The following is a 227646-nucleotide window of genomic DNA, read 5'->3' on the forward strand; positions in this document are numbered from 1 at the left end:
TTTCCCTGTCGATGTGCTCAAAGAAAGCGCCGCCATGGGGTTTGCCGGCATCTACACGCGCGAGGATGTGGGCGGATCGGGCCTGAGCCGGGTGGATGCGGCGCTGATCTTCGAACAGCTCTCGCGCGGGTGCGTGTCCACGGCCGCCTTCATCTCCATCCACAACATGGTCAGCTGGATGATCGACAGCTGGGGCGATGAGGACCAGCGCCAGCGCTGGCTGCCGAAACTGACCGCCATGGACATGATTGGCTCCTACTGCCTGACCGAGCCGGGCTCCGGCTCTGACGCGGCCAGCCTGCGCACCAAGGCGGTGCGTGATGGCGATGATTATGTGCTCAACGGCGCGAAAGCCTTCATCTCCGGCGCCGGGGCCAGCGACCTCTACATCGTCATGTGCCGCACGGGCGGGGACGGTCCCAAAGGCGTGTCGGCCATCGTGGTGGAGAAGGACACGCCGGGGCTGTCGTTTGGTGCCAATGAAAAGAAGATGGGCTGGAACTCCCAGCCCACTGCGGTCGTCAGCTTTGAAGACTGCCGCGTGCCTGTGGCCAACCGTCTGGGCGAGGAGGGGCAGGGCTTCCTGTTCGCCATGAACGGGCTCAATGGCGGGCGCATCAATATCGGCGCGTGCTCGCTGGGCGGGGCGGCGGAAGCCACGGACCTTGCCATCGCCTATGCGAAGGAACGCAGCCAGTTCGGCAAGGCGCTGGCCGAGTTCCAGGCCACCCAGTTCAAGCTCGCCGACATGGCCACCGAGCTGGAAGCGAGCCGGCTCATGCTGCTGCGCGCCGCCGACGCGCTGGACCGCAAGGACCCGGCGGCACCCCAATACTGCGCCATGGCCAAGCGCTTCGCCACCGATCTGGGCTTCCGCATCGCCAATGAGGCGCTGCAGATTCATGGCGGGTACGGCTATCTCAAGGACTATCCGCTGGAACGCATCGTGCGCGATCTGCGCGTTCACCAGATTCTGGAAGGCACCAACGAGATCATGCGCGTGATCATCGCCAAGGATTTGCTGAAATAGCGTCAGGCGGCGCGGCTCGCCGAGCGGGGCAGGCTGATGCGCCAGGGCAGGTCAGCGCGCGTCGATCCAGGGATTGAGCACGGTCAGGCCTGCAGCCTTGAACGCACTGGCGTCACGTGACGCCACGGCGAACCCGTGGGCGCCTGCGATCGCCGCAATATGGCCATCAGGTGTGGGGAAGCCCTGTCCGGCCGCGCGCGCCCGGATGGCGAGGTGGGCATAGTGCTGTGCCGCCGGCGTGTCGAACGGCAAAATGCGGCCGGCGAACTCGTCCAAGAGCGTATCGACGCGGGTCGCCAGAAGGGCCTTTCGTCTGCCGTCCGGCAGGACGCTAACACCGAACAGAAGTTCCGCCACTGTGACACTGGAAAGGAACAACGCTGCGCCGGCGTGCGCGTCCATCCACGCACAAACCAATGGGTGAGGTTCGGGCTTGATTGCCTCGGAAACGACATTGGTGTCGAGGACGATCATCGGATGCGTCTGTCAGTCAAACTTCATTGGCTCGGCCGGGCGCCTGTCGCGGACCTGCTCCAGCGCCTCGATATCAGCATTTGTCAGGCCCAATCTCCGGCTTGTCTCCGCCAATGCCGTGCCTAGCCCCACTCGTCCCTCGGGCAGCGCGGCGGCTTCAAGGATGGCGCGTATTTCCGCTTCCGTACTCCGATTGTTTTGCGCGGCGCGAATTTTCAGTGCGCGATGCACATCCTCGGGAAGATTGCGAATGGTGACAGCCGCCATGATGAGGCCCTCCAGAGCCTGTTAGCAATGCTATCAATATGATATCAATGATAGCACATATCAAGCCGGCGCCGGTAGTTGGGGGATCGAAAGCGGATGTTGGGCTCCTGCTTGTGCCGCCTGCTCGACGAGCTGCAGGAGACCGGCAAGCCGCGGGTGATCACCCGCCACGGCAAGCCGGTGGCGACGATCTATGGAACGCAGGCCCCCGGTGCCGCTCGCGGCGTGTCCGATGGCGACCGTCGGGCCCCGTTCGGGAATGAACCCGTGCCTCAGGCCGATCCCTACGCCGAGGCCAAAGCGATGCTCAAAGCGGATCCGGACTGGCGCAAATTATCAGGTCCGGAGCTGGTTGCTGCGATAAAGGCCCTACAGGCGGACATGAGACCCGACCCTGTGCTGGACGCCATGAGCTGGGAAGAACGTAAGGAGCTGATACGCTCGTGACCGGGAGTTCAGAGCTGGTCGTCCTTGATGCGTCGGCCGCTGCGTCGTTCATTCTGCCGTCTCAACGTACACCAGCCGCCCAGACATTCCTGGATCGAGCTTCAAAAAGCTGATTTTGTCTCGCCCGACATATTTCTCTGGGAAACCCTGAACCTGATTTTGCGCCATGCCCGCTTCTATAGGCTCAACGTAGAACCAATGGTCTCCGCCCTTGATCTATTGAAGGTGGAATCCCGGCCCGGCCTCAGCCGCAAGGAAATGTTGGAGCTGATGGACCTGGGCCTGACTGAAAACCTCTCCCTCTTCGACGCCGCCTATCTCGCCCGTGCGCTGGACCTTGACGCCCCGCTGGCGACGCGCGATGCGGGGTGGTTGCGCACTTCCGCCCTGGCGGGGGCGCCGTATCTTGACCTGCGCTGAACAGGACTGACCCATGACCGATGATCTGATTATCCGCCGCGCCGGCGATGTCGGCCGGATCACGCTGAACCGCCCCGGCGCGCTCAATGCGCTCAATCAGGCCATGGTGGACGGCATGACCGCCGCCCTGCTGGACTGGCGCGAGGATGCGGAAGTGAAGGCTGTGGTGGTGGACGGCGCGGGCGAAAAAGGGTTCTGCGCCGGCGGCGATATCCGCATGCTGGCCGAAAGCGGCAAGGCCGGCGACGGGCGCGCCTGGCGCTTCTGGCGCGACGAATACCGGCTCAACACGCTGATCGCCGAGTATCCCAAGCCCTATATCGCCCTCATCGACGGCATCACCATGGGCGGCGGGGTCGGGGTGTCGGTGCATGGCGATTTCCGTGTGGCGGGCGACCGGACGATGTTCGCCATGCCCGAAACCGGCATCGGCTTTCATCCCGATGTGGGCGGTGCCTATTTCCTGCCGCGCCTGGCCGGCGAGATCGGGACGTGGATGGGGCTGACCGGCGCGCGCCTGAAAGCCGCTGACTGCATCCTGACCGGCGTGGCGACCCATTATGTGCCGAGCGATCAGCGCCAGGCGCTGATCGACGCGCTGGAAGGTACGGCGCTCGATCATGACGGCGAAGCGGTCGAGGCGCTGCTGGACCGGTACGCCGCAGATCCCGGCGCCTCTGACCTGTCGCTGACGCGCGCCCTGATCGACAGCGCGTTTGCCGGCGATGAAGTCGAGGCCATGGCCGGGCGGCTGGAATCGGCCGGCGATCCCTGGTCGCTGCGCCAGCTTGAAGTGCTCCGGTCCAAATCGCCCACCGCCTGTGCGGTGACGCTGGCGGCCCTGCGCCGGGGCGCGGATTTGAGTTTCCGCGAGGTGATGACCCAGGATCTGCGGGTCTCCATGCGCTGCCTGGATGACGGGTCTGACTTCTATGAAGGCGTGCGCGCGGTGATCCTGGACAAGGACAACGCCCCGCGCTGGGCATCAGCCGCGGGCGATGTATCGGGCTGGTTCGCGCCGCTGCCCGGTGATGAAGAGATGAGCTTTCTGGACGGCTGAGGCGCTCCGGTCGGCCAAGCCAGCGCCCGCCCGCCTTGATCACGCCTGCCAAACCGGCAACACTCGCGTTAACGCTATGCCGGGGAGGGCGACATGGAGATTCTTCAACAGGTGCTGGATTTTTTCCGCGCCGGATTTGATCAGGTCAATGCGGTGCAGGGGCTGATCATTGCGCTGATCGCGGCCGTGCTTCTGCCCAGCCTGGCGCGCCTGCCCGTGTTCGTGGTGGGTGCCGCGCTTGTGCATGTTCTGGTGGACACGCTGCTGCCGGTCCTGTCGGGCGGGGCGGCGATCGCCTTGCCGCAAGTGCTCGAACTGAGCTTCTGGCGCTATGTGGCCACCTTGCTGGCGGGCTATCTGGTTGTCATCCTCATCCTGGGCCTGCTGAAGCGGTTGCTGCTGCGCCGTTAACCGTGCGCCTTGCGGCAATCGTGCCACGATAGAGACGCGGCGCGCGTGCGCATCCGCTGAATTGGTTTATTTTTCCTTGCTTTCTGTTAAGGTTTTGGCAGTCTCCCCGCCATGCTTGGCCTGAGGGAGGCCGTTAAGCGAGGGGAACGCAATGGAATTCGTTGATATGATCTGGGGCTATATCGCTCCTGTCTGGAACTGGCTTGTGGCCGGGCTCGCCGTGCACGGCCCGCTGACGGCCGGTGGCGAGATCAACTGGACCTTTCTGGGCCTGCAAATGGGTGTCATCGCGCTGGTGATGGCGCTGCTGATGCAGCAATACGGGGCGATCCTGATCTTCACCGTGCTCGGTGTGATCGTGCACGTGGTGGTGGATGTGGCGCTGCCGATGGTGCGCGCCGGGGCTGAGTTCGCGATGCCGCCGGTGACCGAGATGACCTATCTGCAGTACGCCGCTTTCCTGGCGCTGGGATATTTCGTCGCCATTACCGTGTTGTCGATCATCAAGTCGGTGCTGCTGCCGCGCCGCTAGGGGGCCGCAATCTGACCGCCTGTCATTGCCGCCGGGTGCCGCGTCACTGCGCGCCCGGCGGCTTTGTGCGTCTTGGCGTCACGCCTTGAGCGCGCTAAGCCTGCACCACGCAGACAGGAGAGCGCGCCATGGCCCAGGAAGACGACGTCCGGCTTGATGTAACCCGCGCCGGGGTGGCGGTCATCACGCTGAACCGGCCCGCCAAGCACAATGCGTTCAACGCCGATGTGATCGCACGCCTGTCCGACATCTTTGAAACGCTGCGCACCAACGCCCAGGTACGCATCGTCTTTCTGCGCGGGGCGGGCGGCAGTTTCTCCGCCGGCGCGGATCTCGAATGGATGAAGGCCGCTGCCGACTGGACCCATGCGGACAACGAGGAGGATGCGCTGGGCCTGGCCCGCATGCTGCACCGGCTCTACGACCTGCCCCAGATCACCGTGGCGCTGGTCCATGGCGCGGCCATGGGCGGGGGTGCCGGGCTGATGGCGGCCTGCGATATTGCTGTGGCGGTCAAGGACGCGAAAATCCGCTTCTCCGAAGTGCGCCTGGGCCTGACCCCGGCTACCATCTCGCCCTTCGTGGTGCGCGCCATCGGCCCGCGCCAGGCCCGTGCGCTGTTCGTCACCGGCGAGGGCTTTGACGGCGAATTCGCCCACCAGATCGGCCTGGCCCAGTATGTCGTCGACAGCGCCGAGGAGCTGGACGACATGATGGAGCATATCGCGAAACTGGCGTTCGACGCCGCGCCGGGCGCCGTGCGCGACGCCAAGGCGCTGGTGGATATGGTCACGGGCGAAGACATCGACGACGGGCTGATGCGCAAGACCGCCCACAAAATCGCCGACCGCCGCGTCAGCGATGAAGGCCGCGAGGGGCTCGCCGCGTTTCTGGAGAAGCGCAAGCCCTGGTGGCTGGAAGGCTGAGCCGGCGCTGGCACCCGCTCGCCGGATCGCCCGGCCCCTGACAGACAGCCGCCCCCGTAACGGAAATGGCCATGATCAAGACGCTGCTTATCGCGAACCGGGGCGAGATCGCCTGCCGCATCATGCGCACCGCGCACCGCATGGGGATCGCCACGGTGGCGGTGTTTTCCGACGCCGATGCCCGCGCGCCCCATGTGCGCATGGCCGGGCAGGCGGTGCGCCTGGGTCCGGCACCGGCGCGCGAGAGCTATCTCAAAGCCGATCTGATCCTGGAAGCGGCGAGGCAAACCGGCGCTGACGCCATTCATCCGGGCTATGGATTCCTGTCGGAGAACGCCGAGTTCGCCCGCGCCTGCCAGAAAGCCGGGATCATCTTTGTCGGTCCCGATCCTGAAGCCATTGACGCCATGGGCCTCAAAGACCGCGCCAAGGTGTTGATGGAAAAGGCCGGGGTGCCGGTGACGCCGGGCTATCACGGCCAGAACCAGGACCCGGGCTTTCTTGAGCAGCAGGCGGGCAAGATCGGCTATCCGGTGCTGATCAAGGCGGTGGCCGGCGGCGGTGGCAAGGGCATGCGCAAGGTGGAGGCGGCCGGCGAATTCGCCGCTGCGCTCGCCAGCTGTCAGCGCGAAGCCGCGTCGAGCTTCGGCGATGACCATGTGCTGATCGAGAAATTCATCTCCAGCCCGCGCCATATCGAGGTGCAGGTGTTCGGCGACCGGCGCGGGCGCGTGGTGCATTTCTTCGAGCGCGACTGCTCGCTGCAGCGCCGCCACCAGAAAGTGATCGAGGAAGCCCCGGCGCCGGGCATGACCCCCAATGTGCGCGCGGCCATGTGCTCGGCCGCCGTGCGCGCGGCCGAGGCCGTGAACTATGTCGGCGCGGGGACCGTCGAGTTCATTGTGGACGGGTCCGGGCCACTACGCGAAGACGGCTTCTATTTCATGGAGATGAATACGCGGTTGCAGGTGGAGCACCCGGTCACCGAGGCGGTGACGGGCTATGATCTGGTCGAGCTGCAGCTGCGTGTGGCGGCGGGCGGACCGGTGCCGGAACAGGACCGCATCGCCATCAAAGGCTGGGCCCTGGAGGCGCGCCTCTATGCCGAGGACCCGGGCACCGGCTTCCTGCCCTCCATCGGCCCGCTGGACCGGCTGGTATTGCCCGGCAAGCCCGAAGGCGTGCGCGCCGATAGCGGCGTGGAGCAGGGCGGTGAGGTGTCGCTGCACTATGATCCCATGATCGCCAAGCTGATCACCCATGGCCCCACCCGCGAGGATGCCATCGACACGCTGGTGGCGGGCCTGGATGCGCGCACGCTGGTCTGGCCGGTGCGCACCAATGCCGGCTTCCTGCGCCGGGCGCTGACCCATCCCGATTTCCGTGCTGGTGTTGTCGACACCCGCTTCATCGACCAGCGCCTGGACGTGCTGGCACCCAAAGCGCCGCCGGCCCTGAGCTGGATCGCCGGGGCCCTGGCGATGGCCGGCGGCGGGCCGCTGGCCGCCCCTGCGCGCGATCCCTGGGACATGCGCGACGGCTTCCGCGTCAATGGCGACCCGGTGTTTGAAGTGGGCCTTGATCATGCCGGCGCGCGCGTGGGTGTGCGCCTGACATTGAATGACGGCGCGCTGGAGGCGCAGGCGGGCGATCAGACGTTGGTGCTCGTCGAACCGCGCTTTGAGCCGGGGCTCTTTACCGCGCGCCTCAACGACCAGCCGGTCAGTGCGCGCTTCGAGATCTGGCCCTCGCGCGGTGCGCTGGTGGCCGCCCAGGGCGAAACCCACCTGATCACCGAATATAACCCCGCCGCCCAGGCCGACGCGCTGGAGGGCGGCGCCGCCATTCTCGCCCCCATGCCCGGCAAGGTCCTCTCCGTCGCCGTCAAGCCCGGCGACACGGTGAAAAAGGGCCAGACCCTGGTCGTCCTCGAAGCCATGAAAATGGAACACGCCCTGACCGCGCCGCGCGACGGCGTGGTGGAGGCCGTCAATGCTGCAGCTGGCGCACAGGTGAGCGACGGTGCAGCGCTGGTGGTGCTGAGCGAGGCGGAGGCCTAACCCCTTCCCAACGCCCCCCGCACATACGGAAGCGCCGTCCAGGCGGTGAGGATGGCGATGAACCAGACCCCGCCCACCCAGTAGAAGAACCATACCTCCACCGGCAGGCGAAGCGGCGTGGCGAGGTCCAGGGTCACCAGCACGAACGGCGCGGCGGTCATGATCATGGCCAGCGCCGTCTTGGTGCGCGCCTCGCCGGTGACGTTGAGGGTGGCGGGCGCCGGGCGGGTGAAGCGCAGGGCGGTGACCAGCACATCGCGGCCTACAATCACCGCCACCGGCGCGGCCAGCCAGATCATCCAGCCGCTGATGGCGGCAAAGGCGATGAGATACGCGCCCACCAGCACCTTGTCGGCGATGGGGTCGAGCAGGGCGCCCAGCGCGCTGCGCGCATCCAGCACCCGCGCCAGCCAGCCGTCGAGCCAGTCGGTGAGGGCGGCGAGCACGAAAATCACCGCTGACGCCCCGCCCCAGACCAGTGCGGCGCGCTCCACCTCCTGACCGGCGCTGACAATCAGGCACCAGGCCCCGATCATCCCCGCGGCCATGCGCGCCAGCGTGATCACATTGGGCAGATGGCACAGGGCGCTATTCGTGGAAATGGTCATAGATCGTCCTCGCCAGCGTTTTCGACACGCCCTCCACGGCTTCCAGATCGGCCAGATTGGCGCGGGTGATCGCGCGCGCGGAGCCGAAATGTTTCAACAGAGCACTTTTGCGCGTGGCACCAATGCCGGGAATGTCGTCCAGCGGGTTTTCGCGGATCTGGCGCTGGCGCCGGGCGCGGTGGCCGGTGATCGCGAAGCGGTGCGCCTCGTCGCGCAGGCGCTGGATGTAGTACAGCACCGGATCATTGGGCGGCAGGCGCACGGGCGGCTTGCCGGGCAGGTAGAACACCTCGCGCCCCGCATCGCGGTCCGGCCCCTTGGCGATGGCGGCCAGGGGAATGTCCAGCAGTTCCAGCTCCTCCATCACGCCCTGCACAGCCGACAGCTGTCCCTTGCCGCCATCGATCAGCACCAGATCGGGGGTTGGCGCGCCGTCATCGCGCTCGCGCTTCAGGCGGGCAAAGCGCCGGCGCAGCATGGCGCGCATCATGGCGTAATCATCGTCGGTGGCGGCATCATCGCCCTTCATGTTGAAGCGGCGATAGCCGGTTTTCTCAAACCCCTCCGGCCCGGCCACGATCATGGCGCCCAGGGCGTTCGTGCCCTGGATGTGGGAATTGTCATAGACCTCGATGCGCACGGGCGGCGCGCCAAGCCCGAAGACCCGCGCCACGCCTTTGAGAAGATGGGCCTGGGACGCGCTTTCGGCCATCTGGCGGGCCAGCGCCTCGCGCGCATTGCGCACCGCCTGCTCCATCAGCTGTTTCTTGTCGCCGCGCTGGGGCGCGCGGATCTCCACGCCATGCCCGGCGCGCAGGGCCAGAGCCTCGCTGAGGAGTTCGGCTTCCTCCGGGGCATGGCTGACCAGCAGGAGGCGCGGGGCGGGCTTGTCGTCATAGAATTGCGCCAGGAACGCCGCCAGCACAGCACCCTCGGGCGCGTCGGCCTCGTGGCGCGGATAGAAGGCGCGATTGCCCCAGTTCTGGCCGGCCCGGAAGAAGAAGACCTGCACGCAGGACCGCCCGCCTTCGCTGTGCACGGCCACCACGTCGGCCTCTTCCAGGCCTTCAGGATTGATGTCCTGATGGGTCGTTACCGCCGCGATGGCGCGGATGCGGTCGCGCAGCTTGGCGGCGTGCTCGAAATCCATCGCCTCGGACGCCGCGGTCATCTGGGCCTGCAGCGCCTCGCGCAGCTCGTTGGAGCGCCCGCGCAGGAAGCTCGTCGCATCGGCCACCAGCTCGGCGTATTCCTCGGCGTCCACATAATCCACGCACGGCGCTGCGCAGCGCTTGATCTGGTACAGCATGCAGGGCCGTGTGCGGCTCTCATACACGCTGTCTGAACAGGTGCGCAGCAGGAAAGCCTTCTGCAGCGTGTTGAGTGTGTTGTTCACCGCGCCGGCGCTGGCGAAGGGGCCGAAATACGCGCCCTTGGCCTTGCGCGCGCCGCGATGCTTGGTCAGTTGGGGCGCGGCGTGATCGCTGCGGATCAGGATGTAGGGAAAGGACTTGTCGTCGCGCAGGATGATATTGAAGCGCGGTTTGAGCCGCTTGATCAGGTTGGCTTCCAGCAAGAGCGCCTCGGTCTCGGTGCTGGTGACCACAAACTCCATGGTGCGCGTCAGCGCGATCATCAGGGCGATGCGATTGGTGTGGCCGCCGGTCTTGGCATAGTTCGCCACCCGGTTTTTCAGCCTTTTCGCCTTGCCCACATAAAGCACCTCGCCATCCGCGCCATACATGCGGTAGACGCCCGGCTTCATCGGCAATTGCTTGACATAATCGGCGATGATCTGCGGCCCGGAGCGCGCCTCGTCCGGCGCACCGGCGGGGGCGGCGTCGTCAGCCGCATCCAGAGGCGGCGCATCAGGGCGGGCGGCTTTGACCATAAGAGGCAAGATAGGCCGCGCCGCGCGCCGCGTCAGCGGGGAGGGGCAGGTGGGTTACCGGGAGAAGTCGGACTGGGCGTGGACGACAGCGATGATGCGAAGTGATTGCGGGCGTGCCTAGGACCTGTTGACGAAGTGGATTCCCAACCCGCCCGAAGCGTGATTCAAGACTGGCTTTTGGGAGGTGGTCTTGGTTCGCGGTTTGATGACGGACGAGGAGTGGGCGTTCTTTGCGCCTTTCGTGGTGGCGACCGGAGGCAAGCGGGGCCGCCCGCCTTCTGATCATCGCCGCGTGCTGGACGGCGTGTTCTGGATCGCGCGCACCGGCGCGCCCTGGCGTGATCTTCACGACTATTTCGGTCCGTGGACGCGGGTCTACCGCCAGTTCCGCCGCTGGACGCTGTCAGGCGTGTGGGAGGTGATGTTGGAAGCGCTGGGCGAGAGCGGGGCCGTACCCGACAGTCTTCAAATGGTCGATTCCACTATCGTTCGCGCGCACCATCAGGCTGCGGGCGCTAAAGGGGGACTCAAAAACAGGGTTTTGGGCGCTCAAAAGGTGGCTTCACGACCAAAATACACCTTCGCACCAACGCTGAAGGGCTGCCCATAGCCGCTGAGATCACCGGCGGTGAAGTCTCCGACTACAAAGGTTATGAGGCGGTGATGGCCGCGCATGGCCCAGTCCCGCGCGTCCTGCTGGCCGACAAAGGCTATGACAGCGACAATATCCGAACATCGCTGGAAGCCGCCGGCGCCGTGCCGATGATCCCGGCGCGCCGAAACCGCAAGAACCCCGTCCAGATCGACGACTTCGTCTATGGGCTGAGAAACCGCATCGAGCGGTGCTTCAACAAGCTGCGCTGCTCACGCCGCCTCGCCACACGCTACGACAAGACCGCCGACAGCTATCTCGGCTTCATCCATCTCGCTTCAATCCGCCTGTGGTTCCGGTACTTTGTCAACAGCACCTAGAATATCAAAACATGCGATGCGCGCCGCGCTGCGTATACGGTTTCACCTCTTCGCCGTAGCTTCCTCCAAGCGTAGCGGGTGTTTGGCAGCCGCCGGGCGAAAGTAACCAAGTCCAGCATATAGGTCCGCGCCTGCTCCGGACCGCATTTATCGATAGTGCAAGCATGGATCGCGTCCAGATCAGCCAGCGCCCTGACGCTGAAACGGACAGTGTCAGGACTGCGCGTCACAACGCGCCTGGGCTTCCGCCAGGCTCAGCGTCACGTCCGTGTCGACAGCGTCCGACAGGCGGTCATCCAGCAAATCGTCCAGCGTGATGCGCGCGGCGTCCAGCGCATCCTTGCGCCGCTCAATCAGGTCCAGCGCATACGCCACCGCCTCGTCAGCGCTGGCGAAACGGCCCGAGCGTACGAGGGCGTCCAGGCGGACGGCAGTTTCGGGCGAGAGCGCGTTCATTCAGGCAAGTCTACCGCAAGAGCGGCCCGCGAGCCAGATGATGGCGAGACAGATCCCCTACCGCCAGCGCTCCAGGCTGACCCCCACACTGTCCGCATCGGCCAGCGCGGTCAGCTTGTCGATGCTGAGCGCCAGGCGCGTGATGCGCGGATCGGTGAACAGCGTGTCGGCGATGGTCTGGGCGAGGTCTTCGAGCAGGTCATGGTGGCGGGCCAGCACGATCTGGCGCACGGTTTCGGCCAGGGACGCATAATTGACCGTGTCGGCGAGCCGCCCGTCGGGATGGCAGGCGCTGGCGTCCACGTCGGCGGTCAGGTCGATGCGCACCGGCTGCCGGCGGCCGCGCTCGCTGTCATAGACGCCCACCTCCGCCTCCAGGCGCAGGCCGCGCACATGCACGCTGACGCGCTCGCCCGCGTGGGCGGGGCGGGGCGAGGGGGCGTCGCCGGGACGGACGGGTTCAAGTTTCATGGGCGCGGCGCCTCTTTTTTGTGCGGCGATCAGGCTATATGCCCCGTGCGGGCGCGTGTGAACACGGACTGGCGCCCTTTTGAGCAGACCGGAGCCGTCCATGACCCCGACACACCCCGCCGGCAAAGGCGCAGCCCTGGTGACCGGCGCGTCCAAGCGTATCGGGCGCGCGCTGGCAGACGCTCTGGTAGAAGACGGCTATGCGCTGGCAGTGCATTACAATGCCTCGCGCGCGGAGGCCGACGCCTTTGTCGCCGCGATTGAGGCAAAGGGCGGCCGCGCCACGGCGCTGGGCGCGGACCTGGCGGACCCGGACGCGGCCGCCGGCCTGATTGATGCGGCGCGCGCCGCGCTGGGGCCGGTCAGCGTGCTGGTCAATTCGGCCTCCGTGTTCGAGGATGATGCCGTGGGGACGATCACCGCCGCCAGCTTCCGCCGCCATATGGACGCCAACACGCTGGCGCCGGCACTGCTCAGCCAGGCGTTTGCGGCGCAGGCGCCGGACCGGCCCGGTGGTGCGATGATCTTCAACCTGCTTGACTACAAGCTGTTCAATATGAACGCGGATTTCTTCTCCTACACCCTGTCCAAAGCCGCGCTGATGACCATGACCCAGATGCTGGCGCGCGCGCTGGCGCCCAAGGTGCGCGTCAACGCCGCCGCGCCGGGCCTGACCCTGCCCAGCCCCTATCATTCCAAGGAAGAATTTGAGCGCCTGCATCACGACACCCCGCTGGAATGCGGGCCGGAGCCGGCTGATCTGGTGCGCACGCTGCGCTATTTCCTGGAGACGCCGTCAGTCTCGGGCCAGATCGTCTGTGTGGATGGCGGCCAGCATTTCGATCCGCGCCTGACGCGCGACGTGTTCGGGGCGCTGGGCGGGGCCGGGTAGGGGCGAGCGTCTAACGCCCGCCGCGCGGCCCCTCGGTCAGCACCACGATTTCGCTGGGATGGGCGAAGCGCAGTACGGCGCGGGCGCGTTCTTCCAGATAATCCACATCCACCGCGCCGGTACGCTCGTCGAGCCGGGCGACCCGGTCCTCCATGCGCTCGCGCTGGGCGCGCGTCTCTGCCAGTTCTGCCTCCACCGCCGCAATCTGGATCTGGATTCGCGCATGATTGAGCGTGCCCTGCTCCCCGTGCAGGGCGTGATAGCCGAAATAGGCGATCAGCATCGCCAATACGGCTGTCAGGCTGAACCGCTTTAGCGTGTTCACGGCCGTCTCCATCCACCGTCCGCCTTTTGCGGATCGTTACGGCGGGGAGACTAGCCCGGGCAGGGTAAAGGAAGCGTTAGGCGAATCAGATTCCAAGATGATTCGCTGCCTTTTAAGCCTGCTTTGCGGGCTGAAAAACAGGCGCCTGTTTTCAGATAAATGGCGTGGCTGCCAAAAATCGTCGGCGTTAAGCCGACGGCCCGTCGCCCAGCGCCGCCTCGGCGTGGAAGCGGAAGGCCTTGAGCGCATCCAGCACCGGCGTGTCGTAATTGCGCGGCGTCTCGGCCGCGCCGGTGATCCAGGCGTACACATCGGTGTCCGGCGCATCGAGCAGGCGCTCGAACGCGTCCAGCTCGCCCGGGGACATGGTGTCCAGCCGCGCCTGCGCAAACCGCCCCATGATCAGATCGGCTTCCTTGAACCCCCGCCGCCAGGCACGAAAGGTCAGCCGCTTCTTGCGGTCAATGGGATCAATGGGACGGTTCGGATCGGAGAAGGGATCATCGCTCATGGGTGGGGATTTAGGTTGGAACGACATCGTCGGGAAGGGGGTGCGGCCTACCGGGCTCAGCGAACCTGCCAAGGCCGATGACATCCGGCCGCGTTTTATTGCAACCGCTCCGCAATCCAGAGCTTGATGAGTGATTGCCGGGTCACGCCCAGATGGCGCGCCTGGCGGTCCAGCGCTTCCACCATCCATTCGGGCCATTCCACGCTGACGCGCCGCATTTCCTCATTCGCACGCCGCGCCTTGGACCAGTCCACGGCGGCGCTAACGTCTTGCCCGGCGTCAAATGCCGCATAGAATTCATTGGCTTTCATGGCGCGCCGCCTCCAGAGCGGATGCCCAATATACCAGCCGCCCGAACGCGCTTCAATTTCTGGTTCGGGTGCCACACCCCTTCCCCTCCCGCCCCGGCGCGGCTTAACTCGTGCCCATGCGCCCGCAATCCCTCTTCCCCCTATTCGCTGACATCACCACGCTGAAGGGCGTGGGGCCGAAGCTGGCGGAGTTGATGTCGCGGGCGGTGGGCGGGGCGCGGGTGAAGGATGTGTTGTTTACGCCGCCCACCGGCCTGGTGGACCGCACCCGGCGCCTGTTCATCTCTGACGCAGGCGATCTGGGCGGCGTCGTGACGCTGGAGGGGGAGGTGGAGGCGCATGTGCCGCGCCCCACCATGAAGCAGCCCTACAAGGTGCGCCTGCGCGACGAGACGGGTTTTTTGCATCTCGTCTTCTTCAACGCCCGGCCCGATTATCTGATGCGCGTGTTGCCGGTGGGCACGCGCCGGGTGGTGTCGGGCAAGGCTGAGCGCTTCGGGTCTGAAATCCAGATGGTGCATCCCGACCTGATCGCCGCGCCCGGCGAGATCGCGGAGGCTGACTTGCTGCAGCCGGTCTATCCGCTCACCGCCGGGCTGTCGGGCGCGGTGATGCGCAAGGCGGTGGCGGGCGCGCTGGAGGCGGTGCCGGAGCTGCCCGACTGGATCGACCCGGCGCTGGCGGCGCGCGAAGGCTGGCCCGGCTGGCGCGAGGCGCTGGCGGCGCTGCATGCGCCCGCGTCCGCCGAGGATCTGGAGCCCCACGCGCCCGCGCGCCGGCGCCTGGCCTTTGACGAGGTGTTCGCCCATCAGCTGGCCCTCAAGCTCGCCCGCCGCGAACGCCGCGCCCGCAAGGGCCGCGCGCTGGAGGGCGATGGCGCGAAGGTGAGGGCGGTGATCGACGCCGCGCCCTTCAGCCCCACGGGGGCTCAAGTGCGCGCGTTCGAGGCGGTGCGCGAGGATTTGCGTGCGCCCGCGCGCATGATGCGCCTGATCCACGGCGATGTGGGATCGGGCAAGACGTTCGTCGCCGCGCTCGCCGCCGCCCATGCGGCGGAAGCCGGCGTGCAGACCGCCCTGATGGCGCCCACCGAAATCGTCGCGCGCCAGCATGCCGGCGTGCTGGAGGCTTTGCTGGCGCCCGCCGGCATTCGCGTCGCCGTGCTGACCGGCCGCGACAAGGGCGCGCGCCGGGCGGAGATATTGGAGCAGATGGCCAGCGGCGAAGCGCAAGTCGTGTGCGGCACCCACGCCCTGTTCCAGGAGGCGGTGGAGTTTCACGATCTGGGCCTGGTGGTGATTGACGAGCAGCACCGCTTCGGCGTGTCGGACCGGCGCCGCCTCACTCTGAAAGGCGCCGCGCCCGACGTGCTGGCCATGAGCGCCACGCCCATTCCGCGCACGCTGACGCTGGCGGCGTTTGGCGATCTGGATGTCTCGCGTCTCGATGAAAAGCCCGCCGGGCGCATCCCGCCGGACACCCGCGTGGTCTCCGCCCAGCGCCTGAGCGATGTGGTGGACGGGCTCAAACGGGCGCTGGCCCAGGGTGACCGGGCCTACTGGGTGTGTCCGCTGGTGGAGGAGAGCGATATCTCCGACCTGGCCGCCGCCGAGGCGCGCCATCACATGCTGGGCGAGATGCTCCCCGGCCGCCGCGTGGGCCTGGTCCATGGCCGCATGCCCGCGCGCGACAAGCAGCAGGCGGCCGAGGATTTCCGTGCGGGGAAAATCGATGTGCTGGTGGCCACCACCGTGATCGAGGTGGGGGTGGACGCGCCCGACGCCACCATCATGGTGATCGAGCACGCCGAGCGCTTTGGCCTCGCGCAGCTTCACCAGCTGCGCGGCCGGGTAGGGCGCGGCGACAAGGCGTCCACCTGCCTCCTCCTCTATCACGGCCAGCCGGGCGAAACGGCGCGCGCGCGCCTGGACATCATGCGCCGGACCGATGACGGGTTCGAAATCGCCGAGGAAGACTGGCGCCTGCGCGGCTCGGGCGATCCGCTGGGCCTGCGCCAGTCAGGCCTGCCGGACTACCGCCTGGCCGATCTGGCCGCCCACGCCGACCTGATCGAGCTGGCCAGCGACGCCGCCCGCTACGAAACCGCCCGCGAGGACGTGTTCGCCGGCCCGCGCGGCGAGGCGCTGCGGACGTTGCTGTATCTGTTCGAACGCGATGAGGGTGTGAGGTTGATGCGGTCGGGGTGAGGGGGGCAAGAGACCAGTTCCATTGTTTTCCCGGAAGCCGCGAAGCGGCTATCCGGGATCCATCCGCCATGGTTTCCAACCGCCTGAGTGGTGGTGAATGATCGGTGGATGGGGGTCCCGGGTCTCGCTCCGCTCGCCAGGTAAAACAGATGGCGGACTGATCCGCGCCTTGTCCCGATGAGAGCGCCTCTCGTTACTTCGCAAGCGCAGCATTGTCTTGCGGGCTTTACGTCATGGCCCGGTGCCTGCTACACGCCAGATGACCTCAACAGGGAGCGCGCAGCAACTATTTCGCGTGTGAAATAAATGACCTCCAAATCCACCGCCCCGAAATCCACCGGCCCGAAATCGTCCGCCTCGAAGCCTGCCGCCGGCAGTGCCGCGAAGAAGCCGGCCAAGCTGCCGGTCACCCAGGACCAGCTTCTGGGCTGGTATCGCGACATGCTCTTGATCCGCCGGTTCGAGGAAAAGGCCGGCCAGCTCTACGGCATGGGCCTGATCGCCGGTTTCTGCCATCTCTATATCGGCCAGGAGGCCGTGGTGGTGGGCGTGCAGGGCGCGCTCTTGCCCGGCGACCAGGTGACCACCGGCTATCGCGATCACGGGCATATGCTGGCCGCGGGCATGACCGCCAACGGCGTGATGGCCGAGCTGACCGGCCGCGAGGGCGGGTATTCGCGCGGCAAGGGCGGGTCGATGCACATGTTCTCGCGCGAGAAGCAGTTCTTCGGCGGCCACGGCATTGTCGGCGCCCAGGTGCCCATCGGCGCAGGGCTCGCCTTCGCCAACAAATACAAGAAGAACGGCAAAGTCAGCGCGACGTATTTCGGCGACGGCGCTGCCAATCAGGGCCAGGTCTATGAGAGCTTCAACATGGCCAAGCTCTGGAATCTGCCCGCCCTGTTCATCATCGAGAACAACGGCTACGCCATGGGCACCAGCGTGAAGCGCGCGAGCTCGGAGACCGAGCTGTTCCGCCGCGGGGCCGGTTTCGGCATTCCCGGCGAGGCGGTGGACGGCATGGACGTGATCGCCGTCTATGAAGCGGCCAAGAAAGCCGCCGCCCACGCCCGCGAGGGCCATGGCCCGTATATTCTGGAAATGAAGACCTATCGCTATCGCGGCCACTCCATGTCCGACCCGGCCAAGTACCGCACCCGCGACGAGGTCAATGAATACCGCGACCACAAGGACCCGCTGGATCTGGCCCGCAAAAACCTCATCGAGGCCGGCTGGAGCGATGAGGATGCGCTCAAGGCCATGGACAAAGAGGTCAAGCAGATCGTCAACGAAAGCGCCGAATTTGCCAAGGACAGCCCCGAGCCGGACCCGAGCGAGCTGTATACCGACGTGCTGGTGGAGGTTTAGGCGATGCCCATTGACGCCAGCTTGCTGGTCATCGCCGTCCTGATCTTCATCATCATGGTGATGGTGCAGGGCGTATTTTCCAATCTGGAGCACAAGCCCAAGGATCTGCTGGGCGCGCGCGACGGCCTGACCGATTCCAGCGTGCTGACTGCGCGCGCCCGGCGCGCCAACCAGAACATGATCGAAGCCCTGCTCATGCACGCGCCGCTGGTGCTGGTCGTGCTGGCGCTGGACCGCGCCAACGACATGACGGCGCTGGGCGGCCTGATGTTTGTTGCCGGACGCGCGGTCTACGCGCCGCTTTACTGGCTCGGCGTGCCGGTGGTGCGCTCCTTTGCCTGGGTCATCGCGCTGGCGGGCACCGTGCTCGTCCTTTTCCAAATTCTTCCGTTTTCCGGAGCCTAGATCGTCATGCCCATCGAAGTGCTCATGCCCGCCCTGTCGCCCACCATGGAGGAGGGCACGCTGGCCAAATGGACCGTCAAGCCCGGCGACACGGTGAAATCGGGCGATGTCATCGCCGAGATCGAAACCGACAAGGCCACGATGGAGGTTGAAGCCGTCGAGGAAGGCGTGGTCGGCAAGCTGCTGGTCGAGGAAGGCGCTGAAGGCGTCAAGGTCAACGCCGTGATCGCGCTGCTGCTCGAAGAGGGCGAGGACGAGCGCGCGCTGGAGGGGGCCGGATCCGGCGGCAAGACGTCTGAGAAGGATAGCGGGTCGAAATCCGCCGCTTCGTCAGCGTCTGATGAGGCCGATGAGGAAGAAGAGCCGTCCGGGGCTGACTCTGCCTCGAAGACTGCCGACGGCGATAGCTCCAGATCCTCCGAAGGTGGCAAGCCCCAAAAGGTGCAACACGCCAAGCCGCAAGCCTCCGATCCCGAAATCCCTGAAGGCACCAAGATGGTGAAAATCGCCGTGCGTGACGCGCTGCGTGACGCCATGGCCGAGGAGATGCGCCGTGACGAGACGGTATTCGTCATGGGCGAGGAGGTGGCCGAGTATCAGGGTGCCTACAAGGTCACGCGCGAGCTGCTGCAGGAATTTGGGCCTGAGCGCGTGGTGGACACCCCCATTACCGAGCACGGGTTTGCGGGGCTTGGCGTGGGCGCTGCCTTTGGCGGACTGAAGCCCATCGTCGAGTTCATGACCTTCAACTTCGCCATGCAGGCCATCGACCATCTCATCAACTCGGCCGCCAAGACGCTCTACATGTCCGGCGGCCAGATGGGGTGCCCCATCGTGTTCCGCGGCCCCAACGGAGCCGCCAGCCGCGTGGGCGCCCAGCACAGCCAGGACTTCTCCAGCTGGTACGCCCATGTGCCGGGCCTGAAGGTCATCGCGCCCTATGACGCCGCCGATGCCAAAGGCCTCCTCAAGGCCGCGATCCGCGACCCCAATCCAGTGGTCTTCCTGGAACATGAGCTGATGTATGGCGAAAGCTTCGACATTCCCGACGTGGACGACTGGGTCCTGCCCATCGGCAAGGCCAAGGTGCGCCGGGAGGGCAGCGATGTGACCATCACGGCCCATTCGCGCATGGTCGGCTTTGCGCTCAAGGCCGCCGAGATTCTCGCCGAAGAGGGCATCGAGGCCGAGGTGATCGATCTGCGCACCCTGCGCCCGCTGGACACTGATACGGTGGTGGCCAGCGTGAAGAAGACCAATCGCCTGGTCTGCGCCGAGGAAGGCTGGGGCCGCATGGGCGTGGGCGCGGAGATTGCCGCGGTGGTGGTGGCCGAGGCCTTTGACTATCTCGACGCGCCGCCGCTGCGCGTGCACCAGAAAGATGTGCCGCTGCCCTATGCCGCTAATCTGGAAGCCCTCTCGCTGCCGGGTGTGGCGGATATCGTGAAGGCGGTGAAAGCCGTCTGCTACGCGGAGTAATCCCCCATGCCCATTGAAATCCTGATGCCCGCTCTGTCGCCCACCATGGAGGAGGGCAATCTCTCGTCCTGGCTCGTCAAGGAAGGCGATGCGGTCAAATCCGGCGATGTCATCGCCGAGATCGAGACCGACAAGGCCACCATGGAGGTGGAGGCCGTCGATGAAGGCGTGATGGGCAAAATCCTCGTCGAGGCCGGAACCGAAGGGGTGAAGGTCAATGCGGTGATAGCGCTCCTCCTGGAAGAGGGCGAGGACAAGGGCGCGCTGGAGGGGGCGGGGTCTTCATCTAAAAAAGACTCCCCCCCACCCCAACCCTCCCCCAAGGGGGAGGGAGGCAAGTTCTCCACGTCTGAGAAAACTCAGCAACAAGATGCGGCGTCTGACGATAACTCTGAGGCCGATGATACCTCGTCTCCCTCCCCCTCGGGGGAGGGCCGGGGTGGGGGGAGCGGCGGCTCAACCCGCATAAAAGCCTCGCCACTCGCGCGCCGCCTCGCCGAGCAGGCCGGGCTGACGCTGTCGGACATTGAAGGCTCCGGCCCCGGCGGGCGGATCATCAAGCGTGATGTGGAGGCGGCGTCCAAGGCCGCGCCCGCCGCGAAACAGGTCGACGCTCCGCGCGCCCAAGCCTCGAGCGCCAAATCCACCGGCGACGCGCCCAGGCCGCAGATCGACGAGCACGAGCCGCTGGCGCGCTATGGCATTTCGGCGGACCGCTATAAGCTGCGCAAGGCTGACGGCATCCAGAAAATCTCAGCCAAACGCCTCACGGACTCCTTCCGCGACGTGCCGCACTTCCCGCTGAATGTGGATTGCCGCCTTGATGCGCTGCTGGCCTTCCGCAAGCAGATCAATGACAAGGCGCCGGACGGCGTGAAGGTGTCGGTCAACGACATCCTGATCAAGGCGTCGGGCCTCGCCCTCAAGCGCGTGCCCGAGGCCAATGCCAGCTGGATCGAGGACGGGCGCGTGGCGATGCACAAGCACGCCGACGTGTCGGTGGCCGTGGCCATTGAGGGCGGGCTGATCACGCCGATCATCTTTGACGCGGACCAGAAGGGGCTCGCCCAGATTTCCGCCGAGATGAAGGATCTGGCCGCCCGCGCGCGCGACCGCAAGCTCAAGCCCGAGGAGTTCCAGGGCGGCACCTTCTCCCTGTCCAATCTGGGCATGTTCGGGATCAAGTCCTTCGCCTCCATCCTCAACCCGCCCCAGGGCATGATTTTGAGCGTGGGCGCGGGCGAGGAACGGCCCGTGATCACCGATGGCGCCATCGCCAAGGCGACCGTCATGACGGTCACGCTCACCTGTGATCACCGCGTGGTGGACGGGGCCACCGGCTCCCGCTGGATCGCGGCATTCAAAGGCTTCATCGAAGACCCGGTGACGATGTTGATGTGAGCGCGCGCATGCGCGCCGGGGCTGAGGCAGGCGCTGACGCGCGCCAGCCCTAAACCCGCTGCTCCGCCTCCAGCCGTTCGATCAGGCGGGCGCGGGCATCGGGCAGGCGCTTGTCGGCGGGCCACAACACGCGGCGTTCCAGAAAATGCGCGCTGAGCCGCAGCCCCGCGCCGATATCGCCGGGCCGGACTGCGCCTGAACCGGTCAGAAAGCCGGGCAGGGCCAGCATCTTGTCCGCCCACGGCGCGCCGCCCTCGGCGCTCACCGCGCGCCCCGATTTGGGGCTCACATAAATGAGGTTCTCCGTCACGCCCGTGGCCGCGCAATGACGCAGATCGAGCCCGTAGCCCAGGTCCGCCAGCACGCCGAGCTCCCAGCGGACATAGAGCGCCGGCCAGACTTGCGGGTCAGTGAGATGCTCCGTGACCAGATCGAAGGCCTCGGCCACGCGCGGGTGCGGCTCGCGCTCGGGCAGGCAGAGCGAGGCCATGGCGCACAATGCGTTGAGGCCCGCCAACGCCAGCGGGTCCTCCATGATCGCGCCGGTGGACAGGTCTTCGGCTTCGACGGTGAGCGCGCCCAGATGCTCCTCCAGCCGCGCGCGCCAGACCGCGCGTACGCGATTTCCCGGCTGCAGCACGGGGCGCAGGGTGCGCGAGCGCCCGCCGCGCACCAGACCCGCATGACGGCCATGCTCGGCGGTCAGGATCTCCACCACGGCGCTGGTCTCGCCATGGGGACGCACCGCCAGGATGCGGCCTGACGCCGTCCACTCCATTACACGTCAAACTCGAGGCCCAGGGCGGAGAAGCGCGCGCGCTCCTCGCTCCAGCCCGGCCGCACCTTCACGTGCAGGAACAGGTGCACGCGCCGGCCGAGATCACCCTCCAGCTCGACGCGCGCATGCTCGCCGATCCAGCGCAGTGTGGCGCCGCCCTTGCCGATAATGATCGGCTTGTGGCCTTCGCGCTCCACATAGATGGTCTGCTCGATGCGGACCGACCCGTCCTTCTGGTCCTTCCAGTCCTCGGTCTCCACGGTGAGCGCATAGGGCAGCTCCTCGTGGACGCGCAGATACAGCTTCTCGCGCGTGATCTCGGCGGCCAGCATGCGCTCGGGCAAATCCGCGATCTGATCTTCGGGATAGAGCCAGGGGCTGTCCGGCATGGCGCGGCCCAGCGCTTCAGCCAGATCCGCGGTGCGGTCGCCGTTGGTGGCGCTGATCATGAACACGTCGGTATAGACGCCGCTTTCATAGAGCTGGCGTGACAGTTCCAGCAGCTCCTCGCGGCGCACCAGATCAATCTTGTTGATCGCCAGAATGGCCTTGAGATCATGGACTTTCAGTCCCTCGATCACGCGCTCCACATCCTCCACGCTCTTGCCCGCGCCTTTGAGCTGGGCGGCCGCGTCCACCACGTGGACGATGATGTCGGCGTCCGACGCACCATCCCAGGCAGCCGCGACCATGGCGCGGTCGAGGCGCCGGCGCGGGCGGAACACGCCGGGCGTGTCGACCAGCACGATTTGCGCGGTACCGCGCAGCATCACGCCGCGGATCTGGAAGCGGGTGGTCTGCACTTTGGGCGTGACGATGGAGACCTTGCGGCCCACCAGCGCGTTGACCAGCGTGGATTTGCCCGCATTGGGCGCGCCGATTATGGCGGCAAAGCCGGCGCGGGTGCCGGACTGGGCCGCCGTGTCGGTGCCCGATGGGGTGGCGTTATCGGTCATAGGCTTGTCTCCGCGGACAGAAGCTGATCGGCGGCCGCACGTTCGGCCCCCTGTTTGGATGAACCCTCGGCTTCGCCGCGAAGCTCGCCCACGCGCACCTCCACGGTGAAGTTCGGGCGATGATCGGGACCCTTGCGCGCCAGGACCGTGTACACGGGGGCCGGGCGCCCGGTCTGGGCCGCCCATTCCTGCAGGCGGGACTTGGCGTCGCGCGGCCGGCGTTTCAGGCCGTCCAGCTCCTCTTCCCACTGGGTCAGGAAAAAGGCACGCGCCGCGTCCAGCCCGCCATCAAGAAACAGCGCGCCGATCACCGCCTCGCAGGCATCGGCCAGGATGGAGGCTTTTTCGCGTCCGCCCAGGCGCGCCTCGGCCGCGGACAGGCGCAGGCCTTCGCCCAGGCCGCAGCGCTGCGCGGCGCGCGCGCAGGCGTTTTTGTTGACCAGCGCATTGAGGCGCACTGCCAGCCCGCCTTCATTCAGATCCGGGAAGCGCTCATGCAGCGCTTCGGCGGCCATCAGGCCCAGCACCCGGTCGCCCAGAAACTCCAGCCGCTCATTGGAGGCATCGCGCGAGCGCCCGTCGCCGTGGGAGGCATGGGTCAGGGCGCGCTCCAGCAAGGCCGGATCGGCGAAGGCGTGCCCGATGCGCGCCTGGACATCCTTGAAACGGTCGCTCATCTCGGCTCCGGGTCCAGGGGCGCCAGTGTGCGCCCGGTTCTGATGCGTGCCCAGGTCCAGGGCCGCCACAGGCTGAAATCGGGGCGCACGGAGATCAGCACCCGGTCGGCGCGGCCGATCACAGAATCGATGCGCACCATGCCGGGTCCTTCAGGCGGGCTTGCGCGGCTGTCGCGCGATTCGCTGCGATTATCGCCCAGCACGAAGAGATGGCCTTCGGGCACCAGCACCGGGCCATAATCGTCATAGGCACCCGGCGCGCCATGCAGCACGTCCCAGGCCCGCCCGTCACCGAGGATTTCCTGCCAGCGGGCATAGCGCGTCAGCGTGCCGTCCGGCCCGATGCGCGTGTCCTCGCCCAGCAACCCGCGCGGTGCCGGCGCGCCATTGATGAACACCATGCCCCCGGTCAGCGTGATCATGTCGCCTGGCAGGCCGATGACGCGCTTGATGTAGGCCGATCCCGGCGCGTGGGCGGGTGAGAACACCACGATATCGCCGCGCAGGGGCGTTGAGCCGAACACCCGTCCCGGTCCCACAGGCGGCGACAGGGGCAGGGAGGCGCGCGACCAGCCATAGGGCCATTTGGACACGGCGATATAGTCGCCGGGCTCCAGGGCGGGGCGCATGGAGTCCGACGGAATGGTGAAGGGCTGAAACACCAGCGTGCGCATGGCCAGCGCCAATATGGCGGCCAGCACCAGTGTCACGATCAGGCGCTGGTCCGCGCGCAGGCGGCGCACCGCCCGCGCAATGCGCCGGGCACGGCGCGCGCGGGCCGTGGCGCCGGCGGTCACGCGGCCCCCGGCCGGGCCGGGTCCAGCGCCTCGATGATCACAAAGGCCTGCGCCCAGGGATAATCATCGGTCAGGGTGATATGGATGCGCGGTTCAAGTCCCTGCGGTGTCAGCGATTCCAGGCGCTGCGCCGCCGCGCCGGTGAGTTTCAGCGTCGGCTGGCCGCCCTTGAGGTTGATCACTTCCATCTGCTGCCAGGTCACGCCGCGATAAATGCCGGTGCCCAGCGCCTTGGCGCAGGCTTCCTTGGCAGCAAAGCGCTTGGCGAAGGTATCGGCCGAGCGGCGCCGGCTGGCGGCCTTGGCGCGCTCGATCTCGGTAAAGACACGGGTCTTGAAGCGGTCGCCAAACCGCTCGATGGAGCGCTCGATGCGCCGGATATCGATGATGTCGGTTCCGACGCCCAGGATCATGCCGGCAGCTCGGCGCGGGCGGCATTGATCAGGGCGCGCATCTGGCTCACCGTATCGGCCAGCCCGGTGAAGATCGCCTCGCCGATCAGGAAATGACCGATATTCAGCTCACGCACCTGTGCAATGGCGGCGATCGGCTGGACCGTGTCGAAGGTCAGGCCGTGTCCGGCGTGAATCTCCAGCCCGCGCCGCGCGCCTTCCCTGGCGGCGATGGTGAGGCGTTTGAGCTCGGCTGCGGCCTTCTTGCGCCGTCCGGCATGGCAATGCTCGCAATAGGTTCCGGTGTGCAGCTCGATGACCGACGCGCCCAGCGCCTCAGCCACGGCGATCTGGACCGGATCAGGCTCGATGAACAGTGAGACGCGGCATCCCGCCTTGTTCAGCGCGGCGATGAACGGGCGCAGATGGGCGTGATGGGCGGCCACGTCCAGCCCGCCTTCGGTGGTGCGTTCCTCGCGCTTTTCCGGCACCAGGCACACCGCTTTGGGCGTGTGGCGCAGGGCGATGTCCAGCATCTCCTCCGTGGCCGCCATCTCCAGATTGAGCGGTACCGACAGCTCCTTGGACAGGCGCTCGATATCGGCGTCGGAGATGTGGCGGCGGTCCTCGCGCAGGTGCGCGGTAATGCCGTCGGCACCCGCTTCGACGGCCAGATGCGCCGCACGCACCGGATCGGGCAGGGCACCGCCGCGCGCATTTCTTATGGTGGCAACGTGATCGATATTGACGCCGAGGCGGACCGGATGCGCGCTCACGGGTTCAGCCCCCGGCTGCCCGGCTTGATAGCCGGTATGCGTTCGAGTTCCGGCGGCAGCTGGTCAGCCGGATAGGCCGGGAAGCTCACCGTCGCCAGCGACACCAGCGGCACGCCCACGCTCGCCTTGCCGCCTGAACGGTCCACCAGACAGCCCTGGGCGACGACTTTCGCGCCCGTGGCCTGGATGGCCGCGATGCACTCGCGCGAGGACAAGCCCGTGGTGACAATGTCCTCGATCACCAGAACCCGGTCGGCGGCGTTCAGCTCGAAGCCGCGGCGCAGCGCAAACTCGCCGTTCTCACGCTCCACAAACAGGAAAGGCAGGCCCATGACCCGCGCGGTTTCATAACCGGGAATGATCCCGCCCAGCGCCGGTGACACAATGGCGGTGAAGGGGCCGTGGCCGGCGGATCTGATCTTTTCAGCCAGCGCGGTGCACAGCCGTCCCGTGCGCGCGGCGTCGCGGAACACCAGCGCCTTTTGCAGGAAGACGGAGCTGCGCAGGCCCGAGGAGAGAATGAAATGCCCCTCAAGCAGCGCGCCCGCCTGGCGGAATTCTTCCAATACGTCGTCCGTCGTCATGCCGGCTCCTGCTCGGTCTTCGGGTCGTAGTCGGGGATGTCGCCCGGCCGGCGCGCACGCTCGGCGGTGACCACCCGATCGCTGGTTTTCAAAGCCGCCACGATATTGTTCAGGTGGCGCGCGTCGAACACCTCCACATCGAACGCCATCTCGAAAAAGTCACGCGTGCGCTGCAGGGTTTTCACATCGGTGATATTGCCACCGGCCTCGCCCACCACGCCGGCGATCTCGGCCAGCACGCCCGGTTCATTGCGCACCGTGGACAGAACCCGTCCGATGGACACGCCATGGGCACCCGCTTCCGGGGTCCATTTGAGATCAATCCAGCTTTCCAGGGTCTCGTCATCTTCAAGTTCGGCCAGGCGCTCGCAATCGATGGCGTGCACCTCCACGCCCTTGCCTTCACGGATGACGCCGACAATCCGGTCGCCGGGCATGGGTGAGCAGCAGGGCGCAAAATGCAGGCTGACGCCCGGCGTAAGCCCGCGCCCGTGAACGTAGAGCCCGGCCTTGGCGTCGGCGATGCGTTCGCGGTCCTGGGGCCGCCGGCCGCGCATTTCGCGGTGACCGGGATAGACCGCTTCGAGCAGGCCGATGGACGAAATCCGGCCCTTGCCCAGCGCGTGGTAGAGGTCCTCCACGCTGTCCATCTCCAGACGGCGCAGGGCGTCGCCCAGGGCGGATTCGCGAAACACCTTGCCCTCTCGCAGGAAGGCGTGCTCGGCGATCACCGTGCCGATGCGAATGAATTCTTCCGCTTCCGACGAACGGATCAGGCGCCGGATCGCGGCGCGCGCGCGACCGGTGATCACCAGATCTTCCCAGCCCGCAGGCGGTTGACGCACCCCGCCCTTGATGATCTCGATCATGTCGCCATTGTTCAGGCGCGTGCGCAGCGGCCGGTCGCGCCCGTTGATCTTCGCGCCAATGGCCGCGTGGCCCAGCTCGGTGTGGACCGCATAGGCGAAATCCAGCGGTGTGGCACCGCCAGGCAGGGCGATCAGCTCGCCCTTGGGCGTGAAGCAATAGACCTCGTTGGCGAACATCTCGAGCTTGGCGTGCTCGAGGAAGTCCTCCGGATCGCCGCCCTGTTCCAGGATTTCCATCAGCGGGCGCAGGCGCTCCAGCGGATCGCCGCCCGCTTCCTCGGCTGCGGCCGCATCATAAGCGTATCCGCCTGCCTTGTAGCGCCAGTGAGCCGCCACGCCGGTCTCCGCAATGCGGTCCATGTCATGGGTGCGGATCTGCAGCTCGATGCGGATATTGGACGGGCCGATAATGGTGGTGTGTAAGGAGCGGTAATTATTCGGCTTGGGCGTGGAGATGTAATCGCGGAAGCGTTCTGGCACGCTGCGCCAGCGCTGATGGACCAGGCCCAGCGCGATGTAGCAATCAATGGGCCGCTCCACGAGAATGCGGAAGGCATAGATGTCGGCGATATCGTCAAACGTGACGCCCTTGCGCTCCAGCTTGCGCCAGATCGAGTAGGGCCGCTTTTCCCGCCCGAACACCACGCAGTCCAGCCCCGCCTCGTCGAGCAGGTCAGACAGCCTGGCCGAAACAGAGGCGACGGCGTCATGGCGGGTGAGGCGCAAATCCTCCAGCCGGCGGTGAATGGATTCATACGCCGCCGGGTTGAGGTTCCGGAACGCCAGGTCTTCCAGCTCGGTGCACACCCGGTTCACGCCGATGCGCCGGGCCAGCGGCGCGTAAATCTCCAGCGTCTCGCGCGCGATGCGCTCACGCTTGTCCTGGCGCGAATGGAAATGCAGCGTGCGCATATTGTGCATGCGGTCGCACAGCTTCACCAGCAGAACGCGGACATCGCGGGTGATCGCCACCACGAGTTTCTGCAGGTTTTCTGCCTGTTTGGTGCGCTTGGAGCTGAGCTCCATCTGGCCCAGCTTCGTGACGCCGTCCACCAGCTGCGCGATGTCCTCGCCGAATTGTTCAGTGATGTCTTCGGGCGTGGCGTCGGTATCTTCGACCGTGTCGTGCAGGAGGCCGGTGCAGATGGTCGCCGCGTCCAGCCGCAGCTCCGCCAGCAGCATCGCGACCGCGACCGTGTGCCCGTAATAGGGCTCACCCGATTTGCGGAACTGGCCCTGATGATGAAGCTTGGAGAAGTTATAGGCGCGCGTGATCAGCTCGCCATCGACATGGGGGTCATAGGCGCGAACACGCGCGATCAGGGCGTCGGCGCTGGGAATGGCGTCGGCGGGCAGAAGCGCAGACGGGGTCGCCAGCGCCGTCACGGCTTAGAGTCGGCCGTCAGCCGGTCCGTCGCGGTCGGACTGCAGCGCCTTGAGCATGGCAGCTTCGTCCATTTCCGGAGCGGGCAGGGCCGGGCGGGACTCGGCCTGACGCTCGCGCTCGGCCTCTTCCTCGTCATCGGACGGGATGACCCGTTGCAGGCCGGCAATCAGGTTTTCGGTCAGGCCACCGAGATCAAGCTTGTCGTCCGCGATCTCGCGCAGGGCGACAACCGGGTTCTTGTCGTTGTCGCGGTCAACCACCAGCGGCGCACCGGCAGCGATGGTGCGCGCACGATGAGCGGCCAGCAGAACCAGCTCGAAGCGGTTCTCCACCTTCTTGATGCAATCTTCAACGGTGACGCGGGCCATGCGCAGGCCTCCTGACAATCATGCGAGACGTGAACCCGTGCAGATACCCCACGCGGGCACCACCTTCAAGCCTTACGCCGCAGCGCACAACACCCCGCCCGCCGGACGGCAGGCGCGGCGGTCCGCCAGGGGCAGGGCGGCGATCAGGCTTTGCAGTGTGGCACCGCTGACCGGATCACGCCAGCGCGGCGCAATGTCTTTCAGTGGTAACAGGACGAAGGCGCGCGCGGTCAGGCGCGGATGCGGCAGGTCCAGCCCGCCGGGAAACCGGGCGGTGCGCCCCTCATAGTCCAGCAAATCCAGGTCCAGCGTGCGCGGCGCGTTACGCACCGTGCGCGCGCGCCCGTGCGCGGCCTCGGCCTCATGCAGTACCGCCATCAGCGCCTGCGGGTCATGGTCGGTACGCACGGCGATGCAGGCATTCACAAATGGCGGATCGCTCGGGTCCGGCCAGGCCGGGCTGCGCCAGGGGCGCGACGCGGCGATGGTCTGCACGCCGGCTGCGGCCAGACACCGCAGCGCTGAATTGAGCGTTCCAAGCGGCGCGCGGCCCCGGTATGCTTGGTTCGCGCCGAGTCCGATATAAATGGCCCGGCAGGACGCATTACCCATCAGTGATACAGCGAAAGGCATAGGCGATGACCTTCTATCCCAACGAGCGGCTAGGTATTTTTATTGACGGCGCGAACCTCTATTCGGCGGCGCGCGGGCTGGATTTCGATATCGACTACAAGAAGCTTCTGGAGGAATTTCGCAAGCGCGGCCGGCTGATCCGGGCCAATTACTACACCGCGCTGCTGGAGAATGAGGAATACACGCCGATCCGCCCGCTGATCGACTGGCTGGACTATAACGGCTTCAAGATCGTCTCCAAGGCGGCCAAGGAATATTCCGACGAAAGCGGGCGCCGGCGCATCAAGGGCGACATGGATGTCGAACTGGCCGTCGACATGATGGAGGCCTGCGGCTATCTCGACCATATCGTCCTGTTCTCCGGTGATGGTGATTTCCGCAAGGTGGTCGAGGCCGTGCAGCGGCGCGGCGTGCGCGTCTCGGTGGTCTCCACCCTGAAATCCTCGCCCCCGATGGCGTCCGACGATCTGCGCCGCCAGGCCGACGCCTTCATCGAACTGGCCGATCTGGGCAAGCTGGTCGGGCGCGAGCGGCGCTATCGTGATTACTCCGAAACCACCGAAGACGAAGGTGATGACGGCGATGATGCTTAGGCCCGAGCCGGCGCGCGATTGCGCGCTGTGCCCGCGCCTGGCGGCCTACCGCCTTGAGAACGCCCGGTCTGAACCTCTCTGGTTCAACGGTGCCGTGCCGAGCTTTGGCGATGCAGAGGCGCGCGTACTGATCGTCGGGCTGGCGCCGGGCCGCACCGGGGCGAACCGCACCGGGCGCCCCTTCACCGGCGACTGGGCAGGCGATCTTCTGTATCCCACCATCGCCAAATACGGCCTCAGCACCGGACGCTTCGACCCCGATGGCAATGACGATCTGCGCCTGACCGGCGCGATGATCACCAATGCAGTGCGTTGCGCCCCGCCGCAGAACAAGCCGGTGGGCGGGGAGATGGCCAATTGCCGGCCCTTCCTGGCCGACAGGATCGCGGCCCTGCGGCATCTGGACGTGATCATCACGCTGGGCCGCATCGCCCATGACAATACGCTCAAAGCCCTGGGGCTGAAGCTGTCAGCTTACGCGTTTGGCCACGGTGCGCGGCACGATCTCGCGGGGCCCCACGGGCCGCTGATCATGATCAACAGCTATCATTGCTCGCGCTACAATACCAATACCGGACGGCTCACCGAGGCCATGTTCCATGACGTGTTCGCCAGCGCCTGCGCGGCGCTGACATGACGCCCTAGCGCCCGCTGGGGCCGCGCGTGGCACCGTCATCGCCGCTTGCGTCCCCGCCGGCATCGCCCGCGTCCCCGCCGGTCTCGCCAGCTTCCAGCGCTTCCAGCGCCTCGGCTTCGCGCATGGCGGCGACAAAATCGGCAGGCAGGGCCGGCAGATCACGGCGGAACTGACCGCCCACCATGTCGGCCTGCAGCATCAGGGCGGCCGAACCGCTTTGTGACATGCGCGCGCGATAGACCTGGACGTTTTCGATCACCCGCTGGACATAGTTGCGCGTCTCGGAGAACGGGATGCTCTCCACCCAGTCGATGGGGTCAATATCGCCGGTGCGCGGATCGCCATAATTGGCCACCCAGGTGCGCACCCGGTGCCCGCCGGCATTATAGGCCGCCAGCGCCATCACCAGTGAACCGTCATAGGCGTTCACCACCTGATCAAGATGGGCCATGCCCAGCATCATGTTGTACTGGGGATCGTCGGTGAGCCATTGCAGATTGAAGGGCACACGCAATTGCTGGGCGGTCTGGCGTGCCGTGGCGGGCATCATCTGCATGATGCCGCGCGCGCCGGCACCGGAAATGGCGCGCGCATCAAATTCGGTCTCCTGGCGGATCACCGAGAAGGTCAGGGCGGCGTCGGGGAAGACCGGCGCATTGCGCGGCAGATCGATCAGCGGATAGGCGCGCTCGGCCAGCGCCGTCCCGGCGGTGCGGCTGGCCTTGGCGGTGCGCACCGCCTCGCGCAGGCGCATATGGTCCATGGCGATATCGGCCAGCATGGCGACTTCCTCGGCCGTCTCAACCGCGTTGGCGAAGTGGTAGACGAATACCCGGAAGAAATAATCCGACCCGGTTTCTGCCAGCAGGCGCACGGCGCGCACTTCGGTGCGCGCTTCAAACGCGGCGCGGACCGCCGGCGCGGGATCGGGATCGGGCGGCAGGACAATTTCGGCCGCGTCGGGGCCCAGCGCCAGAATGGCCAGCTGGCCGTAATAGGCGGTGGGGTGCGCGGCGGCCGCCAGGAAGCGCTCGCGCGCCAGATCCAGCTGACCGGCCGCTTCGGCCGCGCGGCCCTGCCAGTATTTGGCCCGCGCCAGGGAGACCGGCGTGCGCACGCCTTCTTCCAGGGACATGAAATGGTCCAGCGCCGCTTCGGGCCGGTTCAGGCCCGTGAGCGCGATCCAGCCGGCGTTGAACTCCGCGTCAGCGAAGTCCACGCCCGCGCTCATGCCGTGGCTGGCGGCCAGCTGATAGGCGGTGTCCCAGTCGCGTTCGCGGATGCGGTCCAGGATCATCAGCTTGCGCTCGGTCCACATGGACGACAGCGCCGTCTCGTTCTGGTGCTGATCAGGCAGCTCGAGCAGCAGGGGCAGGGCATCGCTCACCCGGCGCTGGCGCCGGAAACGCGCGCGCTCATAGATCAGCCCGGCATTGGTCTGCAGCGAGGCCGGTACCGCGTTGACCGCCCCGTCCACGCCCGGCTGGCGCGCGGCCAGCGAAATGCGCGCCTGGGCCAGGCGCTGCTCGCCCTGGGTCAGTTCCGGGATCAGGCGGCTGGCGGCGGTGCGCTGACCGGCCCAGAGAAGATAATCGACCCGCTCGGCATGGTCCTCGCGCGTCAGGATCGAGCCGAACTCGCGCAGCGTATCGGTCTGGAAGCTCAGCCGCATGGACTGGCCGCGCCAGCCGGTGCGGATCTCTTCGCGGCCTTCATCGATGCGGCCCAGCGCCAGCAAGGCGCGGCCCAGCGCCACGCGGCCTTCGCCGGTCAGCGGCTCGCGGTTTTCAAACCAGGCGGCGATCATGGCCGGGCTGAAGCCGGATTCCTCGATCTTCCATTCGGCTTCGCGCTGGATCGCCGCTTCACGCGGCCAGCCTGCCAGCTGGTCCAGAGCCAGGTGCAGATCGGAGAAGGACGCGCGCGCATCGCTGGTGGCCAGGCGCCAGAACAATATGCGCCGCGCCGCCGGATCGGTGACCGTGTAGGCGGCCTCGCGCACGAAGCTCCAGTCATCGTCATTGGCCGCGCGCATGGCGCGCCGGAACAGCTCGAAATCGGCATCGCTCAGCGAGGCGATGTGATTGGGGACGGGCGGCGCCAGGCGTGGCGAGGGCTCCTGCGCGCCCGCCACAGAGCAGACGGCAGCGCTGGCGGCCAGCACGGTCACAAAACGCACGATCATCGCAGACATAACGCCTCCAGGGCCCCTCAGGCCCAATGCTGATGCAGGACGGCCCGTCTGTCCACGTGCTTGAACGCCCTTGGCGCACGGGGGCTGCAGTCGTATGGTCCGCGCCCCTGATTTTTCGAAGCCTTGAACGGACTTTTTCATGCTGCGCGGCTCCATGACGGCTCTCGTGACGCCCTTCAAGAATGGCGCCGTGGACGAGGCGGCCTTCGCCAACCTTGTCGAGCGCCAGATCGCAGCGGGCACCCATGGCCTGGTGCCTGCGGGCACCACAGGCGAGACGCCCTGTCTGACGCGCGCCGAACATCTGCGCGTGATCGATCTGTGCGTCGAAGTGTGTGCCGCGCGCGTCCCCGTCATTGCCGGGACCGGCAATAACGCCACCGCTGCGACCATCGAGGTGCAGCGCCACGCCAAGACCGTCGGCGCCGATGCAGGGCTTGTGGTTGCTCCGTATTACAACAAGCCGTCCCAGGACGGGATTGCGGCTCACATCGAGGCGGTGGCGGATGCCGTGGCCCTGCCGATCTTCGTCTACAACATCCCCGGCCGCTCGGTGGTCGATATCCTGCCCGAAACCATGGCCCGCATCGCGCGCCACCCCAATGTCATCGGGAGCAAGGACGCCAGCGCGCGCATGGAGCGCGTCACCGAGCACCGCGCGCTGGTCGGCAACAGCTTCATCCAGCTATCGGGCGATGACGCAACGTCCCTGGGCTTCAACGCCCATGGCGGCGTCGGCGCCATCTCCGTCACCTCCAACCTGGCACCCCAGCTGTGCGCTCAGTTCCAGACCGCCATGCTGGAGGGGCGCTGGGATGAGGCGCGCACGCTGCATGACACGCTCGCGCCCCTGCACGCGGCCCTGTTCGCCGCGCCCAGTCCTGCGCCGGTGAAATACGGCCTGTCGCTGCTGGGCCTATGCTCGGACGAGGTGCGCCTGCCGCTCACGCCATGCCCGGAGCCGGTGAAGGCGCGCGTGCGCGCGGCCATGGAAAGCTGCGGCCTGATATGAGCAGTTCGGGACCTGACAAGGGCCTGGTCGCCGTCAACCGGCGCGCCAGGTTCGATTACGAAATCACCGATACGTTCGAGGCGGGCATGGTGCTGACCGGCACCGAGGTCAAAAGCCTGCGCATGGGCAAGGCCAATATCGCCGAATCCTATGTCAGCCCGGAAAAGGGCGAGATCTGGCTGATCAATTGCGACATCCCGCCCTACGGCCACGGCAACCGCTTTAATCATGACCCGAAGCGCGCCCGTAAGCTGCTGCTGCACAAGCGCGAAATGAACAAGCTTGCCGGCTCGGTCCAGAAAGACGGGCTGACCATCGTGCCCCTGCGCCTGTTCTTCAACGAGCGCGGCATGGCCAAGCTCCAGATCGGTCTGGCCAAAGGCAAGAAGACCGTCGACAAGCGCGAAACCATCAAGCAACGCGACTGGAACCGCAGCAAGCAGCGGATCTTGAAGAATTTCGGGTGAGGGGAGCTCCTGCTGGAAATGCAGGCGCCCAGCCTCAAAGAAAGAAGCGCTGCGTATAAGCCCCCTCTCCCCCATTTATGGGGGAGAGGATAAAGGTGAGGGGGTGGACCTTTCCGGTGATCCGGCTCAGCCGCGCCTGGCGGAACCGCACACCCCTCACCCTACCCCCTCCCCTCAAAGAGGGGAGAGGAGGCTTTAACGCTTTGATTGTTCTGGGCAAGAAGTCGCCTGGCGTTACCGAAACAGGCCTCAATGCGCATACCCGTGTTCACCTTCGCGCCGGAGTACGGCGTAGCGGTCGCGCAGGCGGGTCTGGCGGGTTTCCAGCGAGGTGACCTGGCCGTCGATAAGCACGGCTGTGGGCGCGCTGAGCACCTCCAGCGGATCACCGTCCCAGACCACCACGTCCGCGGCCTTGCCGGTCTCCAGCGAGCCGAAACGGTCGGCGACGCCGTAGATTTCCGCCGGCGTCAGCGTGACAGCGCGGAAGGCATCGTCCCAACTGGCACCGTGGGCCACGGCGATACCGGCGTGCTGACGCAGGAGGCGCGGGTTCCAGTACAGATCCGAGCCCAGCGTGGTGTAGGCCAGCTGCACCCCTGCTGCATGCAGGGTCGCTGCGGCACGGTTGCTGGCCGCCAGCGTGTCAAAGCTTTCGGGCAGATTGCGCATGGGATCGAGGATGACGGGAATGCCGGCCTGCGCGATCTCGTCGGCCATCAGATGCGCCTCCGCGCCGCCCACGATGATCAGGCGGATATTGGGGTAGCGGCCGGCAAACTGGATCGCCCGGCGGATATCGCTGGCCCGGTCCATGCGCATGATCAGCGGCATGGCACCGCGTGCCACATCCACCATGGCGGCGGCATCGAAGCGGTTGATGGCGTCGCCTTCGTGATGGGCCATGAAGCGGCCGGGATAGAAGCGCGCGTCTTCAATGGCGGCCCGCAAATAGGCCCAAGCGGCGCTCCGGGCACCGCCCGCAGTGCGGGCACCCGAGACAGACAAATCCACCAGCATGAACTGACGGTCGGCAAACAGGCTGTCCGGCGCGCCGCTGGCATCAGCCAGCGCGCCGCGTCCGGCGATGATGGCCGAGCCCACAGCGGGATGCACGGCAAAGCGTGTCACGCCCTTGATCCGCGCCGAGGCAATGTGATTGCCCGCCGGGTTGAAGCTGTCGGCCACATCCATGGCAGCGGTGAATGTCGAGCCCGACGCCGCGTTGTCGCGCGCCCCGGTTTCGGCGCTGACTTCCACCAGGCCCAGCTCGGTCTGGGGATGGAACAGGCCCGGCGTGATCCAGCCGCCTTGCGCGTCAATCACGCGCGCACCGGACGGGATGCGCACCTGCGCGCCCACCTCGGCGATGACGCCATCGCGGATCAGTACCGTGCCGGTTTCGATCACCCCGGCTTCGCCATTGGTGATGACGCGGCCATTGGTGACCGCGATCGTCTGGGCCGCGGCGCTGACGGGCAGGGCGGCGGCCAGCGCCAGCGGGGCGAGGAAAGCGCCAAGGGCGCGTATGGAAAAGCGGGTCATCAGCGCACTCCTTCACCAGGTTGGCCAAGCATGAAATCGCGCACCGTGCGCCGCTCGGGATCGGCGCGGTCATACATCAGCGCGCCATCGATATAGACATGGTCGGCCAGGGCGTAGCTGGAGAACGGGTGCGCCGACCAGATCACGATATCGGCGCGCTTGCCGCTCTCAATCGAGCCGGTCTCCTCGAAAATCCCCAGACCCCGTGCCGGCGCTGACGTGAACCAGGCCACCGCCTCGGCGTCGGAAATATCCAGCCCCATGCGACGGCCATCGCCCAGGGCCTTGGCCACTTCGTGGTTGAGGCGCTGAATGCCCAGATCGGAATCGGAGTGGATCATCGCGCAGGCACCCAGCGCATGGGTGATCGGCAGGTTCTCAATGATCGAGTCATACGCCTCCATCTTGAACCCGCCCCAGTCGGCCCACACCGCCGCGCAGGTGCCGGCCTCGGCCAGCAGATCGGGGATTTTGTAGGCCTCCACCGCGTGGTGGAAGACCGAGACGTGGTAGTCGAACTCTTCGGCCATATCGAGCACCAGCGCCATTTCGTCGGCGCGGTAGCAATGCATCTGGATCAGGATTTCCCCGTCCAGCACGCCCATCAGCGTGTCCAGCTCCAGATTGCGCGCGGGTGGCGTGGCCGACGCATCATCGGCGTCCCAATAGCGGTTCCAGGCGGCGCGGTATTCCACCGCGCGCTGCCAGGCTTCGCGGTATCCCGCCATATTGCCCATGCGCGAGGCCGGGGCGCGGCCCTGATTGCCGTAGACCCGCTTGGGGTTCTCGCCGCAGGCCATTTTCAGCGTGTAGGGAGCGTCGGGAAACTTCATCGCCTGGACGCTGCGCGCAGGCACATTGCGCAAGGTCACGCCGCGGCCGCCGAACAGATTGGCCGAGCCCGGCAGCACGTGCAGCGTGGTCACGCCGGCGGCGAGCGCCGTGTCAAAGCCCGGGTCCTGCGGCCAGACGCCATGCTCGGCCCACACCTCCGCTGTCACCGGGGCGGTGGCTTCATTGCCGTCGGAATGGGCGTTGACCGAGGGGCTGGCATAGACACCGAGATGGGAGTGGATGTCCACCACGCCCGGCGTCACGAAGCGGCCTTCAGCCTCGACGATTTCAGCGCCGTCGGGGGCGGCGAGGCCCTGGCCGATGGCGGCGATGCGCCCGTTCTCGATCAGGATGTCGGTGTTTTCCAGCAGCTGATCGACGCCGTCGAACACGTTCGCGCCGCGGATCAGCGTCACGCCGGACGGGGCCGGCTGATAGGTGGAGGGGTAGGGGTCAGGATTGAACCGCACCAGCTCGCCGGCACCGCCATTGGCGTCCCCGCCATTGGCCTCATCCCCGGCACCATTGCACCCGGTCAGGGCTGCCAGCGCCAAAGCGCCAGCCCCCACACTGCTCCAGAATAGTCTCATCTGATCCCTCCCGCGATCCGTCCGGGTTCAGCGCTCCCCGCGCCGACTCCCTGTCGTCTGTCGGATATCGGCTCAGCCTCACGGAAACCGGCAGGCGAGGGAAGGGGTTATTGTGTAACGATGGCAGGGGGAGGAAAGTGGGCAAGCGGGCCTGCTTCAGCCACCAGCATTTACGAAACGCCTGCACGAAAGTCGGCGCCCATGGCTGGCTGAAGGCGGCGTTGGCCCGGGTCAATGTGTAGTGTTTAAGGGCGCGCCCTCGACATAGATCGCGGTACCATCACCCGCAGAGTCCATCCGAACCCACGTCAGGTCCGCCGTCTCTGTATTCAACAGGAGCGGCCGGGTGTGGCCTGGCGTGAAGGCGCCTGACCAGCTGACGCGCCGCCGACCGAACCCGTCCGTCTGACGTACTTCGAGGCGCCACCGATCACTGCCGTCGGAACCGGCTGAGTCAGGCGGGTCCAGATGCGTCGCCACGCGCACCGTGCAGCCCTCAATCGGTTCTATCACATAGCCAGCCTCGTTCGCTTCGAGGGTCAGTTCGACGACGTAGGCGTCAAATATGTAAAGCCGCCGTTCGCCGAGCGAGGCGCAATAGCGCCGGTTCTGGGCGAAATCGAAGAACGGTTTGGCGTGCGGGGCGCCACACGGGCGCTCCGGGTGTGGCACATTGGTCTGGGTGACGGAGAAGAGCGGCGTGCGGCCGAGATCGATGAGATGCCCGCCCAGCAAGGCGGTGCGCCCACCCTCACGCCGGTCCATACCGCGCGCGCCATGACCGTGGCCGACATGAAGAAAAGCCAGAACCGGCGGCTCGGCGCCCACGATGACATCGGACACATTCTCTGCGGCAAACCGGTCGCGCGCATTCATGAAGGTGGGTGCCAGACCCCGGGCGTGCAGGGCGCCTTCAGACAGGCCTCCATCCTGAGTCTGTATGTCATAGGCGAAAGGCCGGGCGTGAAGCTGTGCGGCCACGAAGAGCAGATCGTTAAAATGGGGCCGGTTGACGTAGGGTCCGTCCAGCGTCCACGCGCCGTCGGCGCCGGGATGGATCAGGCCCCGGCCAATCAGCGTCTCGGCTCCGAAATGAGTAACTCTGGCCTGGCGTCCGACCGCTTCCAGCAAGCACGCCGACACATAGCGCGTGTAAGGGTCCGGGTGAGACTCATTCATGATCACCACAAGCGGATCAGCGGCCAGTATCTCGTCTGCGAGCTGGTCGATCAGGGGCCGCGCGCCTACCGGCTCAGCCGGCTCGCCATCACGCCCGCACGCCGCCAGCATCGCGCACGCGATCCAGCAGCCGATTTTTCGCATCGGTGATAGCATTGGCGAATAATTGCTCCCAATTGCAGCCCGCCCAGGCCGAATACCCAAACCATTGTCCTTCAGGGTTGCACTCCAAGAATACATAATCCCCAATAGGCGTCTTAATGAAATCAAATATTCCAATGTCGAGATTAGCTTTTGTTATAAATTTTCAACACTTTTCATGAATACGTGTTGGCATTTGATATGGTTCATATGTTAAATTAAACTGATCCCTTCTCCAATCAAATGATCCAAATTTACTATCTTGAAAGTTAATTTTTATCGCACGCGATTCATTCCTAGATAAAATCACCCTGAGCTCGAATTCTTTCTCAATATACTTTTGGTAAATTGAAGGCACTTGCCTGACCTTATCAGCGGCCCCATTCAAGAAATCAAGATTAAGTCGCTCAGTCATTCCTGCGGATCCGGGATAATGTCGATCCCCAATCACCTTGTATGCAATGCCCTGCCCTAGGAGTTGCAATTTTGAAGCATCGGTACCAAAAATTGTTGGAGGAACTATAAAGCCGACGTCTTGAGCCAATTTAGTTTGGTAAATTTTATATAATGTCTTCACGCTTTCAAAAGGTGAATTAAATATGTGGGAATGGGTAAATATTTCTGATATCGGATTTATAAGTGATTTCCATCCGTCATTTCGAAATTCCGTGGATGCGAAATCTTCATTTATTTTATTTTTTCTATTTACAACTTTCGATTTTATTCTCTTCCATATATCGGTCGGTATGCTGGTATCAATGGGCGTTCCGGCAATCGAGAGTTATGAATTGTTTGATTCTGAAAAAATGGACACGAGAGGGCAGTCAAAATGATTTACAACCACCACTTCTGAAAAATCAAGAAGCGGTAGAGTGCTCGAGATATGATAATCTTCGGGTTGTCCGAAAACGATTAAGTTCACGGGAGTGGCCCCGAACGAGTTTGGATTCGGGGCCGCTTTCATTTAATCAATCTTAAAGTCGTCCATGTCGTACGTGGATGTACCGTCCGGATTGTCGGTCACCCAATCGCGTGCGCAAATGAAGATGCGATCATCAGCGCCCGCAACAGATTCAATTTCTTCCGGGGTGAGGATGCGACCGAGGCTTTCGCTTTTGAAGAGGGCCGCTAGGGGGTCGAGGGGCTAGACATGCGTTTCTCCATGGCTGCTCGCAGCAAAGTGCTGCACCGAAACCTTACCACTCACGGTTCGACATGCAACACTAGAAACGCCACTCAGGGGATTTCGATGAAAATGTGGACGTTAAGTTGGTTGCGCAGCAGTTGCATTCATCGTGTAGGTCCTGACGGCAACTCTCTCACCCACATAAGAAAATGGGGCCCAACGGCTGCTAATCCCATGGATCTGGGTGCTTGAAGATCGCCCGTCGCCAAGCGCTTGTTGGGAAGTCTGATTTAGAATGTCGCAATATAGTTGTCTTCTCTGCCTTGCGCGGCCATCAAGCTCACGGTCGCTGTCGCATGGAATCCGAAGCCATAGAGCTCCTGATCGTGCCCCATGCCACACCCCCACTTGCCCCCGCGCGCGGTCAGCGCGATGGTCGCGCCCTGGCTGAATCATCTGACCGAGGACGCATTCCATGGCTCTGCGCACTGGTGCCCAGCATCTCATCGACGCGCTCGCCGCTCAGGGCGTGGAGCGGATTTTCGGGGTTCCGGGGGAGAGTTATCTGGCCGCGCTGGATGCGCTGGTCGATAGCGGCATTGCCTTCATCACCTGCCGGCACGAGGCGGGGGCCGCCAATATGGCCGAAGCGGACGGCAAGCTGACCGGGCGGCCGGGCATCTGCTTTGTTACGCGCGGGCCGGGGGCGACGCAGGCGGCGGTCGGGGTGCACACGGCGTTTCAGGATTCCACCCCCATGCTGCTTCTGGTGGGTCAGGTGCGCCGCGAGGATGAGGGGCGCGAGGCGTTTCAGGAGCTCGATTACGCGCAGGCCTTCGCCGGGATCGCCAAGGCGGCGTTCGAAATTCGCGATCCCGCCCGGGTGGGCGAACAGATGATGCGCGCCTACGCGCTGGCCCTGCACGGCCGGCCCGGCCCGGTGGTAGTGGGCCTGCCCGAGGATATGCTGACTGAAGAAGCCGAGGCGCCGGCGCCGCGCGCCTTCACCCGCTCGCTGAATGATCTGGGCGCCGATACGGCCAGGACCATCGCCGCGCGCATCGACGCTGCGGAGCGCCCGCTGATCCTCGCCGGGGGCCCTGGCTGGAGTGCGGCGGCGCGTGCGGCGCTGCACGAATTTGCGGTGCGTTTCAATTGCCCCGTCGCCACAAGTTTCCGCGCCAAACATGTGTTCGACAACACCCATTCCCATTATGCAGGCGAGGCGGGGATCGGTGTGAACCCGGGCCTGCGCGATGCGCTGCGCGAGGCCGACGTGATCCTCGCCATCGGTCCGCGCCTGGGCGAGATGACCACCCAGAGCTATGAGCTTTTTGACGTGCCCGGCGGGGTGGGCGACCGCCTGATCCACATCCATCCCGGCGGCGAAGAGCTGGGCCGCGTCTATCATCCCGACATGGCCGTCACGGCCTCGCCCGGCGCGGCCATGCTCGCCATCGCAGAGGCGGCCACACCGCAAAACGCCGCCCGCCGCGCGGCCTGGGTCGCGGCGCGGCGCGCTGATTACGAAGCGTGGGTGCAGCCTGTGAGCGTCACCGGTGCGGTCAATCCATCGCAGATCTGGCGCGCCGTGTCGGCCCGTTATGGCGACAGCGCGATCATGACCAATGGCGCAGGCAATTTCGCCGCCTGGCTGCACCGGTTTTTTGATCACAGTGCGTATCCCGGTCAGCTGGCGCCCACATCGGGGGCCATGGGCTACGGCCTGCCCGCCGCCATCGCCGCCAAGCTGCGCCACCCTGACCGCCCGGTTATCGCCGTGTGCGGAGATGGCGATTTCCTGATGGCCGCGCCCGAGCTTGCCACCGCCGCCCAGCATGGCGCGAACATCGTGGTGTGTGTGTTTGACAACGGGACCTACGGCACGATCCGCATGCATCAGGAGCGCGCCTATCCCGGCCGTGTCTCGGGCACGGGCCTGGTCAATCCCGACTTCAAGGCGCTGGCGCAAAGCTTCGGCATGGCCGCCTGGTATGTGACGATGACCGACGATTTCCTGCCTGCGCTGGAGGCGGCGCTGGCGTCGGGGCGTCCGTCCCTGATCCATGTGCGCCAGTCACCCGAAGACATCGCCCCGGGCAAGAGGCTGAGCGCGCTTTAGGGCTGCCCGGCCCTGCCTTCCCGGAAACCGCGAAGCGGTTATCCGGGACCCATCCCGACACATATGAGCCGCCCCGGCGGTGGAGATAATCGGTGGATGGGTCCCGGGTCGGCTGCGCCGCCCGGGAAAGCAATATTAGTGGTGATCGGCCTTGCTTTCCGAGTTGAGAACGCGTCCCGCCACGTCCCCGCACGATAGCCGGCGCTTACGGGCCTTTGCGCGCGCCGCGCACTGGTCTATCACCCGGCCCACATCGACATGCTTCCAGGGGGCCATTCATGTCCGTCATCATCGACATCCGCGCGCGTGAGATTCTCGACAGCCGGGGCAATCCAACCGTCGAGGTGGATGTGGAGCTGGACGATGGCTCCATGGGCCGCGCGGCCGTGCCGTCGGGGGCCTCTACCGGTGCCCATGAGGCGGTGGAAAGACGCGATGGCGGCCCGCGCTATGGCGGCAAGGGCGTGCGCGAGGCCGTCGCCAGTGTCGAGGGCGAGATCTACGAGACCATAGTGGGCATTGATGCGGCCGAGCAGCGCGTCATCGACGAGGCGATGATCGATCTGGACGGCACGCCCAACAAGGCGCGCCTGGGTGCCAACGCCATTCTGGGCGTCTCGCTGGCGGTGGCCAAGGCGGCGGCGCAATCGCGCAAGCTGCCGCTTTACCGGTATCTGGGCGGGGTGAATGCGCGCATCCTGCCCGCGCCGATGATGAACGTCATCAATGGCGGCGCCCATGCCGACAATCCGGTGGATTTCCAGGAATTCATGGTCATGCCCACCGGCCTGCCCAGCTTCTCTGAAGCCCTGCGCTGCGGGTCGGAGATTTTCCACGCCCTGAAATCGCGCCTGAAAGCCGGCGGCTATTCCACCAATGTGGGCGATGAGGGCGGGTTCGCCCCCGATCTCAAAAGCGCCGAGCATTGCCTGGACGAGCTGATGGCCGCCATCGAGGCGGCCGGATACACGCCCGGCCAGGACGTGGTGCTGGCGCTGGATGTCGCCTCCACCGAGTTTTTCCGGGACGGGCGCTATGTGCTGGAGGGTGCCGGGCGCACCTGCTCGTCCGAAGAATTTGCCGCCTATCTGACTGAACTCGTGGGTGCCTACCCCATCGTCTCCATCGAGGACGGCATGGCCGAGGATGACTGGACAGGCTGGACCGCGCTCACCTCGGCGCTGGACGGCCAGTGTCAGCTGGTGGGCGATGATCTGTTCGTGACGAACCCTGAACGTCTGTGGCGCGGCATCGAGGAAGGCGCGGCCAATGCGCTTCTGGTCAAGGTCAACCAGATCGGCACGTTGTCGCAGACCCTGGACGCCGTCGAGATGGCCCTGCGCGCGGGCTATGGCGCGGTGATGAGCCACCGTTCGGGCGAAACAGAGGATTCCACCATCGCGGACCTGGCCGTCGCGACCAATTGCGGGCAGATCAAGACCGGCTCGCTGGCGCGCTCCGACCGCACCGCCAAATACAATCAGCTCCTGCGCATCGAAGCCGAACTCGGCTCGGCGGCGGCCTATGCCGGGCGCAGCGCGATCGCGGCCGGGTAGGGGGCTCCTTCACTCAACGCTGCTTTCCCGGGCGGCGTAGCCGATCCGGGATCCATCCCTTGAATTCTCCGCCGTCCCTGCGGCAGCCAGGCTCGGTGGATGGGTCCCGGCGCTCCCTCCGGTCTGCCGGGAAAGCAGTGACGGCGACATCCCCCCTGCATTCCGCCCCCGATACCGGCGCCACAGCGCTTTTGCCCCGGGTGATTCTGCGCTAAACCGTCCGCCCATGCCGCGATATATTTTCATCACCGGCGGCGTGGTCTCCTCCCTTGGAAAAGGCCTCGCTTCCGCTGCCCTTGGCGCGCTTTTGCAAGCGCGCGGGTATTCCGTGCGCCTGCGCAAGCTGGACCCCTATCTCAATGTCGATCCGGGCACGATGTCGCCCTATCAGCATGGTGAGGTCTATGTCACCGATGACGGGGCGGAGACCGATCTGGATCTGGGCCATTACGAGCGCTTCACCGGCGTGCCCGCGGCCCAGAGCGACAATATCACCACGGGGCGCATCTATTCCGACATCATCGCGCGCGAGCGCCGGGGCGATTATCTGGGTGCCACCGTCCAGGTGATTCCCCACGTCACCGACGCCATCAAGGCGTTCGTCCTGTCCGACGCCGGGGATGTGGACTTTGTCTTGTGCGAGATTGGCGGCACGGTGGGCGATATCGAGGGCCTGCCCTTCTTCGAGGCGATCCGCCAGCTGGGCCAGGAGCTGGGCCGCGACCGCTGCGTCTTCGTGCATGTCACGCTTTTGCCTTTCATCAAGGCGGCCGGCGAGATGAAGACCAAACCGACCCAGCACTCGGTCAAGGAGCTGCGCTCCATCGGCATCCAGCCCGATATCCTTCTGTGCCGTTGCGAGATTCCGCTGGACCCGTCCGACAAGCGCAAGATCGCCCTGTTCTGCAATGTACCGGAAAATGCCGTGATCGAGGGGCGCGACGCGGCCTCGCTCTATGACGTGCCCGGCGAGTACCACGCGCAGGGCTTCGATTCGGTGATCCTCGACCGGTTCGGCATTACCGACGCGCCCGAGCCCGACATGTCGGTGTGGGAGGCCATCAGCAACGCCGTCCACAATCCTGATGGTGAGGTCACCATCGCGGTGGTGGGCAAATACACGGTGCTGGCCGACGCCTATAAATCCCTGCTCGAAGCGCTCACCCATGGCGGCATCGCCAATCATGTGAAGGTGCGCGTGCGCTGGCTGGACGCCAGCCAGTTCGAAACGCCGGACAATTTTTCAGCCCTTGAAGACGTGCACGCGATTCTGGTGCCCGGCGGGTTCGGCGAACGCGGTGCCGAGGGCAAGATCGCTGCAGCCCGCTTCGCGCGCGAGCGCAAGGTGCCGTATTTCGGCATCTGCTTTGGCATGCAGATGGCGGTGATCGAGGCGGCGCGCCATCTCGCCGGCGTACCTGGCGCCGGCACGTCGGAGTTCGGTGCGCCCGCCGAGCCGGTGGTCGGCCTCCTGACCGAATGGGTCAAGGATAATGAGGTCGTGCGCCGCTATGCCGGCGGGGATCTGGGCGGCACCATGCGCCTGGGCGCGTTTCCGGCCGCGCTGAAAGACGGGTCGCGGGTGCGCGAAATCTACGGCGCTGACCGGATCGAGGAACGCCACCGCCACCGCTATGAGGTCAACATCGCCTGGCGCGGCCAGCTCGAAGCCGCCGGCCTCATCTTCTCCGGCCTGTCGCCTGACGGCGTGCTGCCCGAAATCGTGGAATACGCCGACCATCCCTGGTTCATCGGCGTGCAATTCCACCCCGAATACAAATCAAGGCCGTTTGAGCCGCACCCGCTGTTCGCCAGCTTCGTGGCGGCAGCGATCGAGCATTCGAGGCTGGTTTAAGGAGCGTGTAACCACACGTCTTTGCAGTCAACTTTTCCTCCGCTTTATGGGGAGGGTGGGGCGGAGCGCAGCTTCGGCTCGGATCGGGTGGTGGCGGAGCGCCTCGTATGGTTCTGGGCAGTCTCCCACCACACACCGCCCCATTGCCAGCCCGGTGTGAAACCGGTATAGCCCGCCGCTCACTCGCCGCGTGCGCTGTCAGGCCCCGCGCGCAAGTCCGGTTCACCTTTGACTTTGAGGGAGAGACCCATGGCGGTCCCCAAGCGCAAAACCTCTCCGTCCAAGCGCAATATGCGCCGCGGACATGATTCCATCTCCACGACGGCCTATGTCGAGGACAAGGACACCGGCGAGCTGCGCCGTCCGCACCATGTCGATCTCAAGACCGGCATGTATCGCGGCAAGCAGATTTTCACGCCGAAAGAAGACTGAACCGGCCGAGCCGGGGAGACCAGAGAGCCCTGCGCGAGTGATCGCGCGGGGCTTTTGCTTTGGGCGGTTGGTATTGACCGGACAGCGTCTCAGGCGCGGCGCCTATGGTTTGACCTGGCGTGCTGCGCGCCTCAGGCGCGCCGCACCAGCGCCTTTTCCCCGCAGCTGGGGCGGCGGATTTCCACGCTCACCACGCCGGGCAGGGCGGCGTCCAGGCGCTCGAACACCCAGTGGGCGATGGCTTCCAGCGAGGGGTGTTCCAGCCCCTCCACCTCGTTGAGCAGGCGGTGGTCCAGCTGGTCGCGGATTTTCGCCAGCTCCGCATCGATCTCCCAGAAATCACGCACCATGCCGCTCTCTGTCGCGCGCGCGCCCGACAGGGTCACCGTGCCGGCGAAGGAATGGCCGTGCAGGCGCGAGAACGGATGGTTCGCGTCCTTGTGGGTGAAATGATGGGCGGCGTCGAAGGTGAAGTCCTTCGAGATTTCCAGTACGAGTGCGGACATGGCTTCCTGACCTGAGCGTGGCGCGCCATATACAGAATGCAGCGCACAATGGAAACCGCGCGGCGCTGCAAGCGATATGAGGAGCCGTCCATGAGCCAGCCGCCCGAAGATGCAAAGCCGGTGCGCAAACCCGTCACCGCGCTGACGCTCGCCCTGTGGGCCGCACCGGTATTGGGTGGTTTCGCCGTGCTGGCCCTGGCGCTGGCCATGAACTGGCAGCCCTGGTTCGGCTATGCCGCCGTGATCGCGGGCGTGCTGGGTGCCGTCATGATGGCGGGCGAGCATTTCGGCGTGCGCGGGCAATAGACTGTTTCATATGCCCCTGCGCCGCGCGCGTTGCCCCCGCGATAGCGCGCGATCATAGTCGTCCCCATGACCAATCTGTTCCAGTCCGCCGGTCTTGAAGCCGCCGCGCCGCGCCCGCTGGCCGACCGGTTGCGTCCACAGGCCCTGAGCGATGTGGTGGGTCAGGATCATCTGATCGGCCCGGACGGCCCGCTTGGGCGCATGCTGGCGCGCGGGCATCTGGCCTCCATCATCCTGTGGGGGCCGCCGGGCGTGGGCAAGACCACGCTGGCGCGCCTGCTCAGCGATGCGGCGGGGTTGGAGTTTGACGCCATCTCGGCGGTGTTCTCCGGCGTGGCGGACTTGAAGAAAGCCTTCGACCGCGCCCGCGCCCGCCGCGCCTCGGGCCAGGGCACGTTGTTGTTCGTCGACGAGATCCATCGCTTTAACCGCGCCCAGCAGGACGGCTTTTTGCCCGTGGTGGAGGAGGGGGTGGTCACCCTGGTGGGTGCCACCACCGAAAACCCCAGCTTCGAGCTCAACGCCGCGCTCCTGTCGCGCTGTCAGGTGCTGGTGCTCAAGCGGCTGGACGCCGATGCGCTCGAACGCCTGCTCACCCGCGCCGAGGCGCTGGAGGGCCGGGCGCTGGCGCTGACGCCAGAGGCGCGCGATGTCATGATGGCGCTGGCCGACGGGGACGGGCGCTATCTGCTCAATCTGGCCGAACAGGTCTTCGCCGCCTCACCCGATACACCGCTGGCCCCGGCGGGCCTGGGCCAGCTGGTGCAGCGCCGGGCCCCGTCCTACGACAAGGCGGGCGATTCCCACTACAATCTCATCTCCGCCCTGCACAAATCCATTCGCGGTTCGGACCCGGACGCGGCGCTGTACTGGCTGGCGCGCATGCTGGAGGCGGGCGAGGACCCGCTCTTCCTCGCGCGCCGCCTGGTGCGTATGGCCAATGAGGATATTGGTCTGGCCGATCCCGGCGCGGTGCACGCGGCGCTGGCGGCCAAGGACGTGTATGATTTCCTGGGCAGTCCCGAAGGCGAGCTGGCGCTGGCCCAGGCCGTGGTCCATCTCGCCTGCGCGCCCAAATCCAACGCCGTCTACAAGGCCTGGAAGGCGGCGGTGCGCAGCGCCAAGGCGACGGGCTCCCTGAGCCCGCCCAAACACATCCTCAACGCTCCCACCAAGCTGATGAAGGCTGAAGGCTATGGCCAGGGCTATGAGTACGACCACGACGCTGCCGGCGGGGTCTCGGGTCAGGATTATTTCCCGGACGAGATGACCGACCGCCCGGTCTTCTACGAACCCAAGGACGGCGGGCGCGAGGCGCAGTTGAAAGAGCGCCTGGACCGCTGGCGGGTGCTGAGAAACGAGCGGCGGGGGCGTTAGGTTCGCCTCACCCGAACACCGCCGCAAACGGGAACAGAACCCCGATCGCCAGCGACCAGACGGTGAAGGCGATGGTCATGAACAGGAGTGCGGTCTCGCGCTTGCCGGTGAGGATGGCCGGGATGGCACCCGCCACGACCCAGATCACCATGGTGCCCAGCTGGACCAGCAGGATCGCCGCCATTTGCGCCGGCCAGAGGAGGCCAATGATGGCCAGCAGGCCCAGGCTCAGCTGGAACGCGCCGAGCAGGCGCAGATACACATCCACCTGCACCGCGTCATAGAAGAGCTTGCGCGCCGCAAAGCCCGGCGTGAACACCATGATCAGTCCCGCCCCGCCTGCCGCCAGCACGGCGGCGAGATAGAGCGCTCTCAGCGCGATGGTGTCGGCAAGGGTCAGCATGACGGCCTCCGGTGGCGGCGGGAAGGTGTGCGACGGGCCGGTAACGCGCGAAGCGGCGGCTTGGGTCCGTCGCGGACTGGTGGCGCAGCGCAGATCAGCACAAGCGGGGTCTGGCACCCGGCGCATCAGTCGTGTGGTGCCGATGTCGGCACGCTTGGGTGTCAGGATGCGCCCCCTCGCGGCAACGGGTCAAGGCGGGGCCCTAACCGAAGCCGTCTTGCATATCATTCAACGTTAAACTAAAGTGATTAGCATTGAACCAAGTGGGAGGAGGGCGCCATGGCGCAGAGCCGCAGACTGTTTCTGAAACTCGCCGGCGCGTCCGCGCTGACGGTGGTGGGGGCCGGGGCCGTGTTCACCGCAACCCGCAAGCCGGTGCGGGCGCTGGTCCCGTGGGAGACGGCGATGAGCGGCACCCATGGCGACCCCCGTCTGCGGGCGCTGGCCTGGGCCATCCTGGCGCCCAATCCGCACAATATTCAGCCCTGGCTGTTCGAGCTGGACGGCCAGGATGGCGTGCGCGTCTGGTGTGATCTGGACCGGCGCCTGCCCGCCACCGATCCGTTTGACCGCCAGATCACCATCGGCTTTGGCTGCATGCTGGAGCTTCTGCGCATGGCGGCGGCTGAGGCCGGGCTGGCGGCGCAGATCACGCCCTTCCCAGACGGCACCGGCGCGCCGCGCCTTGATGACCGCCCCATCGCCCATGTGCGGTTCGCGCCCGCCGACGCCGCACCCGACCCGCTCTTCGCCCACGCCGCCATAAGGCGCTCCGACAAAACGCCGTTTGAGGATCGGGCCATCGCGCCGGACCTGCTCGGCACGCTGCTTGAGGCCGCTGCGCCCGATCACCCGACTACGCTCATCGCCGATCCAGCGGGCGTGGAGGCGCTGCGCGACCTGACCTGGCGGGCCATGGAGGTGGAGCTGCGTGCGCCGGTGCCGCATCGTGAAAGCGTCGATCTGATGCGTATCGGACGCGCCGAAATCGAGGCCAATCCCGACGGCATTTCCCTGCAGGGTGCCATGATCGAGGCGCTCTATATGGCCGGAATGATCACGCGCGAGACGCTCGCTGATCCCGGCTCCGCGGCGTTTTCTCAAACCCTCGACATGATGCGCGCCCAGATTTACAGCGCCCAAGGCTATGCCGTCCTGACCACGCCCGGTGACACACGCGCCGAGCAATTGGAGGCAGGACGCGACTGGCTGCGCCTCAATCTGGCCGCCTGCGGCCTGGGACTGGGCTTCCAGCCGTTGAGCCAGGCGCTGCAGGAGTATGAGGCCATGGCTGGCCTCTATGCCGAGGCCCATGACCAGTTTGCGCCCGGCGGCGGGCGCGTTCAGATGATCGCGCGTCTGGGCCATGGCGCGCAGCCCGCCCGCACGCCGCGCTGGCCGCTGGAGAGCAGGATGATGGCATGAGCCGCGCCCCCGGACCCGGGCCGGATCCCGAGCTGGTGTTCGCGGTCCTCAACGAGGTGGGCATCATCCACCAGCTGTCATCCAGCGCGTTGCTCAAGGTCCTGCCTGACGGGCTGCAGATCGCCCATTTCTCGGTGCTCAACCACATGGCGCGCCTGGGTGATGGCTGGACGCCAGTGCGCCTCGCGCGCGCCTTTCAGGTCACCAAGGGTGCCATGACCAACACGCTGCAGCGGCTGGAGGCGCGCGCCCTGGTGCGCATTGAGCCTGACCCGGAAGACCGGCGCGCCAAGCGGGTCTTCTTCACGCAGGCCGGCCGTGCCATGCACGCACGCTGCCTGGCCGCCCTCGGACCGGAACTCGACCGGATGGGCACCGCGCTGGGTGCCGGGCCGTTTGAAACCGCCCTGCCGGCGCTGCAGGCGATGCGCAGCTGGCTGGACGCGGATCGCAGTCCGACGAAATAGCCGGGCTGCAGCGGCGCTCCAACGTGCCCTGCACCGCCGCCCGGCCTTGCGCGTCAGCGCGCTGCAGCCTATCGCTGCGCGCCATGAACCATCTTCTTCTCATCGCCGCGGGAGGCGCGCTGGGCGCGGTTTCGCGCCATGGCGTGAATCAGGCGTGTTTGCGCTGGATCGGGCCTGAAGCCCCCTGGGGCGTGCTGATCGTCAATCTCGCCGGATCGCTGGCGGTCGGGCTGCTGGTGGGCTGGCTGGCCCTGGCTGGGCGCGCCGACGCCACCGAGATCCGCTTTGCCTTCGGCGTCGGGTTTCTGGGTGCCTTTACCACCATGAGCGCTTTGTCGCTGGAGCTGATGTTGATGATCGAACGCAAGGCCTACCTGGAGGCGCTGGTCTGGGGCGGCGGCACGCTGATCGCCTGTGTGCTGGCCACGGGTGTCGGTCTGGCGCTGGCGCGCACGGTGTGGGTGTCATGAGCGCGGTTCAAACCCTCGAAGTCACGCAAGCCGAGGCCGACATGCGTCTGGACCGCTGGTTCAAGGCGCATTTCCCGCACATCCCCCACGGGCGGGTGGAGAAATTCCTGCGCACCGGCCAGATCCGCATCGACGGCGCACGCGCCAAGGGCAATCAGCGCCTGGAGGCGGGTCAGATCGTGCGCGTCCCGCCGATGCCCGAACCCGGCGAGATCCGCGCCGAGGCACCCTTGTCGCGCGAGGATGCGGCGTTCGCCCGCTCCATGGTGCTGTATCAGGATCATGAGCTGATCGCGCTGAACAAACCCCATGGTCTCGCGGTGCAGGGGGGCTCCAAGACCACGCGCCATCTCGACCGGCTGCTGGACGCTTTCGGCCGGGGTGATGAACGCCCGCGCCTGGTGCACCGGCTGGACAAGGACACGTCGGGCATTCTGGTGGTGGCGCGCACCGCCGACAGCGCGCGCCGGCTGTCGCGCCTGTTCCAGACCCGTGATCTTCGCAAGTATTACTGGGCCGTGGCGCTGGGCGTGCCCGCGCCCCATCATGGCGAGATCAGCGGCTTCCTGCGCAAGTCCAGCGGCCCCGATGGCGACCGCGAGCGCATGATGGCCGCGCGTCATGGCGAGGAGGGTGCCCAGCACGCGGTGACCCATTACGCTGTGGCTGACCATGCCGGACGCCGCGCCAGCTGGGTCGTGCTGAGCCCCGAAACCGGGCGTACCCACCAGCTGCGCGTCCACATGGCGGGCTTTGGCCACGCCATTCTGGGCGACGGCAAATACATGTGCGACATCCCCACGCCCGAAGGCCTGTCGCGCAAGCTCCACCTGCATGCGCGCAAGCTGGTCATCCCGCGCCCCGGCCAGCGCCCGCTGGTGCTGGAGGCGCCCTTGCCGGATCATATGAGCGAGACGTTTGCGGCCCTGGGCTTTGACTTCGACGCCGGCGCGGCCGCCGAGGAGACGCTGGCGTGAGCGGGTTGAAACTGGCCGTGTTCGATGTCGACGGCACGCTGGTGGATTCGCGCAAGGTGATCGCGCGCGCCATGACCCGCGCCTTCGAGCGCGCGGGGCTGGGTGCCATCGCCTATGACCAGGTGCGCACCATTGTGGGGCTGGAATTGTCCGAAGCCGTGGCGCGGCTGGCCCCGCCCGATTATGGCGCGCAGCGGGTGGCGGCGCTGACCGACTACTACAAACAGGCCTTCGTGGAGCAGCGCGCCGAGGCCGGCTTTTCCGAACCGCTTTATGACGGCGCGCGCGACACACTCGAACGCCTTGCCGGCGAAGGCTGGCTTCTGGGTGTGGCCACCGGCAAGGCCCGGCGCGGCCTGGACATTGTGTTCGGCCATCATGATTTGCACCGGTATTTCCAGACCCTGCACACCGTGGATGGCGGCCCGGGCAAGCCGCATCCGCGCATGGTGCTCGACGCCATGGCTGCCACCGGCGCGCGCCCGGAAGAGACCGTGGTGATCGGCGACACCTTCTGGGACATGGCCATGGCGCGCGCCGCCGACACCCACGCCATGGGCGTGAGCTGGGGCTTCCACACGGTGGATGAAATCAATGAGGCCCAGCCTCATGCCATCCACCATGATTTCGCTGCACTCAACACAGCCCTTGACGTCTTCGCCGCTGACCGGAGCGCCGCATGAGCATGTCCAAGGCCAGGGCCGAAAACCGCCCCCTGCCGCGCCGCTTCTATACCGAAGCCACAGCGGCACCAGGCGAGGGTGGCTGGCGTGTGCTGCTGGACGGGCGTCAGGTGCGCACCCCGGCCAAATCGGTTCTGGTGCTGCCCGGCGAGACCCTGGCCCGCGCCGCCGCGGCCGAATGGGCCGCCCAGGGCGAACACATCAACCCCTTCACCATGCCGGTCACGCGGCTTTGCCATGTGGCGCTGGACCGCACCGGCGATGTGCGCAAGCAGGCCGCCGCCGAAGTCGCGCGCTACGCCCGCACCGATCTTTTGAGCCATCGCGCCGAAGAATCCGCGCTGGCCGGCCGTCAGGCCGCGGCCTGGGACCCCTGGCTCGCCTGGGCCGCCATGGCGCTCGATGCCCCGCTGCATGCCGCGGTCAGCGTCACTGCCATCGATCAGCCCGATACCTCGATCGCTGCGCTGGAGCGCCGGGCCCTGGCGCTCGACAATTTCCGCCTGACGGCCCTGGTCAGCGCCGCGCCGATCCTGGGCTCGGCCGTGCTGGCCTTCGCGCTGCTGGAAGGCGAGGCGGACGCCGAATCCCTGTTTGGCGTGTCGCGGGTGGACGAGCTCTATCAGGCCGAGCGCTGGGGTGAAGACACCGAGGCCGCCGAGGCCGCCGGGAACCGCAAACGTGATCTTCTGGGCTGTGAAACAGTGTTCCGGGCCCTCGACGCAGACCAAAGCTGAGCTTTGACAGATGAAGGCCGGCTTTGACCACGCGGCGGGCGTCCATGACGACAAGAACCCCGGAGACGGCACGGTGTGCGGTGCGGGGACAAGACGCGGGCTCAGGCTGTCATCCGCCCGGATCATTGACGGTCTGCACACCCAGCTCCGGTGCCGGCATGAAGTCAGCCACCATGGGCGTGCGCGACTGGCTGCGCACAGTCTGGGCAATGGCTTCGAGATCAACCCTGGCCAGCGGTCCGGTGACCCCGATCACCAGATCATCTTCGCGCCACCACACCAGCCGCTCGCCATCGAGCCGTGAGTGCTGCAGCGCGCCCGCTCCGGCCGGGCTGATCCGGCGCGCCAGAATGCGCACAGTCTCGCCGCCAGAGGCTTGATATTCCAGCGCATTGAACGTGCCGCCCTGCGCCGTCCGCGCGATAGAAGCGGTCAGGTGCAGGCCATGCCCCGTCAATTCGGGCGGGCTCAGCACCGGGTCCGACAACAGGCTCGTGGCGGTGGTGGCGCCGCTCACGGCGAGCCCTTCCAGTTGCGCCAGCTCAGCGGGAGCCTGGCCCGCCGTCCGGCCTGAGCTCATCTGCAATCCCGCAGCCAGCCAGCCGCCGGCGAACACCACCACCCCCGCCGCCGCTATCGCGCCCATGCGCCTCATCCTGTCAAACCACTCGGCCCGCCGGGCGGCCCGTATCACGCCCGCCGGCAGTCCGGCGCCGGCTCTTTGGCGGGCGAAGGCGTCCAGGGCGTCCGTGATGCGCTGGTCAATGCGTGCATCGCCTGCGGTGTGGGTTTCCTGTTCAGTGTCAGTATCATGGGTCATGCTATTTCACCTGGCGCAGCCGGGCGCGATGATCTGTTTGCGGTTCGGCCCCATCCTGCGCAAGGCTCTCTCGCAAGGCGCTGCGGGCACGCGAGACCTGTGAACGCAGCGTGGCCGGGTTGATGTCAAGAATGCGCGCAGCATCCTCGTTCGAATGCCCCTCGATGGCGATCAGGGTCAGCGCGGCGCGCTGTTCGCGGGGCAGGGCGTCCAGTGCATCCAGCGCTGCCGCACAGTCCAGCCGTGCCTGCTGGGCTGCTGGCGCAGCAATATCCGGCGCAGCGTCCGGATCCCTCAGCGGTGCCTCGCGCCGGGCCGCCTGGCGCATCAGGTCGAGATGGGTGCGGTAGACAATGGTCATCAGCCAGCTGCGCGCCCGTTCGGCCTGGCGTAACTGGCGCCGCTTGCGAATGGCGGTCTCCGCAGCGATCTGCACAAGATCGTCCGCGTCAAACGCATTGCCCGCCAGCCCGCGCGCAAATCGCCGCATGGCGGTCAGCTCCCGGGTGATGGCGCGGCTCATATCCTTGGCATTCATCAAGCAAACTCTCAATGGCGTTTATGTAAGACGCTCAAAAACGTACATTTGTTGCGTTATCCTAACCAAAAAAAATCAGTCATGTGCCGACATGACCAAATTGTAATGCATCCAGCCTGCAACATAAGCTGTGCGCCAGGCGTCTCATTCGCAGTACGTCGGCCAAAGCGGACGTCAAAACTGGAATGGAGACTTGTTGATATGACCATGATGTCCAAAACAACCGCATCCGCCCTCGCTCTGGCTCTGGGTGCCGCTTATGCCACACCGGCCGCCATGGCGCAGCAGCAGCCCCCCCAGCAGGGCATGCAGCAACAGGCACCCGAGATCAGCCCAGTCAGCGACGAGGAAATCTGGAACTTCGTCCGCGCCGTGGACGATGTCAGCGACATCGTTCAAGAGGTGCGCCCGCAACTGGAAGCCGCGTCCGATCAGGAAGAGGCGCAGCTTATTCAGCAAGCCGCCCAGGCGCAGATGCTCCAGGCCGTAGAAGACCAGGGCCTGACGCCCGAGCGCTACAATGAAATCAACATGGCGGCCCAGTCCGATCCGGAGCTTGGCGAGCGCATCTCGGCCATTGCCGAGGAGCACCGCGAACAGAACGGCTGATCGCATCCGCCTGACCCGGCTTCGGAGCGTCCGGACCCAGTCATCTGGTTCCGGGCGCTCTGCCTGCGCCCCCGGCTGACACTCCCCCCCGCAGCCGGGGGCGTTTTGTGCGGCGCGCTGGGTTGAAGTTAAGGTTTCGTCAAAGCGGGCGCGGCCAAGTTGCAGGCGACGAACCTCGCCGGGGACCTGCGATGAACACCGCCGATCGTGACCATGCCATCGGGTTGAGCCAGGCGGCCCTGCGGGCTGCCCATGTCAATCCGGACACCGGGCTTGCAACCGATTATCTCAATCACTTCAATGAAGTGGCGATGCTTCTTGAGATGTTGCCCGATATGCCGGACTGCGTGGATGACGTCCTGGCCTGGACGCCGCGCGGCTATGACACGCATTTTGAGGCCACCGGCCACAGTCACCGCGCCGTGGTGATCGCGGCCTGGCGCGCAGCGCCAGAGACGGTGCGCGATCAGCTCGATGCCCTGATTGCTGCAATTGATCACACCATTGCCGGGCTGCAAGCCAGGGTCCGCTCGGGCGATGCCTGCGGTGCGGCTGAGGGTGCGCGTCTTGAGCTGGCCCCCTTGCTGGCGTCGGCGCGCGGGCTGGTCAATGGCGATCCGACGGCGCAGACCGTCCCGGATACCCTGTTCTGACGCCCTGATCTTGAAGGAGCCCGCGCCATGACCTCCGGCCGGCAACGCATCAGTTCCGGTGCCCCCTGGGAAGACCGGGTCGGCTATCGCCGCGCGGTCAGGGTGGGCAACCTGGTCTGGGTCTCAGGGACCGTCGCTGTGGACCCGCAGGGCGACCCGTTTGCGCCAGGCGATGCGGGGGCTCAGGCCGCGCGGTGCCTTGAGATCATCGTGGCGGCGCTCGAGCAGGCTGGCGCACGCCCGGAACATGTTGTTCGCACCCGCATGTTTGTCACCGATATGGCACCTGAGACCCAGGCGGCCGTGGGCGCGGCGCACCGGTCCGTGTTCGCGGACTGCCCGCCCGCCAGCACCATGGTAGGCGTCACCGCGCTGGCGGCACCGGAGTTTGTGGTCGAGATTGAAGCCGAGGCGGTGATCGGCTGACGCGCACTCACCGCGCCGTCTGATCCGCGTTGCGCCGTGTGCCGGTGATCAGGGCCGCCACCCCGTAAGCGGCCAGCGCGGCCAGGATCGAGCCCAGAAACGCACCGGGCAGATCAAAAATCCAGCCGCCCAGCGCCATGGCGGTCAGCCCGCCCGCCAAAGCGGCCAGTGCGCTCCACTCGTCGCCGAACCGGCTGTGAAGTCCGATCAGCAGCGCGACCAGCAAGCCGGCCGAGCCGAGCGAGGAGGCGATCTCCACCAGCCCGTAAATCGTCTCGCCGCGCGTGGCCACCACATAGGCGGCAATGCCCGCTGCGACCGTGAGAACCCGCGCCGCGATCAGGGTTTCGCGTTGGCCGGCGGCGGGGCGGGCGCGCTTGTAGAGGTTTTCAGTGGTCAGGGCGGCCACCGCCAGCAGGGCTGAATCAACCGTCGACAGCACGGCTGAAAACAGCGCGCCGGCGAAGACCACAAAAAGGGCGGTGGGCAACAGCTCGGCCGCCAGTGCGGGCAGGAAAAGATCGCCATTGGAGGCGTCAAACCCCGCGCCCGGCCCGATCAGGCCGAACGCCAGCGGGAAGAAACCCACCACCAGATACAGACCGCCCGCTATCAGTCCGCCCCGTATGGCGATCTTCGCGCTCCTGGACCCGAGAAAACGCGAGATCAGTTCCTGCGCCACGATGGAGCCCAGTATGGGAATGGCGAACGCGTCCAGACGCGCCAGCCAGCTCTCGCCCGGTGCGATCAGGACCAGTTGTTCGGGGCGGATCTGCGCCAGCGCCATGGCCGGTCCGCCTGCGTGATCGACCAGCGCGATCAATAGAATAACGAGCCCGGCCAGCACCACCCCGCTCTGAACAATATCGGTCACCACCGAGGCCAACAGCCCGCCAATCAGTGTGTAGGCCGTCACCAGCACGGTCACCGCCAGCAGCGTCGTGCCCACCGGCAGGCCCGCGACGGTGGATACCAGAGCGGCCAGCGCCAGGAGCTGGGCGGCCGCCCAGACGATGGAGGTGGGGATGGACACGCAGGCCGCGGCGATTTCCGCGCGTCCGCCAAACTGGTCCCGGAAGAAGTCTGCCAGCGTTATATAGCCCTTCGCCCGCATCGCCCCGGCCACAAGAAGGGCGGCCAGGATCAGGCAGATGGCGTAGCCGAAGGGCTCGGCCCGGGCCCCGGCGATGCCCTCCTGGGCAATGGTGGCGCTGGCACCCATCACCGTCTCGCCGCCAAACCAGGTGGCGAACACGGAAATCCCCACGGCGAACATGCCCAGGCGCCGTCCGGCGACCAGATAGTCCACATCACCGGCAATCTTGCGCGACGCCCACACGGCAATGCTCAGCTGGACGAGCACATAGGCGGCCAGGGCGGCGATCATCCAGGACAAGGGCAAGCTCCGGCCAGAATCAAGGGCATCAGTCTAAGACCGCAGACGCGCCCGGCTGACAAGCCATTCGATATCCATGGGTGCCTCGCCAGCGCCCAGCGTGGTCGTAGTCTCGGCGATGCGTCTGCCCAGATAGGCCTCCAGCACCGGGTCCAGCCCGGCGCGCTGCAGCGCGGCGGCGGTGAGAAGCGTGGCGGACAGTTCGGCAAAGCGGCGCGCGCGCGCCTCGCTCAATCCCCCTGTCATCATCGCACGCAGGGCTTTCAGCCGCGCATCCAGCACCGGGTGCAGACCGGCCAGCGGGGCCAGCTCTGCGTCCAGCGCCTCACGCGCGGCGGCGTCGCGGCTCAGGGCGCGCAGCACGTCCAGCGCGATCACATTGCCCGAGCCTTCCCATATGGCGTTGAGCGGGCTCTGGCGGAACATGCGGGGCAGGGGGTGCTCCTCCACATAGCCCGCGCCGCCATGGGCCTCCATGGCCTCGTAGACCAGGTAGGGCGCGCGCTTGCAGATCCAGTATTTGGCGATGGGCGTGGCGATGCGGGCAAACGCGGCCTGCGCCGGGTCCGATGCGGCCCGGTCAAAGCTCTCGGCGACCCGGAAGGCCAGGGCGAGCGCGGCTTCGGCCTCCAGAGCCAGCTCGCCGAGCACTTCGCGCATCAGCGGCTGGTCGATCAGGCGGCGCTGAAACGCGCTGCGCCGGTCGGCATGCCAGATGGCGTGGGCGCTGACCGTGCGGATCAGGCCGGCCGAGCCGGCCAGGCAATCAAGACGCGTATGGTTGACCATCTCGATGATGGTGCGCACGCCGCGTCCCGGTTCGCCCACGCGCCGTGCCCAGGCCTGTTTGTACTCAATCTCGGAGGAGGCGTTGGAGCGGTCGCCCAGCTTGTCTTTCAGGCGCTGGATTTCGATGGCGTTGCGCGTGCCGTCCGGCCGCCAGCGCGGCACCAGAAAACAGCTCAGCGCCGCCCCGTCCCCGCCCGCGTCCCCGCCTTCATAGGCGAGGGTCAGGAACCCGTCGCTCATGGGTGCCGAGCAGAACCACTTATGCCCGGTCAGCAGGGCCGCATCGCCGCCATCAATGGGCTGGGCGCGTGTCGTGTTGGCGCGCACATCCGATCCGCCCTGCTTCTCGGTCATGGCCATGCCGATCGTCAGGCCGGTCTTGTGCTCCATGGGCAGGAAGCGCGGGTCGTAGACGCCGCTGGTCGCGCCCGCGATCCAGTCACCGGCCCAGCCGGCGTGACGCAGGGCCGGCACGCAGGCATAGGTCATGGACATGGGACAGCATACGCCGGAATCGGCGTGTCCCATCAGGATCAGCAATCCGGCATGCAGGGCGTGGCCAGCCTGATCGGTTTTCCAAGCCGCCGCCGAAACGCCGGACTTGAGCCCCAGCGCCATCAGTTCGTGATAGGCGGGGTGAAACTCCAGCTCATCCACACGCTGACCAAAGCGGTCGAAGGGTTTGAATTTGGGGGGATTTTCATTGGCGAGCCGGCCCTGCTCCTGGACGGTCTGGCTGCCCGCCGCCGCGCCCAGCGCCGACAGGCTGGCAGCGTGAATGCCTGCGCCGGCCCGGCTCAGCGCCTGGTTCAGCATGATATCGTCATCATGCCAGTTCACGCCGGTCAGCGGCGCTGACTGGTTGAAGACGGAATGGGTGGCAAGCTCGGTGCGGGGCGCGTGATGGGTCATGGGCGACACAAAAGCGCGCGAGGACGTGTCTGTCGATAGGCGAGACGCGCCCTCCATGACCGGAAATTCACACCCGCTCCCGCATCCATATGGCATCGTGCGCGCATCATAAGGGTGACAGGCGCGCTGATCGCGGCGCGCGCAAGGGAGGTTTCCATGATCAGGGTTTGCACAGCAGGACTGGCTTTGTTGATGACGGGTGCTGCGCCCGGCGCGTTTGCGCAGGAGGGCCAGGCGTTCGATGCGGACACGGTCCAGATCATCAATTTCATTGGCCGCATCGAGATCCGCGAAGGCGGCGAGTCCATCGTTGTCGAAGCGCGTCCGGGCGCGGGCGGGGACGCGGCGGCCCAGCTACAACTCACGGGCGGCGTGGTGGCTATTGATGGCGGGCAGACCGTGTCGCGCGTCAATTGCCGGCGCCGCGATGGCGAGGCCTGGCTGGGCGGCGGCGGCGGCTGGTTCGGTTTCGGCGGCGGCACCGCCCGGCCGCTCAGCGATTACCCGTCGCTGGTCATCACCGCCCCGGCCTCGCTGGGTCTGGTGATCCGCGACAGTATTTTCGAAGGCGAGGCGGGCACCCTGGGCGAGGCCGACCTGGCCGTGCGCAGCTGTGGCCACTTCACGGCAGGCGACGTGTCGGGTGCGCTCACCGCCGCCATGTCCGGATCCGGCGCGCTGACTGCAGGTACCGTGGGCGCGGACGCGGATATCGCCCTGTCCGGTGCGGGCCGGGTCATGACAGGTGATATCGGCGGCGGTCTGGACGCGCGCGTGTCCGGGTCGGGCGATATCCGTACGGGTGATGTGGCAGGCGGCGTGCGGGCGATCGTGTCCGGCTCGGGCAGCCTGACCGCCGGATCGGTGGGCGTGCTCAATGCCGTGGTGTCCGGCTCCGGTTCGGTGCGTACCGGCGAACAGACCGGGGCCATGTCCGCGCGGATTTCCGGTTCCGGCTCCGTGCGGGTGGAATCCGGCCGGGCGCAGCCCTTCAGCGCGGCGGTGTCAGGCTCCGGCTCGGTGCGCCATGGCGGCGAGGCGGTGGATGTCGACGTTGCGATTTCCGGCTCGGGCGGCGTGCGCGCCGAGCGCTTCAGCGGCGAGATCCGCTGGCGCGGGCGCGGCGCTCCGGCGTCCAGCAGCTCTAGCGCTTCGGATTGATCCTCGGGTCGTGGCGGGAGGCCTCGTAAAGGGCCACCGCCGCGGCCGCCGAGACATTCAGGCTTTCCGCTTTGGGTCCCATGGGGATGCGCGCCAGCGCGTCGCAGCTGTCGGCCACGCGCGGCCGCATTCCCGTGCCCTCCGCGCCCATGACGATCACCAGGCCCGGCCCGGCATTGGCGGCGATCAGATCGCCCAGGGATGCCTCGGCCTCGCCCGCCAGACCGATCACGAACCGGCCCGACTTGCGCAAGCTGAGCAGGGTGTCGGCGATATTGGTCACCTGCACATGGCCGATCGCTTCCGCGCAGCCCACCGCCGCCTTGCACAGCGCGCCGAACAGAGGCGGCGACTTGCGGTCCTGGGTGATGACGGCGCGCGCACCGAAGGCGGCGGCGGAGCGGAAGATCGCGCCGGCGTTCTGCGGGTCTGTGATCTGGTCGAGCACCACCAACAGGCCATGGGTGGGTTCGGCCACCGCCTGCAGCAATTCGGGCTCCAGTGCGCCAGCTTTCAGGGCAAAACCCTGATGCACCGCGCCGGCGGGCAGCTTGGCGTCCAGCTCGCCGGGCATTTCGATTCGCGCATACGCGCGGTCAGCCTCGGTGAGGTCATTGGAGGCGTTGCGCGTGACATGCAGCGAGATGCGTCTGCGGCGCTTGTTGGCGAGCGCAGCCAGCACCGCATGACGGCCCCAGATCCAGCCCTCATCGGGGTTTTCACGCAGGCCTGAACCGCGCGCTGCAACGGGCTTGCGGGGCGTATTGCGCCGTGTAGGGGTCATGACTATAGTCCGCGCTCCAAATCGAGGAGCCGCCTCGTTAAAGCGCCTTGCGCTTCAGTGCAATGACGCTTGAACGGGGTTGTTTTTTGAATTGGCCCGGCGACCCGGCTCCGGCCGGTCAGCACCGCAAGGCTTGCGGACCCTTGGAGGGGTGGGAGAGTGGTTAAATCCAGCAGACTGTAAATCTGCCCGTTTCGGCGTACGTTGGTTCGAATCCAACCCCCTCCACCATTCGCAGCCGGTCTGCCGCAGGCAGAGAAATCGATCCGGTGGATCGATTTCAGACGTAGAATGCCCCGGCAGGGGCCTTCGCTCGCTGACGCGAGCTTCGGCTGGGCAAGCCCGCACCTCGCATTCGAGCTAAGGATGTCGCGCCGAAGCCGCAGGCGAACTAGGGTAGCGTCCAATGCAGTTTTATACCCCAACTTTCCGCTACGGCGCGCTCGTCAACAACAGGTATGCCGTAGTTTTTGGGTCGCCATTTTTCGCCATTGAAGTTCTTCCATTCTCTCTGCTGCTCGGCCCAATGATGTAGTTCCGTTTCACAGGCCAGCCTAAGCGCATCGTCATGCAAGCGGGGGTCGGTTGAAAGAGCAAATGTCTCTAATCCTATGTCGCCCCAGTCTTTTGCATGATTGGCATAAGGGCCAACGCGCCCGGATCGGCTTCCAGTCCCGTTTTTCATGCTTCGCATCCAGCTCGCATGAGACCTATGTCGCCCCCAGATATTTTTCGAAATTCCAATCCGAATAGAGCGAACTGGCCAAATAATTTCGCAATAGATCCCACATTCTCGCGGAAGAGCCCCGCTTGGGCTCGCTCCTTCGATCCAATCCATGTTGAATTCAATTCCGTGGATGTGCATTTCAGCTCCAAAGGCAAACCGTTGGTGAGTTCGTGAACTTCGCCAATTCAGACCATCAACGCCAGCGCCGTCACCAGGGGCAGGGTGATCGCGCTCGTCAGGACGGTGAGGGTGATCATGCCCGCCACCAGGCCCGGTTCAGCCTTGAAGTCGGCGGCGAAGGCGTAGGTGACGGCGGCGGCGGGCGCGCCACCGGCGAGCGCCAGCAGGGCGGCTTCCTCGCCGCGCAGTCCGAAGCCCAGCGCCAGCGCCAGATAGATTGCGGGCGAGATGAGGCTGCGCAGCAGCGCGGCGGCGGCCAGCGCACGCAGACGGCCCTTGAGCGCGGCGAAATCGAGGCCAGCACCCATGGCCAGCAGGATCACGGCCATGGACCCCGCCGCCGTCATCTCCAGCGGGGTGAGCAAGGCGGGAAGGCGGGCCAGACCGGCGAGATTGGCCGCGACCCCCGCCACGCAGGCGATCAGCACGGGGTCGCGCACGATGCGGATCAAGGCCGCGCGCGGGCCCGCCCCCTGGCTGATGGCGAACCCGGCTACGGCTGCGCCTGCGCCCAGCAGCACGCCGGGCAGGACGACCGCCGCGCCGGCGGTCTCCGGTCCGAACAGGCGCTGGGCCAGCGCCATGGTCAGCACCAGGTTCCACAACGCCGCCACAGCGACCAGCCCGGCCGTTTCGGGCGCTTTCAGCTTGAGCAATCGTCCGGCAGCCAGACCCAGCGCAATCATGATCAGCGAGCCCAGCGAGGACGCCAGCACCAGCGTGCCGGCATTCCCTGCGCCAAACTCGGCCCGCGCGATCAGCACGAACAGGAAGGAGGGCAGAAGGACCCGGTGATTGAGCGCGTTGACCCCGCCCCATAGCGGCCGCCCCATCAGCCCGCTGGCGCGTACGAACCAGCCCAGCACGATCATCGCAAACACCGGCGCGAAGGCAGAGGCGATCATCAGGCTCATCCGCCCGCCGCCCAGACCCAGAACGGCATGGCGATGAAGGCCAGCAGCGTTGTCGCGGTCACATGGCCGGCCATCAGGCGCGCATCCCCGCCCATTTCACTGGCCAGCACGTAGGAGGCGGCTGCGCCTGGCGTCGCCCCCACGGCCACCAGCACGGCGAGGGCCACACCCTCCACCCCGAACGCCAGGCCCAGCGCATAAAAGGCCAGCGGGGCCACAATCAGTTTCAGCGCCACCGCCAGCGTCAAAATGCCCGGCTGCGCGCGCAGGGCCGAGAAATCGAGGCCGGCGCCGATAGTCAGCAGGATCAACGGCAGCGCCGCGCGCCCGACCAGCGCGGCGGTGTCGGCGATGGGGCCGGTCTGGAACACGCCGGACAGATTGGCGGCCAGGCCAGCCAGACACCCCAGAATCAATGGATTGGCCGCGATGCGACGGGCCACGCGGGCGAAATCCGGCGGCTCGTCATGGGCACCCCAGATCGACAGCACCGCCACGCACATCACATTGATCAGCGGCACGGTGGGCGCAAACACCAGGGCCGCCAGTGCCGCGCCCTCCGCCCCGAAAGCGGGGGCGGCCAGCGCCAGCAGGACAAATCCGTTCCAGCGCACGCCGCCCTGGAACAGGCTGGTGAAGGCCGGGCCGTCATGGATCACCGGCTTGAAGGCCATGGAGACGATCGCCATCACCACAAAGCCCAGCGTCACCGCAATCAGGAAGGGCCCTGCGGGCAGGCCGTCATAGTCTGCGGTGGCGATGGTGCTGAACAGGAGGGCGGGCAAAAGCGCCTGGTAGCCCAGCCTGTTGATCCCGCCCCACAATTCGGCGCGCACCAGATTCGACCGGCGCAAGGCCCAGCCCAGCATGATCACACCAAAGACCGGGATCAGCGCCGCGGTCAGCGCGTTCACGGAGTGGCTCCGCCACGTGCGATCTCGTCCAGCGCCGCGCGCAATATGCTGGCGGCAGCCTCGGCGTCGATGCGCGCTTTTTGTTCGTGCAGCTTCACGCCGGCTTCGGACAGGCGCTCCGATGCGTCAAACGTGGTCAGGCGCTCGTCCTGATAGCACACCGGCAGGTCGCGCAGACGCAGCAGATTGGTCACGAAGGAGCGCGCTGACTGGGAGCGCCGCCCGTCTCCGCCATCCATGTGCAGCGGCAGGCCAACCACCAGCCCGGCGCAGGTGCGCGCATCATAGAGTTTGAGCAGGGCGGCAGCGTCCTCGGTGAATTTCGTCCGCCAGATCGTGGTCAGGGCCGTGACCAGCGTGCGGTCGCCATTGCACACCGCCACGCCCAGCGTCCTGGCACCGGGATCAACCGCCATCAGGGGGCCTTTGGGCAGATGGAGGGGCGTCAGGAACAGCATAGGTGCCCATGTACGCCTCTGCGCGCTTGGCGCAAAGAGGGCGGATGCCATTCTTGCGCAGACCGCACACATGATTAACGCCGATTCAATCAAACACAGCAATACTCACACCACATCAACTGGGTGGGGTGTTCAAAATGAACATGTTTGGCGTGACTGTGTCGGCGGTTTCAGTAATGGCGTCGGCGGTGATTGTAACTGCGCCCTCGGCGGCATCTTCTGCCGAAGAGGCCTCGCAGGCTTCGTTCGGTTTGTCGGGGTCGCTCCGGCTTCGTCATGAAACCTTGAACGCACGCTACCGTGCTGGTGGGTCCGGGTCTGACCAGCACGCGTCCTGGGCTCTGCGCATTCTGGGTGAATATGACGCCGGTCCCGTGACGTTTGGCGCAGAGCTACTGGATGCGCGTACCTGGATGACCGATTCCGGGTCTGTGCTGCCAGCCAGCTCGGTGAATGCGCTGGAGCTGTACCAGGCCTATGTCATTGTGCGCCCGGCCGAAGGCACGCGCGTTCAACTGGGCCGGTACAATGTGACGATCGGGTCAGGACGCCTTGCCGCGCAGAACGGCTACGTGAACTCGCCCAACAGCTTTGCCGGCGCGCGCCTCGGGCACAAGTTCAACGATGACTGGACGCTGGATGCCTTTTATGGCTCGCCCGTGCCCATTCTGCCGCGTGACCGCAATGCGCTGCTGAACAACACCGCCCGTCTGGACGAGGTGGACTGGGACACGCGGTTCTGGGCCGCACACTTCACGCGGGCCAACCTCCCCGGCGGCCTGATCGCGGAAGGGTATCTGTTCGGCCTCAATCATGCCAACGGGACCGACACGTATTCGCCGGGTGCGCGCCTGCGCCGCAATGCGAGCCCCGGCCACACCGATTTCGAGGCGGAAGCGACCTTCCAGACCGGGTCGCGGCCTGTTGCGGGCGGACGTCAGGACATCCGGGCCGGCATGGTGCACCTGTCTGCCGGCTATACTTTCCAGGATGACTGGCGCACGCGGGTTTCGGCTCAGTTCGTCTATGCGAGCGGCGACGAGACGGGTGGAGACTTCAACCGCTTCAATTCGATGTATGGTGGCCGCCGGGGTGATTTCGGCCCGACCGCCATTTTCGGGCCGGTGGGGCGTGAAAACCTCGTCACGTCGGGCGTTCGCTACCAGAGCCGGCGCGGGCCGGTGGATTTCCAGGCGCGTGTCCAGGATGTCCGGCTCGCCACGTCTGATGACTCCTGGGCTAAGGCAGGGCTGCGCGACGCCACAGGCCAGAGCGGACGCCGCATCGGGATCGTGGCCGATGCCTATGCCGGGTATAACTTCGCTTCGGCCAACACGCGTCTTGAAGTGGGCGCGGCTGTGCTCGCCAAGGGCCGGTTCGCCCGGAATGCTCCGAACGCCCCGGATTCCAGCGATGTCGTCTACACCTATATTGCACTGACGCGCAGCTTCTAAAGTGCTGTCAGATGAAGCGCGCCTGGTTGCGCGTCATGGAATGGCTACGCATCGCTCCCCTGGTGCCATCGCGTTGAGCTCCGGCTCGGCGCGGTGGCGCTAGCGCGTTACGGCCAGACGCAGATAGGCGATACGGCCGCGCGCATCATGCACCTTGGTGTCATAGCCCAGCGGCGTCGGCACGGACGGCGCGGCCTCATCGGTGATGTTGAGCGCGCCCAGCGTCACCTGATAGCCGCGCCCGTGGGTCTCAACGCGCCAGCCGGCCTGCAGATCGGCCACCGTCCAGGCACCCACGCGTCCGCCTGCGCCTTCATCATTGTCATAGGCGGAGATGTGGCGGGTCTGCAGGCGTGCGCTCCACGCGCCTGCGCTCCAGTCGAGCCAGGCTGTGGCGCGCAGGCGGGGCAGTGAGCGGGCGGCGTTGGTGAAATTGCGGTTGCCGGCGGCCTCTATGGTGCGGTTCAGCACCGGATCGGCAAAGCTGTAGCGCTCGATCCACACGCCCTCGAAACCCGCGCCGAACGCGCCGAAGCGGTTGGTCTCGATGGGCGCGCGCGTCAGCATCAGGTCCAGCCCTTGAGTGGTGACCGACGGCGCATTGACATAAGCCGCGCGCACCAGCGTTACATTGCCAGCGGTCGACACCTCGACACGCGGGTCATTAAAGCCGCCCGCGCCATCGCTGGCGGCGATCAGAATGGCCTGCGCGCTTTCACGCACGATCACGTCCTCTACCTCGATGCGCCACAGATCGAGCCGCGCGTTCCACCCGCCCGCCTGTGCCGCGGCACCGGCGGTAAAGGTGTCGGCCTGTTCCGGGCGCAGGCCCGGCGCGCCGACCGTACGCACGGGCAGGAAGCTGCTGGCCGCGCCGGTATTGAGCGATTGCAGCGAGGTGGTCGCTGATATCTGCTGGTGCAGCGACGGCGCACGGAAGGACCGCGCCCAGCCCGCCGACACGGTCAGGGTCCCGCTGACATCATGGGCAATGGACAGCTTGGGATCGAGCGAGGAGAACGAGTCCAGCGCCTCATGCCGCGCTGCTGCCTGCAGGCGGGTGCGCGTGGTGAGCGGGATCAGGGTTTCAGCGTACACGCTGGTCACGCTGCGCGAGCCGGAAAAGTCCGGCCCGCCGACGATGAACTGGAAGGCGTCGGCGTTGAACAGATCGCTATGCTCCACCGACAGGCGCTCGCGGCGCACCTGCGCGCCCACCGCCAGCGAAACCGGGCCGGCGGGCATCGTGAACAGGGCAGGGGCTTGCGCCGAGGCGTCCAGCACGCCGAGGCTCGCTTCGGACTGACGCAAATCCTCCTGCACCAGCCAATCCAGCAGCGCCGGATCATTATAGCGCGGGTCAGACGGGTCGGTGACCAGCGCGCCCGACCCGAACGGGTTGAACCAGAAGCATCCGGAATCGCCGGCCGCCGCGCCCGCCGGACAGGCCGGCCCGCCGACGCCATTGAGCGCCAGCGACAGGCGTGAGGCGACAGTGTCGGTAATGGTGGCGTCCAGCGCATTGGCCGACCAGCTGGCGCTGATCCGCCCCTCCCAGTCGCGCGCAAAGGCGCTGAACGGGGCGGTGAACTCGCTGTCCAGGCGCCAGGTCAGATGCTCGAACTGGCGCCGGGCTGCGCCGGCATTGACCCCCAGCGGACGCCCCAGCCAGGTCACATCCGCGCCCAGGTAATTACCGGGATTGGCAACCGGAATGGTGGGAAAGTTCAGCGCCGGGAGTGATGGTGAATTGCCCCGCGACAGCTCTGAATAAGCCAGCCCGGCCCGCACTGTGAGCACCGCCTCGCCCAGATCTGCGGTGAGGGCGGAAAGGGCATTGATCCGCGTCTCATCCGGAACAAGCGAGAAGAACTGGCCGAAATCCAGCTGGCACAGGCCCGGATCACCAAACGGCGTCGCCGCACCCAGCACCAGCGGCGAGCCGCCGGCCGCTGCACAGTCGCGGTCCAGGACCGGCACCGGCCCGCCGGACGGATTGGTCAGCGCAAATCCGCCGCCTGGCACCTGGATGTAATAGGAACCCGGCTGGCCCAGCGTCGAAATGCCGGTGCCCGGGACGAAATCAGTCTCGAAGCCCTCCACCCCATCGGTGCGGCGCGCCGAGACGGCACCCATCAGATGCACCGCGCCAAAGCCGCGTCCGGCGATCATCGCTGCCTGGCCGCTGGCGCCTGCGCCGCCGAAGCTGTCGGGTCGGCGGCCCTCCAGAACCAGCTCGAGGCCTTCAAACCCATCGCGGGTGATCACGTTGATGACGCCGGCCAGTGCGTCCGATCCGTGCAGCGGCGAGGCACCGTCTTTGAGGATTTCCACGCGCGCTATGGCGATATCGGGCACCAGCGCATTCATGTCCACAAAGGTCGAGCCATCATCGGCGGCCACGCTGGTGATGGTCTGGCGCTGGCCATTGATCAGCACGAGAGACGCGCCCAGCCCCAGCCCGCGCAGATTGACGCTCGCCGTGCCCGACGTGTTGTTCTGGGTGCCCGGATCATCATTGAATTCCGAGCCCGCAATCACCGGGTTGAACACCAGCGCCCGGCCCAGATCCTCCTGGCCGCTCGCGCGCAAATCGTCCCGGGTGAGGCGCGCCACGGGCCGGTCCAGCGCGCCTGCGCCCGATGCCCGCCCGGCTGTAATGGTGATCACATCGCGTGCCGTTCCAGCTGCCTCGGACGTGGCCTCCTGCGCCCCCGCCGGCGCGGTGGCGGCACCGATCAGGGCCGCCAGGCTGACAGCGGCACACAGGCGGACACGGGCGGACGGGACAGAACGGATCATCGAGGCCTCTGGGGATGACGCGACCGGGACAGATCGCTGAAAGGATTCAGCCGGCAAACAGGCCGGAGGCGGGTACCAGTCCCGCGCGGGCGAGGCAAGGCCGGGCGGGCCGATCTGTCTGTTTGCACACCTGCCGGGCGTGACGGTGAGCGCGGATGGGGCAGGGCACCGGAGCGCCGCGCGCGCATCTGCCCAAAGGGCATGGACAGGCCAAAAGCCCCGCCCTATAAACCGCCCCCTAGCGCGGCGCGCCACCGGCCCGCCCCGCCGCCCAGGTAGCTCAGTTGGTAGAGCAGCGGATTGAAAATCCGCGTGTCGCTGGTTCGATTCCGGCCCTGGGCACCATTTTTCTTCTTTTGTTTGTGCTCCACCGCTCCGCTCGGTCGATCCTCGCTGACATTGCGGGCGCGCAGGTGCGCTCTCACCTCGGCGAACCCTCACCGGATAGGGCTTTAGCCTCCCCACCCTTGCATGTCCGGACAAACCCGCCATCCTGTGCGCTCTGACGCGCAGGAGGTGATCATGATTAGAGTTATCGCGGTCGCGACCGCATCGCTGGCTCTGGCGGTGTGCAGCGGGGCGGTGCAGGCCAAAGATGGGGCGGACCGCGCATCAGCCTCCATCTCCAACCCCAGCCCCTTCATCGCCGCGACCGGCCGTGGCTGGCAGGAGGCGGTGGTCTCGGTGCGCGATCTCGCCCCGATCCGCGACTTTATGGTTGATGTGGCCGGGTATGAGGTGCGTGCGTCCGGTGCGCTGGCACCGGACTGGCTGGCCGCCTGGGGGCTGGAGGGCGCGTCGGGCGATTACGCGCTGATGGCGTCGCCAGGCAAGGATGTGGGCTGGGTGCGCCTGGTGCGCATTGCTGGCGTGGAGCAAGAGCTGATCCGCCCGGGCGCGCAGGTCTGGGACCAGGGCGGTTTGTTCTCCCTCATGGTGCGGTCACACGAGGCCGATGAGGTGATGGACGCCGCCCATGCGCGCGGCTGGAGCGTGTTTGACCAGCCCCAGGTGTTCGATTTTGGCGGGCTGATCATCAAGAATGTGGTGGTACGCCTGCCCGACGGGGTCAATCTGGCGGTCTACTCGCGCGTGAACCCGCCCATCGAAGGCTGGGATGACCTGGACGGCTTTTCCTATCCGTTCAACACCATGGCCATGGTCCATGACCTGCCGGCGGAGCGGGCATTCTTCGTGGAGGGCCTGGGTTATGCGCCATTCTGGGAGGGCGATTACATCGACCCCGAGCCCGTGAGCACCAATCACGGCCTGCCCAACAACTTCTCCCACATCATCCCGCGCCGCACGGCCATCCTGCAGCAGCGCCCGGGCGAGGACGGGCGTATAGAGCTCATGCATTTCGACGGATTGGACGGCGATGATTTTTCGGACCGTGCGCGTCCGCCCAATCTGGGGATTGTGGCGGTGCGCCTTCCCGTGAATGATCTCGATGCCGCGCTGGCGCGTCTGGCGGCCCTGAGCGTCGTGCCGTCCGCGGGGCCGATCACCTTGACCCTTGAACCCTATGGCCAAATCCGCTGGGCGGCGGTGCGCTCGCCGTCCGGGATCATTGTCGAGTTGATCGGACAGCCGTGACGGCGCGGTGCGCAAATGTCACATAAGGTATATCAATTCGTCCGGACAAATTGACGCGGGGCGGCGCTGCGTTAGACTTTGTGGCACCACACACCCGGAAAACCGGATGATTTGTCTCAACAGGGGAGACCGCCCATGACCCGACTGTTCCAAGCTGCCTTGATGGCCAGCGCCGCTCTGCCGGCCTTCGCCGCAGCCGGCTACGCCCAGGAAACCGAGACTGCGGCACCGCGCGGCGTGGACCGCATTACTGTGACGGCGCAGCGCCGCGAGGCGGACTCCCAGGACGTGCCCATCGCGCTCACCGCCATCGGCGCTGAAGAGCTGGAGCGTCAGGCGGTCGAGGAGATCACCGATCTTCGCTTCACCGCGCCCAATGTGAACATTCAGAAGAATACCGGCGTGGCCAATGCGGCCCAGGTCTATATCCGCGGCGTGGGCCAGGATGAGTCCTCGCTCTTTGCCGAAGTGGGCGTGGGCATCTATCTGGACGGCGTCTATCTGGGCAAGCAGAACGGCACGACCATCGATCTGCTCGATCTGGACCGCATCGAGGTGCTGCGCGGGCCGCAGGGTACCTATTACGGGCGCAACACCAATGGTGGCGCGATCCGCTTCATCTCCCGCCGGCCTGAACTCACCGGCACGCGCGGTATTCTGGACCTCGCCGTGGGCACCCATGACCGCCTCGATGCGCGCGCGTCCTGGTCGTCGGCCATTGTGGAGGGCGTCAGCGGGTTCAAGATCGACGTGTTCAGCCGCAATATGGGCAGCGATTTCGACCTGCTCAATGCGCCTGCCGCGACGGCAGGACCCTTCACCTACCAGCCCCAGTCCGAGGTGAACAATGTCGAGCGCTACGGCGCGCGCGCGTCCTTCTTGTGGGAGCCGTCCGGTCAGGACCTTTCAGTCTATATCGTGGGCGACTGGACCATCGACAATTCGGGTGCTTTCATTCCGACCCCGATCCAGCGTCAGGCCGATGGATCGGTGACCGAGCCGTTCGGGCGGCGTGCGGGCAATATGTCCATCGCCCCCTTCCATGAGTATCGCGGCGGCGGCATCAGCGGGGAGGTCCGCTTCGGCACGGCGCTGGGCGATGTCACCTCCATCACCGCCTACCGGACCTTCTCCCAGGACCTGACGGCGGACCTGGACGGTCCGGGCATTGTCGATCTCTATCAGGAGCTTGACCAGTGGCAGTTCACCCAGGAAGTCCAGCTGGTCGGCGGCAATGAGCAGGTCGACTATGTGCTGGGTGCCTATTACTTCCGCGAGAATGTGGAGCAGCTGGCCAATAACCGCTTCAACCAGATATTCTCCTTCCTGATTGGCCAGCCTTTCGGTCTCAACGATGATGTGCAGGACACCACCTCCTGGGCGGTGTTCGGCGAAAGCACCTTCCATCTCAATGACCAGCTGTCCTTCACGCTGGGCGGGCGCTACACCTCGGACGAGAAGACCGCCGAGCGCCGCCTGCTCAATCCCACCACGCTGGCACCCATCTGGGACGTGGATCCGTCCTTTGACGATACCAATTTTTCCTGGCGGGCGGTGGCGCAATACCGCCCCAATGACAATCTGATGGTCTATGGCTCGTACTCGACGGGCTACAAGGCGGGCGGCCTGGCCGGCACGCGCCCGATCACCCAGAATGTCGCCTTCAATATTTACGAGCCTGAAGAGCTGTCCTCGTGGGAGCTGGGCCTGCGCTCGGACCTCGCCGACAACACGCTGCGCTTCAATGCCACCTATTTCTACTCGGTCTATGACGCGCTGCAGCTGTCCGTGCTGGAGCCTGCCACCTTCCAGTTCGGCGTGATCAACGCCGACGCCATCGTCCACGGCCTGGAGCTGGAGGGCGTCTGGGCGCCCACAGACCAGTTCCAGCTGTCGGGCAATCTGGGGACCACCAATTTCGAGTATGACGAAGGCGCGCGCGTCGACCCGGCGGTAGGCATTCCCTTCAACACGCTGGAGGGCAAGCAATTCCCCGACCTGTCAGCCCGGCTGAACGCGGTGGTCTTCCAGCCCACGCAGCTGGGCGAGTTCGCCTTTGGCGGTTCGGCTACCCATTCCAGCGCGTTTGCCCGCAATGTGGGCAATTCACCGGCGATCTTCTCTGATGAGGTGACCACGTTCGATCTGTTTGCCCAGCTCACCTCGCCCGACGGGCGCTGGCGGCTGAAGCTGGAGGGCAAGAACATCACCGACGAGGATATTTTCCTGGCCGGTAATGCGCCGGGTGCCGCGGCGGGCTCGTTCGGCAGCCGCTATTACACCTACGGGTCCATCTGGAGCGCCAGCCTGCGTCTCGAGTTCTGATCGGTCCGATCGGAGCCTGAAACGAAAAGCGCCCCGGCCATCTGGCCGGGGCGTTCTTCTGTCCGGCTTCGTGAGGCCGGAGGGCGCGTCAGTCCTCGCGTGCCGCGTCCGCCTCGGCCGGCGCCGTGGCAGCAGCCAGCCAGGCGATCAGATCATTGCGGTCGCTCTCATGGCGCAGGCCCGCAAAGCTCATCCGGTTGCCCGGCAGGAAGTCGCGCGGATTGGTCAGCCACTCATCCAGCGCCTGCGGCGTCCAGACAAAACCTGCGCCGGCGACGACGTCGGAGTATCGGAACCCCTCTGCAGTCCCGGCCTGACGCCCGAACATGCCATGCAGATTGGGACCCACCAGATGGCGGGCACCTTCATTGACCGTGTGGCAGGACTGGCAGCGCCGCCACAGCCGCTCGCCATTGGCCAGATTGGCGGACACATAGGGCTCGCCCAGCGCGGCCAGGGTGGCGGCGGCAGCCGCATCGCGTGCCGGATCTGCGGGCGAGGGCGCTGCGGCCGGGGCCGATGCGCCGTGTCCCTGAGGTGCCGCGCCTGGCTCACCGCCTGTTTCAGGCTCGCTGCACGCTGCCAGCGTCATCAGGGCGGCGGTCAGGCCGGGCAGGGCGATGAAGAGGAATGGGCTGCGCATGACAGGCTCCTTGTCGATCAGTGTGATAACCCGGTAGCGCGTCGCGGCCCGGCGTTCAACGCGCATCGCGCCGCATACCCTCACCCCCGGCCTTCACGCCGGCTTGAGGCCGGTGCAGAACACCAGCGCCTGGTCATGATAGCGCACGCCGGGCGTGCGCATGAAGCGGGCGGCGAGGGCTGCCGCGTCATTAGCGCCGGTGAGGCCGGCGATGATCTCCACGTTCTCGGCCTGAAACCGCGCCCAGTCCGATCCGGTCTCCACCACGCGGTCAAAGCGCTGCGTCTTTACCTGGGTCAGTCCGGCATCGCGCATACAGGCGTCCAGCCGCGCGCCGAACGCGCTGTCCATGAGGCCGGAGGCATCCATGGCCGTGCGCAAGCCTGCCATCGCCGCGGCGACGGCCTGCATGTCCGGCGTGCTCACATCCACCGGGACAGACGTGGAGCAATCGAGATCGGCCAGCGCCAGCACGCCTCCGGGCTTCAGCCAGTCCATCAGGCACGCAATGGCGGCTTGCGGGTCAGGCAGATGGCCGATCACCAGACGCGCATAGACCAGATCGAACCGCCCCGGCTCGGCTGCGGGCGCGTAGAGGTCCGCCTGCATCAGGCGCACAGGGGGCTGCGGCGGGTCGGCGCGCGACAGATCAATGTCCACGCCCAGCACATCGCCGTCAGGACCGGTCTTCTGCGCAAACCAGGCCAGCATCCGCCCGGACCCCGGCCCGAACTCCGCAACCGCCATGCCCGGCGTGAAGCGCACCGCCTGGTCCAGCCACGCCTTGGTGGGGGCGGCATAAAACCCGTCCAGCCGCTGCAAGCGCTCAGCCTCATCGGCGGCGCTGCGGGCGGATGCGAAATAGACAGAACTCAGCTCACCCATGTCCGGACAAATATCGGGAAACGGGGGTGGCGGCAAGCGCGATGGGGATCGCCTGAAGTCCTATTGAAGTCTGGTATCGAGGCCCAGACCTCCATAGTTGAACTCGCCGACCATCCGGCAGTCCAGCGAATGTCCGCCCTCGCACCCGAGCCTGCAGAACGCCGCCGCCCGGGTCAGCTCGTGCGCCACGCCGGGCTCGCCCAGATGATGGCGCATCGCCTGCCCGGCGCTGTCCAAAGGTGGCTCGCTTAACATCCCGTCATGCTGTTTTCCGATATCTGCGTGCCACATGAAGAGCGAAGGCCCAGCACTGTGGGTCAGTGAGCCGGGGTGGTGGCGCCGCCTTTCGGCGCTTGGCATGCTATGGCGCATCAAGCGGAGGTGGACATGACCACCTCCGTTCAGTTTCCGGTCAACGGTTCCCATTCGGCCCGTAGGCGGATCCGCTGACATGAGGTGTGATTGGCGCCCGTCAGTGCTTGCCCGGGCAACTTAAGTCAGAGCCGGCTTCAGACAATTCGGGTCTAACCTTGATTTTCATGGTCTTGGGCAGGCTCGTCCCGATTGCTTGCAGCCGGGCCACAGGGCTCTCCGAGCATGGCGTCGGTTTCTTCACCCGGCCACCCTATCGCGGCGCGTCGCGCTTCAAGGTTTTCGGGTTCATGAACCGGTGGCTCAAATCGCCATTCGCCGTCCGTACAGGCAAGATGGCTACCGTAGAGCTGTCGGTCGCGTTTGCCGATTTCGTACCGGTCGATCAGGCCGCCATAAGGAATTGAATGAATGGCACCCTCAGAGAACAGCACCTCGTTCCACGCCAATGCCTGTTCAATTAACTCAGGCCCCTGATTCTCCCCAGGAAATGAATGGGTCACAATGCTGTTGTAGCTCAGATACGCCTCCCGATGATTGCGAATCAAGTTCCGCACACATTCAAGCGACGCAGTTTCAAGAACGAACGAGCTACTAGGTGCTGTTGACAAAGTACCGGAACCACAGGCGGATTGAAGCGAGATGGATGAAGCCGAGATAGCTGTCGGCGGTCTTGTCGTAGCGTGTGGCGAGGCGGCGTGAGCAGCGCAGCTTGTTGAAGCACCGCTCGATGCGGTTTCTCAGCCCATAGACGAAGTCGTCGATCTGGACGGGGTTCTTGCGGTTTCGGCGCGCCGGGATCATCGGCACTGCGCCGGCGGCTTCCAGCGATGTTCGGATATTGTCGCTGTCATAGCCTTTGTCGGCCAGCAGGACGCGCGGGACTGAGCCATGCGCGGCCATTACCGCCTCATAACCTTTGTAGTCGGAGACTTCACCGCCGGTGATCTCAGCGGCTATGGGCAGCCCTTCAGCGTTGGTGCGAAGGTGTATTTTGGTCGTGAAGCCACCTTTTGAGCGCCCAAAACCCTGTTTTTGAGTCCCCCTTTAGCGCCCGCAGCCTGATGGTGCGCGCGAACGATAGTGGAATCGACCATTTGAAGACTGTCGGGTACGGCCCCGCTCTCGCCCAGCGCTTCCAACATCACCTCCCACACGCCTGACAGCGTCCAGCGGCGGAACTGGCGGTAGACCCGCGTCCACGGACCGAAATAGTCGTGAAGATCACGCCAGGGCGCGCCGGTGCGCGCGATCCAGAACACGCCGTCCAGCACGCGGCGATGATCAGAAGGCGGGCGGCCCCGCTTGCCTCCGGTCGCCACCACGAAAGGCGCAAAGAACGCCCACTCCTCGTCCGTCATCAAACCGCGAACCAAGACCACCTCCCAAAAGCCAGTCTTGAATCACGCTTCGGGCGGGTTGGGAATCCACTTCGTCAACAGGTCCTAAGCACGCGAATGTCTCCAAGAGATCTTCGTGCAATCAACTCGTTCTGTTGATCGCCCTCCCGATAGTGGGCTCGCCAGACTTGAATCAGCGCTGCATCCGCGCGGTCAAGTGCTGTGAGAGCCCCCGGCCAAGCGTCGGATCCGCAACGCAGCGCGGACACAACAGTCAATGCGATTGTTATCAGCCCGATAAACGCAGTCACGCCTTTGTCTCCCAAGCGCCATGCACCATCATACCATCGATCGCCTCGGCGACGCGGCCAACACTACCCTCCTGATCTCCAAGCCACCCCCATTGGCCATCAGGATTGGCTTCCAGAAAAAATAGATCATTTCCATCCGAGACAAAGTCAAAACATATTAAATTCAAACCGGTCGCTCTTACGTACGCTTCAATCAGGGCAATCAGATTTCCGTTAGGCTCGAACGGGTCCGAAAAGTCATCCAAGCGGTTGTGCACCTCATATACATAACGCCAATCGACCAAGTCTTTTCCAAACATCTCCATAATTTTGCTTTTAGAAAATATCCTCGCAAAAATACGGCCAAAAATGTAATTTAGGCGAACTTCGTACTTTTTATCAACAAATGACTGAATGTATGTTACTGAACGAACTAGCTCCGAATCTTCTATTTCATTCAAATGTGACTTGGTAAGTTCAGACGTGCTTAAAAATTCATCTTCCCCGGCAGAGTTTTTTATGACAGCTATACGCAAGGGCTTTACCACGTGCCTATGCAATTCCAAACACTGTAAAATAGAGCTCCTCTTGTTTGTGCATATTGATTCAAGAGATTTGAACCCTATTGATCGGGCGATATTCGTTTGTATGAGCTTCTCATTATATCTGACGGCGTTGTCGTATTTATGAACTGAAACGTGCTCATTAAACAACCATATAGACTTTAAAAGACAGTTCCATTCAAGATTTTGATAAGACTCGTGGTCGCCGCTTCTGCGGAATTCGTTATCGATGTAAGGCTTCCATCTCCACCATACGCAGCCTATACTATATTGAACGCCCTCCAACATAATTCCGTCAGGACGGTTTGGATCGAAGCACATTTCGAACGGACGCGAAGGATCAAATAAGATGCACTTGTGCCCAAAATCGCGCTCAACGACTTTCAAAACTTCATTTAAATGCCAATCGAGCCTGTAACCGATAAATAGAGCTATTTTCATGTTAGGTGCGTGGCGGCAGGCCGAACCTGCCGCCACTCTCGCTTAGTCAATGCACTGCCAGTCACATTTATCGGGTCCGCCGCCTGTGCCGGGGGGGGTATCCCTGCAGCCAGCAGTGCAGTCAGGGTTCGACGATTCAGAATTTGCACCGGCGACCCTATCAATCTCCTCTTTGGTAAGAGTGCGATTCCGGTTTTGGGCTACTCGAGTCAAAGTTTGCATGATGCGACCTCAGGACGTTTGCGATGTAAATAAAATACCCCAAAGGGGTGTGCGGTGCAACCAGGAAATAGGCCAATGTGATAAATATTTTTGGTTCCACTGCGCCTGTCATTGCGTGCGCCGGTAACCAGTTCTCAATCGGTATTCGAGGGGGGGTGGATATAGCTGGTGTGCGCTGACTTGGCCTCTTGCGTTGCCTGAAAGGGCGGGCATTTCATGCGGAGCGAGCAGTGGGTTGAGTCGCCCAATGTAGCCCGCAAAAAACCGCTGCCAGGCAGCACCTTCAGGAAGCAAGAACACACGCAGATCGAACCTATCCCGGTCGGCGACGCAGCGAGGATGCTAGCGTTCTGATTTTGCCAAGAGAATCAGGAGAGGCTCATGCGCCAGGGTGCGCTAGCGGCATCGTGCGCTTGCAGCGATAGCGAGGATCGACCGATAAGACGAGAGATTGTCACCCATGTCTTAGGTGCAATCCGTTACCTATGTCTCCGGGCCGTACAAGAGAAAAATGGTGCCGGCTGAGGGAATCGAACCCCCGACCTTCGGTTTACAAAACCGCTGCTCTACCAGCTGAGCTAAGCCGGCACCGGGCCGCCCTCCAACGTCGGGGAGGAGGGCGGGATGTCAGGTGTGAGCTTAGCCCACAATCTCGTGGCCGGCGAAGAAATAGGCAATTTCTTCTGCTGCAGTCTCAGGCGCGTCGGAGCCATGCACTGAATTGGCTTCGATGGATTCGGCAAATTCCTTGCGGATCGTGCCCGGCTCGGCATTGGCCGGATTGGTGGCGCCCATCACCTTGCGGTAGGTCGCGATGGCGTCTTCGCCTTCCAGCACCTGGACCACGACGGGGCCGGAAATCATGAAGGACACCAGCTCGTTGAAGAAGCCGCGCTCACGGTGAACGCCGTAGAAAGCCTCGGCCTGGGCCTGGGTCAGGTGCAGGCGCTTCTGCGCCACGATGCGCAGGCCGGCGGCCTCGATCAGGGCGTTGATCTGGCCGGTCAGATTGCGGCGCGTGGCGTCGGGCTTGATGATGGAGAAGGTGCGTTGCAGCGCCATGGTGGATGTCCCTTCAAGGATCTGGGGAGGAATGGATTGCGGCGGCTTATAGCGGCGCTTCCGCCCCCTGTGAAGGCATGCTAGGCGCATCGTCCATGCTGCACGTCAATGACCTCACCCACCGCATTCAGGGCCGCTTGCTGTTTGATCAGGCGACGCTTTTTCTGCCCGCGAAAACCCGCATGGGGCTGGTGGGGCGCAATGGCACGGGCAAATCCACCCTGTTCCGCCTGATTTTGGGCGACGCCTCGCCTGAAAGCGGCGAGGTGCGGGTGCAGCCCGGCGCGCGCATCGGCACGATCGCGCAGGAGGCGCCCGCCGGGCGCACTAGCGTCATGGACTTTGTGCTGGCCGCCGATGTTGAGCGCGCGGCACTGATGGCGGAAGCCGAAACCGCCAGCGATCCCAACCGCATCGCCGAAGTGCAGACGCGCCTGGCCGATATCGACGCGCACTCGGCCGAGGCGCGCGCCGGCGCAATCCTGAACGGGCTGGGCTTTGACACGGCGGCGCAGGCGCGCGCGTGTGCGGAGTTCTCTGGCGGCTGGCGCATGCGCGTGGCCATGGCTGCGACGCTCTTTGCCGGGCCGGATCTGCTCCTGCTCGACGAGCCCACGAATTATCTCGATCTGGAAGGCGCGCTCTGGCTGGAGACGCACCTCTCGAAATTTCCCGGCGCGGCGCTGATCATATCCCACGACCGCGAGCTGCTGAACGCCAGCGTTCATTCGATCGTGCATCTGAAAGACTGCAAGCTGTCTGTCTGGGAGGGCGGGTTTGACGCCTTCCAGCGCCAGCTGGCCGAGCGTCAGCGCGTGCAGATGAAGATGGTTGAAAAGCAGGAGGATGAGCGCCGCCGCCTGCAGGGCTTCGTCGACCGGTTCCGCGCCCAGGCCACCAAGGCCAAGCAGGCCCAGTCGCGCGTCAAACGTCTCGAAAAGCTCGCCCCCATCGCCACCATGGTCGAGGACCCGGTAGCGCCCTTCGAATTTCCCGGCGCCGAGCGGCGCATGGGCAATCCGCTGGTGCGCTTTGACGAGTGCGACACGGGTTATGACCCGGACAAGCCGGTGCTGCGCAAGCTCAATCTGCGCATCGATGTCGATGACCGCATCGGGCTGCTGGGCCGTAATGGCGCGGGCAAGTCGACCTTCGCCAAGCTGCTGACCGGCGCGCTGCCGGTGACCTCCGGTGCCATGCGCATGCACAAGAAGGCGGTGGTGGCGCACTTCGCCCAGCACCAGATCGACGCGCTGTCGCCGGACCATTCGGCCTATGACCATGTGTTTGAGCGCATGGAAGAGAAGACCGAGGCTCAGCGCCGCGCGCGCCTGGCGCGTTTCGGCCTGCCGCGCGACCGGCAGGAGACGCCGGCCAGAACCCTGTCAGGCGGCGAGAAGGCGCGCCTTCTGATGAACCTCATCACGTTTGACGGGGCGCACCTCCTGATCCTCGACGAGCCGACCAATCACCTCGATATCGACAGCCGCGCGGCGCTGATGGACGCCATCAACGAGTTTCCCGGTGCCGTCATCCTGATCAGCCACGACCGCAGCCTGATCGATACCTGCGTGGACCGGCTCTGGGTGGCCGAAGGCGGGACGATCAAGCCCTGGGATGGGGACCTGGACGATTACCGCAAGCACATGCTGCAAAGCGAAGCCAAGCCCCGCCCCAAAGGCCAGCCCCCGGGCGGGCAGAAATCGGCTGACCGGCGCCAGACCGCGGCCGCGCGCGACCAACTCAAACCGCTCAAGGCCGAGATTGCCCGTTGGGAGCGCGAGATTGACCGGCTCAAGGGCGTGCTGGACAAGATCGATGCCGGCCTCGCTGTCATGGGGCTGTGGGAGAAGGATCCTGGCCTCGCTACCGACCTCACCAAAAAACGCGCGCGCTGTGTGGAGCTGATCGACGCAGCGGAGACAAGCTGGCTGGAGGCGTCAGAAGCCTATGAAGAGGCGCGGGCCGCGACGGGGGTTTAGGGGCGTCTCTCAATCTTTCTCTCCCCTTGATGGGGTGGGTGGGCCGGGGCGTTAGCCCCGGGCCGGGTGGGGTGATGGCGCCGCCCGGTGAAGGACTTTAGTTGCCGCCTGACGGCGGCGCCCCCCACCCCGGCCCTCCCCCGGTGGGGGAGGGAGGATATCAGGGCAGCCTCAGATTCTTTCCCTCCCCTTGAGGGGAGGGTCAGGGTGGGGTGATGGCGCCGTGCGGTGAAGGACTTTAGCAGCCGCCTTCGGCGGCGCCCCCACCCGGCTTTGCTTCGCTCAGCCCGTTCGGCCGGTCGTCTAGTCCCCGGACCAGACTTTGCGGCCTCACCCCCACGAGTGGGAGGGGAAAAGAGCGCCCCGCGCCCGGCTTAATAGCCGCTGAGCCTTGCGACCTCGCCCGCATTGAAGGCGTCATCGCCCAGATATTCGCCAGCGGCCTGGGCGCGCTTGTAGTACAGGCCGATATCGTATTCATCGGTCATGCCGACGCCGCCGAACATCTGGATGCCTTCGCTGGTGGACAGGCGTGACACGGCGGTGGCCTTCGCCTTGGCCGCGGCGCACCAGAGTGGTGCCTGGCTCGGCTGGGTGTCCAGCGTGGTGAGCGCGCGGCGCACCAGCGAGCGGGCCAGCTCCAGCTCGCCATACAGGTGGGCGGCGCGGTGCTGCAGGCCCTGGAAGGTCCCGATGGCGACGCCGAACTGTTCGCGCTCACGGATATAGTCGAGCGTCATATCAAACGCGCGCTGGCCCACGCCCAGCGCCTCGGCGGCCTGGGCGGCGCGGCCAATGTCGAGGAGATGGCGGTAGGCCGCCTCCCTGTCCTCAGCCCCGCCCAGCAGCGCGTCGCCGTCCAGCTTCACGTCGTCAAAGGCGATATCGGCAGGCACATGGCTGTCCAGCGTTCGACGGGACGTGCGGGTGACCCCGGCGGCGTCCGGCGAGACCATAAACAGATTGATCTGGTCATCCTCGGTGCGCGCGGCCACGATCAGCAGGTCCGCGCCGGCACCATTGACCACATATTTCTTGGTGCCCGAAAGGCGGAAGCCATTGCCGTCCTTCACCGCTTTGGTCTGGACGTGGGACGGGTTGTGACGCGCCCGCTCGTCCAGGGCGAGGGCGATAACGGTCTCGCCCGCGGCAATCTTGGGCAGCCAGGCATCTTTCTGGGCGTCCGTGCCCGCCAGCTTGAAAGCACTGGCCCCCATGACCGCGGTGGACAGGAAGGGCGAGGCGGTCAGATTGCGCCCGATCTGTTCGAGCACCAGGCCGGCGGCGGCGCAGCCCATATCGACCCCGCCATGGTCTTCACTGACCAGAATGCCGCACCAGCCCATCTCGGCCATGGCGGACCACAGATCGCGCGAGAACCCTGCCGGGTCGCCGGCATCGCGCAGCTTGCGCAGGGCGGTGACCGGTGCCTGCTCTTCCAGGAATTGCTGGGCACCATCGCGCAGCATGGTCTCTTCTTCGTTCAGGACGAATGACATCTTGGGTAATCCCCTGACTTAAATGGCTTCAGGCGCTCGGCAGATTGAGCACGCGCTTGGCAATGATGTTCAGCTGCACCTCGCTGGTGCCGCCCTCGATGGAGTTGGCGCGCGAGCGCAGCCAGGTCCGGGCTGCATCCCCGTCCGTGGGCTTGTCGCCTTCCCACAAGAGGCCGTCCGTGCCCAGCGCTGACATGTTGAGTTCGTGGCGGCGCTTGTTCAGCTCGGTGCCGACATATTTGAGCATGGAGGCGCGTGCGCCCACGCCCTCCCCATGGTCGCCCTCTTCCTTGGTGCGGCGCAAAGTGGCTTCAAAAGCAAGGCCATCGATGGTCAGGCGGGCGACATCGCCGCGCAGGATCGGGTCGGCCAGGCGTCCGGTTTCGTCCAGCTCGCCGGACTGATGGGCGGCAGTGACGGGGTTCAGCCCGCCAAATGCGGCTTCGGACACGATGCCCGCGCGTTCATGGCTGAGCAGGTACTTGGCGATCTCCCAGCCCTGGCCGGCCTTGCCCAGACGGTTGGCCACGAGCGCCTTGGCGTCATCAAAGAAGGTCTCGCAGAAGGGCGATTTGCCGGAGATGAGCTTGATCGGCTTGGTCGTCACGCCGGGCTGGTCCATGTCAATGAGCAGGAATGAGATGCCCAGATGCTTGGGCGCGTCGGCTTCGGTGCGCACCAGGGCGAAAATCCAGTCGGACTGGTCCGCATAGCTGGTCCAGACCTTCTGCCCGGTGACCGTGTAGTGATCGCCTTGCAGCACGCCTTTGGTGCGCAGTGAGGCCAGGTCAGAGCCTGCGCCCGGCTCGGAATAGCCCTGGCACCAGCGGATTTCACCCCGCGCGATGGGGGGCAGATGCTCCAGCTTCTGCTCGTGGGTTCCGTATTTCAGGAGGGCCGGGCCGAGCATCCAGATGCCGAAACTGTCCAGCGGCGAGCGCGCCTTGATGGCCTTCATTTCCTCTTTGAGGATGAAGGCTTCTTCCTTGGACAGGCCTGCGCCGCCGTATTCCTTGGGCCAGGTCGGGACCGTCCAGCCTTTTTCCACCATGCGTTCGAGCCAGATTTTCTGATCTTCGCTGGTGAAGGTCCAGTTGCGGCCGCCCCAGCAGATATCGGCTTCGGAAGCGATGGGCTGGCGCAGGCTGGCGGGGCAATTGGCCTCCAGCCAGGCGCAGGTGTCTTTGCGGAATGTGTCGAGCGGCATGGTATTTCCTCCCTTACGTTGACGTAAAGGGTAAGCCGAAGCCGTGCGCCTGACCAGTCCCGCCGTGCGGACGCTTTGCGGCGAAACGGCGCGGGTGCCTTGCCACGCGCGCCCCAGCCGATAAGTAGCGGCAGACCGATGACCACCCCTGCGCCCGTCCGGAGCCGCCGCCCATGTCCAGCGCCATTCTGTCGATCCCGAAAGCCTATACCGAAACCGGCACGGACCGGGCGATGTTCTGGTGGCTGGTGATCATCGCGCTGTTCGTATGCGCCATGATCGTGGTGGGCGGGGCGACGCGCCTGACCGATTCCGGCCTGTCCATCACCGACTGGCGCCCGATCACCGGGGCCATTCCGCCGCTAAGCCAGGAGGGCTGGGAGCGCGAGCTGGAGCGCTACCGCCAGATTCCCCAATACCAGGAAATCAATCGCGGCATGTCGATGAGCGATTTCCAGTTCATCTACTGGTGGGAATGGGGCCACCGTCAGCTAGGGCGCACGCTGGGCCTGGTCTATTTCCTGCCCTTCGTGTTTTTCCTGTGGAGCGGGCGTGCCCCGAAACGCCTGCGTCCCCGGCTCTGGGTGCTTTTCGTGCTGGGCGGGCTGCAGGGCGCGATCGGCTGGTGGATGGTGGCGTCCGGGCTCACCGAGCGTGTCGATGTCAGCCAGTACCGGCTCGCCACCCACCTCACCATGGCGTTCCTGATCCTGGGCCTGACCCTCTGGACGGCGCTGGAATTGCGCCATGGCCAGACAAAGCTGGCCGTACGCTCACCCCTGTTCAAATGGAGCGCGATCTTCTGGGGTGCGGTGATGGTCCAGGTCGCGCTGGGCGCTTTCGTGGCCGGGCTCAATGCGGGGCAGATCTATACCAGCTGGCCGGGCTTTAACGGCCAGCTCTGGCCGCAGGACTATCTCTCCGGGCTGCCGCTCTGGCAGGCGGTGTTTGAAAGCCGCCCGGCGGTGCAATTGCAGCACCGGTGGGCGGGCTATGCCCTGGCGGCAGGCGGGCTGGCGCTGGCCTTGCTTTGGCGGCGCAGCGGCGATGTGATCATGGGGCGGTTTGCGCTGGTGATGCTGACCGCGCTGTTCGCCCAGATCGCGCTGGGGATCCTGACCCTGGTGAATGCGGCACCGCTGTCGCTGTCGCTGGCTCACCAGGCGGGCGCGATTGTTCTCTTCCTGACTGCTGGAGCAGCGGCCTGGGCGTCCGCGCGGGCGGTGCGGGCCGGGACGGCCTAGCTGTCGTCGGCCAGCACGGTGCGCGTGATCACTTCGCGGGCAATCAGCTTCAGGCTGCCGTCGCCGCGGTCATAAGCGGCGGCTATGCCCGATGCGAAGGCACCGCCGCCAAAATTGGCGTCGGTGACGGCCAGGGCGGATGGCTCGTTGAAGCCCGGCGCGCCCAGGCCCGCATCGAAGCGGACCGTGGCGATGAGCGCGAGATTGCGTGCATCCAGCACCTGCATCAGCCCGGTATCGGGCGACACCATCAGGGCTGCGGGCCGGCCCAGCAATTCACTGTAGGCGATGTTGGAACCGGGCAGGCGATCGGTGCGGGCACGCACATCGCCATTGGCGCTGATGCGCGCCAGTCCGGCGGTGGGACCGCCTATGATGAGATCACCATCCGGTGCCGCGGCGCAGGAGCGGGCCGGGAAGGGTAGGGCGCGGGTTTCGCGCAGGCGCACCTGCAGGCCGTCGCCGCCCGCATCGCTCAGGCGCACAATGCGTGCTTCCTCGCCATCGCCCAGGATCGCCAGGTCGACATAGCCGATCCCTTCGCCGAACAGGCACAGGCTGGCCCCGCCCGGCATGTCGCCTTCGAGCGGCAGCTCGATCACGTCGTCCACCGCACGCACAACCACGAAAGCGCGCAGCGCGCCGTTTTCGTCCATGGCGAAAATCATCGGCAGGGTCTCGCCGCGCAGCGGGAAGCCGCCTGTGCCGGCCAGGCCATTCAGGCGCGGGCCGGACCCTGTGATCACTTCGCGCCCGTCAATATTGAAGACCGAGATCCCGCCCTGCAGGCTGGCTGCCGCGAGCAATCCGTTGCCCGGCGATTCCGCATCCGCCAGAAAGGCCAGGTCGCGTGCGCCGCCCGGGGCGCTGAAGGAGCCCGTAACAATGGCGGTGCGTTCAGTCTCGCCGGGATCGGCGGCCTGTTCCTCGCCCGGAAAGAAGTTGCATCCGGCCAGCGCGGCCGACAGCGCGGCAGCGGCCAGCACACGGGTGAGGGGGGCGTGACGCAGGCGGGCGGACAGGGCGGCAGGCAGCATGATCAGATATCTCGGCTCGATGCGCCCGCGCAGTGACGGGCTGACTGGGCAGCAATGGTACATGGCGGCGCGCGCGCCGTCACATGCCCGATGTATGTCGTATCAGCCGCGGATCGAGGGGCTGATCCCGGCCTTCGAATGATGCGGTATTCCAATACCTGGTTCTCAAGAGCATGATTTCACATGCGTTTCACAAGCCCTATTGACCCGTGCAGAAGTCGCGCGTAGACACCGCGCCAGATCGCGTCCGGGATGGTCCCGAAACGCGGGTCAAGTCTGTCTCTGAGGCTCCTGTTATGAAGACCTTTACCGCCAAGCCAGCGGACGTCGAGCACAAATGGATCGTGATCGATGCGGAAGGCGCCATTGTCGGCCGTCTCGCCGCCTTCATCGCCACCCGTCTGCGCGGCAAGCACCGCCCTGATTTCACGCCGCATATCGACACGGGCGACCATGTGATCGTCATCAATGCCGAGAAAGTGGTGTTCACCGGCCGCAAGTTCGCCAACAAGCGGTATTACCGCCACACCGGTCATCCGGGCGGTATCAAGGAAACCTCGCCCCGCCGCATTCTGGAGGGCCGTTTCCCCGAGCGCGTGGTCGAGCAGGCCGTCAAGCGCATGCTGCCCAAGGAAAGCCCGCTGGCACGCGCCCAGTTTTCCAAGCTGCGCGTCTATGCCGGCGGTGAGCATCCGCACCAGGCGCAGACCCCTGAAGTCCTCGACTTCAAATCCCTGAACGCCAAGAACGCGCGGAGCTGATCATGTCCGAACAAACCCGTTCCCTCGAGGACCTGAAATCCGCACTGCAGGACGCCGGCTCGCCGGTCGTTCCCGAAGCTGTGTCCGAGCAGGTTCTGGCCGAGCCGAAAATCGACGAGCATGGCCGCGCCTATGCCACCGGCAAGCGCAAGAACGCCGTGGCGCGCGTCTGGATCAAGCCGGGTGCCGGCAAGATCACGATCAATGGCCGCGAGCAGACCGTCTATTTCGCGCGTCCTGTCCTGCGCATGCTGCTGCAGCAGCCCTTCGAAACGGCCTCGCGCGTCGACCAGTATGATGTGGTCGCTACGGTCACCGGCGGCGGTCTGTCGGGCCAGGCCGGCGCGGTGCGTCATGGCATCTCCAAGGCGCTGACCTACTATGAGCCCACCCTGCGCGGCGTGCTCAAGGCCGGCGGCTTCCTGACCCGCGACAGCCGCGTGGTCGAGCGCAAGAAGTACGGCAAGAAGAAAGCCCGCCGGAGCTTCCAGTTCTCCAAGCGCTAGACACTTTTTGCTTGCACACCATACCAAGGCGGGCGGCTCCATCGGGCCGCCCGTTTTTGCGTTGCGGCTGGTGGAGCGCGCGCGGCAGATCGCGCCTCCCCTTGATGGTGGCCGCATGCTATGCCGACCCTTCACGATCCGGGCGGGGGCCTCCGCCTTCGCCTTCATTGAGCCCTGGTGCTGATGACCCGATCTGTCCCGTTCCCGCGCCTGACCGTGCTGATCCCGGCGCTGAACGAGGCCGACAGCATTGACGCGGTCGTGCGCGAGGCCCGCGACGTCATCACCGCCGCGATTCCCGAGACCGATTTCATCGTCATTGATGATGGCAGCACGGACGGCACCGCAGACGCGCTGACCGGCCTTATCGCTGAAGACACCCGCATCCGTCTGGTCCGCCACCCCAGACGCTCGGGCAAGAGCGCAGCGCTGCGCACCGGCATGATCGCCGCGCGCTCGCTCTGGGTCGCCACCATGGACGGGGACGGGCAGGACGATCCACGCTCCATTCTCGACATGGCCGCCGAGGTCGATCTTGAGTCTGTGGGCGAGCGCGCGCTGGTGGCGGGCTGGCGCGCCAACCGCACGGACGGAAACAGCCGCAAATTCGCCTCGCGCTTTGCCAATGGCCTGCGGCGCAGTCTCCTCAATGATGATTGCCCGGACACCGCCTGCGGGCTGAAGCTGATCGTGCGCGATCTGTTTCTGGCCATGCCCTTCTTTGACGCGCTGCACCGTTACATCCCGGCCTTCACCAAGCATCTGGGTTTTGGCTATGTCAGCGTGAAGGTCGTCAACCGGCCAAGAGCTGCGGGCGAGTCGAAATACACCAATCTCGGCCGAGCTTTCGCGGGGCTTTTTGATTTGATGGGTGTGATCTGGCTGATGCGCCGCACGCATACACCGGGTCCGCAGCTTCTGCTGGGCCGCAGCCCAAGTGAAGGGTCAGGCCGATGACTGCCGGGTTCGCTGCCTTGCTGACGCCTGGCCCCAAGGGCGGGCTGAACCCGGCGGCGTTCGCCTGCCTTCTGGTGCTGGCGCTGGCGGCGATGTTGCCGGGATTCTTCACCATCCCGGCCATGGATCGCGATGAGTCGCGCTACGCCCAGGCCAGCCGTCAGATGATGGAGACCGGTGACTTCATCGATATCCGCTTCCAGGACGAGGCGCGCCACAAACAGCCCGTGGGGTCCTATTGGGCGCAGGTCGTCACCAGTACGCCGTTTGGCGGCGCGCAGGCGCCGATCTGGGCGCACCGCCTGCCCAGCCTCTTCGGGATCATCGCCGCCGTGCTGATGACGGGATGGCTGGGCGCGCGCCTGTTCTCCCCGGGGGTGGGGCTGGCCGCCGGAATCGTGCTGGCTGTGTGCCTGACCGCCCAGGTGGAGGCGCGCACCGCCAAGACCGACGCGCTGCTGCTCGGCTTCGGCATGCTGGCGCAAATCTCGTTGGCCATGCTGGCGCTGAAAGTGACGCAGGTCAGACCCCGCTTCATCGGGTGGCCGCTGGCCCTGTGGGCGGCGACCGGGGCGTGCATCCTGATCAAGGGTCCCATCTTCACGATGGTGACCGCGCTCACCCTGGCCGGATACATCGCTCTGACGCGCGATTTCGGATTGCTGCGCCGAATTCGCCCGGGGCTGGGCCTGCTGACGGCCGCGGCTATCGCCGCGCCCTGGCTGATCGCCATCACAGTCGTGACCGATGGCGCTTTCCTGGCCGAAGCTGTCGGCTGGTCCATGCTGCGTAAGGTGTCCGAAGCCGCCGAGAACCATACCGGCCCGCTGGGCTTTCACCTCATGCTCTCGCCGGTCACGCTGTGGCCTGCCGCCGCGCTTCTGGGTCTCGCGGCGCTGGCCGCCTGGCGCCATCGCGCAGACCGCACGGTGCTGTTCCTGGTCGCCTGGATCATCCCCACCTGGCTGGTGTTCGAGCTGGTAACCACCAAGCTGCCCCACTATGTGCTGCCGGTCTTCCCCGCCATCGCCATCCTGATGGGCCTTGCCCTGGGCGATGCGCGCGGCCTGCTGGCCGGCTGGCGGTCGCGGGTGTTTCATGGCGTCGTGGCCGCCGCCGTGCTCGTGGTGTCCGGCGTTCTGATCGCGCTGCCGATCGCGGGCCATATCGAGTTTAACGGTGTGATCGGCCTGACGGCCTGGATTGCCGCCGGCGCAGGAGTGCTGGCCCTGATCACCGTGCTGGCGCTGGTTTTCGCCCCGTCCCTGCGCACGCTGACCGCGTCCGGCGTGGCGGCCACGGGGCTGTATGCGGCGATGTTTGGCGTGGTGATCCCGAACATCGACCCGATGTGGCCGTCCGAGCGGATCAGCCAAGTGGTGAGCACGCTGGAAGGATGCGACGCTCTGACCATCGCCACGCTGGGCTATCGCGAACCCTCCAATGCCTTCTATCTCGGGACAGAGGCTTTGCTGGCGGATAATGCCGACGCCGCCGCCGGTGTGCTGGCCCGCGACCCCGCCTGCGGCCTGGCCATCGTGGATGGCATTGAACGCGAAGGCTTTGACGCGGCGCTGGCCGAACGCGGCCTGACCGTGCGCGAACTGGCCACGGTCTCGGGCCACAACCTGGTCAAGGGCACAGAGCTGGAGATGACGCTGCTGGTGAGTGCGGGCTCGGCGCTGCGGCTGGCGGAGTAGGGGGCGGCTGATCCCCTGTTTTCCCGGAACTTGCGCTGCAAGTATCCGGGACCCAACACGATACATCTCAGCGGCGTCGACAATGGACAAGCCCGGTGGATGGCTCCCGGATAGCCGCTTCGCGGCTTCCGGGAAGGCAGTGTGTGTTGGTTTGATCACCGTCACCTGTGACATCCGCCCACGCTGACCCGCCGCGCGGCCTGAAGCCGGCGGGGAGGGCGGGGTGCGCGCGGCAGGTCCCTTAAGGACCGCTGCGTGGCTGTGGCCTGGCCGCAAGGCCAGGCGGTATGGCCGGCGGGTCCGGGGGGACCTGCCGCGCGCAGCGGCGTTATCCGGGCGTCGGCTCCCGCAGATTATCCCCGCAGGACTTGGCTGCCGAACGGGCGTGGACGGGGCCGATTGCACCCCGCCGCGTCACGCATCATCAGGTCCGCCGGTGATGCCTGGTCTCAGCGCCCGCCCCCCGCGGCCTAGAGCCTTGCCCCCGGGCCCTGGCTGCAGGGCGTGACCCGAAGGCCGGGCCTTGCAGCGGGGACTGGCGGCGCGGCCCAGTGGCTGGGCGGGAGGAATCGTCCTCCGGGCGCGTCCGTACGGACATCACCGGCGCCTGACCGTCCGAACAGGCCGTGAGGCGGCGGCCAGGCCGCCTCGCCCGCTCTTTTGCGGCCGGGCGCGTCACCCGGCCGCTTGAGGCGCCGCCCCCGCCCCGCGCAACTGTGGACGCCTCCGGCAGCGCCCCCGCCTGCGGGGCGAGTGAGGGGAGTATGCAGGCGCAGGGAGAGGGCGGGGATAAGGGGGGGGTGGGGAAGTTCGGGAGCAGGAATTCTGGCAAGATGATGGCCTGGCCCAGCTCCCAGTTTGCAATTTGCCAAGAGGGACTTATCCATCGATTGTAAATCCGGGATGCTCTTTCCAAGAGCGATCGGCAATGCTTTTGGAGTGCCTCAATCCCTTGCCGCCATCTACCTTTTCGTGTTGCTTTGAAAAGGCTATCAAAGCCCAATGGCTCATGTTTATGCTGGAGCTCACATTTAGCGAATGACGTCGAATGCAGCCAACAGTTTGGGGGTTTGCTCGTGAAGAGCTTTGATTCAAGAACGTATAGCATTAATGATTTTATCGAATGGGATAGGCAAAAACAGCTTGAGCTTAATCCAATATTTCAGCGCCGCAGTGTATGGAGCGATAAAGCCAAGAGCTATCTTATGGATACAATAATTAGAGGAAAGCCAATACCAAAAATTTTTATTAGACAAAAAATAAATGTATCAACTAAAACCTCCATCAGGGAAGTGGTGGATGGACAGCAAAGATTGCGCACAATATTATCTTATGTTAAAGATGGCTTCACAATATATAATAAGCAAAATAAGGAGTATGGGGGTAAGTATTTCAGCGAGTTGCCTGAGGAGATTCAGTCGCAAATTTTATCCTATGAAATTGCGGTTGATCTTCTTATAAATCTTCCCGATGCAGAGGTTCTTGATATATTTAATAGATTGAATTCATATGCTGTGGTTCTTAATGACCAAGAACGTATAAATGCATCCCATTTTGGAGAGTTCAAAATTTTAGTTGATGGAATAGCCCATAAATACTATGATTATTGGATTTCCCAAAAAATTCTGACCCCTCAGCAGGTGCTTCGAATGGGCGAGGTTACGCTTGTTGCAGATTTATTGATATCGATAATAGACGGAATACGATCTAAGAAACAAATTAAGAAGTACTATGATCGATATGAGCGAGAGTTCGATCAAGATGCGGATTTGATTGAGCGCCGATTTGATGCAAATATTTCAATAATGCGGCGTCTTTTCTCAGAGGGGCTTGCGGGCACTCAATTTAGAAGAATACATATATTTTACACGTTGTTCAATGCTATAGACCACGCCCAATATGGAGTGGAGCGCTTGGTAGCTCCGAGGCCAAGGCTCGTTTCGGAGCCTGAGCTCCAATCGGCTCGCCACAAACTTGATCGCATTGAGGAAATTTTTACGGAGCCTGATGTGGGCGCGCTTACTCCCAGCGAGCGTCAATTCCTGCAGGACAGTCGGCGAGCGACCACTGATGAGGCGGTGAGAGAGCGCCGTGCGAAATTTTTGCTCGGCCTAATGGGGTAGAGAGCGCGTGTCACTATCGCAGACACTGGCTGATTTCCAAGCCTCAGCGGCGCAGTGTGATAGTCTCATTGCGAATTGCCACGCGCGCGACGCAGCGGGTCAGCCCTTGCTGCCAATCATCGACCAGAGACAGATTGCGGTGGCGGCTTTCTTGAATCTTTTCAGAGGATGGGAAGCTTTTCTTGAAGGGGCGATGACGAAGTATATGGCGGGAAGAAAGTCAGCGCTTGGGAGGCGCCCTCGGAAATATGTGAGTCCAAAAGACATTGATAGAGCATTAAAAATATTGATTGGGACGGGGCGATATTTTGATTTTGCCAATCATGAAAATGTTAAGCGTGTTGCGTTTCTTTACTTTCATGATGGTCGGCCATTCGAGCCGCATATAAGCAGCATAACAACTGATTTGTCAGATTTGAGGGCTATGAGAAATGCATCTGCTCATATTTCCAGCACCACACAAGCATCCTTGGAAGCAGTTGCAGCAAGGGTATTGGGCTCACCAAGCTCAGGTATTGAGCTATATGACTTCTTGATGGCGCAGAATCCAAATTCCTTTGCTGGAGAAACGGTTTTCTCAACCTACAAGGACAAGCTTTTGGTTGTAGCTGAGCTCATCGCAAATGGGTAGTTTGCTATCAATCGGTCGTATCTCGCTAAACGAATGAGTTTGAGGTCCGTACCTTTTTGGCGTCGACTGTTTCCGTTAGATTTACTGAACGTATTTCGCGAGCGGTGAAGGCAAATAAGAGAGCGCCCCCTAACTGCGCACCTTCACATATTCCCCCGGCGCCGGGCAGACCGGCTTGAGCTTGCCGCCGCCGGGCTCACGGGCGGGGACCTGCGCGTCATTCATGGACCGCAGCCAGTCTGTCCAGTGGGGCCACCAGGAACCGGGGGTTTCGGTGGCGCCGGCGAGCCACGCTTCGCGGGTTTCGGGCAGGGCCTTGTTGACCCAGTGCTGGTATTTCCTGGCGTCGGGGTGGTTGACCACGCCGGCGATATGGCCGGACCCCGCCATCATGTACTGCACCGGACCGCCAAACAGGCGCGCCGAGCGGTAGACGCTGTCGGCCGGCGCGATGTGGTCTTCCTTGCTGGCCTGCATGAACACCGGAATGGTCACGTTCCTGAGGTTCAGCGTATGGCCCGCCATCTCCAATTTGCCTTCGGAAAGAAGGTTCTGGCGGTAGAAGGTGTCGAGATAATACAGGTGCAGCCGCTTGGGCATGCGCGTCTGGTCGGCGTTCCAGTAGAGGAGGTCGAAGGCCTGGGGCTGGCGGCCCAGCAGATAGTTGTTGATCACGAAGGACCACACCAGATCATTCGAACGCAGCATGTTGAAGGTGTCGGCCATGGTGCGCCCGTCCAGCACGCCGCCCTGGGCGTCCATCAGGCGCTCGATCTCCCTGAACCATTCCTGATCGATGAAGACCAGGAGCTCGCCTGCCAGCTTGAAATCGAGCTGGGCGGCGAAGAAGGTGGCCGACGCGATGCGGTCGTCACCCTCGGCCGCCATCAGCGCCAGCGCCGTGCCCAGCATGGTGCCGCCAATGCAATAGCCCACCGTGTCCACCTGGCGCTCGCCGGTAATGGTCTCGATCACCTCCAGCGCGGTGAACAGGCCCTTGCGGATATAGTCTTCCAGACTGGCGTCCTTCAGGTCGGCTTCGGGGTTCACCCAGCTGATCAGGAAGACCGTGAAACCTTGTTCTGTGAGCCAGCGGATCATCGATCCCTGGGGCCGCATGTCGAGAATGTAGAACTTGTTGATCCAGGGCGGCGCGATCAGCAGGGGCCGCTGGCGGACCTGCTGCGTGGCGGGCGCGTACTGGATCAGCTCCATCACCTCATTGCGCCAGACCACAGCGCCGGGCGTGGCGGCCAGATCCTTGCCCACCTCAAACCCGTCCATATCGGTCTGGGACAAAGCGAGGCGGCCCTGGCCGCGCTCCAGATCGCTCATCAGCTGGGTCAGGCCGCGCGTCAGGTTTTCACCCCGCGTGCGCACTGTCTCCTCGATCACATCGGGATTGGTCATGGCAAAATTGGTCGGCGACAGGGCGTCGATCATCTGGCGGGTGACGAAATTCACTTTGCGGCGCGCCGGTTCATCAAGGCCCTTGGCCCCCGCCAGCAGGGTCAGCATGAAGCGCTGATTGAGCAGATAGGACTGCTTGATGGCGTCAAACACCGGATGCTCGCTCCACGCTTTGGAGCGCCAGCGCTTGTCACCCGGTTCCGGCATGATCGCCGGATCGGCGGCGTCGCCCGACAGCATCCGCCGGTTGGTGGACGACCACAGGTCCAGATAGCTGCGATAGAGGTCTGACTGGGCCTGCAGCAAGAGCTCGGGATCGGACAGAATCGATTCCCAGGCCTTGATCAGTTCGGGCGCGGCGTGCAGCGGGTCAGCGTTCGGGGCCAGAGACGGGTCGCCCTCCAGCGAGCGGCGCATGACATCGCTCATCAGCTTCTGGCTTTTGAGCGCGGACTGCATGAGATTGCGCGAGACCGTCTCCAGCCTGTCCAGGTCTTCCGCGCCAAGCACACCCAGGGATGCGGCGGCCTCTGCGGCCTGACCGGTTGCCGGTTGCGGCGCTGATCCGGCTTTGGCCGCCGGTGCCGCGCCGGATTTCGTCGCAGGTTTGGCGGGCGCTCCGGTCGTCCTGCCGGGCTCTGCGCCGGTCCTGGCCGGTTTGGGCGCGGAGGCCTTTGGTTTGCGTGTCCGCGCGGGTTTGCCGGAGCGGGCGGGTGTTTTTTTCTCGGCCATGGTGCGCAACGCCTCCCGGGAGGTGACAGTGATGCGCAGAAGCGTATAGAAAGCCGAAGCCCCATCCAATGGCCGGGAGGCGCAAGGCGCGTCATGATTCTGCGAATGCTCGCCCTCGCTTCGGCCGCCGTGTTTGCCGCAGGCTGCGCGGGGAATGCCCAGCCGGACGCCGACATCAGCAGCTGGAGCGCGCAGCGCCTGTCCGGCGGGGACCCGGCGGGTGGTGCCGCGCGTGCACCGGGCTTTGTGCCCGAGCGTGTCCTGGACGCGGGCACGCTTGCCTCCATGGCCGCGTCCGAGCGCGCGCTTCTGCGGCGTGGCGCGCAGATCCGTGACGCCGCCGACAGCGTGTCCGACCCGGAAGAGTCTGCCGAAGATTATGCTGTGCGCCAGCGCGCGCGCGCCAAACCCCCTGAATGATCACCGCCAACGCCTTGCGTTGGTGGCCCCTGAACGGACAAGGAAATGAGCATGTCGAACGCCAAGGGGCTGGAAGCCCTGATGAATGATGCGGTGAACGCCGCCGAGCGCGCAGCCATCGCTGCGTCGGCCCTGGTGGGGCGCGGTGACAAGATCGCCGCTGACCAGGCGGCTGTGGACGCCATGCGTACCGCCTTCAACGCCATGGAGATGCGCGGCCGCATTGTGATCGGCGAGGGCGAGCGCGACGAGGCGCCCATGCTCTATATCGGCGAGGAAGTCGGCACGGGGCAGGGTCCCGAGATCGATATCGCCCTGGACCCGCTGGAAGGCACGGACGTGACCGCCAAGGGCATGCGCGATGCGCTGGCGATCCTGGCGCTGTCGCCCCGGGGCGGGCTGCTGTACGCGCCTGACACGTATATGGACAAGATCGCCATCGGGCCGGGCTATGCCGAAGGCGTGATCGATCTGGACGCAGAACCCGCCGACAATATCCGCTCGCTGGCCCGCGCCAAGGGCGTCGACCCGTCGCAGATTACCGCCTGCGTGCTGGACCGCGAGCGTCATGAGGGTATCGCCGCCTCGATCCGCAAGGCGGGCGCGCGAATCACGTTTATCGGTGACGGCGATGTGGCCGGCGTGATGATGGCCGCTGACCCGGATGTGGACGTGGACATCTATATTGGCCGCGGCGGCGCGCCCGAAGGCGTTCTGGCGGCGGCGGGGCTGCGCTGCGTCGGTGGCCAGATCCAGTGCCGCCTGCATTTCCGCAATGATGACGAGCGTGCCCGCGCCCGGCGCACCGGGATCGAGGATCTCGACCGCAAATACACGCTCATGGACATGGCCAGCGATGACTGCCTGCTGATCGCCTGCGGCGTGACCGATGGCCGGATGGTCCATGGCGTGCGCCACGGGGCCGGCTGGGTGGAGACCCAGACGCTGGTCTACTCCTCCATCTCGGGCGTGCGGCGGAAAATCTCGACCCGCCGCCCGCTGGCGCGGTGACCGGCAGCGCGCTGTTCGGCGTCACGCACTCGCTGGGCGGGCGCGCCTGGGCGCTCAAGCCTGCAGACGACCGTGTGGCGGGCGAGATCGCCCGCCTGACCGGTGCCAATGACGCCTTGGCCCGCCTGCTCGCGGCGCGCGGCCTGACGGCGGACACCGCGCCGGGCTTTCTGGCCCCGCGTCTGCGCGACAGCTTTCCCGATCCGTCCAGCTTCAAGGGCATGGATGATGCTGCGCGCCTGATCTGGGACGCGGTGGAAGCGGGGGTGCGCATTGCCCTGTTTGCTGATTATGACGTGGACGGTGCCACCTCCGCCGCCCAGCTTTCGCGCTGGCTGGCCATGGTGAGCAAAGCGCCCCTGATCTATGTGCCCGACCGGATCGAAGAGGGGTACGGCCCCAGTACGGCGGCGTTCGAAACGCTGAAAGCTCAGGGCGCAGGCCTGGTGATCACGCTCGATTGCGGGGCGGCGGCCGTGGTCCCGCTGGCCGGGGCGCGTGCCATGGGCCTGCCGGTGGCGGTGATCGATCACCATCTGATGGACGGCGCGGCACCGGACGCCGAGGCGCTGGTGAATCCCAATCAACCCGGTGATCCGTCAGGCTGCGGCCATCTGGCGGCCGCGGGCGTGGTGTTTGTCCTGCTGGCGGCGCTGAACCGTGAAGGGCGCACACGCGGCGCGTTTGCAGCCAAACCCGAGCCGGACCTGCTCGCCTTTGCGGATCTGGCGGCTCTGGGCACCATTTGCGACGTGGTGCCGCTGACCGGTTTCAACCGTGCCGTCACCGCGCAAGGGCTGAAAGTCATGAGCGCATGGTCGCGCCCCGGCCTGGCGGCGCTGGCAGAGGTGGCGGGCGTGACGGGACCTGCGGGCGTGTATCACGCCGGCTTCCTGATCGGACCGCGAATCAATGCCGGGGGACGGGTGGGCAAGTCCGATCTGGGCGCGCGCCTGCTGACCACCGATGACAAGGACGAAGCGCGCGCCCTTGCACAGGAGCTTGACCGTCTCAATGCCGAGCGCCGCGAGATCGAGGCCGAGGTGCTGGAGGCCGCCCTGGCGCAGGTGGAGGCGGCGGGTGTCAGCGAGGATGCGGCGGTGCTCATCGCCGCAGGTGAGCACTGGCATCCCGGCGTCATCGGCATCGCCGCAGGACGGTTGAAAGACCGGTTCAACCGGCCCTCCATCGTGATCGGGATTGATCCCGAAACGGGCCTCGCCAAAGGCTCGGGCCGGTCCTGCCCCGGGGTCAATCTGGGCGGCGCGATTGCGCGCGCGCGTGAAGCCGGGCTGCTGGTGGCCGGCGGCGGACACGCCATGGCGGGCGGCCTGACCATAGCCGCGGACCGGATCGATGACCTGCGCGCTTTCATGGAAGCCGAGCTGGCCGCCGAATGGGCAGGCGCGCACGAGGCGCGCACGCTGCAGCTGGACGCTGTCGCCCATCCGGCCTCGGTATCGTTCGAGTTTTGCGAGGCGCTGAGCGCCGCCGCGCCCTTCGGCCAGGGCAATCCGGAGCCGCGTTTTGCGTTCAGCGATCTGCGCCGCACCTTTGCCAAGCTGGTGGGAACCAACCATGTGCGCGTCACGTTCGAGGCCGCCGGCGGCGCGCGCCTGCAGGGCATTGCGTTTCGCGCCGCCGACAATCCCATGGGCCACGCGCTGCTGGCTCCGGGCGAGGCGCGTTTCCATGTGGCGGGCAAGCTGCGCGCCGAGGACAATCGCTATGGACGGCGCGCCGAGCTGCACCTCGAAGACCTTGCGCCCGCAGGCTGACCGCGGCGCAGCGCGATGTGAAGAAACTCCCTGCCGAGCGCTTGCATAAGGGGGAGGGGGTGGATATATCGACGCTCCACGCGTTCGCGGGCCCTTCGTCTATCGGTTAGGACGCCAGGTTTTCAACCTGGAAAGAGGGGTTCGATTCCCCTAGGGCCTGCCACGCGTGTTTCTCCCTGTTGATGTCTGACGCCGTGACGCTTGTTTCCAAGCGCACTTCCGGCGGTGATTTGCGGGCGGGCCGCTCGGGACAGAAGCCACTGCCGCAAACGGTATGAAGCTGATATCAGTGATCATTCCCGTCACCGTCCCAGCCGGGCGGGTGCCGGGCATGTCTGAACACCGGCATTGAAACCGGATACGGAGGATCACCTGATGCATGCCGCTCACCACAGGGTCAGTCCCTGGCGTTTTCTGGCTGTGGTCACAGCGGTTTGTATGGCCGCGGCGGGCTTCTGCACCGCCGTGGCGGACGCCGGCATGGATGTGGAACCGGCGGGCCAGGCCTGCGCCCGTGAGGGCGCGCGCGTGCTCTTCATCGGCAATAGCTACACATTCGGATCAACCTCGGCGGTGCGCTATTACCGGGCTGAGACGGTGCAGGACCTCTACAACACGGATTTTGGCGGCGTGCCGGCCCTGGTCGGCGTCTTTGCCGATCAGGCGGGCGTGGCGCTTGATGTCAGCCACGCCACGTCGTCCGGTTTCGGTCTGCACGATCATGTGGAGGCCGGACTCGAGCGCTTTGACCGTTCATGGGACTGCGTCGTGATGCAAAGCCTCTCCATGCTGGACCGGGCGGCACCGGGCGATCCGCGGCGTCTGGTCGAGGCGTCGGCCACCCTCGCCGATACGGTTCGCGCAAGACATGACGCGGTCCAGATCCTGTTTCTCGCGACCTGGCCGAGAGCCGATTACGTCCACCTGGACGGGCGGCCCTGGTCTGGACAGGGGCTTGACCGGATGGCGGCCGACATTCGGGACGGCTATGAACTGGCCGCAGCCCGCGTGGGTGTGGACGGTGCCATCATTCCCGTGGCGGACGCCTGGCTGAAGGCGATGGAGACAGGCCTCGCCGTGGAAAACCCCTATCAGGGCGTGCCTCACGGCCAGGTCAGCCTGTGGAGTTATGACCAGCATCATGCCAGCCAGTACGGCTACTACCTGTCTGCCCTGGTGGTTTTCGCACACCTGACCGGGCTGGACCCCCGGTCGCTGGGCGAGACCGAGCTGGCCGCCTGGGAGCTGGGCATAGAGCCGGGCCTGGCCGCCGGCCTGCAGGCAGCCGCGCGGGAGGTGACGGGTGGGGACGGCCTGACCGCCTTTTCCCCTGTGCCGGGCAGTCAGTATCGCCCGGGGCGCCGTGGCGTGGCCACAGGAATTCCGGCTGACCCCCGCTGACGGAGCGCCGCGTGCGCTGGCGGCGGACATCCTGCCCGGGCCCGGCCGCGTGTCGAGGGGCGCGGCACCTCCCCGGTGCCCCGTCGCCCGCCCTTGACGCTACATCCCCGGTCCCGGATTGGGCAGGGCATATTCGCACAGCTCGTCGACGATGTAGGTGTACGCCTCGTCCACGCTGTCGGTGCGGTGGATGAGGTCAAGGTCGGCGGCGTTGATGGCACCGAACTCGACCAGAGCCTCCAGATTGAGCACCTTGTCCCAGTAGTCCGTGCCGAACAGCACCACGGGCAGGCGCTTTTTCATCTTTTTGGTCTGGAGCAGGGTCAGGGTCTCGAACAATTCGTCCAGCGTGCCGAACCCGCCGGGCATCAGGACCAGCGCCTTGGCCGGATACAAAAACCAGAATTTGCGCGTGAAGAAGTAGTGGAACTCGAAATTGAGGTCCGGCGTCACATAGGGGTTATTGGCTTCCTCCATGGGCAGGGTGATGCCCAGGCCCACCGTCTCGCCGCCCGCCTCCATGGCGCCGCGATTGGCCGCTTCCATGATGCCGGGCCCGGCACCGGTGCACACCACAAAGCGCCGCCCGCCGCACGGCTCGAGATTGAGCGACCAGTGGGTGAGCCGCTTGGCCAGCTCGCGCGCGTCTTCATAGTAGCGCGACATCATGACGGCACGCTGCGCCAGCTTCACCGCGTCCTCGCCGCCCTCAGCCTGCGCCGCGTCCAGACGCGCCTGCGCCACATCGGCGGGCAGGACGCGCGCCGAGCCAAAGAACAAAATGGTGTCGTTGATCTCGCGCTGTTCGAAGCGCTCCTTGGGCTGAAGATATTCAGCCAGGATGCGCAGAGGCCGCGCTGTCGGCGAGTTCATGAAATCGGGATTGAAATAAGCCTCCAGCGGATCGCCCGGCTGGGTCTCCACTGGCAACTCGATCATACGCTTCATCAACCGTCTCCTCGCACTGCATGTCCGGGGTGTAATCACACCATGCAGGCGGCGGCGAGGCGAGGGCGGCGCTCAGCGCCGCCCTGCTTGCATGACGGGTCAGCCGGCGGTCTTGGCCCGCTCGATGGAGTCCAGGATCATTTCACGCGCGCGCTCGACGCCGTACCAGCCCTGGACCTTCACCCATTTGCGCGGTTCGAGATCCTTGTAGTGCTCGAAGAAATGGGTGATGCGCGCGATCTGCGCCTGGTGCACATCGGTATAGGTTTTCATCTCTTCATACAGCGGCGTCAGCTTGGCGTGGGGCACGGCAAGGATTTTCTCGTCCTGACCGCTCTCGTCCTCCATCACCAGCACGCCGATGGGGCGCGCGCGCATCACGCAGCCCGGTACCAGCTCGGTCTGACCCAGCACCATCACGTCGATGGGGTCGCCATCCAGGGACAGGGTGTGGGGCGTGAAGCCGTAATTGCACGGATAGCGCATGGGTGTGTGCAGATAGCGGTCCACCCAGAGCGTGCCGGAGCTCTTGTCCAGCTCATACTTCACCGGCTGGCCGCCGAACGGCACTTCGATGATGACATTGATATCGTCGGGCGGGTTCTGCCCGATGGAGATGGCTTCAATGCGCATATGTGTCGTCCCCCTTAATGGCGTATCGTTCGACGCGCTAACAAACCTGTGCGGCGCGCACAGGCAAGCGCTTTTGTGCAGTGCACACGTGTGCCGCGCCCCACAGGGCCATCAGCGCAACACCGATTGCGTCCCGCGCGGTGCGAGGCTAGCTTCCCTTCCATGAACATGATCGCCCCCGCCTTGTCCCGCTTCGCCGGCGCGTTTGCCGCGCTGTTCCTTGTGTCGGCCACCTGGGCCCACGCCGATCCCACTGCGCGCGAGACGGTGGTGGAGTATGGCGGACCCGACCTTGTCGTGATCGACACGGCGGACGGCCCGGTCGAGCTGATTGTGGAGGTCGCCGCCAGCGACGACGCGCGCCAGCGCGGCCTGATGCACCGCGAGTCGCTCGATCCCGACGCCGGCATGCTGTTTGATTTCCAGCGTGAGCAGATCGTCTCCATCTGGATGGAGAACACGCTGATCCCGCTGGATATTCTGTATATTCGCGCCGACGGGCGCATCGCCAAGATCATCGCCCACGCGCAGCCCATGTCGCGCCGCCAGCTCTTGTCGGACTTTCCGGTGCTCAGCGTGCTGGAGATCAATGCGGGCCGCTCCGCCGAGCTGGGCATTTCGCCCGGCGACATCGTGCGCCATGCCCTGTTCGGCAATGAAGCCACTGTTCAGCCCGAGCCCGAGCCCGAGCCCGAGGCCGGTCCGGGGCCTGAAGGCGATGACGGTGAGCCGGGCAATGACGAACCGGGTGATGAGCCTGGCGAGGGTGAGCCCGGTGAAGAGCCGGCAGACGAAGAGCCCGCCGGTGATGGCGGCGAGGGCGGGGATAACCGCTGAACCTGGCGTTCGCGCCGCTTGCGCCGCCGGGCGCGCGCGCGTAAACCCCGCTCATTCGGGGCGTAGCGCAGCCTGGTAGCGCATCTGGTTTGGGACCAGAGGGTCGCTGGTTCGAATCCGGCCGCCCCGACCATCTTACCCGCGCAAGCGGGATGCCGTTTGGGAGTTCGTCTCGATGTTCGCCAAAATCTATCGTCCGGCGAAAACCGCGATGCAGTCCGGCCGGGCCAAGACCCATGACTGGCTGCTGGAGTTTATCCCCTCCATGGCCAAGCGCCCGGACCCGCTCATGGGCTGGGCCTCGTCCAATGATACCCGCCGCCAGATCCGCCTCAGCTTTGAGACCCGTGACGAGGCCGTGGCCTATGCCCAGCGTCACGCCATCCCGTTCCAGGTCTTCGAAGCGCGCGAAACGCCGCGCCGCATCAAAACCTATGCCGGCAATTTCGCCTATGAGCGCAAGGAGCCCTGGTCGCACTAGGCGCGAGCGCCAGTCACCGGCCCGCCTTGCGCCCCAGGCCCTGTAGCTCAACTGGATAGAGCACCGGACTTCTAATCCGACGGTTGCAGGTTCGAGTCCTGCCAGGGTCGCCAGTTTGCTGTGTGTCCGATCCCGGTGAGCCGCGGTGCCCCCGCCATGCCATCTGAACCCGGTGCTTATCTGTCCAGATATTTAGCTGCGCACCCCCGTGGCCTCTGATATTGGCGGTGCAACGGGAAGGGGTGACCATGGCAGACGATCGCAGAGACCAGCTTCAATCCTTGAGCATAGACCGGGGCGGCGAAGCGCACAGCGCCGGGCCGAATGTGTTGCTTCAGGTGCTGATTGCCACGGTGTCGATCGCGATTGGCGTGGCACTGGCCTGGTTTTTGATCCCCGTCCTGACGTCATCCGATGAGCCGGCACCCGCCGCTGCGCCGCAGATTGTGGCTGAGGCGTCTGGCGTTGAAGCCGCTGCGCCCGCGGCCCAGCCCGCGCCGCGCCCCGCCGCGCGGGCGTCCGGCCTTGTGGCGTCGGGCTATGTCACGGCGCGCCGTCAGGCGACCGTGTCGGCGGAAATCACCGGCCGCATCCGCGAAGTGCTCATTGAGGAGGGCACAGTTGTCTCTGAGGGCGAGGTGCTCGCCAGGCTGGATGATGAGCGCGCGCGGCTGGACCTCGATCTGTTCGAGGCGCAGGCCCAGGCCGCCGAAGCACGCGCGCGCGCCCTCGGCAGCCAGCGCGCCGAGGCGCAGCTTCAGCTGGAGCGCGCGCAGCGCCTGGTCACCTCCGGGTTTGCCACAGAGGCCTCGATCACCGCTTTGCAGTCCCAGCGTGATTCGCTTGGCAGCCAGATCGCAGCCGCCCGCGCCGACTCGGCGGCGGCCCGCGCCCGTCTGGCCAGCCAGCTGGATTTTGTCGACCGCCATGTGGTGCGCGCGCCCTTCGGCGGCGTGGTGATCGCCAAGAACGCCCAGGTGGGTGAAATCCTGTCGCCGGGGTCTGCCGGTGGCGGATTCACCCGCACAGGCATCGCCACCATTGTGGATATGAGCAGCCTGGAACTCGAAGTGGACGTCAATGAGGGGCAGATCCAGCGCGTTACTGCCGGGCAGACTGTTGAGGCAGTACTCGACGCCTATCCGGACTGGCGTATCCCGGCGCGGGTGGAGGCAATCATCCCAACAGCCGACCGGGCGCGCGCCACGATCAAGGTGCGCGTGGCGCTACTGGAGCGGGATGCACGGATCCTGCCCGACATGGCGGCGCGCGTGACATTCGTCGACGGGTAGTGAACGCCCTATTGATATAATGTGCTTTATTATGTAAAGTTCAATTCGTAAGACGGATCGGGAAGGGATGCCTATGGCCGAGGCGCTGTATCAGCTCAACAATCTTGCCAAGCGCTACACGCGCGGGCGCGAATCCATCACCATTTTCTCCGACCTCACGATGACCATCGGTCAGGGCGAGTTCATTGCGATCATGGGGCCGTCCGGTTCGGGCAAGACCACCCTGCTCAACCAGCTGGGCGGCATCGACCGGCCCAGCTCGGGCGAGGTGTTGTTCGACGGCGCGCGCATTGACAATATGGCCCAGTCGAAACTGGCCAAATGGCGCGCCGCGAATGTCGGTTTCATCTTCCAGTTCTACAATCTGATGCCCACGCTGACGGCGGCCCAGAACGTGGAATTGCCGCTGCTGCTCACCAAGCTCTCGGGCAAGGAGCGCAAGCGCCGGGTGCAGACCGCCCTGGATATCGTCAAGCTCGCCGACCGCTCCGGCCACAGGCCCCGCCAGATGTCGGGCGGTCAGCAACAGCGCGTGGCCATTGCGCGCGCGATCGTGGCCGATCCCAAAGTGCTGCTGTGCGATGAACCGACCGGTGATCTGGATCGCACCACCGCCGACGAGGTGCTGGGTACGCTCCAGCTTCTCAATGACGAGCTGGGCAAGACTATCATCATGGTGACCCACGACCCGGCTGCCGCGAAATATGCCAAGCGCGAACTGCACCTGGACAAAGGCCGGTTCGTCGAAGCTGCAGGCGCGCCCGCATGAACGATGCCACGCTGATCCGCAAAAGCCTGTTCCGCAAGAAGACGCGGGCAATCCTGCTTGTGCTGTCGATCATGACAGCCTTCCTGATCTTCGCCGTGCTGGGTGCCTTTTCGCGCTCGCTCAATTCCGGTGTCGATACTGCGGCGGCGGACCGCCTGGTGACGCTGAACGCGATCAACTTCACCCTGACCATGCCCTACGCCTATTGGGGGCGCGTGGCGCAGGTGGACGGCGTTCAGGCGGTCACCCACGCCAGCTGGTTTGGCGGGTATTATCAGGAGCCGCGCAATTTCATCCAGGCCTTCGCCGCGGACATTGAGAGCTATCTCCAGGTGTATGCCGAGCTGGAGCCGGTGGAGGGCGAGCTGGAGACCCTGTTCGCGCGCCGCGATTGCGCCGCGGTCGGCGCCGATCTGATGAACCAGTATGGATGGACCCAGGGACAGCGCATTCCGCTGAACTCAAACATCTGGCGCAAGGAAGATGGCTCACAGGTCTGGGATCTCGAGCTATGCGTTGTCTTCGACGCACAGGATCAGGACGTTCCGACGAACTATATTTTGCTGAACTACGATTATTACAACGAGGCGCTGGCCTTCAACCGTGACCAGATCGGCTGGATCATTCTCACCACCGGGGATCCGTCCATCAATGACCGGGTCGCCCGGGAGATCGACGCGCTGTTCGCCAACTCGCCGGCGGAGACGGAGACGTCCACAGAGGCGGCGTTTGGCCAGGCCTTCCTGGAGCAGCTGGGCAATATCGGCCTTATTCTGACGCTGGTGATCGGCGCGGCCTTTGCCACGATCCTGATGATCGTCGGCACGACCATGGTGATGGCGATCAATGAGCGCACCAAGGAAGTGGCGGTCATGAAGACGCTGGGCTTCGCCCCGCCGCGGATCTTCATTCACGTGCTCAGCGAGTCGGTGCTGCTGAGCCTGGTCGGCGGATTGATCGGGCTCGGTTTGGCGGCACTGCTGCTGGCCGGCGTCGGCGCGATGCTGGCCGGTCAGCTGCCGGGCCTGCGCATGACGGGTGAGATAGCAGGCCAGGCCATTGCGCTGATGGTCGCGTTCGGCCTGGTTACCGGCTTGATGCCGGCGATCAACGCCATGCGGATCAATATCGTTGACGGTCTCGGGAAGGAGTAAGGGCGATGCTCAGACAGATCGGGGCCGTCACGATGATCAATCTGCGCTCCATCCCGCAGCGATGGGGCATGTCATTGGCGACCGTCTTGTCAGTGGCGCTGGTGGTGGGCGTTTTGCTGGGCTTCCTGGCGATGGCCAACGGCTTCCGGGCGACGGTGGACGGTACGGGGTCGGATGATGTGGCGGTGGTCGTCGGGGCCAATTCCCAGACCGAGCTCAATTCCGGGCTGGGCCGCGATGCGGTGCGCCTGATCGAGGCGGGACCCGGCATCGCCGTGGACGCGTCCGGTGATCCGATTATATCGGCAGAGCTCTATGTCGTCGCCAATGGCCGCAAGCGGTCATCGGGCACGGATGCGAACCTGCCCCTGCGCGGGGTGGGCGAGAATGCGCCATCGCTGCGCAACGGCTTTTCGCTCACTCAAGGCCGCATGTTTGCGTCCGGCTCCAATGAGCTTGTGGTGGGCGAGGGCGTGCTGCGCGAGTTTGCCGGCTTCGAGTTGGGCGAAACAATCCGGCTTGGCCCCAATGAATGGCGGGTGGTGGGGATATTCTCCACGGGGGGATCGGTTTTCGATTCAGAAATCTGGGCCGATCTGGGCGTGATCCAGAATCTCTATCAGCGCACCGGGACCGTGCAGTCCGTGCGTGCGCGCCTGACCAGCCCGCAGGCTCTGGCCGAGCTGCAGGCCTATGTGGAGAACGAGCCGCGTCTCGAGGCCGACGTGTCCAGCGAGCGCCAGTTCTTCGCGTCCACCGCTGGCGGCACCTCGAATATCATCCTGTTCCTGGGCTGGCCGCTGGCCATCATCATGGCGGTTGGGGCGCTCGCGGGCGCGTGGAACGCCATGTACGCGTCTGTCGATGCGCGCACGCGCGAGATCGCGACCCTGCGCGCCATCGGGTTTGCCGGCTTTCCGGCCTTTGTCGGCACGATGGCGGAATCGCTGCTGCTGGCCTCCATCGGCGGACTGATCGGCGCGGGGATCACCTATCTGGTGTTCGACGGTGTATCGGCCTCCACGCTGGGCGGCGGCTTCACCCAGATCGTGTTCTCCTTCGCCGTGACCCCGGCCGCGATCGTCTCTGGCGTGGTGCTGGCTCTGGTGGTGGGTGCCGCAGGCGGCTTCTTCCCGGCGATCCGGGCCGCGCGGGTGCCGATCCTGAAGGCGCAGGGCTAGGCGGCCGCGAGCGCCTGCTCGAGATCGGCCCACAAATCCTCCACGTCTTCCAGGCCCACGGAGAGGCGCAGCAGGGCGCCGTCCGCTGGCCATGGGGTGGCCGTGCGGATGAGCTGGCGGTCGCAAGGCAGGATCAGGCTTTCAAATCCGCCCCAGGAAAAGCCCATGGCGAACAGCTGGCAGGCCTCGGCGATGGCCTCGCCTTGCGCCTGGCTGGCGTCCTTCACGGTGAAGGCGAAGCAGCCGGCGGGGCCGTGGAACTGGCGGGCATAGACCGCGTGGTCGGGACTGGAGGGCAGCGCCGGGTGCAGCACGCGGGCGATGCGCGGGTGGGATTCCAGGCGGCGCGCGAGTTCCAGACCGCTTGCCCCCGAGCGCTCGATCCGCAGGGGCAGGGTGCGAAGCCCGCGCAGGCACAAAAACGCGTCATCGGGTGAGACATGCAGCCCGTTGACCGTCTCTTGCGACTTGAGCCGCGCGGCGGCTTCGCCTTTGGCCGCCACCGAGCCCATCAGGAAATCGGAATGGCCACCGGCGTATTTCGTCAGCGCCTGGGCGGCGTAGTCGACGTCCAGCGCCAGCGGGTTCATCAACCAGCCCGCGCTCCAGGTGTCGTCGATCACGGTGGGCACGCCGGCCGCGCGCGCGGCATGGGTGATGGCGGGAATGTCCTGCAGTTCGAAGGTCAGCGAGCCCGGGCTCTCCAGTGCGATCATGCGGGTGGACGGCGTGATCAGGCCTGCAATGTCCGCGCCGATGCGCGGATCGTAATAGCGCGGCGTGACGCCCAGGCGTGGCAGCTCTTCGTCACAGAAGCGGCGCACGGGCCGGTAGACCGAATCGGTGATCAGCGCCTCGCCGGGCCCGTTGATGGCCGCGCGCATGGCCAGCACCACGCTGGCGAGGCCTGACGGTGCCAGCGCCACATGCTCCGCGTCATAGAGATCCGCGATGGCCGATCGCAGTTCGTCATTGGGGCTCAGACCCCCGCGCCCGTAGTGATGATTGCCCGACGCCGGGGCGTACAGTGCCTGCGTGGTCTCGCCCAGGACGGTGGAGGCGCGCCGTACCGGCGGGTTCACCAGATGCAGGTCGTCGGCGCAGCGGCCTGAATGAATGAGGCGGGTATCGCGTTTCATGTCGACGCGGGCCTTTGCTTTGGTTACACCACAAGGACTTTTCAGCGTTTAGGGTGGTTGGAGCGATGACGCCAGCGTCTTTGTTCGACCTGTTTGCACCGCGCCGGCTGGCGCGGGCAGCGGCGGCCTTCGCCATGGGCTTCACCGTATCCCAGAGCCAGTACGAGGCGCTGGGCTCGGGGCTTGCCGAGATTCGCGAGCGCGGCGTGCTGGTCTGCGGGGTGGATACGGGCCTTGCGGGGTTCGCCGAACGCGATGCCGACGGGCGCTGGCAGGGGTTCGAGATTGATCTGTGCCATGCGTACGCCGCCGCCTTTCTGGGTGATGCGGACCGGGTTCGCTTTGTGCCGCTGACCTCCGCCGAGCGCCTGCCGGCGCTGGAGGAGGGGCGCATCGACATTCTCCTGCGCTCAACCAGCTGGACCTTTACGCGCGCGGCCCAGATGCCGGTAACATTCGCCGGCACGTATTATTATGACGGGCAGGGCTTCATGGTGCCGGCGGATCTGGGCGTGGCCAGCGCGCGTGAGCTCGATGGCGCGCGCATCTGCGTCCAGGCCTCGACCACCAGCATTCTCAATCTCACCGACTTCGCAGAGACTTACGGGCTGACCCTTACGCCTGTCCTTGCCGAAACGCCGCTGGCCGCGCGCGAAGCCTTCGAAGCCGGGCGGTGCGATGTCGTCACAGCGGACGTGTCCGCGCTGGCCGGTCTGCGCCGGGCGCTGGCTGAGCCGGATGCGTTTGTGATTCTCCCGGACGTCATCTCCAAGGAGCCGCTGGGCCCGGTGGTGGCGGCGCGTGATCCGCGCTTTGCCGAAGCCACACGCTGGGTGCTGCACGCGCTGATCACCGCAGAGGAATACGGCGTCACCGCCGCCAATGCGCGCGAGCTGCGCGACATCGGCCGCAGTCCCGTCGTGCGCCGCCTGCTGGGCGCGGAAGGCGCCATGGGCGAAGGGCTGGGCCTGGACGCCGACTTCGCCCTCAACGCCATCACCGCGCGCGGCCATTATGGCGAGCTGTTCGCCCGCCATCTGGGCACCCAGTCGCCCCTGCGCCTCGAACGCGGCCTGAACGCCCAGTGGAATGAAGGCGGTCTGCTCTACGCGCCGCCGTTCAGGTAAGGCCTTAGTCCGTCAGCCAGGGCGGTGTGGGCAATCCCTTCTCTCGCAGGAAGGCGGGGTTGTAGAGCTTGGACTGGTAGCGTGATCCGTGATCGCACAGGATTGTCACGATGGTGTGGCCCGGTCCCAGCTTGCGCGCCATGTGCACGGCGCCTGCGATATTGATCCCCGCCGATCCGCCCAGGCACAGGCCTTCGTGCATGACGAGGTCATAGAGGATTTCCAGCGCTTCCTCGTCGGGAATGCGGAAGGCGTCGTCGATCACCGCGCCTTCGAGATTTTTGGTGATCCGGCTCTGACCGATGCCTTCGGTGATGGAATTGCCTTCGGCTTTCAGTTCGCCATGGGCATAATAGCCGTACAGCGCCGCGCCGCCGGGATCGGCCAGTGCGATGCGGACATCTGAATTCCGGCTCTTGAGGGCGTCTGACACGCCTGCAATCGTCCCGCCCGAGCCCACAGCGGCGACGAAGGCGTCGACCTTGCCGCCGGTCTGGGTCCAGATTTCCGGACCGGTCGTCTCGGCATGGACGCGCCGGTTGGCGGTATTGTCAAACTGGTTGGCCCAGATCGCGCCATGGGGCTCGGACGCATTCATCTCCTGCGCCAGCTGGCCTGAATAGCGCGCATAATGGTTCGGGTTGGCATAGGGGACGGCGTCCACCTCGATCAGTTCGGCGCCCATGAGGCGGATGGCGGCGGCTTTCTCGCGCGACTGGGTGCGCGGGAACACGATGACCACCCGGTAGCCGAGCGCGCGGCCGACCATGGCCAGGCCAATACCGGTATTGCCCGCCGTACCCTCGACAATCGTGCCGCCGGGTTTCAGCGCGCCGGAGCGTTCCGCATCACGGATAATGCCCAGCGCGGCGCGGTCCTTCACGGAGCCGCCCGGATTGAGAAACTCCGCCTTGCCCAGAATCTCGCACCCTGTGGCGTCGGAGACGCGGTTGAGGCGCACCAGCGGCGTGTTGCCGATCAGATCGATGACGGAACGGGCGGGGGCTTGGGTCATGGCGGGCGTCTCCAGGCGGGCTCGCGATGTCAATGCCAGATAGGGCGTTGATATGCGAGCCTTACACGCAAAAACCTCAGACGCGCGTGTCAGGCACGGCCCCCAGCGCACCATGAAGGTGAGTATCGCGGCACACCTGCAACAGGCTGACAGGATCGGTGGCGGGTCATGCCGCCCGGCTGGAGGCAGACGGCCGGGCGGGCGCACGACGAGGTCGTGATGCCAAAGCCGCGTGATGGGAACCGGTCATCGCGGGTGCAGCAGGCTAGCCGCCGCGTGCGAAGATCACCTCGCGCACGGTGCGCACCAGAATGACGCAATCGCGCCACAGCGACCAGTTGCGCACATACCAGGCGTCCAGGCGCGCGCGTTCGGCAAATGTGGTCTGGTTGCGGCCGTTGGTCTGCCACAGGCCGGTCAGGCCGGGGCGCATGCGGGCATAGGCGGTCATATAGTCACCATAGGCGCTAATCTGGGACAGCGTCATCGGCCGCGGCCCGACCAGGCTCATATCGCCCCGCAAGACGTTGATCAGCTGGGGCAGTTCATCCAGATTGGTCTTGCGGATCAGCCAGCCCACCGGCGTGATGCGCGGATCGCGGCGCAGTTTCTGGAAGGCGTGCCACTCCGACGCGATGGCCGGATTATCGCGGATCAGTTTGTCCAGGCGCGCCTCTGCGTCCAGCTGCATGGACCGGAATTTCAGGCAGTCAAAACTCCGCCCGCCGCGGCCGACGCGCCTCTGGCGGAACAGGGCCGGCCCGCCATCGGCGCGTACGGCCAGGGTAATGGCGGCCAGCACGGGTGCCAGCAGCACCAACAGCCCTGCGGATGCGGCCACATCGAACACGCGCTTGGCTATCTCCGCTGCCGGACGGGCCAGCGGGTCACGCACATCGATGAAGGACACGTCTTCCAGCGGATAGTTGAGCACTTCGGCCTGGGTGGGCAGGGGACCGATCTGGGGTGCCAGCAGGAAGGGCACGCCCTCCAGGACGAGGGCGCGGATCACGTCGTGCTGATCCTGCTCATCGGGCGCGGGCGCATAGACCACGCCTCTGCCCGAAATGGAGGCGCGCCGCATCGCGTCGATCAGGCGCGCCTTGTCCATGTCGTCAGTCGCTACCACGCTGTCCACATGGACGCCCAGCGCGTCGTGCCTGGCGATCACCTCGCGCACCGCGCCCGATCGGACGGCTGCCGTGAAGAGGACGGCCGGGCTGGTCCACAGTCCGGCCGATCTGAGCGCCTGACGCGCGGCCAGGCGCGTGCCCGCCAGCGCGGGTGCCAGAATGAGCCAGTGTGTGGCGGTCAGCACGCGTGAGCCGACCTCGATGGTGGCGAACTGAATGGCCCCCGCGCCCAGCATCGCCACCGCGCACCCCGTCAGGATAGCCGGGAGCTGGTCCGTTAACGCCTCGCGGCGGTGATAGTGACCCTTGGAGCGCAGCCAGACCAGCATGACGAGACTGAATGCGCCCGCGATCGCGAAATGCAGGCTGAGCCCTGCCGGATGATCGGACAGCGCGGGATAGCCGGCCATGGCCCGCAGCAGATCGGTGAGTCCATAGGCCCCCACCGCTGCAATGGCAAAAGCGGTCAGATCAGCCCAGACCAAGGCAGCGGACTTGATCGACTGAAGGCTGGCCGATTTGAACTGGTGCCGGGTCCGGCCCCGAAACTGGCCCCGGAGCGGTCCCGGCGTGCCGGAAGCGGTGTTCGCCTCGCTGCGTGCCTCGATGCCCTGCATGATCACCTGCTCCATCCGGACGCATTCTGCGTGCATGAAGCGGAGCGGATGCAAGACCCATTCCATCCGGCGCAGGTGCCGGAACGGGCACAGAGGCGCGGGCTGCAGGTCCTAGTGGTAGCGGCGGATCAGGCCGACGAGCCGGCCCTGAACCTTCACCTCTCCGGGACCGAAAATGCGCGTTTCGTACGCCGGGTTCGCCGCCTCCAGAGCGATGGAGCCGCCCTTCTTGCGCAGCTTCTTGAGCGTGGCTTCCTGATCATGAACCAGCGCCACCACGATATCGCCTGTATCGGCGGTGTCGGCGCGTTTGATGACGACCAGGTCACCCTCCAGAATGCCGGCGTCGATCATGGAATCGCCGCGCACTTCGAGCGCGAAATGCTCGCCGCCGGAAATCATCCCGGCAGGTACGGACAGGCGGTCCACCTCGTGCTGGATCGCCTCAATCGGCACGCCCGCTGCAATGCGGCCAAGCACCGGCACGTCAACACCGGCCTCACTCTCGCGCCCGCGGCGGAAATCAGCCTCGACCACATTGCCGGAGGATTTGGGTGCGGCGCTGTCCGGCATTTTGAGCACTTCCAATGCGCGGGCCCGGTGGGCCAGGCGCCGGATGAAGCCGCGCTCTTCCAGCGCGCTCACCAGACGGTGCACGCCGGACTTGGACGCGAGCTGCAGCGCATCCTTCATCTCGTCAAACGAAGGCGACACGCCGTCCTCGCTCAAGCGCCTGTGGATGAAGAGCAAAAGCTCGTGCTGTTTCTTGGTGAGCATCGCGCCCTCTCAGGTATAGAACAAAACCGGAAACCCTGTAGATGTTCTATGCCTGTTCCGGATTAACGTCAAGCTAACGCGGCGCATTTCCCAGAAGTGTGCGTGTGGCCGCCTCGACATCGTCCTGACGCATCAGGCTTTCCCCTACCAGCAGAGCTTTGGCCCCTGCAGCCTGCATCCGCAGCGCGTCTGCGCGGGAGAAAATGCCGCTCTCGGCCACCAGACAAACGTCCAGGCCTGCCATGGGCGCAAGGGTTTCAAAGGTTTCCAGAGACGTGTCAAAGCTGCGCAGGTCCCGATTATTCACGCCGATGAGGGGCGAGGGCAGGGCCAGCGCCCGGGTCATCTCGGCGGCGTCATGGACCTCCACGAGCGCGTCCATGCCCAGCGCCGATGCGGCCTCGATCAGGTCACGCGCCAGGGAATCGTCCACCGCGGCGAGAATCACCAGGATGCAGTCAGCGCCCAGCGCCCGCGATTCGACGACCTGCCAGGGGTCGTAGAGAAAATCCTTGCGCAGAACGGGCAGGTCTACGGCGGCGCGCGCAGCGATCAGATAATCTTCATGGCCCTGAAAGCTCGGGGCGTCGGTCAGGATGGACAGGCATGACGCTCCGCCCGCCTGATAGGCGCGCGCCAGGGCCGGCGGGTCGAAGTCGGCGCGGATCAACCCCTTGGAGGGGCTCGCCTTCTTGACCTCGGCGATCAGGGAGAGCCCGTGGCTGGCATGGCGGGCATTGAGCGCATCGAGAAATCCGCGCGGTGCCGGCGCGGCCTTGGCGCGCGCTTCAAGGGCTCTCAAGGAAATGGCGGCCTTGCGCTCAGCGATTTCCACGCGCTTGTAGGCTTCGATGCGTTTGAGGGCGTCGCTCATCACGGCTGTCCCTGACTGATGGCCGCAAGCCGCTCCAGCGCGGACTTGGCGCGGCCGTCATCAATCGCCGCCGCCGCCAGGGCCGCGCCGTCTTTCAGATTGGCCGCCAGCCCTGCCAGGCGCAGCGCGGCCGCCGCGTTGATCAGGACAATATCGCGATACGGTCCCGGCGCGCCGTCGAGAAGGGCGCGGATCGCCGCTGCGTTCTCCGCCGGTTCTCCGCCCTTCAGGTCGTCCAGCGACGCGCGCGGCAGGCCGGCGTCTTCGGGGGTGATCTCATATTGCGCGATGGTGCCGTCCGCGTGCAGCTCGGCGGCGTGAGTTATGCCCGTGGTGGTGATCTCGTCCAGCCCGTCTGCGCCGTGGACGATCAGGGCGGTTTCAGCGCCCAGATCACGCAGTGCTTCGGCCATGGGCATCAGCCAGCCCCGGTCGAACACGCCCAGAAGCTGGCGGCGCGCACCGGCGGGGTTTGAAAGCGGGCCCAGAAGATTGAACACCGTGCGCACACCCAGGATTTTGCGCGCAGGCCCCACATGACGCACCGCGCCGTGATGGGCAGGCGCAAACAGAAAGCCGACACGCGCCTCATTCAGCCCGCGCTCGATCCGGTCGGGACCCGCCGTCAGGTGCACGCCCAGCGCTTCGAGCACTTCAGCGGATCCGGATTTGGACGAGGCGGCCTTGTTGCCATGCTTGGCGACCACCGCGCCTGCGCCCGCTGCCACCAGCGCGGCGGCGGTGGATATGTTCCAGGTGCCGCGCGCATCGCCGCCTGTGCCGCACGTGTCGATGGCCCCCGCAGGCGCGCGGACAGGCGTCATGCGCGCGCGCATGGCTTCTGCACCCACGCGCAGGGTTTGCGGGCTTTCACCGACCGCCGCCAGTGCCAGCAGGAAGCCGCCGGTCTCCACCGGGTCGGCCTGCCCATCCATCAGGGCGTCGAACGCCGCGCGCAGGGCTTCGGCGTCAGGTTCCCGTCCGGCCGCCAGGGCCGTGATGGCCGCGCGCATGCCGCCCATCACGCTGCCTCCGCCTGGAATCCGGCCAGGGCGAGGAAATTGGCCAGCAGGTCATGTCCGTGCTGGGAAGCGATGCTCTCAGGGTGAAACTGCACGCCGTGAACCGGGCGCGTCTCATGAGCCAGTCCCATGATCTCGCCATCGGAGGTCTGCGCTGTGACGCGCAGCGGGCTGCGTTCGGGCAAGGCCACGGCCAGCGAGTGATAGCGTGTGGCCGTGAAAGGCGAGGGCAGGCCGGCGAACACCCCTGTTGCGTCATGGGTGATCGCACTGGTCTTGCCGTGCATGATCGACCGTGCCGGCACCACCTTGCCGCCGAACACCTGGCCGATGGCCTGATGGCCCAGGCACACGCCCAGGATCGGCAGATCATCGGGCGCGGTGCGGATCAGCTCCAGGCAGATGCCCGCCTTGTCGGGATCGCACGGTCCAGGGCTCAGCACCACCGCGCGCGGATCCAGCGCCAGCGCCTCGGCGGCGCTCATCACATCATTGCGGATGACGCGGGTGCGCGCCCCCAGCTCCTCGAAATAGTGCACGAGGTTGAAGGTGAAGCTGTCGTAATTGTCGATGATAAGCAGCATGAGCGCGCGTGATCCTTCCGAGCAGGAGCTGGAACTTAGGCAAGCACGCGCCGTGCGCCAACCGCGACTCGCTGTAGACATCAGTGATGATCCGATGCGCAGCCTATGCGCCGCATCTGGGCGCTGCGCTGGGCGCAACCCTGATGGCGGCTGCCGCTCTGGCCTTCAGCGCGGGCGCAGGCCCGGCGCCGGTGGCGGATATTGCTGTGCCGGCCAATGAGATGGCGGTTGGGCAGGCGCCCGTTTTCACGCCCGTTCCGGGTACACCGGCGGCGGACAAAGCGTTGGGCGCTGGCGTCCACGCAGGGGCGCAATCGGTCGCTCATCAGCCTGCCGATCCGGCTCCAACCCACCGCCCCATGCTCGCGATCATCATGGATGATGTCGGGCCGGATATCGCCGTGGCGCGCCGCCTGATGGCGCTGGAGCCGCCGGTGACGCTGGCGATCCTGCCCTATGCTGCGGCAGCACCGGCGCTGGCCCGGGAGGCGGCGGACGCTGGCCGCGAGGTGTTCGTGCATCTGCCCATGGAGCCGGGCGGTCTCGATGATCCCGGACCGTGGGCGCTGAGCCGCGCGCAGGATGGCCAGGCCATTGGCGAGCGCGTCCGCTGGGCCTTTGCCCGTGTGCCGGGCGCGGCGGGCTTCAATAATCACATGGGCAGCGGGTTCACGTCCGACGCGCAGGCCATGGCGCGGGTGTTCGCAGCGCTGACCGGGTCCGAGGCGCTGATGTTCGTCGACTCGCTCACCGGCCCGCGTTCGATTGCGGCGAACAGCGCCCGCGACGCCGGCTTTCCGGCGCTGCGCCGCGATGTGTTTCTGGATACAGATCGCGACGAAGGCGCCATCGCTGCGAGGCTGAAGGACGCCCTGGCGCTGGCCGCCTCACGCGGTCACGCCATCGCCATCGGTCATCCGTATCCGGAAACGCTTTCTGTGCTCGATACGCTGGCGGACCGCGCCGCCGCCCATGGCGTGGAGATCGTCACCGTCAGGGCGCTCGCGCAGGCGCGGGGCGCCCGCGCGCCACCCTGAGACTAAAGGCCTGCGCCTCCAAGAGGTTCCGTCTGCGCGATCTGCTCCATGGAGGCGATCAGCGGGCGTCCGCGCTGAATGGCGGCCTGTACCGAAGGCAGCGACAGCGATGCCGTGTGGGCGTCCCGGCTGTCCCAGACTTCGGTGATCCAGAGCGTGTCCGGCGCGCCGGGATCCGCCGCGACGACGTAGGACCGGCAGCCCGGCATGTTCCGCAGCCCGTCCAGCAGGATGGCCGCCAGCTCATCGCGGCGGCCCTCGGCCGCGATCATCTTGCCGATCAGTCCGAACATTGGTGTCGCTCCCGCCGCACACGCCGCTGGCGCCACCGCGATCGCCAAGCCTGACAGACAGAGGTGACGCCGGTCGAGATCCATACATTCAGCGTGATCAACCGTGAGCTCCGGGTCAACCGATGAAGGCCGGCCCCGGGCGCGCCGGTCAGCGCATATGCTCGGGTGGCACCACAGGCGCTTCACGCAGCAAGGTGATCGACAGGCGGCGATTGCCCGCCAGATACGGATCGTCGGGATAGAGCGGCTCGGCGCCGGCGCGACCGCGCACCTCGGCGATGCGATGGTCGGGCAGGCCGGTTCCCGCCAGCACGCGCAGCGCCGAATTGGCCCGGTCTGATGACAGCTTCCAGTTGGTCGGCGCGCCGGGCGGTGTCGGGCTGGAATCGGTATGGCCTGAAATGGTCACCCGGTTGGGCAAGCGCGCGGCGATCTCACCCACGGCGCGCAGCAGGACTTGTGCGCGCTCGTTGGGCTCGGTGGAGCCCGGATTGAACATCGGGCGGCCTTCCTGGTCGATCAGCTGGATGCGCAGGCCTTCTTCAGTCATCTCAATCAGCACGTGATTGGACAGCTCTGCCAGTTCCGGCATGTCCTGCAGGGCCTGACGCAAAGATTGCTCGGCGCTGGCGAACTCGGCGGTCTCGCGCCGTGACATGGCGCTGGCAAGTGCCCCCATGCTGACCTGCGGCTCATCTCCGGCAGAGGCGCTCGACGAGGTTTCCTGCTGGTCGCGCTGCTCTTCCGCCGGGCTGGGCGCGAGCCGGTCGACGATGGACGCCGTGCCCGAGGCCCGCGAGCCTTCCTGGCCAAAATTGGTTCCGCCCAGCACCCCGCCTGAACCCGACATGGACTGGCTGACGCTGGCGGGCGCAAAATAGTCCGCGATGCCGGCGCGCTGTTCGGGTTCGGTGTTGTTGATCAGCCACAGCATCAGGAAGAAGGCCATCATCGCCGTGACGAAATCGGCATAGGCCACCTTCCACGCGCCGCCATGGTGGCCGCCGGAAACCTTCTTGATCTTCTTGATGATGATCGGTCTGTTAGTCGCCATTCCAACCCACCCGCAACGCCTTATGTATTGCGCGTATCATGACCTGTCAGGGTTAAGGGCGGGTTTCCCCAAAGGGCAGGGAGCGATTTGTGACTCAAGACCGGGCCTATCGCGACGCGCTGGGATGCTATCCCACCGGCGTTGCGCTTGTGACGCGTGCCGACCAGGGCGGGGCACGCGCCATGACCATCAATTCCTTCGCCAGCGTGTCGCTCACCCCGCGCCTGGTTCTGTGGTCCCTGGATCGTGGCAGCGACCGGTTCGACGCCTTTCTGGCCGCAGAGCATTACGCCATCAATGTGCTCGCCGCTGATCAGAGCCAGCTGTCATCGGCGTGTGCCATGACAGACGATCTGGGGTCCGCTGGAGGGCGCTGGGCACCGGGTGTCAATGGCGCGCCGCTTGTGGCAGGGGCCATCGCGTGGTTCGAGTGCACCCGTGTGGCGGTCCACCCCGGCGGGGATCATGTCATCATCGTGGGCGAGGTCACCGGCTTTGACATGCCGCGTCAGGCCCCTGCGCTGGTCTTTCACAAATCTGTCTACGGGCAATCGGGGTAGGGTGATGGCGCGTACAGCGTTTCTGGGACTGGGCGTGATGGGCGCACCCATGGCGGGCCACCTCGCCCGCGCCGGCCATGAGGTGACGGTCTGGAACCGGACGCCGGACAAGGCTGCACGCTGGCTGGACGATCATGCCGGGGCCGCCGCTGACACGCTGCAGTATGCGGTCACGGGCACCGATATTGTCTTCATGTGCCTGGGCGATGATCCCGATGTGCGTGCGGTCGCTGATCAGATCCTGCCGGTCATGGGTGAGGGCGCTGTTCTTGTCGATCACACGACGGCCTCCGCGGCTCTGGCGCGTGATCTCGACGCTGCCTGTTCGCAGCGCGGCATCCTGTGGCTCGATGCGCCTGTGTCGGGCGGGCAGGCGGGGGCTGAAAACGGTCAATTGTCGATCATGTGCGGCGGGACAGAGTCGGCGTTCGCTGCCGCAGAACCGGTGATGCAGGCCTACGCCAAGGCGATCACCCATGCAGGCCCCGCCGGGGCGGGCCAGCTGGTCAAGATGGTCAACCAGATCTGCATTGCGGGACTGGTTCAGGGCCTGGCCGAGGGGCTGCATTTCGCCGGTGCTGCCGGGCTCGATCCCGACACGGTGATCCGTGCGATCTCCAAAGGCGCCGCCCAGAGCTGGCAGATGGAGAACCGCTGGCGCACCATGACCTCGGACGAGTTCGCGTTCGGCTTTGCGGTGGACTGGATGCGCAAGGATTTGCGCATCGCTCTGGACGAAGCCCGCAACAACGGTGCGCAATTGCCGGTGACCGCCCTGGTCGACCAGTTCTACGCCGAGGTGCAGGCCATGGGGGGTGCCCGCTGGGACACCTCCAGCCTGATTGCGCGGTTAAACCGCGCGGGGAAGGGGTAGGGGGCGCAGCCGCCTGCCGTCTGCCGCCTGCCTTAGAAGCTGCCGATCTGCATGGCCGCGCGCACCAGGGCGGCGGTGGAGTTGACGCTCAGCTTGCCCATGATGTTTTCGCGGTGCTTGCGCACTGTCGATGGGCTCATGCCCAGCGTCTGCGCGATCACGTCAACAGATCGCCCCTTGGCGATCTCACGCAGCACGGCGCGTTCGCGCGGGGTGAGAGCGCTGGCGTTGAGCACGCCGGACCGGTCGTCATCTGCAGGCCCCGGCCGGGCCCTGACCGGCTGGGCGGCAGCAGCCCGGATCGCCGCCACCAATGCCTCGCGCCCGGCTTCCTTGTGCAGAAAGCCTTCGACCTGGCGTGCAAGCTGCGCGCGCTCGGTCTCGTCCAGGGGCGCTCCGGTCAGAAGAAGCACGCGGGGGCGCCGCCCGGCGGCGTTCAATGCGTCCACGACATCAATGCCGGTCATGTCCGGCAGGGAGAAGTCGAGCAGCACGAGGTCCGGACCCAGGGCGCTGCACAGGGAAAGTCCGTCCTGCCCGTCGCCCGCCTCGCCGGAGACCTCGATGTCCGGCTCCAGGGACAGAGACTGGACCAGCGCTTCGCGCACCAGGCTGTGATCATCTACGATCAATACCCGGATCAGTCCTTGAACTGCATCCATGCCCCCGCCCCCTTCCCCTGTAAGGATTGCTAACTAGTCGCCGCCCAGACAAGATCAAGCAGAGTTTTACGGGGGGCAGACCATGACCGGGGCGGACACGCCGCGCATCAGCCGTGTAAACGGCCGCTTCGCGGATCACGAACTTGAGACGGCCTATCGCGAGGATGTCTGGCCGGTCCAGCGTACACAGATCGCCCTGACCATGGCCGGTCTCGGAATCGGGTTGCTTGTCACACTCAGTTCCGACTTTCGCTTTCTCGCCGGCACGCCATGGTTTCTTCCCACCGCCGGACTTCGCGGCGGGGCCGGGCTTGGGGGAATTCTGGCCTGCGCCTGGCTTCTGATTGCCCGGCCACACTGGACATCGCCTGGCGCATCAGTGGTGATTCAAGGTTGGCTCGTTGTCGGGCTGATGGCGGCGATCGTGGTGGCTTTCGCGTTTCCGGCCGTCGAAACGACCCCGGACGGGATCAGCGATGTGCTCGTCTTCACGTCTTTCTGGATGTTCATTTTCGCAACTGTGGTCGGCTTTGGCATCTATACCTATCCCAATGCCGTGGCGGTGTTCTGCTCCGGACTGGCGCTGACCTACATGACCTTGATGGTGCTGTACTGGAACGTGGGTGCATATCCCATGATCTCCCAGGGCGTTCTCGTGCTTATGGGCTGCGCCTTTGGCTGGATCATGGCGATCGTGAGCAATGTCGGCGCACGCCGGCGGTTTCACGTCACACGCTTGTATGAAGCCGCACGTCTGGCCGCAGAGAAGAGCGAGGCGTTCCAGACCTTCCTTCTGGCTGCCAGCGGGCATGATATTCGCCAGCCCCTCTACGCCCTCGACCTGAACGCCAGCTCCCTGGAGGCGATGGCGGAAAAGGGCGATCTGGAGCAGGTGCGCCGCCTTGCGCGGCGCCAGAAGGCGGTGGCGCGCAACATGTCCGCCTTGCTTGCCGCGATGATCGAGCTGTCGACGCTCAACCGCGGCCGCCGGACCACCCAGGCCAGCGCCTGCCGCATCGATGAATTGCTTGGCGACGCCGCCGACCCGCTGCTCGGTTTGGCCGATGACCGGGGGATCGCCGTGCGCCAACTGCGCAGCCGGCTTTGCGTCGAGGCCGATCCGGGTGTCGTCATCCATGTTGTGTCCAACCTCCTGGCCAACGCCATCAATCATTCAGGCGGTACGCGCATCCTGCTGGGTGCCCGCAGGCGCGGGAGCGAGGTGCAGTTGATCGTGGCCGACAACGGCAAGGGGCTCAGCCCGCGTGCGGCGCGGTTGAGTTCGATCACGGATCTCCGCGACGAGGAGCGTGAGACCCGGCTGCACGCCGGGCTTGGCATGGAGATCATGTTCGGTTTGTGCGAACGCGGCGGGCTTGACCTGACCATCGTTTCGAAGCCCGGCAGCGGCGTGATGGCCGTGATTACCTGCCCGCGCAGCCTGGCGGCGGGCCCGAGGGCGCATTCCGGGCAGAAAACGCCCTGACTACGCCAGCTGTCGTATTCTAGCGGCGGGGGTAATCTGGCAGCGTGCCGGTCCATCGGGTGGGGGATGGAGCGTCATGCAGCTGATGAACGAAAACAAGGACACGCTGTGGCCCGTGCGGCGGGCGCGCGAGCGTTCCGCGGCACCAGTTTCAAACAGCGGTGCGGACGCCAATGACAGGGCGGACGCGTTCATGCGGGTGCAGCAGGCGGTGCTGTCGCAGTTTTCCCGCCACCCGTTTCACAAGGTTGGCATGCGCGATGTGGCGCGAGAGGCGCGCTGCGGGATCGCCGCTCTGTACCGGTTCGCCGACACCAAAGAGGGCCTCCTGACCGTGTGCCTGGCAGCGGATTTCGAGGCGCGGGCCGAGCGGATACGGGCGGCCTCCCGGCGTGAGGTCGGCACCCGGGCACGGCTGCGCGCCTGCATCGGCGAACTGGTCCGGTTTGACCTTGACCGACCTGATTTTGTGCGGATCGTGAGGCTGAACACGCCCGCGAGCCTCCTTCAAGACGCGGCACAGAACGGCGGACCTGAAGAGGTCATTGAAGAAATTCTGATGCGCGGCGCGCGGGACGGCTCCGTGCGCTCCGACCTTGACCCGGGTGCGCTCGCCTCATTGGTGTGCGCTCTGACCGACGGCGCCCTGGGGCGCTGGGCAAAAACGGATCGCGATGCCGTTCCACTGCTTCGCGAGCGTCTGGGTCAGGAGCGCGCCGAACTGGTCTGGGCGGTGATCTGGCCTGCCGTCTCGTCGGCCTGATGCAGCCGGTCAGAACAGCGCGGCGTCTGGCGCCGCTGAGGAGCGGTTCGTGACGCATCACCGGATCAGCGCCGTCATCGCACGGACCTTCAGGACCCTTGTCCCGGCATTGTTCTGCGCAGCCGCGGTCGCAGTCTTCTACAGCGGCTAGGCCGCGCCCTGGGTGCAGGCGGCCGGCGTGCCGCGCCACTGGCGTCCGCGCGTGTTCACCGATACACCGGCTGCGAACCGTCCCAAGCCAGCCGGGCCACGCCCGCCCGCGCCGGACTGCCGCGCAGCGGAGCGCAGTGATGAGCGTCGCGATTGTCTTTTACATTCTGGATTTCGCCGGGATTTTTTTCTTTGCGGCTACGGGCGGGATTCTGTCGGCGCGCAAGCAGCTTGACCCGTTCGGCGCCGCCGTGATCGGCGCGGTGACCGGGATGGGTGGGGGCACGCTGCGCGACATCGTGCTGGGCAGCCTGCCGGTCTACTGGGTAGAGGCACCCGAGTATCTGGCGATCGCCGCCGCGGGCGGGCTGATCGGCTATTACGGCTCGGAGATCGTGCGCGGCGAGGTGGGCGCACGGCGCGTTGCGATGGTCTGGGCAGATGCCATCGGCCTGTCGGTGTTCTGCGTCATCGGCGCGCAGGCTGGTCTGGCGGCCGGGGCGCACTGGTCCATCGCGGTGCTCACCGGCGTCATGAGTGCTGCCTTTGGCGGGCTGCTGCGCGATGTGATCCTGAATGATGTGCCGCTGATCCTGCGCGCAGAGATCTATGCGCTGGCGGCGCTGTTCGGTGCTGCGCTCTATGTACTCAGCGTCTCGCTCGGTCTGGGCGAGGGCGTGGCTGCGATCGCCGGGGCCCTGGGTGCCTTTGTGATCAGGGGATGCGCCATCCGCTTCGGCTGGAGCATCCCCTCGATCGGCAAGCTGGACTAGTTCAGCCCATCGGTGTCCTGATAGGTTCCCCGGCTGGCGTTCATGAGCGTTGAGAAGAAGACCGCGTTCATCAGCAGGCGCTCCGTGCCCGGATAGGTCCCGCGAAACACCGGATTGTCGGCGAACAGGATCACCGCGCCGCTGCCCCTGCGATAGACGCTCACCGCCGGAGAGCCAGCGATCTCGTCGAGGCGGCGCTGGGAGGCGTATCCGCTCATCAGGGGGCGCTCGGCGTACTGCACGGGCACGGCGTAGGGGTCGGTCGGGCGGGTCAGCGTGAAGCTGGTATTGCGGTTCACCGGCAGGCGGCGGGCCTGATAGCCCCAGCCCAGCGGGTGAGAGACATCGAGATCGGTCTCGAAAATCGCGCCGGCCAGAATGTGCTCGGCGTCGCGCACCTGCATCTCGGAGAAGTTCAGGCGTTGCGGCGTCTCGCTCGGCGTCTCTTGCGTGTCAGTTGCCTCGATCTCGAGCAGGCTGCGCTCGGCCCATTGCGCCGCCTGGCGCGTTGCGACCAGCGTGCCGCCGCCGCGGACCCAGCGGTTCACCGCAGCTTTGGTCGCGTCATCCAGCGACGCGTTGCCGCCGGGCAGGATGAGGTGGGTATAGCGGCTCCAGTCCAGCGAGGAGAGCCGGCTTTTGGGCACAAGCAGCACCGCCATCTGATGCTGGTGGTCGAGCGTCCACCAGATCTCCCCGGCATCATTCCAGGAAATGCCGTCATCAAACGCGATCACGACACTGGGGGCGGTGAGGGTGCGAAACACGTTCCATGCACCCAGATCGCGGCCGGTATTGCGCGTCAGGCCTGTAGAGGCTGCGGCCACCGGGACGCCGTCTTCGCGCGCAATCGTTTCCATCACAGCGTGAATCTGCGACGGGGTCATGTCCTGACGGGCCAGCGGTACGAAGACGGAGCCGCGCGCGAAATCCTGATCGCCCTGCGCAGTCACCAGGGTGAATGGCTCGCTGGCCGCGCGCGCCATCAAGCCGGCTTCCAGGATCCGGTTCAGGGCCCGCGGGGCAAAGCTGTGTGACCAGTCGAACACATAACCATAGGGTGCACGGTCCGGAGCCGGGGCGCTCTGGAACGCGCCGTCGGCAGGCTCGCCCAGCGGCAGGGACTGAAACATCCCGCCGGCGAGACCGTCATATTGAAGGTTATAGGCCAGCGGCAGCGTCCAGCCGGAAACGTCGTAGAAGACATTCTCCTCAAACTCGGTGAAGCGCTCGAAGATGCCGCGGATCAGCCGGTGTTGCAGCTGCCGGGCGGGCACAATGTAGGATTCGGCGGCCGGGTAGGTGCCGCTGCTGGCGCGCACATCGCGTGCCGCGCGGTAGACCTCGATGCCATGGGTGCGCAGAAGCCGCACGAAACGGCGCGCCCGTTCGGGATCGCCCGGCGCGGTGAACACCCAGGCCTGTGCATTGGCGCTGGCGGCCTGCCGGGCGTTCTCGGCGAAGAAGTCACGCTGGAAGTCGATCAGCTCTTCGCGGATATCGAGAGCACCCTGGATGGTCGTCAGTGCGGTGCGGAACTGCGTGCGTACATTGTCGGCATTGGTGACCAGGCCGTGTTCGGACTGGATCTGACCGCCGCGCGCCGCGCCGGCCTCGAACAGGATGCCCAGCGAACCGGACAGCTGGGGATAGGTCGAGCCCTTGCCGATATAGAAATTATCGAAGACCTCCTGGGTCGCGTAGAGCCGCGCCTCGGAATCCATGAAGGCGGCGTGGCGCCGGGCGATTTCATAGGTCAGCTCGCGCGCCCGCACCTGGATCAGCGGATTGCGCCGCGTCTCCGTGCCGGGATGGAAATAGTACGGCGAGTTGTGGCCCATCTCGTGATAATCGGCCGTCACCATGGGCTTCCACGCCTGCCAGGCGGTGGTGATCGCGACGGACTCCGGCTGGGTCAGCAACAGCCACTGGCGGTTCAGGTCGAAGCCGTAATGGTTCACCCGCGCCAGGCCCCACAGATTATGGATTTCATGGGCCTCGTCGGTGACGGGCATGCGGCTCGAAAAGCGCTCCACATGGTCAATGCGCCGGGCATGGCCGTCGGGATTGTGGGTCACGGCGGCCAGGATCACGGTATTGGCCAGCACCTCGTCAATCGTCTCGCCACGTCCGGCTGCGAAGTGATGCAGAAACGGGATGGCCGCATCCATGGATGAGGTTTCCGCGCCATGGACGCCGTAGTTGATCCACACCACGATGGGTGCCGCGTCGGCCGGGGCATTGCCGCGCAGCCGCGCCAGGTGCGCGTCGCGGATGTCGCCGATGCGCGCGAGGTTCTCCGGGCTGGAGATGGTGAACTGCAGGATCGGACGGCCCTGGTGCGAGCGTCCGATGGTCTCCACCGTAATCCGGTCTGAGGTGTCGGCGAGATAGGCCGCGTAGTTCAGAAGATCATCATAGCGCACCACCCGTTCACCGATCTCATAGCCGGCATGGTCCTCGAACACGGTGATCGACGGATCATATGTCACGCCCTCCACCTGGAAGAAGCTGGCCGGCTCGGCGATAGCAGCCGGCGCAGCGATAACAGGCAGGATCAGCGCCAGACTGGCGGCGCGCAGCGTCTTGAACATGGTAACTCCCCGGATACGGTCGGCTCTGACAGGCGCCTGGAGGGCGCTCTTGCATGGAGATCTCATCCTAGCGGATGCAATGGGCCGCCGCCAATGCTGGCGCTGCGGCCCGTGCGCCTGTATGACACGCGGCAAAAGGCCTCCCGCCAGAAGGAACTCCCCATGACCGCTCCGGTCGAGCGCATTCGCAATATCGCCATCGTGGCCCACGTGGACCACGGCAAGACCACCCTGGTCGACAAGCTCCTGCGGCAGTCCGGCACGTTCGCCGACCGCGCGGTCGAGGTCGAACGGGTTATGGATTCCAATGATTTGGAGAAAGAGCGCGGGATTACCATCCTGGCCAAGAACACGGCTGTGACCTGGCGCGACTACAATATCAACATCGTGGACACGCCCGGACACGCCGATTTCGGCGGCGAAGTGGAGCGGGTGCTCTCCATGGTCGATTCGGTGCTTCTGCTCGTCGACGCAGTGGACGGGCCGATGCCCCAGACCGCGTTCGTGACCCGCAAGGCCCTGGCGTTGGGGCTGAACCCCATCGTCGTGGTCAACAAGGTGGACCGCCCCGGCGCACGGCCTGACTGGGTGGTGGACCAGACCTTTGATCTGTTCGACCGTCTGGGCGCGACGGATGAACAGATGGATTTCCCCGTGGTGTATGCGTCAGCCCTGCAGGGCTGGGCGACGCTGGACGCCGACAAGCCCGAACCCGATCTGACCGCGCTGTTCCAGACCATCGTGGACCGCGTGGCGGCACCGAAAGTGGACCCGCACGGGCCGCTCCAGCTGCAGGTCTCTGCGCTGGACTATTCGTCCTATACCGGTGTCATCGGCATCGGGCGCATCACCCGCGGTACGCTGGCCAAGAACCAGAACGTCATTGTGGCTGCTCCGGACGGCAAGACACGCCGCGCCAAGGTGCTGCAGGTGTTCGGCTTCCACGGGCTGGAGCGTGTCGAGCGCGACCGTGCGAGCGCGGGCGACATCATCACCTTCAACGGCGTGGACCCGCTGGGTATTTCCGACACGCTGTGCGATCCCGAGCATGTCGAGGCGCTGCCGCCGCTGACCGTGGATGAGCCTACAATCTCGATGACCTTCCAGGTCAATGATTCGCCCTTCGCCGGCCGCGAAGGCAAGTTCGTCACCACGCGCCAGATCAAGGACCGGCTGGACCGCGAGCTGATCCACAACGTGGCCCTGCGCGTCACGCAGCAGGACAATGCGGACAAGTTCACCGTGTCGGGCCGCGGCGAGCTGCACCTGTCAGTGCTGATCGAGACCATGCGCCGCGAGGGCTTCGAGCTGGCCGTGGGCCGGCCGCAGGTGATCACCAAGGAAATCGACGGCAAGATTTGCGAGCCGTATGAAAACCTCACCATCGATCTGGAGGAAATCCACCAGGGCGGTGTGATGGAGCGTCTGGGCACGCGCAAGGCGGACCTCAAGAACATGGTGCCGGACGGCAATGGCCGCGTGCGCCTGGAATACATGGCGCCCACGCGCGGCCTGATCGGCTTCCGGTCCGAATTCCTGACCCTGACCCAGGGCTCGGGCCTGATGTTCCACACGTTTGACCACTATGCCCCGCGCGCGGCGGGCGAGGTGGGCCAGCGTCCCAAGGGCGCGATCATTTCCATGGAATCGGGCAAGGCACTGGCCTTCGCCCTGTGGAACATCCAGGAGCGCGGCAAGCTCTTCATCGGCCATGGGACCGAGGTCTATGAGGGCATGATCATTGGCATCAATGCCCGCGACGAGGATATGATCGTCAACCCGCTCAAGGGCAAGAAGCTCACCAATATGCGCGCTTCAGGCACGGACGAGGCTGTGGTGCTGGTCACGCCAATCCGTCTGACGCTGGAATATGCGCTTGAATTCATCAATGACGACGAGCTTGTCGAGGTGACGCCCCAGACCATCCGCGTGCGCAAGAAGCTCCTGCTCGAGCACGAACGCAAGAAGGCCAGCCGCGCGAGCGCGTGACAGGCATTATTCCGGCTTGAGCGGGACAAGGGCTGGTGCCTCGTGCGCCGGCCCTTGCCGTGTCAGCCCTGTTTGTGACGGCGCACATCCAGCGCAACCCAGGTGACGAGGAATCCGGCGATTGCGCCCGCTACCGGCAGCGTCAGGCGTTCTGCGCCTGTCCCCGGGATTGCCAGCGCCAGGCCGTAGCCGGTCACCGCACCCGCCGCCGCCCCCACAAGGGCATCGCGGTGGAGCTGGCGCGCGAACGGATCCTTGAACAGATCAAACACGCCCGCCTTGCGGGCATGCAGGGCCTGGCCCAGCAGGATGATGGCGCTGACGATCCACAGGGCCAGCCCGATCCCGGACAGGACAAAGCCTGCTCCGGCAGGGAGCCCCTGAAGCTGCGCTGCCAGAACTTCACCGCCGCGCCAGCTCACCACTGCGCCCGCATTGATCAGTGCAAACAGACGCACCCGCGCCCGCAGCTGGCGGGCGAGCGCAGTCATTTCAGGCCGATCTCGCGCAGCCGCTCCAGCAGATAATCATGAGCCGTAATGGCGTCGGGATACCGGTCATGATTGTTCGGCGTAATGCAGCCGGGCAGGGTGCGGATCTCGAAATCGGGATTGAAGTGCAGGAAGAAGGGCGTGGAAAAGCGCGGGAAGGCCATCCGCTCACGGCTGGGATTGACCACGCGGTGAGTGGTGGACGGCAGTACATGATTGGTCAGGCGCTGGAGCATATCGCCGATATTGACCACCAGCGCGCCTTCGGGCGGCTGGATCGGCAGCCAGTCGCCTGACCGCGTCCGGGCCTGCAGCCCGGCCTCTTCGGCTCCCAGGAGCAATGTGATGACATTGATGTCTTCATGCGCGCCGGCCCGCACGCCGTCCGGTTCGCCGTCTATGGGCGGATAGTGCAGGAGGCGCAGGATGGAATTGCCCTCGTTGACCGTGGGTTGGAACCAGTCATCGGGCAGGCCCAGATCGCGCGCGATGGCTTCCAGCAACACCCCGCCCATGGCGTCGAGCGCCTCGAACAGGGCTTTGGTGCTGGCGTCAAAGCGCGCAATCTCGGCGACCGGAACATTGGCGGGCATGAAGGGTTCAAAGCGGTGACCGGGGGGTAGATCACGGCCGCGATGCCAGAATTCCTTGAGATCCTTGCGCGCCTCGCCCTTGGCGTTTTCCATGGCGAAGGGCGTGTAGCCGCGCTGGCCGCCGCCGCCCTCCTGGAAGTACTGGCGCTTGACCGGCTCGGGCAGGGCGAAAAACGCCTGGGTGTCGGCTACAGCCCGCTCGATCACGCCCGGATCCACCGGGTGGTCGCTGACCACGGCGAACCCGGTCTCGCGAAAGCTGCGCCCGAGTTCAGACGCGAATCCGTCCGGGTCGCGTTTTGCGCTGGCGAAGGAGACGGGGCGGATGGTGTCTTCAAGGATGATATTGCTCATAGCCGCGCTTTTATCGCGCTCTCACGCGGGCGTGAAGCGCCACGCGCTTGACCGTGATGTCGCAGGCCCCGACATCTGGCCCCTCACAAGACGCAACGGAGAGCGCCCATGACCGCCCCCATCGAGCTGCACTACTGGCCGACCCCCAATGGCTGGAAAATTACCATTGCGCTGGAAGAAATGGGCCTGCCCTACACGCTGAAGCCGGTGAATATCGGGACGGGCGAGCAGTTCCGGCCTGAATTTCTGGCCATCAGCCCCAATAACCGCATGCCCGCCATCATCGATCCCGACGGCCCGGACGGCGAGCCGGTGAGCGTGTTTGAAAGCGGCGCGATCCTGCAATATCTCGCCCGCAAGACCGGGCGCTTCTATGGCGGCACGCCGCGCGACCAGATCGAGGTGGACCAGTGGCTGTTCTGGCAGATGGGCGGGCTGGGCCCGATGGCCGGTCAGGCCCATCATTTCCGCGGCTACGCGCCCAAGATCGAGCCGGACCTGACCAAGCTGGAATACGGCAAGGCGCGATACACCAATGAAGTGAACCGGCTTTACGGGGTGATGGAACGGCGGCTGGGCGACCGCAACTATCTCGCCGGGCCATACTCCATCGCCGACATGGCGTCCTGGCCGTGGATATTGCCCGAAGGTCAGGGCCAGTCTCTGGATGAGTTTCCCAATCTCAAGGCTTGGCATGAGCGTGTGGGCGAGCGTCCGGCCGTCAAGGCGGGCCGCGCTGCGGGCAAGGAGATGCGCGTGTCGCTGGCCGACGACAGCGAAGAGATGAAAAAGGCGCGCGACGTTCTGTTCGGTCAGCGCGCCCGGACCTGATTGCCGCATTGGCCCTGGACCGGCTAAGGTCACAGCGAGGGTGGATTGAAGCGGGGGCTTCATCTCGGCATGACCGCAAACGGATACAGCTCGCGCTACGGGGCGCGCGACCCATGGCTTGCGCCCTGGCCGCGCACCGCAGTTTATCTGCTCTGGCGCGTGCTAATGGCCAGCGTGCGGCCGGTCATGTTTCTGGCCCTGGCGGCCGCGTCGGTTGCGTTGGTGTTCGCGGCGCTCAGTGAGTCCCGGGCCGTGCCGCAGCAGGTCCAAACCCCTGACAGCGCGGGGCTGGCCGCCTCAGGGACGGTGATCGACAGGCGGTTGCGGGCATCTTTGCCTGCCGCCATCGCGCCGCGCACCTTGTGGGAAACCGAAATCGCCCGGGCGCTTGATGCCGGCGCGTGGCGCACACCGGATCTGGCGCTGGCCGAGAGCCTGGCGCTGGCGCTGCCCGCGATCGAGGGCGCGGACGCCCTCGCCTTTTCGGTGCTGACAGAGAACCGCAGCGCCGCCCATGTGGAGGCGGAGTTGCGGGCGCGGCCCTCGTGGGCAAGGCAGCAACAGCTCAGAGCCGCGCTCGACGCCCGTCTGGCGCAAGGCGCAGGGCTGGAGCCGCGCTATCTGATATTCGCCAGCCCGGACCTCACCCGCCGTCTCGACCGGGCCCGCACCCTGTACGGGCCCGCCCGCGACGCGGCCGAAGCCTGGTTCGCCGGCCCCCGCGGCGGCGCGATTCATCTTCCATCCTTGCCGGGCTGGGCCGGCCAGACACCCGTCACCCTGTTCGGCGATGCGCGTGATCTGGTGATCCACGGCTGCGCGTTCGCGGCACAGGCCGGGCGCAGCATTCCGGCGTGCGCTACTGTGCCGGAGGGGTCGCCGGACCCCGTTCTGTCCGGGCTGGTTTTTCAGGCTGCCGCCATGCCGGGCGAGGGCGGTGCGGGGCGCCGTCTCGTCGCTGCAGCCTATGCATCCGGCCACCTGGACACAGGACTGGCGCAACAGCTCGCGCTTGGCCCGGACCCGGCGCTCGGCCGGGAGGTCTTGCTGGCTGCCCTGACCCCCTTGCTTGTCGAGGCACCCTATGTGAACCGCGAGCCCTGGCGGTATCAGGCGCAGAGTGAAGGGGCAGCGCACGCGTATATGCGCGCCGTCCGCCTTGAGTTTTCCGAACATCACACTGTCGCAGACGCCCTGAACACGGTGCGCCGGACCGATGGTGCCAGCGCGGCGTTGCGCGTCGCCGGCTGGCTGGAAAGCCCGCAAGACGCCGCGCCCCTTGTACGCATGTCAGCCGCGCGTCCCGGGCACTTGCTGGCATTCGATGCCCTGGCCGGGCCCGGGATCCTGGATGCGGCGCGCGAGCCGGCATCGGCCCGGCCCGCGCCGAAAACCCCGCGGCGTGCAGTGCTGGCCGGGCTGGCGCTGCTGCCGGGCGTGCTGGCACTGGCGATGGTCGCGGCGGCCCTGAACGGGGCGTCGAACGGCCGCCGGAACCGGCGTCCGGGCAGGCTCACACGCCTGGATGCGGCCATGACCGTGTTAATTCTCGGCAGGAATTCCTAACGGATTTAAAGCGTTAATTCGCATTATTCCTGATTTGCCTTAACCCTGCGCTTACCGTCCTGGCGCATGATCCTGCTCGTACGACCGGCTCCGAAGAGGCTTGGCGTGCATGGTGGGATGACGGGCGCACACCGGAGACACATCCGGGTCGCCTGTCCAGATGCAGGGAAGACGACAATGGCATTTACCGATGTGGAAACCGCCCAGGCGCACGACGCGATCACCATGGATCCGACGGGCGAGGATCTGTGCAAGCTGGGGCTTCTGTACTCGACCGGGCAGTGCGGCGTGATCGACTATGTCGAAGCCCACAAATGGTTCAACCTGGCGGCCCTGATGGGCTCTCCGGCGGCCAAGCACTATCGTGCCGAACTGGCGATGGAAATGGATACCGGCCAGATCGCCAACGCGCTCACCGCTGCCCGTGAATGGCTCGCCACGCGTCACTAGCCCGCATTTGACGGGCGGGCCGGGCACTGCGGCTCAGTCGTTGAACAGCGAGTTGGTGAGCGCGAAGGCGAACGCGCTGTCGATAGGCAGGATGTTGCGCACGTAAAGCTCGATGAAGTCATTGACTTCAGCGATGCCGCGCCGCGGCGCGAACACGATGTCGAAGCGCGAGAGCGGGACCGTATCTGCGGGCTCGCCACGCTGGGCGCGTGACAGATTGACCGTGCGCATCATCAGCCCGCCATTGGCGGCGCGGCGCAGCACGACAATCTCGCTGCGGCGGGCGCGGACGGTGAGACCGCCTGCGAGCACGGTCGCCTCGAGTGCGCCAATGCGCCGGGAGGGCAGCTCGAACAGGCCGGGACTGGCCACCTCGCCGCCGACCAGGATGCGCTGGGAGCCAAAGGCGGCCGGGCGCACTTCCACGATCGGGTCGCGCAAGGTGCGCACATAGCGCTGGGCGATCAGATTGGCAGCCTCGGGCGCTGTGGACCCGGCGACCATGACTGCGCCGGCCAGCGGCAGGTTCGCGCGGCCATCGGGCCCCACCAGATAATCACCCGACAATTCCTGCGCGGTGTGGACCGTGACCGTCACCGTGTCGCCGGGAAAGACACGGTAGGCCGACGATCCGGCCTCCCAGGGCTCAAACTGCGCCGGTTCAAATCCGCCTGCAGGCTGCGGACGGCGCTGGCTGGCGCAGGCGGACAGCGTGAGCAGGGCCAGGGCACCGGTCAGGGTGCCGCGCCGCGATACGTCTGTCATCTGATGGCCTCTCCGTTCAAACGTGTGACAGAGCTTAAGCTGGCGCGCTCCGGCTAAGGAAAAATTAAGCGCGTTGCAGCCACATGCGGTCATGGCAAGTGAAGCACGCGATTCCGATGGACGCGGCGGCGGGGCAGGCGGCTCCCGGCGCGATCTTGACCTGTTTGACCTGATTGCGCTGCTCTGGGCCCAGAAAATCCTCGCAATCCTGATCGCGCTCCTTGTTTTCATCCCCATCGCCCTCTTTGCTGTGACGCGGCTTGCGCCCAGCTATGAGGCAGTTTCGCGGCTCCTGGTGATTCAGGATGATGACGACCTCGCGCCCGGTGCCGCGGGTTCGGGCGGGGCCTTCACCCTTGACCAGGTCATGCAGTCAGAGGCCGAAATTCTCAATTCCGACGCCGTACGCCGCCTGGCCATCGAACAGCGCAGCGGTTCGGTAGGGCCACAGCAGCTCAAGCTGTTGAGGGATGGTTTTTCGGTCAGCCGGTCACCCAGCGCCAGCCTTCTGACGGCGACGTTCGAACATTCCGATCCGGTTGTGGCCGCCAATACGCTCAATGCCATTGTAGACGCCTATCTGGCCTACCGTATCGAGGTGCTCATCGGGGGTATTGAAGGCGGGGTGGAGGAGCGCCTGGCGCGCGCCGAACGCGTCTCTGCGATGGCGGAAGCGGATTTGCGCCGCTTCCTTGAAGAGCACGGCATTTCCGATTTTGCCACCGAGCGGGCGGGCGTGCTGGCGCGCCTGTCAGACCTGGAGGCCCGGCGCATGGCTGCCGAGGCGGAAGCGGCGCAGGCGAGGGCCCTGGCGGCCGCGCTCGCCTCACGGCTCGCCGGCATTTCCGATACAATTGAGCTCTATGTGGAAAACGCGGTAACCGGGCAGCTCCTAGACCTGCAGGTGCGCCGCGTCGACCTGCGCCAGCGCTACCAGGACGATGCCCCGCCTGTTCAGGCGGTAGAGCGCGAGATCGAGGCGCTCGAGCGTTTCATTGCAGCTGGCGGAGCAAACGGGCAGGGGCAGCGCCGGACCGGCGTCAATCCGGTGTGGCAGGACCTGGAATCTGCCCGCTTGCAGCAAGAGGCGTTCGCCGCTGGCCAGAACCAGCTTGCCGCATCGCTGGCCCGCCAGATCACCCAGGCGCGCGCGGAAGCCGATCGCCTGCGGGCACTTGGCCCCGAGCATGACCGGCTCGTGCGGGCGGCCCAGGCGCGCGCCGAGGCCGCAGGGCGCCTGTCTGCGCAAGCGGCCAACGCCAGTGCGCGGCGTGCTTTGCCACCGGGCGCAGCGGATTCGGTGCGCATCGTGGAGCGGGCCGAGCCGCCGTCAGAAGCGCGGTCCATGCGCAATATCGTGCTGGCGGCCGGGTTCATGCTCGCCGTGGCCATCGGCGCTTTCGCCGGACTGGTGCGCGGGTATCTCATCGACGTGCGCGAGGTGCGCCCGGCGCCCCGGGCGCCGCAGCCGCCACGCCGGGATCCGCCGCCGCAGCCTGGCCCGGCGGTGAACCGGCAGCCGGCTCCTGCGCCGGCCCCCGCTGCGCCGCACCTGCCCGTGCTGGCGCGGGTGTCACGTCAGTCCGCGTCAGCGGCTCGTTAACCAGTTTGCTCCTAGGGTTAACGCTCCTCTTGAGGCGCGCGCATGACACTTGAACTGGAACTGGACGGGCTGGCCCGAACGCTTGTCTCGCGCGGTGCGCGCGGGGCGGCTGTCATGGTGGTCCCCGTTGCGCCCGGTGCCGGGGCGAGCTTCATCGCCCGCGCGCTTGCTCAGCGCTGCGCCCGTCTGGCTGACGGCCAGGTCTGGCTCTACGATCTTGATTTTGCACGCAATCCCCAATCAGCCGGCGCGGAGTTCAGCGCTGATGGCTATGACGGTGCGCTGCATGGATCACGCTTCTGGCGGTGCGAGCCGGAGGGTGCCGGGCGGCTGGCGCTGCGCCGGCCCGATGGCGAGCGCATCTTCCTTTCCCGCTTTGAACGGGAACCGGGTTCAGTGCGCCGGGTGGAGTTCCGGTCTGCGCCCGAATATTGGGACAAGGTCCGGCGCGCGTGCCGTCTGGCGATTCTCGACGCACCTGCGGGCAGCCCTGCCATCACTGCCCTGGCGCGGGATCTGGACGGGGTGGTGCTGGTCGGAGATGCAAGTAGCACAAGGCGTTCCCAGGCCGGGGCATTGGCCGGCCGCATCGAGGCGTCGGGCGGGCGGGTGCTGGGTGTGGTGGTCAACCGGGTGGATTTAAAGGCAGTTTCATGAGTGCCCTGGCGCAGGCCGCGCGGTGGCGCGAGGCTGCGCCGCGCCTCACGCTCTGGCCGGTTATCGAGGCCGGACTGGCGCTAAGTGCTTTGCTGCTCTACTCAAATGCGCTTCTGGCACCCTTGCTCGCGGACCCGGCGCGGCCGGATGATGCGGAGGCATTGCGGCTGATCTGGCCGCCGGTCTATGCGCTGACCCTGATCCTTATCACCCTGTCGCCCGGCGCGGTGTGGCGGGTCGCGATGCGGTCCTGGCCGCTGATTCTCTTGGGTGTTTTGACCATGGTGTCGGCGCTGTGGTCGCTCGATCCGGAGGTGTCTGTCCGCCGCGGGCTGGGCGTGGTGATGACGCTGGCCTTCGGGCTGTGGTTGGCAGCCCGCTATGACTGGCGTGATCTTATCCGATTGATTGCACTTACGTTTTCAATCCTTGCGGTGGGCAGTTTGCTGGCCGGGGCACTGGCGCCCGGATTCGGCGTGATGCAGGAGGTGCATCCGGGCGCCTGGCGGGGATTGTGGTGGGAGAAGAACACACTGGGTGCCATGATGGCCTGGGGCGCGCTGGCGTTTCTGGCCGCCGCCTTCAGCGCGAAAACCCAAGGCGAGCGCTGGGTTTGGCTGGCGCTCATCCCGCTGGCGCTGGCGCTGGTGGTGCTGGCCACCTCGCGCACCGCCTTTATCGCCACAGGGATAGCGGTGGGGGGACCGGTGGCGATTGCCCTGGTCCGCCGCGGGTTCGGTTTTGCCTCTGTGGGAGTTCTGGGACTGGTCTGTGGAGTCATCGGCGCCGGTTTTGTGGCCGTCATCGGTCCTGGCGCGGTGCTGGAGCTGCTGGGACGTGACGCCACCCTGACCGGACGCACCGATATCTGGATCGCGCTGGGCGACGCCATCGCGCAGCGCCCCTGGACGGGGTTCGGCTATGGCGCGTTCTGGGAGGTGGATAATGGTCCGGTGCACTGGGTGCGCCAGACCACAGCCTGGCCGGTGCCCACCGCGCATAATGCCTGGCTGGAGACGGCGCTGGCGCTGGGTATCCCCGGCACGGCGCTGGCCGGGTGGGTGTATCTGGCGGGGCTGGGCCGCAGCGCGGGACGGCTGTTTCAAGGCGTGGAGACTTACTGGGCGCTGCCGTTTCTGGCGGCCTGGGGTGTGATCAGCCTGTCAGAGAGCAATCTGTTGCAGCAAAACGGATTTGTCTGGCTGCTCTTGTCGGTGACGCTGGCCAAGCTGGCGGCGGGCCGCGATCAGGCCTGGCGGGCCGAGACGCCGTAAAAGCGCGGCGCGGCAAAGTCAAAGAACACCATCTTGCCCGACCCCTGCACCAGCCGGTCGAGGCAGGCGGCCGCAGGCACCGGCCCGGCGATCAGCGCCACGGGCAGGGCGAGTGTGAAGCCGGCGGTTTGGGCGGCGCCCGCCGCGACCCACATTGCCAGCGCGCCAAAGCGCCGGGATTTCAGGGCGGTCTGGCTGGGACCCTGACCATAGGCGAAGCTGCGCCGGGCGGCGTGGCCCAGCCGGGCCCGTGATGCCTCGACATGCTCGACCACATCGGCCCCGGGCGCCCAGGCGAAGCGCACGCCTGCCAATGCCAGCGCCGTGAACAGAATATCGTCTTCACCGCCCGTCTCGTTGGCGGCGGCGTCAAACACCGGCGCGGGCAGGGTGCAGCGGTCCCGGTCGATCAGGCTGTTGCCGCAGCCATACGGCTTGGCGATCAGTCCGGCAGGGTGATCCGGCGCGCGCGAATACAGACGGGTCAGCCAGGCCGAGAGCACCGGTCCGGCTTGGGAGGACAGGGCGTGGACCGGGCCGAACGTGACCCCGGCACCGCTGGCATCATGCACCGCTTCAAGGGCGCCGAGCCAATGGGGCGGGGCGCTTTCATCATCATCAAGCTGGGCGATGCGCGGCGCGCTGGCCGCCGCGAAGCCGGCATTGCGGGCATTGGACACGCCAGGCGCGGGCGCATGGACATAGATGAGCGGGCAGGGCGCGCTGGTTTGCAGGGCTGTAACGCGCGCCCGCGCCGATCCGGCCGGGTCATTGTCCGAGACAATGATCTCGTCGGGCTTGCGGGTCTGAACAAAGACGCTGCGCAGGGCGCGTTCCAGGCTGTCCGGTCGGCGGAATGTCGGGATGAGGACGCCAACAGGGGTCATGCCGTCGCCTCGACATGATCGAGCGCGCGCGCCACCGGGCGAACATCCAGCCCTTCGCAGGCCTGACACACCGTCTCCAGAAAGCGCGGCGAGCAGCCCCATGGGCTGGCATTGTCACGGACATCATGACCGAAGAAGATCAGCCAGCCCGGCTGCGAGCGGACGTCGGCGATGGCGCGCAGCGCGCGGGCCAGGCCAAATTCACCGCCATCCAGCGGCACGGCTTTCAACAGGCCGCGATCGGCCCGCCCGCGATTGACGCCCGGACGAATGCCGCGCAGAGCGCGGTATACGCCCAACAGGCTGCGCTTGGCCGCCGGGGTGGCTTCGCCATAGGGAAAGGCGAAGGTTTCAAAGGGCTGGGTGCCCTGAAAACGCGCATGGGTATCGCGGTTGCGGGCGCATTCGGCCAGCGCGCCGGACGCGCTCACCCGCGACAGATCGGGATGGGCATAGGTGTGGCAGGCAATCTCGTGCCCGCGCGCGGCCAATTCCGACAACAGCGCGAAATCATACATTTCGCCCATATGGGTGACCCCGCCCTCGAACCCGCCCGCAGCGTAGTAAGTGGCGCGCCAGCCCGAGGCCTCGAGCATGTCGGCGCCGGCTTCACCGGCCGAACGCGGGAAATCATCAAAACTGAAACTGATCAGCGGCCGATCCAGCGATACGGTCAGGGGCGTTACGCCCAGAAGCCGGGCGGACAGGCGGCGCAGCTTGCCCTCAAGACCGCCTGCAGGCGTGTACGGCGCGGTGGCGGTCATGGTCATGGCAGATCCCCGGCGGCGGCAGCAGCGCGAAACAGTTTCAGCCCGAGCGCGCGCACCCGCACGGGCAGAAGGGCGAGGCGTGCAATCATGGCGCCAGCGGCCCGCGCCGGCGCGGCGAGCCGCCAGCGGTTCAGCGTCAGGGCCAGGCGCGCGCCGGGCCGCGCGGCATAGTCCGGATGGCGGGCGAGCAAGCGGGCAAAGTTGGGTCCCGCCGCGCCGAATTTCGCCAGCAGGCGCTCCACGCTCTCCAGCCCGCCATGCCCGGCGGGATTGTCGGCATGGGCGACGCGGCCCCTTTCAGCGGCGCGCAAGGCCCAGTCCACATCTTCCCAGCCCCAGCCTGAATAGGTTTCGTCAAAAGGCACTTGCGCGAAAAACCTGCGACGCACGGCGAGGTTCGACGAACACACTGCCACCGCGCCGAGTTCATTGCGCTCTACCGCGCTGCGCACGTCAGACACATGGGCCAGCGCGGCATGCACGGCTTCGGCCGGGCTGGCGGGCGCACACGGCTCATAGCCGCCAAAAACCGCGTCAGCCGGGCTTTGGCTGAGGATGTCGATCCAGCGCGGCAGGAAGCGGGCCGGCGGGCGCATGTCGGCGTCGAGGAATAACAGCCAGTCTCCACGCGCCAGATCGCCCAGACGATTGCGCGCGGCCGAACGTCCCTGATTCGTCTCTGCGGTGATCAGGCGGGCCGGGATCGGCGCGTACAGCACGGCTGCGCGCAGGACTTCGGACAGGTCCGGGTCGGGCGCGCCGTCTTCGTAGATGATGATCTCAACCTCGTCGGAGCCATCCGCCGCGAGGGCGGCCAGCAGCGGGCGCGGATCATCGCGATAGGTCGGCACCAGCACGGACAGGATCGGGCTTGCGGACTGGCGTGCCGCCTCGTTGATCGTTTCGCGGATCGCGCTGCTCATGCCCGCACCCCGGTCAGGCGCGCCAGGACCGGCGCAGCGATGAGCGTGCGGCAGCCCGCAGCGTCGAGTGCGAGGGCGAGCAGCGCATAGACGCCAGCCCCGGCCGTGATCTTCAGTGCCAGCTCGGCCGGTGCGCTGTCCAGAGAGGGCAGGGCGAGGATAACGCTGCCCATCACCAGCGCCGCCCCGCCCGAGCGCACCCAGTCAGACACCGGGATCGGCAGGGCGAACACCGTACGGCCATGGACGATGCACACGGCCAGCGCCGCGCCATAGGCGATGACGGTGGCCAGCGCCGCGCCGGTCAGGCCCAGCATCGGGATCAGGATGATATTGAGCCCCAGATTGAGCGCCGCAGCCCCTGTCATCACCACGGCCATGGCGCGGGGTTTGCGGCCCAGCACATAGGCCTCGTGGAAATAGAAGGTCATGATGCCGTTCATCAGGCCGGACAGGGCGATGAAGGGGATGATGCGCGCAGCCTCGCCCGCGATCTCCGCCCCGATCAGCCAGCGCGCGACCGGTTCAGCCACCAGCGCCAGCCCGACGGCCGCGGGAAAGCCGAGCAGGCCCATGAGCGCGCCCGTGCGCCGGGCGACGGCCTGGGCGGCGGCCCGGCCCTGATGCTCCAGCGCAGCGACCAGCAAGGGTCCGGTGGTGGTTCCCAGCCACAGGAAGATGATCGACAGGGAGCGATCGGCCACAGCGTAGCCGGCAGCGTAGGCACCTACCGACGCCTCGCCCATGAAGCCCGCAATCAGGAAGCGGTCACCCACGGACAGCAAATGCTCGAAAATCAGCGAGAACGCCACCGGCCCGCCATAGGCGAAATAAGCCATTGCGCGCGGCCCGTCGGCGCGGTCGCGTTTGGCACGCGACAGCAGGACCGGCGCGTCAATCAGCAAAATGACCAGGCCCGCCAAGGCCATGCCGGCGAACGGACCGGCGGCGCCCAGCCCGGCATGGGCGAACACCACGCCGAGCCCAAAGCCGGCGGTGAGGGTGAAGCTTTCCATGGCGCTGTAGCGGCCCGCCTGACGCGCGGCGCGGCGGGTTTCCAGCGCCAGCGTGACGCCGGAGCGGATGATGGTGTGGGCCAGCGCAAAGGCGCAGGCGGTGCGCAGGGCACCATCCATGGGGATGACGGCGATCACGCCCCCCGCGATCACGGCGGCGGCGAGGGCCAGCGTTGCGTATATGCGCCAGGCGGTGAAGGTGTGGCCGGGCAGGCGTCCGCGTGCGTCGCAGCGGGCGTGATGGCGCGCCACGGCGGCGTCCAGCCAGGTAAAGACGGCTGTGCCGATCAGCGCCGCGCCTGCGAGCAGCAGCATGTAGCGGCCATACTCTTCCGGGCTCAGAAGGCGCGTGAACACGATCACGGCACCAAAGCCCACAACCGCCTGGGCGGCGTAGACCGGCAGATAGGCCAGGAGGTGGCGGTTCAGCATGATACGTCCACGAGTAAGGTCACCGCTGCCCATGCAAGCCATCTGCCGTGCGCGCCTGTTGGAATGAAGTATGCATGAGCAGGCTGAAGACGCCCTTAACCAGGCCCGGATCAGAACAGGTCAGGGCCGGATCGGATGCGATGCCATGTTGAACGTGACGATGGTCAAACCGGCCGACCTGACGCCCGCCGAACGCGAGGCATGGCAAAGCTTTGTGGATGCGGATGCGGCTCTGGCCAGCCCGTATTTCTCGCTCGGGTTTCTGGATGCGGCCGGCGCGGCGCGCCGGGATACGCGCGTGCTGGTGGCGCGCCAGCGCGGGACGGTCACGGCGTTTCTGCCGCTCCATGCCGGGCTTATGGGGCATGCCCGTCCGCTGGCCGGGCCGCTGGGCGACCATCATGGGCTGATTGCCGCCCCGCAGATCGATCTGGATCTGTGCGACATGCTCAAGGCAGGCGGCGTGGGGGTGTTTGGCTTCCATGGCGCGCTGGCGGGCCAGGCGCCGTTCCGGCGCCACGCGCTCCAGCGCGATGGCAGCTGGGTGATCGATCTGTCAGCGGGGTATGATGCCTTTGTAGAGTCACGCGCGGCGATCGACGCGAAGGCCTTCCGCAATCTGCGCACCCGGCGGCGCAAGCTGGAGGGGGCTGAGGGCGGGTTTGCGTTCCGGGTCGACGATGACCGGCCCGAGGTGCTGGCGGCGGCGCTGGCCTGGAAGTCGGCCCAGTACAAGCGCACGGGCGTTTTCGATGCGTTTTCGGTGCGTTGGACCGTGGACCTGCTCAATAATATCAAGGCGAAAGATTGCCGCCTGCTGGTGTCGAGCCTGGAAATTGGCGGGCGTCTGGCCGCCGTCCATGTGGGCATGCGCACGCAGCGCGTGCTGCACTATTGGTTCCCGGTCTATGACCCCGAGTTCTCCGGTTTCGGACCTGGCCTCGCCCTGCTGATGGACATTTGTCAGGCGGTGGCGGCAGACGGGGTTGCCGAAGTGCATCTGGGGCCCGGCGAGTATGAATTCAAAGCGCAGCTGGCCAGCTGGCAGATCGCTCTTGTGTCCGGTTTTGCCGGGCAGGGCGCGCCGCTGGCCGTGCAGCGCGCGGCGCGGGCTCTGGAGTGCAGCGCCGAGCGTCTGCCACTGGGCATGGTGGCCAGACTGCCGGGCAAGGCGTTCCGGCGCATTGATCTGCTGGCCGGATTTCACGCGGCATGATCACACGGCGCAGGCTTCTGTCAGGGGCTGGCGCGGGGTTGATGCTGGCGGGGACCGCTGAGGCGGTTCCGGCGGGCCTGCGCATCAGCCGGACCAAGCATGATTTGTGGACCCTGGCGGGCGGACCGCACTTGCGCGGTGCGGTGATCGTGCAGCGCCGTGTCTATCCGTCTCTGGATGGCGGGCAGTTTCTGGGGTCCGGCGTGGCCGGCGCGCCGGTGACGGATGCGGCGCTGGCGGACCTGGCCGGGGCGGGTGCCAATCTGATCAGCTGGTCTGGGCCGGGTCCGTTTGCAGAAACAGCGCCCTACAGGGTGGATCCCGCGATGGTGGATCATATCGGCACCTGGCTCGACCGCTGCCGGGCGCACGGGCTGTATACGGTGTTGTGCCTGCGTTCGGGGCCGGGGCGCAGCGCGTTCGCGTTTCACCCGGGCGAAACCTGGTATCCGGCTGAGCTGAAAGATGTTTCGGTCTGGACGCGAAGCGAGGCCCGGGTTGCCTGGGCGCAGATGGTGGTCTGGACGCTGCGCGAGTTTGGCGGCCATCCGGCGCTGGCCGGCGTGGTGGCGATGGACGAACCCAACGGGTTTGATGAAGGCCATGCCGGCGTGTGGGAGCCGTTCGCAGCGCGCATTGCCGGGGCCGTGGCGGCGGCGGACGCCGACCGGGTGACACCCTTGCTCTTGAGCCCCGACCGCTGGGCGCGCACCGCCCACGCGGCCGATCTGCGCGCCGCCGTGGGACCGGGGCCGATCCTGGCGCTGCATGATTACGAGCCCTGGGGCTACACCCATCAGGGACGCGATGAGCGTCAGCGTTTCAGTGCGCGCGAAAGCCCGCTGGACCGCCCCGATGCGTCGCTGGGGGCCTGGGCGATGATGGAGTTCGGCGCGGTGCGCTATGCCCCGGACGTGACGGACTATCTGCACGACCGCATCACGCAGTTCGAGGCGGCCGGCGCCAACTGGGCCGCGTTCCGCTGGACCCATGGCTGGCGGCCCTACGAGGCGCGCGAAGATTCCATGACGCTGGCCCACAATGATCAGATCATGGCCCTGATGCGCCGGGTCTGGGCGCGCAATACACGCCGGCCGGACTAGGCCAGGGCGTCGATCAGCAGCTGCAGGGCCGTCTCCACGCTGGCGGCGCGGATGCCGGCGCGGCCGGGCTCGGTGAAGCGCTTTTCCACCGTGATCGTCGCGCCGCCGGTGCGCGCCAGAGCAAACCAGACCAGTCCCACCGGCTTGTCCGCTGAACCGCCGCCGGGTCCGGCGATGCCGGTGATCGATACGGCGAGGTGGGCGCTGGACTTGGCCAGCGCGCCCTCGGCCATGGCGGCCGCCACCGCTTGCGACACCGCGCCATGGGCCGCGATCAGCGCCGGGTCCACGCCCAGCATCTCGTTCTTGGCGGCGTTGGAATAGGTGACAAAGCCGCGATCGACCACATCCGAGGCACCGGCCGGATCGGTGAGCGCGGCCATGACGAGCCCGCCCGTGCAGCTTTCCGCCGCCGAGATCATGATCCCGGATTGCAGCGCCTTATCAAGGACTTGCCGGGCAAGCTTCGCGCTCATGACAGGCTCATGGTGACCACGGCCTGGGCCGCCAGGCCTTCGCCGCGGCCGGTAAAGCCGAGGCCTTCGGTGGTGGTGGCTTTGATGTTCACCCGTTCGGGGCGCAGCCCCATCAGGGCGGCCAGGCGCGCCTTCATGGCCCCCTTGTGCGGGCCGATCTTCGGGCGTTCGCAGATCAGGGTGACGTCGCAATGGACCGGCGCCAGCCCGGCCTCTCCCGCCAGCTCCAGCGCATGAGAGAGGAAGCGGGCGGAATCGGCCCCTTTCCACTGCATGTCGCTGGGCGGGAAATGATCGCCGATATCGCCAAGCCCGGCGGCACCCAGCACCGCGTCGGTGACCGCATGCAGGCCCGCGTCCGCATCGGAATGGCCCACCAGGCGCAGATCGCTGACGATGAACACGCCGCACAGATGCACCCCGTCGCCGGGTGCCAGGCGGTGCACGTCAAATCCCGATCCCGTGACGGTCCCGGCGCCGGGCCTGGCCATCAGCCGCTCGGCGCGGTCGAAGTCCGCCGGCCAGGTGAGCTTGAAGTTCATCTCGTCGCCGGGAATGGCGCGGACCTCCAGCCCGTGAGCGCGGGCCAGAGCCGTCTCGTCGGGGAAGTCGCCTCCGTCTGCGGCCTCGAACGCGTCGCGTAGTGCATCGGTGCGAAACGCCTGCGGTGTCTGCAGCCGCATCAGCCCATCACGTCCGACCGGGGTGAGGCCATCATTCGCTTCGCGCGCCAGCGCATCGGCCACGGGCAGGGCCGGCACCGCGCCCGGCGCGTGGGCGAGCGCGTCCAGAAGCGCGTCGATGGTCTGGGCGGTGAGGAAGGGCCGCGCGGCATCGTGGATGAGGACATGATCGCAGCTGACCGAGGCGAGGCCTGCGCGCACCGAGGCTGAGCGTGTTGCGCCGCCGGACGCAAAGCGCGCGCGCGCGGACAGATCGCCCAGCGCGGCCATGATGGCCTCACGCTGGCCGGGTGCGTGGACCACGATCAGCTCATCACAGGCCGGATGATCAGCGAGCGCCTGCGCGCTCCAGGCCAGAACCGGGCGTCCGGCCAGCCTGCGCAGCTGCTTGGGCAGACCGCCTCCGGCGCGCTCTCCGCGCCCGGCGGCCATGATGCAGGCGGAAAATCGCACCGTCACAATGCTCTCCCCATGTGCTGGCCCAAGGGCTGGTGTCATCCGTTAAGGCGTCTGGCCGCGCGCGTCCAGACAGGCTATCTGCTCATTCCATGACAGAGCGCGGCGCAGCCCTGAACGGTTTCAAGATCGGCCCGGTCCGGGTGGACCGGCCGGTTGTGCTTGCGCCCATGTCCGGCGTGACCGACTGGCCGTTCCGCCGCCAGGCCTGGCGGTTCGGTGCCGGGCTGGTGGTGACCGAGATGGTGGCCTGCGAGACGCTGGCCCAGGGGCGCAAGGACGTGATCCGGCGCATGAAGGCCGATGGCGGCTGCGGCCCCCATGTGATCCAGCTGGCCGGGCGCGAAGCCAAATGGATGGCCGTCGGCGCGAAACTGGCCGAAGAGGCCGGTGCTGATGTCATCGACATCAACATGGGCTGCCCGGCGCGGCAGGTAACGAAGGGCCTGTCCGGATCGGCGCTGATGCGTGACCTCGATCATGCCCAGAGCCTGATCGAGGCGACGATTGGCGCCACGTCCAGACCGGTCACCGTGAAGATGCGGCTGGGCTGGGACCATGACAGTCTGAACGCGCCGGATCTGGCAGCGAGGGCCGAACGCGCGGGCGCGGCGATGGTCACCATCCATGGCCGCACGCGCCAGCAATTCTATACCGGACACGCCGACTGGTCCGCAGTGCGCGCGATCAGGGAGGCGGTGAGTATCCCGGTGATCGTCAATGGCGATATCACCACTCCCGATGATGCCCGCCAAGCGCTGGCGAGGTCAGGCGCGGACGGCGTCATGATCGGACGGGCGTCTCAGGGCCGCCCCTGGCTGCCCGGTGCCATCGCCGATGCGCTGATGGACGGCGGTGATCTGCGTGAGCCGCCGATCGCTGTCGGCGCACAGTCGCTGTGCGAGGCGCTGACCGACAGCGTGACGCTGTACGGTGAGGAGCTGGGCGTGCGCATGATGCGCAAGCATCTGGCGAGCTTTGTGGACTGGGCGATGGGCGATGTGGATGCCGCCCGCGCCTGGCGGGCCAGTGTGTGCCAGCCGCGCACGGCCGATGAGGTGCGCGCGGCCATGGATGCGTTCGTGGCCCGTCACCGTGACCGCGCCGCCGCATGACAGGCGACATCACCGATCGGCTGGGCGAGGCGGCGCCGGTCGGGCTGGTCCTGGTGGATGGCGCCGGGATTGTGCTGCATCTCAATGCCCGCGCGGAAATCCTGTTTGGCCGCTCCCGACGCCGCCTGACCGGCCAGCCACTCGCCTCCTGCGGGCCGGCGGGCGCGGCTGCGGCACCGCTGGCACAGCGCGCTATTGCGGAAGGGCGCGAGGTGTTCGCCCATGATCTGCCGGTCGCGACGCAGGACGGGCCCATGCGTCTGGCGGTCGACGCCGCGCCCGATGGCGAGGGTGCCTGTCTGAGCCTGCGTCCATGGCCGGAAAGTTCGGCCAGCCCGCGCGGCGACACGGCGGCCAGCGCGGCGGCCGGCTTTGGCCGCATGCTGGCCCATGAGCTGAAAAACCCGCTGGCGGGGGCCCGCGGGGCCGCGCAACTGATCGCGGCGGGCGGCGATGAAGAGACCCGTGAGCTCGCCCAGCTGATCATGACCGAGACCGACCGCGCGCGCCGGATCGCCGAGCGCTGGTGTCATATCGGTGATATCGCGCCGCAAGACTTTGCCCCGGTGAATTTGCATGTCCTGGTGCGTGAAGCCGTGCGCTCGGCGATGGCGAGTTCCGGTACCCAGGTGAACTGGCAGGAGCGGTTTGACCCTTCCATTCCCGATGCCCTGGCCGATCGGGATCTGGTGTTGCAGGCCGTGCTCAATCTGTTGGTCAATGCCGCCGAAGCGCTGGGTGAGGCTGGCGGCGATGTGGTGGTCACAACACGCTACCGCCAACCCAGGCCCGGCGCGCCGGCCCCCGATGCGCGTCTGGAGATATCGGTCCATGATGACGGGCCCGGCGTGCCCGATGCCTTGCGTGAGGCTGTGTTCAATCCGTTCGTGACCGGCAAGCCGGCCGGCGAGGGCCTCGGCCTTGCCCTGGTGGCGCGCATCGCGGACATTCATGGGGGCGGGGTGGAATTTGACAGCCGCCCGGGACGGACCGTGTTCCATCTCTATCTGCGCGACGCCGGGAGCGAGGCCCCATGACACGACGTGTGCTGGTGCTCGAAGATGATGATTCGCTGCGCTTTGTGATCTCCAAGGCCCTGTCGCGGGCCGGGTTCGATGTGCGCGCCACGGCGTCGCCCGACACGGCCATGGACCGGATGATCCGGCGTGAAGCCGACGCGCTGGTGGCCGACGTGCTGCTGGGCCGGGAGAATTTTCTGGACCGGCTGGACGAGCTGGCCCGGCTGCGCCCCGATGCGCCGGTTGTGGTGATGAGCGCGCAGACAACCGCGGCCACCGCGCTCGGGGCCACCCGCCGCGGCGCTTACGAATATCTGCCAAAACCGTTTAATCTCGACGAGTTGGTGGAGATTCTTGACAAGGCGCTCAAACCTTCTGGCTCCCGCGCGTCAGCGCGCGAGGAGGACATGGGCGGGCTGGTGGGCCGCGCGCCGGCCATGCAGGAGGCGTTTCAGGCGCTGGCCCGTCTGGCGCGCACGTCTGCGCCGGTCCTGATCACCGGGCCTGAGGGATCCGGCCGCGCCGCGGCGGGCCGCTGGCTGCATCGCCAGTCCGGCGGGTCTGCCCCGCTGGTGGAGGCCGGGCCGGACCGGGCGCGCCGCGACGGGCCGGTCCTGCTGGGTGAGGCAGCGGGCGGTGTGCTGCTGCTGCGCCGGGCCGAACGCTGGACGCGGGAAGTTCAGGACTGGGTGCTGGAAGCGCTTGAAACGCGCGGTGCATCGACGCCCCGCCTGATCGCGACTGCGGCTGCGGACGTGCGCGACCATCTGGCACCGGCTTTGATCGACCGTCTTGCGGTCGGGTTCGTGACCCTGCCCGCCGTGCGCACGCGCGGCGATGACCGCGCGCGTCTGTTCGCCTGGTTTCTGGAAGAGGGCGGGCAGGGCGGCTGGACGCTGAGTCCCGAGGGTGCCGCCTTCGTCAATGCCCAGGCCTGGGAGGGCGAGGTACTGCAGATCGAACGCACCGCTGCGCGCATCCGGGCGCAAGGCTTGCGGGGCGAGGTGGGGCCGGACGACATCGCGCGGGCGATGGCCGGGCCCGCGCCCCCGGATGCGCGCGAAGCGCTGGAAGACGCCGCTGTGCGCCGGCTGGCGCAAGCCTGGGCCGCCGGATCCGCTGAATCCCTGCGTGATGTGCTGGAGACAGCCGAGCGCGCGGCCCTCAGCGCGGCGCTGGAGGCGGCAGGCGGCGTGCGTCAGGACGCGGCCCAGCGCCTGGGCATGAACCGCAATACCTTCGCCCGCCGCCTGGCGGCCCTGGGGCTGGACGGTGAGACTGCGTCCTGAGCGTCACAGGTGTTGAATCCCGGCCACAGCTCGGTCATGATCCGCGCCGACTGGATCCGGGAGTGCCCCTTTGACCGCAGCGCTGTCCGCGCCCGCTGCCATGAAGCGGATATCGATCTTCGCCGTTGTGTTCGTCATTGCGGCCGGCGGTGTGATTGCTCTGGCGCTGATGTCGGTGAGCTCCGGCACGGTCTGGGAGCCGACCGGGCTTCTGTTCCGCTCCCTTCTGGCCCTGACCATCCTCGTGGTCGCCGGGCTGGCGATCGCCGTGGCGCTGCGTCTGGGCCGCCAGCTGCGCGGGCGCAAATTTGCCGAACCCGCGCCACGCCTGCAGATGCGCTTCATCACCCTGTTTGCTGTCGCCGCCATTGCGCCGGCGGTGCTGATGGCCGGGTTTCACGCGCTGGTGCTCAATCGCGGTATTGAATTCTGGTTCGGCGAGCGGGTGACGACCCTGGTGGAGGCCTCCGCCGAGCTGGGCCGGGAATGGCCCAATGTGGCGCTGAGCTTTGTGCAATTGCAGATGGGCTCGCTGGCCGAGGATTTGTCGGACCCGGCGGCGGTGCAGGGCCTGCAGGAAAGCCGCATCCTCTACCGCAATTATCTGACCCAGCAGGCCATGCTGCGCAATTTTCCGGCGGTCTATGTGATTGACAGCCAGGCGACGGTGCTGGCGCGCAGCGACGAGGCACCGGGCACGCCGCCTTTCGCAGCCCCCACGCGCTTCATGTTCGACGTGGCCGATGACGGCGATATCGGCGCGTCCGATCCGGTGACGCGCGCCGACGCGCCCGACTATCTGCGCATGATCATCGCCATGCCCGAATATGGCGACGCCTATCTCTATGTCGTCTGGTTCGAGGACTTTTCGCTCCTGTCCGCGCCGCAGGCGGCCATTGCGTCCTTCCGCGAGGCGGTGCAGCGCGAACAGCAGATGCGCGGCAGCTTCTTCGTCGTCTATGCCCTGGCGGCGATCCTGATCTTTATTGGCGCGGTCTGGCTGGCGCTGAGCGCGTCACAGCGGGTGACGGCGCCGGTCAGCCGGCTGGTCTCGGCGGCCGAGCGCGTGCGCCGGGGCGATCTGGACGTGCGGGTTCATGTGGCGCGTGAAGATGATGAGATCGCGGCGCTGGGGCGCGCGTTCAACCGCATGACCCGCCAGCTGTCCAGCCAGCGCAAGGCGCTGGTGGAGACCAATACCGAAAACGAGCGCCGCCGCGCCTTCATCGAGGCCGTGCTGACCGGCGTCAGCGCCGGGGTGATCGGTCTGGACGCCCACAGGCGCATCACGCTGATCAATCGCGCGGGGGCCCAGATGCTGGGCCATGAACCCGAGGAGCTGGTGGGCCGGCCGCTGCACGAGGGCGCATCAGTGTTTCTGGATGTGGTGGACGAGGTCGTGCGCCGCCCCCATGAGATCGCCGAGCGCCAGATCGACATTCCGAATGCCGACGGTGCGGTGATGAATCTGAATGTGCGTGCCGGGCCCGACGAAGAGGGCGGGGTGGTGCTGACCTTTGACGATGTCACCCGTCTGGTCGGGGCCCAGCGCAATGCCGCCTGGCGCGATGTGGCCCGGCGCATCGCCCACGAGATCAAGAACCCGCTCACCCCGATCCAGCTGTCGGCCGAGCGTCTGCGGCGCAAATACCGCCGGACGGTCAACGCGGACGATCTGGAGATTTTTGACCGCTGCATCGACACCATCGTGCGCCAGGTCAGCGATATCGGGCGCATGGTGGACGAGTTCTCGTCCTTCGCCCGCATGCCGGCACCGAATATGGAGGCGGCTGACCTCAGCGAGATCGCGCGCTCGGCCGTGTTTGCCCAGCGCGTGGCGTCGCCGTCCATCCGCCTGACACTGGACGGGCCGGAGCCCGGCCCGCTGGTGGAGTGCGACTCGCGCCTGGCCGGGCAGGCGCTGGCCAATATCCTGAAAAACGCCGCCGAAAGCGTCGCCTCGCGCATGGAGCGCGACAGCGCCAAGGTGCCGGGCCAGATCGCGGTGAGGGTGTTCGAACACGAAGGCTTTGGCGTGGTCGAGGCGCGCGATGACGGGCTGGGCTGGCCCGTGGCTGACAAGGCGCGCCTGACCGAGCCCTATATGACCACGCGCGAAAAGGGCACCGGGCTTGGCCTGGCGATCGTTCGGCGCGTGATGGAAGATCATGGCGGGCGCCTCGATCTGGACGATCCTGCGCCGGGTGAAACCGGGGCTGTGGTGCGTCTGGCCTTTCCCTTGCTTGAAACGCGTGCGGGGCTCGACAGCCCGGCGGCGCGTGCGGAGGCGTAATACTGATGTCGCGGGATATTCTGATCGTGGACGACGAGGCCGACATCCGGGAGCTCATTGGCGGGCTGCTGGAGGATGAAGGCTATGAGGCGCGCTATGCCGGCGATGCGGACAGTGCGCTGGCTGCCGTACGCCAGCGCCGCCCCTCTCTGGCCATTCTGGATGTCTGGCTTCAGGGCTCGCGGCTGGACGGGATCGAGCTGCTGGACGAGATCAAGCGCACTGATCCGCTGCTGCCCGTGGTGGTGATTTCAGGTCATGGCACGATCGAGACCGCCGTGGCGGCGATCCGCAAGGGTGCCTATGATTTCATCGAGAAGCCGTTCAAATCCGACAAGCTTCTGATCACGGTGGAGCGCGCGCTGGAGGCCAGCCAGCTGCGCCGCGAGAATGCCGAGCTGCGCGCGCGCTCGGAGATGCAGACCGAACTGGTCGGGCGCTCGGCCGCGATCCTCACCCTGCGCCAGACCATTGACCGGGTGGCCCCCACCAATTCGCGCGTGCTCATTTCAGGTCTGCCCGGCACGGGCAAGGAGCTGATCGCGCGCATGATCCACGCCGCGTCCAGCCGCGCGAAGGGCGATTTCGTGCCCGTCAGCGCCGCGCTGATGGACCCGGACCGGGTGGAGCTGGAGCTGTTCGGCGCCGAGCGCGACGGCGTGGTGGAGCGCACCGGTCATCTGGAAGCGGCCCATGGCGGGACACTGTTCCTGGACGAGGTCGGCGACATGCCGCTGGCAACCCAGGGCAAGCTGTTGCGCATGCTGGTGGAACAACGCTTCCGCCGGGTTGGCGGCGCGGCGGATGTGGAGGTGAATGTGCGCGTGCTGTCATCGACCGCGCGCGACCTGCGCAGCCTGATCGGGCAGGGCCGGTTCCGCGAGGATTTGTATCACCGCCTGGCGGTGGTCCCCATCGAGATCCCGACCCTGGCCGAGCGGCGTGATGACATTCCCCATCTGGTGGAGCATTTCATCGAGCGCCTGACCGCAATTACCGGCCTGCCCCGCCGGCGGATCGGCGAGGATGCCATGGCCGCGCTGCAGGCCCATGACTGGCCGGGCAATGTGCGCCAGCTGCGCAATAATGTGGAGCGCCTGCTGATCCTGGCGTCGGGCAATCCCGACGAGCCGGTGACGCTGGATCACCTGCCCGGCGAGGTGGCCGGCCGCTCTGCGAGCGCAAGCACCGGCCTCGATGCCGAGCGCATGATCGCCCTGCCGCTGCGCGACGCGCGCGAAAGCTTCGAGCGGGAATATCTGCGCGCGCAGATCAGCCGGTTTGGCGGCAATATCTCGCGCACGGCCTCGTTCATCGGCATGGAGCGCTCGGCATTGCACCGCAAGCTCAAGACGCTGGGCGTCGCCGGGCCGGGACGCGGCGATGACGAGACTGACACGGACATCCCGTCATGAAAGCGGTTGTGTGCGGCGCGGGACGCGTCGGTCACGGGATTGCGCGCGAACTGGCCAGCGAGGGCAATGCCGTCACGGTGGTGGACTGGTCGCGCGAGCTGATCGACAAGGTGACCACCGATCTCGATGTGCGCGGCGTGGTCGGCCACGGGGCCCATCCGGATGTGCTGGAACGCGCCGGGATCGCCAATGCCGACCTGCTGGTCGCTGTCACCTATTCTGACGAAACCAACATGGTGGCCTGCCAGGTCGCCAAGACCCTGTTCGACACGCCCACGCGCATCGCGCGGGTGCGCGCCCAGAGCTATCTTGACCGGCGCTGGGGCGATCTGTTCTCCACCGGCGGCCTGCCCATTGATGTGACCATCTCGCCGGAGCTGGAGGTCAGCCGGTCGATCCTGCAGCGGCTGGAGACGCCCGGTGCCTTTGCCACCGCGCCCTTCGCCAATTCGCGCGTCCAGATTCTCGGCCTTCGGGTCGATGAGCAGTCACCGGTGGCAGGCAGTTCGCGCGACCAGCTGCTGGAACTGTTTCCCGATCTCGGCTTCGATCTTGTGGGCATTCAGCGCGACAAGACGATCTTCATTCCCGGGGCGACCGACCAGCTGATGCCCGGCGATGACGCCTATGTCAGCGTCAAGGCTGCCCACGTCAAACGCGCGCTGGATGTGTTTGGCCGCTCGGCGCAGCGCGCCCGGCGTGTCGTCATTATCGGGGCGGGCAATATCGGCCTGTATGTCGCGCGCGCCCTCGAGCGTGTCAGCGGGGTGCGGGTGCGCATCATCGAACGCGACAAGGCCCAGGCCGAGCGCGCCGCCGATGTGCTGCGCAAAACGGTGGTGCTGCACGGCGATGGGATGGACCGCGACATCCTGCGCGAGGCGGGCGTGGAGGACGCCGAGCTGGCCCTGTGCCTGACCAATGACGACAAGGTCAATCTGCTCAGCGCCGTCATGGCCAAGGGCGAGGGGGCCGAGCGCTCGGTGTGCCTGGTCAATGAAGAGGCGTTCAAGTCGGTGCGCAGCGCGCTGGGCGTGAATGTCATGATTGACCCGCGCGAAGTGACCGTCTCCACCATTCTTCAGCATATCCGCCGCGGCAGGATTACCGGGCTGCAATCGCTGGCCGGAGGCGCGGCAGAAGCGCTGGAAGGCGTGGCGCTGGCGACCTCGCCGCTTGTGGGCAAACCCCTGAACGGGCTGGAGCTTCCCGAGGACGTGGCGATCTGCGCCCTGGTGCGGGGCGATGCGGTTCATTTTGCCCGGGACGCGGTGCAGATTGAGGAGAATGACCGGGTGGTGTTCTTCGCGCTGAAGGGTGCCGTGCCTAAGGTCGAACAATTGTTCCGGGTCAGCCTGCAGTACTTCTAGCCCGTTTGGGGGACGCGTCATGACCCAGTCACCGCGCCTTGTCAGAGCGCTCGGCTGGTGCGCGCTGTTCCTCGGCGCGGCCGCCACGCCCTTCATCCTGTTTGCCTGGCTGGAGGGTGCGCCGCGCGAAGCCGAAGGTTTCCTGGCCACCGCGCTGGGCGGGGTGTTTGCCGGCGGGGTCACGCTGGCGGGAACGGCCGGAACCGCGCGTCCGGCGACGGCGTCCGCATCGCTGCGCCTGGCGCTTCTGCTCTGGCTGGCCGCGCCGCTGCTGGCGGCCCCGCCGCTTATGGCCGCGTCCGGTGACATCATGACCGGGTTGTTTGAATCCTATTCGGCGCTGACCACGACCGGCGCCGTGCTGTACGGGCCCGAGGAGCTGTCGCGTGCCGGCGTGCTGTGGCGGTGCCTGCTGGCCTGGCTGGGCGGGCTGGGCAGTCTGGTGCTCGCCGTGACGGTGTTCGCTGCCCTGGAGGACCCGGGCACCGGGCTGCGGCGCACCAGCCTTCTGACCATTGAACGTGCAGACCTGTTCACCAATTTCGGACCCGCCCTGAGGCGTCTGGGGGCCGCCTATCTCGTGGTGACCGCTGCCGGGTTAGTGTTGCTCGCCGTGACCGGCGCGGACGCGTTCGAGGCGCTGTGCCTGGCGCTGTCGGGCATGTCGACGGCCGGGCTGGCCCCCCAGAGCGGGCCACTGGCCGGATGGCTGCCGCCGGGGGCGATTTTCGTTCTGGCCCTGCTGTGCGTGCTGGGCGCGTGGAATTTCGCCGCCTTCTACGAGATCCTCGTGCGTCACCGCGCCCGCAGCGCGTCGGGCGAGCTGCGCGCCATGGCGCTGATCACCGCCGCCATCGCTGCGGTCGCCGGGCTGGCGGCGGGCACGGGGGCGATTCTGCCGGCGGGTCTCGATGCGGTTTTCGCGATCACCACCAGCGGGTATCAGGCCACGCAGCACTTTGTCCTGCCGGTTCCGGTGCTGATCTTCCTCGCGCTGATCGGCGGCTCGGCGGTGTCCACAACCGGCGGGCTGAAACTGACCCGTGTGCTGATCCTGATGCGCCGCGCCTGGGGCGAGGTGACCTTGCTGGCCCACCCGTCGGCTGCCGTGCGCAGCCGGTATGGCGGGCGCACGCTGACCGACACGGCGTTCGCCAGCGTCGCGGTTTATGCCCTGGCCTACCCGGTTGCGCTGGGGGCAGGGGCGGTGCTGCTCGCCGCCACCGGAACCGGGTTTGAGGACGCGTGGCGCGCGGCAGGGGCGGCGATCGCCAATGCCGGGCCGCTGGCCGGGGCGGCCTATGAAACCATGCCGCCGGCAGGGCTGGCGATCGCCATATTGCTGATGGTGATCGGACGGCTGGAAATTCTGGCTGCCTTCGCGGCCCTGGGGGTGATATTTGCAGGCGATTGAGCCTGCGCCATGCAGGTGAACATGGTTGCAGTGCAGCGAAACCGTGGTTACCTGTTGCGTCGTGGGTCGGCCGTGGGCCGGACAAGCTGGGCGTTGCGGGGCTGATGTCTAACGATAAGAAACAGAACCTTCAGGATGTCTTCCTGAATACAGTGCGCAAGAACAAGACCGCCTTGACCATCTTTCTGGTCAATGGAGTCAAGCTGCAGGGTGTTGTGACCTGGTTTGACAACTTCTGCGTCCTTTTGCGGCGCGAAGGGCAAATCCAGCTGGTATACAAGCATGCCATTTCCACCATCATGCCGAGCCAGCCCGTCCAGCTGTTCGACAAGGATGAGGCGGACGAAGAGAACGCTGATTGATCGAACGTCAGGCTCAGGCCGATCACGCGCTGGTCTTGCTGCCGCTGGTCGCGAAGATGGATTCGGCGCGGGCTGAAGCGCGTCTGGAAGAGGCTTGCGGGCTCGCCGAGGCGCTGGATCTGGTCACGGTCGAGGCGCGGATCGAACCGGTCCGGAAGCTGTATGCCGGTGCCTATTTCGGCTCCGGCAAGCTGGATGCGCTGGCCGAGCGCGTCGCCGAGCTGGAAGCCGGCGTGGTGATCATCGACACCGCGCTCAGCCCCGTGCAGCAGCGCAATCTGGAAAAGCGCCTCAACGCCAAGGTGGTCGACCGCACCGGGCTGATTCTCGAGATTTTCGGCCGCCGCGCCCAGACCCGTGAAGGCCGTCTGCAGGTCGAGCTGGCGCGCCTGTCCTATGAGCGCTCGCGCCTGGTGCGCACCTGGACTCACCTGGAGCGCCAGCGCGGCGGGCGCGGCTTCCTGGCCGGGCCGGGCGAAAGCCAGATCGAGACCGACCGCCGGCTGATTTCCGACAAGATGGCCAAGCTGCGCCGCGAGCTGGACGAGGTTGTGCGCACGCGCACGCTCCACCGCAAGAACCGGCAGGCAGCGCCCTGGCCCACGGTGGCGCTGGTGGGCTACACCAATGCGGGCAAGTCCACCCTGTTCAATCTGCTGTCGCGCGCGCAGGTGCTGGCCAAGGACATGCCCTTCGCCACGCTGGACCCGACGGTGCGCGCCATCCGGACGGGATCGGGGCGCAAGCTCCTGATCTCTGACACGGTGGGCTTCATCACCGATCTGCCGACCGAACTCATTGCTGCCTTCCGCGCCACGCTGGAGGAGGTGAGGGAGGCCGACGTCCTGATCCATGTGCGTGATATGGCCGATCCCGACAATGAAGGGCGCAAGCGCGATGTGCTCGACGTGCTCGAGGCCCTGGGCGCGGGCCCACAGTCTGGCCAGACCATTATCGAAGCCTGGAACAAGGCGGACCGGCTGGACGCGGATGTACGCGAAGACCTGATGTGGCGCGCACGGGCGGCCAGCCACAGGCCCGAAGAGCCCCATGCCGTGCTGACCTCGGCCGTCTCCGGCGACGGGGTCGAGGCGCTCATGAATCTCGTGGACAGCGCTCTGTCCGAAGATGACTTCATCCTGCGCGTGAAGGCCGGACCGGGCGATGCCGCCGCCATGGCGTGGATCCACGAGCATGGCGAGATTCTCGATGAACGCTCGGAAGCCGATACCGGGCTGGTGCATGCCGTGGTGCGCCTGAGCCAGGCCGATGCCGGCCGCTTCGGCACGCGCTTTCCGGGGCTGGGCCAGGCGGTTCGCGAGCGGTCCTGATCGGCGTCCGGGTGACGGCGCGCTCTAGCCCTTGCGCTCTTCCAGCTTGGCCTCGAGCCAGTGGGATTCCATCACATCCAGATTCACATCGCTACAGGTTTTGCCTTCTGCGGCAAGGCGTTGTTCGATCCAGCGGAAGCGGCGCTCGAATTTGGCGTTGGCGCTGCGCAGCGCCGCTTCAGGGTCCACCGACAGCTTGCGCGACAGGTTGGAGATGACGAAGAGGAGATCGCCCAGCTCTTCGGCCACATGGTCCTGATCGCCCGAAGCGATGGCCTCACGAACCTCGCCAAGCTCTTCATCCAGCTTGGAAAACACCTCTTCGGCTGACGGCCAGTCGAAGCCAACGCGCGCGGCGCGTTTCGTCAGCTTTTCCGCGCGCACCAGGGCGGGCAGGGCGAGGGGTATATTGGCCAGCAGAGACGTGTCGGGCGAGCCTTTGCTGGCGCGCTCCTGTGCCTTTTGTGCCTCCCACGCGCGGGTCTGGCTGGCCGCGTCGCGTTCCTCGCCATCCCCGAACACATGAGGATGGCGCCGCAGCATCTTGTCTGAGATGCCGGCAGCGACATCCTCGAACCGGAAATAGCCCGCTTCCTGCGCCATCTGGCTGTGGAACACGACCTGGAGGAGGAGATCGCCCAGCTCCTCGCGCAAGTCTGTCATGTCGCCACGCTCAATGGCGTCGCAGACCTCATACGCTTCTTCCAGCGTGTAGGGCGCGATGGAGCGGAAATCCTGCTCCAGATCCCAGGGGCAGCCGCCCTCGAGATCGCGCAGCGCCTCCATGATCGACAGGAGGCGCGCGATGGGGTCTGCGGCAGGATCAGTCACCGGCGTGCATTTGCGGCGCTGCTGGCGATTGAGCTGCGGATCAGCCGCTGAAGTCATCTCATCCATGCTTTCTATCCATTTGCCTTCAGGAAGGGGTGCGCAGATTGGGCCCGGGCGTCAACTGACGCTGGCTGAAATGCCTTGCGGGTCTCTCAGCCCGAACGACGCAAAACCGCGTGAGAGGCGAGCCTTGGATACCGGAATCACCTTAGCTAGAATGGCGGACCATGGTCTCGCTGGAACCTCTTTCCCGCGGCGAGATAACGCCGCTTGGGCCACCGTTCTCGCAGCCGATGCGGCTTGGGCGGGGCTGGCTGGTGGCTGTGCTGCTGGCTGTGTTGATCCACATTGTCGTGGCCCTGGCGCTCGTTCTGATCCGGCCAGAGCCCATGCCCCGGATCGAGCCTGCGCCCGTGACGGTCATGGTCCATGTCGAAGCGCCCGCCGCCGAGCCTGTGGAGCCGGTTCAGGTCGTGGAGCCTGTGCCCCTGGTCGAGCCTGAACCGGTGCCGCCCCAAGTCCGTGTCGAGCCGGAGCCTGTCGCCGTCCTGGCGCCGCGCGAAACGCCTGTTCGCGAGCCCGCCGCCGAGGCGGCTGGCGAACCCACCGATCCAGCATCGCCGTCCGTTTCGGGCTCATTCAACATCCTGACGGCCGAAGGCGGCCGCACGGATCTGGGATTGGTGACGCCGCAAGACGGCAATGCCTTGCGTGGCCTGTTCTGCGCCACAGGGTCACGCGACCTGCGGGTGGCGGCCGGATGCGACATGCTGGGCGAGGGGGCGCAAGGCATCACAGGCTATGGCGACAACCTGCCGCCCGACCAGCTGCCCCGGGGCTTCTGGCTGCGGGAGGAGGGTCCGGGATCGCCTCAATTTACCGTCAATGCCGCCGGCCTCGCGCGTCCTGGCCAGATTTTCAGCCAGCATTCCCATTTCGTGCGCGGCGCCCACACGGCGTTCGGACAGCTCCCGGTTCCCGAAAAAGCCCGCGATCCCGGCTTCGGGGATTTGGCATCGCACGAGGCCGGGGGTGTGGGCCGTGGCTGGTTTTCGGACAGGTCCGGGCGCAAGGCGCGCGCGCTCAAATATGCGCATAAGATATATTATGAGAAATATTGGATGGGTCAAAAGGCGTGGGAACGGGTTTGGGCTCGATTGCCTGCCGCTGCGGCCCGCCAGCGCACTCAGGCCGGGCTGACATGGCTCAGGCGGCCATCGTCCAGAATGATCTCCATGCCATCGAAGGCTGGCCGGACATGAACTGGCAGCCGCCCGCGCAGCGCCTGATAATCGAGATCGATATGGAGATTGGTGAGCACGCCAAGCTCCGGCCGGACGGTCTCCAGCCAGTCCAGCGACAGCGCCAGATGCGCGTGGCTGGGATGAGGTTTCTCGCGCAGCGCATCCACAATCCATACGGTGCTGTCTGACAGAGATTCAAACGCGGCGGCGTCCAGACCGCTGACATCGGGCGTGTAGGCAAAGCCCCCGGCCCTGACGCCGCTGCATGGCGATGATCCGTGCGCCACATCGAACAGGGACAGCGCGATAGTGCCCCCATCGCCCGTGATGGAGAAAGCCTCGCCGGCGGCCGCGTCACGGGCTGTCATCAGGGGCGGATAGGATGAGCCTTCAGGGGTTTGGAAGATATAGTCAAAGCGCGTTGTGATCTCGCGCCGGGTGGCCGGGCTCATCCAGGCTGGCAGTTTTGCGCCGCGCCGGTAGACGATGGCGCGCACATCATCAATGCCATGGGCCTGGTCGGCATGGGCGTGGGTGAACACGACGGCGTCCAGGTCGCCGACGCGCGCTGCCAGCAGCTGGGCGCGCAGATCGGGCGATGTGTCGATGAGCACGCGCGTAACCTGGCCGGAGACCAATTCTTCAATGGAATGAGCCGCTTCCAGCAACAAGCTGCAGCGCAGGCGCTGGTTTTTCGGCTCCGCCGGATCGCAATCACCCCAGTCGCCATCCACGCGCGGCACGCCGCCCGACGAGCCGCAGCCGAGAATGCGTGCGCGCAACACCCCTGCCATCAGGCCACGCGGATCCGGTCAAACAGCGCCAGGGCATTGCGCGTGGTGCGCTCAGCCGTTTCCTGCGCGCTCCATCCGTAGAGCGCGCCCAGCGCGTCGGCGACATGGGGCAGGAAGGCCGGCTCATTGCGCTGGCCGCGCTTGGGAACCGGCGACAGATAGGGGCAATCGGTCTCGATGATCACCCGGTCGTGCGGCACCACGTCGCGAAACACGGCCCGCACATCGTCAGCCTTCTTGAAGCTGATAATGCCCGAGGCGGAGAACCAGACGCCCAGCGCGGCCGCGCGCCGGGCCAGTTCCTCGCCGCCCGTGTAGCAATGAAGGAGAGCGCGGAACGCCCCCTGCTCCATCTCTGCCTCCAGAAGATCGGCCATCTGCGTATCGGCCTCGCGGCAATGCAGGATGAGGGGCAGGCCCGTGATCCGCGCCGCCTCGATATGGGCGCGCAGGCTGGCGTACTGATCGTCGGCGGGCGAATAATTGTAATGGAAGTCGAGCCCGGTCTCGCCAATGGCCACGACCTTGGGATGGCGCGCAATGTTCGCCAGCTCGGCAGCCGTGATATCGGGCCGGTCCTTGGCGTGATGGGGGTGCGCGCCGATCGTGCACCACACATCATTATGCGCATCAGCAATAGCCGACACAGCCTTGAAATCACTCAGCTTGCAGCAGATCGCAATCATCGGCGACACGCCCGCCGTCCGCGCGCGGTCGAGCACCGCGTCCAGATCGCCGGCATAGTCCGGCCCGTGCAGGTTTACGTGTGTATCGATGAGCATGGTGTGGTTATCCGCTGGCGGCCGCGGTGCGGACGAGGCTCAGGGCGTAGTGAATGGACTGGCGCGGGTCGAGATAGAGCGTTTCGGTATCGCTGGCCAGACGGGTGAGTTGATCGCCCGCCTCGATCCAGGCATCGGCACCGCCCGGCCCCGCCAGCGCCGCGCGGCGCGCCCGGTCGCGCACATAGACGATCAGAAAATCCATGAGCGTGCGCCGGACCGCCTCGCCGTCCTTGCGTGCGGCGCTGTCGGCCAGCTTGCGCGCGGCGGCCGGATCAATCTCGGGCAGCTGGCCCAGCGCTTTGTCGATGACCTCTTTCAGCGCGGCTGCGCCCGACGCGGCCAGCGCCAGCGCCCGGCCCGGCGCGCCATTGGCCAGCGCCGCCGCGCGCGCCGCGTCCACCGGGTCTATGCCATGAACATCGGCCAGCCAGCGCGTGGTGGCGTCCACCGGCGGCGGGCGCAGGGCCAGGGTCCGGCAGCGTGAGCGGATGGTGGGCAAGAGCCGGCCCGGCGCATTGACGATCAGCAGCAGAAGGCCCCGGCGCGGCGGCTCCTCCAGCGTCTTGAGCAGGGCATTGGCCGAGTTGGTGTTGAGCTCGTCGGCACTGTCGATGAGGCAGACCCGCCAGCCGCCCTCGCCTGCGCTCTTGGAGAAGAAGTCCGGCGCACGCCTTGTTTCTTCAACCGGAATCTCCGCTTTCAGCTTGCCGGTCTTGTCATTGTAGGGTCGGCGGATCAGCAAGAGATCGGAGCTCGACAGCGCCTCGATCCGGCGGCAGACGGGATCAGCCGGGTCGGCGGACAGCGGCGCCGGTCCCGAAGCGGGTGCGCCCAGCATGCGCCGCGCCAGACGCCAGGCCAGCGTCGCCTTGCCAACGCCCTTGGGCCCCGTAATCATCCAGGCGTGATGCATGCGCCCGCGCGCCAGCGCATCCTCCATGGCCGCCGCTGCGGCGTCCTGGCCGAACAGGTCATAGACCGTGCGCGGATGGGGCAGCTCGCCTTCGCGATCGGCTTCCGGCGTATCGCTCATGGCAGGCCGAGCCGGCCGGCAAGGACCGACAGCGCGGCACCCGCGAGGGCCCGCGGAGGAAGGCTGGCGTCCAGCACCGCGCAGCGTTCCGGCTCTGCGGCGGCGATGGCCAGAAACGCCGCGCGCAGGCGGGCGTGAAAGTCTGCGGATTTGGCTTCAAACCGCGTCACCGCTTCGCCGCGGGCTGCCGCGCGCGCCAACCCGGCCTCAGGCGCCAGGTCGGCGATGAGGGTCAGGTCGGGCTTGAAATGGCCCAGTGCCGCCGTCTCGACGGCGTCGATGAGGGCCGCGTCCAGCCCCCCCGCCGCGCCCTGATAGGCGCGGGTGGAATCAGAAAACCGGTCACAGATCACCCAGGCGCCGCGTGCCAGAGCCGGCGCGATCAGGCGGCGCACATGATCCTCGCGCGCAGCGTATAAAAGCAGGGTTTCGCCCACCGGCGACCAGCGGCCGGGATCGCCCTCGACCAGCAGGGTGCGCAGCGCCTCGGCATTGGGTGTGCCGCCGGGCTCGCGGGTCAGCACGATCTCCAGCCCGCGTGCGGTCAGCGCTTCGCCCAGGGCGCGCGCCAGCGTGGTCTTGCCCGCGCCCTCGCCGCCTTCCAGCGTGATGAAATATCCCCGGCCCACGCGGGTCAGCCGCCCCGGATGATGCGCACCAGCCCGTCTCCGGCCCGGCCGAACATTCCCTTGCGCGGCACATCGGCACCGGCTTCCAGCGGAACGGAGAACACACGCCCGTCGGGCGTGGTGACTTCCAGCTGCGCCACCACGTCGCCTACAGCGACCGGCGCGCGCAGCGGGCCCTGATACACGATCTCGGCGCGCACACCAGCCCGGTCGCGCCGGTGCACGCCGAAGCTCAGGCCTTGCGTGGCGCGCAAAGCCACATCCGGGGCGCGGCCCAGATAGACATCGGCGCGGCCGGTCTCGGTGCCCGCTTCGACCAGATTGAGCAGCTCGAACTCGGTGAAGGCGGCGCGCATCAGGCGCTCGGCCTCGTCGGCGCGGGCGCGTTCGGTCTCCATGCCGTTGAACACGATGATGCGGCGCTGGCCGTCGCGCACGGCCGACGCGGTCAGGCCGTATCCCGCTTCGCTGGTGCGCCCGGTCTTCAGCCCGTCCGCGCCTTGCATGGAGCCGATCAGCGGATTGCGGTTGAACTGGCGGATGCCATTATAGGTGAACACCGGCTGGGCGTAGAATTCGTAATATTGCGGATAGTCGCGGATGATGATCTGCGCCAGGCGCGCCAGATCCAGCGCCGAAATGCGGTGCTCGGGATGCGGCCAGCCGGTGGAGTTGGCGAAGTTGGCGCTGTCCAGGCCCAGCTCCCTCGCCCGCTCGGTCATCATCAGGGCGAAATTCTCTTCGGTGCCGCCCAGCGCCTCGGCCACCACGATGCAGGCGTCATTACCCGACTGGACGATGATGCCCTGCAGTAGATCGCGCACGCTGGCGCGCGAGTTCAGCTCGAGGAACATGGTGGACGAGCCCGACGCGGCACCGCCCCGGCGCCAAGCGGTTTCACTCACCGGCAATTCGTCATCCATTGTCAGCCGCCCGTCCTCGAGCGCCTCGAACACCATCAGCGCCGTCATTAGCTTCGACATGGACGCCGGCGGCATGGGGATATCGCCATTCTTGGAGAACAGCACCGCGCCGGTATCGTAATCAAGGATCACCGCATGGCTGGCGCGCGTGTCGAAGGCGCTGTTCTGCGCCAGGGCAGGCGCGGCCGCAAAGCTCGCGAATGCGGCGATGAGACAAGCAAATTTCACGAGTGTTGCGGGCATGGCGCGGTGCGTCTCCGGCGGCTGGAACGAAGCATCAGGCAGACTAACCCCGCCCGCCCCGCGCCGAAAGGCTGTGCGCCAGCTTGGACTACTGCCGGCTGGCGTGCCGGGTGATCCCGGGGCCGCGCACGATGTGCGACACCGCCGCGCGATCCTGCGGGTCAGCGGGGCCGAGGGCCTCCACCCTCACTTCGGTGACGCCCAGATCGATCATGCCGATGGCCTCGGCAGCGGCCCGGCTGAGATCAATCACCCGCCCCGCGATGAACGGCCCGCGATCATTGATGCGCACGATGACGCTGTCGCCGGTATCAAGGCGCGTGACCCGCGCCAGAGACGGCAGGGGCATGGTCGGGTGCGCGGCGGTCAGCGCGTGCTGATCAAAAATCTCGCCGCTGGCCGTCTGGCGGCCATGGAACGGGTCGCCATACCAGGACGCCACCCCCTCCTCTGCCCCGCGCACAGGCAGGCGCTCACCGGCGATGTCGACGAGGGGAACATCCGGCGGCGGGGCCCATGAGCTACCCGATGACGCGGGCGCGGACAGTGCCGTACCTGCGCGGACGGCGGCTTCGTTTTGCGGCGACACGCAGGCCTGAAGCACCGCAAGGGCGGCCACAAGCACAGGGATCACGGCGTGTCTGGATCGCAAAGGCAAGGGCGAACGGCTCCCGCTGGCGGACAGGCGCGATACCCTAGCCGCTGCGCACACCGGCGCAAGCCCATCGATCTTGCGCACCCCCCGCCCCGCCGCTAAACCGGACGCGCCGGAGGAGTGGCAGAGCGGTTGAATGCGGCGGTCTTGAAAACCGTTGAAGGTTAACGCCTTCCGGGGGTTCGAATCCCTCCTCCTCCGCCAGACACTAAAAGTCATTCAATGAGACAGCGCGCTGAAGGGCAAGAATCCTCAGCTTCTGTTCGGTTCTGCCGATAGCAGATAAAATCCTGAGACAGCCCGACATGCCATGAGTGGCCTCTATGCGGCTTTTGTCGCTTCGTGCCTAAACCTCGCTCCTAAAGTTCTGGTCCCCGATGCCTGGGCCGCCATCGGCGCGGATTCCATATGGCAAGCCACCATACCCGGTCGCGTGTGACCATCGATTGGCTGACGGAATCGGCAGCTTGAAAAAACACCACAGTGGTGCTATCAAGGCCTATGCCTGAGAAGCGAAAGCCGACCTATGACATTGAAGCGGTCAAAGCGATTTTCTCGGCGGTCGAGAAGCTCAATGTAACAGGGTCCGCTCTGAGAGGGGCTGCCTCGCTTGGCTTTGGCCGAAGCGAGATCATTGCAGCCATACAGACAATCGAGCGACGCCATTTTTATAAGTCCATGACGTCCTTTTCTGATCATCGGGTCTGGCAGGACGTCTACCACGTCCCTTCGGAGCAGGGGGTTTTGTATGTCAAATTCACGGCCGATGCCGTGACCGAGTTTTTGCTTCTGTCGTTCAAGGAGAAAGACAATGACTAGCCCCACTTGCCCGCAGACGGGCCAGCCGATGTTCCGTGACGTTCGTCCGATGACCATCGCCTACAAGGGACACGAAGCCACCTTAGACATGCCCGGCTGGTATTGCGATGTGAGCGACGAGAGCATTCACACCGGCGAAGACATGAAGATGTCGGATCGGGCCCTGAACCGGCTTAAGGCGCAAGTCGAGGGCCTGCTTGCGCCAGAGGCGGTGCGACGCATCAGGAAGCGTCTGGATCTCACCCAAAAGGAGGCTGGCCACCTGATCGGTGGCGGGCCAAATGCCTTTCAGAAATACGAGAGCGGAGACGTGGTTGTCAGCCATGGGGTGATGAGCGCCCTGCTGCTGCTCGACAGGGATCCATCCGGGCTCTCTGTCCTAAAGCAGCGGGCGCACCGGAAGGAAACTGCATAAGATCCTGTTGTAATTGATTATCCTCGATCGCTGACCAAAACCTTTTGCAGACTCGCTGTCCGCCTGGACGCCCTTTGGCGAGAGAGTTCGTTTGCAAGATTTCTCTCCGCAATAGGCTCCTATGGTCTTATCCGGATAAGAAATGCGACTGCGTTTTTTGCAGGCACGCCTCATGGAACCCCCTGATGATCCGCACCCTCACCGCCGCCGCCCTCGCCTTCACCGCCCTCCTCGCGGCCCCGGCGCTGGCGCAGGCCCAGTTCACTCACCCCTTCGGCTTCCCCCAGCCGTCTGAGGGCGAGGAGTTTTTCGTGGTGATCGAAATCCCGGCCGGGTCAGCGACCAAGTATGAGATCGACGCCGAGACCGGGCTTGTGTTCGTGGACCGGTTTTTGTCGATGCCGGTGGTGTATCCGGCCAATTACGGGTCGATCCCGTCCTCCATGGGCGAGGACGGCGATCCGCTGGATGCGCTGGTGCTGACGCGCGAGCCGATTGTGCCCGGCGCGCTGATCCGGGTGCGGGCGATTGGCGCGCTGATCATGCTGGATGATGGCGAGGTGGACGACAAGATCATCGCCGTGCCGGCGTCCGATATCGACCCGGCCTATGACGCGATCCGGTCCATCGAGGATCTGCCCGCCCTGGAGCGCCGCCGGATCGAGGCGTTTTTCCGGGTCTACAAGCAACTGCCCGATCCGGCCGATGCCGAGGGCGTGGAGCTGGGCGGTTATCGCAGTGCGGATGACGCAGCGGCGCAGGTGCGCGCCGCGATCAACGCGTCCCGGGAGGCGCAGGCGCAGTAGAGAATTCCGTGCGCCTTCAGCGGCGCTGGACGGACAGCGCGCCGTCCGGCCCGGCGGGGTCCTTTACTGCTCCGGCAGACGCCAGTGCAGGCGTTCGCCGGCGTGGAAGGGGGTGAGCTGCTGGCCGTCGGGATCGATGCGGGCCGGGACGTCCAGCCCTGTGCGCTCCAGCGTGACCGTGCCTTCATTGAGCGGCAGGCGGTAAAAACGCGGGCCGTGCTCGCCGGCGAAGGCGGACAAATGCTCAAGACAGCCCAGCTCCTCAAAGGTCTGCGCATAGCTTTCCAGCGCCACCGGGGCGGAGAAAATGCCCGCGCAGCCACAGGCGCTCTCCTTGTCGCACCGGGCATGGGGCGCAGAATCGGTGCCGAGGAAGAATTTGGGATGGCCGGTGGCGACGATGGCGCGCAGCGCTTCCTTGTGCTGGCGGCGCTTGGCCACGGGCAGGCAGTAGAGGTGGGGCCTTATGCCCCCGGCCAGCATGTCGTTGCGGTCGATGCGCAAATGGTGGGCGGTGATGGTGGCGGCGATGTTCTCGCCCCCGGCCCGCACGAATTCGATCGAGTCGGACGTGGTGATGTGCTCCAGCACGATCCTGAGATTGGGAAACCGCTCCATGGTCGGGCCGAGAATGCGCTCGAGGAACACCCGTTCGCGATCGAAGATGTCGATGTCGGCGGTGGTCACCTCGCCATGAATGAGCAGCGGCATGCCGATCTCGCCCATGGTGGCCAGCACTGCGTCAATCTTGCGAATGTCCGTGACGCCTGATTGCGAATTGGTGGTGGCCCCGGCGGGATACAGCTTGCAGGCGGTCAGGATGCCGGCCTCGAAGCCGCGGGCAATCTCCTGCGGGTCGATGGTGTCGGTCAGATAGGCCGTCATCAGCGGCTCGAAATCACTGTCCGGCCCGGCGGCGTCACGGATGCGCTCGCGATAGGCGTCGGCGGCAGCCGCAGTCGTGATCGGCGGCACGAGATTGGGCATGACGATGGCGCGGCGGAACTGGCGTGCGGTGTAGGGCGCCACCAGCTTGAGCATCTCCCCGTCGCGCAGATGCAGGTGCCAGTCATCAGGCCGGCGGATGGTGAGGATGTCGGCCATGGCAGGCTCCGGAGGATCGCGCGGTCACAGGTCGGGCGAACAAGGTTACAAGCGCCGGTGCCTGTCAAGACGCCCGCCGCCATCGACAGGTCCCGGCGGATCGGTACAGCCCGGATCCCATGCAGCGGTCAGGATGGACGCGTTGCGCCCGCCCGCAAGGCCCCGGCAGCGCCTTGGCGTGCAGGCCTTTGCAGGACGGGCTGCCGGCGCGTTGCCGCCCTACCCCGCCCGGCCTAGCAGCTCTGACAGCGCCGTCAGGCGCGACTGGTCGCGGCCTTCGGCGCTGTCTGCGGCGCTGGCCAGATCGCGGGCCAGGCGCGTCATGGCGCGGGCATTGACACGGCCCTGGGCCCACTGGTCGACCGCCGCGCGGGCGCGTCCGGCCAGATCGTCTGCGAGGGCTTCAGAGCGCGCCAGCTGGTCGAGATAGGAGCGCGCCACATCGGGGTGGTCTTCCCACACGATGCGGGTCTGGGTCTGGGGATTGACCTGATCCTCGATCACCCGCTCGGCGGCGGCGATTTCGGACGGAGAGAGATGCTCGCTGGGGGCCAGGCGCAGCACGTCGAGCCCGCGGGCGATCTCGGCCCCGTAGATGCGGCCATTATACCAGTAGGCCGACCAGTATCCGGCCACCACCAGACCGTCCGGGTCCACCGGGCCGCGGTCGAAATAGGCGATCTCGACCGGATTGGCCGGATCGGTGAAGTCCATCACCGTGATACCACCCTGATACCAGGACTGCACCATGATATCGCGCCCCGGCACCGGGATGAGCGAACCGTTATGGGCAACGCAGTTCTCGGTCTCACCCTGGATGGTAGGCAGCTTGAAAAAGCTTTGCCCGTTCAGCTGGCCATCCTCCACCGTGGCGATGAGATTGGCACCCCAGGTGACCGGGTCTTCGGCGCGGCAACGCGCCGCCGTGCCACCACCCCATTCATCCGTGAAGACAACGACATCGCCGGTATTGTTGAACGTCGCCGAGTGCCAGTAGGCCATGTCCGGATCAAACAGGTCGGACAGGCGCTGCGGGTTTTCCGGATCGGAAATGTCCAGCAGGATCCCGTTGCCGCTGCAGGCACCCGCAGCCAGATTGAGCTCGGGGTAGACCGTGATGTCGTGGCAGTGATTGGTCTGGGCGGTGCGCTGGGTGGCGACGCCGAACCGGCCGCCGCGCCACAGGCCGGCAATCTCGCCGGTGTCGCGATCAGCGAAGATGCGCGGACGGTTGACGATAGCCGCCTCTTCCGGCGCGCTGAGCGCCACGCGGATGACATCGATGGAGTACAGCGCGGTGTCCGGGTTCTCCTCGGGCTGACCGGCCGAGCAGATGTCCAGCTCGTCACCCTCGCGCACGAAGGAGGTGCCCGAATTATAGATGTAGAGCACGTCCGGATCGGACGGATGGGGAACCAGGGTGTGGGTGTGCGAGCCGCGGCAGGTCTGGACCGCAGCGATCTGGCGCGGGGCGTTGAAATCGGAGATGTCGAAAATCCGGATGCCGCGGAAGCGCTCCGGGTTCACATCGCCCTCTGCGCCGGACGTCCCGCAATCGAGGCGGCCGCGATTTTGCTCCACCGACACAAACAACAGATCGCCATGGATGGACACATCGCCCTGCCCGCCCGGGCAAACGACGGAGAGGGCCAGTTCCGGCGCGCCGTCACCATTGGCGTCGTAGATATTGAAGCCGTTATAATTGCCCACGATCACCCGCCCGCCGGCGAAGGCCAGATCGGTATTGGACAGGGCCAGCGGGGTGAAGGCCGGTGTGGGCGGCTCCTCGCCGCGCTCGCGAGCGGCTCGCATGGCCTCGCGCATGGCGCTGGGATAGAACAGGGCCTCGGGATCGAAAAAGCCCGGCGGCGGGGTGATGGCGTGCTCCAGCTGCAGGTTCCAGGCTGCCTGCTCGGCATCATGCAGTCCCCCGGCCAGCGCGGTGCGCGCGTCCGGCTCGAAGGCGCGTGGCTGCTGGGCCTGGGCGCTGACGCCGGTGAACAGGACCGCCAGGGCGGCGGCGGAGGAGAGCATGGTGGAACGCAGGGTCATGACAGGGTCGGCTCCAAGGCTGGGAACGGGATTTCAGGGATCAGACGTCGGACAAGAGCGACTGCATGCGCAGGATTTCGGCGGACTGGTCTGAGACCACATGGGACAGGAAATCGGACAATTGCGGGTCCTGGGCGCTGCCCGGAAGGCGAACGAGATCATTCACCATGTCCAGCGCGCCCTGGTGGTGCACGATCATGCCCTCCAGAAACAGGCGGTCGAACTCCGCCCCGTCTGCAGCGGCGAGCGCGGCCATCTGGTTGGGTGACAGCATGCCGGGCATGAGCGGTGTGTCGCCAGGACCGGGCGCGGCGGGCGCAGGGGTATGGTGACCATGATGCGCGTGCGCGCCTGCGCTGCCATGGGAGCCGTGTGCGCCATGATGCTGTTGATGGCTGGCATGGCTCTGGTGCGCGGTGTGACCGGCGTGAGGGTCATGACCAGAATGCGCCCCGCCATGGTGGCCGTGGGACAGGTGCGGATCGTCCGCTGCCTGTCCGCGCTGTTCCAGCCAGGTGCGCATCATATCCATTTCAGTGGCCTGGTTGGAGGCAATGCGCTCGCCCAGCCGGCGCACGCCGTCATGAGCGCCGCGGGTCTCAAGCAAAGCGACCATCTCCACCGCCTGGGCGTGATGGACGATCATGTGCTGCATGAAAACGACGTCCGCCGGCACAAAACTGGACCGGCTCAGGGCCAGCGCGTCGTCCGCGGCGATCTCGCGTGAGGGCTCTCCGGGCGCGCCGGGTTGAAAAATCGGCGACGCCTCGCTGTCGGCGCACACAGCGGCAAGGCCAGCCAGAAGCAGCAGAACGCGAACCATTTCAGAGACCTCTTCGAACCCACGTGTAGTGAAAACCGCAACTGCATGATGGCGCAAGCGCAATCGGACGCCAACCCGTTCAAATGCCAGCGGGTGCTGAAGCGGCCCCTGCCCCGCGCCCGGTGCGCGGCACCCCGGCGTCAACTGCACCGGTTTCGCCGTTTCTCCATTGGAAAGGCGCGCTCATGCGCTACCCTATAGCGCCACTGGATAGCGACGGGAGGCTGCAGCATGTTCGCGTGGACGCACTTGGCGCGGTGGATGTCAGCGCTTGCCTTCGGGCTTGGTACGGCCGCTTTGGCGGGCGCAGCCCTCACCCAGGAGCGCACGGACGGGGCTCTCATCAAGACGGCCGCGCTGACCGGCGTCATCGGTCCGGCCAATTCGGGCTATGTCAGCCGCGCGATCAGAATTGCAGACCGGGAAGGCGCGGCCCTGCTGGTCATCGAGATGGATACACCCGGCGGGCTCGATACCGCGATGCGCGACATCAACCGGGCCATTATCGGTTCCGACGTGCCCGTCGCCGTGTTCGTGCACCCTTCAGGGGCCCGCGCCACCAGTGCCGGGGCCTATATCCTTTATGCCAGCCATATCGCCGGTATGTCGCCCGGCACGAGTGTCGGGGCTGCCACGCCCGTGCAGATGGGCGGCGGGGAAGAGACCCCTGCCCCGCCGGACGACCTGCCCGGTGCGGACGACGAGAGCGGTGAGGGCGCAGACGGGCCGACCAGCCGGGACAGGTCTGCACCGTCCAGCGCCCAGGCCATGCGCAACAAGGTGGTCAACGATTCGGTCGCCTATATCCGTTCTCTTGCCGAGATGCGCGGGCGCAATGCCGACTGGGCTGAAGAGGCTGTGCGCGACGGTGTCAGCGCGTCCTATTCGGAGGCGCTGGCCCTGGGTGTGGTCGAAATCGTCGCCGCCAGCCTCGACGACTTCGCCGCGCAAGCCGATGGCCGCGAGGTCACGATGAGCGGCGGAGAGACCCGGGTCCTGGCGCTGGAGGGTGCGCGCTTTGAAGCGATCGACAAGACTGTGTCGGAAGAAATTCTGGCGGTGATCACCGATCCGAATATCGCTTTCCTGCTGCTCAATCTCGGTTTTATCGGCCTTCTGGTGTCGTTCTATAACGGGCTTGAACCGGTGACCGCCATCGCGGGGGTGATCTTCATCATCGTCGGCTTCTATGCGCTCAACACCCTGCCGGTGAACTATGCAGGCGCGGCGCTGATCATATTGGGACTGATCCTGCTGGTGGCCGAGGCGTTCCTGGCGTCATCCGGCCTGCTGGCTCTGGGCGGGCTGGCCGCCTTCGCCATCGGCTCCGTGATGCTGATGGACACCGAAGTCGAGGGCTTGCGCGTGGACTGGCGGGTCATCGCGGGAGCCACATTGGCTCTGGGAGCGGCGAGCTTCCTGCTGGTCAGCTACGGCCTCGCCGCCCAGGCGCGCAAGGTGACGACCGGCGAACAGGGCCTGATCGGCCTGACCGGGCACGTCCTGTCTTGGAACGGCGCAACCGGTTACGTCATGGTGGACGGCGAACGCTGGCGCGCCGTCTCTGCGGACGCCCTCAAGGCCGGCGACGCCATCAAGGTGGTCAGCCTTGATGGGCTGACCTTGAAGGTCAAATTGCTCAAATAGACGTGTGACGCAATAGCTACCCCTGGAAGGAGACTCGGCCATGGCCGAACTTGGCGTGAACATCGGTTTCTGGATTGCGACCGCGGTGATCATATTCACGATCATCTCGTCAGCCATCAAGATCCTGCGCGAGTATGAGCGCGCGGTGGTCTATACACTCGGGCGATATACCGGCACGTCAGGTCCGGGTCTGATCCTGCTGATCCCCTTCATCCAGCAGATGGTACGCGCGGACATCCGTACCGTCGCCGAGGACGTGCCCAGCCAGGACGTGATCAGCCAGGACAACGTGTCGGTGAAGGTCAATGCGGTGATTTACTACCGGATTGTCGACCCCGCCCGCGCGATCAACCAGGTGGAAGACTTCCGCATGGCCACCAGCCAGCTGGCCCAGACCACGCTGCGGTCGGTGCTGGGCAAGCATGATCTCGACGAGATGCTGTCCGAGCGCGACAAGTTGAATGACGACATCCAGTCAATCCTGGATTCCCAGACCGAGGCCTGGGGCATCAAGGTGGCCAATGTCGAGATCAAGCATGTCGATCTCGACCCGTCCATGATCCGCGCCATCGCCAAACAGGCCGAGGCCGAGCGCGAGCGGCGCGCCAAGATCATCTCGGCCGAGGGCGAACAGCAGGCCGCGACAAAACTGGCCGAAGCCGCCCAGATCCTGGGTGGTCAGGACGGCGCGCTGCAGCTGCGCTATCTCAGCACGCTGACCGAGATCGGGGGCGAGAACAATTCCACCATCATCTTCCCGATGCCGATTGATCTGCTGGCCCAGCTGTCCGGCTTCATCAAGGACAAAGGCTAGACGCTTAGACGTCCGAACGACCATCCGGGCAAAGAAAAACCCCGGCCTGCGTGTGCAGGCCGGGGTTCTTTCTGGCCGTCAATCTGCGCGTCAGAAACGCGTTGCCAGCACCGCCAGCATCAGGAGCGCCACGATATTGGTGATCTTGATCATGGGGTTCACGGCCGGACCGGCGGTGTCCTTGTAAGGGTCACCCACCGTGTCGCCGGTCACGGCCGCCTTGTGGGCGTCAGAGCCTTTGCCGCCATGATGGCCGTCCTCGATATACTTCTTGGCATTGTCCCAGGCTCCGCCGCCCGACGTCATCGAGATGGCGACGAACAGGCCCGTAACGATCACGCCCAGCAGCATGGCACCGACCGATACGAGCGCATCGCCCTTGCCCGCTTCATTGAAGCCCAGCGCCCCGCCGCCGACAAACCAGATCACCGCGAACAGCACGATGGGCGAGAGAACAGGGAGCATGGACGGTACGATCATTTCGCGGATTGCCGCGGTGGTCAGCATGTCCACCGCCCGGCCGTAATCGGGCTTCTCCTCGCCGCGCATGATGCCCGGCTTCTCGCGGAACTGACGGCGCACCTCCTCCACCACCGCCTGGGCGGCGCGGCCCACGGCGGTCATGGACATGCCGGCGAACAGGAAGGGCAGCAGACCCCCGAACAGCAGGCCCACCACCACGTAGGGGTTGGACAGGTCGAAGTTCAGGTTTCCGGTATCGGCGAAGAACGGATAATCGCGCGGATTGGAGGCGAAGTACTTGATGTCCTCGGTATAGGCCGCAAACAGCACCAGCGCACCCAGGCCTGCCGAGCCGATGGCATAGCCCTTGGTGACCGCCTTGGTGGTGTTGCCCACAGCGTCGAGGGCATCGGTCGTGTCGCGCACCTCGCCTTCCAGGCCCGCCATCTCGGCGATGCCGCCGGCATTGTCCGTCACCGGACCGAAGGCGTCGAGTGCGACAACCATGCCGGCCAGGGCCAGCATCGTGGTCACGGCGATGGCAATGCCGAACAGGCCCGCCAGATTGAACGTCACCAGGATGGCGATGATGATCACCAGGGCGGGCAGCGCCGTGGATTCCATCGATACCGCCAGGCCCTGGATCACGTTTGTGCCGTGGCCGGACTCCGAGGCCTTGGCTACCGAGCGCACGGGCCGGTAATTGGTGCCGGTATAATACTCGGTGATCCAGATGATCAGACCGGTCACCGCCAGGCCGACCACGCCGCACAGGAACAGCGATGCGCCGCTCATGATCAGGCCGCTGCTGGCGGTAAAGGCAGTGTCAAAGCCGATCAGAAAATGGGTCGCCAGTGCAACCCCGCCCAGAGACAGCACCGCCGACGCGATGAAGCCTTTGTAGAGCGCGCCCATCACATTGGTGGACCCTTTGGACAGGCGTACGAAGAACGCGCCGATGATCGAGGCGATGATGCATACCGCGCCGATGGCCAGCGGATAGACCATCATGGCGTCGAGGCCCGCGTCACCGCGGAAGAAGATCGATGCCAGCACCATGGTGGCCACCACCGTCACCGCATAGGTCTCGAACAGGTCGGCGGCCATGCCCGCACAGTCGCCGACGTTATCGCCGACATTGTCGGCGATGGTGGCCGGATTGCGTGGATCATCCTCGGGGATGCCCGCTTCCACCTTGCCCACCATGTCGCCGCCCACGTCAGCACCCTTGGTGAAGATGCCGCCGCCCAGACGGGCGAAGATGGAGATGAGCGAAGCCCCGAAGCCCAGCGCCACAAGACCGTCAATGATGGTGCGCTGGGTGCCGGAAGCCGCGAAGCCTTCGCCCCCGGTCAGCACCAGGAAGTAGACGGTCACCGACAACAGGGCGAGGCCGGCGACCAGCATGCCGGTCACCGCGCCCGCGCGGAAGGCCATGGACAGGCCCGCCTGAAGCGAGGTTTTGGACGCTTCGGTGGTGCGCACATTGGCACGCACCGACACCAGCATGCCGATAAAGCCTGCCGCACCCGACAAAAGTGCGCCGATCAGGAAGCCGATCGCCACGACCAGGCCCAGCAGAAGCCAGACCAGAACGAAGATCACCGCGCCCACGACGGCGATGGTGGTGTATTGCCGGCGCAGATAGGCGTTGGCGCCTTCCTGAATGGCGGCAGCGATTTCCTGCATGCGCGCCGATCCCGGACTGGCCGCGAGGATCGAGCGCACCTGAATGATTCCGTATGCAATTGCGATCAGGCCTGACGCAACCGCCAGCCAGAGCCAAAGCTCATCCATAGCCATGTAATATCCCCTTGTACGAGGCGTTGGTTGTTATGTTGAACGCCAGCGGCACGTTGGAGATAGAATCAGTCGCGCCGTCAGGCCCTCCCCGATGGGCCGAACTATGGACCATGTCAGCGCGGACACGCAATACGAGCTTAGTCGGGGATATATAGACCTGAAAAACAGGACGTTGCGGGCTGTTCCGCTAGCGGCGCATCAGCCGGAAGTCATCGCCCTGAAGGCCGATCGCGGTGACATCGCCGGGACCGTACACCGCTGCCAGCGCCTCACGGAACGCCGCTTCGGCGTCACTGCGGTCAACGCTGCTGTCGGGCAGAAGCCGCAGCGGGCTGCGCTGGACGGCGCGCACCAGGGCATCCGTCAGGACATGCTCTTTTTCATGAAAGTCCAGAGCCGAGTATGAGCGCGCCAGGCACACCCTCGGTGTGAGGAAGGCATAGCCGGCCAGCCGGCCCTCTTCCGCCACGATCGGCGCGACCAGCTTGTTCGCGCGGACGCTCTCGCTTTCCGCGCAGTCATCCGCTTCCGCAAAGGCAGACGGGGCCCCAAAAAGGGTGACGATCAGGGCAAGGGCGAGCGCTTTCATGAGGGCAGTATCGGCGCAGCGCGTCAAAAATGGGTGAATCCCTTTTTGGTCAGTTCAACGGCGTCTCCGTCCCATGTCACCTGAAGCCCCGCCGGACCGTCACCGAACTGCCCCGCCACGGTCAGGGCCAGCGGTCCGGCGGCCGCGCGCAGGGCCTCAAGCCGGTGGGGCGGCACGGCCAGCGCCAGCTCGTAGTCATCCCCGCCCGCGGCGAGCTCGAGGCGGGCCTGTCTGGGTTCAGGCTGCAGGGCCAGCCAGGCCGCGGCGGCAGGCGACAGGGGCAAATCCTCCAGCGCCAGCGTCAGGCTCAGCCCGCTGGCCTGTGCGATATGCTCGAAATCGGCAAGCAGCCCGTCACTGACATCGATAGCCGCACTCGCGAGGCCGCGCATCGCCGCCGCCAGCTTCAGTCGCGGCTCCGGCCGGGTGAAGCGCTGGGCCAGATACTCTTCATGGGCGGCGTCCAGCCGGTTACGCCCGCCCAGCCGGGCGTGAAGGCCGAGCCAGGCATCGCCGATCGTCCCGGTCACCACCGCCAGATCCCCGGCCTGCGCGCCGCTGCGCCGGACCGCCCCGCCAAGTGGCAGCGCTCCAAAGGCGGTAATGGTGATCATCCACGGGCCGGGCGAGGATGTCGTGTCGCCACCCATGAGGTGTACGCCGAACAGGGCCTGCTCGGCGGCCAGGCCATCGGCAAACCGCTCGCGCAAGGCGGCATCTGCTCCGGCGGGCCAGGCGACGTTGAGCATGTAGGCCAGCGCGCGAGCCCCCATGGCGGCCAGGTCGGACAGATTGACCCGCAGCGCCTTGGCGGCCACCAGTGCCGGGTCTTCATCGGCCGGGAAATGAACGCCGCTGATCAACGTGTCAGAAGTGACGGCGAGCTCATGGCCCGGCGGTGGTGCGATGACGGCGCCGTCATCGGTCAGGCCTGCAGCACCCGGGAATCCGGCGCTCAGCGGCGCGAGGCGCCGCGTGATATAATCGAATTCGCCGCCGCTCACGCGTCCGCCGGGCGCATGGTGCGGGCCAGCGAGTCGAGGGCACCGTTCACCACGCCCGGCTCCGTGCCTTCAAAGAAGGCATGGGCCACATCGACATATTCGTTGATGACCACGGATGTGGGCACGTCGAGCCGCGCCAGCAGTTCAAACCCGCCGGCCCGCAGGATGGCCCGCAAGGTCGCGTCAAGGCGTGACAGGCGCCAGCCGGTCTTGAGGGTCGCGGAAATGTGGCCGTCCACCTCGTCCTGGCGCTCGACTATGCCGATGAGGAGGTTTTCAAAGAAATCCTCGTCCACCTCCATATACTCGCCCGGCTCGCCGTCATGTCCGAAGCGGTGATCGCGGAACTGGCGCACCACAGTGCCCGCCCCCTGCCCGCTGATTTCCATCTGGTAGAGTGCCTGAACCGCACTCAGCCGTGCCGCGCGGCGCAGGCGGGCGCGGGTGTCGGAGCGGCTGGCAGCGTCGGTGGTCATCACGACGAGAACTTGTGCTTGAGCGCATTCATGGCCAGCGCGGCTTCGGCGGCGTCCTTGCCCTTGTTCTTCTGGTCGACATGGGCGCGGTCACGGGCCTGGCGGATATTCTCCACCGTCAGGATGCCATAGCCCAGCGCCACGCCGGACAGGCTCAAATCCATGAGGCCGCGCGCGCTTTCCCCGCACACATAGTCGTAATGGCTGGTCTCGCCGCGGATCACGCAGCCCAGCGCCACATAGGCGTCATAGGGGTCGCCGCCGAGCCAGGACATGGCAATGGCCCCGGGGATTTCGAACGCGCCGGGCACCTGAACGGTCTCGTGCTGCGCGCCGGCGGCGTCGAGCGCAGCGCGCGCGCCCTCCAGCAGCTGTTCGGTGATGTCTTCATAGAACGGCGCGGCCACGATCAGGACGCGGGGTTTGTCAGTCATGGCGGGCTCCTTCAAGATCGCGCTGTTCAACGACTTGCAGGCCGTATCCGTCAAGCCCGACAATGGTCTGAGGCGCAGTGGTCAGAAGGATCATCTGCCGAACCCCGAGGTCCAGCAGGATCTGCGCGCCGACACCATATTCGCGCAAGCGCCGCGCTTCGCGCGCATCCGGCGCGTCGGCGGGCGCGGCGCCGAAGCGCTCTGTGATGGCCGAGCGGTGGGTCTCGCGGATGAACACCATGACGCTCGGGCCGTCATGGGCCTGGAGCGCTGCAATACTCTCCTCCACCAGTCCGCTGCGGCCGCCCACTGCGCCCAGAACGTCCTCGGCGAAGCTGACCTTGTGCATGCGCACCAGCACAGGCTGGTCGGCGCGCACCTCGCCTCTCGAGATCGCGACGTGCTCCACATCGTCCACCAGAGACCGGAACACGGTCAGGCGGAAGGGGCCGCCCCAGCGCGTGGTCGCTTCGGTGTCGAGGCGGCGCTCGACAAAGCGGTCATGCTGGCGGCGATAGGCGATGAGGTCGGCGATGGCACCGATCTTCAGGCCGTGAAACCGGGCGAACGCCACCAGATCGGGCAGGCGCGCCATGGTGCCGTCTTCATTCATGATCTCGCAGATCACGCCGGACGGATTGCAGCCCGCCAGCCTTGCGATATCGACCGCCGCCTCGGTATGGCCGGCCCGCACCAGCACACCGCCATCGCGCGCCACCAGCGGAAAGACGTGACCGGGCGAGACAATGTCCTCGGCATCCTTGGCCGGGTTGACCGCCGTGGCGATGGTCAGGGCGCGGTCATGGGCGGAAATGCCGGTAGACACACCTTCGCGCGCTTCGATCGACACCGTGAAATTGGTCGTGTGGCGCGACTGATTGCGCGCGCTCATCAAGGGCAGTTTGAGCTGATCGGCCCGTGCGCGGGTCAGGGTCAGGCAGATCAGCCCCCGGCCATGCTTGGCCATGAAATTGACTGCCTCCGGCCCGGCGAACTGGGCCGGTATGACGAGATCGCCCTCATTCTCCCGGTCCTCGGCATCCACCAGGATGAACATGCGCCCCTGGCGCGCATCCTCGATGATGTCGGTGATGGGAGATAGCGGCGATGGTCCGGATGGCGCGCTCACGAGACACTCCCTGACGGGCGGAATTCGATCAGGCGAGCGGCGTAGCGCGCCATGACATCGACCTCAAGGTTCACATGCGCTCCCGGCTGCAGGTGGGACAAGGTGGTGACCTTAGCGGTATGGGGAATGATCATCAGATCGAAGGCTGCGCCGGCTACCGCGTTGACCGTCAGCGAGACGCCATCCACGGCGATGGAGCCCTTCTCCGCGATGAAGCCCGCCACCGCTTCGGGTGCCGCGATGCGCAGGCGCATCCAGCCATCGGTGTCGGTACGCTCAAGCACCTCGCCCACGCCGTCCACATGGCCCTGGACGATATGCCCGCCGAGCTCGTCGCCCATTTTCAGCGCACGTTCGAGATTGATCGGGGTGCCAACCTGCCATCCGCCCAGTGTTGTGCGCGCCAGGGTCTCGGGCGAAATCTCCACCACATGGCGCGCCCCGGTACCGTCGGGCTCCACTGACACCACGGTCAGGCAGGCCCCGTCATGGCTGATCGAGGCACCCAGCGCGATCCCGCCGGGCGCATAGATGCTGGCGATAGTGGCGCGGCGCAGAGGGCCGTCTTCAAGGGCGATCACCCGTCCGATGTCAGTGACGATCCCGGTAAACATCGCTCAATCGCACTCCCACGTTTCCCATGTATCCGCGCCGCATTCTCGCAGATGTGTGCGGCGGAACATGGGGGCACCATCAAGGGTCTCAAGGCCAAGCGCCGCTATCGCTGGCAGCGCGTCGCCCCCTAGAAGCACCGGCGCGCGGAACCATTCGATCCGGTCGACTATCCCTGCGCGGATGGCGGACGCCGCGACACGGCCTCCCGCCTCAATTAAGACACTGCCCAAGCTTTCTGACGCAAGCCATTCTATGACATGATCTATCGAGATCCCGGTTTGGTCTGATCGCCGCGCGACGCAGCGGGCTCCTGCTGCTTCCAGCGCCTCGCGCGCCGCGACCGGCGCACCGGATCCGTGAAACAGAACCGCGGGTCCCTGCGTCAGCAAAGCGCAGTCCGGCGGTGTGCGCAGCCAGGTGTCCAGCACGGCCCGTATTGGCTGATGCCCTGAGAGCGCGCCGCCCGGCCGGGCCGTCATCTGCGGATTGTCGGCCAGAACGGTCCCGACCCCGGTCAGCACGGCGTCGTGACCGGCGCGCAGCTGATGCACGGCCGCGCGCGCCTCTGGTCCGGTGATCCATTTGGACTGCCCGCTGGCAAGAGCGATCCGGGCGTCCAGACTGGTGGCGAGCTTCAGCGTGACGCGCACAGGCGCGCTCATGCGCCGTCCTCATCAGGTGCGGGTTCGTCAGCCGCCGGACGCTCGGTCCCCATCAGGCGCTCGCCCTTGATGAAAGTGGCAAAATCCTCCACCTCCCGGAAGTCCTTGTAGACTGACGCATAGCGCACATAGGCCACGGTATCGAGTGCCCGCAGACCGTCCATCACCAGACGGCCGACCTGTTTGGACGGGACATCCGGATCACCCCCGCTTTCCAGACGGCGCACGATGCCCGAGATCATCTGTTCGATCCGGTCGCGATCGATGGAGCGCTTCTGGGTGGCCAGCAGCACTGACTTCATCAGCTTGTCGCGCTCGAACGCCTCGCGCTTGCCATCCGATTTGATCACGTGAAGGTCGCGCAGCTGGACGCGCTCGAACGTGGTGAAGCGCGCGCCGCAGGACGGGCACTGGCGGCGGCGGCGAATCGACCCGCCATCCTCAGCGGGACGGGAGTCCTTCACCTGGGTATCGTGATGACCGCAAAACGGGCAGCGCACGCGTCAGCCTCCGCTCTCAACCCAGCTCGGGATAGATCGGGAAGCGCTGGCACAGGGCGATCACCTCGTCGCGCACACGCGCTTCGACAGCGGCATCGCCGTCACGGGATGCGCTCAACGCATCGAGCACCTCTGCCATCATCTCGCCAATCCGGCGGAACTCCGCCGCGCCAAAGCCGCGCGTTGTGCCCGCGGGCGATCCGATCCGCAGGCCCGATGTCACGGTGGGCTTGGCCGGGTCGAACGGTACCCCGTTCTTGTTGCAGGTGATGTGCGCACGCTCCAGCGCGGCTTCGGAAATGTCGCCGGTCAGCGATTTGGGACGCAGATCGACCAGCACAAGATGGCTGTCTGTCCCGCCGGAAACCAGGGCATACCCGGCCTCGGTCAGCGCGCCCCCCATAGCGCGGCAGTTCTCGATAACTTCGTGTGCATAGGCTTTGAACTCCGGGCGCAACGCTTCGCCGAATGCAACTGCCTTGGCGGCGATGACATGCATGAGCGGCCCGCCCTGCATGCCCGGAAAGACGGCGGAATTGAACTTCTTGCCCAGGTCGGGGTCGTTGGACAGAATCATGCCGCCACGCGGACCGCGCAGGGTCTTGTGGGTCGTTGTCGTGCACACATGAGCGTGCTCCAGCGGGCTGGGATAGGCACCGCCCGCCACCAGACCGGCGAAGTGTGCCATATCCACCAGCAGATGCGCCCCGACCTCGTCGGCGATTTCGCGGAAGATCTTGAAGTCGATGATGCGCGGATAGGCCGAACCGCCTGCAATGATCATCTGCGGACGCACCTGGCGCGCAGTCTCGCGCAGCGCATCATAGTCGATCAGCGCATTGTCCTCGCGCACGCCATAGGCATGGGCTTCAAACCACTTGCCGGACATGTTCGGGCGTGCGCCGTGGGTCAGGTGCCCGCCTGCGGCCAGATCCAGCCCCAGAATGCGGTCGCCCGGCTTCAGAAGGGCCAGGAACACAGCCTGGTTGGCTTGGCTGCCCGAGTTCGGCTGCACGTTGACATAGGCGCAGTTGAACAGAGTCTTGGCACGCGAGATTGCGAGCTCTTCGGCAATGTCGACAAACTCGCAGCCGCCATAATACCGCTTTCCGGGATAGCCTTCGGCATACTTGTTCGTCAGCGGCGAGCCCTGCGCCTCCAGAACCGCGCGGCTGACAATGTTCTCTGAGGCTATCAGCTCGACCTGCTCGCGCTGGCGGCGGATCTCGCGGGCAATGGCGTCGGCCAGCTCCGGATCGGCGGCGTTCAAGGGCCTGGTGAAAAACGAGTTCGCTGTATCGCTGGCGTGCGCGTGTTTCATGGGCCGTTCCCTCCGGAGCAAGACTGTGGTGCGGGTAGTCATAGGCCGGGCGCAGGCGCCCGACAACCATGACGGACGCGATGACGCACATGAGCACCTTAATGCTGGGTTGCATCTGTTACTCAATAAAGCGCGGTCACAAGTAATGCCTCTGAGAATATAATCACCAGATTACTTGCTCTGTGACCTGTGGAGAATTATACAGCGAGTGGATCATAGCGATTCCACGTCCCTGTCCCTGTTGCAGAAAAAGGATACCCCTCGTGAGCGAAGACACCTTCCCCGCCGTCGACAATGAAGAGCTGATGCGGATGACGACCGACATTGTGGCGTCTTTCCTGACGCACAATTCGGTGCCCGCCGAAAGCGTGCCGGAGATGATCAAGTCGGTCCACGCCACCATGAAAGAAATCTCTGGCGGCGAAGCCAAGCCTGAGCCGAAGGCCAAACCGGCCGTTCCGGTCTCGAAATCTGTCACGGACGACTACATTGTCTGTCTGGAAGACGGTAAAAAGCTGAAAATGCTCAAGCGTTACCTGCGCTCGCAGTATGATATGAGCCCGGACGATTATCGCCGCAAATGGGGCCTGCCGGCCGATTATCCGATGGTCGCGCCGAACTACTCCAGGCGCCGGTCCGAATTCGCCAAGGAAATCGGTCTGGGCCGCGGCGGCCGCAAGAAGTAGCGCCAGACCCGGTCTGGTTCAGACGATGACGCCCCGGCCACCGCGCCGGGGCGTTTTTTTGGGGTCTGCCCCTTGGATGCGGGCAAGGCGGCGCAGGAGCTTGCGCAGGGCGACCCGCTCAAGATCGCCGCGGGACGCACCCGCCGGGCCGGAAATCACCACTTCCTCACCGGTCGCCACATCCACCGCAGCGACGCGTGTACTTTGACCAAGCGTGGTGAATTCAAAGATCACTTCACGGCCGCCGGAACGCCCGTGCGGATCCATCAGGCCACCTTGACCCCGGCATGGCGCGCATAGACATCGCGCAATGCCTCGACCAGTGCGTCCAGCATTGCATCATCATGCATGGGGGTTGGCGTGAAGCGCATGCGCTCCCCGCCCCGCGGGACGGTGGGGTAATTGATCGGCTGGACGTAGATGCCGTGGTCTTCCAGCAGCGCGTCCGTCATCCGCTTGCACAAGATCGGATCGCCGACATGCACCGGCACGATATGGGTTTGATTGGGCATCACCGGAATCCCGGCGTCGGACAGGCGGCGCTTCAGCTGGGCGGCGCGTTCCTGGTGCGCCTCGCGCAGACGATGGGCGCTCTTGAGATATTCCACGCTGGCCCGGGCTCCCGCCGCAATGGCCGGGGCCAGCGAGGTGGTGAAGATGAAGCCGGGGGCCATGGAGCGCACGGCGTCAATAATGACCGAATCAGCCGCGATATAGCCACCCATGAGGCCGAACGCCTTGCCCAGCGTGCCCTCGATAATGTCGAACCGGTCCAGCAGGCCGTCGCGCTCGGCGATCCCGCCCCCGCGCAGGCCGTAGAGGCCGACTGCATGCACTTCATCGAGATAGGTGAGCGCGTTGTACTTGTCGGCCAGATCACACACCGCTTCGAGCGGGCCGATATCGCCATCCATCGAGTAGACCGATTCCAGCGCGATCAGTTTCGGGGCACCGGCCGGCGCTGCCTTCAGAAGCGCTTCGAGATGGTCCACATCATTGTGACGCCAGACATGCTTCTCGCATCCGGACTGGCGCACGCCCTCGATCATGGAGGCGTGATTGAGGGCGTCGGAAAACATGATCAGGCCGGGCAGGATCTTGCCCAGCGTGGAAAGCGTCGCCTGGTTGGAGATATAGCCCGAAGTAAAGAGGAGCGCTGATTCCTTCTGGTGCAGATCGGCCAGCGATTGCTCGAGCTCGACATGGTAATGGGTGGTACCCGAGATATTGCGCGTGCCGCCCGCCCCGGCCCCGACATCGTCGATGGCCTGTTTCATGGCACCGGTGACGCACGGGCTCTGTCCCATGCCCAGATAGTCGTTGGAGCACCAGACCACGACGTCGCGCACATCGCCGTCCGGCGTGCGCCAGTGCGCGCGCGGGAATTGTCCACGCACCCGGCGCAGATTGGCGAAGACCCGGTAGCGGCCCTCGGCGCGAACCCGCGCGACAGAGGCTTTGAAGGCGTTGCGATAATCCATCGGGTCTGCGCCATGCCCGCAAGAGCAATGGCGGCTCTCCTTTACTGACCTCAACTGTCCGGAAAATGACATAAACCGGACGGTGCGTCCTGACCTTAAACAGGGGCGTAATGTCGCGCTTTCTATTTGAAAACGCTTCGCAAACTCACCCTTTTCAGACCAGGTTCTCGCCTGCGATCATTTTGATTACGCCGGAAAAATCAAGCCGGTCGCCGCCCATATCCACAAAGCGCTGATAGATTTCGGCTGCCTGGGCCCCTAGCGGTGTCTGGGCGTCCGCGGTGCGCGCCGCTTCCATGGCGAGCATCAGATCCTTGAGCATCATGGGGGCGGCGAAGCCGGGTTGAAAATCCCGGTTCGACGGTGCCGCCGGTACAATGCCGGGCACCGGACAATAGCTGGTCAGCGACCAGTTCTGGCCGGACGACCTGGAGGCAATGTCGAAGAAGTTTTGCGGATCCAGCCCCAGACGAATCGCCATGTTCATGGCCTCGCAGGTGCCGATCATGTGAATGGCCAGCAGCATGTTGTTGCATATCTTGGCCGCCTGCCCGGCTCCGGCTCCGCCGGCGCGGATCACCGCCTTGCCCATATCGGCGAGATAGGGCTCAGCCTCGGCGAAAGCGGCTTCGGGTCCACCGACCATGAAGGTCAGTGTGCCCGCGTCCGCAGCGGCCATGCCGCCGGACACCGGCGCGTCAACAAAGGCGAAACCGCGTTCGGCAGCGATCTTGCCCACGTCGGCGGCGCTTTCCACGTCGATGGTGGAACAGTCCATCAGGACGGCGTGGCCGGAAGCGTGCGCCAAGACGCCATCCTCGGCAGTATAGACTTTGCGCACGTGCTGGCCGGCGGGCAGCATGGTGACCACGGCGTCCGCGCCCGACACTGCCTCAGCGAGCGATCCGGCAGGATGCGCACCCTTGGTGGCCAGATGCGCCACGGCGGCCGGATTGAGGTCAAACGCGCGCACATGGTGGCCAGCCTTGACCAGATTGGAGGCCATGCCACCGCCCATATTGCCAAGTCCGATAAACGCGATTTCCGCCATGGCGGTCTCCCTCATCAGCGTGGCGGGTGTTCTAACGCAGCGCGCGCGTTTGTCGACCGGGTCAGGACACGAAGACAATTTCCGGTGCCGGACGATGGGCTGCTTCCACATTCAACAGCATGGCCTCGGCCGCGCGCAGAAACGCCTTGGCCACAGGCCCGTCGCCGCTGGCCACCAGGCGCCCGGCGTCCGAGGCTTCGCGCAGTTCAGGATGCAGCGGAATTTCGCCCAGGAAAGGCGCGCCGATCAGCTCGGCTTCCGCGCGTGCGCCGCCGCGGCCGAAAATCTCGGTCCCCTCGCCGCAATGGGGGCACAGGAAGAAACTCATGTTCTCGATGATTCCGAGAATCGGAATCTCGGTCCGGTCAAACAGCGCCACCGCCTTGCGCGCGTCGTCCAGGGCGAGCGTCTGGGGCGTGGACACGATCACGACACCGGAGATCGGCGTGCCTTGCGCGATCGCCAGCTGGGCGTCGCCGGTGCCCGGCGGCATGTCAATGATCAGAACGTCGAGATCGCCCCAGTCCACCTCGTTGAGGAATTGCCGGATGGCGCCGGTCACCATGGGGCCGCGCCAGACGACGGGATCGCGTTCGCCCACCAGGAAGCCCATGGACACCAGCTTCACGCCATGCGCCTCCAGCGGCTGGATGCCGGCATCGGTCTTGCGCAGGCCCGGTGCGTCCGACAGGCCAAAAATCCGCGGCGCGCTGGGGCCGTAAATGTCGGCGTCCATCAGTCCGGTTTTCAGGCCCAGCTTCACGCACGCCCCTGCCAGATTGGCCGCGACGGTGGACTTGCCCACCCCGCCCTTGCCCGATGCCACGGCGATGATCCGCCGGGCGGGCGGACGCGCCGGGGCGGGCACCGCTTTGGGCTTGGCTTTCGGAGCGGAGGACAGCTGGGTCTCGATGATCACCCGCGTGCGCGTAACGCCGTCTCGCCCCTCCAGAGCGGACGCCACGGCGGCGCGCAGGGCGTTGATATCCTCGCCCTGGGGTCCTGGCCGCAGGACGATGGTGGCCACGCCGTCGCGCAAGTCGAGACCGCCAACGCGTTGCGCCGCGCCCAGAGTCGCGCCGGTGGCGGGGTCGATGACGTCATTGAGGGCTTTGGACAGGGCGTCGGTCATGTCCCTGAAATAGACCCGCGGCGCGCCGGGGGGAAGCGCCCCGTATGCAGACATGGGCTGACTGGATCCGGGCGATCGGGACTGGCGCGCCCCACGATCAGCAGCCTCTAGCGCACGCGCGGCTTGATCGCGCTTCACAAAGGCGGCTAAACCGGTCAGTGGAGACGTGGCCGAGTGGTCGAAGGCGCTCCCCTGCTAAGGGAGTATACCTCAAAAGGGTATCGTGGGTTCGAATCCCATCGTCTCCGCCACTTTTGTGGCCTAAGTTATTGTTATTAAATAAGGCTTGGATATCTCTTCCCCCAATTTGCCCCCCTCAATGATAGACGCAACACGGCCTTGGTTATGGGCAGCTCACATAACTCGCGGTCATTCAGCGGGGTCGGCGAGAGGACTGAGCAATATCCGCTCTCGGTGCAACGCACTTCATTCACGCCTCCAAGCAGGTTGCGGATTCAGTTGACAAATCAAGCACCGCTTTGATGGCTGTCTGATGTGTGCCTTGGAAGTCCTCCCTGTGACGCAAGACACGGCCGCCGCCTATGACCTGGACGTCGATCTGGAGCGGCCACAAGGGTTCAAACCTTGAGCCTGCGATGGTTCAGCTGATCTCTCCAGCCGCCACAGCATGCCCCTCGAAGGCCTCGAGATAGAAGTCAGCCAAGGTGAAGGCTGTGTTCACTGCGAGCTTGGCATGATGCCTCTTAGCAGCCAGCAGTCGTGGGTGGCGGTCGCCAAGCTTGTTGCTGGCCCCTGAGAGCCCGCCAATCACCGTTTCGAGACCGCGTAGCAGCTGCTTGACCGTCTCCGTCTCAGGTTCCCTACCCGCAGAGAGCAGTCTGTGAACCCGCTTCTGCAAACGCGGAAGGTCCCCATCGTATGAGCTAGCGGACCGATCCAGCTCACGCTCGATATCTATGAGCACCTGCTCGACAAGAGTTCTGGCGTTCGTGATCGCTCCGCTGAAGTCCCCGGCACCGAGCTTGTCGCGGCACTTGTTCATGTACTCATGGACAAAGTCCTTCGAGGCGGCGCGATACGCCTCCACCGCCTCGGGTTCGACCGCTCCGCCATCGACCGTGCTCACTCGCACCTGGTTGCGGTCCAACACCAAGCGGAACCCGTCGCGTTCGAACGCTGCGTTGAGGTGCGCGAGGGTTGTCTGCACATCGCTTGGGCGGTCATAGCCCAGCGGATCGAGCACCGTTACGATGAGGCGCTTGAGGTCAGGCGTTCCATTGAGAGCCTGCAGCTTCTCGTCGGTGTACATCCAGCGCGAGGGGAAGCCTCCACCCATGGGGTACACGTCATCAGCGCCGAACTCGTTGAAGAGTGAGACAAGCGCAGGACCGGAGCGGTAAGTCGGGCCCACTTCGGTGTCACCATTGATCGCTTCGCGCAATCGCGTCAGAGACCGCTGCGAGAGTTTCATCATCACACCCATCGGCTGATCATGGCTTGCGCCCTAGGCGCGCATGCGATGTTATCTCGATGATGTACCGGGGGAGAAGCCTGAATGGTCGACAGTGACATCGCCACACGGCTCTGGGCGACGGCGAACAAGCTCTGGGCGGACACGGGGCTGCGACCGTCACAGTTCTCAGGTCCCGTCCTGGGACTGATCTTCCTGCGCTACGCCGAGAAGACCTACGCCGAGGTCGAGGCCAAGCTGGGGCCGGTGGGCGGCGGCGGCCGTCGCACGGTCACGAAGGACGACTACAAGGCCGAGGGCGCCATCTTCCTGCGCCAGAACGCCCGGTTCTCTTTCCTGCAGAGCTTGCCGGAGCAAGCAGACATCGGCCATCAAGTGAACGAGGCCATGCGGGCCATCGAGGAAGAGAACGAGGACCTCGCCGGCGCCTTGCCGCGCACCTTCACCGACATCCCCGACAAGACCCTGATCGAGATGATCCGCCTGCTGGCGCCCATCGAGCTGTCCGGCGACGCCTTCGGGAAGGTCTACGAGTTCTTCCTGGGCCGCCTCGCCCGCGCCGAGGGGCAGAAGGGCGGGGTGTTCTTCACGCCGGAGAGCCTCGTCGATCTCATCGTGGAGATCGTGGAGCCCTATCACGGGCGCATCTTCGATCCGGCCTGCGGCTCGGGCGGCATGTTCGTTCACTCTGCCGAGTTCGTGGAGCGGGGCAAGAAGGCCGCCGCGAACGAGATCAGCGTGTTCGGGATCGAGAAGGACCCCGTCACGGTGAACCTCAACAAGATGAACCTGGCGGTCCACGGGCTGTCCGGGGACATCCGCAACGCCAACAGTTACTATGACCGGCACACCGACCTGTTCCCCACGGTGGCCGAGGCGGGCGGCTTCGACTTCGTCATGGCCAACCCGCCCTTCAACATCTCCGGCGTCGACAAGGAGCGCCTGGAGGGCGACGGCCGCTTCCCCTTCGGCCTGCCCACCACCAACAACGCGAACTATCTCTGGATACAGCTGTTCTGGTCGGCGCTGAACGATACGGGCCGGGCCGGCTTCGTCATGGCGAACTCGGCCGGGGACGCCCGCGGGGCGGAGCTGGAGATCAGGAAGAAGCTGATCGAGACCGGCGGCGTGGACGTGATCGTCTCCGTCGGGCCCAACATGTTCTTCACGGTCACCCTGCCGTGTACGCTGTGGTTCTTCGACCGGGCCAAGGCGAAGACGGACCGCGCCGACCAGGTGCTGTTCATCGACGCCCGCAACATCTATCGCCAGATCGACCGCGCCCACCGCGAGTTCACCCCCCAGCAGACCGAGTTCCTCGCCAACATCGTGCGCCTCTGGCGCGGCGAGGAGATCATGCTGTTCCACAAGAGCGATGCGCTGCTGGACGAGCACGGGCTGCGCGAGGGCTATGCGGACGTGGCCAGCCTGTGCAAGGCGGCAAGCCGCGCCGAGATCGAGGCCCAGACCTGGTCGCTGAACCCGGGCCGCTATGTGGGGGCTGCTGAGGGCGAAGACGACGAGGTCGAGTTCGAGGCGCGGATGGCCGAGCTGGCGGAGGAGTTCGAGGTGCTGAGTGCTGAGGCGCATGAACTTGAGGGGCGCGTCACGCGAACCCTGGGCGAGGTCCTTTGATGGCTTCGGAGAGGTGGTCGCTCAAATCAATCGACGAACTCGGCACTGTTGCGCGGGGACGGTCTCGACACCGTCCAAGAAACGACCCTCGCTTGTACGGCGGCGCCTACCCATTCTTTCAGACAGGTGATGTCAAGGCGGCTGAGCTTCACCTGAGAAGACACACGCAGACCTACAACGAGGCTGGCCTTGCACAGAGCAAACTGTGGGAGCCAGGGCCGCTCTTGATAACCATCGCAGCCAATATCGCTGAGACAGCAATCCTTGGGGTGAAGGGCTGCTTTCCAGACAGCATTGTCGCGTTTAACGCCTACCCGGACCAGGCGGACAACAAGTACGTGAAGTACATGCTGGATACATTGAAGGGGTCGATGGCCGCGGTTTCTCAGGGAGCAACGCAGGGAAATCTGAGCCTCGAAAAGCTTCGGAGCTTCAAGTTCAGCGTCCCGCCCGTTGGGACCCAGCGCCGCATCGCCGCGATCCTGTCGGCCTATGACGATCTCATCGAGATCAACACGCGGCGCATCGCGATCCTCGAAGAGATGGCGCGGCGGGTCTATGAGGAGTGGTTCGTGCACAATCGCCGGCCAGACTGGCCTGAGGCCCGAGCCGATGAGGTCGTGTCGTTCAACCCTCGGACACCCGTGCCGAAGGAGGGAGTGAAGCTCTTCGTTCCAATGGCCGCTCTGAGCGAGACGTCGATGGTGATCGACGGTGTCGAGACTAAGGCCGGAAACGCAGGGGCGAAGTTCCAGAACGGAGACACGCTCTTCGCGCGCATCACGCCCTGCTTGGAGAACGGCAAGACAGGGCTTGTCGACTTCCTTCCTGATGAACAACCGACTGCCTGTGGCTCCACCGAGTTCATCGTAATGCGCGAGGCGGTCTACTCCAGAGAGATGGTGTATCTTCTTGCCCGGTCTGATCCGTTTAGGTCTGCCGCCCGCCAAAGTATGAGCGGCGCCACAGGTCGCCAGCGGGTCCATCTGGCGGCACTCGAAGAGTTCCCTGTCTGCCGCCCAGACGACGCGACGATCCAGCGGTTCACGGCAATGACCCGACCGATGTTCGAACTTGCTGGCGTGCTCTCTTGCCAAAACGCCAACCTCCGCACCCAGCGCGACCTGCTCCTACCCCGCCTCGTTTCAGGCAAGCTCTCGGTAGACGATGCCGAGCGCCAAGTCGAGGAGACCGCCGCATGATCATTCCCCTCGCAATCGTCGCCGCTGCGGCTGAACTCACGCTGGTGTCTTCTACGGCTCAGTTCTCTGGCTACTGCTACGAGCCCAGCGAGCCCTATTGTGTGCGAGAGTTCGGAGAGTTCATGGATGAGTACGAATTTCAAGACTGCCGGCGTGCAGTCGAGCGCTATCAACGCGAAGTCCAGGATTACCTCGTGTGCGTTGAGAACGCCGCCGTTGATGCGGTCAACGAGGTCATCGAGAAGTTCAACTGCCGCGCTCGCGGCGACAGCTTCTGCTAGGGGCCAGCTGGGTCGAGGTTTGGCGGGGCTCTGGAGGATTTAAAAGCGGAATGAAGAAGCAAGACAGCGAAGCGGACATCAGGGAGTTCTTCGCTTGGTCTGAACTCTTAGATCATTTTGTAACGAGGCCGCTTTCCCACATCGCGCCGAATTGGGAGCTTACCTGGGACCACTCCGGCCAGTGCTACATGCCAGAACCCGACAGTCTTGCATCAGATGTGAACAAGGTCATTGAAATAATTTCCAAACTTCCGCGGCCTCAGAATTATCATGATCACGAGGATGAAGTTGCTCGAAGGCTAATCGGGACGAGTGGTTGGCCGATACAGAAGAAGATGGGGCGGTGGATCGGAGCAGATTATAGGTCGATCCTCGAAAATGGTGGGTTCGAGGATTATGGGCAGCTCGAGCTTCTTGCGTCTGCAGCTGGACGAACCCATGCCGCGTTAGATTTTGGACAAAAGCACTTTGATGCAATGGAGGAAGGGCACCTGAACATGCTCGCTGCAGTGCTCACGATCATTCTGTACCACCGCACATGTGATGGAACCATATTGATGGCCCCAGATGACGAATAGCCCCAACTACGGCGAGCCGCCAAGCTCCGGCCGCGGGGAGTACGCTGAAGACCCCGCGGTGAAGGACCCCACGATGCTCCTGCTGGGTGCCGTGGGTTGGGAGGAGCAGAGCGATCTCCTCCAGGAGTGGGGCTCTGGAACCTCATCTGAAGGCCGGCGGACCATGAAGGAGGCGATCCTTCTGCCGCGGCTGGAGAAGGCCCTGCGAAACCTCAATCCGGACATGCCCGAAGAAGGCCTTGAGAAGGCCGTGGAGGCGCTTCTAGAGGACCGCAGGGCGATGCCCCCACAGGAGGCCGCACGGGCCTTCCACGGGCTTTTACGGGGCGGTGTGAGGGTGCGGGTGAGCGATGGCCGAGGCGGCTTCGAAACGCGCACCGTGAAGGTCATCGACTGGGCCCAGCCGCGCAACAATCACTTCTTCGCCGCGACCGAGTTCTGGCTGCAGGGCGAGGTCTACAAGCGCCGCGCCGACATCGTCGGCTTCGTGAACGGCCTGCCGCTCCTGTTGTTCGAGCTGAAGGCGCCCAGCGTGAACGTGAAGCACGCCTTCGACGACAATCTGCGCGACTACAAGCAGACCATCCCCCAGCTGTTCACGCCCAACGCCATCACCGTGCTGACCAATGGCGGCGTCACGCGGATCGGCTCGGCCTTCGCGCCCTGGGAGCACTTCTACGACTGGAAGAAGGTCGACCGGGAGGACGAGGAGGGCGCGGCCACTCTGGAGACAGTGATCCGCGGCGTGTGTGCGCCGGAGCGACTGCTCGACATCGCGGAGAACTTCACGGTCTTCGAGGAGACCAAGGACGGCCTGATCAAGAAGGTCGCGAAGAACCACCAGTATCTCGGCGTGAACAACGCCATCCGGGCGGTGGAGAGCCTGACCGCGGACAAGCGCCAGCTGGGCGTCTTCTGGCACACGCAAGGGTCAGGCAAGTCGCTGTCCATGGCGTTCTTCTCCGGCAAGGTGCTGCGGAAGATGCCGGGCAACTGGACCTTCGTGATCGTCACCGACCGCACCGAGCTGGACGATCAGATCTACAAGACCTTCGCCCGCACCGGCCTCGTCACCGAGCAGGAGGCCCATGCCACCTCGGTGAAGCACCTGCGCCAGCTGCTGAGCGAGGATCACCGCTTCGTCTTCACGCTGATCCACAAGTTCCAGACCCAGGGCGGCGAACCGCACCCCGTGCTGTCTGAGCGCGACGACATCATCGTGATCACCGACGAGGCCCACCGCAGCCAGTACGACACGCTCGCCATGAACATGCGCCAGGCCCTGCCGAACGCGGCCTTCCTGGGCTTCACCGGGACGCCCCTCATGGCCGGCGAGGAGAAGACGCGAGAGGTCTTCGGCGACTACATCTCGGTCTACAACTTCGCCCAGTCCATCGAGGACGGCGCGACGGTCCCGCTCTACTACGAGAACCGCATCCCGGAGCTGCAGCTGGACGAGGAGGTGTTCCAGGAGGAGCTGAACGCCATCCTGGAGGACGCGGCGCTGGACGAGGACCAGGAGCGCGAGCTGCAGCGCCAGTTCGGACGCGAGTATCACCTCATCACCCGACCGGACCGGCTGGAGAAGGTGGCCGCCGACCTGGTCGATCACTTCCTCGGCCGCGGCCATCGCGGCAAGGCGATGATGGTCTGCATCGACAAGGCCAACGCCGTGCGGATGTACGACCTGGTTCAGGTCCAGTGGAAGGCTCGGATCGAGGCTCTGAAGGCTGAGCTGCCCAGCCTCTCCGGCGACGCTGCGGAGAAGCTGAGGGCGAAGATCGCGGAGATGGAGGCCACCGACATGGCCGTCATCGTCTCCCAGGCTCAGAACGAGGCGGCGCTGCTGGCCGAGAAGGGCCTCGACATCACACCGCACCGCAAGCGGATGAACGACGAGGACCTGGACGAGAAGTTCAAGGACCCCGCCGACCCGCTGCGGCTGGTCTTCGTGTGCGCCATGTGGATCACCGGCTTCGATGCCCCGTCGATCTCGACGATCTACCTGGACAAGCCGATGAAGAACCACACGCTCATGCAGACCATCGCACGGGCGAACCGGAACTTCCCCGGCAAGGAGGCCGGCCTGATCGTCGACTATGTGGGCGTGTTCCGGAACCTGCAGGCCGCGCTGGCGATCTACGGCCAGCCGACCGGCGGCGGCGATACGCCCATCAAGGACAAGGCCGCCCTGATCGAGCACCTGGTGGGGCTGATCGACGACGCCAAGGCCTTCTGTGAGCGCGTGGGTGTGAACCTGGACGCCGTGACGAAGGCCCGGCCGGGTTCTCCTGAGCGCCTGGGCGCGTTCCAGACGGCGGTCGACGGCCTCATCTCCCCGGAGGAGACCCGAAAAGCGTTCCTGCGATCCGCCGCGGCCGTGAACAAGGTCTACAAGGCGATCCTGCCCGATGAACGGGCCGCGCCCCATGCCCCCGCCGCGATCCTCCTGTCGACCCTCGCCAAGCGCATCCGTGACGATGTCGAAGGTCCGGACGTGTCCGAGGTCATGGGCCGGGTGGAGGCGCTGCTCGACGAGACGATCTCGGCTGAGGACTACCACATGCCGGGCGACGAGCCTCAGGCGCTGGTGAACCTCTCCGAGGTGGACTTCGAGGCGCTCCAGGCGAAGTTCGACAAGGGCAAGAAGAAGACCGAGGCGGAGCGGCTGAGGGCGCTTCTGGAGACCAAGGTCCGCGAGATGGTGCAGCTCAACAAGAGCCGCGCCGATCTCCTTGAGAAGCTCCAGGCGCTAATCGACCGCTACAACACCGGCAGCCGCAACGTGGACGGCTTCTTCGAGGACCTGAAGGCGTTCATGGGCGAGCTGAAAGACGAGGACAGCCGCGCCATGCGGGAGGGGCTGACCGAGGAAGAGCTAGCGGTCTTCGACATCCTGACCCGCCCCGAGCCAGAGCTGACCGACAAGGAGCGCGAGCGGGTGAAGACCTGCGCCAAGGAGCTGCTGCAGACCCTGAAGGCCCAGAAGCTCGTGGTGGACTGGTGGAAGCGTCAACAGACCCGCTCAGCGGTCCGCAGCTCCATCGAGACCCTCCTCGACAAGGGCCTCCCGCAGACGCCCTATGACCGCCGCGTGTTCTCCGACAAGTCAGAGCAGGTGTACACGCACGTGTACGAGAGCTACGGCGGAGTTCGAGCGCAGATTTATGCTTGAGGTATACGAGTTTCGATGCACGCGGGGACAGCGCCTAGCTTCACCCACTGTAGGGCCGGCTTTGAAGGCCAGAGGCCCGGTCGCCCTCAGCCAGCCCACGCCGATCTACTGGCTCCGTGAAGCACGCTGAACGGCAAGATTATTTTCCGGGCTAGACCCTGAATAGAAAAATCGCGTATCTGTAACGAAACATATACGAGGCAAAGTTCGTGATCATTCGTTTGTCAATAATTCCAAGTCTGATCAGCAGCTTATTGCTAGCAGCTTGCGCAACGACCGGCGGACCAAATTACGCCCTAAACCCGACATTTGGCGGGCGCATCATCAGCGATGAAATAGCCACCGAGGAACGTGTCGGGATCATAGCTGGTGGTGAGCATAATGCGTCATTATCCGTGCGGAGCGATTGCGGTGGCTTTATTGCTAGCGCCCCTGATTATCGGCTGGACTATCAATATCGAGGGGGCCCTTTAAGAATTCAAGTAGATTCATCGGGAAGCACAAGCCTTTTGATTAATGATCCTTATGGCGTCTGGCACTGTGATGATAACAAGGGTAATGGCCCGATGCCTGAGGTTTTATTTGATTTACCACCTCAAGGCCAATATGATATTTGGGTTGGCTCGTACAACACAAATCTATTTATTAATGCCGATTTAGTTTTTATAGCCGGATCTAATGCTGATCGATCACAGACCGGACGTCCGTCAGACACGCAGCGCGCTCCCATTAATTTCGATGGCGGAGGTAACGCCTCTGATGTCGCAATTGTCGATGCTCGTCCTTCCGGAACAGGCTTTTTTATTAGCTCAGATGGGTACCTTGTAACAAGCGAGCACGTTATCCGAGGCCGCAGTCGAATTTTCGGGCGAGTTAATAATGTATTGGTCGAAGGGCGTGTCGTTTTGACCGACGCGGCTAATGACATTGCACTCGTGAAGTTCAATCTGTCATCACAAGCTCTTAGCCTCTCAAGCTCCAGAAGCGTTCGTCGGGGAGAAGATGTTTTCACACTCGGATACCCGTTGTCCTCGATTCAGGGGTCGACGCAGAGAGCGGCATTTGGTCGCGTGAACGCGACTTCAGGACTGGGTGATGACCATCGATTTTTACAGATTGATGCGCCTGTACATCCCGGCAATTCGGGAGGCCCAGTGATAGGCCCAAGCGGTGATGTCATTGGTATTGTGACCTCACGTTTGAACGCGTTGGCCGTTCTCTCGGCAACAGGTTCGCTCCCTGAGAACGTCAGTTATGCGATTAAGTCTGACTACCTGATTGCCATGCTACCGATTGAAGTGCAGCTATCGAACATCAGCACTTCTGGCGACCTTAGCGAAATGGTGTCTATGGCTAGTCCTTCTGTCATTCAAATATTTACATATTAGCAAGGCTGTGCCGTTCTGGTCCTGCTATTCCAGAACCGCCTGGCGGGTCAACTCGGTGCCTTTGTCCATTGCGAGGGTGTTGACGTGACCCCCATCTTTCATCCAGCCGAAGCGAGAGTCCGGGGGTGATTTGATCCTTGGTTGATCGGGGTTGCAAGAGGCCGGGGCGCGGAGCCTTGGCGTAGCGCAGCGCCCCGGCCGGCGGTGGAGAGCTGGCGACGATATTCAGCAGGCGTCATCCAGCTGAGTTTTGAGTGAGGGCGATCCTCGTTGTAGTCGCGGCGCCAGCCGCTCAGGACGGCGCGGGCATGCGGGAGTGAGTCGAAGAGGGTCTCGTTGAGCAGCTCGTCCCTGAGCCTGCCGTTGAAGCTCTCCACGAAGCCGTTCTGCATGGGCTTGCCCGGCGCGATGTAGTGCCAGCCCACGCCAGAACGGTCGGCCCAGGACAGGATGGCGTTCGAGGTGAACTCGGTCCCATTGTCGCTGACGATCGTTCCCGGCTTGCCACGTTCGGCGATGAGCACATCCAGTTCACGGGCCACACGCCGCCCTGAGAGCGAGGTGTCGGCGATCAGGCACAGGTTCTCGCGCGTGCAGTCGTCGACCACCGCCAGCATCCTGAACCGGCGCCCGTCGGTGAGCTGATCAGACACGAAGTCGAGGCTCCACCGCTCGTTCGGCCGCACCGGCGCCTCGATGGGCCGCCGTGTTCCCAGCGCCCTTTTCCGCCCGCCGCGCCTGCGCACCATGAGCTTCTCTTCACGGTAGATCCTCTGGACCCGCTTGCGATTGACCTCATGGCCCTCGCGGCGAAGCAGCACGTGAAGCCGCCGATAGCCGAACCGCCGGCGCTCCTGGGCGAGCGCCTTCAGCCGGTCGCGCAGCTCAGCATCATCCCCGCGCTTGGGCGCATAGCGGATCGAGGTCCGGTCGCTTCCGATCACGCGGCACGCCCGCCGCTCGCTCATCTCGAAGGCCGTTCGCAGATGCGTCACGGCCTCGCGTCGAGCCGCGGGCGTCACCACTTTTTTCCCAGAAGATCCTTCAGCGCGGTGTTGTCCAACATCGCATCAGCGAGCATGCGCTTCAGCTTGTTGTTCTCGTCCTCGAGCGCCTTCAGCCGCTTGGCCTCAGACACGCCCATCCCGGCGAACCTGGCCTTCCACTTGTAAAACGTGGCCGTACTGACGCCGTGACGGCGACACACCTCCGCAGTCGGTGCTCCCGCCTCCTGCTCGCGCAGGATCGCAATGATCTGTTCTTCGCTAAATCGTGACCGTTTCATCGTTCGTCCCTTCCTTGGGCCGAACTCTACCCTTCCGTGGAGGAATTTCAGGGGGTCACGTCAGCGGCGTCATCAAGCCAGCAACCGGAGTATGAAGCTCTTTGGCTTCAGCTCACAAAACCGGGTCTTGTAAGCCATGCCGGACTGGATGGGACCGAAGTGCTGGAGCTGCGCTCCTTCATCGCAGAGCCAGCGCGCGGTGTCGACGTGCATCAGGTTGCCGACACCAAGGGCCGCCACTTCCTCGACATAGCTGGTCTGCTGGCCCCTGTATAAACCGCCGATCAAGCCGCCAAAGCAGAAGCCGACATCACGTTCATCCTCTCGCGCGAAGATGATGCGGGCCTGATTGTGCAGGGCGTAGCGGTGGAGCAGCGCCCCATAAAACTCCTGCACCGCGATCAGTCCCGACCGACATTTTCCCTTCCAGCTCATGCGCTCGACAGAGAGCATTCTGGCGTAGGCGTCGTTCGCTTCATCCTGTGTCGTCGGCGCACAGCGCTCGAACGTCAGTCCTGCGGCCTCTGCTTGCAACGTCGTTCGCCTCAGGCTCCGCCGAAACCCGGCGGTTCGCCTCGAGCGCCAGCCTTCAATGCCACCATCAAGCGATGCAGCAGCGTGACTGAAGTGCTCCCGCCAGGAACACGGATCGAACCGCCTTGTCAGAGCCCTGGGCGGCTTACCTTCAGGCAAACCGCTCACCTCGATAGAGATGGGAACATCCGGCAGGCGCTGGCGAAGATCGCTCACCGTCTCATCGAAGAGCTCCACGCCCGCTTCTCCGAGCAACGGGCTGGCGAACTTCCAGTGGGCCTCCCAAGCCTCGAGCTTAAGTGCCTTGCCGATGCGGCTCAGCGAGAACGCGATCTGCCCCTGCGGCGTTTGACGGAAGATGACCGGGTTCACTCGCCTGCGCGAGGCACCCAGCGCACTGATCTGCCAGGCAGAGCCGCCTGAGGACGCATCCGGCAGGTCTTCCCGCGCGGCCATGCCATCCCATTGGACAAGAGCTTCATCGGGCAGGTCGGTGTCCTCAGGGGATCGATAGACATGCGGCGCGTCCAAGAGGCCCGACGGCCACCCATTGAGCGTTGGCGACCCACAGTCACGCGCAGGTTCTGTCATGGCGGTTCAGAGCTCCCCATCTTTGCTCCGTAAGGAGCCGCATCGCTTGTCCACCGCTGCCAGGAGAGGCCGGTTGGAGGGACGCAGGGTCCGCTCTTGATGCAGAACGATGTTAGCCCAGGAAGGCTCTCGTACTCAAGCGAGCAGATACTGCCTGCGCAGACGCCTCTGCCCTTGACGCGAACCGCTATGAAAGTGTTAACGGCCTGCCAATTGATAAGGACATGCTAAGCTTTTGCGGCTCCGCTGCGCGAGGAAATCATCGCCGGGCGGCCTGACCCCAACACGCGCGCGCACGCGCGTTAGGACTGTAATAATTCAGACCCTCGGGCCGCCGAACCGCGCGAGGAGCACCGGATCTGTCCCCCCGTAATACGGCGCCACCTCGCCCCTCTGACGGCGCGCCTCATTGGCAAGAAGCCTCATGAGGAGCGCGTCGCGATAGGCTTGGCGCACCTTTACCCAGCCCTCAGCCGTCTTCGGTCCAGTGCTGAGCCCACCATGCATCCGGCAGCGAGCCCTGCCCTTCACGACCGGCGCCTGGCATGGCGCGCCCTTTCGGGTACGGGCACCGCAGCGATTGGACAGGGTCATTTCGGCGACGCCTTCGATGTTGGCGCAACCATTCCAGTGTGGCAAATATGCATCACAAGCCCGCGCGCCCTCAGCACCTCCTCGGCCCGCCATGCCCGCGACGCGCCCCAGCGCAGCGCAAGCGACGCGGCCCCGTAGGTTGTCGGCCCGTGTGTTTGGATATGCGCCAGCAGAGCCGCCGCGTCCGGGTCCAGCCCATCAGCGCGAATAGGGACGGATGCCGTTCCACCCTCTCCGGACAAAACCGACTTAACTGACAAAACTGGCTCCGGCTGCGGTTTTGTCAGTTTTGTCCCGCCCTCAGTCGCCGTCAGCGCGGCGCGCAGCCATCGGGTCATCGCTTGGCCTCATGGATTGTCGGGTTCACCAGAAAGAGCTTTTGCGGCCGACCGCCTTGCGGACTTGCGGGCGGTTCAACCTCGCGGATGCAGTCGCCTTCAACTAGCAACAACAGCGCGGGGTCGAGATCAGCTTTTCGCCCGAGCCCTTCGCGGTCGAGCCGCATCACCTCACGCGACGTGAATTCTTGCCAGCCATGTTCGCGTATGATGCCCACCAGCCGCCGTGCTGCGCGCTCGGCCTTGGGCGTCGCCGCGTCCGCATAAGCCCGCCGCGCCATTGGCAAAAGGTAAGCCTCCACCAAATGAGCCGCCCGGCCAAAGTGAGCCGCCGATATGTCTCGCGGTTCGTTCGCGCCATCAGCCGCCCAGTCGAGACAGGCGAGCACCAGCCCCAGCCGCGCCGCGAGCCCCGGCAGTTTGCCCACAAAGGAAAGCATCAGCCCCTCGGCCTCGCTTTCCCATCCTCGCACCGCCACGCGAAACTCATCCAGCAGGGCGCGCGCCTCATCCGTGAAAGGCACAAACCACGGGCGGGCCCCTCCATCTTCACCCGCAACAAGCTCCAGCGTCAGCAGGCGCGCCAGAGCGTTTTGCATCAGCGTCTCATCAGCCCAGGCACGCGGGCGTCGAACGGGCGCAAGGTTCGGCCAAATGGGTAGAAAGCGCGCCAGCAGCCCATCATCATCAGACTTGAAAAGCAGAGTTTTCAGGCGGTCGGGTTGGATGCCACCCAGAACGCCAATGGTCAGGCGGTCAATGGTCAGAGGCTCGCGCCCCATCCGCTCCACTGTGTAGCCCCTGCCTCCGAATGCCTCTAGCCAGAACGGACGGTCAGAGCCCCCGCCAGAATAGCGCGACATGCCCTCCAGCCACCCGGCCAGTTCATCGCGCATTTGCAGCGTTCCGCGCGGCTGGGCTGCGAGGATCGCGCCGAGGCGCTCAATTGTACTGTCATTCACCACCAGCCGGGGAATATGCGGGGGCGGTCCAGCGTCGCAGCCTTTCGGCCTTTCCGGGGGCGTCTCGCCGGCGTCGATTGCCGCCTTCACCGCCTTCTTCCACGTGAATTCAGCCAGCTTGGCGATTTCGGCCTTTTCGCGCCATGCCGCCATCAGGGTTTGCGCCGCCTCACGCATTGGGCGCTCCGCCTCGCGCAAAGGCGTCACCGCTGCATCAATCGCGGGGGATTTACCCGCGCTGGGCAGTCCTACGCACATCGCCCAGATCACAGGCGGTTCAGCCCAGCCCTTCCAAGGTGAAGCCCAGCGCGCATTGCCAATGGTCGCACCCGCAACGGCCAGCAGAGCCGCGAACACATAGTCCGCAGGCGCGCCCTTGGATTCAGCCGCATCGGCCACCCATTGTGCTAGGCGCGGCCCCAGCACGTCATCCAGCGGCAGATGCGGGGCCGGTGGCAGAACGGTCCTCAAAAGGCGCACATCAGGGTCAGCCCATGTCGAGGTGAACGGTACTTCGGTCAGCCTAGGCGCGGTCATGCGAGCACCGCCTTTCCGTTCAAGATGTCATTGAAGTCCGCACCGTCGCCAGGGTCCGCAATCGTTACGGCCCAGCCCTGCGCGTGCGCGCGCTCGGCCAGAGCGTGAGCCGCAGTGCGTCCGGGGGTGTCACCGTCGCACGCGATTGTCAGGCGGCCCGGCTGTATAGGAAGGCGCAGGGCGCGAAGGCCTGACGTTGAAAGCCCAGCCCACATCGCCGTAGGGGCGTCCAGAAGCCCGCACAGCAGCGACAGGGCGCTTTCGAGGCCCTCTGCCACCACCAGCCGCCCATGCCCCTCAGCGAGCCGCACAGCGCCCCCAGAGCACCGGCCCAGCATCGCCTTCGCGGGGTCAATGTCCGCCTTGCCCGAGCCGTCCGGGCGGATCCACGTCCGATGGATCGCGAAGCCCTCGCCGCCCTCCACAAGCGCCACCATCGCAGGCCAGCAGCGGTCGCTGGGCGCGTGCCAGCAGTCAGGATGAAACCGAAGAGACAGGGGCAGCGGACAGGTGATGCCGCGCGAGCGCAAATAGGTTTCCGCCAGCGTGCCCTCAATCGGCTGGGCTTTCCACCAGAGCCGCCACGCTGCTTCGGACTTGCGCTGGGTATCGGCTCTCGTCTCAACCTCACGTCGCGCTGCCTCAGCTAGGTCCGGGGGCGTGAAGCTCTTGGCCCGCAATCCAGCCGCCGCGAGAATGTCCGCGAAGCCGCAGCTCGATTTCTTGCAATCCAGCAGCAGCCCGGCCCGGCCATCGGCCAGCACCAGGGCGCGCTGGTCCCGGCGCCGTTCGGGTTGACATACCGGGCACGCCGCGACGCCATACCGGCCAGCCCAGCGCCCGCCGAGCGCAGCGGTCAATTCCTGTGCGCCGGTGGTCGTCCAGTTCGGGCTCATTGTGCGCGCTCGCGGCTTGCGAGCCACGCCTCCACATCGGAACGGCGCCAGCCGACTGCGCGTTCGCCGAGCTTGATCGGTGCCGGAAACTTACCGGCTTTGACGTGCTCATAGAGCCAGGTCTGGCCCATGCCGATGAGCGCCAATACGCGCGGCTTTCGAAGAATTTCGTATGACATTGTTTGTGCCTTTCTGCGTCCAATTGGGGTCGCAGTGACACATTCGGTGATGCTGATCAGGGGCGCATGGAGCGGAAATTATTTAGTTTTCGCCCCACAAGTCGCGGTCAGCCTGGGCAATGGCTCTGCTAACCTCCACCCAGATTTTTTTCACGCGGTCGAAGGAGGTTGGCTTTAGTTCGAGATTGCTGAGCGCTTGGGCGACCGCATCGCAAGCGCTGGTCTCTTCACTGGCTTCATTACGTGTGGCCGTCATGCCAAGGCGTTCGACGAGCTCCTGGACGGCGTCCCAAATCGCGACCCGCAGCCCTGTGTCGGAAGGACGCCCCTGCCTTTTGGTCGGACGAGGATGGCTGCCCCGTAGGTAATCTGCGATCCATCTGCGAATGATCTCTGGCAGCGGCGCATCCATCTCCGTGTTTTCGGCGAGCACCTTCAGCACTGCCAGGTGATCTGCCTCACTACGGTCTGAAAGCTCCAAAAGTTTGTCCGGCGCGGTCTTGAAGTAGTGCCGGTATATGAACAGCTCAGCGACGGAGATGTCGCGGCTCAGGCTGGCCGATATGATTTCTTGAGCGCGCTTTACCGCTTCATCAAAGTCGCCATCCCAACTCTGTCTCGCCCCCATCAAGAACGCTCTGGTATCTGATAGGTGTGGAGGTGGTTGGCCCATGCCTCCATCATGGCGCGTCTGCGCTCAATCAAATCGCTTCGCTGGTAGGCCCGCTCCACCTCGCTATCACGCGCATGGGCCAGTGCAATTTCCGCCATATCGGACGTATAGCCCTGTTCGGCAGCCCATTGGCGGAATGTCGAACGCAGGCCGTGAGGAACCGCAGGACGCTTGTTCTCGGGGTCGAGATACCCTACCCCTCCCGCTTTCACGTCTGCCTCCTGCAGCCGCCGCATGACGGCGCTGATGGCCATGTCGGAAAGCGCTCCCCCTCTTGGCGCGAAAAACACAAACGGAGAGCCCTCCAGCCGGGGCAGCTTCTCAAGCAAGGCCACCGCTTGCGCTGGCAGGGGCACGCGATGGGTCTTACCCATTTTCATGCGCGCCGCCGGTATTGTCCAAATCGCCTCGCCGCCCTCGGTCGAGAGCTCATCCCATGTCATGCCCCGCACCTCGCCAGAGCGCGCCGCTGTAAGGGCCAGAAACTCCAGCGCCCGCGCCGCCATCCCGTCGCGCTTGGACAGGGCGGCCCACCAGCGCGCCACGTCGCGAAGGGCCAGCGCAGGCTGGTTTCCAGTGTCGGCCACCTTGGAGGGCTTGGGCAATAGCTGGTCCAGATTGCCGCGCCAGCGCGCCGGGTTGTCGCCCTCGCGGTGTCCCGCCACGGTGGCCCACGCCAGCACCTGCTCGATACGTCCGCGCAGCCGCGAGGCGGTTTCCGTCTTGCTGGTCCAGATGGGCTCGAGGACGCGCAGCACGTCGGCCACCGCGATAGCGCGCACCGGCATGGAGCCCAGCGCCGGGCGGGCGTAGTTGTCGAGTGTCGAGCGCCATTGCTTCTTGTGCTTTTCGTTTTTGAACTCATCCAGCTTGGAGGCCAGGTACTTGTCCACCGCATCGCAAAAGGTGAGAATGTCTCGCGCACGCCTACGCTCTGCCAGCGGGTCGCCGCCATGGTACGCTATGCGCTTGTTCTCCAGAGCGGTCTCACGCGCCTGCGCCAGTGTCACGAGCGGCCAGCCGCCCAGCCCCAACTCCCGGCGCTTGCCGTGAATGGTGACACGTTGGATCCAGAAGCGCGTCCCGTTGGGGTCCACGCGTAGAAGAAGGCCGGTCCCGGTGCGGTCATGATACTTGCCCGGCCCGGCGGTTTTCACCTTGGCTACCGTGAGGCGACCACCTTTCGCTTCCGTAGCCATACCCCCAATCCTTCCCCCTTTTGATCTCGGATTGTACCGTATCAGGGCGAGGCGTAACGGACAAGAAAATTCAATAGGATATTGTTTTAAAAGTTGTTTTGCGTTCCTTCGCGATTGCAAGCGAACCACACTCTGGCGGCCATCGTCTCCGCCACAAACCATATCGTGGCCTTGAAGCACGCTGGACCGTATCAGGTCCCGCGCCGGTTGATCATCTGCATCGCCAGATAAAGCACCGCGCCCGCCACGAGGAAGGCGGCGGTGATGGCGATGGAGCGCAGGGGTACCTGGCTCAGCAGCACCAAAGAGCCGAGGACCGCCAGAACGGGAATGGTCCAGCCCAGCGGCAGGCGCATGGGGCTGGCTGTTTCGGCCGGCATCGCCCTCACCCGCGGCATGGCCAGGATGCAGCCCACATAGATGATCACGCGCACGAACGCGCTCATCGCTGCCAGCGCAAAGAAATCGCCGACGATCGCCAGAATGGCCGCCAGTACCGCGAAGAAGGCGATGGAGTTGACCGGCACATGGGTGCGCGGATCGACCTTGCCGAACCAGTCCGGGAGCGTCTTTTCCAGCGCCAGCGCATAGGTCAGGCGCGGCGTGGTCACCACAGTGCCGGTGGCGTTGCCGCCCACGGAGACGATCACGCCCAGCGTGATGAAAAGCGCGCCGGCGGGGCCGAACAGGATCGACCCGGCATCCACCAGGGCGCGCTGGGAATTGGCGAGATCGGGCACCACTGCCACGCATACGATCTGGATGACCACATAGAGCAAGGCCACGACGGCCAGGGCGCTGAACAGGCCCAGCGGCATGGCCCGACCCGGCTCGCGCGTCTCGCCGGCCGGGATCACCGCCGATTCCCAACCCACAAAGGCGTAGATGACCAGCAGGATCGCCGCGCTCCATTGCGCGCTTTCAGGAAAGCCCAGCGAACTGTCCGGGAAGAGCGACGGGTCGATGTGGAACAGGCCCACCATCGCGATGGCCAGCAGCGGCAGGAATTTGAGAATGGTCAGCAGACCCATGGCGCGCATGGCCGACCGGGCCCCGGCCATGTTGATGCCTGCCAGAGCCGCGATGATGGCGAGGATCGCGAGGATGCGCAAAGGCCCGTCGCCAAGCGCCGGTACGAAGAAGGCGATGGAGGCGACCATCAGGTTCACGTTGGCGGCAAACGCCGTGATGCGGGTGGCGTAGACGGCCAGGCCCGTCTCGAACCCGGCGAACCGGCCAAAGGCGGTGCGCATGTAGAGCACCGGACCGCCCGTGGAGCTGAACCGGCTGGCGAGCTCGGCATAACAGGCCACGATCAGGCCAAGCAGAACCGCGCAGACCACATAGACCAGCGGGCTCCACAGGCCCATCAGCGCCGCTGCGCCGCCGGGCACGGCGAAAATCCCCGCCCCGATCATGCCGTTCACGGCCAGAAGCCAGATACCCCGCGCCGTGATCTGCCGCTGCAGCTGTTCTTCACCCGCCATGCCCGCCCCCTCACATTGTCAGGGGCTCAGACTTGTCTGCTGCGCGGCGATAGGCAAGCCCGGCGGGTGACGCGCGCCTTCAGCGCCGGATGAGACGCAGCAGCAGGAGCAGGATAATCGCGCCGATGGTGGCATGAATTATGGACCCCACAATCCCGGCGCCGATGGCGATCCCCAGTTGCGGCAGCAGCAGGCCGGCCAGCAGAGCGCCGACGATACCCACCACGATATTGCCGGCCAGGCCGAAGCCGTAGCCCTTCACGATAACCCCGGCCAGCCAGCCGGCGATGGCACCGACCAGCAGGATGATGAGAATGCTTTCAAGCGTCATATCGGGTCCTTTCAAGGACAGGGCCCCGGACAATCGTCTGCCCGTCACCGGTCCGGGAGACGCGGCGGCGGGAGGCGCAGACCCGGACGGGCTCGCGGCGATTGAACAGAATTCAGGGTGCCGAATCCGCACCTGCGAACAGTGGTGTTCCTTCGGGCGGATCGAAATATTTTATAACACGTGCCACGGGCTATTGATAGGGACAATACAAATCAATGCTCCCAACTCTTTTTGCCACGAGAAATCCAGTTTGCGTTTCAACGCTGTCGGTCCGCGTCTGGACGCAGAGAACCAGTCATCCGCTCACACGCAGGCTTGCGCCCAGACAAATCCCGGCTTGCACGCGCAGACCGGAGACTTCACCCTCATCAGCTTCCAGGGGCATGCAGCATGCGCCGTCAAGAGAAGGAGACGTCAGATGGTCCGGTCCGTGATCCTGATGGCCATGCTGGCCTTTGCGGCCGTGGCGGGCGTGGCCCATGGCCAGCACACGCCAACCCAGCCCGGTGCCCAGATACAGGCTGTCCAGCCCCCGCCACGTGCCATTACGCATCGCGTGTCTTTCCTGGCGCCCCGGCAGATTGCCTGCGTGACCCCGGCGAACATCAATGTCGCCGCGCCCAGCTGCGCGCCGGAAGGGAGTGCCTACTGCCCGGCGCGGGTGGAGTGGCGTCTGCCCGGGCGGGCGCAGGTGCAATCGTGCGCGGCGCGCTGCGAACTGCAGACGCCTCCTGCGGGCCGGTTTGCGGCGGGTGGCGAGCCGCGCTGCGACTGCACAGTGGCGATGTCTGACTGCCGTTAGTAACGGCAAGGTGCCGGGGGGCGCGTCAGGACGTGTGCCGCGCCTTCAGCACCTTGGCCACATCGCTCAGGCTCAACCCGCGCGCCTTGAGCAGGACCATGAGGTGGAAAACAAGATCGGCGGATTCGCCCAGCAGCGCCGCGTCGCTTTCGCCGACGGCGGCGAGCGCGGTCTCCACGCCCTCCTCGCCAACCTTCTGGGCGATCTTGGCGATGCCTTTGCTGAGGAGTTTGGCGGTGTAGCTGGCGTCCTGCCGGGCGCTGGCGCGCTGATCGATGACCCGGCCGAGCTGGCCCAGAAAGGCGATATCGGAGCCCGGATCATCGCCCCAGCACGTCACCGTCCCGAGGTGACAGGTCGGGCCCGCAGGCCGGGCCTGGATCAGGATCGCGTCCCGGTCACAGTCTAGCGCCAGTGATACGAGATGGAGCACATCGCCGCTGGTTTCGCCCTTGGTCCACAGGCGGTTCTTTGAGCGTGACCAGAAGGTTACGAGGCTTCTCTCCTGCGTCGCAGCAAGGCTATCCGGGTTCATATAGCCCAGCATGAGCACTGCACCGGTATCAGCGTCCTGCACGATGGCGGGGGCGAGACCGTCCCCCTTTTCCCAGTCCACATCCAGGCTCATGGCCGTATCTCCACGCCCTGGCCCGCGAGCCAGGCTTTCAGTTCGCCAATCGCGATCACGCCTTTGTGGAACACGCTGGCGGCCAGCGCCCCATCCACATGGGCCCGGGTAAACACATCGGCGAAATGCTCGCGTGCGCCGGCCCCGCCGGACGCGATCAGCGGCACCGGACACAGCGCGCGGGCGGCGGCCAGCTGGGCGATGTCATAGCCTTCGCGCACGCCATCCTGATCCATGCAGTTGAGCACGATCTCACCGGCGCCACGGTTCACGGCTTCGGCGATCCAGTCGAGGGTGGCGCGCGCCTCCTGAACCGTCTTGTCCGGATCGCCGGTATTGCGGTGGACCCGCCATGTCCCGCCGATCTCGCGGCTGTCGATCCCCACCACCACGCACTGGCTGCCGAACTCGCGCGCCAGAACATCGATCAGGCCTGGGTTTTCCAGGGCGGGTGAGTTGACCGAAATCTTGTCGGCGCCCGCAAACAGCCGCGCGCGCGCGTCGTCCACCGTGCGGATACCGCCGGCCACACAGAACGGAATATCGATCTCGCGCGCCACCCGGGACACCCATTCAGGCTCCACCGTGCGGGCCTGCGGGCTGGCGGCGATGTCATAGAAAACGAGCTCGTCCGCACCCTCCGCCGCATAGCGCGCCGCGAGGCCCGTGATGTCGCCGACATCCTCGTGATCGCGAAAGCGCACGCCCTTGACCACGCGGCCATCCTTGACGTCCAGGCAGGGGATGATGCGCCGCGCTAGCATGCCAGCGCCTCCTCCAGCTTGAACCGGCCCTCGAACAGGGCGCGGCCCATGATGGCACCGCAGAGACCAGCCTCTTTAAGCGTGCGCACATCGTCCAGCGAGGACACGCCGCCTGACGCCTGCCAGGCGATGTCCGGGCGCACGGCGATCAGATCGCGGTAGAGGCCGGTGTTGGGGCCCGACAGCATGCCGTCGCGTGCCACATCGGTGACCAGGGCGTGGGCAAGCCCGGCGAGGCGATAGTCAGAGAGCAATTCAGGCAAGGTGCGCTCGGCGCGCTCGGTCCAGCCTTTCAGCGTCGGGTACACAGCCCCGCCCTCCATCTGGACATCGAACGCGGCGGCGATGCGTTCATGGCCAAACCGGGCAATCCAGCCGATCACGGTCTGCGGATCGCTGACCGCCAGGCTGCCCACCACCACACGCGATGCCCCGGCGTCCAGCAGCGCCTCCACGTCTTCAGCCGAGCGCACGCCGCCGCCGGTCTGTATCTGCAGGCCCGCCGCCACCACGGCAGCAACCAGGCCGGTCTGGCGCCGGGCGCCAGCGCGCGCGCCGGACAGATCGACCAGGTGCAGCCAGTCTGCGCCCGCTGCGCGCCAGGCCTGCGCCACCGCCAGCGGGTCGCCGCCATAATCGGTGACGGCGTTGAAATCGCCCTTGGCCAGACGCACTACACGGCCGTCCAGCACATCAATCGCCGGGTAGAGGATCATGGGCGCGTCTCCAGAAAATTGCGCAAAATCTGCGCACCGACCGCGCCGGAGCGTTCAGGGTGAAACTGGCAGCCGGCGATATGACCGCGCCGGGCGATGGCCGTGACCGGTCCGCCATAGCGCGTGCGCACATGCGTGTGCGGCCCTTCCGGGACATAAAACCCGTGTACGAAATAGGCATGGGCTCCGTCGGCAACGCCCGCCATGAGCGGCTCGTTGCGCACGGTCTCCAGCGTGTTCCAGCCCATGTGCGGCCAGGGACCGTCTGCGCCCGGGTCCAGACGCACCACCCGGCCCGGGATCAGGCCCAGCCCAGCGCAATCGCTCTCGTCGGAATGCTCGAACAGGAGCTGCATGCCCAGACAGACCCCAAGCACAGGCCGCGTCTCACGACGCAGGGCGTCTGCCCATCCAGAGGCTTCAAGCCGCGCCATGGCGGGGCCGGCCGCTCCCACTCCGGGAAGGATCAGGCGTGCCGCGTCGGCGGCCTCGCCCGGTGCCCGGGCCAGCACGGGCTCAATGCCCAGCCGCTCCAGCGCAAAGCGCACAGATGCGATGTTCGCCGTGGAGGTGTCGATGATGGCAAGCGTCATCTAGAGCACGCCCTTGGTGGACGGCAGGGCGTCACCTTCAATGCGCGCCGCCATGCGCAGAGCCCGGCCAAAGGCCTTGAAACAAGATTCTATCATGTGGTGGGCGTTCTCGCCGTCCACCGAAACATGGATCGCGGCCTTCATGGATTCGGCCAGCGAGCGGAAGGCGTGGGGGCACATCTCCACGGGAAAATCACCGACGCGCTCACCGGGGATCACGCCGTCAAACCGCGCAAACGGCCTACCCGACAAATCGATCCATACCCCGGCGCGCGTCTCGTCCATGGGCGTTTCAAAGCCGAATCGAGCAATGCCGCGCTTGTCGCCCAGCGCCTCGCGCAGCGCCTCGCCGAGCGCCAGGCAGACATCTTCGATCGTGTGGTGGGCGTCCACTTCCACATCGCCTTCACAGGCGACATCCAGACCGATGCCGCCATGGCGGGCGATCTGGTCGAGCATGTGGTCAAAGAATTTCACGCCGGTATCCACCCGTGCGCCCTCGCCATCAAGATCGACGCTGAGCGCGATGTCGGTCTCTTTGGTGGTGCGGCGTACGCTGGCGCGCCGGCCGGACGCCTTTGCCCCCAGGTGCGCCGCCAGGGCGCGGGCCGTGGCGGCGTCCGGGATGGTCAGCAGACCGTCCGGCGCGCATTGCAGGGCCAGCGACGCGGCTTTGGCGGGGTCGATGCGCAGGCCTTCTTGTGTCCCCTCGCCGCCCACAAGCACCGAAAGGCTGGCCAGAATGCGATTGCGTTCGGTGCGATCCGCGCGTGCAGCTGCCCGCGCTGCCGGGCGCAGGGCGTCAAACCCGGCCTCGATCAGCGCCAGTGGCGGCGTGGCCAGGCTCACAGACAGCGCGGCAGCTGCCTGATTGTCCGCAAGGATGATCGCAGTGACCGGTGCCCGGTCCGGACCCAGGCGGATCAGGGCTGGTGCGGTAATCGCGCGATCCAGCTGTGAAGCGTCCAGCTGCGCGGCGGCCGCCAGACCGGGATCTGCCCGCAGCGCGTCAGCCGGCGAGGCCGCCAGGACAATCTGCTCAGCGGGAATTGTCAGAATCCCTGCCAGCTGCGCCTTCAGTGCCGCCTGGGACTTGGCCTGCCTGTCAGTGACCGAAGTTGATAAATCCAGCCAGCCGGTCATGACGCACGCTCCCGGCGCACCGCCATGGCCAGCCTGTGGGCGTCCAGCCCTTCCAGCGCGGCCAGGCGCTCCACAGTCGGTGCGATGGCTTGCGCGCCGGACCGGTCAAGCTCGAGGAGGGTTGTGGTTTTCTGGAACATTTCCACTGACACACCGCCATAGGCACGCGCCGCGCCCGATGTCGGCAGAGCGTGATTGGGGCCACCCGCATAGTCGCCCGCCGCTTCGGGCGTCCAGGGGCCGATGAAGATCGATCCGGCATGGCGTACCTTCTCGGCGAGGGCGCGCGGTTCGCGCGTCTGCACGATCAGGTGTTCGCTGGCATAGGCGTTGGCGGCTTCAATGGCTTCGGCCTCGCCCGACACGATGATCGCACGCGAGTTGGCAAGCGCGGCGCGGGCGGTGCCGGCGCGCGGCAAGCGCTCCAGCCAGCGGCCGATCGACGCCTCGACCCTGTCAACAAAGCCGTCTGACCACGCCACCAGCACGACTTGCGCCAGAGGATCGTGCTCGGCCTGGCTTAACAGATCGATGGCGACAAAGTCAGGATCGGCCTCATCGTCAGCGACCACCATGACCTCGCTGGGCCCGGCAGGCAGATCGGTCGCCGCGCCGCCAGACGATTGGGCCAGCAGCGCCTTCGCCGCGGCGACATAGGCATTGCCCGGCCCGAATATCTTGTCGGCCTTGGGCAATCCAGCCAGCCCGTATCCCAGCGCCGCGACGCCGTGGGCACCGCCAATGGCGTAGACCTCGTCGAGGCCCAGAAGCTGCGCACCGGCCAGAATGGCGGGGTCGACCCCCTGCCCCTTGCGCGGCGGGGCGATGACAGCAATGCGCGGCACGCCCGCGATCTTGGCCGGCACAGCCAGCATGATCAGGGTGGAGACCAGCGGTGCCGTTCCGGCCGGCACGTAGAGCCCTGCCACATCAATGGGCGTGGCGCGCCGCTCGGCGCGGGCGCCGGGCCAGGTTTCGACGCTGATGGGCCGGTAACCCTGCTGCTGGTGGAATGCCTGAACGGCACCCGCTGCAGCGCGGATCGCCTCCGCATCCCCGGCCGGCAGCGCCCTGGCGGCGGCTTCAAGTTCGCTGGCCGGGACGCGAAAGCCCCCGGCCGGCACCCATTGGTCAAAGCGCCGGGCATAGTCGCGCACCGCCACTTCGCCGCGCGTGCGCACATCATCCAGGATGGCGCGCGCCGTGTCCATGGCGTCAGAGCCCTCTGACGGGCGCTGCGCGAACTGCTCGCGCCCGCCGGCTTCCATCCGACTCCAGATCGATCTCTGCAACATGTCAGGCCATCATCTTTTCTATCGGCATCACCAGAATGGAGCGCGCGCCGGCGGCTTTCAGCTTCTCCAGCGTCGACCAGAACACTTCCTCGCGGCACACGGCATGGACGGCCACCAGATCGTCGCGTCCGACGACCGGCGCGACCGTGGGCGATTCCGAGCCAGGCAGCACGGCGCGCACTTCGTCCAGCCGGTCGCGGGGCGCGTTGAGCAATATGTATTTGGTCTGGCGCGAGGCGATGACGCCCTTGAACCGCTCGATCAGCAGATTGGCGGTATCATCGGCGGCCGCCGCACGCGGGCGGGAGCCGCGCACCAGAACGGCTTCGCTTTCCAGCACGGTTTCAAACGCAGTCAGGCCATTGGCTTCCAGCGTCGCGCCGGTGGAGACCAGATCACAAATGGCATCAGCCACACCCATGCGCGGGGCCAGTTCCACGCTCCCGCCCATTTCCACAATGTCCACCGTGACGCCACGGGCCTTGAGAAACTGCGCTGTCAGGCCGGGATAGCTGGTGGCGACGGTGCGCCCCTCCAGATCCTCGACCCGGGAAATCTCGCCCGATCTGGGTGCGGCCAACTTGAGCGAGCAGCGCGCAAAGCCCAGACGCAGCGCGACCTCCAGGCCCTTCAGGCGCGTATGGCGCGCCTGGGCTTCGTAGAGCACGTTTTCGCCCACGATCCCGTAATCACACGCGCCCGAGGCGACGAAGTTCGGAATGTCATCATCGCGGATCAGCATGAGGTCCAGGGGCAGGTTTTCGGCCCGGCGCAGCAATTCATCGCGCCCATAGGCGAGCTTCACCCCGGCTTTGGCCAGCAGCTCGAACCCGCCTTCGGCCAGGCGGCCCTTTTTCTGGACGGCGAGTGTAAGACGGTCGGTCATGCGTGTGTCTCCCGGGTCCGGTCCAGCACCAGCCGGTACCCCTGATGATCTTCCTGAGTGAGAAACCGCGCGACGCGGGTGACCGTTGTCGTGCTCACGCCTGTCTCGGCGCTGATATCGCGGTAGGATTTGGCACCCTCGTCCAGCATGCGCGCGACGCGCCAGCGCTCTGCCAGCGCCTGCATTTCGCCCGGTGTGGTGAGGTCGCGCAGAAAGCGGCGCATTTCGTCTTCGGAGCGCAGCGTCAGCAGCGCGCGGCACAGCGCGCCCACGTCATCGGCCGCGTCCGGTCTGACATCATCTTGTCGGGTCATCACACACGGCTCCGCAACATTTCGAGGCCGTTCTAACGTGACATCGTGATAACACAAGCGTGCAACGCAGCCGATCAGAGGGTTAATCGAAATTTCACGCTGGACGGCGATTTATAAGCTTTATGAGGGTCCGATCATGACATGCTCTGCCTGCCGTGATGGTGTGACGGCTCCGTTTGAGTTCACCATGGCATTTCAACCCATTGTGAGCTTGTCGCAACGCAAGGCCTGGGCGTATGAGGCGCTGGTGCGCGGCCCCGAGGGCCAGGGCGCGATGTGGGTGCTCGATCAGGTGACCGACGAGAACAAGTACGCGTTTGATCAGGCGTGCCGGGTGAAGGCCATCGAGCTGGCGGCTGCGCTGTTCAACGCCGCCGGCGGCCCCATCCTGTCGATCAATTTCCTGCCCAATGCCGTCTATGTGCCCGCCGCGTGCATCCGCACCACGATGGAGGCGGCAGATCGCACCGGGTTCGCTGCCGACCGGATCATGCTGGAGTTTACCGAAGGCGAGCGCATCACCGATGTGGCGCACGTCAAGGCGATCATCACCGAGTACAAGGCGCGCAATCTGATCACCGCCATTGACGATTTTGGCGCGGGCTTCTCCGGACTGGGCCTGCTCGCCGATTTCCGCCCGGATGTCATCAAGCTCGACATGGGTCTGATCCGCGGGATCGACCAGGACTCGGGACGTCAGGCCATTGTCAGCGGCATTGTTTCGACCTGCAAATTGCTCGGCGTCAAAGTCATCGCCGAAGGCATCGAGACCGTGCCGGAGATGCAGGCACTCTCGGGCATGGGCATTGATCTGATGCAAGGCTATCTGTTTGCCCGCCCGGCGGTGCAGTCCGTGCCCGAAATCAACTGGCCGGAGACCGTTCCGGTCCGGCCTGCGCTACGCGCCTAGGGCTTCCCCGACGGCGTTTCCGGCGCTTCGTCCCGGCCATCCCATTCGGCTTCATCGGCCGGCTCCATGGGCAGCTTGGTGAAGCCCGACAGATCGGACAGCTCAAAGCTGTCGCGGCCGATCTCGACGCGGCTCAGCGCATAGGCCCGGATCAGGCGCGCCACCGAATGCAGCGCGTGAATGTGGATGCGCTCATAGCCGTGAGAGGCGTCAATCCCGAAGGTGACCAGTGCGGTGCGCACGTCGGCACCTGCCTCGATGGCGCTGGCGCTGTCGGAACGGTAGTAGCGGAACACGTCGCGCTGGTGCTCGATCCCCCCGTCGCGGCACAGGCGCAGGAGTTTCTGGGTCAGGTGATAGTCGAACGGCCCTGTCTGGTCAGCCATCGAGATGGTCACGCCGAATTCACGGCTGTTCTGCCCCGGCGCGGTGGTGCCGTTATCAATGGTCACCATGGAGGCAATGTCCTGAGACAGGATGGAACTGGCACCGTGGCCGATTTCCTCGGTGATGGTGAACAGGAAATATGTATCCACCGCGAGCGGCTCATCGCCTTCCACGATTGATTTGAGTGCCGCCAGCATGGCCGCCACGCCGGCCTTGTCGTCGAGATGGCGCGAGACGATGAAGCCGTTGTCGAGAAACTCCGGCTGCGGATCGATGGCGACGATATCGCCGATATTGAAGCCCAGCGCTTCGAGATCCGCCCGGTTGTTTGCCACCACATCCGGCCGCAGCTCCACATGGGTCCAGGCCACGGGCTGGGAATCAATCTCCTTGTTGAACGTATGCCCTGAGGCCTTCAGCGGCAGGATCGACCCGCGAAACGCGCCATGTTCGGCTGTGAACACCGTGCAGCGTGCGCCTTCGGCAAAACGCGATGACCAGTGACCGATGGGCACGACCTCCATGCGGCCGTTATCCTTGATCGATTTGATCTGGGCACCCAGCGTGTCGATATGGCCGACAATCGCGCGCGCTGGCTTGCGCCGTCCGCCCTGGATGCGCGCCCGGATCGCGCCGCGCCGCGTGATCTCATACGGCACGCCCAGCGCGTTGAGCTCCTCGCAGCACACCCGCGTCACCGCGTCAGTATAGCCCGACGGGCTGGGCGTATCGAGCAGGCGGGCGAGACATTCCTTGAGATAGGCGTCGTCGATGACAGGCATGAACAGGGGTCCTCAGGTCTTGCGCGGTGCCGATAGCGGAAACAGCAGATCGATGAAGCGCTCGGCTGTGGGCTGGGGCTCGTGATTGGCCAGGCCCGGGCGCTCATTGGCTTCAATGAAGACATGGTCGGGCGCATCGGGCGCAGTCACAATGAAGTCCACGCCTACCACCGGGATTTCAATGGCGCGCGCGGCAGCCACGGCGCTGCGCGCGATCGCGGGATGCAGCTTGTCGGTGACGTCGTGAAGCGACCCGCCTGTGTGCAGATTGGCTGTGCGGCGCACCTGGATGATGCCGCCAGCCTCGGGAATGTCATCCAGCCGATAGCCGGCGCGCGCGACATTGCGCTCGGTTTCAGCGTCCAGCGGCACGACAGATTCTCCGCCCGTCACCGCAGCACGCCGCCGCGACAGTGCTTCAATGAGCTGACGCGCGCTCTTCACGCCGTCACCGCGGATGTGCGGCGGTTTGCGCAGGGCGCCTGCCACCACCGCGTCATTGATGACCAGGACGCGCAAATCGTCACCGGCTACACACTGCTCCACCAGCACCGCACCGCCATGGGCGCGCGCATCCTCGAACGCGGCTTTGAGATCTTCGGGTGTTTCAATGCCCACCGACACACCCCGGCCCTGCTCGCCGCGCGCCGGCTTCACTACGACGGAGCCGTGCTTTTCCAGAAAGGCCTCAGCCTCTGACAGATCGGCAGTCTTGGGCGACAGGCTCAGCTGCGGGGGCGTGGGCACGCCCGCCTCGATCATCAGGCGCCGGGTCACGGATTTGTCGTCGCACCGGCTCATGGCGACGGCGTGGGTCAGTTCGCTCAGCGACTCTCGGCACACCACAGAGCGCCCGCCATGGGTCAGCTTGAAGAACCCGCCCTCGGCGTCGAGCACCTCCACACCAATGCCGCGGCGGCGCGCTTCATCCACGATGATTCGCGCATAGGGGTTCAGCCCCTGCTCGGGCGCAGGCGCAATGAAGAGCTTCTCATTGATCGTGTTTTTGCGTTTGAGGGTGAAATACGGCGCGCGCCGGAAGCCCAGTTTTTCATACAGCGCAATGGCGGACTCGTTATCGTGCAGCACCGACAGGTCCATGAACGCGCAGCCGCGCGCCAGGAACAGTTCGGCGAGGCGGCGCACCAGCGCTTCGCCAATGCCGGCATGGGGTGCGCGCGAATCCACCGCCAGGCACCATAGCGAGCTGCCGTGCTCGGGGTCCGCGAAGGCGCGTCCGTGGTCGATGCCGGTGACAGCGCCCAGCACCTCTCCGGTCTCGGTGTCTTCGGCCACCAGATAGGTCTGACTGCGGCTGTCGCGCTGGCGCCAGAAAAAGTCAGGGTCCACAGGCACCATGCCGCGTCCGGCATAGATGACGTTGACGGCCCGCGCGTCGGCTTCGGAGCACAGCCGCCGAACGAAAAACCCCTTCAGCTGGCGGCGCGAGGCGCGATAGGTGGACAGATCCAGCCGGAAGGTATGGGACGGGTCCAGGAAGACCTCCTGGGGTGCGGCCGCCATCGCCACATGGGGATCGCGTATATACACGGCGATGTCGCGCTTGCCGCTCTGCTCCTCGCGCAGCGCTTTGATGACCGGTTCGGCACCGTCAAAGGTCTGCGCGAAGATCAGACGGCCCCAGCCCGCATCCACCACGGCGTCCCGGTCGGGCTGGCCGCGGTCCTGACCGCTGATGGGCTGCTTCAGGCCATGTTCGCGCATCCGCTTCAGCCGGTGGCTGAGCGCGCTGCGCGGCGTGTCGGCATTGCGTCCGGCCATGCGCCCTCCTTTGAGAGAGTCAGCCAAGGTCGTGAGCCTCCAGCCACATCGCCAGCAAGCCGATCTGATAGAGCTTGGAGGCGCGCAGCGGCGTGATATGGGCTTCGGGGTCAGCCAGCAGGGTATCGACATAGCGGCGCTGCACAATGCCGGCGCCTGCAAAGCGCTGCGACGTCACCGCGTCGCGCACACGCTCCAGATAGGGTCCGCGCAGGTATTTCAGCGCCGGAACCGGGAAATAGCCCTTGGGCCGGTCGATGACCTCGTGCGGGATCACATCACGCCCGACATCCTTGAGGATGCCCTTGCCGCCCTCGGCGGTTTTGAACTCGCCCGGCACGCGCGCGGCGGCTTCCACCACTTCATAGTCCAGGAAGGGCGTGCGCGCTTCCAGGCCCCAGGCCATGGTCATGTTGTCGACGCGCTTGACCGGGTCATCGGTCAGCATGATCTGGGTGTCGATGCGCAGTGCCTTGTCGATAGGCCGGTCAGCACCCGGCCGGGCGAAGTGTTCAGCGACAAAATCGCGCGGCGTGTCGCCGTTCAGCCAGCGTTCCTGCAAAAGATCGCCCATCTCGCCGCGGTCCCGGTCGAAAAAGGCCTTCGCGTAGGTATCCAGCGGATCGTTGGTGTCCAGCATGGGCGGATACCAGTGATAGCCGGCGAATATCTCGTCGGCGCCCTGCCCCGACTGCACCACTTTGACGTGGCGTGAGACTTCCTGGCTGAGCAGATAGAAACCGACGCAGTCATGGCTCGTCATCGGCTCGCTCATCGCGGCGATGGCCTCCTCCAGCGCCGGCAGCGCCCGGTCCGTGTCGATGCGGATCTGGTGGTGGTCGGTCTCAAAGCGTTTCGCGATAATATCGGAGTACTGGAACTCGTCGCCCTTCTCCTCGCCCACACTTTCAAACCCGATGGAGAAAGTGGACAGGCCCGTCTGGCCCGCTTCAGCCAGCAATCCCACGATCAGGGAGCTGTCGAGGCCGCCTGAGAGCAACACGCCCACCGGCACGTCGGCCACCAGGCGGCGCTTGACGGCCAGACGAAGGGACTCTGCGACCACATGCTTCCAGTCGGCGCGGGTATAGCCGCGCTCGTCATCGCGCGGACCGAAGCTGACATCCCAGTACTGGCGCGTGGTGCGGCACCCGTCCGGCTCGATGCGCATCAGGGTCGCGGGCGGCAGCTTGCGCACGCCGCGCACCATGGTCCAGGGTGCCGGCACGACCGCGTGGAAACTGAAATAGAAGTTCAACGCGTCCGCATCGAGCGACCGGTCCACATCCTTGTAGGCCAGCAGCGCCTGCAAGGTGGAGGCAAAACGGATCGCGCCGGGTGTCTCGGCGTAATAGAGCGGCTTGATACCCAGCCGGTCGCGTCCGATCAGCAAGCGGCCGGTATCGCGCTCGGCAATCGCGAAAGCGAACATACCGTTGAGACGGTGGACGAAGTCGTCTCCCCAGGCGTGATAGGCCTTCACGATGACCTCAGTGTCACCGGTGGAGAAGAAGCGGTAGCCCTTGCCTTCCAGCTCGCCACGCAGTTCACGGTGATTATAGATGCAGCCGTTGAACACCACGGTCAGGCCGAGCTCGGAATCCACCAGCGGCTGCTGGGCCGCGTCGGTGAGATCAATGATCTTCAACCGGCGGTGACCAAAGGCGATGTGGTCCTGTGCATGCAGGCCGGAAGCGTCGGGCCCGCGCCGGTCCATCGATGCTGTCGCCCGCTCTAGGGCCGCCAGATCCGGTCGCTGATCATCAAATCGCACTTCACCGGCGATACCGCACATAGACGTCTTCCTTTCCCGGATTTTCTTGCACCGGCCTGCAAATGGCTCGTGAATTTCCAATGCCCCTGCGGATGCCTTGGCGGGCTCTATGTCGTGAAATTCGATTGAGATTGCAAGTTTTGCGTGGCAATTGCGGGAAATCACACCGCTTTTCACCTGATATTGCACTGCGTGATGTTGACGTGGATCAGCTTCTTCCTACGTTCTCCCTGTCACGACATTTGTGAAAGTTTGTGGAGCGCCATCAGAGGCGCCAGGAGGAAATGTGGCTTTTACCCGACCGTCCAACCGTCCCGACCGTATTGACCTTGCCCAGATCGGCGAGGCCGGAGACATCGCCGTGCTGCTCGCAGACGGATTCGATGCGTCAGACCTGACCGAAGTGGCGACCGCCGCCGAGCGCGGCAGCTACCGCACCGTCATCGTCAGCCCGAACAAGTCGCTGGTAAGCGGACGGTCTGCGGCCAACGAAGAAATGAATTTCGTGGTGGACAGCCATCCCGGCGAACAACCGGCCAGCGCCTATGCCGGACTGCTTGTCCCCGGCGGCGAGCGCGGGATCGCGCGCCTGATTGAAGATCAGGAATCGCGCCTGTTTATCCAGGCCTTCCTGTCGGCGGGCAAACCCGTGCTGGCCATGGGTGAGGCGGCGGCCTGGGTCACCGAAGCCGCCGGCAAGACGCCCAATGACAGTGGCGACGCCGTGCTGGCGCTGCGCGGCGACCTGTTCGCGGCTAGCGGCGAGGATGGGCGCACCGACGCCATCTCCACCTTCGTCAAAACACTGAGCATGGTTGAAGCGGCGGCCTGACGGGCGCGCCCAACGCCTTAGAACAAGAAGGGCGGCTGTGAACACACAGCCGCCCTTCCGCGTTTGAGATGGCGACGACGGTAACCTTATTTCTCCCAGTCCCGCTCAATGGTGCGTGACGCCAGCAGGAAGAGCACGCCGGCAACGGCGTAGAGTGATGCGCCGATGGCGATGGAATAGCGCAGCGATTCCTCGCCGAATGTCGGGGCCAGAAGCGTGGACAATTCGCCCAGCACGTAGACGCCGACCCCGATGCCCAGAAGGTTGTTGATCAACAGGAAGATAGCCGATGCCATTGATCGCATATTGGACGGGGCCAAATGCTGGAACGCTGAGAGAACCGGCCCAAGCCAGCTCAGGCCCAGCGCCGTCGGGATCAGAAACAGAAGAACGGCATAGAGCGGCGTGGGCGCGAACGTGCCCAGCACATACAGAGGGAAAGCGGCCAGGAAGGCGAGCGCTGGGACGATGGCGTAGGCGGTTTTCTTTGCCTTGCCCAGCTTGTCGCCCAGAATGCCGCCAAGCAGAATGCCCAGGCTGCCGCCAAAGAACAGAACCGTGCCGAACACCCAGCCAGTGTCGATTATGCCCAGTTCATAGGTGCGCGAGATAAAGCTCGGCATCCAGAAGAACACGCCATACCCCATCATGGACGAGCACGACGCGCCCAGCGTCAGGAACCAGAAGGACGGTTTCTTCAAGAGAATGCGCAGGACATCAAAGATGCCCGGCTTGCTTGCAGCCTCCTCGATGGCCTTCCCCGCGAGGCCTTCGCCCTGTTGCGGCGGGTGTTTGGCGATAGCCGCGGCTTTTTCCCGCTCGCTGACAGGGTCCAGCCCGCCGCGCTTGGGCTCGCGCATGGTCAGTTTGAAGATCGGCGCGATCAGCACGCCGGCGAGGCCGACAATAATGAAGGCAGCGCGCCAGTCGAGGTCCTCGCCAATGGCGCCGCCCGCGATCTGGGCGCCGGCCACCACGCCAAACGCGCTGCCGATGGGAATGCCCAGCGAATAGATGGCCAGTGCGCGTGCGCGGGCATCGGGCGGGAAATAATCGGCAATCAGCGAATAGGACGGAGCAACCCCGCCCGCCTCGCCGACGCCCACCCCGACCCGGGCGGCGAAAAGCTGCCAGAAATTCTGGGCAAAGCCGCACAGGGCCGTAAAGCCGCTCCACACGGTCAGGGACGCCGTGATGATCCAGGTCCGGTTGGACCGGTCAGCCAGCCAGGCAATCGGGACGCCGAGGGTGGAATAGAGTGCCGCAAAGGCAATGCCGCCCAGAAGGCCCAGTTGCCGGTCATCCAGCCCCAGGTCCTCACGGATCGGGATCGCGAGGATCGAGATGATCTGGCGATCCAGAAAATTGAACGCGTACACGATGAAGAGCATAAACAGCACCCAGGCGCGATAGCGCGTGGTGGGTGGCGCGGGCTCGGCTGCCCCCGGAGACTGGTTGGCGGCTGTCATATCGCTCCCCTGGTCTGTCTTTCTTGGCACCGGATGGCGCAGATCGTCATGATGGAACCGAAGTATCGGTTACTGCAAAGAAAAAGCGCCGCTGGCCCGATCCCGGGCGCAGCGGCGCTTGTCCCCCTGCCGGCCCCTAGTAGCGGAATGCGATGGTCGCGGTGACCGTGCGCGGATCGCCGTAGAAGGCGGTCAGCGTGCCCTCAAGGCCAAGGTTCGGCGTGCCGTTCGCATTCATGAAGTTATAGCCCGACACCTTGTACCGCTCGTCGGTCAGGTTGCGGCCGTGGACGCCCGCCTGCCAGCGGCCATCATTGGAGTTCCACACCGCAGAGGCGTTCCACAGGGTGTAGCCGTCCTGATCCAGCGTCGCATTGGGGATCTCGAACTGGCTGTACGCACCGCGATAGGCCAGCGTGTTGATGATCGAGAGCGCCCCGTTGGACACCGGCACGGTGTAGTTCAGCGTGCCCGCAGCCATCCACTCAGGGGTGTTCTGGATCACGGCCGTGTCGGACACGTCCACGCCGAACGCGTTGATGAACTGGTCATACTGGCCGTTCAGGTACCCAACCGCCCAGTTGAAATCGAGGGTGTCGCCGCTTCTGAACGCGTCGTCGGCCAGACCCAGGGCCCCTTCATACTCGAAGCCCCAGATGGTCGCCGCACCGGCATTGGTGGTGACGCCCGAGAAGGTGTCAAACACGCCGTCGCCATCGGTGTCCACCCCGATCGAGCCGGGCACCTGGACGTCGGTGTAGTCATTGTAGAAGAAGGCCAGCGAGTGACGGTAGGCACCCTCGGCAAACTTCCAGCCCGCCTCGTAGGCGTTCACGGTTTCAGGTTCGAAGCGCATGAATTCAAACACATCGATCCCGGCGCCGATGGCAACGGAAGTCTGGCCACGCGGATCGAAACTGCCGCCTTTGAAGCCCTGGGAGAAGCTGGCGTAGAAATTGTTCGCGTCGTCAGGACGGTAGGAGACCGACAGGCGCGGGCTGAAATCAGTCCAGCTTTCGGATCCGTTGAAGTTCGACGTGGTCGCGATCAGCGTCGGATTGCCGCCGAAGAACTCCGAGAAGCCGCCGATATAGGTCCGGCGCAGCACGATCGAGGACCGTTCGTCATGGGTGTAGCGCGCACCCAGCGATACCGACCATTGCGGGGTCAGGTCGTAGGAGAAGTCGCCGAAGATCGACCAGGTTTCCGTGCTGACATCGCCGAAGGTCTGGGCATTGAGGCCCGGCAGTCCGATCAGCGCGCCGGTATTGGCCAGCACCACGTCAAACACGGTGGAGGCTTCCGCGTCGAGATAGTAAGCACCCAGGATGCCGTTCAGACGCTCGCCGGTATAGACCAGCTGGAATTCCTGGCTGAACTGCTCGTTTTCATAGATTGCGGGCACATCCAGGTCCGCGGACGGCAGCGAGTCAAAGTCGATCGGCGTGACCGAGCTGTCTTCGCGCCAGGCGGTGATCGAGCGGAAGGTCCACTGATCGTTGATCTCGAAGTCACCCGACAGCGACAGGCCCTGCGCCTCGATTTCCTGCTCGACCACGTTCAGGCCCGCTCGGGTGTCATACACATTGTCCAGCACCGGCGCGCCGGTAAGGAGCGACGTGATCAGACGGTGGCCACCGCGCGGATTGGAGGTGTCCTCGGTGCGATCATAGACCGCGCGGATGAAGATACGGTCCGTGGGTTCAAATTCGGCGGAGACCCTGCCGGCCCAGACATCCTTGTCGTAATTGTCTTCGCCATTGGTCAGATTCGTGCCGTATCCGCCGCGGCTGAGACGGGCGAGCGCGCCGCCGACGCGGAAGCTGTCGCTGAGCGGTGCCGAACCGCTGACGATCACGTCGCGCTGCTCATAGCTGCCGATGTTCAGGCGCGCCGAGAAGCTCGGCTCGGTATCCAGACGGCGCGTCACATACTTCACCGCGCCACCGACCGTGTTGCGGCCGTACAGCGTGCCTTGCGGCCCGCGCAGGACTTCGATGCGCTCGACGTCGAAAATGTCCAGCACCGCGCCCTGGGGCCGGTTCAGATACACATCATCGATATAGATGCCCACGCCCGCCTCGAAGCCGGCGACCGGATCCTGCTGGCCCACGCCGCGGATAAACGCTGACAGCGTCGAATTGGTGCCGCGCGACACTTCCAGCGTCACGTTCGGGGTGGTCTGGGCGATTCGGGTAATGTCCTGGGCGCCAATGGCTTCCAGCTGGGCACCGGAATAGGCCGTCACAGAGACCGGCACGTCCTGAAGGGATTCTTCACGGCGCCGGGCGGTGACCGTCACGACGTCGCGGCTGGCCGCATCGCTTGCGCTGGCTTCCTGGGCAACCGCCGTAGCGGCGAACGGCAGGCATGATGCGCTGGCCAACAGGACAGCAGCCGTCGTAAATTTCTTGAGCGTGGTCATTGAGCATCCCTCCCTGGTATTGCCCGTGCGCCCGACTGACGGGGCGCTTCGGTCGCGATAATTTCAACGTTGAATGAAAAGTCAACGGCAATTAGACTTTCCTCAGACGTTGAGACAAATCTGTGAGGCGTACGCGCCACACTGTCCGGACCCGGAGCGACCGTCCCAAACGCTCCCAACTCAAGTGAGGCCGCATGGCAGTCGCCCGCAAACTCGGCCGCGGTGAAGTCACTCGCGAGAAACTGCTCGACGCAGCCGAGATGCTCTTCGCGCTCAAGGGCTTCCACGGCGTCACCGTCCGGGCAATCGCCCGCGAGGCCGACAGTGACCCGGCGCTGGTGACCTATTATTTCGGTGGCAAGCGCGAGTTGTTTGACGACGTCCTGCTGCGGCGCGCCGAGCAGCTCAATCAGGTCCGCCTGCAGGAGCTGGAGGCCTGTGAACGTGAAGCGGGCCCCGACGGACCGACGGTCGAGCAGATCATCGCCGCCTTCACCCATCCCCTCCTGGAGCGGTCGATCCACGGCGATCCGGGCTGGAAAAGCTATTTCGCCCTGCTGGGCCAGATCACCAACGCGCCCGACTGGGGCGGCGCTGTGATGTCGAAATACTATGACCCGATCGTGCGCCGTTTCCTGCAGTCGATCCGCAAGGCGCTGCCCGATTGCCCTGAGGAAGAATTGTTCTGGAGCTATCACTTCCTGTCCGGGGCGCTGGTGCTGACTTTCGCCGAAACCGGCCGAATCGATACCTTGTCGGACGGATTGTGCAAATCCACCGACATCAAGGCGGTCGCCGACCGGCTGCCTGATTTCATCGCCGCCGGTTTCCGCCGGCTGTGCGCCAAGGACGCCGAAGCGCGCGCCGAACGTGAAAACCAGAGCCCGGGACACCCGACCGCATGACCCAGTATACAGCCCGCACCTACACCGCGCCCGATGGCGTTAGGACGTGGTACCGCCATTACGATACCGGAACTGACCGCCTGCCGGTGCTCTGCATGCACGGGCTGACACGCAACAGCCGGGACTTTGAAGAGGTCATTCCGGCCATCGCCGCCGCGGGACGGTCTGTGATCGCGGTGGACGTGCGCGGACGCGGGCATTCTGACCGCGATCCCGTGGCGGAAAACTATAATCCCGGTATCTATGTCCAGGACATGTTCGGCGTGCTCGCCCAGTCCGGCTGGAACCAGGTGATCACGCTGGGCACGTCCATGGGCGGGCTGATGAGCATGGTCATGGCGGCAGGCCGTCCCGGTCTGATCGCAGGCGCAATCATCAATGATATCGGGCCTGAGCTCGATCCCCGGGGGCTCACCCGTATCCAGGGCTATGTGGGCGGAGCCGCAGGACCCTTCGTGGACTGGGCCGCGGCGGCGGAGGCCGTGCGCGCCATCAATGGCGAGGCCTTTCCGAAAGAGACCGGACACGCATTCTGGGGCGCGTTCGCCCGGCGCACATGCCGCGAGTTGGAAAGCGGCCAGGTGGTGTTCGACTATGACCCGGCGATTTCAAAGCTCGCGCGCACCGGCAATGTGGCACCGCCCGATCTGTGGCCGCAGTTTGAAGCGCTGGCGGCGTCGCCGCTTCTGCTGGTCCGCGGCGCGATCACCGATCTGCTGGCCAGCGCCTGCGTGGACGAGATGCGCGCGCGCGCGCCGCACATGGCCTATGCCGAAGTGCCGGATGTGGGCCATGCGCCGCTCCTGACCGAGCCTGAAGCGGCGCGGGCCATTCATGCGTTTCTCGCCGGGCTCGACTGAGTCTGGGTTTCAAGGATGATCTCCATGTTGCTGCGCATTCTGGGCGCTCTGATCCTGATCGCGATCCTGTTGGTCGCCGTCTTTGCCTTCCTCTCCCGCACAGGCGGGTCCGACGTGCCGGCGGCCGGTCTCCAGACCGGCGCAGATCGGCTCGTGGACGCTGGCGGCGAGACCTGGCGTGTGCGCGAGGACGGACCGGCGGACGCCCCGGCGCTCGTGCTGATCCACGGCTTCAGCCATTCGCTGGAGACCTGGGATCAGTGGGCGGACGACCTGTCGGCCGACTACCGTGTGATCCGGTTTGATCTGCCCGGGCACGGTCTGACCGGCGCGCGCGCCGACGGCGCCTACAGCGTGACAGACACGGTCACCCAGGTCAGCGCCTTGCTGGACGCAGTGGCACCGGACCGGTTCGTGCTGGGTGGCTCATCGCTGGGCGGGCTGGTGGCGTGGCGCTACGCCGCCGACCATCCGGACCGGGTGGAGGGGCTGGTCCTGGTCAGTCCGGGCGGGTACCCGATGCATGGCGTGGGCGATGAACCGGCACCGATCCCCCTGCCCGTGCGCCTGTACCTGAACACGGCACCGGAAGTCGGCGTGCGCGCCGCGACGCGCGCCCTGTATGCAGACCCGTCCAAAGTCACCGATGAACAGGTCGCGCGAATTCGCGCCATGATGACGACCCCGGGTGTTCAGGACGCGCTAATCGCGCGCCTGGAACAGTTCACCCTGCCTGATCCGGAGGCAGATCTGGCACGGGTCGAGGCCCCGGCCCTGGTGCTGTGGGGCGCGACGGACGTGATGATCCCGGTGGAAAACGCCGGCCGTTTCGAGGCAGCCATGCCCGATGCGCGCGTGGTGGTTCTGGAGAATGCCGGTCACATGCCCATGGAGGAAGCGCCGCAGGAGAGCGTGATGGTGGTGCGCAATTTCCTGGCCGGCCTGGGCGAAGACCGGCTCGACTAAGCCTGGTCCGGCGGCCCTGAGGCGGCGGCGGGCAGCGCTTTGACATGCAGGTCCATCTGCGGGAACGGGATTTCGATCCCGGCCTCGTGCAGCGCGTCCCAGACCGCCAGATAGACATCACTGCGCACATTGGAGAGCCCGGCCTCGGGGTCCGCGATCCAGAAACGCAGATCGAAGTTCACCGCGCTGTTGCCGAACTCCATCACATTGCAGACCGGGTCCTTGTCCGTGACGACCCGCGGCACGCTGGCGGCCGCCTTCTGGGCCAGGTCCTGGACCGCGCGCAAGTCACGCGTCTTGTAGGACACCCCGAACGGCGCATGCAGGCGCACAACGCGGTCAGAATGGGACCAGTTGATCACACCGTTGACGATGAAGTGCTCATTCGGGATCAGCATCTCGGTGCCGTCGCGCGTGCGCACCGAGACATAGCGCGACTGCATCGCGCTGACCCAGCCGAACGTGCCGTCCACCTCGATAGCGTCGCCCGGCTTGATGGATTTGTCGGCGAGAAGCGTGAACCCGGCGGCGAAGTTCGCCACGGTCTTCTGCAGGCCCAGGCCCACGCCAATACCCACCGCGCCGGAGAAGATCGCCAACGTGGCCAGGTTGAACCCCGTCATCTGAAGTGCGATCAGCAGCGCGGTGACGGGCAGAAGCACGCCCAGCACCTTGGAGATCAGCGCCTTGAAGGCGGGCGACAGCTCCTCGGTCTTTTCAAGCTGGCTATTGATTGTACGTCCGGCCAGCGAGGCGAGCCAGAACAGCACCCCAAAATAAACCAGCGTGCGCACGATATCGAACAGGGAGAGCTGGATCGCCGTGCCGTCATCGGCCATACCCAGAGGGATGGCGAAGGCCTGCATCTGCTGGGTCACCGGAACCAGCAGGCCGAATACGTCCAGCACAGCGATCGGCCAGGCGATATAGAAGGCGACGTTGGACCAGAATTTCGACTGGATGATCAGCGACACTGCCCGGATCACGATCCAGGCGGTCATCAGGCTGGTGGCGGCGTTGAGAAGCGCGTAGGGGCGCTCCAGCACGGCGAGGACAAGCTGGATCAGCGTCAGCACGAGCAGCAGCGCCAGCGGCGTCATCAGCCGGGACACGGCGTTGATCAGTCGGCGCGCCAGCCCGGCTTTCAAAAAGCCCGATGTGGTCTGAATAACCAGCTGGCGCAGCTTTGGTCCAAAGATCAGGGCCGGGGCCAGTGCCGCGGTGATCAGGGCCAGCTGAACCCCGTTATCGAGATTGAGAACCGTCTGCTCAAACCAGTGGAACGCCTCGAGCAGGCGCGCCTGGATTTCGTCAAGCGCCAGCAGATCATCAATGGCTGATTCAGGCGCAGCCTGCGGCGTGGTCATCGGTTCTTGGCCCGGGTGCGATGCATTTGTCAGAGCGTTGCGCGCTCAGGCGCATTTGTCGAGACCAGGCGCGGCGCGCGGAGCCGCCGACAGGGGCAGGCGTGCGCGCACCCTGTTCCTATTTCGAGGGCGCGCCGCTATGCATGCGCCCTAACCATCTTGCCTGAACGGACAATCGCCATGGCCCGCATTCTCGTCACCAGCGCCCTGCCCTATATCAACGGCGTCAAGCATCTGGGCAATCTGGCCGGTTCCATGCTGCCCGCCGATGTGTATGCGCGTTTCCAGCGGCTGCGCGGCCATGAGGTGCTGGCCATCTGCGCCACAGACGAGCACGGCACACCGGCCGAGCTGGCCGCGGCGGCCGCAGGCCAGGACGTGCGCGCCTATTGCGACGAGCAGCACGAAATCCAGAAAAGCCTGGGCGAAGCGTTCGCCCTTCAGTGGGACTGGTTCGGGCGCACCTCCCGGCCCCAGAACGCGGCGCTGACCCAGCACTTTGCGGACGTGCTGGAAGCCAAGGGCCTGATCGGCGAAGTGACCGAGCGCCAGGTGTACTCGGTGGATGATGCGCGCTTCCTGCCCGACCGCTATGTGGAGGGGACCTGTCCCAATTGCGGATATGAGAAGGCGCGCGGCGATCAGTGCGACAATTGCGGCAAGCTGCTGGACCCGATCGACCTGATCAATCCGTATTCGGTGATCTCCGGTTCACGCAATATCGAGGTGCGCGAGACCCGCCATCTCCAGCTGCGCCAGAGCGTCATGGCTGACCGGTTGCGTGCCTGGGTGGATGCCGCCGAAGGCTGGCCGTCCCTGGCCAAGTCCATCGCCTATAAATGGCTTGATGAAGGCCTGCGTGACCGCACCATCACCCGCGACCTGGCCTGGGGTGTGCCGGTGACCAGGGACGGCGCACCGCGCCCCGGGTTTGAAAACAAGGTGTTCTATGTCTGGTTCGATGCGCCCATCGGCTATATCGCCGCGACGCACGAGTGGGCCGACGCGACGGGCGGCGACTGGGAAAGCTGGTGGCGCACCGACAAGGGCGCGGGCGATGTCAGCTATGTCCAGTTCATGGGCAAGGACAATGTCGCCTTCCACACGGTCAGCTTCCCGGCCACGATCCTCGGCTCTGAAGAGCCGTGGAAGACAGTCGACAAGCTGAAGGCCTTCAACTGGCTGACCTGGTATGGCGGCAAGTTCTCCACCAGCAGCAAGCGCGGCGTGTTCATGGACCAGGCACTGGACCTGCTGCCCGCGGACTACTGGCGCTGGTACCTCACCGCCTACGGTCCCGAGGGCGCGGACGCGCAATTCACTTGGGAACATTTCCAGAGCGCGATCAACACCGATCTTGCCAATGTGCTGGGAAATTTCGTCAACCGAATCACCAAGTTCGGCGCCTCACGCTTTGGCAGCAAACTCCCCGATGGCGGCGAGCCTGGCGAACACGAAGCCTGGCTGGAATCCGAACTTGACGCGCGCCTGAAGACAATCGCCGCCCATTACGAGGCGATGGAGTTCCGCAAAGCAGGAGCGGAAACCCGCGCCCTGTGGGTGGCTGGCAACGAATACCTCACCCGCGCCGAGCCATGGGTGAAGTTCAAAACCGACCCGGAGGCTGCGGCCCTGGGCGTGCGCACAGGGATCAATCTCGCGGTCATCGCAGCGATCGTGGCGCAGCCGGCAATCCCCGAAGCGGCCGCGAAGATACTCGATGCGCTGGGCGTTCCTGAAAAGAACCGCACCTGGCCCGGCGGCCCTGCCAAGAACCTGCTGGACGCCCTGCCCCGCGGTCTCCACTTCACCCCGCCGCCGATTCTATTTGCCAAGATCGAGGATGAGCAGGTCGCCGAGTGGACCGCCCGGTTTGCGGGCGCCGACGGTGAATCGAGCGCCTCGCCCTCGGCCTAGACCGGCAGCAGGGCTGCGTAGACGCGCCGCGCCTCGCCGGCCAGCAGATTATAGGCGCGGCAGGCCGAGCCCGTATCCATCACTTCCAGACCGATGCCGGCATCGCGAAATGCCTTGCGCACGGCGGCGGGCGGATGGGTCAGGCGCTCCCCGGCGCCCAGTACCACCATGTCGGGGCGCGCCTGCGCATTCAGCAGATCGGAGAAATGCTCCGGCGTAAGAGCGGTGGCATTCCCGGGCGCATCGCGCCAGGCGCGCGCTGCGCCATCAAAAATCAGGGTCGCGCCGTCCTTGCGTACGCCGCCAATACGAAACCCGCCATCGCCATACGCGTCAATCGCTGGCGCGCGCACATCATGGGGCAAGCGCAGCGTCCTCTTCACGGCTCTCGCGCTTGACTCCGGTCAGGGTGAGCAAGGGTGCCGCCACAAAGATGGATGAATAGGTGCCGATCGCCACGCCCCAAATCAGGGCAAGGGCGAAAACCTCCAGCGCCGGTCCGCCAATGACCGCCATGGATATGATGGCGACGAGCGTGGTGCCCGACGTCAGGATGGTGCGCGACAAGGTTGCGTTGATCGCAAGGTCAAGCACTTCAGGCGTCGGCTTGCTTTTGAACTTGCGGAACATTTCACGGATGCGGTCATACACCACCACCGTGTCATTCATCGAATACCCCACAATGGTCAGGATCGCCGCAATGGTGGGCAGGTTGAACTCAAGCTGGGTGACAGCAAAAAAGCCAATGGTCAGCACCACGTCATGGATCAGCGCCACCACAGCCCCGACTGAATATTGCCACTCGAAGCGGAACCAGATGTAGAGCAGCATCAGCAAGAGCGCGACGATCACAGCGGTCGCGCCGGCCACGACCAGCTCGCCAGACACCTGGGGCCCCACCACCTCGACGCTCAGGTATTGGACCGATGTCAGGCTCTCATTGAGCGTTGCCTGCACCACACGGCGCACAGCCTGCTGAGCCGCCTCGAAATCCTCGACCGGGGCCCCGGCCACCCGCTCGGCGGTTTCCACATCCACCATCGCGACGCGCACGAGCACGTCAGACGCGCTGCCAAACTCCTGCACCTGAACATCGCCCAGATTGAGGCCCGCCAGCGCTGCGCGGATCTGACCAAGATCGGAGGGCTCCGGCGCGGTCGTGAGGGCGATTGACGTGCCGCCGCGAAAATCAATGCCGAGATTAAGCCCGAAGGTGAAGAAGGCGCCCACCGAGCCCAGGACCATCACGAGGGCCAGTGCGAAGGCGGCGACCCGCATCCGGATAAACCGGAATTGCGTCTCTTCCGGGAGCAGGCGCACCAGAGGGAAAAAGTTCATGACGGGCCGCTCCTACATCGCCAGTTTTTTGGGCCGCGCAACCCGCAGCCAGGTCGCGATCAGCAAGCGAGACAGCACGAACGCCGTGAAAACAGAGGTGATGATCCCGA

At 65.6% G+C, this 227646-nt stretch carries 219 protein-coding genes, 8 tRNA genes, 2 pseudogenes and 1 riboswitch (2 of these 230 cut by a window edge); of the genes and pseudogenes, 108 read left to right on the plus strand and 121 right to left on the minus strand.

Annotated elements, in window-relative coordinates:
• Positions 1-1030: the 3' portion of an isobutyryl-CoA dehydrogenase gene (locus L2D00_02920; protein WBQ13650.1), read on the plus strand. Its footprint begins 107 nt before the window's first position; 1030 of the gene's 1137 nt are visible here — the last part of the coding sequence; its start codon lies off the left edge, out of view; the stop codon is at positions 1028-1030.
• 51 nt (positions 1031-1081) lie between these two features.
• Here the strand turns inward: L2D00_02920 and L2D00_02925 are convergent, their stop codons facing one another.
• Positions 1082-1504: a type II toxin-antitoxin system VapC family toxin gene (locus L2D00_02925; GenBank protein ID WBQ13651.1), complete on the minus strand. Its 423-nt coding sequence runs from the start codon at positions 1502-1504 to the stop codon at positions 1082-1084.
• A gap of 12 nt (positions 1505-1516) precedes the next feature.
• Positions 1517-1771, minus strand: coding sequence for an Arc family DNA-binding protein (locus L2D00_02930; protein WBQ13652.1), 255 nt, complete (start codon positions 1769-1771; stop codon positions 1517-1519).
• A 96-nt stretch (positions 1772-1867) separates the two neighbouring features.
• Between L2D00_02930 and L2D00_02935 the strand changes: the two genes are divergently transcribed.
• The 7 genes from L2D00_02935 (at position 1868) to L2D00_02965 (ending at position 7627) form a co-directional block, all read left to right on the plus strand.
• Positions 1868-2218, plus strand: coding sequence for a hypothetical protein (locus L2D00_02935; protein ID WBQ13653.1), 351 nt, complete (start codon positions 1868-1870; stop codon positions 2216-2218).
• Positions 2219-2245: 27 nt separating this feature from the next.
• The gene (locus L2D00_02940; GenBank protein ID WBQ13654.1) at positions 2246-2638 is read left to right on the plus strand and encodes a type II toxin-antitoxin system VapC family toxin; all 393 of its coding nucleotides are present in this window, start codon (positions 2246-2248) and stop codon (positions 2636-2638) included.
• Between the two features lie 13 nt (positions 2639-2651).
• Positions 2652-3698, plus strand: coding sequence for an enoyl-CoA hydratase/isomerase family protein (locus tag L2D00_02945; protein ID WBQ13655.1), 1047 nt, complete (start codon positions 2652-2654; stop codon positions 3696-3698).
• Between the two features lie 93 nt (positions 3699-3791).
• On the plus strand, positions 3792-4109 hold the full coding sequence (locus L2D00_02950; protein WBQ13656.1) for a hypothetical protein: 318 nt from the start codon (positions 3792-3794) through the stop codon (positions 4107-4109).
• 151 nt (positions 4110-4260) lie between these two features.
• Positions 4261-4641: a hypothetical protein gene (locus L2D00_02955; protein WBQ13657.1), complete on the plus strand. Its 381-nt coding sequence runs from the start codon at positions 4261-4263 to the stop codon at positions 4639-4641.
• 128 nt (positions 4642-4769) lie between these two features.
• Complete coding sequence (locus L2D00_02960; protein WBQ13658.1) at positions 4770-5567, plus strand: enoyl-CoA hydratase-related protein; 798 nt, start codon at positions 4770-4772, stop codon at positions 5565-5567.
• Between the two features lie 71 nt (positions 5568-5638).
• A complete protein-coding gene (locus L2D00_02965) occupies positions 5639-7627 on the plus strand; it encodes an acetyl/propionyl/methylcrotonyl-CoA carboxylase subunit alpha (protein ID WBQ13659.1) in 1989 nt (662 codons plus the stop codon).
• Here L2D00_02965 and L2D00_02970 read toward each other — a convergent pair.
• Positions 7624-8235: a CDP-alcohol phosphatidyltransferase family protein gene (locus L2D00_02970; protein ID WBQ13660.1), complete on the minus strand. Its 612-nt coding sequence runs from the start codon at positions 8233-8235 to the stop codon at positions 7624-7626. The two genes, L2D00_02965 and L2D00_02970, sit on opposite strands and share 4 nt — an antisense overlap.
• Positions 8216-10126, minus strand: coding sequence for an excinuclease ABC subunit UvrC (uvrC, locus tag L2D00_02975; protein WBQ14483.1), 1911 nt, complete (start codon positions 10124-10126; stop codon positions 8216-8218). Before uvrC ends, L2D00_02970 begins: the two co-directional genes overlap by 20 nt.
• 184 nt (positions 10127-10310) lie before the next feature.
• Between uvrC and L2D00_02980 the strand changes: the two genes are divergently transcribed.
• A protein-coding gene (locus L2D00_02980) for an IS5 family transposase (protein ID WBQ13661.1) occupies positions 10311-11098 on the plus strand; the annotation gives its coding sequence in 2 pieces (ribosomal slippage) (positions 10311-10644 and positions 10644-11098; 789 coding nt in all).
• Between the two features lie 213 nt (positions 11099-11311).
• On the opposite strand, the gene L2D00_02985 is transcribed toward L2D00_02980, so the two are convergent.
• Both L2D00_02985 and folB read right to left on the minus strand, forming a co-directional pair.
• The gene (locus L2D00_02985; GenBank protein ID WBQ13662.1) at positions 11312-11554 is read right to left on the minus strand and encodes a hypothetical protein; all 243 of its coding nucleotides are present in this window, start codon (positions 11552-11554) and stop codon (positions 11312-11314) included.
• A 57-nt stretch (positions 11555-11611) separates the two neighbouring features.
• Entirely contained in the window at positions 11612-12025 is a 414-nt protein-coding gene (gene folB, locus L2D00_02990) for a dihydroneopterin aldolase (GenBank protein ID WBQ13663.1), read from the minus strand.
• Between the two features lie 100 nt (positions 12026-12125).
• Here folB and L2D00_02995 point away from each other — a divergent pair, with 100 nt between their 5' ends.
• Entirely contained in the window at positions 12126-12917 is a 792-nt protein-coding gene (locus L2D00_02995) for an SDR family oxidoreductase (protein ID WBQ13664.1), read from the plus strand.
• 10 nt (positions 12918-12927) lie between these two features.
• Here L2D00_02995 and L2D00_03000 read toward each other — a convergent pair whose 3' ends face one another.
• From L2D00_03000 to L2D00_03010, 3 genes are all read right to left on the minus strand, one after another.
• Positions 12928-13242 carry a septum formation initiator family protein gene (locus L2D00_03000; GenBank protein WBQ13665.1) on the minus strand — a complete coding sequence of 105 codons (315 nt, stop codon included), beginning with the start codon at positions 13240-13242 and terminating at the stop codon, positions 12928-12930.
• Positions 13243-13429: 187 nt separating this feature from the next.
• A complete protein-coding gene (locus L2D00_03005) occupies positions 13430-13753 on the minus strand; it encodes a succinate dehydrogenase assembly factor 2 (GenBank protein ID WBQ13666.1) in 324 nt (107 codons plus the stop codon).
• A gap of 95 nt (positions 13754-13848) precedes the next feature.
• On the minus strand, positions 13849-14064 hold the full coding sequence (locus tag L2D00_03010) for a BrnA antitoxin family protein (GenBank protein ID WBQ13667.1): 216 nt from the start codon (positions 14062-14064) through the stop codon (positions 13849-13851).
• A gap of 116 nt (positions 14065-14180) precedes the next feature.
• Between L2D00_03010 and recG the strand changes: the two genes are divergently transcribed.
• From recG to L2D00_03035, 5 genes are all read left to right on the plus strand, one after another.
• Positions 14181-16271: an ATP-dependent DNA helicase RecG gene (gene recG / locus L2D00_03015; GenBank protein WBQ13668.1), complete on the plus strand. Its 2091-nt coding sequence runs from the start codon at positions 14181-14183 to the stop codon at positions 16269-16271.
• A gap of 306 nt (positions 16272-16577) precedes the next feature.
• The gene (pdhA, locus tag L2D00_03020; GenBank protein ID WBQ13669.1) at positions 16578-17639 is read left to right on the plus strand and encodes a pyruvate dehydrogenase (acetyl-transferring) E1 component subunit alpha; all 1062 of its coding nucleotides are present in this window, start codon (positions 16578-16580) and stop codon (positions 17637-17639) included.
• Between the two features lie 3 nt (positions 17640-17642).
• Complete coding sequence (locus L2D00_03025; protein WBQ13670.1) at positions 17643-18044, plus strand: MAPEG family protein; 402 nt, start codon at positions 17643-17645, stop codon at positions 18042-18044.
• Positions 18045-18050: 6 nt separating this feature from the next.
• Positions 18051-19523 (plus strand): pyruvate dehydrogenase complex E1 component subunit beta, encoded by a 1473-nt coding sequence (locus L2D00_03030; GenBank protein WBQ13671.1) that lies wholly within the window; start codon positions 18051-18053, stop codon positions 19521-19523.
• Positions 19524-19529: 6 nt separating this feature from the next.
• Complete coding sequence (locus L2D00_03035) at positions 19530-20924, plus strand: pyruvate dehydrogenase complex dihydrolipoamide acetyltransferase (protein WBQ13672.1); 1395 nt, start codon at positions 19530-19532, stop codon at positions 20922-20924.
• A gap of 49 nt (positions 20925-20973) precedes the next feature.
• Here the strand turns inward: L2D00_03035 and recO are convergent, their stop codons facing one another.
• The 10 genes and pseudogenes from recO to folK all read right to left on the minus strand — a co-directional run bounded on the left by recO (position 20974) and on the right by folK (position 29120).
• Positions 20974-21702, minus strand: a complete 729-nt coding sequence (gene recO, locus L2D00_03040) for a DNA repair protein RecO (protein ID WBQ13673.1) — start codon at positions 21700-21702, stop codon at positions 20974-20976.
• Positions 21702-22604 (minus strand): annotated as a pseudogene (gene era / locus L2D00_03045) (GTPase Era). Before era ends, recO begins: the two are co-directional and overlap by 1 nt.
• A gap of 50 nt (positions 22605-22654) precedes the next feature.
• Positions 22655-23335 (minus strand): ribonuclease III, encoded by a 681-nt coding sequence (gene rnc, locus L2D00_03050; GenBank protein WBQ13674.1) that lies wholly within the window; start codon positions 23333-23335, stop codon positions 22655-22657.
• A complete protein-coding gene (gene lepB, locus L2D00_03055) occupies positions 23332-24132 on the minus strand; it encodes a signal peptidase I (protein ID WBQ13675.1) in 801 nt (266 codons plus the stop codon). Before lepB ends, rnc begins: the two co-directional genes overlap by 4 nt.
• Complete coding sequence (gene acpS, locus L2D00_03060; GenBank protein ID WBQ13676.1) at positions 24129-24545, minus strand: holo-ACP synthase; 417 nt, start codon at positions 24543-24545, stop codon at positions 24129-24131. Before acpS ends, lepB begins: the two co-directional genes overlap by 4 nt.
• A complete protein-coding gene (locus L2D00_03065) occupies positions 24542-25300 on the minus strand; it encodes a pyridoxine 5'-phosphate synthase (protein ID WBQ13677.1) in 759 nt (252 codons plus the stop codon). The genes acpS and L2D00_03065 overlap by 4 nt, the downstream gene beginning before the upstream one ends.
• Entirely contained in the window at positions 25297-25884 is a 588-nt protein-coding gene (gene pyrE, locus L2D00_03070) for an orotate phosphoribosyltransferase (protein WBQ13678.1), read from the minus strand. Before pyrE ends, L2D00_03065 begins: the two co-directional genes overlap by 4 nt.
• Entirely contained in the window at positions 25881-28139 is a 2259-nt protein-coding gene (locus L2D00_03075) for a bifunctional (p)ppGpp synthetase/guanosine-3',5'-bis(diphosphate) 3'-pyrophosphohydrolase (protein ID WBQ13679.1), read from the minus strand. The genes pyrE and L2D00_03075 overlap by 4 nt, the downstream gene beginning before the upstream one ends.
• Positions 28140-28265: 126 nt before the next feature.
• A pseudogene (gene rpoZ / locus L2D00_03080) lies at positions 28266-28508 on the minus strand (DNA-directed RNA polymerase subunit omega).
• Between the two features lie 72 nt (positions 28509-28580).
• The gene (folK, locus tag L2D00_03085; protein ID WBQ14484.1) at positions 28581-29120 is read right to left on the minus strand and encodes a 2-amino-4-hydroxy-6-hydroxymethyldihydropteridine diphosphokinase; all 540 of its coding nucleotides are present in this window, start codon (positions 29118-29120) and stop codon (positions 28581-28583) included.
• 26 nt (positions 29121-29146) lie between these two features.
• On the opposite strand from folK, the gene L2D00_03090 reads away from it, so the two are divergent.
• On the plus strand, positions 29147-29734 hold the full coding sequence (locus L2D00_03090) for an NYN domain-containing protein (protein WBQ13680.1): 588 nt from the start codon (positions 29147-29149) through the stop codon (positions 29732-29734).
• Positions 29724-30371 carry a uracil-DNA glycosylase gene (locus tag L2D00_03095; protein ID WBQ13681.1) on the plus strand — a complete coding sequence of 216 codons (648 nt, stop codon included), beginning with the start codon at positions 29724-29726 and terminating at the stop codon, positions 30369-30371. Before L2D00_03090 ends, L2D00_03095 begins: the two co-directional genes overlap by 11 nt.
• Positions 30372-30375: 4 nt before the next feature.
• Here the strand turns inward: L2D00_03095 and L2D00_03100 are convergent, their stop codons facing one another.
• The gene (locus tag L2D00_03100) at positions 30376-32565 is read right to left on the minus strand and encodes a lytic transglycosylase domain-containing protein (protein WBQ13682.1); all 2190 of its coding nucleotides are present in this window, start codon (positions 32563-32565) and stop codon (positions 30376-30378) included.
• A gap of 139 nt (positions 32566-32704) precedes the next feature.
• Here L2D00_03100 and dapA point away from each other — a divergent pair, with 139 nt between their 5' ends.
• A complete protein-coding gene (gene dapA / locus L2D00_03105; protein ID WBQ13683.1) occupies positions 32705-33577 on the plus strand; it encodes a 4-hydroxy-tetrahydrodipicolinate synthase in 873 nt (290 codons plus the stop codon).
• Positions 33574-34044, plus strand: a complete 471-nt coding sequence (smpB, locus tag L2D00_03110) for an SsrA-binding protein SmpB (protein WBQ13684.1) — start codon at positions 33574-33576, stop codon at positions 34042-34044. The genes dapA and smpB overlap by 4 nt, the downstream gene beginning before the upstream one ends.
• 249 nt (positions 34045-34293) lie before the next feature.
• Here the strand turns inward: smpB and L2D00_03115 are convergent, their stop codons facing one another.
• From L2D00_03115 to L2D00_03130, 4 genes are all read right to left on the minus strand, one after another.
• A complete protein-coding gene (locus L2D00_03115; protein WBQ13685.1) occupies positions 34294-35589 on the minus strand; it encodes an amidohydrolase family protein in 1296 nt (431 codons plus the stop codon).
• Entirely contained in the window at positions 35589-37013 is a 1425-nt protein-coding gene (locus L2D00_03120) for an amidohydrolase (GenBank protein ID WBQ13686.1), read from the minus strand. The genes L2D00_03115 and L2D00_03120 overlap by 1 nt, the downstream gene beginning before the upstream one ends.
• A 231-nt stretch (positions 37014-37244) precedes the next feature.
• Entirely contained in the window at positions 37245-38336 is a 1092-nt protein-coding gene (locus L2D00_03125) for a hypothetical protein (GenBank protein WBQ13687.1), read from the minus strand.
• A gap of 163 nt (positions 38337-38499) precedes the next feature.
• Positions 38500-38877, minus strand: a complete 378-nt coding sequence (locus L2D00_03130; GenBank protein WBQ13688.1) for a hypothetical protein — start codon at positions 38875-38877, stop codon at positions 38500-38502.
• Between the two features lie 1057 nt (positions 38878-39934).
• Here L2D00_03130 and L2D00_03135 point away from each other — a divergent pair.
• From L2D00_03135 to rpmF, 4 genes are all read left to right on the plus strand, one after another.
• The gene (locus L2D00_03135; GenBank protein ID WBQ13689.1) at positions 39935-41581 is read left to right on the plus strand and encodes a thiamine pyrophosphate-dependent enzyme; all 1647 of its coding nucleotides are present in this window, start codon (positions 39935-39937) and stop codon (positions 41579-41581) included.
• A 278-nt stretch (positions 41582-41859) separates the two neighbouring features.
• The gene (gene eno, locus L2D00_03140; protein ID WBQ13690.1) at positions 41860-43137 is read left to right on the plus strand and encodes a phosphopyruvate hydratase; all 1278 of its coding nucleotides are present in this window, start codon (positions 41860-41862) and stop codon (positions 43135-43137) included.
• Positions 43138-43363: 226 nt separating this feature from the next.
• Entirely contained in the window at positions 43364-44992 is a 1629-nt protein-coding gene (locus L2D00_03145; protein WBQ13691.1) for a CTP synthase, read from the plus strand.
• 249 nt (positions 44993-45241) lie between these two features.
• Complete coding sequence (rpmF, locus tag L2D00_03150) at positions 45242-45424, plus strand: 50S ribosomal protein L32 (GenBank protein ID WBQ13692.1); 183 nt, start codon at positions 45242-45244, stop codon at positions 45422-45424.
• Positions 45425-45555: 131 nt separating this feature from the next.
• Here the strand turns inward: rpmF and L2D00_03155 are convergent, their stop codons facing one another.
• Positions 45556-45930, minus strand: a complete 375-nt coding sequence (locus L2D00_03155; GenBank protein ID WBQ13693.1) for a 6-carboxytetrahydropterin synthase — start codon at positions 45928-45930, stop codon at positions 45556-45558.
• Between the two features lie 90 nt (positions 45931-46020).
• Here L2D00_03155 and L2D00_03160 point away from each other — a divergent pair, with 90 nt between their 5' ends.
• Entirely contained in the window at positions 46021-46236 is a 216-nt protein-coding gene (locus L2D00_03160; GenBank protein WBQ13694.1) for a hypothetical protein, read from the plus strand.
• 66 nt (positions 46237-46302) lie between these two features.
• Positions 46303-47613 (plus strand): replication-associated recombination protein A, encoded by a 1311-nt coding sequence (locus tag L2D00_03165; GenBank protein ID WBQ13695.1) that lies wholly within the window; start codon positions 46303-46305, stop codon positions 47611-47613.
• A gap of 7 nt (positions 47614-47620) precedes the next feature.
• On the opposite strand, the gene L2D00_03170 is transcribed toward L2D00_03165, so the two are convergent.
• Entirely contained in the window at positions 47621-48016 is a 396-nt protein-coding gene (locus L2D00_03170; protein WBQ13696.1) for a hypothetical protein, read from the minus strand.
• Positions 48017-48295: 279 nt separating this feature from the next.
• Between L2D00_03170 and L2D00_03175 the strand changes: the two genes are divergently transcribed.
• The 6 genes from L2D00_03175 to L2D00_03200 all read left to right on the plus strand — a co-directional run bounded on the left by L2D00_03175 (position 48296) and on the right by L2D00_03200 (position 52775).
• The gene (locus L2D00_03175) at positions 48296-49441 is read left to right on the plus strand and encodes a hypothetical protein (GenBank protein ID WBQ13697.1); all 1146 of its coding nucleotides are present in this window, start codon (positions 48296-48298) and stop codon (positions 49439-49441) included.
• Positions 49438-49908 (plus strand): MarR family transcriptional regulator, encoded by a 471-nt coding sequence (locus tag L2D00_03180; protein ID WBQ13698.1) that lies wholly within the window; start codon positions 49438-49440, stop codon positions 49906-49908. Before L2D00_03175 ends, L2D00_03180 begins: the two co-directional genes overlap by 4 nt.
• Positions 49909-49991: 83 nt before the next feature.
• Positions 49992-50378 carry a CrcB family protein gene (locus L2D00_03185; protein ID WBQ13699.1) on the plus strand — a complete coding sequence of 129 codons (387 nt, stop codon included), beginning with the start codon at positions 49992-49994 and terminating at the stop codon, positions 50376-50378.
• Positions 50375-51355: an RluA family pseudouridine synthase gene (locus L2D00_03190; protein WBQ13700.1), complete on the plus strand. Its 981-nt coding sequence runs from the start codon at positions 50375-50377 to the stop codon at positions 51353-51355. The genes L2D00_03185 and L2D00_03190 overlap by 4 nt, the downstream gene beginning before the upstream one ends.
• Positions 51352-52038, plus strand: coding sequence for an HAD-IA family hydrolase (locus L2D00_03195; GenBank protein WBQ13701.1), 687 nt, complete (start codon positions 51352-51354; stop codon positions 52036-52038). The genes L2D00_03190 and L2D00_03195 overlap by 4 nt, the downstream gene beginning before the upstream one ends.
• A complete protein-coding gene (locus L2D00_03200; protein ID WBQ13702.1) occupies positions 52035-52775 on the plus strand; it encodes an ATPase in 741 nt (246 codons plus the stop codon). Before L2D00_03195 ends, L2D00_03200 begins: the two co-directional genes overlap by 4 nt.
• Before the next feature lie 109 nt (positions 52776-52884).
• Here the strand turns inward: L2D00_03200 and L2D00_03205 are convergent, their stop codons facing one another.
• Complete coding sequence (locus tag L2D00_03205; protein ID WBQ13703.1) at positions 52885-53595, minus strand: hypothetical protein; 711 nt, start codon at positions 53593-53595, stop codon at positions 52885-52887.
• 1 nt (position 53596) lies between these two features.
• The gene (locus L2D00_03210) at positions 53597-54133 is read right to left on the minus strand and encodes a sigma-70 family RNA polymerase sigma factor (protein ID WBQ13704.1); all 537 of its coding nucleotides are present in this window, start codon (positions 54131-54133) and stop codon (positions 53597-53599) included.
• A 207-nt stretch (positions 54134-54340) separates the two neighbouring features.
• Here L2D00_03210 and L2D00_03215 point away from each other — a divergent pair, with 207 nt between their 5' ends.
• From L2D00_03215 to L2D00_03225, 3 genes are all read left to right on the plus strand, one after another.
• On the plus strand, positions 54341-54742 hold the full coding sequence (locus L2D00_03215) for a DUF4168 domain-containing protein (GenBank protein WBQ13705.1): 402 nt from the start codon (positions 54341-54343) through the stop codon (positions 54740-54742).
• 191 nt (positions 54743-54933) lie between these two features.
• Positions 54934-55395, plus strand: a complete 462-nt coding sequence (locus tag L2D00_03220) for a hypothetical protein (GenBank protein WBQ13706.1) — start codon at positions 54934-54936, stop codon at positions 55393-55395.
• A 27-nt stretch (positions 55396-55422) separates the two neighbouring features.
• Complete coding sequence (locus L2D00_03225) at positions 55423-55821, plus strand: RidA family protein (protein ID WBQ13707.1); 399 nt, start codon at positions 55423-55425, stop codon at positions 55819-55821.
• A gap of 7 nt (positions 55822-55828) precedes the next feature.
• Here L2D00_03225 and L2D00_03230 read toward each other — a convergent pair whose 3' ends face one another.
• Together L2D00_03230 and L2D00_03235 are read right to left on the minus strand one after the other, a co-directional pair.
• Positions 55829-57208, minus strand: coding sequence for a sodium:solute symporter family protein (locus tag L2D00_03230; GenBank protein WBQ14485.1), 1380 nt, complete (start codon positions 57206-57208; stop codon positions 55829-55831).
• Positions 57209-57250: 42 nt separating this feature from the next.
• A complete protein-coding gene (locus tag L2D00_03235; GenBank protein ID WBQ13708.1) occupies positions 57251-58918 on the minus strand; it encodes an acyl-CoA dehydrogenase family protein in 1668 nt (555 codons plus the stop codon).
• A 156-nt stretch (positions 58919-59074) separates the two neighbouring features.
• On the opposite strand from L2D00_03235, the gene L2D00_03240 reads away from it, so the two are divergent.
• Positions 59075-60079 carry a DUF2807 domain-containing protein gene (locus L2D00_03240; protein ID WBQ13709.1) on the plus strand — a complete coding sequence of 335 codons (1005 nt, stop codon included), beginning with the start codon at positions 59075-59077 and terminating at the stop codon, positions 60077-60079.
• Here L2D00_03240 and L2D00_03245 read toward each other — a convergent pair.
• The gene (locus L2D00_03245; protein WBQ13710.1) at positions 60063-60863 is read right to left on the minus strand and encodes an RNA methyltransferase; all 801 of its coding nucleotides are present in this window, start codon (positions 60861-60863) and stop codon (positions 60063-60065) included. The genes L2D00_03240 and L2D00_03245 overlap by 17 nt on opposite strands.
• Positions 60864-61008: 145 nt before the next feature.
• On the opposite strand from L2D00_03245, the gene L2D00_03250 reads away from it, so the two are divergent.
• Positions 61009-61094: transfer RNA gene (locus tag L2D00_03250), tRNA-Tyr, on the plus strand.
• Positions 61095-61254: 160 nt separating this feature from the next.
• On the opposite strand, the gene L2D00_03255 is transcribed toward L2D00_03250, so the two are convergent.
• From L2D00_03255 to ruvX, 4 genes are all read right to left on the minus strand, one after another.
• Entirely contained in the window at positions 61255-61548 is a 294-nt protein-coding gene (locus L2D00_03255) for a hypothetical protein (GenBank protein ID WBQ13711.1), read from the minus strand.
• 227 nt (positions 61549-61775) lie between these two features.
• Positions 61776-62675 carry a hypothetical protein gene (locus L2D00_03260; protein ID WBQ13712.1) on the minus strand — a complete coding sequence of 300 codons (900 nt, stop codon included), beginning with the start codon at positions 62673-62675 and terminating at the stop codon, positions 61776-61778.
• Between the two features lie 5 nt (positions 62676-62680).
• Positions 62681-63598 (minus strand): AEC family transporter, encoded by a 918-nt coding sequence (locus L2D00_03265; protein ID WBQ13713.1) that lies wholly within the window; start codon positions 63596-63598, stop codon positions 62681-62683.
• A complete protein-coding gene (gene ruvX / locus L2D00_03270) occupies positions 63595-64014 on the minus strand; it encodes a Holliday junction resolvase RuvX (protein ID WBQ13714.1) in 420 nt (139 codons plus the stop codon). Before ruvX ends, L2D00_03265 begins: the two co-directional genes overlap by 4 nt.
• 179 nt (positions 64015-64193) lie before the next feature.
• On the opposite strand from ruvX, the gene L2D00_03275 reads away from it, so the two are divergent.
• Positions 64194-65510 (plus strand): alginate export family protein, encoded by a 1317-nt coding sequence (locus tag L2D00_03275; GenBank protein WBQ13715.1) that lies wholly within the window; start codon positions 64194-64196, stop codon positions 65508-65510.
• Positions 65511-65609: 99 nt separating this feature from the next.
• Here the strand turns inward: L2D00_03275 and L2D00_03280 are convergent, their stop codons facing one another.
• On the minus strand, positions 65610-68312 hold the full coding sequence (locus tag L2D00_03280) for a TonB-dependent receptor (GenBank protein WBQ13716.1): 2703 nt from the start codon (positions 68310-68312) through the stop codon (positions 65610-65612).
• A 269-nt stretch (positions 68313-68581) separates the two neighbouring features.
• On the opposite strand from L2D00_03280, the gene L2D00_03285 reads away from it, so the two are divergent.
• The 3 genes from L2D00_03285 to L2D00_03295 all read left to right on the plus strand — a co-directional run bounded on the left by L2D00_03285 (position 68582) and on the right by L2D00_03295 (position 72233).
• Positions 68582-68657: transfer RNA gene (locus tag L2D00_03285), tRNA-Phe, on the plus strand.
• Positions 68658-68834: 177 nt separating this feature from the next.
• A complete protein-coding gene (locus L2D00_03290; protein ID WBQ13717.1) occupies positions 68835-69908 on the plus strand; it encodes a hypothetical protein in 1074 nt (357 codons plus the stop codon).
• A gap of 135 nt (positions 69909-70043) precedes the next feature.
• Positions 70044-72233, plus strand: coding sequence for a TonB-dependent receptor (locus L2D00_03295; protein ID WBQ13718.1), 2190 nt, complete (start codon positions 70044-70046; stop codon positions 72231-72233).
• Between the two features lie 88 nt (positions 72234-72321).
• On the opposite strand, the gene L2D00_03300 is transcribed toward L2D00_03295, so the two are convergent.
• The 8 genes from L2D00_03300 to ndk all read right to left on the minus strand — a co-directional run bounded on the left by L2D00_03300 (position 72322) and on the right by ndk (position 78051).
• Positions 72322-72876, minus strand: a complete 555-nt coding sequence (locus L2D00_03300) for a cytochrome c family protein (GenBank protein ID WBQ13719.1) — start codon at positions 72874-72876, stop codon at positions 72322-72324.
• 93 nt (positions 72877-72969) lie between these two features.
• On the minus strand, positions 72970-73761 hold the full coding sequence (locus tag L2D00_03305; protein ID WBQ13720.1) for a methyltransferase domain-containing protein: 792 nt from the start codon (positions 73759-73761) through the stop codon (positions 72970-72972).
• Between the two features lie 60 nt (positions 73762-73821).
• Positions 73822-73998 (minus strand): hypothetical protein, encoded by a 177-nt coding sequence (locus tag L2D00_03310; protein ID WBQ13721.1) that lies wholly within the window; start codon positions 73996-73998, stop codon positions 73822-73824.
• Between the two features lie 287 nt (positions 73999-74285).
• Positions 74286-74681 carry a hypothetical protein gene (locus L2D00_03315; GenBank protein ID WBQ13722.1) on the minus strand — a complete coding sequence of 132 codons (396 nt, stop codon included), beginning with the start codon at positions 74679-74681 and terminating at the stop codon, positions 74286-74288.
• A 46-nt stretch (positions 74682-74727) separates the two neighbouring features.
• Positions 74728-75515 (minus strand): IS5 family transposase gene (locus tag L2D00_03320; GenBank protein ID WBQ13723.1). Its coding sequence is split into 2 segments (ribosomal slippage): positions 74728-75182 and positions 75182-75515, totalling 789 coding nucleotides; the frame shifts between segments, so codons are not numbered across the junction.
• A 265-nt stretch (positions 75516-75780) separates the two neighbouring features.
• On the minus strand, positions 75781-76803 hold the full coding sequence (locus tag L2D00_03325) for a hypothetical protein (protein ID WBQ13724.1): 1023 nt from the start codon (positions 76801-76803) through the stop codon (positions 75781-75783).
• A 698-nt stretch (positions 76804-77501) separates the two neighbouring features.
• A tRNA-Thr gene (locus L2D00_03330) sits at positions 77502-77577 on the minus strand.
• A gap of 51 nt (positions 77578-77628) precedes the next feature.
• A complete protein-coding gene (ndk, locus tag L2D00_03335) occupies positions 77629-78051 on the minus strand; it encodes a nucleoside-diphosphate kinase (protein ID WBQ13725.1) in 423 nt (140 codons plus the stop codon).
• A 95-nt stretch (positions 78052-78146) separates the two neighbouring features.
• Here ndk and L2D00_03340 point away from each other — a divergent pair, with 95 nt between their 5' ends.
• Complete coding sequence (locus L2D00_03340) at positions 78147-80033, plus strand: ATP-binding cassette domain-containing protein (GenBank protein ID WBQ13726.1); 1887 nt, start codon at positions 78147-78149, stop codon at positions 80031-80033.
• Positions 80034-80407: 374 nt separating this feature from the next.
• On the opposite strand, the gene L2D00_03345 is transcribed toward L2D00_03340, so the two are convergent.
• Positions 80408-81532 carry an acyl-CoA dehydrogenase gene (locus tag L2D00_03345; protein WBQ13727.1) on the minus strand — a complete coding sequence of 375 codons (1125 nt, stop codon included), beginning with the start codon at positions 81530-81532 and terminating at the stop codon, positions 80408-80410.
• Between the two features lie 28 nt (positions 81533-81560).
• The gene (locus tag L2D00_03350) at positions 81561-82739 is read right to left on the minus strand and encodes an acyl-CoA dehydrogenase family protein (GenBank protein ID WBQ13728.1); all 1179 of its coding nucleotides are present in this window, start codon (positions 82737-82739) and stop codon (positions 81561-81563) included.
• Positions 82740-82912: 173 nt separating this feature from the next.
• Here L2D00_03350 and L2D00_03355 point away from each other — a divergent pair, with 173 nt between their 5' ends.
• On the plus strand, positions 82913-83983 hold the full coding sequence (locus tag L2D00_03355; GenBank protein WBQ13729.1) for a COX15/CtaA family protein: 1071 nt from the start codon (positions 82913-82915) through the stop codon (positions 83981-83983).
• Here the strand turns inward: L2D00_03355 and L2D00_03360 are convergent.
• Complete coding sequence (locus L2D00_03360) at positions 83980-85020, minus strand: hypothetical protein (GenBank protein ID WBQ13730.1); 1041 nt, start codon at positions 85018-85020, stop codon at positions 83980-83982. The two genes, L2D00_03355 and L2D00_03360, sit on opposite strands and share 4 nt — an antisense overlap.
• A gap of 296 nt (positions 85021-85316) precedes the next feature.
• Between L2D00_03360 and rplM the strand changes: the two genes are divergently transcribed.
• The 6 genes from rplM (at position 85317) to L2D00_03390 (ending at position 91698) form a co-directional block, all read left to right on the plus strand.
• A complete protein-coding gene (gene rplM, locus L2D00_03365; protein ID WBQ13731.1) occupies positions 85317-85781 on the plus strand; it encodes a 50S ribosomal protein L13 in 465 nt (154 codons plus the stop codon).
• 2 nt (positions 85782-85783) lie between these two features.
• A complete protein-coding gene (rpsI, locus tag L2D00_03370; GenBank protein ID WBQ13732.1) occupies positions 85784-86287 on the plus strand; it encodes a 30S ribosomal protein S9 in 504 nt (167 codons plus the stop codon).
• A gap of 183 nt (positions 86288-86470) precedes the next feature.
• Positions 86471-87244, plus strand: a complete 774-nt coding sequence (locus L2D00_03375; protein ID WBQ13733.1) for a glycosyltransferase family 2 protein — start codon at positions 86471-86473, stop codon at positions 87242-87244.
• Positions 87241-88944, plus strand: coding sequence for a glycosyltransferase family 39 protein (locus tag L2D00_03380; protein ID WBQ13734.1), 1704 nt, complete (start codon positions 87241-87243; stop codon positions 88942-88944). The genes L2D00_03375 and L2D00_03380 overlap by 4 nt, the downstream gene beginning before the upstream one ends.
• Before the next feature lie 1076 nt (positions 88945-90020).
• Entirely contained in the window at positions 90021-91067 is a 1047-nt protein-coding gene (locus L2D00_03385) for a DUF262 domain-containing protein (protein WBQ13735.1), read from the plus strand.
• A 106-nt stretch (positions 91068-91173) separates the two neighbouring features.
• Positions 91174-91698 (plus strand): hypothetical protein, encoded by a 525-nt coding sequence (locus L2D00_03390; GenBank protein ID WBQ13736.1) that lies wholly within the window; start codon positions 91174-91176, stop codon positions 91696-91698.
• Positions 91699-91827: 129 nt separating this feature from the next.
• Here the strand turns inward: L2D00_03390 and phaC are convergent, their stop codons facing one another.
• Positions 91828-93840 (minus strand): class I poly(R)-hydroxyalkanoic acid synthase, encoded by a 2013-nt coding sequence (phaC, locus tag L2D00_03395; GenBank protein WBQ13737.1) that lies wholly within the window; start codon positions 93838-93840, stop codon positions 91828-91830.
• Positions 93841-93945: 105 nt separating this feature from the next.
• Here phaC and L2D00_03400 point away from each other — a divergent pair, with 105 nt between their 5' ends.
• The 5 genes from L2D00_03400 (at position 93946) to L2D00_03420 (ending at position 98450) form a co-directional block, all read left to right on the plus strand.
• Entirely contained in the window at positions 93946-94260 is a 315-nt protein-coding gene (locus L2D00_03400; GenBank protein WBQ13738.1) for a hypothetical protein, read from the plus strand.
• A gap of 51 nt (positions 94261-94311) precedes the next feature.
• Entirely contained in the window at positions 94312-95271 is a 960-nt protein-coding gene (gene glpX / locus L2D00_03405) for a class II fructose-bisphosphatase (protein ID WBQ13739.1), read from the plus strand.
• A complete protein-coding gene (recJ, locus tag L2D00_03410) occupies positions 95268-97049 on the plus strand; it encodes a single-stranded-DNA-specific exonuclease RecJ (GenBank protein ID WBQ13740.1) in 1782 nt (593 codons plus the stop codon). Before glpX ends, recJ begins: the two co-directional genes overlap by 4 nt.
• Positions 97050-97137: 88 nt before the next feature.
• Positions 97138-97212: transfer RNA gene (locus L2D00_03415), tRNA-Glu, on the plus strand.
• Between the two features lie 212 nt (positions 97213-97424).
• A complete protein-coding gene (locus L2D00_03420; GenBank protein ID WBQ13741.1) occupies positions 97425-98450 on the plus strand; it encodes a hypothetical protein in 1026 nt (341 codons plus the stop codon).
• A gap of 99 nt (positions 98451-98549) precedes the next feature.
• Here L2D00_03420 and L2D00_03425 read toward each other — a convergent pair whose 3' ends face one another.
• Positions 98550-99398, minus strand: coding sequence for a TIGR00730 family Rossman fold protein (locus L2D00_03425; GenBank protein ID WBQ13742.1), 849 nt, complete (start codon positions 99396-99398; stop codon positions 98550-98552).
• Between the two features lie 99 nt (positions 99399-99497).
• Complete coding sequence (ppa, locus tag L2D00_03430; GenBank protein WBQ13743.1) at positions 99498-100031, minus strand: inorganic diphosphatase; 534 nt, start codon at positions 100029-100031, stop codon at positions 99498-99500.
• A gap of 162 nt (positions 100032-100193) precedes the next feature.
• Between ppa and L2D00_03435 the strand changes: the two genes are divergently transcribed.
• The 8 genes from L2D00_03435 to L2D00_03470 all read left to right on the plus strand — a co-directional run bounded on the left by L2D00_03435 (position 100194) and on the right by L2D00_03470 (position 105745).
• Positions 100194-100868: a DUF192 domain-containing protein gene (locus tag L2D00_03435; protein ID WBQ13744.1), complete on the plus strand. Its 675-nt coding sequence runs from the start codon at positions 100194-100196 to the stop codon at positions 100866-100868.
• 56 nt (positions 100869-100924) lie between these two features.
• Positions 100925-101001, plus strand: a tRNA-Pro gene (locus L2D00_03440).
• A 42-nt stretch (positions 101002-101043) separates the two neighbouring features.
• Positions 101044-101349, plus strand: a complete 306-nt coding sequence (locus L2D00_03445; GenBank protein WBQ13745.1) for an ETC complex I subunit — start codon at positions 101044-101046, stop codon at positions 101347-101349.
• Positions 101350-101385: 36 nt separating this feature from the next.
• Positions 101386-101462, plus strand: a tRNA-Arg gene (locus L2D00_03450).
• A gap of 135 nt (positions 101463-101597) precedes the next feature.
• Complete coding sequence (locus tag L2D00_03455; GenBank protein ID WBQ13746.1) at positions 101598-102641, plus strand: efflux RND transporter periplasmic adaptor subunit; 1044 nt, start codon at positions 101598-101600, stop codon at positions 102639-102641.
• A gap of 73 nt (positions 102642-102714) precedes the next feature.
• Positions 102715-103410 carry an ABC transporter ATP-binding protein gene (locus L2D00_03460; GenBank protein WBQ13747.1) on the plus strand — a complete coding sequence of 232 codons (696 nt, stop codon included), beginning with the start codon at positions 102715-102717 and terminating at the stop codon, positions 103408-103410.
• A complete protein-coding gene (locus L2D00_03465; protein WBQ13748.1) occupies positions 103407-104564 on the plus strand; it encodes an ABC transporter permease in 1158 nt (385 codons plus the stop codon). The genes L2D00_03460 and L2D00_03465 overlap by 4 nt, the downstream gene beginning before the upstream one ends.
• Positions 104565-104569: 5 nt before the next feature.
• Positions 104570-105745 (plus strand): ABC transporter permease, encoded by a 1176-nt coding sequence (locus L2D00_03470; GenBank protein WBQ13749.1) that lies wholly within the window; start codon positions 104570-104572, stop codon positions 105743-105745.
• Here L2D00_03470 and metC read toward each other — a convergent pair.
• Positions 105742-106884 (minus strand): cystathionine beta-lyase, encoded by a 1143-nt coding sequence (gene metC, locus L2D00_03475; GenBank protein WBQ13750.1) that lies wholly within the window; start codon positions 106882-106884, stop codon positions 105742-105744. The genes L2D00_03470 and metC overlap by 4 nt on opposite strands.
• Positions 106885-106949: 65 nt before the next feature.
• Between metC and L2D00_03480 the strand changes: the two genes are divergently transcribed.
• Positions 106950-108011 (plus strand): amino acid ABC transporter substrate-binding protein, encoded by a 1062-nt coding sequence (locus L2D00_03480; protein ID WBQ13751.1) that lies wholly within the window; start codon positions 106950-106952, stop codon positions 108009-108011.
• 4 nt (positions 108012-108015) lie between these two features.
• On the opposite strand, the gene L2D00_03485 is transcribed toward L2D00_03480, so the two are convergent.
• The 6 genes from L2D00_03485 to L2D00_03510 all read right to left on the minus strand — a co-directional run bounded on the left by L2D00_03485 (position 108016) and on the right by L2D00_03510 (position 114033).
• A complete protein-coding gene (locus tag L2D00_03485) occupies positions 108016-109026 on the minus strand; it encodes a cysteine synthase A (GenBank protein ID WBQ13752.1) in 1011 nt (336 codons plus the stop codon).
• A gap of 265 nt (positions 109027-109291) precedes the next feature.
• Entirely contained in the window at positions 109292-110791 is a 1500-nt protein-coding gene (locus tag L2D00_03490; GenBank protein WBQ13753.1) for an exopolysaccharide biosynthesis polyprenyl glycosylphosphotransferase, read from the minus strand.
• Positions 110792-110887: 96 nt separating this feature from the next.
• On the minus strand, positions 110888-111553 hold the full coding sequence (gene lexA / locus L2D00_03495) for a transcriptional repressor LexA (GenBank protein ID WBQ13754.1): 666 nt from the start codon (positions 111551-111553) through the stop codon (positions 110888-110890).
• Positions 111554-111626: 73 nt separating this feature from the next.
• The gene (gene trpC, locus L2D00_03500) at positions 111627-112427 is read right to left on the minus strand and encodes an indole-3-glycerol phosphate synthase TrpC (GenBank protein WBQ13755.1); all 801 of its coding nucleotides are present in this window, start codon (positions 112425-112427) and stop codon (positions 111627-111629) included.
• A complete protein-coding gene (gene trpD, locus L2D00_03505; protein ID WBQ13756.1) occupies positions 112427-113449 on the minus strand; it encodes an anthranilate phosphoribosyltransferase in 1023 nt (340 codons plus the stop codon). The genes trpC and trpD overlap by 1 nt, the downstream gene beginning before the upstream one ends.
• Positions 113449-114033: an aminodeoxychorismate/anthranilate synthase component II gene (locus L2D00_03510; GenBank protein ID WBQ13757.1), complete on the minus strand. Its 585-nt coding sequence runs from the start codon at positions 114031-114033 to the stop codon at positions 113449-113451. The genes trpD and L2D00_03510 overlap by 1 nt, the downstream gene beginning before the upstream one ends.
• A gap of 86 nt (positions 114034-114119) precedes the next feature.
• On the opposite strand from L2D00_03510, the gene L2D00_03515 reads away from it, so the two are divergent.
• Positions 114120-115070, plus strand: coding sequence for a divergent polysaccharide deacetylase family protein (locus tag L2D00_03515; protein WBQ13758.1), 951 nt, complete (start codon positions 114120-114122; stop codon positions 115068-115070).
• Between the two features lie 2 nt (positions 115071-115072).
• Here the strand turns inward: L2D00_03515 and L2D00_03520 are convergent, their stop codons facing one another.
• Together L2D00_03520 and L2D00_03525 are read right to left on the minus strand one after the other, a co-directional pair.
• Positions 115073-115363: an antibiotic biosynthesis monooxygenase gene (locus tag L2D00_03520; GenBank protein ID WBQ13759.1), complete on the minus strand. Its 291-nt coding sequence runs from the start codon at positions 115361-115363 to the stop codon at positions 115073-115075.
• Between the two features lie 148 nt (positions 115364-115511).
• On the minus strand, positions 115512-116417 hold the full coding sequence (locus L2D00_03525) for an OmpA family protein (protein ID WBQ13760.1): 906 nt from the start codon (positions 116415-116417) through the stop codon (positions 115512-115514).
• Positions 116418-116506: 89 nt separating this feature from the next.
• On the opposite strand from L2D00_03525, the gene L2D00_03530 reads away from it, so the two are divergent.
• Both L2D00_03530 and L2D00_03535 read left to right on the plus strand, forming a co-directional pair.
• Positions 116507-116977 carry a flavin reductase family protein gene (locus L2D00_03530; GenBank protein ID WBQ13761.1) on the plus strand — a complete coding sequence of 157 codons (471 nt, stop codon included), beginning with the start codon at positions 116507-116509 and terminating at the stop codon, positions 116975-116977.
• Positions 116978-116981: 4 nt separating this feature from the next.
• Positions 116982-117851, plus strand: coding sequence for an NAD(P)-dependent oxidoreductase (locus L2D00_03535; GenBank protein ID WBQ13762.1), 870 nt, complete (start codon positions 116982-116984; stop codon positions 117849-117851).
• A 32-nt stretch (positions 117852-117883) separates the two neighbouring features.
• Here the strand turns inward: L2D00_03535 and L2D00_03540 are convergent, their stop codons facing one another.
• Entirely contained in the window at positions 117884-118513 is a 630-nt protein-coding gene (locus L2D00_03540) for a response regulator transcription factor (protein WBQ13763.1), read from the minus strand.
• A gap of 82 nt (positions 118514-118595) precedes the next feature.
• On the opposite strand from L2D00_03540, the gene L2D00_03545 reads away from it, so the two are divergent.
• From L2D00_03545 to L2D00_03555, 3 genes are all read left to right on the plus strand, one after another.
• Complete coding sequence (locus tag L2D00_03545) at positions 118596-119999, plus strand: HAMP domain-containing histidine kinase (protein ID WBQ13764.1); 1404 nt, start codon at positions 118596-118598, stop codon at positions 119997-119999.
• Positions 120000-120075: 76 nt separating this feature from the next.
• On the plus strand, positions 120076-120762 hold the full coding sequence (locus L2D00_03550; protein WBQ13765.1) for a TetR/AcrR family transcriptional regulator: 687 nt from the start codon (positions 120076-120078) through the stop codon (positions 120760-120762).
• Between the two features lie 290 nt (positions 120763-121052).
• A complete protein-coding gene (locus L2D00_03555; GenBank protein WBQ13766.1) occupies positions 121053-121685 on the plus strand; it encodes a trimeric intracellular cation channel family protein in 633 nt (210 codons plus the stop codon).
• On the opposite strand, the gene L2D00_03560 is transcribed toward L2D00_03555, so the two are convergent.
• On the minus strand, positions 121682-124279 hold the full coding sequence (locus L2D00_03560) for a hypothetical protein (protein WBQ13767.1): 2598 nt from the start codon (positions 124277-124279) through the stop codon (positions 121682-121684). The genes L2D00_03555 and L2D00_03560 overlap by 4 nt on opposite strands.
• Before the next feature lie 162 nt (positions 124280-124441).
• Between L2D00_03560 and typA the strand changes: the two genes are divergently transcribed.
• Positions 124442-126268: a translational GTPase TypA gene (typA, locus tag L2D00_03565; GenBank protein ID WBQ13768.1), complete on the plus strand. Its 1827-nt coding sequence runs from the start codon at positions 124442-124444 to the stop codon at positions 126266-126268.
• A 62-nt stretch (positions 126269-126330) separates the two neighbouring features.
• Here typA and L2D00_03570 read toward each other — a convergent pair whose 3' ends face one another.
• Both L2D00_03570 and L2D00_03575 read right to left on the minus strand, forming a co-directional pair.
• Positions 126331-126759: a hypothetical protein gene (locus L2D00_03570; protein ID WBQ13769.1), complete on the minus strand. Its 429-nt coding sequence runs from the start codon at positions 126757-126759 to the stop codon at positions 126331-126333.
• Entirely contained in the window at positions 126756-127706 is a 951-nt protein-coding gene (locus L2D00_03575) for an isopenicillin N synthase family oxygenase (GenBank protein ID WBQ13770.1), read from the minus strand. Before L2D00_03575 ends, L2D00_03570 begins: the two co-directional genes overlap by 4 nt.
• Positions 127707-127814: 108 nt before the next feature.
• Between L2D00_03575 and L2D00_03580 the strand changes: the two genes are divergently transcribed.
• The 3 genes from L2D00_03580 (at position 127815) to L2D00_03590 (ending at position 130553) form a co-directional block, all read left to right on the plus strand.
• On the plus strand, positions 127815-128537 hold the full coding sequence (locus tag L2D00_03580) for a glutathione S-transferase N-terminal domain-containing protein (protein ID WBQ13771.1): 723 nt from the start codon (positions 127815-127817) through the stop codon (positions 128535-128537).
• A 69-nt stretch (positions 128538-128606) separates the two neighbouring features.
• Positions 128607-130103 carry a hypothetical protein gene (locus L2D00_03585; protein WBQ13772.1) on the plus strand — a complete coding sequence of 499 codons (1497 nt, stop codon included), beginning with the start codon at positions 128607-128609 and terminating at the stop codon, positions 130101-130103.
• Positions 130104-130280: 177 nt separating this feature from the next.
• Entirely contained in the window at positions 130281-130553 is a 273-nt protein-coding gene (locus L2D00_03590) for a hypothetical protein (protein ID WBQ13773.1), read from the plus strand.
• A 33-nt stretch (positions 130554-130586) separates the two neighbouring features.
• Here the strand turns inward: L2D00_03590 and L2D00_03595 are convergent, their stop codons facing one another.
• Entirely contained in the window at positions 130587-131318 is a 732-nt protein-coding gene (locus tag L2D00_03595; GenBank protein WBQ13774.1) for a polysaccharide export protein, read from the minus strand.
• 91 nt (positions 131319-131409) lie between these two features.
• Here L2D00_03595 and L2D00_03600 point away from each other — a divergent pair, with 91 nt between their 5' ends.
• The 3 genes from L2D00_03600 to L2D00_03610 are packed head-to-tail and all read left to right on the plus strand — an operon-like array spanning position 131410 to position 134852.
• On the plus strand, positions 131410-132921 hold the full coding sequence (locus L2D00_03600) for a Wzz/FepE/Etk N-terminal domain-containing protein (GenBank protein ID WBQ13775.1): 1512 nt from the start codon (positions 131410-131412) through the stop codon (positions 132919-132921).
• 42 nt (positions 132922-132963) lie between these two features.
• Entirely contained in the window at positions 132964-133578 is a 615-nt protein-coding gene (locus L2D00_03605; GenBank protein WBQ13776.1) for a hypothetical protein, read from the plus strand.
• Positions 133575-134852: an O-antigen ligase family protein gene (locus L2D00_03610; GenBank protein WBQ13777.1), complete on the plus strand. Its 1278-nt coding sequence runs from the start codon at positions 133575-133577 to the stop codon at positions 134850-134852. The genes L2D00_03605 and L2D00_03610 overlap by 4 nt, the downstream gene beginning before the upstream one ends.
• On the opposite strand, the gene L2D00_03615 is transcribed toward L2D00_03610, so the two are convergent.
• From L2D00_03615 to L2D00_03630, 4 genes are read right to left on the minus strand one after another with little or no spacing between them, the layout of a single operon-like run.
• Positions 134825-135739, minus strand: coding sequence for a glycosyltransferase (locus tag L2D00_03615; protein ID WBQ13778.1), 915 nt, complete (start codon positions 135737-135739; stop codon positions 134825-134827). The two genes, L2D00_03610 and L2D00_03615, sit on opposite strands and share 28 nt — an antisense overlap.
• Positions 135736-136509, minus strand: a complete 774-nt coding sequence (locus L2D00_03620) for a polysaccharide deacetylase family protein (protein WBQ13779.1) — start codon at positions 136507-136509, stop codon at positions 135736-135738. Before L2D00_03620 ends, L2D00_03615 begins: the two co-directional genes overlap by 4 nt.
• Positions 136506-137432 (minus strand): glycosyltransferase family 2 protein, encoded by a 927-nt coding sequence (locus L2D00_03625; GenBank protein ID WBQ13780.1) that lies wholly within the window; start codon positions 137430-137432, stop codon positions 136506-136508. The genes L2D00_03620 and L2D00_03625 overlap by 4 nt, the downstream gene beginning before the upstream one ends.
• Complete coding sequence (locus L2D00_03630; protein ID WBQ13781.1) at positions 137429-138880, minus strand: oligosaccharide flippase family protein; 1452 nt, start codon at positions 138878-138880, stop codon at positions 137429-137431. The genes L2D00_03625 and L2D00_03630 overlap by 4 nt, the downstream gene beginning before the upstream one ends.
• A 145-nt stretch (positions 138881-139025) precedes the next feature.
• Between L2D00_03630 and L2D00_03635 the strand changes: the two genes are divergently transcribed.
• On the plus strand, positions 139026-140096 hold the full coding sequence (locus tag L2D00_03635) for a GNAT family N-acetyltransferase (protein ID WBQ13782.1): 1071 nt from the start codon (positions 139026-139028) through the stop codon (positions 140094-140096).
• The gene (locus tag L2D00_03640) at positions 140093-141199 is read left to right on the plus strand and encodes a hypothetical protein (GenBank protein WBQ13783.1); all 1107 of its coding nucleotides are present in this window, start codon (positions 140093-140095) and stop codon (positions 141197-141199) included. Before L2D00_03635 ends, L2D00_03640 begins: the two co-directional genes overlap by 4 nt.
• Here the strand turns inward: L2D00_03640 and L2D00_03645 are convergent.
• Both L2D00_03645 and L2D00_03650 read right to left on the minus strand, forming a co-directional pair.
• Positions 141196-141675 (minus strand): CinA family protein, encoded by a 480-nt coding sequence (locus tag L2D00_03645; GenBank protein ID WBQ13784.1) that lies wholly within the window; start codon positions 141673-141675, stop codon positions 141196-141198. The genes L2D00_03640 and L2D00_03645 overlap by 4 nt on opposite strands.
• Complete coding sequence (locus L2D00_03650; GenBank protein ID WBQ13785.1) at positions 141672-142817, minus strand: bifunctional 2-C-methyl-D-erythritol 4-phosphate cytidylyltransferase/2-C-methyl-D-erythritol 2,4-cyclodiphosphate synthase; 1146 nt, start codon at positions 142815-142817, stop codon at positions 141672-141674. Before L2D00_03650 ends, L2D00_03645 begins: the two co-directional genes overlap by 4 nt.
• A gap of 89 nt (positions 142818-142906) precedes the next feature.
• On the opposite strand from L2D00_03650, the gene dusB reads away from it, so the two are divergent.
• The 9 genes from dusB to hflX all read left to right on the plus strand — a co-directional run bounded on the left by dusB (position 142907) and on the right by hflX (position 154422).
• Positions 142907-143929 (plus strand): tRNA dihydrouridine synthase DusB, encoded by a 1023-nt coding sequence (dusB, locus tag L2D00_03655; GenBank protein ID WBQ13786.1) that lies wholly within the window; start codon positions 142907-142909, stop codon positions 143927-143929.
• On the plus strand, positions 143926-144966 hold the full coding sequence (locus L2D00_03660; protein ID WBQ13787.1) for an ATP-binding protein: 1041 nt from the start codon (positions 143926-143928) through the stop codon (positions 144964-144966). Before dusB ends, L2D00_03660 begins: the two co-directional genes overlap by 4 nt.
• Positions 144963-146237, plus strand: a complete 1275-nt coding sequence (locus L2D00_03665; protein ID WBQ13788.1) for a response regulator — start codon at positions 144963-144965, stop codon at positions 146235-146237. The genes L2D00_03660 and L2D00_03665 overlap by 4 nt, the downstream gene beginning before the upstream one ends.
• A 70-nt stretch (positions 146238-146307) precedes the next feature.
• Positions 146308-148530 carry a PAS domain-containing sensor histidine kinase gene (locus L2D00_03670; protein ID WBQ13789.1) on the plus strand — a complete coding sequence of 741 codons (2223 nt, stop codon included), beginning with the start codon at positions 146308-146310 and terminating at the stop codon, positions 148528-148530.
• A 5-nt stretch (positions 148531-148535) separates the two neighbouring features.
• Positions 148536-149945 carry a sigma-54 dependent transcriptional regulator gene (locus L2D00_03675; protein WBQ13790.1) on the plus strand — a complete coding sequence of 470 codons (1410 nt, stop codon included), beginning with the start codon at positions 148536-148538 and terminating at the stop codon, positions 149943-149945.
• A complete protein-coding gene (trkA, locus tag L2D00_03680; protein WBQ13791.1) occupies positions 149942-151315 on the plus strand; it encodes a Trk system potassium transporter TrkA in 1374 nt (457 codons plus the stop codon). Before L2D00_03675 ends, trkA begins: the two co-directional genes overlap by 4 nt.
• Before the next feature lie 19 nt (positions 151316-151334).
• Complete coding sequence (locus L2D00_03685; GenBank protein ID WBQ13792.1) at positions 151335-152729, plus strand: hypothetical protein; 1395 nt, start codon at positions 151335-151337, stop codon at positions 152727-152729.
• 104 nt (positions 152730-152833) lie between these two features.
• Positions 152834-153091, plus strand: a complete 258-nt coding sequence (gene hfq / locus L2D00_03690; GenBank protein WBQ14486.1) for an RNA chaperone Hfq — start codon at positions 152834-152836, stop codon at positions 153089-153091.
• Positions 153088-154422 carry a GTPase HflX gene (gene hflX, locus L2D00_03695; GenBank protein WBQ13793.1) on the plus strand — a complete coding sequence of 445 codons (1335 nt, stop codon included), beginning with the start codon at positions 153088-153090 and terminating at the stop codon, positions 154420-154422. The genes hfq and hflX overlap by 4 nt, the downstream gene beginning before the upstream one ends.
• A 24-nt stretch (positions 154423-154446) precedes the next feature.
• Here the strand turns inward: hflX and mazG are convergent, their stop codons facing one another.
• The gene (gene mazG, locus L2D00_03700; GenBank protein WBQ13794.1) at positions 154447-155319 is read right to left on the minus strand and encodes a nucleoside triphosphate pyrophosphohydrolase; all 873 of its coding nucleotides are present in this window, start codon (positions 155317-155319) and stop codon (positions 154447-154449) included.
• Between the two features lie 251 nt (positions 155320-155570).
• Here mazG and L2D00_03705 point away from each other — a divergent pair, with 251 nt between their 5' ends.
• The gene (locus L2D00_03705) at positions 155571-156515 is read left to right on the plus strand and encodes a hypothetical protein (GenBank protein WBQ13795.1); all 945 of its coding nucleotides are present in this window, start codon (positions 155571-155573) and stop codon (positions 156513-156515) included.
• Here L2D00_03705 and L2D00_03710 read toward each other — a convergent pair.
• The 6 genes from L2D00_03710 to L2D00_03735 all read right to left on the minus strand — a co-directional run bounded on the left by L2D00_03710 (position 156440) and on the right by L2D00_03735 (position 161538).
• A complete protein-coding gene (locus L2D00_03710; GenBank protein ID WBQ13796.1) occupies positions 156440-157291 on the minus strand; it encodes an MBL fold metallo-hydrolase in 852 nt (283 codons plus the stop codon). The genes L2D00_03705 and L2D00_03710 overlap by 76 nt on opposite strands.
• Positions 157291-158073, minus strand: a complete 783-nt coding sequence (locus tag L2D00_03715; GenBank protein WBQ13797.1) for a TatD family hydrolase — start codon at positions 158071-158073, stop codon at positions 157291-157293. Before L2D00_03715 ends, L2D00_03710 begins: the two co-directional genes overlap by 1 nt.
• A gap of 7 nt (positions 158074-158080) precedes the next feature.
• A complete protein-coding gene (locus tag L2D00_03720; GenBank protein WBQ13798.1) occupies positions 158081-159109 on the minus strand; it encodes a DNA polymerase III subunit delta' in 1029 nt (342 codons plus the stop codon).
• Positions 159106-159738, minus strand: a complete 633-nt coding sequence (gene tmk, locus L2D00_03725) for a dTMP kinase (GenBank protein WBQ13799.1) — start codon at positions 159736-159738, stop codon at positions 159106-159108. The genes L2D00_03720 and tmk overlap by 4 nt, the downstream gene beginning before the upstream one ends.
• Before the next feature lie 5 nt (positions 159739-159743).
• The gene (locus tag L2D00_03730) at positions 159744-160904 is read right to left on the minus strand and encodes a D-alanyl-D-alanine carboxypeptidase (protein ID WBQ13800.1); all 1161 of its coding nucleotides are present in this window, start codon (positions 160902-160904) and stop codon (positions 159744-159746) included.
• Positions 160905-160992: 88 nt separating this feature from the next.
• Positions 160993-161538, minus strand: a complete 546-nt coding sequence (locus L2D00_03735) for a septal ring lytic transglycosylase RlpA family protein (GenBank protein WBQ13801.1) — start codon at positions 161536-161538, stop codon at positions 160993-160995.
• A 135-nt stretch (positions 161539-161673) separates the two neighbouring features.
• On the opposite strand from L2D00_03735, the gene L2D00_03740 reads away from it, so the two are divergent.
• The 4 genes from L2D00_03740 (at position 161674) to L2D00_03755 (ending at position 163599) form a co-directional block, all read left to right on the plus strand.
• Positions 161674-161763, plus strand: a tRNA-Ser gene (locus tag L2D00_03740).
• Between the two features lie 297 nt (positions 161764-162060).
• Positions 162061-162378, plus strand: a complete 318-nt coding sequence (locus L2D00_03745; GenBank protein ID WBQ13802.1) for a type II toxin-antitoxin system MqsR family toxin — start codon at positions 162061-162063, stop codon at positions 162376-162378.
• On the plus strand, positions 162371-162793 hold the full coding sequence (locus L2D00_03750) for a type II toxin-antitoxin system MqsA family antitoxin (GenBank protein ID WBQ13803.1): 423 nt from the start codon (positions 162371-162373) through the stop codon (positions 162791-162793). The genes L2D00_03745 and L2D00_03750 overlap by 8 nt, the downstream gene beginning before the upstream one ends.
• 185 nt (positions 162794-162978) lie before the next feature.
• Complete coding sequence (locus L2D00_03755) at positions 162979-163599, plus strand: inorganic diphosphatase (GenBank protein ID WBQ13804.1); 621 nt, start codon at positions 162979-162981, stop codon at positions 163597-163599.
• A gap of 63 nt (positions 163600-163662) precedes the next feature.
• Here the strand turns inward: L2D00_03755 and pyrC are convergent, their stop codons facing one another.
• The 3 genes from pyrC to L2D00_03770 form a co-directional block, all read right to left on the minus strand.
• Entirely contained in the window at positions 163663-164703 is a 1041-nt protein-coding gene (gene pyrC, locus L2D00_03760; protein ID WBQ13805.1) for a dihydroorotase, read from the minus strand.
• A gap of 219 nt (positions 164704-164922) precedes the next feature.
• Positions 164923-166755 carry a hypothetical protein gene (locus L2D00_03765; GenBank protein WBQ13806.1) on the minus strand — a complete coding sequence of 611 codons (1833 nt, stop codon included), beginning with the start codon at positions 166753-166755 and terminating at the stop codon, positions 164923-164925.
• A 40-nt stretch (positions 166756-166795) separates the two neighbouring features.
• The gene (locus L2D00_03770) at positions 166796-167578 is read right to left on the minus strand and encodes a DUF305 domain-containing protein (GenBank protein WBQ13807.1); all 783 of its coding nucleotides are present in this window, start codon (positions 167576-167578) and stop codon (positions 166796-166798) included.
• A gap of 261 nt (positions 167579-167839) precedes the next feature.
• Here L2D00_03770 and L2D00_03775 point away from each other — a divergent pair, with 261 nt between their 5' ends.
• A complete protein-coding gene (locus tag L2D00_03775) occupies positions 167840-169225 on the plus strand; it encodes a nodulation protein NfeD (protein ID WBQ13808.1) in 1386 nt (461 codons plus the stop codon).
• A gap of 40 nt (positions 169226-169265) precedes the next feature.
• Positions 169266-170039 carry a slipin family protein gene (locus tag L2D00_03780; GenBank protein ID WBQ13809.1) on the plus strand — a complete coding sequence of 258 codons (774 nt, stop codon included), beginning with the start codon at positions 169266-169268 and terminating at the stop codon, positions 170037-170039.
• A gap of 90 nt (positions 170040-170129) precedes the next feature.
• Here the strand turns inward: L2D00_03780 and L2D00_03785 are convergent, their stop codons facing one another.
• The 10 genes from L2D00_03785 to L2D00_03830 form a co-directional block, all read right to left on the minus strand.
• Positions 170130-172304 (minus strand): sodium-translocating pyrophosphatase, encoded by a 2175-nt coding sequence (locus L2D00_03785; GenBank protein WBQ13810.1) that lies wholly within the window; start codon positions 172302-172304, stop codon positions 170130-170132.
• Positions 172305-172491: 187 nt separating this feature from the next.
• Complete coding sequence (locus L2D00_03790; protein WBQ13811.1) at positions 172492-172893, minus strand: hypothetical protein; 402 nt, start codon at positions 172891-172893, stop codon at positions 172492-172494.
• A 23-nt stretch (positions 172894-172916) separates the two neighbouring features.
• Entirely contained in the window at positions 172917-173897 is a 981-nt protein-coding gene (gene thiL, locus L2D00_03795) for a thiamine-phosphate kinase (protein ID WBQ13812.1), read from the minus strand.
• On the minus strand, positions 173894-174373 hold the full coding sequence (gene nusB / locus L2D00_03800) for a transcription antitermination factor NusB (GenBank protein ID WBQ13813.1): 480 nt from the start codon (positions 174371-174373) through the stop codon (positions 173894-173896). The genes thiL and nusB overlap by 4 nt, the downstream gene beginning before the upstream one ends.
• The gene (ribH, locus tag L2D00_03805) at positions 174373-174807 is read right to left on the minus strand and encodes a 6,7-dimethyl-8-ribityllumazine synthase (GenBank protein WBQ13814.1); all 435 of its coding nucleotides are present in this window, start codon (positions 174805-174807) and stop codon (positions 174373-174375) included. Before ribH ends, nusB begins: the two co-directional genes overlap by 1 nt.
• Positions 174800-175936, minus strand: coding sequence for a 3,4-dihydroxy-2-butanone-4-phosphate synthase (gene ribB / locus L2D00_03810; protein ID WBQ13815.1), 1137 nt, complete (start codon positions 175934-175936; stop codon positions 174800-174802). Before ribB ends, ribH begins: the two co-directional genes overlap by 8 nt.
• The gene (locus L2D00_03815) at positions 175933-176550 is read right to left on the minus strand and encodes a riboflavin synthase (protein WBQ13816.1); all 618 of its coding nucleotides are present in this window, start codon (positions 176548-176550) and stop codon (positions 175933-175935) included. The genes ribB and L2D00_03815 overlap by 4 nt, the downstream gene beginning before the upstream one ends.
• A gap of 3 nt (positions 176551-176553) precedes the next feature.
• The gene (locus L2D00_03820; GenBank protein ID WBQ13817.1) at positions 176554-177213 is read right to left on the minus strand and encodes a RibD family protein; all 660 of its coding nucleotides are present in this window, start codon (positions 177211-177213) and stop codon (positions 176554-176556) included.
• Positions 177210-177713, minus strand: coding sequence for a transcriptional regulator NrdR (gene nrdR, locus L2D00_03825; GenBank protein ID WBQ13818.1), 504 nt, complete (start codon positions 177711-177713; stop codon positions 177210-177212). Before nrdR ends, L2D00_03820 begins: the two co-directional genes overlap by 4 nt.
• A 16-nt stretch (positions 177714-177729) precedes the next feature.
• Positions 177730-179034 (minus strand): serine hydroxymethyltransferase, encoded by a 1305-nt coding sequence (locus tag L2D00_03830; protein WBQ13819.1) that lies wholly within the window; start codon positions 179032-179034, stop codon positions 177730-177732.
• 263 nt (positions 179035-179297) lie between these two features.
• Here L2D00_03830 and L2D00_03835 point away from each other — a divergent pair, with 263 nt between their 5' ends.
• Positions 179298-179720, plus strand: a complete 423-nt coding sequence (locus L2D00_03835; GenBank protein ID WBQ13820.1) for a MucR family transcriptional regulator — start codon at positions 179298-179300, stop codon at positions 179718-179720.
• A gap of 18 nt (positions 179721-179738) precedes the next feature.
• On the opposite strand, the gene L2D00_03840 is transcribed toward L2D00_03835, so the two are convergent.
• From L2D00_03840 to L2D00_03855, 4 genes are all read right to left on the minus strand, one after another.
• The gene (locus L2D00_03840; GenBank protein ID WBQ13821.1) at positions 179739-179987 is read right to left on the minus strand and encodes a hypothetical protein; all 249 of its coding nucleotides are present in this window, start codon (positions 179985-179987) and stop codon (positions 179739-179741) included.
• Positions 179987-181201 carry a 5-aminolevulinate synthase gene (hemA, locus tag L2D00_03845; protein WBQ13822.1) on the minus strand — a complete coding sequence of 405 codons (1215 nt, stop codon included), beginning with the start codon at positions 181199-181201 and terminating at the stop codon, positions 179987-179989. Before hemA ends, L2D00_03840 begins: the two co-directional genes overlap by 1 nt.
• 154 nt (positions 181202-181355) lie before the next feature.
• Positions 181356-182252 (minus strand): 3-hydroxyisobutyrate dehydrogenase, encoded by an 897-nt coding sequence (gene mmsB / locus L2D00_03850; GenBank protein WBQ13823.1) that lies wholly within the window; start codon positions 182250-182252, stop codon positions 181356-181358.
• A gap of 61 nt (positions 182253-182313) precedes the next feature.
• Entirely contained in the window at positions 182314-183438 is a 1125-nt protein-coding gene (locus tag L2D00_03855; GenBank protein WBQ13824.1) for an Mrp/NBP35 family ATP-binding protein, read from the minus strand.
• A gap of 106 nt (positions 183439-183544) precedes the next feature.
• Here L2D00_03855 and L2D00_03860 point away from each other — a divergent pair.
• A tRNA-Ser gene (locus L2D00_03860) sits at positions 183545-183635 on the plus strand.
• A 350-nt stretch (positions 183636-183985) separates the two neighbouring features.
• On the opposite strand, the gene L2D00_03865 is transcribed toward L2D00_03860, so the two are convergent.
• Positions 183986-184828 (minus strand): abortive infection family protein, encoded by an 843-nt coding sequence (locus tag L2D00_03865; GenBank protein ID WBQ13825.1) that lies wholly within the window; start codon positions 184826-184828, stop codon positions 183986-183988.
• A gap of 72 nt (positions 184829-184900) precedes the next feature.
• Here L2D00_03865 and L2D00_03870 point away from each other — a divergent pair, with 72 nt between their 5' ends.
• From L2D00_03870 to L2D00_03895, 6 genes are all read left to right on the plus strand, one after another.
• Entirely contained in the window at positions 184901-186451 is a 1551-nt protein-coding gene (locus L2D00_03870; protein WBQ13826.1) for a type I restriction-modification system subunit M, read from the plus strand.
• A complete protein-coding gene (locus L2D00_03875) occupies positions 186451-187653 on the plus strand; it encodes a restriction endonuclease subunit S (GenBank protein ID WBQ13827.1) in 1203 nt (400 codons plus the stop codon). Before L2D00_03870 ends, L2D00_03875 begins: the two co-directional genes overlap by 1 nt.
• The gene (locus tag L2D00_03880) at positions 187650-187934 is read left to right on the plus strand and encodes a hypothetical protein (GenBank protein WBQ13828.1); all 285 of its coding nucleotides are present in this window, start codon (positions 187650-187652) and stop codon (positions 187932-187934) included. The genes L2D00_03875 and L2D00_03880 overlap by 4 nt, the downstream gene beginning before the upstream one ends.
• Positions 187935-187984: 50 nt before the next feature.
• Positions 187985-188512, plus strand: a complete 528-nt coding sequence (locus L2D00_03885) for a hypothetical protein (protein WBQ13829.1) — start codon at positions 187985-187987, stop codon at positions 188510-188512.
• Positions 188502-191687: a type I restriction endonuclease subunit R gene (locus tag L2D00_03890; GenBank protein WBQ13830.1), complete on the plus strand. Its 3186-nt coding sequence runs from the start codon at positions 188502-188504 to the stop codon at positions 191685-191687. Before L2D00_03885 ends, L2D00_03890 begins: the two co-directional genes overlap by 11 nt.
• Before the next feature lie 209 nt (positions 191688-191896).
• Positions 191897-193075 (plus strand): trypsin-like peptidase domain-containing protein, encoded by a 1179-nt coding sequence (locus L2D00_03895; GenBank protein WBQ13831.1) that lies wholly within the window; start codon positions 191897-191899, stop codon positions 193073-193075.
• A 98-nt stretch (positions 193076-193173) separates the two neighbouring features.
• On the opposite strand, the gene L2D00_03900 is transcribed toward L2D00_03895, so the two are convergent.
• The 9 genes from L2D00_03900 to L2D00_03940 all read right to left on the minus strand — a co-directional run bounded on the left by L2D00_03900 (position 193174) and on the right by L2D00_03940 (position 202681).
• A protein-coding gene (locus tag L2D00_03900; protein WBQ13832.1) for an IS3 family transposase occupies positions 193174-194360 on the minus strand; the annotation gives its coding sequence in 2 pieces (ribosomal slippage) (positions 193174-194108 and positions 194108-194360; 1188 coding nt in all).
• Positions 194361-194432: 72 nt separating this feature from the next.
• Entirely contained in the window at positions 194433-195485 is a 1053-nt protein-coding gene (locus L2D00_03905) for a GNAT family N-acetyltransferase (GenBank protein ID WBQ13833.1), read from the minus strand.
• An 8-nt stretch (positions 195486-195493) separates the two neighbouring features.
• Positions 195494-195593: riboswitch (SAM riboswitch) on the minus strand.
• Between the two features lie 820 nt (positions 195594-196413).
• Positions 196414-197916 carry a DUF3987 domain-containing protein gene (locus L2D00_03910; GenBank protein WBQ13834.1) on the minus strand — a complete coding sequence of 501 codons (1503 nt, stop codon included), beginning with the start codon at positions 197914-197916 and terminating at the stop codon, positions 196414-196416.
• Complete coding sequence (locus L2D00_03915; GenBank protein WBQ13835.1) at positions 197913-198812, minus strand: toprim domain-containing protein; 900 nt, start codon at positions 198810-198812, stop codon at positions 197913-197915. Before L2D00_03915 ends, L2D00_03910 begins: the two co-directional genes overlap by 4 nt.
• On the minus strand, positions 198809-198991 hold the full coding sequence (locus L2D00_03920; GenBank protein WBQ13836.1) for an AlpA family phage regulatory protein: 183 nt from the start codon (positions 198989-198991) through the stop codon (positions 198809-198811). Before L2D00_03920 ends, L2D00_03915 begins: the two co-directional genes overlap by 4 nt.
• 82 nt (positions 198992-199073) lie before the next feature.
• On the minus strand, positions 199074-199619 hold the full coding sequence (locus L2D00_03925) for a hypothetical protein (GenBank protein ID WBQ13837.1): 546 nt from the start codon (positions 199617-199619) through the stop codon (positions 199074-199076).
• The gene (locus tag L2D00_03930) at positions 199619-200863 is read right to left on the minus strand and encodes a tyrosine-type recombinase/integrase (GenBank protein WBQ13838.1); all 1245 of its coding nucleotides are present in this window, start codon (positions 200861-200863) and stop codon (positions 199619-199621) included. Before L2D00_03930 ends, L2D00_03925 begins: the two co-directional genes overlap by 1 nt.
• A gap of 191 nt (positions 200864-201054) precedes the next feature.
• The gene (locus tag L2D00_03935) at positions 201055-202350 is read right to left on the minus strand and encodes an APC family permease (GenBank protein ID WBQ13839.1); all 1296 of its coding nucleotides are present in this window, start codon (positions 202348-202350) and stop codon (positions 201055-201057) included.
• A 79-nt stretch (positions 202351-202429) separates the two neighbouring features.
• Positions 202430-202681: a GlsB/YeaQ/YmgE family stress response membrane protein gene (locus tag L2D00_03940; protein ID WBQ13840.1), complete on the minus strand. Its 252-nt coding sequence runs from the start codon at positions 202679-202681 to the stop codon at positions 202430-202432.
• 418 nt (positions 202682-203099) lie between these two features.
• On the opposite strand from L2D00_03940, the gene L2D00_03945 reads away from it, so the two are divergent.
• Positions 203100-203483, plus strand: coding sequence for a hypothetical protein (locus L2D00_03945; protein ID WBQ13841.1), 384 nt, complete (start codon positions 203100-203102; stop codon positions 203481-203483).
• A gap of 25 nt (positions 203484-203508) precedes the next feature.
• Here L2D00_03945 and hisIE read toward each other — a convergent pair whose 3' ends face one another.
• The 8 genes from hisIE to L2D00_03985 form a co-directional block, all read right to left on the minus strand.
• Positions 203509-204111, minus strand: a complete 603-nt coding sequence (gene hisIE, locus L2D00_03950; protein ID WBQ13842.1) for a bifunctional phosphoribosyl-AMP cyclohydrolase/phosphoribosyl-ATP diphosphatase HisIE — start codon at positions 204109-204111, stop codon at positions 203509-203511.
• On the minus strand, positions 204108-204875 hold the full coding sequence (gene hisF, locus L2D00_03955; GenBank protein ID WBQ13843.1) for an imidazole glycerol phosphate synthase subunit HisF: 768 nt from the start codon (positions 204873-204875) through the stop codon (positions 204108-204110). The genes hisIE and hisF overlap by 4 nt, the downstream gene beginning before the upstream one ends.
• Positions 204869-205591, minus strand: coding sequence for a 1-(5-phosphoribosyl)-5-[(5-phosphoribosylamino)methylideneamino] imidazole-4-carboxamide isomerase (locus tag L2D00_03960; protein ID WBQ13844.1), 723 nt, complete (start codon positions 205589-205591; stop codon positions 204869-204871). The genes hisF and L2D00_03960 overlap by 7 nt, the downstream gene beginning before the upstream one ends.
• Positions 205588-206184 carry an imidazole glycerol phosphate synthase subunit HisH gene (gene hisH, locus L2D00_03965; GenBank protein ID WBQ13845.1) on the minus strand — a complete coding sequence of 199 codons (597 nt, stop codon included), beginning with the start codon at positions 206182-206184 and terminating at the stop codon, positions 205588-205590. Before hisH ends, L2D00_03960 begins: the two co-directional genes overlap by 4 nt.
• A complete protein-coding gene (gene hisB / locus L2D00_03970; protein WBQ14487.1) occupies positions 206185-206772 on the minus strand; it encodes an imidazoleglycerol-phosphate dehydratase HisB in 588 nt (195 codons plus the stop codon). It lies immediately after the preceding gene.
• Between the two features lie 551 nt (positions 206773-207323).
• Positions 207324-208622 (minus strand): histidinol dehydrogenase, encoded by a 1299-nt coding sequence (gene hisD, locus L2D00_03975; protein WBQ13846.1) that lies wholly within the window; start codon positions 208620-208622, stop codon positions 207324-207326.
• A gap of 1 nt (position 208623) precedes the next feature.
• The gene (gene hisG / locus L2D00_03980; protein WBQ13847.1) at positions 208624-209508 is read right to left on the minus strand and encodes an ATP phosphoribosyltransferase; all 885 of its coding nucleotides are present in this window, start codon (positions 209506-209508) and stop codon (positions 208624-208626) included.
• The gene (locus L2D00_03985) at positions 209505-209822 is read right to left on the minus strand and encodes a YerC/YecD family TrpR-related protein (GenBank protein WBQ13848.1); all 318 of its coding nucleotides are present in this window, start codon (positions 209820-209822) and stop codon (positions 209505-209507) included. Before L2D00_03985 ends, hisG begins: the two co-directional genes overlap by 4 nt.
• A gap of 187 nt (positions 209823-210009) precedes the next feature.
• Between L2D00_03985 and L2D00_03990 the strand changes: the two genes are divergently transcribed.
• Entirely contained in the window at positions 210010-210732 is a 723-nt protein-coding gene (locus tag L2D00_03990; GenBank protein ID WBQ13849.1) for an EAL domain-containing protein, read from the plus strand.
• Here the strand turns inward: L2D00_03990 and L2D00_03995 are convergent.
• The 3 genes from L2D00_03995 to L2D00_04005 are packed head-to-tail and all read right to left on the minus strand — an operon-like array spanning position 210729 to position 215478.
• Complete coding sequence (locus L2D00_03995; GenBank protein ID WBQ13850.1) at positions 210729-211901, minus strand: osmoprotectant NAGGN system M42 family peptidase; 1173 nt, start codon at positions 211899-211901, stop codon at positions 210729-210731. The genes L2D00_03990 and L2D00_03995 overlap by 4 nt on opposite strands.
• 12 nt (positions 211902-211913) lie before the next feature.
• On the minus strand, positions 211914-213683 hold the full coding sequence (gene ngg / locus L2D00_04000) for an N-acetylglutaminylglutamine synthetase (protein WBQ13851.1): 1770 nt from the start codon (positions 213681-213683) through the stop codon (positions 211914-211916).
• Positions 213684-213702: 19 nt separating this feature from the next.
• Positions 213703-215478 (minus strand): N-acetylglutaminylglutamine amidotransferase, encoded by a 1776-nt coding sequence (locus tag L2D00_04005; GenBank protein ID WBQ13852.1) that lies wholly within the window; start codon positions 215476-215478, stop codon positions 213703-213705.
• A gap of 265 nt (positions 215479-215743) precedes the next feature.
• On the opposite strand from L2D00_04005, the gene L2D00_04010 reads away from it, so the two are divergent.
• Positions 215744-216289, plus strand: a complete 546-nt coding sequence (locus tag L2D00_04010) for a DJ-1/PfpI family protein (protein WBQ13853.1) — start codon at positions 215744-215746, stop codon at positions 216287-216289.
• 86 nt (positions 216290-216375) lie between these two features.
• Here L2D00_04010 and L2D00_04015 read toward each other — a convergent pair whose 3' ends face one another.
• Positions 216376-217758: an MFS transporter gene (locus tag L2D00_04015; protein WBQ13854.1), complete on the minus strand. Its 1383-nt coding sequence runs from the start codon at positions 217756-217758 to the stop codon at positions 216376-216378.
• Between the two features lie 136 nt (positions 217759-217894).
• Positions 217895-220183, minus strand: coding sequence for a TonB-dependent receptor (locus tag L2D00_04020; protein WBQ13855.1), 2289 nt, complete (start codon positions 220181-220183; stop codon positions 217895-217897).
• A gap of 194 nt (positions 220184-220377) precedes the next feature.
• Here L2D00_04020 and L2D00_04025 point away from each other — a divergent pair, with 194 nt between their 5' ends.
• The 3 genes from L2D00_04025 to L2D00_04035 are packed head-to-tail and all read left to right on the plus strand — an operon-like array spanning position 220378 to position 222914.
• Positions 220378-221088 (plus strand): TetR family transcriptional regulator, encoded by a 711-nt coding sequence (locus tag L2D00_04025; GenBank protein ID WBQ13856.1) that lies wholly within the window; start codon positions 220378-220380, stop codon positions 221086-221088.
• Positions 221085-221948, plus strand: a complete 864-nt coding sequence (locus L2D00_04030) for an alpha/beta hydrolase (GenBank protein WBQ13857.1) — start codon at positions 221085-221087, stop codon at positions 221946-221948. Before L2D00_04025 ends, L2D00_04030 begins: the two co-directional genes overlap by 4 nt.
• A 24-nt stretch (positions 221949-221972) precedes the next feature.
• Positions 221973-222914, plus strand: coding sequence for an alpha/beta fold hydrolase (locus L2D00_04035; protein WBQ13858.1), 942 nt, complete (start codon positions 221973-221975; stop codon positions 222912-222914).
• Here L2D00_04035 and L2D00_04040 read toward each other — a convergent pair.
• Positions 222911-224281, minus strand: a complete 1371-nt coding sequence (locus L2D00_04040; GenBank protein WBQ13859.1) for a mechanosensitive ion channel — start codon at positions 224279-224281, stop codon at positions 222911-222913. The two genes, L2D00_04035 and L2D00_04040, sit on opposite strands and share 4 nt — an antisense overlap.
• Before the next feature lie 180 nt (positions 224282-224461).
• Here L2D00_04040 and metG point away from each other — a divergent pair, with 180 nt between their 5' ends.
• Entirely contained in the window at positions 224462-226198 is a 1737-nt protein-coding gene (metG, locus tag L2D00_04045; GenBank protein WBQ13860.1) for a methionine--tRNA ligase, read from the plus strand.
• Here metG and L2D00_04050 read toward each other — a convergent pair.
• The 3 genes in view from L2D00_04050 to secD are tightly spaced (at most 12 nt apart) and all read right to left on the minus strand, a layout consistent with a single transcriptional unit that may run on beyond the window.
• Positions 226195-226563, minus strand: a complete 369-nt coding sequence (locus tag L2D00_04050) for an Mth938-like domain-containing protein (protein ID WBQ13861.1) — start codon at positions 226561-226563, stop codon at positions 226195-226197. The genes metG and L2D00_04050 overlap by 4 nt on opposite strands.
• The gene (secF, locus tag L2D00_04055) at positions 226553-227536 is read right to left on the minus strand and encodes a protein translocase subunit SecF (GenBank protein WBQ13862.1); all 984 of its coding nucleotides are present in this window, start codon (positions 227534-227536) and stop codon (positions 226553-226555) included. The genes L2D00_04050 and secF overlap by 11 nt, the downstream gene beginning before the upstream one ends.
• Positions 227537-227548: 12 nt before the next feature.
• Positions 227549-227646, minus strand: partial view of a protein translocase subunit SecD gene (gene secD, locus L2D00_04060; protein WBQ13863.1) — the 3' portion only. 1534 nt of this gene lie beyond the right edge of the window; 98 of the gene's 1632 nt are visible here — the last part of the coding sequence; its start codon lies off the right edge, out of view; its stop codon occupies positions 227549-227551.

It is taken from the genome of Hyphomonadaceae bacterium BL14 (assembly GCA_027627705.1).
Classification (GTDB): Bacteria; Pseudomonadota; Alphaproteobacteria; order Caulobacterales; family Maricaulaceae; genus Oceanicaulis.

Coding starts and splice junctions, on each gene's coding strand:
- L2D00_03435 (WBQ13744.1), top strand. CDS start 100,194: ATGAACATGATCGCCCCCGCCTTGTCCCGCTTCGCCGGCGCGTTTGCC.
- L2D00_03180 (WBQ13698.1), top strand. CDS start 49,438: ATGAGCCGCGCCCCCGGACCCGGGCCGGATCCCGAGCTGGTGTTCGCG.
- L2D00_03490 (WBQ13753.1), bottom strand. CDS start 110,791: ATGGAGCAGGTGATCATGCAGGGCATCGAGGCACGCAGCGAGGCGAAC.
- secF (WBQ13862.1), bottom strand. CDS start 227,536: ATGAACTTTTTCCCTCTGGTGCGCCTGCTCCCGGAAGAGACGCAATTC.
- ppa (WBQ13743.1), bottom strand. CDS start 100,031: ATGCGCATTGAAGCCATCTCCATCGGGCAGAACCCGCCCGACGATATC.
- L2D00_03770 (WBQ13807.1), bottom strand. CDS start 167,578: ATGGTTCGCGTTCTGCTGCTTCTGGCTGGCCTTGCCGCTGTGTGCGCC.
- L2D00_03715 (WBQ13797.1), bottom strand. CDS start 158,073: ATGCTCATCGATACACACGTAAACCTGCACGGGCCGGACTATGCCGGC.
- L2D00_03480 (WBQ13751.1), top strand. CDS start 106,950: ATGACGCCAGCGTCTTTGTTCGACCTGTTTGCACCGCGCCGGCTGGCG.
- L2D00_03125 (WBQ13687.1), bottom strand. CDS start 38,336: ATGCGAAAAATCGGCTGCTGGATCGCGTGCGCGATGCTGGCGGCGTGC.
- recG (WBQ13668.1), top strand. CDS start 14,181: ATGCGCCCGCAATCCCTCTTCCCCCTATTCGCTGACATCACCACGCTG.
- acpS (WBQ13676.1), bottom strand. CDS start 24,545: ATGATCCTGGGCGTCGGAACCGACATCATCGATATCCGGCGCATCGAG.
- L2D00_03585 (WBQ13772.1), top strand. CDS start 128,607: ATGACCGCAAACGGATACAGCTCGCGCTACGGGGCGCGCGACCCATGG.
- L2D00_03175 (WBQ13697.1), top strand. CDS start 48,296: ATGGCGCAGAGCCGCAGACTGTTTCTGAAACTCGCCGGCGCGTCCGCG.
- L2D00_02945 (WBQ13655.1), top strand. CDS start 2,652: ATGACCGATGATCTGATTATCCGCCGCGCCGGCGATGTCGGCCGGATC.
- L2D00_03025 (WBQ13670.1), top strand. CDS start 17,643: ATGCCCATTGACGCCAGCTTGCTGGTCATCGCCGTCCTGATCTTCATC.
- L2D00_03525 (WBQ13760.1), bottom strand. CDS start 116,417: ATGGCGACTAACAGACCGATCATCATCAAGAAGATCAAGAAGGTTTCC.
- L2D00_03295 (WBQ13718.1), top strand. CDS start 70,044: ATGACCCGACTGTTCCAAGCTGCCTTGATGGCCAGCGCCGCTCTGCCG.
- L2D00_03755 (WBQ13804.1), top strand. CDS start 162,979: ATGATCCGCACCCTCACCGCCGCCGCCCTCGCCTTCACCGCCCTCCTC.
- pyrC (WBQ13805.1), bottom strand. CDS start 164,703: ATGGCCGACATCCTCACCATCCGCCGGCCTGATGACTGGCACCTGCAT.
- L2D00_03420 (WBQ13741.1), top strand. CDS start 97,425: ATGCATGCCGCTCACCACAGGGTCAGTCCCTGGCGTTTTCTGGCTGTG.
- L2D00_02930 (WBQ13652.1), bottom strand. CDS start 1,771: ATGGCGGCTGTCACCATTCGCAATCTTCCCGAGGATGTGCATCGCGCA.
- hisG (WBQ13847.1), bottom strand. CDS start 209,508: ATGACCGACCGTCTTACACTCGCCGTCCAGAAAAAGGGCCGCCTGGCC.
- L2D00_03550 (WBQ13765.1), top strand. CDS start 120,076: ATGCAGCTGATGAACGAAAACAAGGACACGCTGTGGCCCGTGCGGCGG.
- L2D00_04035 (WBQ13858.1), top strand. CDS start 221,973: ATGTTGCTGCGCATTCTGGGCGCTCTGATCCTGATCGCGATCCTGTTG.
- smpB (WBQ13684.1), top strand. CDS start 33,574: ATGAGCAGTTCGGGACCTGACAAGGGCCTGGTCGCCGTCAACCGGCGC.
- L2D00_03925 (WBQ13837.1), bottom strand. CDS start 199,619: ATGGGGGCGAGACAGAGTTGGGATGGCGACTTTGATGAAGCGGTAAAG.
- trpC (WBQ13755.1), bottom strand. CDS start 112,427: ATGAGCGACGCCCTCAAACGCATCGAAGCCTACAAGCGCGTGGAAATC.
- L2D00_03470 (WBQ13749.1), top strand. CDS start 104,570: ATGCTCAGACAGATCGGGGCCGTCACGATGATCAATCTGCGCTCCATC.
- L2D00_03380 (WBQ13734.1), top strand. CDS start 87,241: ATGACTGCCGGGTTCGCTGCCTTGCTGACGCCTGGCCCCAAGGGCGGG.
- L2D00_04015 (WBQ13854.1), bottom strand. CDS start 217,758: ATGACAGCCGCCAACCAGTCTCCGGGGGCAGCCGAGCCCGCGCCACCC.
- eno (WBQ13690.1), top strand. CDS start 41,860: ATGTCCGTCATCATCGACATCCGCGCGCGTGAGATTCTCGACAGCCGG.
- L2D00_03290 (WBQ13717.1), top strand. CDS start 68,835: ATGATTAGAGTTATCGCGGTCGCGACCGCATCGCTGGCTCTGGCGGTG.
- L2D00_03360 (WBQ13730.1), bottom strand. CDS start 85,020: ATGCTGCCTGCCGCCCTGTCCGCCCGCCTGCGTCACGCCCCCCTCACC.
- hfq (WBQ14486.1), top strand. CDS start 152,834: ATGTCTAACGATAAGAAACAGAACCTTCAGGATGTCTTCCTGAATACA.
- L2D00_03840 (WBQ13821.1), bottom strand. CDS start 179,987: ATGGATCCGCACGGGCGTTCCGGCGGCCGTGAAGTGATCTTTGAATTC.
- L2D00_03880 (WBQ13828.1), top strand. CDS start 187,650: ATGATCATTCCCCTCGCAATCGTCGCCGCTGCGGCTGAACTCACGCTG.
- L2D00_03575 (WBQ13770.1), bottom strand. CDS start 127,706: ATGAGCAATATCATCCTTGAAGACACCATCCGCCCCGTCTCCTTCGCC.
- trkA (WBQ13791.1), top strand. CDS start 149,942: ATGAAAGCGGTTGTGTGCGGCGCGGGACGCGTCGGTCACGGGATTGCG.
- pyrE (WBQ13678.1), bottom strand. CDS start 25,884: ATGACGACGGACGACGTATTGGAAGAATTCCGCCAGGCGGGCGCGCTG.
- L2D00_03465 (WBQ13748.1), top strand. CDS start 103,407: ATGAACGATGCCACGCTGATCCGCAAAAGCCTGTTCCGCAAGAAGACG.
- dusB (WBQ13786.1), top strand. CDS start 142,907: ATGACAGAGCGCGGCGCAGCCCTGAACGGTTTCAAGATCGGCCCGGTC.
- L2D00_03630 (WBQ13781.1), bottom strand. CDS start 138,880: ATGCTGAACCGCCACCTCCTGGCCTATCTGCCGGTCTACGCCGCCCAG.
- rplM (WBQ13731.1), top strand. CDS start 85,317: ATGAAGACCTTTACCGCCAAGCCAGCGGACGTCGAGCACAAATGGATC.
- L2D00_03120 (WBQ13686.1), bottom strand. CDS start 37,013: ATGAGACTATTCTGGAGCAGTGTGGGGGCTGGCGCTTTGGCGCTGGCA.
- L2D00_03540 (WBQ13763.1), bottom strand. CDS start 118,513: ATGGATGCAGTTCAAGGACTGATCCGGGTATTGATCGTAGATGATCAC.
- L2D00_03545 (WBQ13764.1), top strand. CDS start 118,596: ATGACCGGGGCGGACACGCCGCGCATCAGCCGTGTAAACGGCCGCTTC.
- L2D00_03920 (WBQ13836.1), bottom strand. CDS start 198,991: ATGTCATACGAAATTCTTCGAAAGCCGCGCGTATTGGCGCTCATCGGC.
- L2D00_03600 (WBQ13775.1), top strand. CDS start 131,410: ATGGCAAGTGAAGCACGCGATTCCGATGGACGCGGCGGCGGGGCAGGC.
- L2D00_03985 (WBQ13848.1), bottom strand. CDS start 209,822: ATGACCCGACAAGATGATGTCAGACCGGACGCGGCCGATGACGTGGGC.
- L2D00_03960 (WBQ13844.1), bottom strand. CDS start 205,591: ATGATCCTCTACCCGGCGATTGATGTGCTGGACGGCCGTGTAGTGCGT.
- L2D00_03155 (WBQ13693.1), bottom strand. CDS start 45,930: ATGTCCGCACTCGTACTGGAAATCTCGAAGGACTTCACCTTCGACGCC.
- L2D00_03425 (WBQ13742.1), bottom strand. CDS start 99,398: ATGAAGCGTATGATCGAGTTGCCAGTGGAGACCCAGCCGGGCGATCCG.
- L2D00_03665 (WBQ13788.1), top strand. CDS start 144,963: ATGACACGACGTGTGCTGGTGCTCGAAGATGATGATTCGCTGCGCTTT.
- rpmF (WBQ13692.1), top strand. CDS start 45,242: ATGGCGGTCCCCAAGCGCAAAACCTCTCCGTCCAAGCGCAATATGCGC.
- L2D00_03720 (WBQ13798.1), bottom strand. CDS start 159,109: ATGAGCGATACGCCGGAAGCCGATCGCGAAGGCGAGCTGCCCCATCCG.
- L2D00_02940 (WBQ13654.1), top strand. CDS start 2,246: ATGCGTCGGCCGCTGCGTCGTTCATTCTGCCGTCTCAACGTACACCAG.
- L2D00_03710 (WBQ13796.1), bottom strand. CDS start 157,291: ATGGCAGGGGTGTTGCGCGCACGCATTCTCGGCTGCGGCTCGTCGGGC.
- mazG (WBQ13794.1), bottom strand. CDS start 155,319: ATGGATGAGATGACTTCAGCGGCTGATCCGCAGCTCAATCGCCAGCAG.
- L2D00_03645 (WBQ13784.1), bottom strand. CDS start 141,675: ATGAGCGCGAAGCTTGCCCGGCAAGTCCTTGATAAGGCGCTGCAATCC.
- L2D00_04005 (WBQ13852.1), bottom strand. CDS start 215,478: ATGTGCGGTATCGCCGGTGAAGTGCGATTTGATGATCAGCGACCGGAT.
- L2D00_03245 (WBQ13710.1), bottom strand. CDS start 60,863: ATGACCCCTACACGGCGCAATACGCCCCGCAAGCCCGTTGCAGCGCGC.
- L2D00_03935 (WBQ13839.1), bottom strand. CDS start 202,350: ATGGCGGGTGAAGAACAGCTGCAGCGGCAGATCACGGCGCGGGGTATC.
- L2D00_03855 (WBQ13824.1), bottom strand. CDS start 183,438: ATGTCTGCATACGGGGCGCTTCCCCCCGGCGCGCCGCGGGTCTATTTC.
- L2D00_03190 (WBQ13700.1), top strand. CDS start 50,375: ATGAGCGCGGTTCAAACCCTCGAAGTCACGCAAGCCGAGGCCGACATG.
- L2D00_03815 (WBQ13816.1), bottom strand. CDS start 176,550: ATGTTTACCGGGATCGTCACTGACATCGGACGGGTGATCGCCCTTGAA.
- L2D00_03235 (WBQ13708.1), bottom strand. CDS start 58,918: ATGACCCATCACGCGCCCCGCACCGAGCTTGCCACCCATTCCGTCTTC.
- nusB (WBQ13813.1), bottom strand. CDS start 174,373: ATGACCACCGACGCTGCCAGCCGCTCCGACACCCGCGCCCGCCTGCGC.
- L2D00_03930 (WBQ13838.1), bottom strand. CDS start 200,863: ATGGCTACGGAAGCGAAAGGTGGTCGCCTCACGGTAGCCAAGGTGAAA.
- L2D00_03215 (WBQ13705.1), top strand. CDS start 54,341: ATGATGTCCAAAACAACCGCATCCGCCCTCGCTCTGGCTCTGGGTGCC.
- L2D00_03775 (WBQ13808.1), top strand. CDS start 167,840: ATGTCAGCGCTTGCCTTCGGGCTTGGTACGGCCGCTTTGGCGGGCGCA.
- ribH (WBQ13814.1), bottom strand. CDS start 174,807: ATGACTGACAAACCCCGCGTCCTGATCGTGGCCGCGCCGTTCTATGAA.
- L2D00_03170 (WBQ13696.1), bottom strand. CDS start 48,016: ATGCTGACCCTTGCCGACACCATCGCGCTGAGAGCGCTCTATCTCGCC.
- L2D00_03820 (WBQ13817.1), bottom strand. CDS start 177,213: ATGAGCGCGCCTGTGCGCGTCACGCTGAAGCTCGCCACCAGTCTGGAC.
- L2D00_03340 (WBQ13726.1), top strand. CDS start 78,147: ATGCTGCACGTCAATGACCTCACCCACCGCATTCAGGGCCGCTTGCTG.
- L2D00_03160 (WBQ13694.1), top strand. CDS start 46,021: ATGAGCCAGCCGCCCGAAGATGCAAAGCCGGTGCGCAAACCCGTCACC.
- L2D00_03220 (WBQ13706.1), top strand. CDS start 54,934: ATGAACACCGCCGATCGTGACCATGCCATCGGGTTGAGCCAGGCGGCC.
- lexA (WBQ13754.1), bottom strand. CDS start 111,553: ATGCTCACCAAGAAACAGCACGAGCTTTTGCTCTTCATCCACAGGCGC.
- L2D00_03445 (WBQ13745.1), top strand. CDS start 101,044: ATGTTCGCCAAAATCTATCGTCCGGCGAAAACCGCGATGCAGTCCGGC.
- L2D00_03225 (WBQ13707.1), top strand. CDS start 55,423: ATGACCTCCGGCCGGCAACGCATCAGTTCCGGTGCCCCCTGGGAAGAC.
- rnc (WBQ13674.1), bottom strand. CDS start 23,335: ATGAGCGACCGTTTCAAGGATGTCCAGGCGCGCATCGGGCACGCCTTC.
- pdhA (WBQ13669.1), top strand. CDS start 16,578: ATGACCTCCAAATCCACCGCCCCGAAATCCACCGGCCCGAAATCGTCC.
- L2D00_03570 (WBQ13769.1), bottom strand. CDS start 126,759: ATGACTGCGCTCGCCCGCCAGCTGCGGGCGCGGGTGCGTCTGTTTGCA.
- L2D00_03200 (WBQ13702.1), top strand. CDS start 52,035: ATGAGCATGTCCAAGGCCAGGGCCGAAAACCGCCCCCTGCCGCGCCGC.
- L2D00_03255 (WBQ13711.1), bottom strand. CDS start 61,548: ATGAAAAACGGGACTGGAAGCCGATCCGGGCGCGTTGGCCCTTATGCC.
- L2D00_03455 (WBQ13746.1), top strand. CDS start 101,598: ATGGCAGACGATCGCAGAGACCAGCTTCAATCCTTGAGCATAGACCGG.
- L2D00_03555 (WBQ13766.1), top strand. CDS start 121,053: ATGAGCGTCGCGATTGTCTTTTACATTCTGGATTTCGCCGGGATTTTT.
- L2D00_03095 (WBQ13681.1), top strand. CDS start 29,724: ATGATGCTTAGGCCCGAGCCGGCGCGCGATTGCGCGCTGTGCCCGCGC.
- L2D00_03010 (WBQ13667.1), bottom strand. CDS start 14,064: ATGAAAGCCAATGAATTCTATGCGGCATTTGACGCCGGGCAAGACGTT.
- L2D00_04030 (WBQ13857.1), top strand. CDS start 221,085: ATGACCCAGTATACAGCCCGCACCTACACCGCGCCCGATGGCGTTAGG.
- L2D00_03615 (WBQ13778.1), bottom strand. CDS start 135,739: ATGACCCCTGTTGGCGTCCTCATCCCGACATTCCGCCGACCGGACAGC.
- L2D00_03005 (WBQ13666.1), bottom strand. CDS start 13,753: ATGAGCGATGATCCCTTCTCCGATCCGAACCGTCCCATTGATCCCATT.
- L2D00_03520 (WBQ13759.1), bottom strand. CDS start 115,363: ATGTTCGGACTGATCGGCAAGATGATCGCGGCCGAGGGCCGCCGCGAT.
- L2D00_03910 (WBQ13834.1), bottom strand. CDS start 197,916: ATGACCGCGCCTAGGCTGACCGAAGTACCGTTCACCTCGACATGGGCT.
- L2D00_02950 (WBQ13656.1), top strand. CDS start 3,792: ATGGAGATTCTTCAACAGGTGCTGGATTTTTTCCGCGCCGGATTTGAT.
- rpsI (WBQ13732.1), top strand. CDS start 85,784: ATGTCCGAACAAACCCGTTCCCTCGAGGACCTGAAATCCGCACTGCAG.
- L2D00_03830 (WBQ13819.1), bottom strand. CDS start 179,034: ATGAAACACGCGCACGCCAGCGATACAGCGAACTCGTTTTTCACCAGG.
- L2D00_03485 (WBQ13752.1), bottom strand. CDS start 109,026: ATGACCCAAGCCCCCGCCCGTTCCGTCATCGATCTGATCGGCAACACG.
- folB (WBQ13663.1), bottom strand. CDS start 12,025: ATGAAACTTGAACCCGTCCGTCCCGGCGACGCCCCCTCGCCCCGCCCC.
- phaC (WBQ13737.1), bottom strand. CDS start 93,840: ATGGCCGAGAAAAAAACACCCGCCCGCTCCGGCAAACCCGCGCGGACA.
- L2D00_03885 (WBQ13829.1), top strand. CDS start 187,985: ATGAAGAAGCAAGACAGCGAAGCGGACATCAGGGAGTTCTTCGCTTGG.
- L2D00_03165 (WBQ13695.1), top strand. CDS start 46,303: ATGACCAATCTGTTCCAGTCCGCCGGTCTTGAAGCCGCCGCGCCGCGC.
- L2D00_03515 (WBQ13758.1), top strand. CDS start 114,120: ATGATCCGATGCGCAGCCTATGCGCCGCATCTGGGCGCTGCGCTGGGC.
- L2D00_03875 (WBQ13827.1), top strand. CDS start 186,451: ATGGCTTCGGAGAGGTGGTCGCTCAAATCAATCGACGAACTCGGCACT.
- L2D00_03785 (WBQ13810.1), bottom strand. CDS start 172,304: ATGGCTATGGATGAGCTTTGGCTCTGGCTGGCGGTTGCGTCAGGCCTG.
- L2D00_03145 (WBQ13691.1), top strand. CDS start 43,364: ATGCCGCGATATATTTTCATCACCGGCGGCGTGGTCTCCTCCCTTGGA.
- L2D00_03635 (WBQ13782.1), top strand. CDS start 139,026: ATGTTGAACGTGACGATGGTCAAACCGGCCGACCTGACGCCCGCCGAA.
- L2D00_03560 (WBQ13767.1), bottom strand. CDS start 124,279: ATGTTCAAGACGCTGCGCGCCGCCAGTCTGGCGCTGATCCTGCCTGTT.
- L2D00_03750 (WBQ13803.1), top strand. CDS start 162,371: ATGACTAGCCCCACTTGCCCGCAGACGGGCCAGCCGATGTTCCGTGAC.
- trpD (WBQ13756.1), bottom strand. CDS start 113,449: ATGGGCGGCATGCGCGCGGCCATCACGGCCCTGGCGGCCGGACGGGAA.
- folK (WBQ14484.1), bottom strand. CDS start 29,120: ATGGGTAATGCGTCCTGCCGGGCCATTTATATCGGACTCGGCGCGAAC.
- hisIE (WBQ13842.1), bottom strand. CDS start 204,111: ATGAGCCTGGATGTGGACTGGGAAAAGGGGGACGGTCTCGCCCCCGCC.
- L2D00_03375 (WBQ13733.1), top strand. CDS start 86,471: ATGACCCGATCTGTCCCGTTCCCGCGCCTGACCGTGCTGATCCCGGCG.
- L2D00_02960 (WBQ13658.1), top strand. CDS start 4,770: ATGGCCCAGGAAGACGACGTCCGGCTTGATGTAACCCGCGCCGGGGTG.
- L2D00_04020 (WBQ13855.1), bottom strand. CDS start 220,183: ATGACCACGCTCAAGAAATTTACGACGGCTGCTGTCCTGTTGGCCAGC.
- L2D00_02955 (WBQ13657.1), top strand. CDS start 4,261: ATGGAATTCGTTGATATGATCTGGGGCTATATCGCTCCTGTCTGGAAC.
- L2D00_03115 (WBQ13685.1), bottom strand. CDS start 35,589: ATGACCCGCTTTTCCATACGCGCCCTTGGCGCTTTCCTCGCCCCGCTG.
- L2D00_03305 (WBQ13720.1), bottom strand. CDS start 73,761: ATGGGTGAGCTGAGTTCTGTCTATTTCGCATCCGCCCGCAGCGCCGCC.
- recO (WBQ13673.1), bottom strand. CDS start 21,702: ATGGAGTGGACGGCGTCAGGCCGCATCCTGGCGGTGCGTCCCCATGGC.
- L2D00_03135 (WBQ13689.1), top strand. CDS start 39,935: ATGGCTCTGCGCACTGGTGCCCAGCATCTCATCGACGCGCTCGCCGCT.
- L2D00_03100 (WBQ13682.1), bottom strand. CDS start 32,565: ATGTCTGCGATGATCGTGCGTTTTGTGACCGTGCTGGCCGCCAGCGCT.
- glpX (WBQ13739.1), top strand. CDS start 94,312: ATGTCGAACGCCAAGGGGCTGGAAGCCCTGATGAATGATGCGGTGAAC.
- L2D00_03460 (WBQ13747.1), top strand. CDS start 102,715: ATGGCCGAGGCGCTGTATCAGCTCAACAATCTTGCCAAGCGCTACACG.
- hisF (WBQ13843.1), bottom strand. CDS start 204,875: ATGCTAGCGCGGCGCATCATCCCCTGCCTGGACGTCAAGGATGGCCGC.
- L2D00_02925 (WBQ13651.1), bottom strand. CDS start 1,504: ATGATCGTCCTCGACACCAATGTCGTTTCCGAGGCAATCAAGCCCGAA.
- L2D00_03355 (WBQ13729.1), top strand. CDS start 82,913: ATGTCCAGCGCCATTCTGTCGATCCCGAAAGCCTATACCGAAACCGGC.
- metC (WBQ13750.1), bottom strand. CDS start 106,884: ATGAAACGCGATACCCGCCTCATTCATTCAGGCCGCTGCGCCGACGAC.
- L2D00_03275 (WBQ13715.1), top strand. CDS start 64,194: ATGAACATGTTTGGCGTGACTGTGTCGGCGGTTTCAGTAATGGCGTCG.
- L2D00_03510 (WBQ13757.1), bottom strand. CDS start 114,033: ATGCTGCTTATCATCGACAATTACGACAGCTTCACCTTCAACCTCGTG.
- L2D00_03905 (WBQ13833.1), bottom strand. CDS start 195,485: ATGACAGAACCTGCGCGTGACTGTGGGTCGCCAACGCTCAATGGGTGG.
- L2D00_03580 (WBQ13771.1), top strand. CDS start 127,815: ATGACCGCCCCCATCGAGCTGCACTACTGGCCGACCCCCAATGGCTGG.
- L2D00_03990 (WBQ13849.1), top strand. CDS start 210,010: ATGGCATTTCAACCCATTGTGAGCTTGTCGCAACGCAAGGCCTGGGCG.
- L2D00_02970 (WBQ13660.1), bottom strand. CDS start 8,235: ATGACCATTTCCACGAATAGCGCCCTGTGCCATCTGCCCAATGTGATC.
- L2D00_03280 (WBQ13716.1), bottom strand. CDS start 68,312: ATGATCCGTTCTGTCCCGTCCGCCCGTGTCCGCCTGTGTGCCGCTGTC.
- L2D00_03620 (WBQ13779.1), bottom strand. CDS start 136,509: ATGACCATGACCGCCACCGCGCCGTACACGCCTGCAGGCGGTCTTGAG.
- ruvX (WBQ13714.1), bottom strand. CDS start 64,014: ATGGCGGTTGATCCCGGTGCCAGGACGCTGGGCGTGGCGGTGTGCAAT.
- L2D00_03625 (WBQ13780.1), bottom strand. CDS start 137,432: ATGAGCAGCGCGATCCGCGAAACGATCAACGAGGCGGCACGCCAGTCC.
- L2D00_04025 (WBQ13856.1), top strand. CDS start 220,378: ATGGCAGTCGCCCGCAAACTCGGCCGCGGTGAAGTCACTCGCGAGAAA.
- L2D00_03995 (WBQ13850.1), bottom strand. CDS start 211,901: ATGCCTGTCATCGACGACGCCTATCTCAAGGAATGTCTCGCCCGCCTG.
- L2D00_03915 (WBQ13835.1), bottom strand. CDS start 198,812: ATGAGCCCGAACTGGACGACCACCGGCGCACAGGAATTGACCGCTGCG.
- L2D00_02995 (WBQ13664.1), top strand. CDS start 12,126: ATGACCCCGACACACCCCGCCGGCAAAGGCGCAGCCCTGGTGACCGGC.
- L2D00_03240 (WBQ13709.1), top strand. CDS start 59,075: ATGATCAGGGTTTGCACAGCAGGACTGGCTTTGTTGATGACGGGTGCT.
- L2D00_03030 (WBQ13671.1), top strand. CDS start 18,051: ATGCCCATCGAAGTGCTCATGCCCGCCCTGTCGCCCACCATGGAGGAG.
- ndk (WBQ13725.1), bottom strand. CDS start 78,051: ATGGCGCTGCAACGCACCTTCTCCATCATCAAGCCCGACGCCACGCGC.
- L2D00_03350 (WBQ13728.1), bottom strand. CDS start 82,739: ATGCCGCTCGACACATTCCGCAAAGACACCTGCGCCTGGCTGGAGGCC.
- L2D00_03345 (WBQ13727.1), bottom strand. CDS start 81,532: ATGTCATTCGTCCTGAACGAAGAAGAGACCATGCTGCGCGATGGTGCC.
- L2D00_03660 (WBQ13787.1), top strand. CDS start 143,926: ATGACAGGCGACATCACCGATCGGCTGGGCGAGGCGGCGCCGGTCGGG.
- L2D00_03945 (WBQ13841.1), top strand. CDS start 203,100: ATGGTCCGGTCCGTGATCCTGATGGCCATGCTGGCCTTTGCGGCCGTG.
- L2D00_03590 (WBQ13773.1), top strand. CDS start 130,281: ATGGCATTTACCGATGTGGAAACCGCCCAGGCGCACGACGCGATCACC.
- hisH (WBQ13845.1), bottom strand. CDS start 206,184: ATGACGCTTGCCATCATCGACACCTCCACGGCGAACATCGCATCTGTG.
- L2D00_03745 (WBQ13802.1), top strand. CDS start 162,061: ATGCCTGAGAAGCGAAAGCCGACCTATGACATTGAAGCGGTCAAAGCG.
- L2D00_02985 (WBQ13662.1), bottom strand. CDS start 11,554: ATGAACGCGCTCTCGCCCGAAACTGCCGTCCGCCTGGACGCCCTCGTA.
- dapA (WBQ13683.1), top strand. CDS start 32,705: ATGCTGCGCGGCTCCATGACGGCTCTCGTGACGCCCTTCAAGAATGGC.
- L2D00_03765 (WBQ13806.1), bottom strand. CDS start 166,755: ATGACCCTGCGTTCCACCATGCTCTCCTCCGCCGCCGCCCTGGCGGTC.
- L2D00_03260 (WBQ13712.1), bottom strand. CDS start 62,675: ATGATCGCCTCTGCCTTCGCGCCGGTGTTTGCGATGATCGTGCTGGGC.
- L2D00_03610 (WBQ13777.1), top strand. CDS start 133,575: ATGAGTGCCCTGGCGCAGGCCGCGCGGTGGCGCGAGGCTGCGCCGCGC.
- L2D00_03300 (WBQ13719.1), bottom strand. CDS start 72,876: ATGCGCAGCCCATTCCTCTTCATCGCCCTGCCCGGCCTGACCGCCGCC.
- typA (WBQ13768.1), top strand. CDS start 124,442: ATGACCGCTCCGGTCGAGCGCATTCGCAATATCGCCATCGTGGCCCAC.
- L2D00_03205 (WBQ13703.1), bottom strand. CDS start 53,595: ATGACCCATGATACTGACACTGAACAGGAAACCCACACCGCAGGCGAT.
- L2D00_03865 (WBQ13825.1), bottom strand. CDS start 184,828: ATGGGTGTGATGATGAAACTCTCGCAGCGGTCTCTGACGCGATTGCGC.
- L2D00_04040 (WBQ13859.1), bottom strand. CDS start 224,281: ATGACCACGCCGCAGGCTGCGCCTGAATCAGCCATTGATGATCTGCTG.
- L2D00_03185 (WBQ13699.1), top strand. CDS start 49,992: ATGAACCATCTTCTTCTCATCGCCGCGGGAGGCGCGCTGGGCGCGGTT.
- hisD (WBQ13846.1), bottom strand. CDS start 208,622: ATGTTGCAGAGATCGATCTGGAGTCGGATGGAAGCCGGCGGGCGCGAG.
- L2D00_03730 (WBQ13800.1), bottom strand. CDS start 160,904: ATGCCCGCAACACTCGTGAAATTTGCTTGTCTCATCGCCGCATTCGCG.
- ngg (WBQ13851.1), bottom strand. CDS start 213,683: ATGGCCGGACGCAATGCCGACACGCCGCGCAGCGCGCTCAGCCACCGG.
- L2D00_03940 (WBQ13840.1), bottom strand. CDS start 202,681: ATGACGCTTGAAAGCATTCTCATCATCCTGCTGGTCGGTGCCATCGCC.
- L2D00_02965 (WBQ13659.1), top strand. CDS start 5,639: ATGATCAAGACGCTGCTTATCGCGAACCGGGGCGAGATCGCCTGCCGC.
- L2D00_03790 (WBQ13811.1), bottom strand. CDS start 172,893: ATGAAAGCGCTCGCCCTTGCCCTGATCGTCACCCTTTTTGGGGCCCCG.
- L2D00_03210 (WBQ13704.1), bottom strand. CDS start 54,133: ATGAATGCCAAGGATATGAGCCGCGCCATCACCCGGGAGCTGACCGCC.
- uvrC (WBQ14483.1), bottom strand. CDS start 10,126: ATGGTCAAAGCCGCCCGCCCTGATGCGCCGCCTCTGGATGCGGCTGAC.
- L2D00_03870 (WBQ13826.1), top strand. CDS start 184,901: ATGGTCGACAGTGACATCGCCACACGGCTCTGGGCGACGGCGAACAAG.
- L2D00_02935 (WBQ13653.1), top strand. CDS start 1,868: ATGTTGGGCTCCTGCTTGTGCCGCCTGCTCGACGAGCTGCAGGAGACC.
- L2D00_03090 (WBQ13680.1), top strand. CDS start 29,147: ATGACCTTCTATCCCAACGAGCGGCTAGGTATTTTTATTGACGGCGCG.
- hemA (WBQ13822.1), bottom strand. CDS start 181,201: ATGGATTATCGCAACGCCTTCAAAGCCTCTGTCGCGCGGGTTCGCGCC.
- mmsB (WBQ13823.1), bottom strand. CDS start 182,252: ATGGCGGAAATCGCGTTTATCGGACTTGGCAATATGGGCGGTGGCATG.
- L2D00_03780 (WBQ13809.1), top strand. CDS start 169,266: ATGGCCGAACTTGGCGTGAACATCGGTTTCTGGATTGCGACCGCGGTG.
- L2D00_03890 (WBQ13830.1), top strand. CDS start 188,502: ATGACGAATAGCCCCAACTACGGCGAGCCGCCAAGCTCCGGCCGCGGG.
- L2D00_03685 (WBQ13792.1), top strand. CDS start 151,335: ATGACCCAGTCACCGCGCCTTGTCAGAGCGCTCGGCTGGTGCGCGCTG.
- L2D00_03035 (WBQ13672.1), top strand. CDS start 19,530: ATGCCCATTGAAATCCTGATGCCCGCTCTGTCGCCCACCATGGAGGAG.
- L2D00_03400 (WBQ13738.1), top strand. CDS start 93,946: ATGCTCGCCCTCGCTTCGGCCGCCGTGTTTGCCGCAGGCTGCGCGGGG.
- L2D00_03230 (WBQ14485.1), bottom strand. CDS start 57,208: ATGATCGCCGCCCTGGCCGCCTATGTGCTCGTCCAGCTGAGCATTGCC.
- L2D00_03675 (WBQ13790.1), top strand. CDS start 148,536: ATGTCGCGGGATATTCTGATCGTGGACGACGAGGCCGACATCCGGGAG.
- L2D00_03640 (WBQ13783.1), top strand. CDS start 140,093: ATGATCACACGGCGCAGGCTTCTGTCAGGGGCTGGCGCGGGGTTGATG.
- L2D00_03605 (WBQ13776.1), top strand. CDS start 132,964: ATGACACTTGAACTGGAACTGGACGGGCTGGCCCGAACGCTTGTCTCG.
- L2D00_03595 (WBQ13774.1), bottom strand. CDS start 131,318: ATGACAGACGTATCGCGGCGCGGCACCCTGACCGGTGCCCTGGCCCTG.
- L2D00_03535 (WBQ13762.1), top strand. CDS start 116,982: ATGGCGCGTACAGCGTTTCTGGGACTGGGCGTGATGGGCGCACCCATG.
- metG (WBQ13860.1), top strand. CDS start 224,462: ATGGCCCGCATTCTCGTCACCAGCGCCCTGCCCTATATCAACGGCGTC.